The sequence below is a fragment of the Cryobacterium sp. PH31-L1 genome (assembly GCF_030063145.1).
Taxonomy (GTDB): domain Bacteria; phylum Actinomycetota; class Actinomycetes; order Actinomycetales; family Microbacteriaceae; genus Cryobacterium.
In genome coordinates this window covers 1-226,062 of sequence record NZ_JASISM010000001.1, presented here as the reverse complement: position 1 = coordinate 226,062, position 226,062 = coordinate 1, and the positions used below count along the sequence as shown (strand labels likewise).

The window sequence follows — 226,062 nt, the reverse complement described above, 5'->3', positions numbered from 1 at the left end:
GTCGACGATCCGATTGGCAAACAGCGAGGCCACGTTCACGCCCTGCGCCTCCGACACGGCCGGCGCGAAATCGGTGCTGCGGTACACGATGGCGCTTGCTCCCTCGGGAGGCAGCGGCGAGAGCCAGGAGTGCTGCGCAGCGATCGTGCGGTCGGCCGGCAACAGGGCCAGCGCCCCGCCCCCCGCACCTTGGCCGAGCAGCACCGACACCGTGGCCGACTTGAGGCCGATGAGTTCGTGCAGCGACCGAGCTATCTCGCCGGCCATTCCGCCCTCCTCGGCCTCCTTCGATAGTGCGGCGCCGGCGGTGTCGATCACGGTGAGCAGCGGAATTCCGAGCTCTTCCGCCAGGCGCATTCCGCGGCGAGCCTCCCGCAGAGATCCAGGGCCCATCTTCGTGTCTTGCGAGGGCCGCGGCCGAATATGCCCGAGCACTATGCAGCTCTGCTGCCCGAACCGTGCCATGGCGAGCATGAGTCCCGGGTCTTTCTCGCCCTCGCCCGTGCCGTTAAGCGGCAGCACGTCGTGCGCGCCATAGGCGAGCAGCTGGCGTAGGTCGGGCCGCCGCGGGTTTCGCGAAATTTGAACGGATGCCCACGCGTCGTCAGGCGCTGGCCGCACGTTCACGGTTTCCGGGGCCGCCACCGACGCGGAAGTCCGGTCGGTGAGAATAATGAGCGCGCGGTGCACGATCTCTGGCAGTTGTTCCGGCGGCACGACGGCGTCGATCAGCCCCTGGTTGAACAGGTTTTCGGAGACCTGCACGTTCTCCGGAAACTTCTTGTCGTAGAGCGCCTCATAGACGCGCGGGCCGAGGAACCCGAGCAACGCCCCCGGCTCGGCAACCGTCACGTGCCCGAGCGACCCCCATGATGCCATCACCCCGCCCGTGGTTGGGTGCCGCAGGTACACCAGATACGGATGCCCCGCCTCCCGGTGCGCGCGCACCGCCGCCGTGATTTTCACCATCGACAAAAAAGCCAGCGTGCCTTCCTGCATGCGGGTCCCGCCGGATGCCGGTCCGGCCAAGACCGGCAACCCCTCGCGTGTGGCCAGTTCGATCGCCTTCACAATTCTGTCGGCAGCAGAAAGCCCGATCGATCCGGCGAGAAATGCGAACTCGCTCACCACGATCGCCACCCGGCGGCCGCGGATCAGCCCCTCGCCGGTGAGCACCGACTCGTCGGTGCCGCTTTTCGCGCGGGCCTTCACGAGGTCGGCCCGGTACTCCTCATTCGGGGCGGGGTCGACCACGGGCTGATCCCAGCTCGTGAAGGAGCCGTTGTCGAGCACCACGTCGATGAGCTCCGTGGCGTTGAGGTGGCGGGTTGCGAGCGCGGCGTCGGTCGTCATCGTGAGATACCTTCCAGTGAGCGGTTGAGCCAGCTTCGAATGTCCGTGCCGTGCTGGTCGAGCACCGGCGGAGCGGAGTGCATCGTGTTGGTCGTTTCGACCGTATCGGCGGGTCCGAAGAACCGAAGCGGTGGACCGGGGAGACTGATCCTGCCGAGCACCTCGTGCTCCACGTCGATCAGCAGCCCCTGCGACAAAACCTGATCCCATTTATAGACCTCGTCCAGCGAACGCACCTTCCCGGCCGGAATCCCGGCATCGGCAAGCTTCTGCAGCAGCGTTACCGCATCGAACTCGCCGAAGACATTTTCTATCGCAGCCGTGAGGCTCGTCCGGTTGCGCACCCGGTGCGCGTTGCTGGCCCACTCGGCTCTCGCCGCATCAAGGCCGAACTCCTCGGCGAAGGTGGCCCAGAGTTTCTCGCTGCCGATGCTGATCTGCACGCTGCCACCGCGGCAGGAAAACAGGCCGTAGGGCGCGATAGATGGATGGTGGTTGCCCCGTGCTTCTGGCACCTCGCCTGCCACGGTGGCGCGGGTGCCTTGGAAGGCGTGCACTCCCACGAGCGCGGCCAGCAGCGAGGTGCGCACGACCTGCCCGCGCCCGGTGCGCTCTCGCTCGAGAAGCGCCGCGAGCAGCCCGAACGCGCCGTACATGCCCGAGAGGAGGTCGGCGATGGGCACGCCCACACGCTGCGGGTCGTCGGGGCCTGCGCCGGTGAGCGACATCAGGCCGGCCTCGCCCTGCAGAATCTGGTCGTAGCCGCTGCGGCTCGATTCGGGGCCGTCGTGGCCGAAACCGGTGATCGAGAGAATCACCAGGGCCGGATTGAGGGCGTGCATCGCCTCGGGCGAGAAGCCGAGCCTGTCAAGTACCCCCGGACGAAAGTTCTCCACTACAACGTCGGCGCGCAGCAGCAACTCGCTGAGCACCTCACGCCCGTCGTCACTCTTCAGATCGAGGGCGATCGACTCCTTGTTGCGGTTGCAGGAGAGAAAGTAGGTGGACTGCGGATCGTTCGCTGGGCCCACGAAGGGAGGGCCCCAGCCGCGGGTGTCATCTCCCGTGCTGGGGTTCTCCACTTTGATCACGCGTGCGCCGAGATCGGCGAGCATCATGGTGGCGTGCGGGCCCGCAAGCGCGCGGCTCAGGTCTACGACGAGGTAGCCCGAGAGCGGGCCCTGCGTACCGTTTTCGGAGCGGATGTCGGTATTCATGTTCGGTCCTTTCTCAGTATTTCGGCAGGTGGCGGGTTACAGCCAACCGGGCAGCACGAGCACGGCCCAGGCGATGGCCGGCCCGGCTACGACGACGATTCCGCTGTAGGAGAGAATCTGCTTGTAGAAGCGGTCCTTGTCCACGTCGTCTGGGGCGTTCGCAAGCACGAGAGCGCCATTGGTCGAGAACGGCGACACGTCCACGATGGTCGACGCGACGGCGAGCGCGCAGATCACGCCGATGGCGCTGATATCCCCGGTTGCGAGAAACGGCACGGCGAGCGGAATCAGCGCGGCGAGAATGGCCGTTGACGAGGCGAAGGCCGAGACGACGGCACCGATGTAGCAGATCAAAAGTGCCGCAAGCAGCGGCATGCCGAGGTTGGCCACCGCTCCCGATACGTACTCGATAGTGCCTGCCTCTTCGAGAACACCAACGAACGTGAGCATGCCGCAGATGAGCAGCACGGTCGACCAGCTGATCTTATTGACCGCGCCCTTTTGCGCTTCGGGCGAGACGAGGGCGAGGATGACGGCAATCGTGATGGCGACAAAGCCCACGTCCACCTTGAAACCGAGCGCGATCACGGCGAGCGCGATGAGGCCTGCCACGGTCACGAGTTGTGGGATGCGCTCACCGCGGGTCACCGTGGCCTGCATCCCGTCGCCCGCGGGGTCACGGGGTCCGTAGATGCCGGAGCCGAAGCCCTTGAACGCCACGTCACCGTCACCGGCGGCGCGTGCACCCACGCTCACCGCCATGCGAGCTTCGGCGGCCTGCTCCACGAAGTGGCCGACCCGGCTTGACATGAGCTTTCGACCACCGAGCACGATGAACAGCACGACGGCGATCAGAAAGTTGAAGATGAGGCTGGAGAGAAACACGGCAGTGGGGCTCGCGTCGAGCCCGGTGGTCGAGATGAGGCTGTTCACGATCACGCCGTAGACGGCGATCGGCGAGAATCCGCCGCCCTGCGCGCCGTGAATCACCATCATGCCCATCAGTAGCGGGCTGATCTTGTACTTGCGGGCGAAACCGAGCGCGATCGGTGCCACAATGGCCACCGCCGCCGGGGAGAGCGCGCCGACTGCGGTAATCACGGCGGTGATCACGAACATCACCCACGGAATGAGGGCCACCCGGCCGCCGACGAGCCGCACGGCGCCGCGCACCAGCAGGTCGATCGTGCCGTTGCCCTGCGCAATCGCGAACAGGTACGTAACCCCGACGAGCGTGAGGAACAGCCCGCCCGGGAAATTGGCGAGAATATCGGTGGTCTCCATGCCGAGAAAGACGGCACCGAGTAGGAAGGCACCCACGAAGGCCAACGCCCCCATGTTGACGGGCAAAAGCGTGGCGATCAGAAACATCACCGCCAGGATGATGATTGAGATAACGGGAGCGGACATCGTTGTTCCTCCATAGGGTTAGGTGAATGTGGGCTATTGGCTCACTGGACTAGCCTCCTAGACAGTAGGCGACTTTGTCAAGAGCCGTGTAACCTTGGGTCGAATACTGATGGGGAGGCAGACATGACGAGGGACGCAATGCCCCAGCCGCTCATACGCGTCACGAAACCACGCCTGTACGAACAACTCGTGGCCCAGCTTCTCGCCTACATCGAGTCAGCCCACCTCGGCCCCGGCGACCTGTTGCCCGCCGAGCGCGACCTCGCCGAACGCCTCGGCGTTTCCCGAGCCACGCTCGCACAGGCACTCGTGGCCCTCGAAGTGCTCGGCGTCATCGATGTTAAGCACGGCACCGGCGCCGTTCTCGTTTATCGGCCGAGCGTCGCAACGGTGATCAGTGGGCTGCGGGAGCACCGCAACCGGCTGCCCGAGATTGTCGAAGCCCGCACCACCCTCGAAGTCAAACTCGCTGAGCTCGCCGCGGATCGCCGAACGGATGCCGACCTGCTCGCGATCGAGGATGCGCTCCGGGCGATGGCAGAGGAAATCGCCGTCGGCGACCGCGGGGCGCACGGCGACGAGCTCTTCCACCAAGCCGTCACTGCGGCTGCTCACTCCCCTGTGCTCGCCCAGCTCATGACGTTCATCGCAGAGATGATACTCGAAACCCGGCTCGAATCCCTCGCTCAGCCGGGCCGGCCGGAGCAGTCCCTCGCCTCACACCGCACCATCACCGAGGCGATCCGGGCGCAGGACGCCGCAGCGGCGACCGCGGCGATGCTCTCGCACATCGAGCTCGTCTCCGACGTAGCCCTGCTCAAGTAGGGGAGAACTGGCGTCCCGCGCCGGCGGCGCAGTGGCTGCCACGCCGACCACCAGGCCGGCGCGCAGGTCGATCAGCCCCGCCGCAGCCCGATCAGAGCGAGGGGGCTCGATAGTGGGCGCCAGGGCCCAAGTCACGGCATTGCGTCGGCCAGACGCGCCCAGCGCTGGCCGTGACCGGTGAGGGTCAGAGATCGCGGTTCGTCGACATCGTGATCAAGGTCGAGAACAGCGCCTGGAGCGGATGCCGCCGCATCCGTTTCACACGCTGCAGCCGCACGACCCTGCGGTCGCTCGATCTCGATGTCCAGCCAGGATTCAGTGATCCCGTCGAGCAGGCCGCGGCCCCACTCCACCACCACGATGGAGCGGGCGAAATCAATGTCGAGGTCGTCGAGTTCCATGGCACTGCCGAGGCGGTAGGCGTCGACATGCACGAAAGGCGGCCCGCCGATCAGGCTCGGATGCGTGCGGGCGAGCACGAAGGTGGGGCTGGTGACGGCTCCGCGCACCTGCAGCCCCTCGCCCAGGCCGCGGGTGAGGGTGGTTTTACCTGCCCCGAGTGGTCCGGTGAGCACGACGAGGTCCCCGGCCGTCAGACTGCCGGCGAGGCTCACGCCGAACCGATGCATCGCCGCCGCGTCGACGATCGTGCGCCGAAGTCCACCCAGACGCCGCTCAGCCATTGAGGTGCCGCCGGATCACCCGGTGCCCGATGCGGGTGACGATCTCGTAGTTGATCGTGCCCGCTGCGTCGGCCCAGTCGGTGGCGCTCGGCGCGCCAGTGGCCGGGTCGCCGAAGAGCACGACCGTATCGCCGACGGCGACGCCGGGGTTGTCGTTGCCGAGGTTGACCACGAACTGGTCCATTGCCACCCGACCCACCAGGGGATAGTTCTCGCCGTTGATGTGCACGAGCGCTGTTCCCGACGCCTGCCGCGGAATACCGTCGGCGTAGCCGAGCGGCACCAGCACGAGCGTGGAATCCTCCGGCGCCCGCCACAGGTAATCGTAGGAGACACCGGCACCGGCGCTCACCCGGCGCACCAGGGCTATCCGGCCGCGCAGGGTCATCGCCGGAACCAGCCCGAGGTCGGCGCTGGTCGCATCGTCGAACGGTGACAGCCCGTACAGGGTGATGCCAAATCGCACCATGGTGAAGCGGGCGGCCGGCAGCCGCAGCGCTGCAGCCGACGACGCGAGGTGCACGAGTGTAGGAGTCAGGCCAGCGGAGCGGGCCGCCGCAATGCCGCGTTCAAAACGGTCCAAGGCCTGCTGGTCGTCCAGGGCTGAGGCGTTGGCGAGGTGGCTCATGAGACCGTCGACGCGCAGCAGGCCGACCCTCTCGAGGGCGGCGGCGAGCGCGAACACTTCGGCCCAGTCGTTTTCGTGCACGCCATTGCGGCTCAGGCCGGTTTCGAGTTTCAGGTGAACGGATGCGGCCCGGCCGAGTTCCGCCGCTGCATCCGCTACCTGCTGCACCTGACGCACGGATGACAGGGCCAGGGTGACGTCGTCGTCGATGGCGGCGCTGAAGTCGGCGTCGGGGTCGTGCAGCCAGGCCAGGATGGGGGCGTCGAGGCCCGCGTCACGCAGTGCCAGGGCCTCGTCGATGTCGGCGACGCCGAGCCAGTCGGCCCCGCCGGCGAGGGCGGCGCGCGCCACCGGAACAGCGCCATGCCCGTAGGCGTTGGCTTTGACCACCGCCATCACGTGCGGGGTGCCCGCGAGGTGGCGCAGGTGGGCCATGTTGTGGCGAATCGCACCCAGGTCGATCACGGCCTCACGAAACCCGGTCATGCTTCTCCCTCGGCGACGACGAAGGCGCAGGCCACGCCGGCGTCGTGGGTCATCGTGACGTGCACCCGGCTGATGCCCCGGTCAGTGAGCGCAACGAGGGCGGCCCCGCTCAGCTTGAATTCAGGGTTGCCGTGCCGGTCGTTCACGATTTCCATCTCCTGCCAGGTGGCGCCGGCGCTGTCACCGAGGGCCTTGATCAGGGCTTCCTTGGCGGCGAAGCGTGCGGCGAGGGAGTGCACCGGCAGGCCGCGTTCACTTTCGGTGAATAGGCGCGGAACGAGGCGCGGTGTGCGGGCGACCTGGCGGGTGAACCGCGCCAGGTCGACCACGTCAACCCCGATGCCCTTGATCATGGGATTATTCGACCGTGACCGACTTCGCGAGGTTGCGCGGCTGGTCCACGTCCAGGCCCTTGGCGATGGCGAGCTCCATCGCGAACATCTGCAGCGGCACCACGGCCAGCAGCGGTTCGAACAGGGGTGCCGCGAGCGGAATGTGAATGACCGTGTCGGCAAACGGCAGCACGGCGGCGTCGCCGACCTCGGCGATGGCGATGATGCGGGCACCGCGGGCGCGGATCTCCTGAATGTTGGAGACGACCTTCGGGTGCAGATGGGCCGAGCCGCGCGGGCTCGGTACCACCACGAACACCGGCTGGCCGGGCTCGATCAGCGCAATCGGGCCGTGCTTGAGTTCTCCGGCGGCAAAGCCCTCGGCGTGGATGTAGGCGAGTTCCTTGAGCTTGAGCGCACCCTCGAGAGCGATCGGGAACCCGACGTGACGGCCGAGGAACAGCACAGCGCGAGTGTCGCTCATCCAGCGGGCCAGCTGACGCACCTCGTCTTCGACGCCGAGAACGGCCTGGATTTTCTCCGGAATGGCCTGCAACTCTTCGACCTGCACGGCCTGCTCGGCCTCGGTGAGGCTGCCGCGCACACGGGCGAGGTGCAGGGCGAACAGGTACAGCGCGGTGATCTGAGCGACGAAGGCCTTGGTCGATGCCACGGCGACCTCGGGGCCGGCGTGCGTGTAGATGACGGCGTCGCTCTCGCGCGGGATGGTCGCACCCTGCGTGTTGCAGATGGAGATGGCCTTGGCGCCGAGCGACATGGCGTACTTGACGGCCATGAGCGTGTCCATGGTCTCGCCGGACTGGCTGATAGAGATCACCAGGGTGTCGTCGCTGAGCACCGGGTCGCGGTAGCGGAATTCGTGGCTCAGTTCAACGTCCACCGGCACCTGGGCCCACTTTTCAATGGCGTACTTGGCAGTCTGGCCGGCGTAGGCTGCGGTGCCGCAGGCGACGATGACGATACGACGGATGCCCGCGAGCACGTCATCGCCGAACGCGGTCAGTTCGGGAACGACGACCTGATCGTCCGTGATACGACCGCGCAGGGTATTGGCGACGGCGTCGGGCTGCTCGGAGACTTCCTTGGCCATGAAGCTGGACCAGCCGCCCTTTTCACTGGCGGAGGCGTCCCAGGCGATGTCGAACTCTTCCGTCTCGACGGGGTGACCGTCGAAGTCTGTGACCGTGACGGCATCCGCTGTGATCGTGACGATCTGGTCCTGGCCGATGGCGACGGCGCGCCGGGTGTATTCGACGAACGCGGCCACATCGGATCCGAGAAAGTTCTCGCCCTCGCCGAGGCCGATGACGAGCGGCGAGTTGCGGCGGGCGCCGACGACGACGCCGGGCTGGTCCTGGTGCACGGCGAGAAGCGTGAAGGCTCCGTCGAGACGGGCGACGATGATGCGGAAGGCTTCGGCCAGGTCGCCGACGCGCTGGTATTCACGGCCGAGCAGCACCGCGGCGACCTCGGTGTCGGTCTCACTCAGAAAGGTGTACCCCTCAGCGAGGAGTTCGTCGCGCAGGGGGGCGAAGTTCTCGATGATGCCGTTGTGGATGAGGGCAAGCTTGTTGTTGTCACCGAGGTGCGGGTGCGCATTGCCGTCGGTGGGTCCGCCGTGAGTGGCCCAGCGGGTGTGCCCGATTCCGGTCGTGCCGTCGTTGATGGGGTGAGCCTTCAGCTCACTGGTGAGGGCCGACAGCTTGCCGGCTTTCTTGGCGGTGTTGAGCACACCGAAGTCATCGATGACGGCTATTCCCGCGGAGTCGTACCCACGGTATTCGAGCCGTCCGAGTCCTCCCATGAGAACGTCAACGGTTTTATTGCTTCCGACATAACCTACGATTCCGCACATGGAAGTCGATTTTAGTCGGACTAAGCTTGGGGGAATGTCCGATCCGGTGCTGGCCCCTGTAATGAACGGTCACGGTACCCCTTTTGTGGAGCTCGACCGGGCCGATTGGGCGGCCCTCGCGCCGACCACTCTGCTGCCGCTGAAAGAAACCGAGATCGTGCAATTGCGCGGCATCGGCGAGCCGCTCGACATCAACGAGGTGACGGATGTCTACCTTCCGCTCAGCCGTCTGCTCAACCTCTACGCAGCGAATGCCCGCACGCTGCACCGCGCTACCAGTGGTTTTTTGGGCGAACGCGCCCGCCCGACCCCGTTCGTGATCGGTGTGGCCGGCTCGGTCGCGGTCGGAAAATCCACTACGGCCCGGCTGCTGCGCGAGATGCTTGCCCGTTGGGACGACACTCCCCGGGTGGAACTGGTCACGACCGACGGGTTTTTATTTCCGAACGCCGAGCTGAATCGCCGCGGACTGATGGAACGCAAGGGGTTTCCGGAAAGCTACGACCGGCGTGCGCTGCTGCGCTTTGTGAGCGCGGTCAAGAGCGGCGCCCCCGAGGTGCGGTCACCGTTCTACTCGCATCTGAGCTACGACATCGTTCCCGACGCGCAGATTGTGGTGCGCCAGCCCGACATTCTCATCGTCGAGGGCCTCAACGTTCTGCAGCCGCCCGGCCCTGGGCACGGCCTGTCGGTCAGTGACCTGTTCGACTTCACGATCTACGTGGACGCCCGCACCCAGGACATTGCCCGCTGGTACGAGGAGCGTTTTCTCAAGCTGCAGCGCGGCGCGTTCGCCAACCCCAACTCGTTCTTTCACCGTTACGCCGACCTCACCGAAGATGAGGCTCGCAGCAAGGCACGCAGCATCTGGACCAGTATCAATCAGCCCAACTTGCTGCAGAACATTCGCCCCACCCGGTCGCGGGCGACCCTGGTGCTGCGCAAGGACCCTACGCACGCGGTCTCCACGGTTCTCCTGCGCAAGGTCTGACCAGCACCCCGCTGCCAACCTGGGCCTGGGCCCGGAAGATAACTTCTAGAGGGCCAGGCGGGCTCGGACCACGTCGGCGAGGGAGTGCGCCAGGCGGTCGGCGGTGTGCTGGTCGGCGGCTTCCACCATGACCCGAACCATCGGCTCGGTGCCAGAGGGACGCAGCAGCACGCGCCCAGTGTCGCCGAGTTCGGCTTCAGCGGCGAGGACAGCTTGGGCGATGACGTCGTCGGCGCCAAGACCCTTGTGGTTGACGCCGCGCACGTTGACCAGAATCTGCGGGTACACCGTCATGACGGATGCCAGTTCGGCCAAGGTTTTACCGGTGCGCGCCATTTCGGCGACGAGGTGCAGGCCGGTCAGGATGCCGTCGCCGGTGGTGGCGAACTTGGTCATGATGACGTGACCACTCTGCTCTCCGCCGAGGGAATACCCGTGGGCGTTGAGTTCTTCGAGCACATACCGGTCGCCGACCTTGGTCTGCACCATGGCGATGTCGTTGGCCGCCATCGCTTTGCGCAGGCCGAGGTTGCTCATGACGGTCGCGACCAGCGTGCGGTCTTTCAGCACACCGCGTTCGGCCATCGACACGGCGAGGATCGCCATGATCTGGTCGCCGTCGACGATGTTGCCCTCCTTGTCCACGGCCAGGCAACGGTCGGCGTCGCCGTCGTGGGCGATGCCGATGTCGGCACCGTGCTCGAGGACGGCCTTGGCGAGGTTGTCGAGGTGGGTGGAGCCCACACCGTCGTTGATGTTGAGGCCGTCGGGGTCGGCGCCGATCACTGTGAGGCGAGCACCCGCATCCGTGAACACCTGAGGCGACACGCCGGCGGCGGCGCCGTGGGCGCAGTCGAGCACGACGTGGATGCCGTCGAGGCGGTGCGGAAGGGTGGTGAGCAGGTGCACGACGTAGCGGTCTTCGGCGTCGGCAAAGCGACGGATGCGTCCAACGTCCCCGGCGATCGGCATCAGGGTGTCGCGCCCGATGTAGCTCTCGATGCGGTCCTCGACGTCGTCGGGAAGTTTGGTTCCGCCATAGGCGAAGATCTTGATGCCGTTATCGGGTGCCGCGTTGTGTGATGCAGAAATCATCACACCGAAGTCGGCACCGATGTCGTTGATCAGGAAGGCTGCAGCCGGCGTGGGGATGACCCCGGCGTCGAGAACATCGACCCCGCTGGAGGCCAGGCCTGCCGAAACGGCAGCGGTCAGGAATTCACCGGAAATTCGCGGGTCGCGGGCGACCACGGCGACGGGCCGGCGGCCCGCTTCAAGACGTGCTTGGGCACGACGACCCTTGGTCAGCACTGCGGCGCTGGCCTGGGCAAGGCTCAGGGCCAGGCCAGCCGTGAGATCACGGTTGGCCAGGCCCCGAACGCCGTCCGTGCCGAACAGACGAGTCATTTCGTCGTCGGCTATCGGGTTAGCGCTTGCTGAACTGAGGTGCCTTACGGGCCTTCTTGAGTCCGGCCTTCTTACGCTCCTTGACTCGAGCGTCGCGGCTGAGGAAGCCGTTCTTCTTGAGGACGGCGCGGTTGTTTTCTTCGTCGATCAGGTTCAGGCAGCGTGCGATGCCGAGCCGAAGCGCACCGGCCTGGCCGGACGGGCCACCACCGGTGATGCGGGCGATGACGTCGTACGAGCCGAGCAGGTCAAGAACCTTGAACGGGTCGTTGATCAGCTGCTGGTGCAGCTTGTTCGGGAAGTAGTCAGCGAACTCGCGGCCGTTGACAACGATTGTGCCGGAGCCGGGGACGATGCGCACGCGGGCGATGGCCTGCTTGCGACGGCCGACGGCTGCGCCGGGAACGTTGAGGACGGCGCGGGGCGCCTTGGTTACGGTTTCGGCCGGAGTCTCGGTGGAGTAGCTCTCCGGAGCCTGGTCAATCTGGTCTGCGATCTTCGCCACGATGATGGGAATCCTTTTTATCTAAGAGTCGAGAAGTCTGGTTGCCGGCGCTACTGCGCGACCTGGCTGAGTGTGTACGGCTTGGGCTGCTGAGCGGAGTGCGGGTGCTCAGGGCCGGCGTACACCTTCAGCTTGGTGAGCTGGGCGCGACCGAGCGAGTTCTTCGGCAGCATGCCGCGAATCGCTTTTTCGACCGCACGGGTCGGGTGCTTCTCGAGCATCTCGGAGTAGTTGGTCGCCGTGAGTCCGCCCGGGTAACCGGAGTGGCGGTAAGCGATCTTCAGGTCGAGCTTCTTGCCGGTGAGGGCAACCTTCTCGGCGTTGACGATGATGACGAAGTCGCCACCGTCCATGTGCGGGGAGAAGGTGGCCTTGTGCTTGCCGCGCAGCAGGATTGCCGCGTGGCTGGCCAGACGTCCGAGGACGATATCGGTGGCATCGATGACAACCCAGTCGTGCTGGAGTTCGCTTGCCTTGGGGGTGTAAGTGCGCGTCACTGTTGTGCTGCTTTCTTCTTTTTCGAACGGAGGTGTTCGTGAATCCCGCTCCGGGCGTGTTTTCGTGATGAGAACACTGTCGATGGAGGGCTCACGTTCGGGTGCCGTGCTGCAACGCACAGACACCGAGGGTCAACACTAGTCGGAGGCGACCGCAGACGCAACTTGCCCAGGAAGCGAGCGCCGGTTGCGCGTGTCGATGGCGCGCTGCGCGAGTGACGCGTCGTCGGGGTAGCCGACGTCGATCAGGGTGAGGCCGTGCGCCTGCATCACCTTGAACTCGCTGATGCGGTGCTTGTCGAAGTGCAGGTGCGCGAGGGTGCTGCCGTCGAGGCGCCCTTCCCCCACCGCCACGCAGGCGCCGACCATGGCGCGCACCATGCTGTGGCAGAAGGCATCCGCCTTAATGCTGGCGATGAGCAGGCCGTCCTCATCTCGCTTCCAGCGAAAGTCCTGCACGGTGCGGATGGTGGTGGCGCCGGGCCGCGGCTTGCAGTACGCCGCGAAGTCGTGCAGGCCGACGAGCGCCGCCGCCGCGGCGTCCATCGCGGCAAGGTCCAGTTTGAACGGATGCCACGTGGTGCGCAGCCGCTGCTGCGGGTCGTGCAGGGCCACGGGATCGGCGATGCGGTATTCGTAGCGTCGCCACATGGCGGAGAACCGGGCGTCGAAGCCGCCGGGCACAACCGTGGCGCGGCGCAGCACGATGTCGGGCTTGGTCACCAGGATGCCGCCGAGGCGGCGCAGCACGGCGGTGCCGAGGTCGACCGGCGGGCGGTTTCCGGTGCCGCGCTGGATGCGCACCAGGGAGTGCGCCTGCTCGGCGGTGAGGTCGAAGTGCGCGACCTGCCCGCGGGCGTGCACCCCGGCATCCGTTCGGCCGGCGACGATCAGGGTGGGGTGCGGGGGGAAACTCTGCAGAATGCCGGCGAGGCCATTTTCGATGTCAGCCTGAACGGTTCGAAAGCCCGGTTGGCGGGCCCAACCGGTAAAATCAGTGCCATCGTAAGAGAGGTCAAGACGGATGCGCGTGGAGCCGAGCGCGGCATTCGCGGCGCGGGGCACAAAAAGATTCACGGGGGTAAGCCTAGGCGGCGCGCTCGGGTTATCGTTGAAACCGGCCCCCGGCCCACCCCCATAATGAGTGCCAAAGAAACCATGTATTGCCCATGACTCGTTCCCCGCGTTCATTCCCAGTCACCGGGAGAACTCGGTCAGCGACCGCCGCGATCGGGCCGGTCAACACTCCCGTGCTTGGACCGACGAATGCCCCGCGGAGCTCTCGTCTGGCCGGCCTCGACGGCCTGCGTGCGCTCGCCGTCATTGCCGTCGCGCTGTACCATTTCTTTCCGGCGATACTGCCCGGCGGCTTCATCGGCGTGGACGTTTTCTTCGTGATCAGTGGTTTTCTGATCACCGGACTTCTGGTCTCCGAGCACACCCGCACCGGGCGCATCTCGCTCCGCCGATTCTGGCAGCGGCGCGCCCGCCGTCTGGTACCGCCGCTCATTCCGGTCGTGCTGATCAGCTGCACGATCGCCTTCGTGATCGGCGGCGACGTGCTGGTGGGTCTCGGCGCCCAACTCATCGGGGCCAGCACCTTCGGTTACAACTGGGTGTCGATCGCCAGTGACGCGAGCTATTTCAGCGTCAACGAGCCCGAACTGCTGCGCAACCTGTGGTCGCTCGCGGTGGAGGAACAGTTCTATCTGGTCTGGCCGTTGCTCCTGCTGGCCGTGCTACTGATTCGCCGGCCGCGCGTTCGGCTGATCATTGTCACCACGTTGTTCGTCGCCTCTGCCCTGTGGATGGGTGTGCTGTACCAGCCCGGAGCTGACCCGACCCGCGTGTACTACGGCTCCGACACCCACAGCTTCGGCCTGTTCGCGGGCGCCACCCTGGCTCTGCTGCTCCGTCGACCAAGCGGACAACGCAACGAAGTGCCCCGATTGCGTCCGTGGCTCGGCGGCGCTGCCATCCTGACGATCATCGCTTTCGCACTCTGGCTGCCGGAAGACGGCACAGCCACCTACCACGGTGGCCTCGTGGCGGTCTCCGTGGCCACAGCCGTCGCCATCTGGGCGGGAGTGCGCGGCGGCCGGTTCGGGCGGCTGCTCGATGCGGCCCCGCTCCGCTACCTCGGAGAGCGCTCCTACGGCATCTACCTGTGGCACTGGCCGATCCTCGTGCTGGTGCAGCTGCTCTGGCCGGCATCGTCCCGCGCGAACAGCCTGCTGGCGATCGGCCTTGTCGCCACGGTCATCACCCTGCTCCTCGCCGCATTGTTATACCGCTGGCTGGAAATGCCGATTCGGCGGGTCGGCGTGCGCGGCAGCATCGGTCAGATCGGTGCACTGTGGACCGGCCCTACCCATCGCCGCCGCCTGGTCGCGGCAACGGCGGCCCTGTCGGTGCTGCTGGTCGGCGGTACCACCGCCGCCGTCGTGGCCGCGCCGGCGCAGACCTCGGCGCAACTGCGCATCGAGAGAGGCCAACGAGCAATGGATGCCGCGGCCCGGGCGGCCGCGCAGGCTGCGGCCGCCGATTCTGCCCGCCAGGCCACTGCCGCCCCGGCCCTGGTCGACGGACCGATCACCGCGATCGGCGACTCCGTCATGCTGGCGTCGGTTCCGGAATTGCAGACCACCTTCGCGGGCATGACCGTTGACGCGTCGGTCTCCCGCGGGATGTATTCCGCAGACGACATATTGCTGGCGCTGCAGGCGGCAGACCAGTTGCAGCCGGTTGTGGTGATCGGGCTCGGCACCAACGGGCCGATCACGACCGATGAACTCACCGAGATTCTGCGCATTCTCGGACCCGACCGGCAGCTCGTGCTGGTCAATGCCTACGCCGAGCGGGACTGGACTGACACGGTCAACGCCAGGCTCGCCGAGTTCGCCGCGGGCAATCGTCGGGTCGAACTCGCGAACTGGCACGACGTGATCGCGGGACGCCTGGATCTGCTGGCCGGCGATCACGTGCACCCGGGGCCGACCGGCGGCCAACTCTACGCCGACGAGGTGCATGCCGCGCTTCAGCGTCTCGCCGCAGTGCCGCCGCTCGCGGACGCCAGCTGGCTGCTGCGTGCCCCCGACGCGCCCAGGACGCCGCCCTACCGTTGAGGCCTTAGAACTCGAGCACGTAGGCGAGCTCACGATTGGTGGCGAAGAAGCCCATGCCGGTGTACAGGTCGAGCGCGCCGGTCGGGCTCGCCGAGTCCACGTCGAGGGTGGCCCGCTCGTGCCCGGCGGCACGGCTGGCGGCCAGCTGCGCGGCCAACAGGGCCTGCGCGATGTGGCGGCCGCGCCATCCGCTCAGCACACCGACCAAGCCGATGTAGCTGCTGCGGTAGCCGGCCGCTGTCCAGTCGTCTTCGTTCACGCTCGACATGATGAAGCCGACGACCTGCTCGGCGCCGCCCTCGGCGGTTGCGAACGCGACGAAGGAAAGGTCATTCACGAACGACGGCCCGGTGACGTAAGCGTTCCAGCTCTCGTCGGGAATGGGCTGGCTCGACCAGTGATCCATGAAGGCGGCATCGCGCGCAGCGTGCACCGCGGCCGAGAGATCGGGCGTATACGGCGCCAAACGGATGCCCGCGCCCACCCTGACCTCACGGATCGGGTCGGCGAGCATGCGGTCGAGGGTGAGAAAGTAGCGCGTGCAGGCGAGATCGAACCTCTCGTAGAGGCGCCCGTTCTGCGGTGCGCGCTCGTCGGAGAATGTGGAGATCCATCCGGGCAGCAGCTTGTCGGAGGTCGCCAGTTGCTGCAGGCCGCGGGCGACCTGCCAATCCAGCAGCTCACGCCCAATGCCCCGGCCGCGCACCTCGGGCAGCACCCCGCCGCTCAGGTTGGCTTTCACCAGGGTGTGCTGGCCCGGCTGCAGCAGCACGAGGCCGTGTGCGACTATGCGCCCGTCAGCGTCGACGGCCACGAGGGTGTCCCGTTCGACGTCCACGAACGAGAACGTGAAGGCCTCGCTGATTTCCTCCCGTTCGAGCACATAGTTCGGGTGGTCGGCGCGGCCGATTTCTTTCTCCAGCTGCCAGACGGCGTCGATGTCGGCGGGAGTGGCCGGGCGCCACAGTGCGACCTGGGCATGTTCGGGAATGGGCAGCTGCGCGGGATCGGTCACGCGCGCGGAGAGTGGAGTCGTGTGATCGGTCATGGTTCACCCTATCCGCGACGCCTCGAACGCGGCCAGGCCTAGAACTCCAGCGAGTAGGCCATCTTCCTATGGGTGGGGACAAAACCCATGCCGGTGTACAGGCCGAGGGCACCGGTGGGGCTCGCAGAGTCCACAGCGAGGGTCACCCGCTCGTGGCCGAGGGCCTGACCGGCAGCCAGCTGCGCAGCCAGGAGGGATTGCGCGACGTGGCGGCCACGCCATACGCTCACGACGCCGACCAGGTCGATGTAGCTGCCGGTGAACCCCTGGGTGGCCCAGACGTTCTCATTCGCGGTTGACAGCACGAAGCCGACGACCTGCTCGGTGCCGGTGTCGTCGGTTCCATAGGCCACGAACGACAGGTCGGGGCGAAACCATTTTCCGCCCACGAAGGCATTCCAGTTTTCGTCACTCATCGGCTGACTGCCCCAGTGGTCCATGAAGGAGTCATCGCGGGTACGGTGCACCTCGGCCGAGACTGCGTCGGCATACGCGGCAATGCGGATGCCGGCGGCCGCGTGGATCACGCGGATCGGGGCATCCAGTGGGCGTTCGAGGGTGAGAAAGTAGCGTGCGATGCTGAGGCCGGCGTGCTCGAACAGGGCGGCGTTCTGCGGGGAGCGTTCGTCGGCGTAAGCGAGGATCCAGCCGGGCAGGGCCTTCGTCGATGTGGCGAGCTGCTGCTTCGCCCGAGCAAGCTGCCAGGCCAGCAGCTGGCGGCCGATACCGCGGCCGCGCAGCACCGGGTGCACCCCGCCGATCGGCATCGACCGTGCGAGGCTCACCTGGCGGGGCGGGAACATGACCATGCCGACCGCGACGATTCGACCAGCTGAGTCGAGTCCCACGAGCGAGTCAACCTCGGGGTGAAAGTGCGAGTAGCCGAAGTCGGCGGCGATCGCGCCGCGCGCGGTGAGGTAGTTGGGGTGGTCGACTTCGCCCATATCGTGGCGCAGCTGCCAGATTCCGTCGATGTCGTCGGTGGTTGCGGGCCGCCACGCCGGGACATCCGGGTGCTGCGGAAGAACCGGAGCCGGGGCTACCCCCACGCGTTCGGCCAGCGAAGTCTGGTGTACATCCATCCCCCAACCCTATCTTTCGTCGAGAGCGCAAAAAGTGCCCGATTGAGCGATCCAATCGGGCACTTTCCGCGCTCTCGCGAGCGGGGGTGATGCTACTTCTTGTCGGCCTCTGCTGCAGCGTCTTCGACGACTGCATCCTCAGCTACGACATCTCCAGCAACAACGGTCTCTTCGACGACGGCATCCTCGACGACAACGTCGTCAGCGACGACATCCTCGACTACGACGTTCTCGGACCCGATGGGGGTCGCGGCAACGGTCGCGGTCTTGGAGCGCTTGACCTTGGGGGCCAGGGGCTCGAGAACGAGCTCCATCTGCACCATGGACGCGTTGTCACCCTTGCGGAAACCGAGCTTCGTGATGCGGGTGTAACCGCCCTGACGCTCGTTGACCTGCGGGGCGATGACCGTGAACAGCTCGTGCACGACGGTCTTGTCGGTGATCGTTGCGAGAACGCGACGACGGGCGTGCAGGTCGCCGCGCTTGGCGAACTGCACCATACGCTCGGCGAGCGGACGCAGGCGCTTGGCCCGAGTCTCGGTCGTCTTGATCGACTTGTGGGTGAACAGGGCCGCGGCCAGGTTCGCAAGCATGAGGCGCTCGTGCGCCGGGCCGCCACCGAGACGGGGGCCCTTTGTGGGCTTAGGCATTGGTAATCTCCAGTATCAAAAAATCGAAAGGCAGCGGGAAGCGCGAGCCTTAGATGGTCTCTTCTTCGTAGCCGCTGTAGAAGTGCGCGCCGTCGAATCCGGGAACCGAATCCTTCAGGGACAGGCCAAGCTCAACGAGCTTGTCCTTCACTTCGTCAACCGACTTCTGCCCGAAGTTGCGGATGTTCATCAGCTGGGTCTCCGAGAGGGCGACCAGTTCGCTGACGTTGTTGATGCCTTCGCGCTTGAGGCAGTTGTACGAGCGCACCGACAGGTCGAGGTCTTCGATCGGAATCGAAAGCTCGGTCGAGAGCACGGCGTCAACCGGCGCGGGGCCGATCTCGATGCCCTCAGCGGCGGTGTTGAGCTCGCGGGCCAGACCGAACAGCTCGGTCAGGGTGCGCCCAGAGGATGCGATGGCGTCGCGAGGCGAGATAGCCGACTTGGTCTCCACGTCAACGACGAGGCGGTCGAAGTCAGTGCGCTCACCGGCACGAGTTGCCTCGACGCGGTAGGTCACCTTGAGCACGGGCGAGTAGATCGAGTCGACCGGAATCTGGCCGGCCTCGGAGAACTCGTTGCGGTTCTGGGCGCTGGAGACGTAACCACGTCCACGCTCAATGGTCAGTTCGAGTTCGAACTTCGCCTTGTCGTTGAGGGTTGCGATGACCAGTTCGGGGTTGTGCACTTCGACGCCAGCCGGAGCCGAAATGTCAGCGGCGGTGACCTGGCCGGCACCCTGCTTGCGCAGGTACGCGGTGATCGGCTCGTCGTGCTCGCTCGAGACGACGAGTCCCTTGATGTTCAGGATGATCTCGGTGACATCTTCCTTCACCCCGGGAACGGTGCTGAACTCGTGCAGCACGCCATCGATACGGATGCTGGTTACAGCAGCGCCCGGGATCGAGGAGAGCAGGGTACGGCGAAGCGAGTTGCCGAGGGTGTAGCCGAAGCCAGGTTCGAGCGGCTCGATGATGAACCGTGAACGGAACTCCGAGATGTTCTCTTCGGTGAGCGTTGGACGCTGTGCAATAAGCACTGTTGATTCCTTTCGGCTAAGTGTCCGCTATATGACACTTGCAATGACGAGAGAGTGAAAAAGTGAAAGAAAAGAATCCCGACGGGGCTCGCAAACGATTGCCGAGCCCTGTCGAGATGACAGCTTGTGCTTTAGACGCGGCGGCGCTTCGGCGGACGGCATCCGTTGTGAGCCTGGGGCGTCACGTCGTTGATCGAACCGACCTCGAGGCCAGCGGCCTGCAGCGAACGGATCGCGGTCTCGCGGCCTGAGCCGGGTCCCTTGACGAAGACGTCAACCTTCTTCATGCCGTGCTCCTGCGCCTGGCGGGCGGCCGACTCGGCGGCCAGCTGTGCGGCGAAGGGGGTCGACTTGCGCGAACCCTTGAAACCAACCTGGCCCGAAGAGGCCCAGCTGATGACGGCACCGGTTGTGTCGGTGATCGACACGATCGTGTTGTTGAAGGTGCTCTTGATGTGGGCCTGGCCCACAGCAATGTTCTTCTTTTCTTTCTTACGCGGCTTCCGTACGGCCGACTTGGGTTGTGCCATGAATTTCTCCTGAATCCTAAAGGCGTTAGCGGGCTAGGCCGAGGGCCTAGCGCGCCTTCTTCTTGCCGGCTACGGTGCGCTTCGGGCCCTTGCGGGTGCGAGCGTTGGTCTTGGTGCGCTGTCCGCGAACGGGCAGGCCCTTGCGGTGGCGAATGCCCTCGTAGCTGCCAATTTCAACCTTGCGGCGGATGTCAGCGGCAACCTCACGGCGGAGGTCACCCTCAACCTTGAAGGAACCCTCGACGTAGTCGCGGAGAAGGACGAGCTGATCGTCGCTCAAATCCTTGACGCGGATGTTTCCGTCGATTCCAGTGTCGGCGAGGGTCTTGAGGGCCCTCGTACGGCCAACACCGTAAATGTAAGTCAATGCAACTTCCACGCGCTTATCGCGCGGGATGTCGACGCCGGCTAGACGTGCCATTGTGTCTCCTGTTAGTGATGGAGGTCTGTAACAGCTCCTGTACACCGGCCTCCAACCGATGGTGTCACCCTCACGGGCTCCCGGAACTGCTAGTAAATATTCAGTTATTCAGATAGATCAGGCAGCGACGAGCGCCACCCGACCTAACCCTGGCGCTGCTTGTGACGCGGGTTCTCGCAGATGACCATCACGTTGCCGTTACGGCGGATGACCTTGCACTTGTCACAGATCTTTTTGACGCTGGGCTTGACCTTCATGGTGATTCCTTGTTTTTCGCTGTCTTCGTACCCGCGGGATGCCGAGGGCCGTTACTTACAGCAGTCGTTACTTGTAGCGGTAGACGATCCGGCCGCGGGTCAGGTCGTACGGGCTCAGCTCTACGATCACGCGGTCCTCGGGGAGGATGCGGATGTAGTGCTGGCGCATCTTGCCCGAGATGTGGGCAAGAACTCGGTGGCCGTTGGACAGCTCAACGCGAAACATCGCGTTGGGCAGAGCTTCGACTACTGCGCCCTCGATTTCGATGACACCGTCTTTTTTGGCCATACCCTCACTGTCGCTCTGTATTGAATGCTGGTCATGCGGGATTGGTGTACGGACACGCCACAAAAGACGACACCAGACACCAAGGATCAATCTTATGGTATGAGATTGCCTTTTGGCAATTCAGTCCTATAATCGCCCGCGCACCAGCGCCCCCGACTCGGCGGAAGCAGGTATGGCCAGAGGAGTCAGGGGCGCCGGTGGGTACGGCTCGGGTGATCGCTTCAGTGGTTCACCCGCTGAGCTGCGGCGATTTCCCGGGTGACGGCGTCAAAAAGCGGATGCCCCGGCGCCAGCCCGCAGACCACCTCCGCGATCCGCGGCGCGGCCTCCCCCGCCAGCAAGCGCTGAAGCTCGGCGCTCTGCGAATCGCCGGGTACGTCGAAGCGGAAAGCCGCACGAATCGCTTCCAGCAAGGCGACCGCGCTGCCGCCACCCTCAGCGAGCTCCGCCGCCGGCCCGATGAATCGCTCAGAGCGACTGAGCTTGCGCATCGGCTCTCGCCCCACCCGCACGACAGTGTCAGCGAGGGCCGGGTTCGTAAACCGGGCCAGGATTTTCTCCCGATACGCCCGCTGTGCGATCTCGTCGAGGCCGTGCTTGGCCACGAGCAGGCCGGAGGTCTCCTCGAGCACCCGGCGCGCGGCATCCCGAACGACCGACAGTTCGAGGGCCTCACTGATCGTGGCAGCCCCGGCCAGGTGCCCGAAGTAGGCGATGGTGGCGTGGCCGGTATTCACCGTGAACAGCTTGCGTTCGATGAACGGTTCGAGGTTGTCGACAAAGGTGGCGCCTGGAATGTTCGGCACCGTGTCGCCGAAGCCGCCGCGTTCGATCACCCACTCGGCGAAGGTCTCCACGGTCACGTCGATGCCGGCATCCGCTGCCTGGCCCGGAACGATGCGGTCGACCGCCGTGTTGGCGAACACCACCCGGGCTCGAACAGCCGCCTGATCGGCCGGCACGACGTGCGTCCAGACGTGTTCGGCCAGCCGGTCGGTGGCGTTGATGGCGTTCTCGCAGGCGATCACCGGCAGCGGCGGCAGGCTCGCCCGCCGCCGCACCAGCCCGGCCGCGATCACGGGGGCAACGAACCGAAGAATATTCGGCCCGACCGCCGTCGTGACGATGTCGGCCGTCGCGATTTCGGCGACCAGCTCATCGGACTGCGTGTCACTGTTGATGGCCCGAAAGTTGTCGACGACGTGCACGCTGGATTCCCCGCCGACCTCGAACACCCGGTAGCTCGGCGCCGCATGCAGGGCGTCGATCAACGCCGCATTGACGTCGGCGAAGACAACCTCGTAGCCGGCCTCGTGCAGCAACAGTCCGACGAATCCGCGCCCTATGTTGCCCGCGCCGAAGTGAATGGCTTTCATGCTTCGTTGACCTCCTCCAGCAGCTGAAAGATCTCGTCGGCAGACCCGGCGTCGAGGAGCTTTTGCACCTCGTCGGTGTCGGAGAACACGATGGCCACCTTGGAGAGAATCTCTAGGTGCTCGTTGTTCAGGCCGGCGATGCCGACGGCGAAACGCACCGGTTTGCCGTTCCAGTCGATCGACTGCGGGTACCGCACGAGCGAGAGCGAGGAGCGCAGGATCGATTCCTTGGCCTCGTTCGTGCCATGCGGAATGGCGAGGAAATTGCCCATGTATGTGCTGACGGATGCCTCCCGCTCGAACATGGAATCCACGTAGTCGGCACGGACCGCACCGGAGTCCACGAGGAGTGCCCCGGCTTCGCGGATGGCTTCGTCCCTGGTGGTGGCAGTTCCTTCGGCCACCACGTTGGTGCGGGCGAGGATATTCTGCGTCACCGTGTCACCTCGTTGTCGTTGGCCTTGATCAGGTCGACGACCTCGTCGTACTTCGGGCTGTTCATGAAGTTCTCCACCGAGACGTGCACCGAGTTCGGGGACTTGCTGCGGGCCCGATCGGTGAGGTCCTGGTGGGTGATCACGAGATCGGCCGTGCCGTCGAGGTTGGCGATGGCCTTGTTCGATACCGTGACGCCCTCGATGCCGGCCTTCTTGATTTTGTTGCGCAGCACGGAGGCGCCCATGGCGCTCGACCCCATGCCCGCATCGCAGGCGAACACGATGTTGTGCAGCGGCCGGCCGGCGGCAGCGGCATCCGCCGTGCTGCCGTTGTTTTGGCCGGAAAGGCCGCCGAGAACCGAGCTGGACTTGCCCTTGTACGACTCGGTCTGGGCGACGGCAGCGCCGAGGTCTCCGGTCTCACCGGCGGCCAGGTCACGCCTGCGGCTGGCCCGCAGAATGACCGCGGCGATCAGGAAGGACACACCGGCAGCGCCGATCACCGAGAGGATCACCCCGACATAACTGTCGGGCGCGGTTTGGAACAGCACCGCGAAGATACTGCCCGGCGACGCGGGTGCTCGCAGCCCGGTCTGGAAGGCCACGTTGATGGCGACACCGGTCATGCCGCCGCCGATCGCGGCGAGAATGATGATCGGCTTCATGAGTACGTAGGGGAAGTAGATCTCGTGGATGCCGCCGAGGAACTGGATGATGATGGCACCGGGGGCGCTCGCCTTGGCGATACCGATTCCGAAGAAGGTATACGCGAGCAGAATGCCCAGGCCTGGGCCGGGGTTGGCCTCGAGCAGGAACAGCAACGATTTGCCGTTCTGCTCCACCTGCTGCACGCCGAGTGGGGTGAGTACCCCGTGGTTGATGGCGTTGTTGAGAAAGAGCACCTTGCCGGGCTCGATCAGAATGCTCGCGAGCGGCAGCAGGTGGTTGGCGACCAGCCAGTCCACGGCCGTTTCGAGCACGCTGCTGATACCGGTCACGATCGGGGCGATGCCGAAGAACGCGCCGATGGCCAGGAGCGCGCCGAGAATGCCGGCCGAGAAGTTGTTGACCAGCATCTCGAAGCCGGCTTTGATCTTGCCGTCCCAGATGGCGTCGACCTTCTTGAGCAACCAGGCCGAGAGCGGGCCCATGATCATGGCGCCGATGAACATCGGGATGGTGCTGCCGACTATGACGCCCATGGTGGCGATCGTGGCGATCACGCCGCCGCGGGTGTCATAGATCATGCGCCCGCCCATGTTGGCGATCAGCAACGGCAGCAGGTAGGTGATCATTGGGCCGACGAGGCCGATGTATTGCGGAAAAGTGGTGCCGTCGACATTGGTACCGAGGGTTGTCGCTGCGCCCTGCCAGCCAATGGCGTTCACATCGCCAAAACCGCCGAGAATGCCGTTGGGTGCCCAGCCGGTGGGGATGAACAGGGCGGTGATGAGTCCCCAGGCGATGAACGCGGGGATATTCGGCATGACCATGCCGCTCAAAAAGGTGCCGAAGCGCTGCACGTGGACGCGCGTGCTTGGGCGTTTCGGGTCGACTGACGTCGTCGTCATTTCAGGACCTCTCTTGTTTGGTGGTGGTGTGCTGTGCAGGATTGTGAAGCGGACGCTCCCCCGTCGCGGTCAGGGCCAGATCAAGGGCTGCCTCGCCGTCCCGATCGGTGAAGATCGAGATGGGAAGCAGCCGCCCCTTTGCCCCGTATTCCGCGCACTGCTGGGCGATCGCCGGGAAGGCCGGCGCGAGATGCGGGCCGACGAGAACGACATCGACCGGGCTATGGGCGGTCGCCGCGCTGAGCCGGCCGAGCAGGTCGGATTCGGTGATGGCGGTCACCGAGACGGTGAGACCGCGCAGTGTGGCGCTCCGACGCAGGCGCAGCGCCACGAACGTGCTCGACGCACCCGCTCCGCACACCACGAGAATCTTCATCGAATCGCCCTTCCGCGGTAATCCTGTCAAATTGCTGAGAATTCATCCAAGATGATATTTTCCGCACCCCCGGAAACGAGCCCCAAATGCCCAAAAAGTGGGCACAATGGTCGCGTCAACGACGGAGCGAGGCGAACGCATGGCAGATAAGCAGGCGAGGATGCTGGATTACCTCGTGGGCTCGCCCGCCTGGGTCACGGCGGGTGAGCTCGCCCACGAGCTCGGGGTGACGCCGCGCAGCGTGCGCAGCTATGTGACGAATGTGAAGGCGGCGTCGCATCCGCTGGCCGTGATCGAGTCGGGGCCATTCGGGTACCGCCTGAATCGCACCGCCTATGCCACTTTTGTGCAGGAGCCGACTGCCGAGACGGCAGATTCGCCGCAGAACCGGGTCTACCAGCTGGTGCGCCGACTCATTGACGGCACGGCGTCTGACGACCCGGCCGGGCTCGACCTGTACGCTCTGGCGGCAGACCTGTTCGTGAGCGATTCCACCATCGAAGCCGACCTGGTGCGGCTGCGCGCCCTTCTGCCGGGGTCGGGGCTGGAAGTGACGCGCACCGGAAGCGTCATCGGGCTCAGGGGGTCGGAGGCCGACCGGCGTCGGCTGCTCGGGCGAATGTTCCGGGACGAGAGCAAGCGCGGGTTTCTGGAACTTGCCGCCATCTCCCGCGAGTTCGACTCTGACCAACTGGGCGCGTTCAAGACCGACCTGCTGGCAGCGCTCGACGCATCAGGCTATTTCGTCAACGAGTTCGGCACCGACGGCGTGCTGCTGCACCTCGCCATCGCCGTCGACCGGGTGCGTAAGCGTGCACCCGCTCCGCCCGCGCTGTCCCGCTCTCCGTACTCGGGTCCCCCGCCGGCCGATCTCCTGCCGGAATTGGCGAGCACCCTCGCCGACCTCATCCGCACTCACTTCGACTTGGTGCTCGAACCGGCCGAGCTTGACTATCTCGCCGTGCTGCTTCGTACTCGGGTACTCGCTCCCGGGCACGACCTGCCGGCGCGGGCCGCGGCATCCGCTTTCGCCCGGCCGGACGATTTGCGGGTCGTGCGCCGCATCGTCGCCAGGGCCAGCGCGGAATACCTGGTCGACCTGACCGACGAGGATTTCATCGCGCGTCTGACCCTGCACGTGCGCAACCTCATTGATCGGGCCGGGCAGAGCTCGTTCTCGCGCAATCCGCTGGCGCGATCGATGAAGACGTCATACCCGATGACCTACGAGCTGGCCGTCTACATCGCCAGCGAGCTGCAACGGCACGAGCAGATCGTGATCAACGACGACGAGATCGCTTACATCGCGATGCACGTCGGGGCGCACTTGGAACAGCAGCAACAGGAATTCCGCGAGCAGCGGGTGCGAACCGTGCTGGTCTGCCCGAACTACTACGACCTGCAGTCGGTGCTGCGCGAGCGCATCGAGGGTGCTCTCGGCGCCGACCTCGATGTCGTCGAGGTCATCACGCGCGCGGATCTGGACTGGGCCCGGCTCGACGTCGATCTGGTGCTCACGACCATCGAGCCGCCCCGGCCGGTCGACGGAGCACTCGTGATCCACCCGTTCCTGACCGAGGTCGACGTGAGCAATATCCGCCAGTTCGTCAGCCGTGTGCGCCGGGCGGGACGGCGGGCGGCGATCAAGGACGAACTATTGCGGTTCTTCGACGAGGAGCTGTTCTTCCGCAACTTCTACCCGGGCGATGCCGCCGCCATGATTCGCGCCCTCGGTGAGCGGATGCGGGAGCGCGGCATTATCACGCAGGCCTACGTCGACGGCGCCCTCGACCGCGAGCGCATGTCGTCGACCGCGTTCACCGACAACCTCGCGGTGCCACACGCCATGGAGATGACGGCGCGGCAGACCTCGATCGCGATCGTGCTGAACGACCTACCGATGGACTGGGGCGAGAATCGCGTGACGGTCGTGGCGATGATCGCGTTCAGCGCTGCCGGTCGGGCGTCGTTCCAGGCGGTGTTCGACCAGTTCGTCGAGGTCTTCGCCGATCGGGCCGATGTGCACCGGTTGGTGCAGCGCTCCGGCGACTTCGCGAACTTCATCGACGAGCTCGTGCACCTGATGGACCAGTAGCCGCGGCCCGGCACACCGCCGCCGGTCGCAACCCGCCTGCGCGGCGCCACCCTCCGCTGGTCGAGCCCGTCGAGACTGCCACAGGCACGACGCGCGCGAGACTACGGAATTGGGACGGGAACGATTCCGAACTGGGCGAGACCGGAGGCCCCGCCGTCCTCGGCGGTGAGCACCCAGATGCCGTCCTTGTGCACGGCGATGCTGTGTTCCCAGTGCGCGGCGGCCTTGCCGTCGCTCGTCGCGACGGTCCAGTCGTCATCGCGAGTGTAGGTATCGATTGAGCCGAGCACGACCATCGGCTCGATGGCCACCACGAGGCCCGGCTTCACATCAGGCCCCTTCTGGCGCACGCGGTAGTTGAACACCGGCGGGGCTTCGTGCATGGAGCGACCGATGCCGTGGCCGACGTAGTCGGTGAGAATTCCGTAGCTGCCCTGCGACTCGATGTAGTCCTCGATGGCGTCGCCGACCTCGTTCAGGTGGCGCGCGGTGTGCAGGCGGGCGATGCCGTGCCAGAGCGACTGCTCGGTCACGTCGGACAGCTTCTGGCGTTCAGCGACGAGCTCGGGGCGCGTCTCGTCGGGGAGAACGAAGCTGAACGCGGCGTCACCGTTCCAGCCTTCGATAATCGCACCGCTGTCGATCGAGACGATATCGCCGGCGCCGAGGCGACGTGCAGATGGGATCCCGTGCACGACGTCGTCGTTCACCGAAGCGCACACCGTGTGGTGGTAGCCCTGTTCAAGTTTGAAGTTCGGCTTGCCGCCGAGCAGGACGATGGCGGCCTCAGCCGCGGCATCAAGATCGAGGGTGGTCGCGCCGATGACCATGGCCGCGCGGGCAGCTTTGAGTGATGCCGCGGTGGCCAGTCCCGGTGCCACCATGAGGCGCAGCTGGGCTGGGTTTTTGTAGATGGAACGTCGAAGACTCACTGATTTCCTACAAACTAGCTCCGAGAACGGGAGCAAATATTCATTGTTTGCGTGCATAACCTGGTGGTGCACATGATGATGGGCCGGGCCTTTCGACCCAGCCCCAAACTGGTGCTAGAGAGTGCTGCTATCGGGGCGCAGGCCGCGTTCGGCCAGCGCAGCGAGAATGCGGTCGGTGACCACTTCAACGGCACCGAGTCCGTCGATGGTGACGACGAGGCTGCGGGCGCTGTACACATCGATGAGCGGAGCGGTCTGCTCGGCGTAGACGTCAAGACGGTGACGGATGACTTCGGCCGTGTCGTCCGCGCGGCCCTGCTCGGCTGCACGCTTGAGCAGGCGGGCGACAACCTCGTCGGTGTCGGCGGTGATCAGAACGACCACGTCGAGCTGGGTGCCGCCGGAAACGAGTAGGCGATCGAGCTCAGCGACCTGATCGGTTGTGCGCGGGTAGCCGTCGAGCAGAAAGCCGTTGGCAGCATCCGCTTCTTTCAGGCGGTCAGCGACGATCGCGTTGGTGAGGGAGTCTGGCACGTAGGCGCCGGCGTCCATGAACGACTTGACCTCGAGCCCGAGCGGGGTGTTGTTGGTCACGTTGTAGCGAAAGATGTCGCCGGTGGAAATGGCCGGAACGTCGAAGGCGAGCGCGAGGCGCTCGGCCTGGGTGCCTTTACCCGCGCCGGGCGGGCCGATCAGTAGTAAGCGCGTCATTTAAGAAGCCCCTCATAGTGTCGCTGTTGCAGTTGCGAGTCGATCTGCTTGACCGTCTCGAGCCCCACGCCGACGACGATGAGAATGCTCGCGCCGCCGAACGGGAAGTTCTGGTCGGCGCCGATGACCGAGAACGCGATCAGCGGGATGAGCGCGATCAGGCCCAGATAGATCGAGCCGGGGAGCGTGATGCGGGTCAGCACGAAGTCGAGGTACTCGGCGGTCGGGCGGCCGGCGCGAATGCCGGGAATGAACCCGCCGTACTTCTTCATGTTGTCGGCGACTTCTTCGGGGTTGAACGTAATGGCCACGTAGAAGTAGGTGAAGCCGATGATGAGCAGGAAGTACATGGCCATGTAGAGCGGCTGGTCGCCACCGGTGAGGTTCTGCGAGATCCAGACCACCCAGGCCGGCGCTTCAGTTCCGGCAGCCGGCTGGTTGAACTGCGCGAGCAGGGCCGGCAGGTACAGCAGCGAGGAGGCGAAGATCACGGGGATCACGCCGGCCATGTTGACCTTGATCGGAATGTAGGTGTTGTTGCCGCCGTAGGTGCGCCGACCAACCATGCGCTTGGCATACTGCACGGGTATTCGCCGCTGCGATTGCTCGACGAAGACCACGCCGGCGACCACCAGGATTCCAACGATCAGAACGATGATGAGGGTGTCGGGACCCTGCTGCTGGCCGATCGAGGCGAGCGAGCCGGGGAACAGGGCGGCGATCGAGATGAAGATCATGAGCGACATGCCGTTGCCGACGCCGCGCTCGGTGACGAGCTCACCCATCCACATGATGACGCCGGTACCGGCGGTCATCGTGATGACCATGAGCATGATGGCGTACCAGGCGTCGTTGGTGATCAGCTGCGTGCACTCGGTGCTGGCGGATGTCCCGAACAGGGCGCCGCTTCGAGCCACCGTGATCAGCGTGGTCGACTGAAGAATACCCAGGGCGATGGTGAGGTAACGCGTGTACTGGGTCAGAGTGCTCTGGCCCGATGCACCCTCCTTGTAGAGGGTGTCGAAGTGGGGGATGACCACACGCAGCAACTGCACGATGATCGATGCCGTGATGTACGGCATGATGCCGAGCGCAAAGACGCTCAGCTGGAGCAGGGCGCCACCACTGAACAGGTTGACGAGCTCGTAGAGGCCGCTCGTGCCCTGGTTGGCTGCGAGACACAGCTGCACATTGCCGAAGTCCACGAACGGGGCCGGTACGAAAGAGCCCAGACGGAACAGAGCAATGATGCCCAGGGTGAAGCCGATCTTCTTACGAAGGTCGGGTGTGCGGAAGATCCGCGCAATGGCGCTAAACAAAAAGGCCTCCAGATTTTTACGCAGATCGACAGTGCATATCGTTGTAAAGCGGCAGATCGACTTAAAACGATCGAGCTTGTCGAATCACACCAAACGATTTACTCGATTGACGGATTCGACAAGCTCGATTGAGCGTCTACGGACTTACTTTACAGATCCACCCGCGGCGACAATTTTCTGCTCAGCGGAAGCAGAGACCTTGTCGACCGTCACGTTCAGCTTAACGGTAATTTCACCGGTTCCAAGAACCTTGACTTTTTCGTTGTCACGAACCGCACCCTTGGCGATCAGGCTGGCAATGGTGACATCGCCGCCGTTCGGGTAGAGCAGTTCGAGCTTTTCCAGGTTGACAACCTGGTACTCGACGCGGAACGGGTTCTTGAACCCACGCAGTTTCGGGGTGCGCATGTGCAGAGGCATCTGCCCACCCTCGAAGCCGACGCGCACGCTATAGCGTGCCTTGGTGCCCTTGGTGCCTCGACCCGCGGTCTTACCCTTGGATCCTTCACCACGGCCAACGCGCTGGCGGGCCTTCTTCGCTCCGGGCGCCGGGCGAAGGTGGTGTACCTTCAGCACGTGCTCGCGGGGCTCAGTGGGCTCTGCTGCAACAGCTGCCTTTTTGGGGGCAGCGGCCTTTTTCGGTGCTGCGGCCTTCTTGGGGGCAGCAGCCTTCTTCGTGGCGGGCTTGTCGGCTACCTTGGTAGCTTCCTTCTCGTCAGCCATTAGTCAATCTCCTCGACCTTTACGAGGTGAGCGACGGTGTTGACGTAGCCACGATTCTGCGAGTTGTCCTCGCGGATCGTAACGGCGCCAATGCGTCGCAGACCCAGGCTGCGAAGAGTGTCGCGCTGGTTCTGCTTCTCACTAATTTTGGACTTGATCTGTGTGATCTTCAGCTGGGCCATCAGGCACCTGCCTTCGCGGTTGCGGCCGCTGCAGCTGCAGCAGCGTCGGCACGAAGAAAACGGGCCGGAGCCACGTCTTCGTAGGCGAGACCGCGGCGAGCCGCAACCGCACGCGGCTCTTCGAGCTGGTGCAGTGCCTCGACCGTGGCGTGCACGATGTTGATGGTGTTCGACGAACCGAGCGACTTGCTCAGCACGTCGTGGATGCCAGCGCATTCGAGTACGGCGCGCACCGGGCCACCGGCGATAACGCCGGTACCTGCTGCTGCCGGACGAAGCAGAACGACGCCGGCTGCGGCTTCACCCTGGACGGGGTGCGGGATGGTCAGGCCAACGCGAGGAACGCGGAAGAAGTTCTTCTTCGCTTCTTCGACGCCCTTGGAGATAGCGGTCGGGACCTCGCGGGCCTTACCGTATCCAACGCCGACCAGGCCGTTACCGTCGCCGACGACGACGAGAGCGGTGAAGCTGAAGCGACGACCACCCTTGACGACCTTCGAAACGCGGTTGATGGTGACGACGCGCTCCAGGAACTGGCTCTTGTCGGCATCGCGGCTTCCGCGGTCCTTGTTCGGGTTGCGCTCACGGCCACCACGACGAGCCTCGCGAGGCTCGTTCTGCGGCGGGGTCGTGGAGGCAGCGGTTTCAACCGGTGCCTCGGCAACGGCAGCAACAGGTGCTGTGGTTTCGATCTTTTCAGTGCTCACAGGTTCAATCCACCCTCTCGAGCTCCCTCGGCGATGGCTGCGACGCGTCCTGCGTACTTGCTGCCACCACGGTCAAATACAACGGCTTCGATGCCGGCGGCTTTCGCACGCTCAGCAACAAGCTCACCGACCTTGCGGGCCTTGGCGGTCTTGTCACCATCGAAGGTGCGCAAGTCCGTTTCGAGCGTGGAGGCCGACGCAAGGGTGAAACCCTTGCTGTCGTCGACGACCTGAACGAATACGTGGCGAGCCGAGCGCGTGACGACGAGGCGCGGGCGAAGCGCCGTTCCCTCGATCTTCTTGCGAAGACGTGTGTGACGACGTCCGCGGGCTGCGGCCTTGCTCTTGCCTCTAGTTCCGAGTCCCATGGTTACTTACCGCTCTTTCCGGCCTTGCGGCGAACAATCTCGCCGGCGTAACGCACACCCTTGCCCTTGTAGGGCTCTGGCTTGCGAATCTTACGGATGTTGGCGGCGACCTCGCCGACGGCCTGCTTGTCGATTCCGCTGACCGTGAGCTTGTTGACGCTCTCAACGGTCAAAACGATGCCAACGGGCGGCTCGACGACGACCGGGTGCGAGAAGCCGAGGGCGAACTCAACGGAGGTGCCCTTCTGCGCCGCGCGGTAACCGGTACCGACGATTTCAAGACCCTTGGAGTAACCAACGGTTACGCCGATGATCTGGTTGTTGATCAGGGTGCGGCTCAAGCCGTGGAGCGAACGCGAATCGCGCTCGTCATTCGGACGGGTGACGAAAACGTGACCGTCCTCAACCTTGACCGCGATGGGCTTTGCAACGACAAGCGCGAGCTCGCCCTTGGGGCCCTTCACCGATACGGCCTGGCCGTCAACGACGACCGTGACCCCAGCGGGGATCTCAATGGACTTTCTACCAATACGTGACATTCTCGGTTACCACACGTAGGCGAGAACTTCTCCGCCTACGCCCTTCTTCTCAGCCTGGCGATCGGTGAGCAGACCGCTGGAGGTGGACAGGATGGCAACGCCGAGGCCACCGAGAACCGTGGGGATCTCAGTGGACTTTGCGTACACGCGCAGTCCGGGCTTGGAAACCCGCTTGATGCCGACGATGGAACGCTCACGGTTCGGACCGAACTTCAGGTCGAGCGTGAGGGTCTTGCCTACTGTTGCATCGGTGACCGTCCAGGCAGAGATATAACCCTGAGCCTTGAGGATGTCAGCGATGTGCGCCTTCAACTTGCTGTGCGGCATGGACACGGTGTCGTGATATGCCGAGTTCGCGTTGCGCAGTCTGGTCAGCATGTCTGCGACCGGATCTGTCATTGTCATTTTGTGGTGCCTTTCTCGCCTGGTTTCGCTCATCCGTTACCGAATGGCGACCTGTGGTGGTGAGGGGACCGGCCGGTCGGCCGGTCCCCGGGTGAAGTTATTACGCCGGACCTGAAGTCCTCAACACGTTGAGAGCCTTACTGAGCGCAAGCTCCCAACTCTAGTTGAATTTGTTCCTCTGTTGTGAGGAACTGCTACTTGGCGTCGTCCGACTTGAACGGGAAGCCGAGCGCCTTGAGCAGCGCGCGACCCTCGTCGTTGGTCTTCGCGGTCGTGACGACCGTGATGTCCATGCCGCGAACGCGGTCAATGCGGTCCTGGTCGATCTCGTGGAACATGACCTGCTCGGTCAGACCGAAGGTGTAGTTGCCCGCACCGTCGAACTGCTTGTCGGACAGACCGCGGAAGTCACGGATGCGAGGAAGGGCCAGGCTGAGCAGCCGGTCCAGAAACTCCCACATGCGGTCGCCACGAAGTGTGACGTGGGCGCCGATGGGCTGTCCCTCACGCAGTTTGAACTGCGCAATGGACTTGCGGGCCTTGGTGACCTGCGGCTTCTGGCCGGTGATCTTGGTGAGGTCAGAAACCGCACCGTCCATCACCTTGCCGTCGCGTGCTGCTTCTCCGACACCCATGTTGACGACAATCTTCGTCAGGGTGGGGATGCGGTGCACGTTGGTGAAGCCGAGTTCTGCGGAGAGCTTGGCACTGATCTCATCGCGGTACTTCTGCTTCAGACGCGGCAGGGCCTTGACGAGCGTGGCTCCGCCAGTGCCTTCAACAACTGCGGTGTCAGTCATTAGAGGTCCTTCCCTGACTTCTTGGCGTAACGAATGCGGACCGTCTTGGAGACGCCGTCCTTCGTTACCTCTTCCTGGCGGAAGCCGACGCGGGTCGGCTTCTTGGTCTCCGGGTCGACGATGGCAACGTTGGACGCATGGATGGGGGCTTCGAAAGTCTCGATGCCGCCCGTCTTGGTGCCGCGCTGGGTCTGTCCGACGCGAACGTGCTTGGTCACGAAGTTGATGCCCTCAACGAGGACACGGTTCTTCTCGACGTCGACGGAGATGATCTTGCCCTGCTTGCCACGGTCCCCGCCGCGAGCCTGGCTGCGGCCGCTGATGACCTGAACGAGGTCACCCTTTTTGATTCTGGCCATGATTAAATAACCTCCGGTGCCAGCGAGATGATCTTCATGAACTTCTTGTCGCGAAGCTCGCGACCGACCGGTCCGAAGATTCGGGTGCCGCGGGGGTCACCGTCTGCCTTCAAGATCACTGCAGCGTTCTCATCGAACTTGATGTAGGAGCCGTCTGGACGACGGGTCTCCTTCTTGGTGCGAACGATGACAGCTTTGACGATGTCACCCTTCTTGACGTTTCCGCCCGGGATTGCATCCTTGACCGTGGCGACGATGACGTCGCCCAGGCCGGCGTAACGACGGCCGGAGCCACCGAGAACGCGGATGGTCAAGAGTTCCTTGGCGCCGCTGTTGTCGGCAACCCGTACTCGTGATTCTTGCTGAAGCACTTTATAACTCCTTTACGTCAAGTAAGCGCGAGGCTTACTTGGCCTTCTCAAGAATCTCGACCAGGCGCCAGCGCTTGGAAGCGCTGAGCGGACGGGTCTCACTGATCAGGACCAGGTCGCCGATGCCGGCGGAGTTCGCCTCGTCGTGCGCCTTCAGTTTGGATGTACGGCGGATGACCTTGCCGTACAACGGGTGCTTCACGCGGTCTTCAACCACGACAATGATGGTTTTGTCCATCTTGTCGCTGGTCACGTAACCACGCAGCGTCTTGCGGTATCCGCGTACGAGCTCGGTGGCTTCGCCCGCGACGACCGTTTCGTCAGTCTTCGCCATGACTAGGCCTCCTTCGTCTCGACGGCCTCAGCTGCAGCGTCGTCGGTGGACTCCACTGCGGCCTTGGCCTTCTTGGTCTTTTTCTCGGCCTTTTCGGCCTTGGCCGGAGCCGGGGCTACGACCGGGGTGGCACGAATGCCCAGCTCGCGCTCACGGAGAACCGTGTAGATGCGAGCGATGTCGCGCTTGACCGCGCGGAGGCGGCCGTGGCTTTCGAGCTGACCGGTAGCCGACTGGAAGCGCAGGTTGAACAGCTCTTCCTTGGCCTTCTTCAGCTCGTCGAACAGCTTCTCATTGTCAAAAGTATCGAGCTCGACTGAGGCGAGCTCCTTGGTTCCGATCGCCATTATGCGTCGCCCTCCTCGCGCTTGATGATGCGTGCCTTGAGGGGCAGCTTGTGAATTGCGCGGGTGAGCGCCTCTTTCGCAACGGCGTCGGTGACACCGCTGAGCTCGAACAGAACGCGACCCGGCTTGACGTTGGCAACCCACCACTCGACCGAACCCTTACCGGAACCCATGCGGGTCTCGGCCGGCTTCTTGGTCAACGGGCGGTCGGGGTAGATGTTGATCCACACCTTTCCGCCACGCTTGATGTGACGCGTCATGGCGATACGAGCGGACTCGATCTGACGGTTGGTCACATACGCGGGGGTCATCGCCTGAATGCCGTACTCACCGAAGGACACCGTGGTGCCACCAGTAGCGTGGCCGGTGCGACCCGGGTGGTGCTGCTTGCGGTGCTTGACTCTACGTGGAATCAACATTATTTAGCCTCAACTCCTGCTGCGACCGGTGCCGCTGCCGGAGCATCTGCCCGAGGTGCACGGCGCGGTCGATCGTCACGACGCTCGGGGCGGGACGACTTAGCGTTGGCCTGCTCGCGAGCGAGTTCCTTGTTGGTGATGTCGCCCTTGTAGATCCAGACCTTCACGCCGATACGGCCGAAGGTGGTCTTGGCTTCGTAGAAGCCGTAGTCGATGTTCGCACGCAGGGTGTGCAGGGGCACACGGCCTTCGCGGTAGAACTCACTGCGGCTCATCTCGGCGCCACCCAGACGACCGGACACCTGGATGCGAACACCCTTGGCGCCGGCGCGCTGTGCACCCTGCAGGCCCTTGCGCATCGCGCGGCGGAAAGCCACACGAGCGGAGAGCTGCTCGGCAATACCCTGCGCGACGAGCTGGGCATCCTGCTCGGGGTTCTTGACCTCGAGGATGTTCAGCTGGATCTGCTTGGCGGTGAGCTTCTCGAGGTCAGAGCGGATGCGCTCGGCCTCGGCGCCGCGGCGACCAATCACAATGCCCGGACGGGCGGTGTGAATGTCAACGCGAACACGGTCACGAGTGCGCTCGATCTCGATGCGGCTGACGCCGGCACGGTCAAGGCTGGTGCTCAGCAGGCGACGGATCTTGACGTCTTCTGCAACAAAGTCAGCGTAACGCTGACCTGGCTTGGTCGAGTCGGAGAACCAACGCGATACGTGATCGGTGGTGATTCCCAGACGGAAGCCATAGGGGTTTACTTTCTGACCCATTACTTCGTACCCTCCTCAGGAGTGGTGAGCACAACCGTGATGTGGCTGGTGCGCTTCTTGATTTCGAATGCGCGACCCTGGGCACGAGCCTGGAAGCGCTTGAGGGTCGTACCCTCGTCAACGAATGCCCGGCTGATGAACAGGTCCTGCTCGTCCAGATACGTGTTGGCTGCATCTGCTTTGACTCGGGCGTTGGCGATGGCCGAGGCCACCAGCTTGTAGACCGGGTCGGAAGCGCCCTGGGGCGCAAACTTCAGAATTCCCAGCGCTTCGTGCGCCTGCTTGCCGCGGATCATGTTGACGACGCGACGAGCCTTCTGGGGGGTAACGCGGATGTGACGCACGCGTGCGATCGACTCCACCATTTCTTCTCCTCCTTCACGTCCCCGCGTTAGCGGCGACGGCCCTTCTTGTCGTCCTTCACGTGTCCACGGAAGGTGCGGGTGGGCGCAAACTCACCGAGCTTGTGTCCGACCATGCTCTCGGTGACGAACACCGGGATGTGCTTGCGTCCGTCGTGCACTGCGATGGTGTGTCCGAGCATGTCGGGGATGATCATCGAGCGGCGCGACCAGGTCTTGATTACGTTCTTGCTCTTGGCTTCGTTCGCCGCGAACACCTTGCGAAGCAGGTGGTCGTCAACGAAAGGGCCTTTCTTAAGACTTCTTGGCATCGTCTACTCCTACTTACGCTTCTTGCCGACGGTGCGGCGACGAACAATGAGCTTGTCGCTTTCCTTATTCGGGTGGCGGGTGCGCCCTTCCTTCTGGCCCCAGGGGCTGACGGGGTGACGTCCACCGGACGTCTTACCCTCACCACCACCGTGCGGGTGATCGACCGGGTTCATGGCAACACCACGAACGGTCGGGCGAACGCCTTTCCAGCGCATACGTCCGGCCTTGCCCCAGTTGATGTTCGACTGCTCGGCGTTGCCGACCTCGCCGATCGTCGCGCGGCAGCGAGCATCCACGTTGCGGATTTCACCAGACGGCAGACGAAGCTGGGCGTAGACGCCCTCCTTCGCGACGAGGCGAACAGACGAACCGGCGGAGCGGGCCATCTTGGCGCCACCACCCGGACGCAGTTCGATCGCGTGAATGATGGTACCGGTGGGGATGTTCTTCAACGGCAGGTTGTTGCCGGGCTTGATGTCAGCCCCGGCTCCCGACTCGATGATGTCGCCCTGGCTGAGCTTGTTCGGCGCGATGATGTAACGCTTCGTGCCGTCGATGAAGTGCAGGAGCGCGATGCGCGCCGTGCGGTTCGGGTCGTATTCAATTTCAGCGACGCGGGCGTTGACGCCGTCCTTGTCGTTGCGCTTGAAGTCGATCACGCGGTACTGGCGCTTGTGGCCACCACCGATGTGACGGGTCGTGATGCGGCCCTGGTTGTTACGTCCACCGGTCTTGGAGAGCGGACGCAGAAGCGACTTCTCCGGGGTGGAACGCGTGATTTCCGCGAAGTCGGCAACGGATGAACCGCGTCGACCCGGGGTCGTGGGCTTGTACTTACGAATAGCCATTAGTTATCCCTCTGCCTGTCGCTTAGCCGACGGCCGTGAAGATGTCGATGGAACCAGACTTGAGCGTGACAATGGCACGCTTGGTGTCCTTGCGCTTGCCCATGCCGAACTTGGTGCGGCGAGTCTTGCCCACGCGGTTCAGGGTGTTGATCGAAGCGACCTGCACCTTGAAGATCGATTCGATCGCGAGCTTGATCTCCGTCTTGTTCGAGCGGGGGTCAACGATGAAGGTGTACTTACCCTCGTCAATCAGGCCGTAGCTCTTTTCAGAGACAACCGGAGAGATGATGATGTCGCGGGGGTCCTTGTTGGTCGCGATAGTCATTATGCGGCCACCTCTTCCTTCTTGGTCTTGCTCTCCACGAACGCGTTGAACGCGCCGGTGGTGAAGACAATGTCGTCGCTGACGAGCACGTCATAGGCGTTGAGCTGATCCCACGAAAGGATGTGCACCGTCGGGATGTTGCGAATGCTGCGCAACGTGGTCTCGTCGGTACGCTCGAGGACGACCAGCACGTGCTTGCTCGTGGCGATCTGCGTGAGCAGCTCCAGGGCAACCTTGGTGTTGGGGGTCTCAGCCGTGAACAGTGCCTCGACGATGTGCAGGCGGCCACCGCGGGCGCGGTCGCTCAGTGCACCCTTGAGGGCTGCGGCGATCATCTTTTTCGGGGTGCGCTGGTCGTAGCTGCGCGGGGTCGGTCCGTGGACGATTCCACCACCGGTCATCTGAGGAGCGCGGATCGAGCCCTGACGAGCGCGACCGGTTCCTTTCTGCTTGAACGGCTTGCGGCCGGCACCGGAAACTTCTCCACGGCGCTTGACCTTGCTCGTTCCCTGGCGTGCGGCAGCGAGCTGCGCAACAACGACCTGGTGGATGAGAGGAATGTTGGCGGGAACGTCGAAGAGCTCGTCGGGAAGCTCGGCTGAGCCCGCCTTCTTGCCCTTGGCGTCAATGATGTCGAGTGCTGTAGCCATTATGACTAGGCTCCCTTCACTGCGTTGCGAACGAATACGAGGCGGCCACGAGCACCGGGAACGGCACCCTTGACGAGCATGAGGCCCTTGTCGGCGTCAATAGCGTGCACCTTGAGGTTCAGCACGGTTACGCGCTCGCCACCCATACGACCGGCCATGCGCATGCCCTTGAAGACACGGCTCGGGGTCGAGGAAGCACCGATGGAACCGGGCTTGCGGTGGTTGCGGTGCGAACCGTGAGAGGAGGAGACACCCTTGAAGTTGTGACGCTTCATAACACCGGCGAAACCCTTACCCTTGCTGGTGCCCATGACGTCAACCTTGGTGCCGGCAACGAAGACACCGTCAACGGTGAGTTCCTGGCCCAGGTTGTAGTCAGCGGCATCCGCGGTGCGGAGCTCGGTGATGTGGCGACGCGGCGTGACGCCGGCCTTGTCGAAGTGACCGGCAAGGGGCTTGTTGACCTTGCGCGGGTCGATGGGGCCAGCGGCGATCTGAACGCCGTTGTAGCCGTCGACGGCCTTGGTACGAATCTGCGTGACAACGTTCGGCGCGATCTCGATGACGGTAACGGGAACAAGCTTGTTGTTCTCGTCCCACACCTGGGTCATGCCGAGCTTCTTGCCGAGGAGACCCTTGGTGGTCTTGGTATCGGAGTAAGACATCGCGGGCCCTAGAGCTTGATCTCGATGTTGACGTCGGCCGGAAGGTCGAGGCGCATGAGCGAGTCAACGGCCTTCGGGGTCGGGTCAATGATGTCGATCAGACGCTTGTGGGTGCGCATTTCAAAGTGCTCCCGGCTGTCCTTGTACTTGTGAGGGGAACGGATGACACACACCACGTTCTTCTCGGTCGGAAGCGGCACCGGGCCGACGACTGTAGCGCCCGCACGGGTCACTGTGTCGACGATCTTGCGCGCCGAAATGTCGATGACCTCGTGGTCATACGACTTAAGTCGAATGCGGATCTTCTGTCCCGCCATGTCGAACTCTCTCTCTGTCGAGGCGTCTTACAGACAACGGCAGGATTTGCCGAGGTTGCATTGGACGCCGTAGTAGCACTGCTGCTATTAGCACCACTGTTCATATGTCAATTTCGAATCACGTACGAATAAACGACGCTCATCGTCAACGTCGACTCCCAGAAGCAGAACCCGGGGGACGGCACGGTTTTACCCACGCCGACCAGATCGTTGATTTATGCTGCGCTCTGCTCCCTGCGGCCTAGCCTGCGATCTGCGCATTTCGACAAGTGTTATTCGAAAGGGTGTGACGCGACTATGCACTGCCTGGCAGTGATTCCGGCGACGCGTAGCGCACGCCGAAAGTGTTGAACTAGAAGAGTCTGCCACAGAGTTGCCCCTTCGTGCAACCCGGGCGTGTCGCGCGCGGCGTGTCGCGCGCGATACCAGCGGATGCCCGCGGCCGACTGGCCACGGGCATCCGTTTCAGTGCTGAGGTTGACCTAGCCCTGAACGATTCCAGCGGCCACTCGCGGACTCTGCTCTGGGCAGCTCTTCGCCGTGGATTCGGTGAGCACACGCTGAGCCATGAGCTGACGTGATTGGTCGGACAGGCCGGTGGTCGGGTATTCGGCGAGCACCTTGGTGATGATCTCTGGAATTGACAGGGCGGCGTATTCTTTAAGGCTGTCGCAAACCAGCACGCTGTAGACGCTGACGGTGCTGGTCACGATGCTGTCGAGAATCTGCTGTTCGGTCTGGGCTGTTGGTGTTGGTGAGGACGTAGGGATCGGCGATGGCGTCGGGGTTGGCGTCACCCGGGCGATTGATGACTGCGCAGCGGGAGCGGACCCGGACAGGCGGGGCACGATCACCACGGCGAGAATCGCCACCACAACGATCGCGATCCCCAGGAGGATGCGCATTTCCAGTTTCGATATCTGCATGCGCAGACCATAACCGGATATTCCCAATCCCGCGTCGGGTAATGAGCCATCGTCATCCGCTTGAAATATTCGATTTCATTCGGGGTGCAAAAAAGGGGCCGGACCCGAAGGCCCGACCCCTTTCAGGAGATCAGTAGAGAAAGACTACTTGATGATCTTGGTCACCGTGCCGGCGCCGACGGTGCGGCCACCTTCACGGATAGCGAAGCCGAGGCCCTCTTCCATGGCGATCGGCTGAATCAGCGCGACAGTCAGGTCGGTGGTGTCGCCAGGCATGACCATCTCGGTGCCCTCGGGCAGCGTGATGACGCCGGTGACGTCCGTGGTGCGGAAGTAGAACTGCGGGCGGTAGTTCGCGTAGAACGGGTTGTGACGGCCACCCTCGTTCTTGCTGAGGATGTACGCGGTGCCCTCGAAGTCGGTGTGCGGCGTAACCGAACCCGGCTTGACGACGACCTGGCCGCGCTCAACGTCTTCGCGCTTGGTGCCACGAAGAAGAAGTCCACAGTTCTCGCCGGCCCAAGCCTCGTCGAGCTGCTTGTGGAACATCTCAATACCGGTAACCGTGGTCTTCTGCGTCGGGCGGATGCCGACGATCTCGATCTCGGAGTTGATCTTGAGGGTTCCACGCTCGGCGCGGCCCGTAACAACGGTGCCACGGCCGGTGATCGTGAAGACGTCCTCGATCGGCATCAAGAACGGCTTGTCCTTGTCGCGGATCGGGTCGGGAATGAATTCGTCAACAGCCTTCATGAGCTCAAGGATGTTTCCGGTCCACTTCTCGTCGCCTTCAAGCGCCTTGAGTGCGGAGACCTGGATGACGGGGGCGTTGTCGCCATCGAAACCCTGGCTGGAGAGAAGTTCACGAACTTCGAGCTCAACGAGCTCCATGATCTCTTCGTCATCAACCATGTCGGCCTTGTTCAGCGCGACGAGCAGGGTCGGAACGCCGACCTGCTTGGCGAGAAGAACGTGCTCACGGGTCTGAGCCATCGGGCCGTCAGTAGCGGCAACCACGAGGATTGCGCCGTCCATCTGAGCAGCACCGGTGATCATGTTCTTGATGTAGTCAGCGTGGCCCGGAGCATCGACGTGCGCATAGTGGCGCTTGTCGGTCTCGTACTCAACATGCGAAATGTTGATCGTGATACCGCGCTGGCGTTCTTCCGGAGCCGAGTCAATCGACGCGAAGTCGCGCTGAACGTTGATCTTGGACGGGAACTTATCGGCAAGAACCTTGGAGATCGCTGCAGTCAGCGTGGTCTTTCCGTGGTCAACGTGACCGATCGTTCCGATGTTTACGTGCGGCTTTGTCCGCTCGAACTTGGCCTTGGCCACTGTGGGTCCTCCTCAGGACTCGCGTGCAAATTCACGGCCGCCGTTATGAGCGGCCGGTATGCGCTGGATGTGTCTACTTATGTTACTAGGGCCAGGTGGCCGAAGCGATTTTGGCCCGAAGGCCACCTTAGGGGCTATTCGCCCTTGTTCTTGTTGATGATCTCGTCGGCAACTGCCTTCGGGACCTCCGCATAGCTCTCGAACGTCATCGAGTACACCGCACGGCCGCTGGTCTTAGACCGCAGGTCACCGATGTATCCGAACATCTCCGACAGTGGAACGTGAGCGCGAATTACCTTCACGCCCTGCGCATCCTCCATGGTCTGGATCTGCCCACGACGCGAGTTGAGGTCTCCGATTACGTCACCCATGTATTCCTCAGGGGTACGAACTTCGACGGCCATCAGCGGCTCGAGCAGAACGGGGTTCGCCTTACGAACGGCTTCCTTGAAGCCCATCGAACCGGCAATCTTGAAGGCCATCTCCGAGGAGTCGACGTCGTGCGCAGCACCGTCAAGCAGGCTGGCTCGAACACCCACCATCGGGTAGCCGGCCAGGATGCCTACGCGGAGCGCATCCTGAATTCCAGCATCCACCGAGGGGATGTACTCACGCGGGATACGGCCACCGGTGACCTTGTTGAGGAACTCGTACGACTTCTCAGCAGTGATTTCCATCGGCTCGATCGCGATCTGAATCTTCGCGAACTGGCCGGATCCACCGGTCTGCTTCTTGTGCGTGTAGTCGTGACGCTCAACGGCCTTGCGGATCGTTTCGCGGTACGCCACCTGGGGCTTGCCGACGTTCGCCTCAACGTTGAATTCACGCTTCATGCGGTCGACCAGGATGTCCAGGTGAAGTTCACCCATTCCCTTGATTACCGTCTGGCCAGTTTCCTGGTTCTGTTCGGTACGGAAGGTGGGGTCTTCTTCGGCGAGCTTCTGAATGGCAAGGCCCAGCTTTTCCTGGTCCTGCTTGGTCTTCGGCTCGATAGCGACCTCGATAACCGGGTCAGGGAACGTCATGGACTCGAGTACGACCTGCTGGTTCGGGTCGCACAGGGTGTCGCCCGTGGTGGTGTCCTTGAGGCCGATGACCGCGTAGATGTGACCGGCGGTAACGAAACCGACCGGGTTCTCCTTGTTGGCGTGCATCTGGAAGATCTTGCCGATGCGCTCCTTCTTGCCCTTGGTCGAGTTGATGACCTGGGCTCCGGAGTCGAGGCGGCCCGAGTACACGCGCACGTAAGTGAGGCGACCGAAGAACGGGTGCACCGCAACCTTGAAAGCGAGAGCCGTGAACGGCTCCTCGGCGTCGGGGTGACGCATGATGACCTTTTCTTCGTCGCGCGGGTCGTGTGCCTCAATGGCAGGCACGTCGAGCGGCGTCGGAAGGTAATCGATGACAGCGTCGAGCATCGGCTGAACGCCGCGGTTCTTGAACGCAGAACCACAGAGAACCGGGTAGATCTCACTGTTGATGGTGAGCTTGCGGATGGCGCCCTTGATCTCGGCAACCGTCAGCTCTTCGCCGGCGAAGTAACGCTCCATGAGGTCGTCGTCGGTTTCGGCGACGGTCTCGAGCAGGAGCTTGCGGTACTCGGCAGCCTTCTCGACGAGGTCAGCAGGGATCTCTTCGATGGCGTACTTCGAGCCCATCTCCACGTCACCCTTGGAGTCGCCGCGCCAGGTCAGCGCACGCATCTGAACGAGGTCGACAACACCCTCGAATTCAGATTCTGCACCGATCGGCAGCTGGATGACCAGCGGCTTCGCGCCGAGGCGCTTGATGATGGTGTCGACCGTGAAGTAGAAGTCGGCGCCGAGCTTGTCCATCTTGTTGACGAAGCAAATGCGGGGCACGTCGTACTTGTCGGCCTGACGCCACACGGTTTCGGACTGGGGCTCAACGCCCTCCTTGCCGTCGAACACGGCAACAGCACCGTCGAGAACGCGGAGTGAACGCTCCACCTCAACGGTGAAGTCCACGTGTCCGGGGGTGTCGATGATGTTGATCTGGTTGTTGTCCCAGAAACAGGTCGTCGCAGCGGAGGTGATCGTGATGCCACGTTCCTGCTCCTGCGCCATCCAGTCCATCGTCGAGGCGCCGTCGTGGGTCTCGCCGATCTTGTGGTTGACACCCGTGTAGAACAGGATGCGCTCAGTCGTGGTGGTCTTGCCAGCATCAATGTGAGCCATGATGCCGATATTGCGGACCTTACTCAGGTCGGTGAGCACGTCAAGTGCCACGGGGGTCCTCCAGCGGGTAGGGGGTGGGAATGCGGAACAAGGCCTGGAGCATCCGCCGAGCAGCTGGGCAGGCGCGTGTTTCACACGCGCCCGCCTGCTGATCAGGAATGCTCGATGGTTCTAACTACCAGCGGTAGTGCGCGAAGGCCTTGTTCGCTTCAGCCATCTTGTGAGTGTCTTCACGACGCTTGACAGCGGCACCGAGGCCGTTGCTCGCGTCGAGGATCTCGTTGGTGAGGCGCTCGGTCATGGTCTTCTCGCGACGAGCCTTGGCGTAGCTGGTCAACCAGCGAAGTGCCAGCGTGTTGGCACGGTGCGGCTTCACTTCGACGGGCACCTGGTAGGTGGAACCACCGACGCGGCGCGAACGCACCTCGAGGGTCGGACGAACGTTGTCGAGTGCCTTCTTCAGCGTGACAACGGCATCCAGCTCGTTCTTGGCGGAGACTCCGGCGAGGGCATCGTATACGATGCGCTCGGCGAGGCCCTTTTTGCCATCGAGAAGGATCTTGTTGACGAGCTGGCTGACGATGGGGGCACCATAAACCGGGTCGGCAATGACAGGGCGCTTGGGAGCGGGTCCTTTACGGGGCATTACTTCTTCTCCATCTTTGCGCCGTAGCGGCTACGAGCCTGCTTACGGTTCTTGACGGCCTGGGTGTCCAGTGCGCCGCGAATGATTTTGTAACGCACACCGGGGAGGTCCTTAACACGGCCTCCGCGCACGAGCACCATTGAGTGCTCCTGCAGGTTGTGGCCCTCGCCGGGAATGTAGGCGGTGACCTCGGTGCCGTTGGAAAGCTTGACGCGGGCGACCTTGCGAAGAGCCGAGTTCGGCTTCTTCGGGGTGGTGGTGTAGACGCGGGTGCAAACGCCGCGCTGCTGCGGGTTGGACTTCAGGGCGGGAGCCTTGGTCTTGGTGACCTTGGGGCTACGGCCCTTCCTGACCAACTGCTGAATGGTGGGCACTAATTACTCCTTGATATTGCTGCACGGTGACAGCTTTGTGATGGTTAGCATTCGATCTTTCCCTGACGGTGGGATCGAGTTCATCTGGACCCGCTTGAACCCACACGATTGCTCGCGCGTGTTTTGGTGGGTATGCCGTGGGGGCGTGGTCTTTGACCAGCCCTACATGTGTGGAATCTCGCACCTGTGCTCTCAGGAGGGCATAATTCAGGCACACGACAAAGCGCACACCCGGTAAGTCTAGCCCGGCACAGCCTCCGTGGTCAAATGGGTTGCGCCCCGTGTCAGGCCCGCCGTCGCGCGGCCCTTTTTCCTCGTTTTCTTGTTTCCGGGCCCGGGCCCGGTCGCTGGGCCCATGATCTATCGTGGTCCCGCTTTCCGGGCCCGGGCCCGGAAAGCAAGGGAGCGGATGCTGCGGCTCGGCTAGGGATTGCGCGGCCACAGCGGCGAGTCGAGGGTGCTCTCGAGGTCAGCCAGCAGGGCCTGCACCTGGGGCTCGACGAATTCCGCGATTGCGGCGAGCAAGCGGGGCTTTTGGTGGGCGAGCTGGGCGCACACCCGCAGGCCGACCTGGGTGGCGAACTCGTCGGCGAGGTGCATCTCGGCCTTCAGCGCTGCCTTCTCTTCGGGGCTGAGCGGCGGGAGCGGTTCGAACGGTGCGGGGGCGGGGAGCTCGGGCTGGAGTCCCTGCTCTGCGACATCGGGCGACGTCAGCGGTGTCGGCTGGGTTTCGGGGGGCTGCCGGTCGGCGAGTTCGCTGAAGGTGAAGAGGTAGGGGGCATCCGCTGCGGGTTGCGGGTCGAGGTCGAGGCCGCGAAACTCCGGTTCGAGACCCTCGGCCGGCCGGTAGGCCTGGGCGGATTCGCGGCGCTCGCTCAGGTTGAGCTCGTGCGCGAGCAGCGGCAGATTGCGCTCGGTATATTCGTCGACCGAGGCGTCGATGACGATCTTCATGCGCATGGACAGGGCGTGCTGAACGGCGTGGGGAACGTCGACGGCGAGTCCGGCGGAGGCGATGAGCGGGGATCCGAAGCATTGGCGGCACAGGCGGGCACGGCCGCGGTGCGTTGCGGGGCGCCAGCGGGTTATCCAACGCAGCCAGTTCTCAACCTCGTGGTTGACGCGCGACTCGATGGACCTATCCATACTGCATAAGGGTACTCGTACGCGGGGCGTGCGCGAGATGCCAACATCGGCCCCATGAGCGAAGTCGCGCCGGCAGTGCTCGACGAGAGCTGCCAAAAGGTCTAGTTGTCGTCGTTCTTCTCCCAGGGCCACTCGGGAGCGCCGGAGCCAGCCGGTTTGGCGAGCAGCACCACGAAGAACAGGAAGGCGATGATCCAGCCGCTCACGGCGACGGCGATCGCGAACGGGCTCGTCATTGCGCCGCCGATGAAGATGACCGAGCGAAAGAGTTCGCCGGCGCCGAGACTGTAGACAACTCCCCCGGAGACGCAGTAGCCGAGGTAGGCGGCAACTCCCGCGATGAAGATCGGCAACGGCGGAACCTGCGTCAGGCGTTCGGGCGAGCGCAGCACCGCGCTGAGAATGACCCAGACCAGCGCGAGGACTGCGGTGGTGACCATGATGGGGCCGAGGAGGGCGCCGGCATCCGTTTCGTTGATGACGTCACGATTGAGCAGCAGGCTGAGCACGCCGAATGCCGCCACGATTAGGGCAACGTAGAGGGCGACCGAGAAGGCCGCCATGGTGATCGCGTACTTTCGGTATTCCCGCATGGCTCCAGCGTAGGCCCGCCCGCCGGCTGCCGGTGCGGCCGCGGTGGGGCTACCGCGGCCCGGCCCATGATCGGAAAGCGGGACCATGATCTATCATGGGCCCACTTTCCGGGCCCGGGCCCGGTCTAACACGAGGCGAGCTAGGGGCGGGAGATCTGGGGGCCGTCGGCGAGCAGGCGCTCGTACTCGGTGCGGGCCTCGAGGTTCTTCGCTGTGACGCGGCGACCGCGGCGGGCGATCCAGGCTCCGGCCCAGATCGGCACCTCGCGGGCGATGAGCCCAGCGGCGATGGCGCCGGGGTTGAGCCACAGGGTCGATACGATGCGGCTCAGTTCGGTCGGGGTCAGGCCGTCAGACTGGCCGTCGATCACGAGGCCGAGCATGGCCCCGCCGATGTAGGAGAAGTACACCACGACGCCGACGAAGAAACCGAACAGCACGTACGCCCACCAGCCGCCGCGGTTGACCAGCGCGATCAGGGCGGCATAGGCCAGGAAGAAGAAGATGACCGGAATGTAGAATCTCGGCAGCCCGACGAAGGACGTGAAGCTGCTCACGGTGACGGCCATGGTCGCGCTCGTCACGCCGATGATGATGAACGCCGCGACGGCGTACAGCACCGCGAAAACCACGGTGGCGAGGAGGGCGATCAGGATGCCGCCGCCCCGGTTGCTGCGGTCCTTGGGCTTGGTGGGTGCCTGCACGTAGATCGGCGACTGGGCCGGGGGCGTGTACGACGGAGCGGTGGAGACCGGCACGTCGCGGGGTGCCTCGACGACGGAGTAGTCGATCGGCGTCTCCGCGGCGGCGGCTGTTTCCACGACGAGTGCGACCGGCACAACCGGCGACGCCGGCTCGGAATCAATGGCGGTACTCGTGGCCGGAACAGTTTCGGCGGGAGTGTAGGAGTCGGAGTAGTCGTCGGCGAGGCTCGGTGCGTCGGCATCGCGGGGCGCGACCGGAGCGGCCGTCGACATGGGAGCCAGGTTGCGGGCGTCGGCCGAAGCGGATACGGCGTCGGCGCGTTCGGCAGCGCTCAGGTTGGCGTTGATGGCGTCATAGTCGATGACGATGGGCTCCTGAACGGGTTCGGCGACCGAATCCGCCGGCGGGACCACGGCAGCGGCGTGCTCGGGGGCGCTGCTCAGGTCGCTGGAATCCTGCTCGGGCCCGCTCGAATCGGGCGCTGCTGCAGCATCCGTCTCAGGGTTCTTCTTGCCGTCGGTTGGCGTCTTGTCGCTCATTCTGAACTCCTCGTGGCCTTCGCCGTGACTGACTTCAACTGTACCAAGGGCACAGCAAATGCCACGGAGACTCGGCGCGCCGCCCGATTATCCAGCGGATGCCGCCGCCGGCACCACGAGCGAATACACCAGCCCCGAGATGGTCGCGTTCACCAGGCCCGGCAGTCCGGGTGCCGCGACTGTGCCGAGGCCGTCGATGAGGAACAACCGGCTCCCGGATTGCAGACCCGCGACGAAATCGAGCACCTCGGCATAGCTGCCCGTGACCGTGACCTGCATCGGAAAGGCGGCGAAGTTCGTTGACGTGATCGCCGTGCTGGGGGCCGGGGCTGCGGGCGCCACCGCCGGAACAGCCACCGGAACAGCCGGAGCCGGAGCAGCCCCCGGAACAGCCGCTGCGTCGGGCGCCGCCGCGACCGGAACAACCGGCATGTACGGCACCGCCTCGGTCACGGTCATCCCGGTGAGCGTGAGTCCGGTGGCCACAGCCTGGGCGTTGAGCTGGTCGACCAGGGCCGGCATGGCCGAGCCGCTCGGAACCGACTCGGCGAGCGCATCCGCTTCGGTCGTGAGCGCGTCGAGGTTCTTGAAGTCGTGCTTGAGCCGGGCCAGGAGCGCGACGTGTTCGGCATTCGTCGCTTGCACGACCGTGCGGCTCGCGTCGGCGGCAGTCATGCTCTCGAGCTGCGGCTGAATGCCCAGCACAGCGCCGAGCACGACGATGACACTCGTCACCAGCGCGGAGCCGATGAGCCAGAGTTTGTTATGGTCCATGGCTACTTCTTTTCGGTCGGGTCGAAACGGTGCGCGAAGGCGGAGTCGTTGATATGCATGGAGATGGTGACCGTGTAAATGCCCGTGGTCCGATCGAGGGCGACCGAGCCGGGAAGGGCATCGGCGAAGCCGTCGAGTCGGCCGAGGGCGGTCAGCCAGGCCGGAATATCAGGAAGCACAGTACTCGTGGCGGTGAACGACACCGTGGCCACCCGTGATCCCTGCAACGGAGCCGTCGCCTGGGTGTAGGCGGCGAGCGGTGTGGCCGAATCGATCTGCACGCTGGTGATCGCCACGCTGCGCGGCAGGGTGTTCTGCACGGCGTCGAGGTAGGTCTTCCAGTCGATCTCGGTGGAAGCTCCCACCCGCTGCGCCGCCTCGGTGAGCGTGACCTGATTCTGCAGCGTTCGCACGGCAAAATATTGGCTCTGCTCGGTCAACAGGGTCGCCGTGCGGGCCTGCTCGCCCGCCAGATTCAGCTGGGCCGTGTACGCGAGTGCGCTCGCCGAACCGACGAGCAGGGCGACGACCACCGTCACCCCGACCACACCGACGGTCAGCCGTCGACGTTGCTGCTGGCCGCGACGTTCGGCGCGCACCTCGGGCGGGAGCAAGTCCAGCCGCTGGTCGCCGCCGATGACCAGCAGGTCGTCTTTCGCCTGGCGCTTCATGCTGCACGCCCGAGCGCGAGTCCAAGGGCCACGGTGTAGGCGGAGCTGCCGAGGCGCAGCCCCTCCGCATCAATAGCGGATGCCAGCCCCACCGTCGACAGCGGATCCCCGGTGGACACCCCCAGGCGGGTCAGTTTCGACACGGCCTCCGGCAGCCCCGGCATCTGGGCTCCTCCGCCGCTGAGCACGATCGCGGTCACCGGGTCACTGGGCCGCGTGTTGGCATAGTAGTTGAGGGTGTTGACCACGCTGCCGAGCTGATCGTTCATGACCTCCGCAATGATGGTGGCGCCGACCTGGTCAATCGGGTCTGTTCCCCCGGCGATGACGCCGTCGAACGGGACCTCGTTTCGGGGAGCACCGTGACGGGCGTCGGCGGCAGCGCGGGCCAGCAGCCCGACGCGACGTTTGAGGAGGTCGGCGGTGGCGGCATCCGTCTTCAGGCCGGTGGCGACGGCCTGCGTGACGTCGTCGCCACCGGTGGGGATGATGCGCACGAACTGCGGCACGCCCTGCCGGGTGATGACCACGCTCGTGGTCGTGGCACCGAGGTCGATCACCGCGACGACGCCGTCGATGCCAGGTCGGGTGACCAGCAGGCGGCTCACCGCGAACGGAATCAGGTCGACGTCGATGGTGGTCAGGCCGGCCAGCCGGACCGCTGACACGTTGGCGACCACCGCGGCCTTGACCGCTGCGATGAGCAGCCCGTTCACGGTGGGGCCGTGCTCGGTGGTGGATTCCGAAATGGGATAGAAATCGAGCAGGGCGTCAGCGACGGGCACCGGTAGCAGGTCCTGCACCTCGAAGGGCAGGGACTGGCGAATGCGGGCGAGCGACATTTTGGGCACGCTCAGGTCGCGGGCCAGTACCCGCTGGTTTCCCATGCCGAGCACGACCTGGCGGGAGCGAAACCCGCCCGTCGACCACAGGGATTTCAGCGCAGCCGCGACAGTGTGCGGCTCGAGTACCTCACCGCCGCTCACCGCGCCGCTCGGCAGCGGCACCTCGTGGTAGCGCAGCACGGTGGGCCGGGTCTTGGCGGGGTTTCGAACCTCGACGGCACGCAGGTGCGCGGTGCCGATGTCTATTCCTACGACGCTCTGGGCCACGAGGAATGCTCCTTATATATAGTGACGGGTGAACTGACGAGTGGATGCTGGGCGCGGCCGGTCACTACGGAACCGTCGCACCCCGCGCGGTGAACGCCGAACTCACTTCGACCAGCAGGTTCACGCTGTAATGGGCCGACACTGGCGAGAGGAATTTGGGCGGCGCAATGTAGCGAAAGCGCGGATCGTAAATGTAATTCTTGATGTAGCCGTTGCTGCCGGAGCGCACGATCCCGCGGTACTTCTGTGCGAGGGAACCGTTGATGGTGAGCGTTCCCTGCACGCCGCCGCGGTCGTAGTTCTGCACCTGAATGGTGTGGTCGAGCGAGAGCATGGCCGCGTCGATGCGCCGATTGTCCGGCAGGATGGCACCGCCTGCACCGAGACCGACCCCCGGGCAAATCACCCCATGCGTACTGTCGCAGTAGGGGTTCCAGACCCAGATGGCGTTCTGCGCGACCAGCCCGAGCACGTCGGTGGAGGCATCCGAATAAATGATGTCGCCGGTGACGTAGAGAAAGTTGTCGGTGGCGATCGTCATCGTGCCGTCCAGGGTTCCCTTGACGAAGGCATCACCCTTGCGGCAGTCATAGGACCGGGCACTTGGCGCGGTTTCATGCGTCACGGGAAAGCCGATACCGTTGCCGACGGAGCAGGTGGCCGCGCTTTGGCCGCTCGGCCAGACGGTACTGCTCGTATAGTTCGGATCAGTGATGATGCCTGGAACGCTTTGCACGAAGACCAGGTTTGCGTTCAGCACCGGGACGGTGGCGCCGGCCGTCGAGCCGAGCTGGCCATTAGCCATTCCCGGTAGGCCGCAGGCCGCCGGTGTGCTGCCCGACGTCGCCGGGTCCCCGACGATGCGGGTTTTTTTGGTCCACGGCGAACGGATGGTCATGGTGCCATCGCTGTTCACCACGATGCTGGTCGGTCCGGTGTACAGGCAGCCCGGAGCGTCGACACCGGCGTCGGTTCGGGTTTCCTGCTTGAGCTGCATGTTGGTAGCCGGCATCGCGACGACCGGACTGTTCGTCGGCTCGCCGCCGTTGAATACTTGACCGGAGCAGGCGCCGCCGTTCGAGTTCTGTTTGAGGTAATTCGACCCGGTCGGACCCGGACTGCCGGTGGTGACCAGCCCGTTGAACGTGGCATCACAGATGCGGATGGTGTCGTTGGAGTGCGCCGGACCGTTCAGGACGTCGCCGCCGCCGAAGGCGATATCGCTACAGGGTACTGAGCGGCCCGCCCAGGCGTACGTGTCGGCGCAGGCGGTCAGGCCGCTCTGCTCCGGATCCTGAATCTCATAGATCGTGAAATAGAGGTAGTCAATGAACCCGTCCTGGCGCAGGTTGGCAACGATGCTACGGGTGGCGGTGCCTACCCGGCCGGTGGAGCGGATGCGCAGAACGCCCGAGGCGGAATAGGCGGAGTTGTCGACCTCGTACCGGTAGCTGGCCGTGCCGCCGCTGCCTGCAACGCTACCCCAACCGCCCGCCGCTCCCACGGCGAACGCGGGATTGGGCACCGAGGGAGGAGTCAGCGTGCTTCCGGCGCTGAAGGCGGCGGCCGAGTTGCCGTAATGATAGTAGGTGTTGTCGTTGGCCAGGCGGCTTTCATATTCGGCGACCCCGGCATAGGCCGCCGCCATCGCTCCGTTCCAGCTCTGGTCCGTCTGGGCCTTGACCGATCCGCTCACCGAAAATGTCATCGCGGTGGCGACGAGCGTGAGCAGTAGCAGGCCCATACCGATCACGATGAGCAGGGCGGCTCCGCGCTCGTTCTCGTTCTCCTTGGGCTCGGCCGGGGCGCACGGTCGCAGGTTGCGCAGGAGGGTGACCAGCATCAGGGGTTCACCCGCGAGAGGCTGACGTTGGGCATACCCACGGTATTCTGCAGGGTGACCACAGAGCGGGCATCTGTCACGCTGGCCTGCACGGTGAGATTCACCGAAATGGCGGCAATGCTCCGCAGCTCGGTGGCCGTGAAAGCACCGGCGCTGGCCACAGGCACTCCGGCGCTGTCCAGGTAGCGAAACAACGCGGTGCCACTCGGCGCGACGGACTCGGCGAGGATGCGCGTCGACTGGGGGGTCGTTTCGAAGGTGAAGAATCCGCCGGCGAGCGCGATCGAGGCCCACCGGGTCTCGATCAGGCGCCGGTCGGCGTCGACCGCCAGCTGGATCTTTACCGGTCGCTGCGCCGACATGCCGAGGTTGACGTAGGCGTACAGCGTAAGCGCTTCCGCGGTCGCTTGCTCGAGCGCTGGATCGGTGAGCGGATGCCCCGCCACGGGGTTCGCCGTGGCCGCGCGAATGACCCGGGCCACCTGGTTCATGCCGTTGGACACCTGTCGGGTATTACTGCCGAGCGACTTGGCCTGATCGAGCGACCGGGTCGCAGAAATGTACAGTCCGGAGATCATGGTCAGAAGCACGCCGAGCAGCACCATCGAGACGAGCAGTTCAACGAGGGAGAGCCCGCTCTCCCGTTTGCCTGCCCGCAGCAGCTGCCAGCGCGTCACGGGGCCACGACCAGACGCGGATCGAGGGTGAGCACGAGACCGACGCTGCCCCGTGTAAGGAGGGCCGCGTTTAACGCGGTCACCGGGACGACCGCCGTGCCGCTGCTGGGACCAGAGGAGAGAGCGAACGAGCCGAAAGGCAGGGCGAACTGCGCCGTAGCCCCGGCCGGAACCGGCCCGAAGGTGTAGACGGTACCCAGCGCGCAGCCCGGGTCGCCCTGTGCGGCACCGGCGGGTTGGGACACCGCCCGCAGATACTGCCCGGCCAGGCCAGTGACGGTGAACACGCCGAGCGGAACGTCTACGATGGCGGTGCCGCCGGGCAGCGTCGCGACCTGCGCCGCCGCCGGGCCAATTGCGCCGTCGGGGGCGGGCGTGGTCCATGCGGCGGGGTCGACCGCCACGCAGCCGAGCGAGGGCGGCGTGGCGGTGGGAGTGGGCGCAACATAGCTGCCGCCGAAAACCTGGTAGCCGGAGGCGAAGGGGTGTAGCCGAAAGGTTTGGGTCGTGCTGACGCTGGGATTCAACGGAGTGTACGCGGCATAGGTGCTGCGCCAGGTGGTGTGCAGATCAGTCGGCAGCAGGGTCATTCCAGTGCTGATGTTGGTGGCGTAGTTGGTTGTAACGGTGCCGGCGAGATCGTAGGCGAACGAAACGGATGCCGCCCCGCCGGCCGCAACGCCCACCGTCATCACCGAGACGGCCGCCTGGTTCTTGTCGACGAAGTTCGGGCGCATGGCGCTGACGTCATAGGTGCCGGGCTTGACCTTGAGCAGGTAGCTGCAGCCCTGAGCATCCGTTGCCGGTGGGGCGACAGAAAGAGTTTGGGCACCGTTCGGCACCGCGTTCGGCACGGCGGAAATGGCCACGCCGGCGGCGCCGCTGCCGGAGGCGGTGAGCACGGAGACGAGGATGGTGCCGAGCGCCGGGTCGTTGATGCGGCTGCCCGGGGCGAGCGCGCTGTCGGCGCGTACGACGGGGGTTGTGGCGCGCATGCTGTTCCAGGTGACGGTGACGTTGAGGTGGCGGTAACGCAGCTGACCGCCACCGGAACCGCAGTTACCGTCGGCGCCGGTGGAGGTTTCCCAGTCGGTGGAGCGGTGCACACTGAAAGTAGTACCGTTCTGCACCACGGTGCTGGTGCGGGCGAGCACCTCGAAGACGTTGGGAGCCGATCGGGCCAGGTCGATCTCCTGGGCGGCCAGGTTGGTGGCGACCTCGCGAGAGCGGGCGTCGTTGCTGAGGTAGAGCGAGGTGACGATGCCGTAGCCAACGCCGACGGCGATGATGGCGAAGATCAGCATGGCCACGAGAACTTCAATGAGGCTGATGCCGGCCTCAACGCCGGCGTTACTGCGGGCGAGGCGGCGGCCGAGGTGACGGAGCAGAGTGTTCACACGAGCCTCCTTCGCGAGGTGTGGGGTTGAAACAGAACCGCGCGGCCGGGGCGACCCGAAGGCCCACCCCGGCTCACGCCGGTACCGGTGCGACTAGAAGGAGCAGCCGGTGCCGAGGTTCACGGTGTCAACCTTGAGGATTGTGCTGGACTCGGAGACGTAGAACTTCGCTCCGGTCGAGCCGGTGGCACCGATGCAGAAGGTGGAGTCGGTAGCCGCACCGGTGTGCACGTAGTTGATCGAGCTCGTGTTGCTGCTCTTGGTGTAGCCGTAGTTCACGATGCCGGCGATGCTGCCGAGCGTCGCGGTGGCGATCGGCGCACCAGATTCGGTCTGCAGCGCCATGATGGCGGTCTTGGCGTTGGCGAGGTCGCTCTTGACGCTGGCGTCTTTGGCGTTGTTCTGCACACCCAGGTAGACCGGGATGGCGATGGCCGCGAGAATTCCGATGATGATCACGACGACGAGCAGCTCGATCAGCGTGAACCCTCTCTGGTTCTCGGTGAAGCGTGCGCGGCGCAGGTTGAGGGAAGCGAGCAGGCGAGTAATCATGGTGTGTCCATTCGGGTTGGAGTGGGCCGTGCGAGAGCGAGCCGGGTAAGGACTCGTGATGCTGTGGTTCTTCCGATCGAGGGTGCGATCGGAGCTTCAGATTAGGGGCGAGATTTTCTCGCGCACGACCCACATTCGAGGGTGATTTGGGGTTTTACCCACCCCCACAAGGAAGGGCACCCAGAAGGGATAGACCGGTCTGTCTGCGCGCGCGCCAAATGCACCACCGAAGCGGGGTCAGCTGACAGCTACAGGGCTACTTGATCATGCTGGCAATGCTGAAGATGGGCAGATAGAGGGCGATCACCATGCCGCCGATGACGACGCCGAGAAAGGCGATCAGCAGCGGCTCAATCATGGCGGTGAGCTGCTCGGTGGCCGCCTGCACCTCCTGGTCGTAGAAGTCGGCGATCTTGTCGAGCATCAACTCGAGCGTGCCGGCATCCTCTCCCACGGCGATCATCTGGGTGACCATGGCCGGAAAGATCGAGTGCTCCTGCAGCGGCTCCGAAATCGACTGGCCGCGGCGCACGCCCTCGGCCACCTGGGTCAGGGCGTTTTCGATGGCCCAGTTGCCGCTGGTCTCCCCCACGATCTTGAGGGCCTGCAGAATGGGCACGCCGGCGCCGAGCATATTGGCGAAGTTGCGGCTGAACCTCGCTACAGAGATCTTCTTCTGCAGGGGGCCGAACACCGGAACCTTCAGCCGCAGCGGGTCGAGCACCCGGCGTACCTGGTCGGTGTGTTTGTTGCGGCGCCACCACAGGGCGAAGGCGATGCCGGCCACGAGAACGATCGGCACAATGTAGATCATCGACTCCGACATCGACACGAGCAGCTGAGTGGGCAGAGGCAGCGCGCCGCCGAGCCCGGCGAACATGTCCTGAAAAATGGGCACGATGAAGATCAGCATGATCGCCACGGCGGCGACCGACATCGAGAGCACGATCACCGGGTAGGTCATGGCCGACTTGATGGTGCCGCGCAGTTTGACCTCCTTCTCGAAGTTCTCGGCGATCGAGCCGAGGGCCCGGTCGAGAAAACCGCCGGTCTCCCCCGCCCGCACCATGTTGACCATGATCGGCGGGAAAGCCAGCGGATGCTGCGCGAGCGCCTCCGAGATCGACTGCCCGGCCTCGACGTCGTCCCGCACCAGAGTGAGCACAGCCGCGAGAGGCTTGCTCTCGGTCTGCTCGGTGAGGATGCGCAGCGCCCGCAGCAGCGAGAGCCCGGCTGAGATCATGGTCGCGAACTGCCGACTCATGATGGCGAGGTCTTTCAGGCTGACCCCGCGCGAAAAGACCGGCAGCGAGATGGACCGCGCCAGGCCGGTTGCCGGCGGGGCCTCCACGATCGACACCGGCGCGATGCCCTGCGAGTTGAGTCTGGCGGCAACCTGCCCCGAATTGAGCGCGTCGACGCGCCCTTTCACGTTCTTACCCCGGGTGTCACGGCCGGTGTAGCTGAAGACCAGTGTCTCCGGCATCAGAGGACCGCGCGGGCGAACCCGGCGTTGTAGTCGGCATCGCGGCCGGTGTCGTAGCGGCCGCCTGCTTCTGTGCCGCCGCCGCTGTATCCGCTCGCGCCGGCGAAGGCGAAGCTCCCGCTGCCCACCGATTCGGTGCGGTGAATCAGCAACTCGACCCCGACGACATCGTGGGCCTTGGCGAGCGCCGCCGTGCGGGCGATCTGGCCGGTGTTGACCAGTTCGGCGAGGTGCTGGTCCATGGTGTGCATGCCCTTGTCCCGGCCGGTCTGCATCATGGATTCGATCTGGTGTGTCTTGCCCTCGCGAATGAGGTTGGCAATGGCCGGCGTGGTCACGAGCACCTCGGTGGCGGCCACCCGGCCGGAGCCGTTCGCCCACTTCACCAGGGTCTGGCAGACCACGCCCTGCAGGGTCTGGGCGAGCTGCGCCCGCACCTGGTTCTGCTGGTGCGGCGGAAACACGTCGATAATGCGGTCGATCGTCTGGGCCGCACTCTGCGTGTGCAGGGTCGCGAACACGAGGTGGCCGGTCTCGGCGGCGGTCAGCGCCACCTGAATGGTCTCGAGGTCACGCAGCTCACCGATGAGAATCACGTCGGGGTCCTGCCGAAGCACGTGCTTCAAAGCGGATGCGAAACTCGCCGTGTCGTGCCCCACCTCGCGTTGGGTCACGATTGACTTCTTGTGCGCGTGCAGAAACTCGATCGGGTCTTCCACGGTGACGATGTGATCGGCCCTGGTGCTGTTCACGAGGTCGACGAGGGCGGCCAGGGTGGTGGACTTGCCAGAGCCGGTAGGCCCGGCCACGAGCACCAGACCGCGGGGCAGCCCGGCGAATTTGGCGACCGATTGCGGAATCCCGAGGGCCTTGAGGTCTTTGATCTCGCTCGGAATGAGCCGAAAGACCGCGCCGACGGCGCCCCGCTGCTGGTGCACGTTGACGCGGAAGCGGCTGGAGGTGCCGGTGACCGCGGAGTCCTCTAGGGTGTATGCGAAGTCGAGTTCGTGGTCGCGGTCGAAGCTGGCCTGCTGGACCCGGGTGAGAATGCTCCGGATCGCGAGGTCTGCTTTCTGGCGCGACCAGGCCGGGCCGATGCCCACCGGGCCCAGATCACCGTCACGGCGGATGCTCGGCGGCGCCGCGACGGCGACGTGCAGGTCGGAAGCCTGGCGGAGCACAACCTCGGTGAGCGCCTCGATCAGGTCGAGGTCAGGCGTGCCGAGCACGTCGGGGTCGGCCGGGTCGACGCTGCGCAGAATGCGATCGCCGGGAACGCTGCGAAGCGCGACTCGGTGCCGGCGGTTCGTGGGCAGCACCCGAATTTCGTCGCGGTGGGTGGCGTTCACTGCGGCAGAGGCCGAGACCGGGGTGAATCCCGGCAGGGCGGCAAGCACGAAGCCGCCGTCTGGCGACTCGGTGTGGTCGAACAGCGCAGAGATTTTCGGGTCGTCCATAGTGAATCCTTTTCGCAGAGCAAGTGTCGGGTACTGATTGCCGCGGAACAGGTACGGCCGTGCGGGTCGTTCACGAGCGGATGCCGAGGGTGCGGCACACGGTCGAGGCAGGCCTCGCGAGAATGGAGCCAGAGGGTAAGTCTTGTTCGCGAGAGGTCTACGTAAGGCGCAACGCTATTGAGGCTCGCGGTGCGGCGATAGTCCCGCGATCTGGGGGTCTGCGGGCTGGTACAGGCTCGGCCCCGGTAGTCGCTGGCAGGCGCACGAAAGCCCCCGGTGCTCAGGGCATCGGGGGCTTTCGTATGGATTGCGGTTACTTGGCGCCGGTAACACCGGAGGGATCCAGCAACACGTAGATCGTGCCGGTAATGGTCATCGTCTTCTCGACCGATCCCTCACCGGTGTCGGTCGCCAGCGTGGAAATCGCGATGCTGCGCTGGCCGTGTTGCAGGCCAGCCACGAAGTCGAAGAGGTTACTGTGGGCTCCGGCAATCGTCATCGACACGGTCACAGCCAGGTAGTTCTCCGGGGTGAGCTGTGACGCCGCCGCGGTAGCTGGCGTGGCGGCTGCTGCAGGTGCCGTGGCGGTCTCTGCCGTTGTCGCACTCTGCTCTGCCGGCACTGCGACGGGTTGAAAAGCAACCGCATCGCTGATGTCGAGCGAATTCAGTGTTACCGCATTCTGGCGGGCGATGACGCCCAGCTCACCGATAAAATCAGGGATCCCGGCATCAACGGGGACCGCGTCTTGCAGGGTGGAGAGGTAGGTGCGGAGTTCGGCGATGCCGGTGAAATTGCGCTTGAGAACGATAAGGTCGGCCTCCTGCTGCGCATTTTGCGCCGATACCGCCGTGCGCTGGCTGTTCGCGGCCTGAATCTCGTCCAGTTTTGGCACGACACCGAGCATCCCACCAAGAACGACCGAAGCGCCAATGATCAAAATGAGCACGGCACCGAATAGTCTGTTGCGAGTCATGGTCTTACTGCCCCCCAGCGATCCGGTTGGATCGCGCACCCTCATTGATATTGATGACCATCTCGACGACGTACTGGCCCGTCTCCGTGCGCGTCACCGAGCCCGGGTGGGCATCGGCGTAGCCGGGCAGTGTTCGCAGATTCGTCAGCCACATAGGCACCGCCGGAAGAGTCGGGCTGGTCAAGCTCAGCGTCATGCTCGCAACGCGCGGGTTGTACAGGGGAACGACGCTCTGCTCGTATTCCAGCCAGGGCGAACCCGAGCTGATCGCGATCGCCTGAATAGTGACGTCGGAGGGAAGACTTGACCGCACGGCCAACATATAGGCCCGCCAGTCGATCTCGGTTTCGGCGGCCACTGTTCGGGCTTCCGCAGTCATATCGATCTGGTTCTGAACGCTGCGAACCTCCGAGTATTTTGCCGACTCCATCTGCAGTTCAGTCGTGCGCGCCTCGGCCACGTCGAGCTGGGACTGTGCGGCTGCCGCTTCAAACGACACTGCTGCGACAGCGGCGATGACGACGAGCACGACGCTGGCAGCCGCGATCGACATGATTTGGCGGAGCAGTTTTCCCTGGCGCGCGGCCTTCAGATCGGGGGGGAGCAGATCTGCGCGAGGTTCACCGCCGAGGACCAGCTCATGGCCATCCGTTGCCCTTTTCATGCTTTGCTCCCCAACGCCAGTCCCAGAGCGGCCACAAAGGTGCACTCGGAATTCTCTAAGTCCGCCTGATTGACGTCGGGTCCAAGTTCCAGCCCACCGTAGGGCTGGGCCGGAACGACCGGGAAACGGGTCAGTTCGCTGAGCGCGGCCCCGAATCCGTTGAGCCGGGCGCCACCACCCATGAGTACGATGCGGTCGATCGGGAGTTCTGGCCGGTTATTAGTGAAGTACGAAACGGTGTTGCGCAGGCTCTCCAGCAGTTCCGAGGTGATCTCCCGAATGATCGTGGCGGCTATCTCGTCTTCGGGTGCCGCCTCATCGGGCAGGCCCAGCCGCCTCTTCAGCACCTCGGCCGCCTCCTCGTCGATGCCGAGGCGCACGCGCAGGGCCTTGGTGAGCTGGTTACCGCCAGAGGGGATCACGCGTACGAACTGCGGCACGCCGTTCGAGGAGATGAGCACGCTCGAGGAGCCGCCACCGATATCGATCTGCACGATCACGTCGGGGGTGGTCGCCGCACGGTGAATTGCCCGGCTGCGAGCGAACGACATGATGTCGACGGTGACGGTGTGCAGGCCGGCCAGCTTCGCGGCCTTGATGTGCGACTGTACGACATCTTTCATGGCGGCGATCAGCAGCCCGGAGATTTGTGGACCCGATTCCCCGTCGCTGTCGACCTCGGAAATGGGGTAGAAGTCGAGCAACGCCTCGGCGGTGGGAAACGACAGCAGGTCTTGCACCTGAAAGGGCAGCGATTCGCGAATGCGGCGCAGGGACATCTTGGGCACGGTCAGGTTGCGTACGACCATTCGGTGGTAACCCATGCCGAGCACGACGTCTTTGGTCGTGAAGCCGCCGCTCACCCACATCCGCTTGAGCGCAGCCGCGACGACCGCCGGTTCCAGCACCTCGCCGCGGCTGACCGCACCGAAGGGCAGGGGTTCTTCATGGCAGCGCACCAGCACGGGATGATCCGTTTCGGCATCCCGCATTTCTACGGCCCGCACGGCAGTGGTGCCGATGTCGATTCCGACCACACGTGTAGTCATATGTTTCCCCCAGTGAGAATTTGGTTCGTGAGCGGTGGTCGAGGAGCGGTTCGAGTGGTCGTGGCGGCAGCGACCGGTTAGGCGAGGCCGTACAGCGTGAGGTAGCCGATGGCTATCTGGTCGCCCAAGAATGCACCGAGCCAGGCGCCCAGCAGCATCCACGGGCCGAACGGGATGCTGCTGCGCCGCTTGGCTTTGCGGGTCAGTAGTAGCAGGAGTCCGAACACGCCGCCGAGCAAAAAGGCGCCGAACGCGCCCACGATGAGCGGTGCCCAGCCCAGATAGCCCAGGTAGAGACCGAGCAGGCCGGCCAGTTTCACGTCCCCGAGACCCATGCCGCCGGGGCTGATCAGTGCCAGGGCCAGGTAGAGGCCGAACAGCGCTCCAGCTCCGACGAGGGCCGTGAGCAGGCGGCCAGGCTCGCCAGCTACGAGCGCAGCCGCCCCGAGCAGTACGGCCGCGACCGGATAGGCCGGCAGCAGAATGCGGTTCGGCAGCGTGTGCGTGTCGAGGTCGATCATGGCCAGGGCAACGCTGATCGCCGCCAGATAGAGAAACGCCGCGAGCACGATGAGCTGGGTGACCAGAGTATTCGTGGTGGTTGTCACGGCCGCCCAGCCAAAATCGGCGGATGAGAACGCCCAGAGGGCGACGACCGCGAAGAACACCGCCGTGCCGAGTTCGATCATGGGGTAGCGGGGCGAGATGGGCGCCTTGCAGTCGCGACATTCCCCGCGCAACACGAACCAGCTCAGAACCGGAATGTTGTCGTACGGCCGAATGCGCGCGCCGCAACTGCCGCACGAACTCGGCGGCGAGACGATGGAGCGGCCAGCCGGTATGCGGTAGATCACCACGTTGAGAAAGGAGCCGATGAGTGCTCCGAGGATGCCGAACACGCCGGCGATGGTGCTAGCCATTGAGGTCTCGAATCGAAAGGCGATCGCCGAGCTTGGCTTCCCTTGCGGCGTGGCCCGGAGCGCCGCCAGCCAAAATTTCGGTGCCGGGAATGCCGACCGGCTCGTAGCGGAGCTGGGCGGAACCAGTGACGGTTACGTTTCCGCCGTACAGCTGACCAGTCCACTGGGCAGAGGGTGGATCACCAGCACCAAGCACGATTCCGCAGGGTGTATACAACATGGCCGTGACAGTCGGTTTGACGATGAAGGAGTTGCTGATCACTGAAGCATCATGCTGGTCGATACAGGTCGGTTTTTTGTCAACAGTTTCGTCGGAGGTGATTAGCCAGAGCTTTCTAACCGTCGCTGAGTCGGACCCTATCTGACCATCAAGCCCCATTGTGAATTTCTTGGCATAGATTACAAGGTCGCGGGGTAGCTCGAGCGTCTTGGTCGTGATGTCTAAATTGATTCCATTTTCGCATATCGACGCGTCTATTATCCCTAATCCCTCATAGTTCGGATTGCCTGGATTTTTGAACTGTTTTATCTCCTTCTCGATGGCAGCTACATCGCAGTCATTATTCTTCTTCAGGATTGTGATTTCGTGATCTGGCCAGTCATTTGTCTTCGCATCGTATGGGGCGATGTCAACCCAGTCGGGGACCGTGGGAGCGGGTGGTGCGGCCGCGGCCCCGGAAACGGTGCCATGGATGATGGAAGTCCCAGACTTCACCGGATCCGAACTCGCCCAGACATTTCCGTAGATCTGTGAGGATCCCGCAGTACTAAGTCCGGCCGTCGCAAGATTCCCCCAGAGGATGGCCGAACCATCTGTCGTCGTGTCTTGCTTCGCCCAGACATTGCCATAAATTTGACATGATCCTGCAGCGGTGAAAGTGCCTTCCTCGACCACAAAATCTGCCTCGAAAATTGAGGATGCAGCTGTTGGAGAGGCGCAAGTAGAATTACCGGTCTTCACCTGTACAACTGGTCTGGTCGCGGCTTGATCAATGAGAGTGCTCGGTGTGGCGCGATGACCGTCCCAATATAGTTTGCTAGACCCGCCAATGCCCGCGAGCGCATAGGAATATATCGCGGTGCCGGCCCCGATTGCGGGTATTGCAACGGTTTTCGATTCGTAGTTGTACACGACCTCAACCGTGCGGGTGTCGCCCGTGGAGTTGCCGGCTTGACCGTTCTGAATGGCATTTCCGGTGGATACGATCTTGACTTGCTTTACGGCGTCGCCAACAGGGCATCCCTCGCCCCAGCTGCCGATCGCACTGGGCCAGTGCGAAATGGTGACCCTAGCGACTGGCAATGGGGCAGATGTGCCGAGTGTCGCTGCGTTACAGGGGGCAGTCCTGAGTTTTAGCAAGGCATCATCGATGCCCGCCTCGGCTGCCGCCTGGGCCTGCACGCCCGCACGGGTGGCGCTGCTCACGCCGATCGAATTCATCGTGGATCCCGCGATCGCGAGGGTGGCCACTCCGGCGACGGCCATGAGCCCGATCACGGCGAGCATGCTACTGCCGCGGTCTGCGGCCCAAGTGAGTTGCGTCTTGCTCATTAGAAACATGGAGTTCCATCCGATGCCGTGCTCTGGCGACTGGTTACCGTGGTGGAGATCAAGGCCGGGCTGCTGTCGCCGTCGGCGTTGATCGCGAAATTGAGGGAGATCGACGGGTTGTCGCTTCCTAAGTCGATGAAGATGAGTTGACTGTCAGCGTCGGTATCCGACAATCCCGAGCCAAGAAGGGTCCAGCCGGAAACGTCGCCAGCAAGCGAATCTGCAGTAACGCCATCGAAGGGCTTTACTGCAGTACCGCCATCGACGAGCTCGGGGGGAGTCATACGCTTGTAGTACATAGCGCCACCATTGACTCCCGTGTAGTACCACGCTTGGCAAACCCGCGCGGCGGCCGTCTTGGCAGCGTCGCTGCTGACCGACGTAACCAAGAGAAGCTGGTTGTCGTTTTCCGTTGCATCACCCGTATCGGTCGTCTCTGTGACCTGAACCTTTGTGGCATTGCGCACCCCGGAGTGCACGGATGAGGCGATGAGCTGACTGACCGCGTTAGCGTCGGCGCTCGCAATCACCTTGTCTTCGGAGGTGATGGTGTTCAGCAGCATGCCGCCGACCACGGTGAGAATGAGTACAAGGAGGCTCGAATAGATGAGCAGTTCAACGAGCGTGTAACCTGCTTGGCGAGGGACCTGGTGTGTCGATGACATATCCGTGCCTAACTGGTGACGAAAATGAGCGTCGTAGCTTGGACGAGCCTCGTGGTCGTCGAGTCGTCGACCCAGACGCCGACGGACACGGTGTCAAGAGAAGCAACCGGACATCCAACCACTTCAATGTGTGGCCGCAGCTTTTCGCCCTGCCGCTCAAGAACCGGTGGATTAAGGTTGAGGTCTTCTGCATATTTGGTGACCGCTTCACAGGTGGGATCGGCAGCGCGAAGTCCCTCCATCTGTGCGGCGACGAGTTGGGTGGCCGAGGCCAGAGTGGTAGTTGAGGCTGAGACCCGTAGCGACGTGACCAGCATCGGCAGAAATGCGATAGCGAGCAGGGAGATCAGGAGCATTGAAACCACAATTTCAATCATTCCGAAGCCGGCGTCTCGGGGAAGGGCGGCCGTGGTGTCTGAATGAGATTTCACGATCGTGCCTTTCCAGGTTTTCTACATATGAAAATCGCACAACCCGGCCAGGACAGCAAGAACATCCTGGCCGAGTCGCATGTGCGAATACGCGCACTCAGCGTCGGTCAGTCAGCTATCGCGGCGATCGGTGTCGCTTGAGTCGTCGCAGTGATCGCAAACCCGTGGTTTTTTGATGTTGCGACCTGACTGCCACCCTTACCGTCATCAATCCACGATCCCGTGATCTTGAACTGATTGGTTGCTGCGTCGGTCACGTCCAGGTTTACGGAGATATCCAAATTCGAAGTAAAGTCCTTGAGGTCAGCAATGACTATCTTGTCCAGTGCCGTTCCCGAGACGAGCTCAGCAACAACCGCAGTCTTCGCATTGGTGATCGAAGCGGCCACAGCGTTGTTCTTCGCACCGTCCTGCTGGTTCAGGTAGATCGGGATGGCGATCGCGGCGAGGACACCGAGGATGAGGACCACCACGAGAAGCTCGATGAGCGTGAAGCCCTTCTCCTTCTCGCCGAGGGCCTTGCGCTTGTTGACCAGGGCTGCCGTGAAGAAGCGGTTCATGTGACTGTGTCCTTTGCGTGGTTCTGGAGAGAGCAAAGCGGTGGGCTTGCCCGCTTTTCAGCCTAGGTTGACCCCTGCGGCTGACCCCTGTTTTTTCGGGGGGCTGCCTACCCCCAGTAGGAGTGCAGCCCAAACGGGGGCAATCCGCCGCGCCGGCTACTTGACGTAGTCGAAAACGCTGAACATGGGTAGATACAACGACACGACCATGCCACCGATGATCACGCCGATGACGGCGATCATGAGCGGTTCGATGAGCGCGGTGAGCTGCTCGGTGGTGGATTGAACTTCCTGGTCGTAGAAGTCGGCGATCTTGGTGAGCATCGTCTCGAGCGCGCCGGCATCCTCTCCCACTGCGATCATCTGCGTGACCATGGCCGGAAAGACCGGCTCCAGGGCCAGCGGCGCCGCAATGGAGCGGCCCTGGCTCACCGAGTCCTGCACCTTGGCCAGCGCCGACTCGATGACCCAGTTGCCCGAGGTCTCGCCGACAATCTTGAGCGAGTGCAGAATGGGCACGCCGGCACCGATCATGGTGGCGAAGTTGCGGCTGAACCGCGCAATGGCGAGCTTGGTGAGCAGATTGCCGAACACCGGCAGCTTGAGCTTGAACGGGTCGACAACACGGCGCACGGCCAGGGTGTGTTTGTTCTTACGCCACCAGACCGAGAACACGATCACAGCGATGAGCAGTACCGGGGCCACCCAGACCATTCCGTTGGAGAGTACGACAAGCACCTTGGTGGCCGTGGGCAGTTCACCGCCGAGACCCTTGAACATCTTCTCGAAGACGGGAACGATGAAGATGAGCATGCCCACCACGGCGAGCAGCGCCATGATCAGCACGATCACCGGGTAGGCGAGGGCGCTCTTGATCGTGTCGCGCAGCTTCACCTCGCTCTCGAAGTTGTCGGCGATGGAGTTGAGGGCGTCTTCGAGAAAACCACCCGTTTCCCCCGCGCGCACCAAATTGATCATGATCGGGGGAAACACCACGTCGTGCTTGTCAAAAGCTTCGGAGAGCGAGACGCCGGTCTCGACGTCGCTCCGGATGACGGCGAGCACCTGGGCCAGCTGCTTGTTCTCGGTCTGCTCCGACAGGATATTGAGGGTGCGCAGCAGCGACAGCCCGGCCGCGGTCATGGTCGCCATCTGGCGACTCATGACCGAGAGATCGCTGAGCGAAATCTGTTTCTTGAACCCGGGAATACTGAGATCTGCGTGAAGACCCGTGAGTTTACGGGCCGGCGCGATCGAAATGGGCGAGAGCCCCATAGTGCGCAGTTGCAGCAGCGCTGCCCGCTCCGACGCTGCGTCCATGCGCCCCTTGACCACGCGGTCGCGGGAGTCCCTGCTGGTATAGCTGAATGAGCTTTCGGTGGACATCTAGCGCCTTCCGGGCGAGAACGAGTCGTTGAAGTCAATTTCGCCATTACTCAGGCCGCCCACCGGGGTGTCCGTGGGATCAACCCGGTGCACGAGCTGCTTGAGCACGTCGACGTCCATGGCCTTCTCCTCGGCGGACTGCCGGGTGATCTGACCAGCGTCGACGAGTTCGGCCAGGTGCTGGTCCATAGTGTGCATGCCGAGGGTGCGCCCCGACTGCAGCGCAGAAGCAATCTGGTGGGTCTTGCCCTCCCTCACCAGGTTCGCGATGGCCGCCGTGGTCACCAGAATCTCGGTCGCGGCCACACGCCCACCACCGATCTTGCGCACGAGAGTTTGGCAGACAACGCCGCGCAGCGTCGCGGCGAGCTGCGCGCGCACCTGCGCCTGCTGGTGCGGTGGAAAAACGTCGATGATGCGGTCGATGGTCTGGGCGGCATCCTGAGTGTGCAGCGTGGAGAACACGAGGTGACCGGTCTCGGCGGCGGTCAATGCCACCGAGATCGTCTCCAGGTCGCGCAACTCGCCGATCAGAATGACGTCGGGGTCCTGGCGCAGCACGTGTTTGAGAGCGGATGCGAAACTGTGCGTGTCCTGCCCCACCTCGCGTTGGCTGATCATGGACTTCTTGGCCTCATGAATGAACTCGATCGGGTCTTCCACCGTGACGATGTGGTCGTCCCTGGTGCGATTCACCAGGTCCACCATTGCAGCCAGGGTGGTGGTTTTGCCGGAGCCGGTGGGACCAGTGACCAGAACGAGGCCGCGCGGAAGGTGAGCGAACCGCGCGACCGATTCCGGAATGCCCAGCTCGGCCAACGATTTGATCTCATTGGGAATGAGACGAAAGGCACCACCGACCGTGTTGCGCTGCTGGTAGAAATTGACGCGAAAACGCGTGCCCTCCACCGTGTGGGCGAAATCGAGCTCGAGTTCCTGGTCGAATTCTTCGCGCTGCTCCGGCGACAGAATGCTATTGAGAGCGGAAGCGACCTTCTCCGGCGACCAACGTTCCCACCCGGGAATCGGCCGCAGAGAACCGTCCACCCGGATGCTCGGCGGTGCTCCGCCAGAAACGTGCAGGTCGCTCGCTCCCTCGTCCAGCACGAGACGGAGCGCCCTGAGCAGGTCGGCATCGGGCGTGGGTGCGCTGAATTGGGCTGATGATTCGGAACGCATAAGCCTCCTCGAACGGATATCGACGGTGGAGGCTGGCTGGTCATCGACTTCCTGGACGGCATAACCGAAGTCGGGCGATCTCACTGCGGGACCTGCGCGGTCCATCGGGGGCGAACCGAGGCATCCCGCAAATCAGGAAACAACACGGAGCACCTCGTCGATCGAGGTCAGCCCGAGGGCGACCTTGGCCCAGCCGTCTTCCCGCATGGTGATCATTCCCTGTTTGCGTGCGGCGGCTCCGATCTGCGCGCTGGAGGCGTGGGCCACGGTCAGCCGCTCGATCTCTTCGGACACCGTCATGACCTCGTGAATGCCGAGTCGCCCACGGTAGCCGGTCTGCGAGCAGCTCGAACACCCGGCGGGTTTGTAGATGATCGTGCCCGTCGTGGTGGGGTCGATGGCCGGACCGAGATCCGGCATGACCGATGAGCGGTTCGAGATGTAGCCCACCGTTGGATTGACCACAAAACCCAGATAGGCCAGGTCGGTGCGATCGTCGGGGACCTTGCAGCGGTCGCATAGGCGCCGGGCCAACCGCTGCGCCACGACGCAGTCGAGTGCCGAACCCACCAGAAACGGCTCGATGCCCATTTCGATCAGTCGGGTCATGGCGCTGGGAGCATCGTTGGTGTGCAGGGTTGAGAGCACGAGGTGACCGGTGAGCGAGGCCTCGATGGCGATCTTCGCAGTCTCTTGATCTCGAATCTCCCCGAGCAGCACGACGTCGGGATCGGCACGCAGAATGGAACGCAGTGCAACGGCGAAGGTGAGGCCGGCCTTGCGGTTCACCTGCACCTGGTTGACCCCTTGCATGCGGTATTCCACCGGGTCTTCAACGGTGATGACGTTGATCTCCGGGCGGTTGATGGCGTGCAGGGTCGTGTAGAGCGTGGTCGACTTGCCCGAACCGGTCGGGCCGGTGACCAGGATCATGCCGTACGGCTTGGTGTACGCCATCTCGTACTCGTTGAAATTGTCGGTGAGCAGGTTGAGGCCGTCCATGCTCATCGACGAGGTGGCATTGTCGAGAATTCGCAGTACGACCTTCTCGCCCCAGACCGTAGGCAGAACGGCCACGCGCAGGTCGACGGTGCGCTTGTTGTGGTGCACCGACATGCGGCCGTCCTGCGGTTTGCGACGCTCAGCGATGTCGAGGTCGCTCATAATCTTGATGCGCGAGATGACGCCACCGGCGATGGTCGACGGAGCTCGTTGCATCTCGTGCAGCACACCGTCGATGCGGTAGCGCACGCGCACATCGTTCTCACCGGGTTCAATGTGAATGTCGGAGGCTTTGTCTTGAATGGCCTGGCTGACCAACAGGTTGACGAAGCGCACGATCGGAGCGGCGTCATCCGTTTCATTGGGACCGGCCAGCTCCTCGGTTTCTTCGCTGTCTGCGGTGAGCGTGGTGCTGAGGTCGATCAATTCGTTGTCGGCGCGGTGATAGCGGGCGATGGCCGCCTGCAGGTCGGACAGCTCAACGACAACCGGGCTGACCCGCATGCGCGCTGCCTCGCGCACGTCGTCGACGGCGAACACATCGCCGGGGTTGACCATGGCTACCACGAGGCGGCCGTCTTCGAAGGCGATCGGCAAAACATTGGCCCGGCGGCAGACGGCGGCCGGCACCTTGGCCACGGCCAGCCGGTCAACCGGATAGTCCAGCAGCTCGACGAACGGCAGATTTTTCTGCTCGGCGCGTGCCTTGGCGAACTGCAGTTCGCTGATGGTGCCTGATTCCACCAGGTTGCGCACGGCGGCTTCGTCGGCGCGATCGCTCAGCCGTACGGTGTCAAGTCCCTCAACCGGCAGCAGTCCATGCACGATCAGAATTTCGGTCAGGCTGGTCACGTCTGCGCTGCTCCCCCGGATCTCAGTCATCTCAATGTGCTCTTGTGGACGCACACCGCAGTCGCGGCACGAGACTGACTCTTTACGTTATCGCGGCGGGTAAAGGCTGAACCGATTCCCGCCGATGCTACCTCTGCTTTTGTCGACCCCAGTTCAGGGGGTAACTTTGCCCATAATGGGTGGCTACGCCTCTATCGCGGCTGGGTTACGCCCCACGAAGGCGGGTGAATGGTTGCTTCGGCGCTCGTGAAGCAACCGTTCACTCGCTCGCGCCGGTGGGAAGAAACTTCTGAACTTAAGTCAGTATATTTATGAGATTTGCTCGAGTTAATGGTTGATTTGGGCTATGATTGTGGGTGAAGGAGGCACCGACGCCATGACCCTCACCGCCCCGCCCGCCGCAGCCGGCTCGATGCCGCAGGGTTCGCGCGTCGAGGCGGTGGCGCAGGCCGGTGCCATTCTGGCGGCAGCGTTCGACGATGTGCGATTTGGTCACCTCGACGATACTGAAGCTGTTGCCGTTCTCGCGGCGTTGGAGGGGCTCGGCCGCAAGGTTGATGGTGCCAGGCTACGCGCCACCACCGACATCGGTGTGCGCGCCGAAACCGACCTCGGCAGTGGCTCGCTGGCCTACCAAAACGGATGCCGCAACCGGGTCGAATTCATCACCCAACTCGCCGGCATCTCCAGTCGTGAAGCCAAACGGCGCCTGAAACTCGGCGAGACCGCGGTGGAACGCACCCCGCTGGGCCTGCCTGTCCCGGCCCGGTACCCGGTCATCGCCGACGGCCTGACCAGCGGGGAACTCGGGGTGGAATCGGCCGAGATCATCGCCAGCACCCTCACCGCGCTGCAGGGAAAGGTCCTGCCGGTCGACCTCGACCGGGTTGAACGTGCCCTCGTCGCCACCGCCACCGGAGCCATCACCCCCGAAACGGTGGGGCTGCCCGGCGCGGGCATCCGCTTCGCGCCCGACGTGCTGCGGGCGCAGGCCATGGAGTGGCAGGCCCGCCTCGACCCCGACGGCACCGCCCCCAGCGACGACGTGACCGAGGCGACGAGCACGCTGACGTTCGGGCTGCTCCGCAACGGGCTCTACCCGGTGCACGCCAACGTCACCCCGGAACTGCGCGGCATCATGGACACCCTCTTCGACACCTACCTATCGGCCCGGTCACGCACCCCGATGTTCGTGCCCACCGAATCCCTCGACGACAGCACCGACGGCGCCGGCAGCGCGGAGCTGGACGGCCTCGATGGCCGCGACACCGAAACCGAGCGGTTCAGCGCCGACCCGTTTGAGGGTGACCTCCGCTTTGACGGGGACCGCCGCACCGCGGGTGAGAAACGCGCCGACATTCTCCGCGACGTCTTCCAAGCCGCCGCGCGCGACCCCCAAACCCCCACCATGGGCGGCGCAGCCCCCACCGTCATGATCCACGTCAACGCCGCCGACCTCAACAACGACCGCGGCGTCGGCTGGATCGACGGCATCGAAGCCCCCGTCAGCCTGCGCCGAGTGAACGAGACCATCTGCTCCGGCGGCGCCCAAAAAGTCATCGTCGGCGACACCGGCGACGTGCTCTACCTCGGCGACACAGTCCGCTGCTTCACCGCCAAACAACGCGCCGCCATCGCCGCCCGAGACGGAGGCTGCATCATCCCCGGCTGCAGCATCCCCGCCCGCTGGACCGAAACCCACCACGTCATCCCCTGGCGGAACGGCGGACCGACCAACATCGACAACGGGACAATTTTATGCTGGTTCCACCACCACACCATTGAAACAAATGGTTGGGAAATTCGCATGATCGCCGGCCGGCCCCAGGTGCGCGGCCCGCTGCTCTGGGACCCCACCCAAACCTGGCGCCCCGCCCACAGCCACCGCGCCAACACCCCCAGCCCCGAACCCCCCTGGCGCAGCTAAAACCTACCGCGCTGTCCACCAGAGGTTTCGGTTTCACAGGGACTGTCTCTTAAACGGTGTTTCCGGCCTGACGCGTCGGACTTAGGTCTGGCGGGAAAGGTGCCGTGATGACGACACTTGATGCTGTGACGAAGAAGACGAAAAATGAGCCCACCCGTGAGGCGGTGGCGGCGAAGGAATGGGTGCGCCTGGCTAAGGAGCAGGGCCTGACCCTGGACGGTCCGAATGGGCTGCTGGGCCAGTTCACCAAAACCTTCCTCGAGACCGCGCTGAACGAGGAAATGACCGAGCACCTCGGCCACGAGAAGAACCGTGCCCCGGACGAGCGTGACGACTCGAACGTGCGCAACGGAACCCGCACCAAAACAGTGATCAGCCCCACGACCGGGCCGGTCACAATCCAGGTGCCCCGTGACCGGGACGGCACGTTCACTCCGGTGATCGTGCCGAAACGACATCGCCGCCTGACCGGGGTCGATGAGATCGTGCTGTCGTTATATGCCCGCGGCCTCACGACCGGGGAAATCAGCGCTCACTTCAACCAGATCTATGGCGCCCAGGTGTCGAAAGAGACCATCTCCCGCATCACGGACAAAGTGGTCGAGGAAATGCAAACGTGGCAGTCCCGGCCTCTGGAGAGCGTTTACGCGGCGATTTTCATTGATGCGATCGTCGTGAAGATCCGTGACGGGCAGGTCGCCAACCGGCCCATTTACGCGGCCATCGGCGTGACGTTGGCCGGCGACAAGGACATCCTCGGGCTCTGGGCTGGCACTGGCGGTGAGGGTGCCAAGTTCTGGATGTCTGTCCTGACCGACATCAAAAACCGCGGCGTCACCGACACGTTCTTCCTGGTCTGCGACGGGCTGAAAGGACTACCCGATGTCGTCGGGAACGTGTGGCCGTTGACGACGGTGCAGACCTGCATCATTCATCTGATTCGGAACACGTTCAAGCTCGCGTCGAAGAAGGACTGGGAAGCGGTGAAACGGTCGGTGAAGCCGATCTACAGCGCTCCGACCGTCGACGCCGCCCGCGCAGCACTAGATGAAATGACCGAGATCTGGGGCAAGAAATATGGTGCGATCACCAGGTTGTGGGAGTCGGCGTGGGAAGAGTTCACCCCGTTCTTGTCCTACGACCCCGAGATCCGCCAGGTGATCTGCTCCACCAATGCGATCGAGTCGCTCAACGCCCGATACCGGCGAGCGGTGCGAGCTCGAGGACATTTCCCCACCGAGCAAGCAGCTCTGAAATGCTTGTATCTGGTCACTCGCAGTCTCGACCCGACCGGGGTCGGCCGACAGCGATGGACGATGCGCTGGAAGCCAGCTCTCAACGCCTTCGCCATCACCTTCCGAGACCGCTGGCCGAACGCAGAATCCTACTAATGAAAAACGCCGGAAACACCGTTAACGAGACACTCCCGTTTCACATCCTGAAAGGGCCGTGCTTTCAGGCATCGACATCTCTGCCTGCGAGATTCCGCGGCATCCACTGTGGCGGTACTGAGAAGCCCGGGAACGCTCGCGGGGTTGTTCACGATGATCTCCCGCAGTTCCGGATGCTGCTGGGCGAGCTCGGCGAGCCGCTCCGGGCTGCTCTGAGGGTCAGCTGCGAGGTTCTGCGGGGCGATAAGCGTGGGATTCACGGGCTGGCTCCGGGTTGGGGTGAGTGGGTTACCGGCCCAGCACTCGGTGGAGCGCTGGGCCTGGTGTGCTGCTGCGCTTGGAGCTAGAGGCCGCGGGCGCGCAGCGCCTGCTGCACGAGCGGCTCGGGCGACTGCGCCAACCAGGTAAGCAGGTCGAGGTAGGTACTCGGGTTGCCCGCGAGTTGAGGCCAGACCTCCGGGTGCTTCTGCGCCAAGTCGTAGAGCTCGGCGGCCGAGGTGGCCGGGTCGCCGGCCGCGAGGCTGGCCGCGCTGGGAGCTGCGACGGGCACGTCAACGGGCGCTGCAACTGCCGCTCCGACCGGTGCGGGAGGAGCCGGCGGCACAATCGGGGGTACCGGCGGCCCGACCGGCGCAGCCGTTGCGGGTGCTGCGGGCGCAACGGGCGCAACGAAGGCGGCCGGAGTCGCGGTTGCCGCAGCGGCCGGCGCCTGCGCGACCGGCGCAGCGGCATCCGCTTGCGGGGTCGGCGGAACCGGCGGAACCGCGGAAACGGGCGCAACCGGCCGAACCGGCGCATAGCCGGTGTAGGTGGCCTGAGCCTGGGCCCGAACCGGTCCGTACTGGTTGAAGTAGCCGCGAACGGCGGCCGGGGCGGTGAGCGAGTAGAACACCAGGGCTGGCAGTCCGAAGGCCAAGGCGAGGCTCAGCGTCGCCGCGGTTGTGAGGATGATCAGCGAGAAGGAGCTGTACGCCGCGCCATCGAACATCCAGGAATAGAGCTCGCCGACGTTCTCGTCGCTGAGTGTCTGGGCGCGCAGCACGACGAAGACGATACCGAGCACGGTGATGACGCTCGTCAGCCCGAGCACGAGCCACTGGCTGCCGGCCGGGTTCGACCGCAGCGTTGTCCGGGCGATGATGGCCACCACAATGATGATGGAAAGCACGATCGTGGCACCGATGTTCAGACCGGTGGAACCGGTATCGGTACCACTCCCGATGAGGTTGGCGATGACCAGCAGCAGGCTCAGACCCGCGGCGCTGATGATGAGAACGAGCGTGAGCGAGGCCACGCCGAACCATTTGGCGATCGGTTCGATCGGCACCATGGCGAGGCGCAGCGCCGGCGCCGAGGCCAGGCCGAGCAGCCCGGCGAGCAGAAGGAGCGGGTAGCCGCCCCAGCTGAGCGACTCGATACCGCCCACCGACAGAGAATAATCGGTGAAGGCGTCGATCGTGATGACGGCGACGGCGATGCCGCCGAGCGTGCGGCCGACGGTGAGCCAGATAGCGCTGCCTCGAATAATCCCATAGATCGGCAGCAGTACGGCGGCGGCGGCGGTAAGAACGGCCAGGACCGCGGTGAGCAGCACAACGGCGTTGACCTCGGCGGATGTCGCCGCGACCAGTCCGAGAACCAGCGCGCCCAGCGCGGTCAAGGCCACCACGGCGCCGTACCCGATCACGATGCGGTGCCACAGGCGCGCGATCGGGTGGTAACCGACGATGCCGACCAGTTCGGCGGCGCGGGGCTGCGCGGCCAAGAAGGCTCCGGCCAGTCCGAAGGCAGCCGCGTAGCCGAGCCCGGTCGTTTGATCCTTCGAGAAGGCGTCACCGAGAATGAAGCCCAGCACGAGGAGCGTGTATGGCACGTTGACCAATAGTCGGATCAACCAGATCTGGGCGAGCCCGACGCCCGGCCCGAAGACGCCGGCGCGCAGCAGGTAGGTGAGGCTGAGCGAGAACAGCGACAGCAGCGTGATCAGGATGACCTCGATTCGGCCGGTCGCTCCGATCGTCTCGCTCATGTTGTAGGTGTCGGTGCTGAACATCCACGGCAGGGCCAGGGAGATCAGGAGCAACAGCAGCGCTCCGCCGTCGCGCGCCCAGTCGGAGGCGGGGATACCGGCGAACGGGTTCGGTCGGATCGGCGCTGGCGCGTACTGCGGGGGCGCGTCGGGGGCGGCGTACTGCTGCGGGGCCGCGTACTGCGGAACTGCCAGCGGCTGCTGGGGGGCGTTCGGGTCGAAGGTCATCTGAGTCCTCTGTCTTCGTTCTGGTTTCGTGTCACTGCGCTTGAGGGTCTTACTGGTAGAGCCGGTCGAGCTTGCCGTCCTGGCTGAGTCGCACCAGGTTGTCCACGGCGATGCCGGTCACGTCGGCCACGGTGCGCATTGGGCTGACGAACCATCCGTTTTTCTCCTGCACTGAGAGAAGCCGCCAGTTGTCAGCGCCGAGCTCCTTCATCCAGGACGCGTCGTCGAGGCACCCGTCGAACGACGAGTAGCCCGAATCGGTGGTGACGCACACTCCGTTGAATTCGGTGCGGTACGGCCAGTTGTAGCCGTCGCCCTCGATCACGATGCTGTCGATGTCGAGGCGCGCCGTATTGTCCTCAATCTGCGGGGTCACAGCGAAATCGGTGATCTGCAGGTTGTCGTAGTCGCCGTCACCGTCGGTGGGCATGAGGGCGTCACCGTAGAGACTGAGAAAGCGACGTTCTGCCACGGGCAGCACGGCAGCGAGGTCGCCGTAGTCGCCGTTCTCGCCGAACGCGATCACGGCGTCGGCGAACCCTTCGGCAGCGGCGTCGGCGGTGTCGAACGAGGCCACGTCGCCTTCGGCGACCAGGCTGCCTCGGGCGGAATCGTTCGATCCACTCTGCAGAATGTTCTCCCCGGTCGACAGCAGCGGGCTGACGTACCAGGAGCCACCCTCGCGAACGGTGACGATGGTGGCGTAGTGTCCGAGCGAGTCGGCCAGGTCGGCGGCGGTCTGCGTGTACGGCAGCATGTCGTTCAGTTCCTCGATCGACGACTCGCGCAGGTCGGCGATCATGGAATCGGTGTCGCTGTCGCTGTCGTCGTAGCCCCACGACTCCTGCTGCAAACGCAGCTGTGGCGCGACGACCTCGAGGTAGGCGTCGGTGATCGTTTCAGCATCACCGTTCATTGTCATCTCACCCGCGGTGATGGTGACGACGGCGATGCCCTCTTCGATGTCTTCAGACTCGAGTTCGAGCCCGGTCAGGGTGATGTTCACGCTGTCGACGACGGTGTTGATGAGCTCCGGCATATCGACCGGGTCGCCGTTCTCGTCGTCCATGGCGATAGTGCCGAGCTGGTCGATCGGAGCCTTGAACGATTCGATTTCAGCCGGAGACAGCGAGCCGTACAGGCTGATCAGGTCCATATCGGCGGTGCCCTTGAGCAGCTTTTCGACCGCAGCCGTCGGCGAGGATGCCCCGCCCAGCTTCGAGAAGATGGCCCCGTAAGCCCAGACGCCGCCGCCGGCGACCAACAGCACGACGACTCCGATAGAGCCCCAGATCAGCAGTTTCTTGCGCGGGCGCTTGGGCGCCTGGCCCGGCTGGGCCTGGCCGGGTACCGCATAGGGATTCACCAAAGCGGATGCCGCCGGCTCGGCCACGGCCGCGACAACGGGCGGAGCCACTGCGGGCGGCACGATCACGGGCGCGATCGTGCCGAGCTGGAGCATCCACTCAATCAGGGCCGGGTAGCACGACGGGTTTCCGGCGATGACGGGGTGCAGGTCGTGGTGGGCGGCGGCGATCTCGGCGAGCCGGGCCTGCGGGGTCGCCGGATCGGCGGCTTCCCGGTAGAGGGGGGAGGTGGAATCTGTCACGAGTGGAATGCTCCTAGATGGTCAGTGCTGGTAGACGGGTACGAAGTGAGGGGGCGGTAGCGGGTAGCGGGTGGCGGGTGGCGGTCGCCATTACCAGGTGAGAATGGTGAAGACCGTGTACGCGGCGGCTGCGAGAACGACCAGAACGGTGATCGAGATGATCAACGTCAAGGTCACTCGGCGCCGGCGACGTTTCATGATCGCGGCACGCTCGCGAATCTCGGCGGCCGCGTGGGCGAGACGGAGACGGGCCAGGTCGGGCTGCACGTCGGCGACGGGCAGCGGGTTCGGTGGCGGAATAATGGTCGGTGTCGGCCGCGCCGCGTAGCGCACGCTCTCACCGCTCTGCACCTGCGGCGGCTGGTACCGGCGTTGCAGGGAATCGACAACCGGAGTGTGCACGGGAGCGGCTGCTCGCCGCCCGCTCAGAAGGGTATCGGCTGCCGTGCTGCCCCGGGAGGATCGCACGGTGGCCTCGTCGTCCGAGACGGTAGTCGGGTCGTCAGTCCGGTCGGCCGCAGTGTCGGCAGCCGAGGCGGCCTCGTGCGCCGAATCGTCAGAATCTGATACCTGCGTACGGGTGCGTCGCAGCACCCGGCGGGTGTGTTCATCACTGCCGCGTTGCACGATGCGGGTGTGTTCGTCAATCGCGCGCGAAACGATAATGGTGTCGTCGCTGTTGGTGTCATCGGTGTCGGTGTCGTCGACCTCGGGCACGTCGGCCACCGGTTCCGGGGTTGGCTGCCGCGGGTCAGCGGGCTGCATTGCGGGCCACTCGGTGCACCGGCCGGGTGTCTTCGGTGCGGGTATCGATGGTGTCGGAGTGGTCGTCGCCGATCGCGACGCCGTGCCAGGAACTGATCCCGCCGGCGATGACATCGATCACGATCACCGAAACGTTGTCGCGGCCACCGTGCTCGAGGGCCCCGGCGAGCAGCGCGTCGGCCGTCTGCTGGGTGCTGCCGCCGAGGGTCAGACCGGCCTTGATTGCTTCGTCGGAGAGCTCGCCGCTCAGGCCATCAGAGCACACCAGCAATCGTTCGCCGGTCACGACCGGTCGCAGCCAGTAGTCGGCGCTGCTGTTGTCTGCGCCCATCGCGCGGGTGATGACGTTTTTGCGGGCGAAGCTCGCGACATCCGCTTTGAGCAGTGACCCTTCCTCGATGAGTTCCTGAGCCAGGGAATGGTCGACGGTGAGCTGCTGAAAGTCGCCGCCATGCAGGCGGTAGACGCGCGAGTCTCCGACGTTCACGATGAGCCATTGCGGGGCATCCTCATGGTCGATGAGCACCAGGCCGGTGAGCGTGCTGCCAGCGCCGCGCCCGGTCGAATCCGACACGGCACGCACGCTGGTGTGGGCGCGCTCGACCGCGGCCACCACGTCTCCGGCCGCAACATCGGTGCAGTCGACGCAGCCCCGGAATTCGGCGATCACGGCGGAGCTGGCCCGTTGGCCGGCCTCCAGCCCGCCCATACCGTCTGCAACGATGAACACCGGTCGGGACGCCAGCAGCGAGTCTTCATTCTCGTGCCGTTTGTGGCCGACATCGGTGCGCGAGCCGCACTGCAGCGACACCCCCGCACTGGTCGCTCGCTGTTCGGCGAGGTGCGTCATGACTCAGGGCTCCAGGTAGATGCGCGCCGCGAGCTCCCCCAGCAGGAACCGATCGGTCAGGGGCGCGCTCGCACCCGCATCGAGTTCATTCTCCAGTCCGCCCCCATCGATGAGCACGACGCCGTTGGTCGAGTGCAGGTCGCTGATGCCCCAGGCGCCTTCGACAAAGTCCAGGCGGGCGTGCGTCTTCGACACCGTCTTGCCGGGGTCGTGCAGCGGAACCAACTGTGCGTCGGCGTGTGTGCCGCCACGTGCGGGGTTGCGCCCAAGCAGAACGACTGGTTTGGTGAGCGACACTTTGAGACCGTGCTCGGTTTCGAGCGTCCACGGCTTCATGCGGCGTGCCACGATCATCGTTTCGTCGAGGTCGTCGTCTTCGTCGTCGTCGATTTCAGCGGCGATTGGCGCGGCGACGGGCGCGGGAAGTGCGGCGGGGACAGCTGCAACGGCTACCCCGGCGGCGATCTCGGCGGCGGCACTATCCGCGGCGGCTGCGGCGAGCTGCCCGGGCAAGGCTATCGGGAGCTCGGCGTTCACTGGCTCAGTGGCCGCCGGAGCGACCGCAGCGGCGACCGGCGCGGCGCTCGCCTGAACGACCGGCGCCGGCGGAGCCCACGGGTTGACCGGTGCGGCGGCCGCAACGGGCGGGGCCGCAACAAGCGGCGGCGCTGGCGGGCCGGAGGCTGCAGGGGATGCAGTCGGCACTGAGGCTACCGGGGGTGCGGGCGGGGCAGGCGGTGCTGGCGGGGCAGGCGGGGCGGAGAATGCCGGCGGCGCCGGCGGGGCGCTCACATAAAACGGCGGCGGGCTGGTCGGCAGACCGTGCGGCGCTGCTGGTGCGGGCGGAGCCGGTGCGGGCGGGGCCGGCGGGGCGGTCCCCAAGAACGCCGCGGGCGGGGCCGGCGGCAGCGGCGGTCCGGCAAACTGAGCGGCCGGTGCAGGGGGCGCCGGCGGCATGGAGGCCGGCGGCAGCGAAGGCGCAGCGCTGTGGCCAACCGGCGTGGGAGCGGCCGGCTGTACCGGCGCCATGGACAACGGTGTCACTGGGGCGAACGGTACGTATCCGGTCGCGGCCATGCCCGGCATCCAGCCGGTATCGACCGACTTTCCGAACCCGAGCACGCCGGCCCAGATGGGAAAAGAGACCAGGTAGAGCAGGGTGAAACCGCCGCCGTGCCCCAGGCGTCGGTTGACGTTGTTTACCGCCATGATGAACACGACGAGGGCCACCAGGTTCGCAGCCGGAATGAACGTGCCAATCACCCACAGGGCCGAATACCGGCCGAGCTCGAACAGGGTGATGGTGTTGACAATCGGTACCCAGGCTTTCCAGGCCTGCTCGCCGAGTTTCAGAAAGACCTTGCCGAGGGCGATCGACGAGAACACATACAGGCCGAGGCCGAGAAGCACGGCCACCACAACTACGGCAATCGCCGCTCCCGATGATTCATCCATTTATGCTTCGCGGCCGCTGATCGGCGGTCGCTTCCCCAATCTGCTGGTGTCGCGCCGGTTCGGGCGAACGGTGGTGACGTCGTAACGAGCTGAGCGTCGGCGAAAAGTGAACAGGTGGCGGGCATCCGCCAGTCGAGAAAAGGAGCGCAGCGAGATGGCTGCGCGCAGGCGTTGCCGCCGGGTTCCGCTGGCAGCGAGGCCGGCGCGCTCGGCAGTGACGAGCGCCCAGAAGGCGTCGCTCTCGTCGGACCGTGGTGGCACCGGCCCGAAGACAGCCCGGTCAGCGAGGGTCGCCAGCTGGGCACCGCCGGCCGATTCGTAGTACGAGGCGGTCTCGACCCGGGTCATGCTGCCCTGGTCAGTGAAACCGCGGTCGACCGCGGCGTCGATGTATTCGTCCCAGCCGCCGGCGAACCGCGCCGACACGTCGGCCGCCCGGGCCCGGTCAAGTCGACGCTTGATTTTGGCACCGAGAATGACCAGGAACGGGGTGCTGATCGCGAGCAGCGCGGCCAGGCTGATGCCGGCGATTTTGAGGATCGCGAACAGCCAGGCCAGGTCGGTGCCGGTGACCGGGTCCTGCTCCTGCTGGTCTTCACCGCTGGTCGGGTTCGCCTCTGGCGCGCGCTGCTCGGTTGCACCTTCGGCGATGACCTCGGTGTTGTACTGCGGGTCGCGGTTGGTGTCGTCGATGGGTGACAGCGGGTTCTGAAATTGCGGGGTCGCGTCCACGGTGGTCCAGGTTCCGTCGCCGCTGGCCACTTCGACCCAGGCCGCGAGGTTTTGGCCCGAGCAGACTCCGCCCCGGCAGGCCCCGGGCGCGCCCGAATCAGCGCCGGTACCGAGGTCGAATCCGAGCACCACGCGGGACTCAAAGCCGAGGTGACGAGCGAGCAGTGCGGTCGCGACGGCGAACTGTTCGTCGTCGCCGATCGCTGCCACAAGCTGGGAATTCTCAGTGGCGGTCGTGCTGTTCTGCTTCTCCAGCAGCGCGGTGAAGAGCGCGTCGATGCGGGCGACGGAGTGTCCGGACAAGCTCGGCGAGAACTGGTAGTCGCCGAGGTCGGCGGTCCAGGAGTCCACCGCTGGCACGGTCAGGGCGTGGCTGAGGTAGCCGCGCTCGCGCAGGCGGGTGACGAGTTCAGCCAGGCCGGTGCCATCACGTGTGACGGCCTGGGCGTCGACCCAGTCGACCAGGCTCTGCGGAATGAGCGTTTCATCCATCGCGTCACCGGCCGGGCTGGCAAGAGTGGCGAGGTCCGTCGCATCCGCTTGCGAGTCGGAGACGATCGTGTAGCGGTCGCCGCGCTCAAGGGCTTTGAGTTGAATTCCGGATGCCGTCCCCGCGTTGTAGAAAAAGCCGTCGCTCAGGTCAGCAGCGCGATCACCGGCAAAGCGGATGCTCGACAGCGCGCCGGTCCCCGGCATCCAGACGCCGCTGTACCCGGCAATGTCGAACCGGGTCGTGACGCTGTCCGCGCTGGCCCCGCGCGCGTGCGGCACCCGTGCGAAGGCGGTGGCCTGGTCGCCCTCGCCCGCGGCGGGGTCGACGACCCGAAAGACTTCTCCGTCGTAGTAGCTGAGCACAGCGAGGCGCACCCGCGAGTCGGTGCCGTCGTCGATGGCCGGGCCGGATACCGTGAACAGTTCGGCGTCGTACTGCTCGGCGCTGAAATAGCTGCGGTACTGGCTGAGCGGGCTGACGTATTCGCGCAGTTCGACGGCGGGGTCGATGCTGCTCCGCAGCACCTCACGGGTCGGCGTCGCGGCAACGGCCGACAGCCCGCCGAGGGTGACGCCGATGGCCAGCACGAGCACCCCGCCGGCGAGAATGGCCCGGCGCAGGCGACCGCCGAGGGCGCCGGGAGTGCGCCGTACCCCGGTGGTGCGGGCAGCCAGGTCGAGTGCCTCGCTGCGGGCGAGGTGGGTGCGCCAGGCCAGAAAGCCGAAGGCCAGCAGCAGAGCGGCCAGGCCAATCAGGCTTTCCCGCGGTGCTGGGACACTCACACCAAAAAGAGCCAGCGGAACGCTCACGGCACTCGACCCGAAGACCAGGCCGAAAAGTTGCACGGCAAAGGTGAGCGGCACGGCCAGGGCCAGGAGCCGGCCGCCGCGCCAGGCCAGCGAGAGTGCCACGGTGGTACCGCCGAGAAACAGCAGAAAGGCAGGGGCGAGCAGCGACTGATAGGAGCCGACCGGAAGTTGGATGGTGACGAGTTCTTTCCAGCTGAAGACCGTCGCGGTCACCAGGTCGAGCAGCCCGCCGAGCGCGTTCGGCACACTCGTGAAGGCGGTCGGCACCGCGAGTGGTACGCCGAGCAGCAGATAGGCCCCCAGCACGGTCAGCAGCACGGTGAACCAGCTCCAGCCACGGCGGGCGCTGAGCCAGGCCAGTGCCAGGCCGGTGAGAATCGCTCCGGCCGCCATGATCAGGTAGCTCACGTCCCGGTAGATCGGCCAGGCCGCCCACACGGCAACGAGCATCATCGCCACGATGAACACGGCGTTGATCACCAGGGCACGCCGGCGTGGGACCGGCCCGCGGCGTGGGCGGATCGTCGGCACGGAACCGGTCGCCGGTCGCATGGGCTGAACGTCGGGCGCGCTCATGCGGCTCGTCGACTCAGCAGGGATCGAAAGTCGTCGAGCACACCGATGGTCAGCACACTGGTGCCGGCCAGGTCACGAAAGCTCGGCTGTTCGTTGGGGTTGCACAATACGGCGACGACCTGAACGTTGCCGGCAAATTTGAGGGTGAGAGCCTGCAGACGCCGTGCGGTCATGGCGGAGCCGCAGACCACGAAGGCGATGGAAATATCGGGCACCACCTGCGCGGCGAGCACGCAGACGTCTTCGACGTGCATGGCGTGCGGACTGGTTTCGATTGCTGTGAGGTCGTCGAGCAGGGTGCGCGTCGACACGACGCTCAGGCTGCGTACCGAGCGGATGCTCTTCCGCACGATATCGGGGATCTCCTCGCTCGCCACGACGGCCAGGTCCCGGCCGTCGCGAATGGCGCGCACTCCGAGCGAACCGGCGGCGCTGACCGCCATCTCGAACTCGTCCTCAGAGGCGTATTCGGCAGCGTTGAGGCTCAACACGATGGCCAGGCGAGAGCGGCGGCTTTCTTCGAACTGGCGCACCATGAGCTTGCCGGTCTTCGCGGTGGACTTCCAGTGAATGTGCCGCTGCCCGTCACCCGGCGCGTACTCGCGAATGGCGTGAAAGGAGATGTCGGAGTCGACGATGTCACTCGTGGGGTTGCCCTCGAGGTCGCGCACGAACCCGGCACTCGTGCTCGGAATCGACACGGTCACCGGATGCACGAAGAGGCGGTTGACGTCGGCCCAGGCCACTTCACGGCCGAGCACACCGAGCGGGTCGCTGCGCACGGTCGTGACCGGGCCTACGTCGATCACACCGCGACGATAGGCGGGCACGCGAACGTGCTCTTCGTGAACCTGGCCGCTGCGGAGGAGCGGCACATAGACATCCGCCAGGCCCTTGCCAATGGGAACGTCGACGCGACCCGGCAGCTCGAGCCGTTTGGACACGTTGGTGACGGTGAGGGTACCGAGCACCTCGGAGCCAGCCACCACCCGGTCGACCGGCAGCACGAACTCGACGCTGTAGGCGCGGCCGCCGGCCAGAAAGGGCAGGGAGATGAGAATGAGGGCGACCGCCACACAGCCGGTGACGATCAGTTCGGTCCAGCCGAAAACGAGGCCGAGCGGCAGCAGCACGATCGCCGTGGCGACGACGACCCAGCCGGCCGGATTGACCGTTTCGCCCACCCATTCGACGGATGCCCGCGCACCGTTTCGCACAATTCGCGAAACTCGCATCCAGAGCACGACGGCGCCCACGAGGGTCAACGTTGTTGACTGGTTCGTGCGCGTGGTGCTGTACCGGGTGTGCGTTGCAGACCTGGTCTGCGTGCTGGTTCGCGCCAGATTTGAGGTCTGGGAGCGCCGCGATTCGGTGTGGAAACTCACGCCAAATCGCTCCGACTGGGAGGCACGACGTCGAGCAGAATCTGGCCGATGACGGCGCTCGCGGTGACGCCGTCGAACTCGGCCTCCGGGTCGAGCACGCAGCGGTGTGCCAGCACTTGGTCGGCGAGGGCCTTGACGTCGTCGGGGGTGACGAAGGTGCGGCCGTGGGCGACGGCCCAGGTCTTGGCGGCCTTGGTGAGGGCGCGGGCGCCACGCACGCTGACGCCCATGCGCACCTGGCGGGCATCCCGGGTGGCCTCGACCAGCCGGCCGATGTAGTCGTAGACCAGGGGGTTCACGAACACTCCGCGGGAGATGTCGCTCATGCTGACGAGCGCCTGCGGGGTGATCACCGGGGCGAGTTCGTGGCGCACGTCGGCGGTGCCTTCGAGAATGCGAATGGTCGAGGCGAGGTCGGGGTAGCCGAGCGACGCCTTCATCATGAAGCGGTCGAGCTGCGCTTCGGGCAGCCGGTAGGTGCCGGCCTGCTCGATCGGGTTCTGAGTGGCGATCACCAGGAACGGCACCCCGGTGGAGCGGGTGACGCCGTCGATGGTGACGTTGCCCTCCTCCATCGCTTCGAGCAGCGCAGACTGGGTCTTGGGGCTGGCACGGTTGATCTCGTCGGCGAGTACGACGTTGGCGAAGATCGGTCCGCTGTGAAACTCGAACTCGCCGGTCTTCTGGTCATAGACCGTGATGCCGGTGACGTCGCCGGGCAGCAGGTCCGGAGTGAACTGGATGCGGGTGGAGACTCCCTGCACGGTCTGCGACATGGCACGGGCGAGCGAGGTCTTGCCGGTACCCGGGTAGTCCTCGAGCAGCAGGTGGCCCTCGCTGACCATCGCGGTGAAGGCGAGTTCGATCACGTGGCGCTTGCCGAGAACGACCTGCTCGACGTTGTCGACCATCATCGTGAAGGTCGCGGAAAACCAGTCTGACTGCTCCGTGGTGATTGTCATGTGTGTGGCTCTTTCAGTGGGGCGATGCGTGCAAGAAGGGGTGCTGGCTCTGGCTAGGCGCAGCCGGTCTCAGTGGTAACGGGTGGTCCGGTCGTGTCGTCGAGTCCGGACGTGCTCTCGCCCGACCAGACGAGCTTCCAGGTCACGTTCCTGACCGAAGTTGCATTGCCGGGAACAGTGCTGCCCTCGACTCGGTGCCACGCCGACGCACCTTGGGAATCGGGGTAGTAGTAGTCGGCACCGGTGACCGTCGCCGCGGCGAGCCCGGCGGTCGCTACGACGGCGACTCCCAGCGTGTCGTTGATCCGACACAGGTCAGTGGTGAGTCCGGTCACTCTGTACTCGACCTGCCAGGCGCGGTCGGCATCCGCTGCTGTCACCGCCGACCAGTCGCTGCACAGCGCATCTTCGGTGTCCTCGGCGCAGTACCTCACCCTGATGCCGGGATCGGCGCCGAATACAGACGAGCCGGTTGCAACGCTGTAGTGCTCCCAGTCGGCCACGAAGTCGGCGGGCACTGTGGCCGACGAGGTGGGCGTCGTGAGCAGGTACTGTCCGCTGGCCGGTGTTGCCATGCCGTAGGTGTATGAGCCGTCGCCCGGGGCGGAAGGCTGCACCCAGGTGGTGATGGAGCCCGCGCTGCCGGCCGCCTCGCCATATCCGTTGGAATAGCAGACCGCGACATAGTACTTGGTGTGCTTGGTGAGGCCATCGATCGTGGAGTCCGGCGAGGTGCGGTTGCCGGCCGAAGTTATTGCCGCCCGAGTGAACGTGCAAACGGGATCCGGCGTGGTCGATGCCACATACAGAATATGTTCGGGCTCAGCGCTGAAGTTCTTGTTTGGCTCGGTTCCCGACACCGTGATCGAGGTGTTCTCGGAGGTCAGAGTGCCCGCCGTGATCGAGGGACTTCCCGCCACTGTCACCGTCTGGTTGACCGACAGGTTCGTGGGCCCGCTGCCCGCTGGCTGGTCATCCTTGCTGAGCGGGGTGACAGTGATCGTCTGCTCACCAACGGGCAGTGTGCGGCTGAATTCTGTCGTGCCCACGCCGGGGACGGCGACGGGTTCTTCGGTACCGTTGACGCTGTAACGGTTGGTTGACGGGTCGTCGTTCTCGATCGTCACCGTCACAACGCCCTGCGCCGTCGTCGTCCGTTCGTCGAAGACCGGCTCCACAGTGAGTGTGCCCATGCCGGGAGTGTCGTACGACCAGGCCGTCACGCTGACCGCACTCCGCGATTCACCAACCGCGTTGACGGCTTTGGCCTCGTAGAGCGCCTTGTCACCGTTCTCGGCGGTTCGAATCACGCCGCAGTCGCCCAACGCGTCGCAGTTCGCCACCGAAGCGCCATTGCGGTACAGGTTGAAGCCTTCGAGGGACGGGTAGGCCGCGTTAGCGCCGCCGGGGCTCACCGAGAGAGTCACCGACCGGTCGCCGTAGGCGATCTGTGCCACGGCGTTCGGCGCTTTCGGATAGCCCTGCAGGTCCACCGTGATCGACCCGTTGCGGGTGCCGGCGCTGAGCTTGCCCTGCGCGTCGCGCACCACAAAACTTGCCTCGCAGACACCGCCGGCGGTGTCGCCCGACCAGGTGGCCCGAACATTCTTGGAATTCTCGACCGAGAACGACACTCCAACGCAGGTGCTCGGGGCGGTGACCGAGACCAATGCGAGCGGTGTTCCGCGGTACAGGTTGACCTCGCCGGGAGTGCCGACGACCGCAATCGAGCAGCTCGATCCCGACGACTGGGTGCAGGTCGTTGCTACGGTGCCGCCCTTGGGCAGTTCGCTCGGAGCCGGGCCCACCTTGAGCGAGAGCACCGCCGGAATCGCCTCGCGGTGACTCGACAGGCTCACCGTGACAGCAGCCTCACGGCCGGCCACGGCGTTGTCGGCGACACCGATCGTGAGAATCGAGCGGTCCTGCGTGACGGTGAACTGATCGGACGAGAACTCGATCTCAAAGGTCAGGGCGGGAACGTCGCCTTTGCCCTGCCACTCAACCATGTGGCTGAGGTCGTAGCGTACGGCGTCGGCTCCCGGGCTCTCGGTCAGCGCGGCCGGGCGCAGTTCCGGCTGGGGGTCGAGCGGCTCGACCACGATGGGCACGACCAGCTGCGTGTAATCCTCTTGCCCGTCGATGCGGGCCGGCACCGTGCAGGAGTCGGTCCAGGGCGCATCGGAACCGGCCGTGTAGGTGACCGTCGTGCCGGAGTCGAAGGTGCAGGTCGCCTTGCCTCGCTCCCCCGACGAACGGATGCCCGTGCGCTGCAGTTCCAGCGTGGTCCCGGCGGGAATCGAGACGAGGCTCTTCAGGTCAAAGCTGACCGAGGCGTCTTCCCGCACGTTTTGGTCGACGTTGCCCTTTTTGAGCGCGATGATGATGGCATCCTTCGCTGGAATGCGCAGGAACCCGTAGGTGGTCACCTCGATGCCCTGAAAATTCGGGCCGGTCAGGGCGAACGGGGCGAGTAGTCCCTCGTCGGGGACGTCGCCACGAATCTTCCAGCCCGACACGTCGAGGCCGGGGTGGTTTCCCCACAGGGTCAGGGTGAGACCCCCGACATCTCCGGAGTTCCACGACACCTTGTCGGTCACCACGTCGATGCCTCTGGGGAACCCGTCTCGTTCGTCGAGGGTCAGGGTGGTATCGATCACGACCGGGTAGTCGGGAACCGAGGTGCGCACCACCTTGACCACGATGAGTCCCTGGCCGACGTCGTCGTTGGCGTTGGTCACCGAGTAGACGAAGGTGAGCAGGCTAGGCTCGTCACCGGCCGTGAACACCACGCGCTCGTTGGTGACGGAGTCGATGCGCCCGGCCAGCGCGTCGTACTCAGCGGTTCCGGCCGCGGCGTCGGGTGTGACCTGGCTGAGGGTGAGGCTGCCGCCGCCGGGTTCGATGTCGTTGGCGGCGGGGAAAACGACGACCTGGTTGTCGGGCCCGGCCTGCACCTCGACGTAGTCGCTGAAGGTGATCGGGCTCGGATTGGAGCGCTGGTCGAGCACGCCGATGCGCACGAGTGCGACGCCGGTGGTTCCGGCGGTGTCGCGTACGCGGTACTGAAATTCGATGGCGCCGTGATAGTCGCGGGGGCTGGAATAGACGACGGCATCGCCGGTGGCGTTGAGCGAGGCCGTTCCGCGGGCCGGCTGGGTGAGCACCCGGTCGAGCACGACGGTGTCACCGTCGGGGTCGGTACCGAAGCTGTCAAAGGGAATCTCGATGGTCTCGCCCGATAGCACCCGACCGTAGAGGGTGTGCGGCTGGGGCGCCGTGTTCTCGCCGTCGGCGAGCACCTCGACCGAGACCACGGCCGAGTCGATGAGTTCGGGTGAGCCTGCGGTGTACACGCTGTAAGCCAGCTCGTAATTGCCCGGTTCGTCGGGGGCGAGGTAGCGCAGCTCGGCACCGGCCGCGAAGGCGAGGCCGCGGTCACTGCGATTCTGCACCGATTCGGCGTTGAGCATCACGATGTTGCCGTCGGGGGCCACATCGTTGGCGAGCACCGGAATGTCGATCTGTGCGCCAACGCGCACCGAGACGCTGTCGTTCATGGCGATCGGCGTCTGCGGAACGGATGCCGGAAGCAGGTAGACGGTGGCCTCACCGCGCACGGTATAGAGCGGGTTGTCGGTGCCGTCCGACACCGTGTAGCGCACGGTGCCGAGCTTGCCCGGTCGTTCGTCGGCGGTCGAACCGCGTACGCGCAAAATGTTCTGCCCGACGACATCGACGCTGAGCGAGGCCCCGAAGACGGTTTCGGGAATGGCCTCGCCGAGCAGAAGCACTCGGCCAGCCGGATTGGAGACGGCGGTGAAAACGTCAACGCTGGTGTCGGCCTTGGGCCGCACGAAAACAGTTACCGGGGAGGTCGTGAGTGGCTGGGCATCCGCTGACACCACCGAAATGCGCGCGAGCGTGACGACCTCGCTCACGTCGTCGGCGATGGTGAGACTGACGGTGTAGTTGCCCACGACTGTCGCGGAAAAGTCGAAGGCAGTACCGTTCGCCGTGATGCTCACGGTCGATCCCTCGGCGCTCGAGGGTGTCGTCGCCGATGTGATGCGGTAGAGCCCGGCGGCGCCCGAAATGTACTCGGCCGGGTTCACCGTGAGGCGCTCGTTCACCGAAGCGAGCAGTGCGAACGGTTCAACGGTGAGCCGTGGCGTCGGCGTGACCACGATAGTGAGCACCTTCTCGGTCGAAGCGCCATGGATGTCGGAGACGCGCACCAGAATCGTGGCCGACTGGGCGGCCTGTTCGGCCGCGTTCGGGTGCTTGTAGACGAGCACGCCGGCCGGGGTCACGCTGACCGATCCGTTGGCGGTGGTGTTCACAGCGGATGCGACGAAGATCGGGTCGCCGTCGGGATCGACCCAGCCGGGCAGCAACGGCACGGTCACGGTGCCACCGGGCTGCACCTCGGGGCTCGGCCAGTCCTGCAGGCAGCCGTCGGTGCCGCACCAGACCGGGGCCGAATTGATCTCGTCGCCGTGCACGGTGAGGGTGACCATGGTCGACGCGGAGTCGAGGCCGTCGGCGCGCGATCCGTCGGTGATGGCGTAGTTGAACGTGGCGGAGCCGCGAGCGCCGGGAGCCACCTGCACGGCGAGAGCCTGGTTCTGATCGGTGACGGTGACGATGCCGAAATCGGGGTCGAGGCCGGTGACCGACGCGGGGACGACGCTCAGTACATCGTCGTTGGCGTCATGGTCGTTGAGCAGTACCGGCAGCGTGACCAGCTGGTCGATGCGCACACCGAAGGCATCGGGCACGGCAATGGGGGCTTTGGGTTCAACGACCTCTGAGGCTTCCTCCACGTCGTCCTGGCGCTGGCGTTCTTCGGCGGCTGCGAGGGTCCAGTCCTGGGAACTGGCGACCAGGGCACCGTCTGGAACGGTCCACACCCATCCGCTCCGGGTGTCGTTGAGAATCATGAGCGATTCGTTGGCGCGGAACGCGGGGGCGGCGTCTCCGGTAGGCGGTGCCGCGCCGTAGCTGAGGGTGGATTCGCCGTCGCCCTCACTGAACAAGGTGCCGCCGGCACCGGAGGCGGGCAGCCAGGCGGCGTAGCGTTCTCCTTTAAAAGGGGTCGGCGCGGCGGGGGCACCGAGCACGGCCTCGGAATCGCCCACCAGTTCGGTGCGGGCCCCGTCGGCGAGCGCGAAGGAGACCAGGCCGGTCTGGTCGGCGATAAGCACGTCGTCGGCGGTGCTGCTCGGGCGTTGCAGCACCGCCAGTTCGCTCAGGTTGGTCGGGGTCGGAGCGTTCTGCCCGGCCAGCCACAGCTCGTCGCCGACCACGCTGAGCAGCGCCCAGCTGTCGCCGACCACGGTCAGCTGGCTTCCGGGCTCGGCCGGACCGTCGGACACGTCGTCACTATCGCGAATCTTGTCATCGACGATGGAATAGCGCAGCACGCTCGCGGCCTCGCTGGAGTAGCTGTAGAGCACCCCGTCCGGTGTGATCGCGATGGCGTCGGAGCGGTAGACCCGCGGGGTCTCGCCTTCGGCCACCTCGTCGTCGGCGTAAGGATTGACGGCGCGGGGTGCTTCGTCGGCCCCGACGGCTCCGGCGAAGACCGTTCCGGCGCTCGTGAGATAACCGACCCAGGAACCCGACGACACGATGGTACGGGTGCCGGCCGGGGTGCTGTCATAGTCGCCGGCATCGTCACCGAGGTCGATCGGTGCCGCGAGGCTCACGTCGACGACCTTCTCGTTGTTCTGCGCGTAGAGCAGCACGGTGGAATCGGTTTGCACCAGTTCGCTCGGCGCCGGCACGGTTTTCACGGTATCGAGTTCGCCGAGGTCGGTGTTGACGCGGGCGTAACGGTTGCCGTCGCCGCTCTGCAAAGCCCAGATCGAACTCGCGTTCACCGGCGTCTGCTTCACGTCGAAACCATCGACGACGATCGCCACGGTGGCCAGCAGCGCGCCGATTGCGGCGACCGCGGCGATGCGAATAACGCGGAGACGGGCCTGTGACAGCACGGGCAGGCTGCGGCGGGCCCGTTTGCCGGCCATCAGAGCACCCCGGTGATCACGAGCACGCCCACTGTCGCTCCGATCCCGACGACGACAGCACTCGACAGAAGCAGGCCCAGCGTGAGCGGGGTGAATCGGGTGCGAGCCGTGTCGCTCGCGTCCGGCAGGGTGCCCTCGCGGGTCTGCGAGGCGGGGCGACGGGCGCTGCGCCGCGGGCCGGGGCGCAGGGTGGGCATGATGACATCGGAGATGACAGCGCCACGCGATTCGTGGTTGTCAAAATCCACCGGCGCTCCAGCGGATGCCCACGCCTCGTCGGCAACCTCCAGCGCGGTGAGCGGCAAGCCGAGGTCGCGTTCCACGCGCTGCAGATCGTAGGCACACTCGAGCATGCTCGCCTGGCGGGCGGAGGGGTCGCGGCCCATCATGCGGGCGAGGGCGCTTTCGAAGGAGGCGGGAACATCCGCTCGCCCGATGCTGGTGTATCTGGCGCGGCCGATGCGCTGTTTCAGCTGCACCCGCGACCCATTGGAGCCGGCCGGCAGTTCGAACGGCGCCCGTTCGGCCAGAAGCGAATATATCGTGGCACCGAACGACCAGACCTCGGTGGCGATCGTACCCGTGGTGCGTTCGTCGACGACCTCCGGGGCGCTCCACGGCAGCGACATGGCGAACAGCTCGTCGCGGGCACCGCCGGCCAGCGACGCGGCGATGCCGAAGTCACCGAGCACCGGGCCACCGAACGTCGTGGTGAGAATATTGGACGGCTTGATGTCGCGGTGCAGCACCTTGGAACGGTGGGCTGTCTCGAGAGCGCAGGCAATTCGCACGGCGATATTGAGCACGGTGGCTACGGACAGCGGCTGGGTACGCTCCCGGGACGAATAAGAGCCGGGGCAGAACTCCATCACCAGGTACGGGCGGCCATCGGCCGAGATACTCGCGTTGTAGACCGTGAGAATGGACGGATGCGAGCTGAGGCGCGCCATGACGTCCGCTTCGGCATTGAAGGAACGCAGTACGTCGTCATCGACGATGTCCTGCAGTAGCACTTTGACCGCCACGGAACGGCGCGGCATGTTCTGTTCGAACAGAAAAACGTCGGCAAAGCCACCGGTGCCGAGAGGGCGCACGTAGGTGTAGCCCGACAAGACGGGCGGAGCAGAAGGAAGCCGCCTGCCCATTATTCCCCCGACCTGCACTGTTTCTGTCTTGCATCTTTGTATTTGTTCGCAAAGACGCAGCTGGTCTCAGGTTCAATCTTAACGGCGTCGCTCGACCCCGACACGCGCTGGGGCATATGGTACACCCCCAAAATGGGGGTGTTGGGCGACACAGCCTCGCTGACCAAGCCCTCACACCCGGACAACGCACGCAGGTTTGCCGCGGCCCGCGTGATGGCCTCGGCGACGCTCGTTTACTCCCCAGCAGCGGTCAGCACGGCACTCGGATCGCCCGGAATCGGGTCGCCGTTCAAGCCCAGGGCGTACCACTCGGTTGGACGGCTCATCCGTTCGCCCCGGTGCTCGCGGGCTTCAAACCTGTACTGCGACGGATGCTTAGCCGCGGATAGCGTTGCCGAGCTCGGTGTCCGCGTTGCTGAGTGCGTCGGCAGCGGCGGAGAGGAACTGGCTCATGCCATCAAGGCCGTTGACCGCGAGGGTCGTGCCCTGGGTGAAAGCGTCATAGGCGGCCTGGAAGGCGCCGGATGCGGAGTCGGTCACGAAGCCGGAGCCGACCAGGTTGTTCACCAGCGTCTGCAGCTCGCCGAGCTTGGTGATGACGTCGTCCTTGCCCGAGGTCAAGCGACCAGCGGCATCCGTCATGTCGGAATAGGTCACGTTGAGATTGGCCATGTTGTCCCCCAGAAGAAATGAGCCCGAACGGGCTGCGTGTGGTCCTAACCTAGCGGCAATACCCCGACGGGTCGAGTGGGGGGTGGACTCTCGGTCTAGTCACGGCTACTCCACGAGGGGAAGCTGCACGCGCACAACCTTGCCCCCGGCTACCATCATGCCGCGGCCGGGTGGAAATTCGGCACGGTTCAGGCGCGGCAGCGGAGTCTTCAGCAGGATGTCGCCCTCGATGGTGTCGGGCTGCAGCAGCAGGCCGCGCCTCGTGTTCTTCATCTCGGCGAACAGCGGCCAGGACGAGTTCCATGACGCGGTCTCACCGTCGGCGACCAGAAAATGGTCGCTGCGCTTGACCTGCTTGATGAGCTCGACCAACACCGCATCGGCCGGGGTCTGCAAAAAATCGGCGAGGTTTTCAATGACGATCGCGACGCGGGGTGTGGGCAGGTCGGCGCTCACCGCCAGGGTCAGTTCTTTGCCGAGGTCAACGGCTTCGGCCACGGTCGTCGCGGTCGCCACCCAGCCCGGCAGCCCGGCCAGTCCCGACCGTGCGTTGCCAATGTAGTACCGGGCGATCGTGGGGTCGAAGCGTTCGAAGGCGTGCATGAGTGCGCGCAGAGTGTTGCTGCGCCCGCTGGCCGGCGGCCCAGACAAGAGCAGCGTTCCGCGTGGGTCGAAACCCACCGGGGAGAGCGTCTCGTCGCTGAGGCCCAGAGCGGGTCGAGTCTTGACTCGGTCCGGCAGTTCGCTCGCCGGATAATCTCGCGACAGGCTGCCGATGGGCAGAGCGGCCTGAATGCCCTGCGCTAGCAAAGTGTCCGCCAGCACACGCACCGCTGCGGCCTGTTCTGCGGCGACGGCGGAACCGCCCCAGACCGCTATCTGCGTCTCCAGTCCGTCGAAAATGGCGCGGCCGGGCGCCGATTTGGCGTTGAGGATGTCGCCGGGCACGTCGAGCAGGCTGTAACCGGTATCGTCAGCGAGCCGCAGCACCACGCGGCGCTGAACGCTCGAACGCACCGAGCTGGGCACCGAGCCGGAACGGTCTGCCGTGAACGCAACGTGGATGCCGAGCTGACGACCGTCGGAGAGGATGCTGCGAAAAACGTCGTACCAATTCGACCGGCCGCTGGCCACTTCCCAGTCTTCGCGGAACGCCCCGAATCCATCGATGAGCAACAGGATGCGCGGCTCGTTCGGGCGGTTCGCGAGCGTGCGGTATTCGGCGATGGTCGACGCGGTGGCCTCGGCGAAGCGGTCGCCGCGCGATTCCAGCTCGGCTTTGAGTAGCCGGAACAGCCGAATGATGCGCTCGGTGTCGTCGCCGCCGATGATGCTGCCCACGTGCGGCAACGGTTCCAGCATGCGCAGGCTGCCAGCGGCGAAGTCGAGGCCGTACACGGCGACAGGTCCGCCGTCGCGCGTGCTGCCGGCCGCGATCGCGAGCGTACGCAGCGCAACACTCTTGCCGGAGCCACCGGTGCCGTAGATGCCGATGTGCCCGTCAATGTCCGGCAGGAAACGCACCGGGCGTTGCTGCTGCTCGGTCGGTGCGTCGGCCAGGCCGAGCACGAGCGCAGCATCCGTTTGCTGAAGGATGGGGCCCAGATCGCACAAAAGGGCCAGCTCGTCGAGCCACGGGCGCCGAGGTGGCGGAATCTGCGCCGCACCGGCGGCACCGACCAGTGCCGCGACGAGCTTCTGCTGGTCGGTCGGGCCGAGCTCGCGCTCCTGCCCGGCGAGTGGGTCGCTCGGCGGTTCCCACGCGGTTTCTCCACCGAAACGCAACTCGGCAATGCCGATTTCAGCATTTTCGGGTTCACGGGAGGTCCAACCGCCAGCGTAGCCGGATTGGAACTGTTGCAGCCGCCCCGGCCCGGTCTTGGCGATGCCACGGCCGGGCAGCCCCGGGTCGAAGTGGGCGGCGTCCTTGATTCCGACGACGTCGTTGCTGTCGGATTCGTCGGCCATGCGCAACGCCACGCGCAGGTTGGTGTTCGCCCGCAGGTTGTCTTTGATGACGCCGGCGGGTCGCTGCGTGGCCATGATCAAGTGGATGCCGAGCGAGCGGCCGCGCTGGGCGATGTCGACGACGCCGTCGACGAATTCGGGCACCTCGCTCACGAGGGCCGCAAATTCATCGATGACGAGCACGAGCGCCGGCGGGCTGTCCGGATCGCCGCGCTTCTCGAGCTCGATCAGATCCTTGGCCTTTTTGGAGTTGAGCAGGTGCTCCCGATAGCGCAGTTCGGCCCGCAGGCTGGTCAGCGCCCGGCGCACCAGGTGCGGGCTCAGGTCGGTGACGAGCCCCACACAGTGTGGAAGCGACACACAGTCGGCGAACGCTGAGCCGCCCTTGTAGTCGACGAACAGAAAACTCACTCGGTCGGGGCTGTATTCGGCAGCCATGCCGAGCACCCAGGCCTGGAGAAATTCGCTCTTGCCGGCGCCCGTCGTGCCGCCGACCAGGGCGTGCGGGCCCTGCGTGCGCAGGTCGAGGTGCATCGCCTGCACCCCGGTGGACCCGACAATGGCGCGCAGGGTTCCGGCGCGTTTGGAGCGCGGCGCCACACCGGGGGTGCGATCGTGCATCGAAGCGTTCTGGCGCCACCGGTCAATGACGGCGTCGTGCGCCTCGACCAGGTCGTGGCCGAGCAGCGTGACCATCGATACCGAGCGGGGCAGGTCGCTCGAGTCGGCGATCAGGGCGCCGGCATCGATGACCGGGGCGAGGCGGCGGGCGAAGTGCAGGGCGGTAGGCGAATCGACCGACTCGACCGCGACATCCGTTATCGTCTCACCGAGTCGCACGAACGAGACCGTGCCGAGCCCGGTACTCTCGTCGATTTCGACGGCGGTCCGACAGGCGGCGGGCAGCGCGGCCACCGTTCGAGCGATCCAGACCGGGTAGACACCGGCATCGGCACCGTTCTCAGCGAGTTGAACGAGCCGTGACCGGTCAACGGCGACATCGTCGGAGATGACCACGATGATCGCCGGGATGGGCGATTTCGTGCCCTCGCCGGTGTTGCTCGACCCGACTTCTTCGCCCCGCTCGAGGGCGGCACGCTCCTGCTCCATCGCGCCGCGCCGCGCCGACTTCGCGGACTTATTCCGCTGGGCGATGACCTCTTCGAGGGCAGCGAGAACGGATGCGGCACTCGACGCGCTGTCGGCTAGGTGGCCGCCAGCGAGGGGGCTCTGCGGCGACGAGGTGTGCGGCAGCCATTTGAGCCATTCCAGTTCACTCGACCATTGCGGGGTGACGAGCGAGGCGATGGCCAATTCTGCCGGCGAGTGCAGGGCGGTGAGCTGCACGAGCAGGGAGTTGACGGTGCCCACGCAGGCGGGGGCGCTGCCCGCTATCCCCAGCGCGCCGGCATCGAACAGGTTGTCGATGAGCGGAACCTGATCGACCGTGGCGTGTTCGGTGATGACGGCGTCGAGACGCTCCTGAAATTCGGGCAGCAGCTCGCCGCGAAGCGAGGCATCGATCGTGTTGCGGGATCGCATCGTGCCGAGGCCGAGCCGCACATTGAGGAAGGACCAGTGCTCGGGCCGGCGGGTCCACATGAGCGCGGCCCGCTCGAGCGATTGGGTGAGTGCCTCATTAGTCGAGGGCGCTTCTCCAAGCCGGGCCTGCTGTTCCAGCGTGCGCTCGGTCAGCAGTTGGGCACTCAACGCGGCGAGGCGGGTGTCGAACCGGCCGATCGATCGTTTCAACAGGCGTTTGTCTTTGGAGCGGTTCATGAAGAAGTTGCCGATGAGCATCATCGGGCTCATCAGCACAAACAACAGGGCGGCCGGGCGGTCGAAGATGAGCCACATGCTCACGCCCAGCAACACCGGTGCCACCATGGCGAGCCACGGGAACGGCTGGTCGTCTTTCTCGGTCGGAACCTCGGGCGCCGCGAACTCCTGCCCGGCATACCGACCTTCCACGCGCGGCGACCGGTTGAAGTACACCGGACCGTCGCGGTGTTCGTCGCCGGTCGCTGCCACCGTCTCCACGACGGTGATCCGCAGCTGGGTGTCGCCGATCTGCACGATCTCACTCTGCTCGATGCGCAGTCGCGTCACCAGACCGCCGTCGATGACAACGCCGTTGGCCGAACCGAGATCGACGAGGTCGATGCCCGCGGCGACTTCGAGACGCACGTGGCGTTTCGAGACGAGCTTGTCGCTGAGCACGACGTCGCAGTCGGCGCCGCGACCGATGATGGTCGTACCGCGCCCAAGAGCGATCTGAGCTCCGGCGTCCGGCCCGGTCAGCACGTGGATCACGGCAAGAGTCGGAGCGGCACCGTGCTCCTGGGACAGGTAGAACATGTCCGAGTCGGCCAGGGCAACGCTGGCGCCGGAACCGACCCAGTCCTCACCAATCAGGGCGTCGGGCGGCAACAGCAACCAGTCCGTTCCGCCGGGAGCGACCGTGCGCAGGGTGAGCGGCTGGGCGACTGCGCCGGCAACCAGCGGCGATCGCGGATCGACCCGAGCGATCGTACCGGCCACGTCGGAAATGCTGGCCGCGGCATCCGTTGTGACGACGATGTCGTCGTTCTGACCGTTGGACCGAGCCAACGTAACTTTCAACCGCACGTGCGCTCCCCCAGGATCGAGTTCAGGCGCATCGGCGACAAACCCGTCCTTCGAGCGTACCCCGCGTGGGGCCGTCACACGGAAGGCGACCCAGCAGACGGCGAGCGCGCATCCATCAGCCAGTCTGCTTCCGGGCGCGGTCCAGCGCGGGAAAGTGAGCTTTTTTGTTGCTTCGGCGTGGTATCCGACTTAGCCTTTAGTCATCGTTCGGCATCGCTGCCCTTCGGAATCGAAGGGCACCACATGTTCGAGACCGCACGTCAGGCCGCAACCGCTGCGGGCGAGGCATCCGCTGCACTCTGGCACCGCGCCAAACGGATGCTTCCGCCGACCCGCCGCCCCGCTCCCGACCACACCAATCCCCCGTCAATGGTCGCCGTGCACGACCTGGAGCAACTCCGCGACGAAGCCACCCAAGCACTGGCCCTCGCCAATAGTCAGCTCGAGTCTGCCGTGGGCGCACGCACCAAGGAGCTGGCCGACACCGCCGCCCAACTGCACACGCTCGTACGGCTGGCCCCGGTGGGGATCGTGCAGCTGGATTCGACCGGGGGCCTGCTCACCGCGAACGACCAGTGGCTGGCGCTCAGCGGACTCACCCTCGAGCAGTCCCAGGGCTCCGGATGGGCCGCTGCCATGCACCCCGATGACACCGAGCGGGTGGGCAGCGAATGGGCCGTGCACGCCGCCGACGGCACGGCCTACCAGACCAGTCTGCGGTTTCGCACACCGAACGGCCGGGTGAACTGGGTGCAGGTACATTCAGCGCCGACCTATGACAACGGCGTTCTGGTCGGCCACCTGGCCAGCGTCACCGACGTCACGGCCCTGCGGCTGGCCGAACAGAGAGTGACAGCCATGCAGGCCAGGTTCGAAGCGGCCTTCGCGTCATCCCCGTTGGGAACCGCTATAGTGACCCTCGACGGCCGCGTTCTGGAAGGCAATCGGCGCTTATTCGAGCTGACCGGCGCCCCCGCGAGCGTGCTCAACAAGCCGGTCGAGGATATCTTCTGTGTCATCGAGGAACGCGACGCCACCCCGTCACCGTTTCGAGCCGAGCAGCACGCGCACCAACGCTCCGAGCGGCAGATGCGCTGCAGCGAAGGCGAAGAGATCTGGGTGAACGTGAACATCGCTGAGATTCACGAGGGTGAACGCGCCACCGGGCTGCTCTACCAACTGGAGGATGTCACGGCTCGGCGGCTGGCCGAGGCGCGGGTGGAGCACCAAGCGTTCCACGACTCGCTGACCAACCTGCCGAACCGCTTGCTGCTGCTCGCCCGCCTCGACCTGGCCCTGCTCGAAGCAACCCGAACCAATCGTGGCGTCGGCGTGCTGTTTCTCGACCTTGACCGGTTCAAGGCGGTCAACGACACCCTCGGTCACCAGGCCGGCGACGCCGTACTGGTCGAGGTCGCAGCCCGGCTGCTGGAGGGTGCCCGCACCAACGACACCGTCGCGCGCATTGGTGGAGACGAATTCGTTGTCGTCTGCCCCGACCTGGAAAATGAGGTCGACCTCACGACCATCGTTGAGCGGTTGCAGGTGTCTCTCGGGCAGCCGATCACGCTCGGTTGTGCCGTGGCCACGATCGACGCGAGCATCGGCATCGCTTTCGGAACCAGCCAGGACGACCCCGAGGCGCTGCTGGTCAGCGCTGATGCCTCTATGTACCGGGCCAAAGATCGTATGCACAAGACGGTGCGCATCGTCGCGGAACCGGTCGTCACGAGCCGGCGACTGGAACTCGCAACCGCCCTGCGCGAGGCGGTAGTGCGTGGTGAAATCGAAACCTGGTACCAGCCCATCGTGGATCTGCAGCGCTCGGGCGAGGCCGCGGTCGTCGCCACCGAAGCGCTGGCCCGCTGGCGCAGGCCGAAAACCGGCATTGTGATGCCCGGCGATTTCATCGGCATTGCCGAAGACACCGGCCTGATCACCGAGATCGGTGCGGCCGTGCTCCATCAGGCTTGTGTCGCGGGCACGAGCCTCGATCACCTGGCCATCAGCGTCAATGTCTCGGCCAGGCAGTTCGCTCGCGACGATTTCGGGGCCATTGTGCGTCATGCCCTGCACGTGTCCGGACTCCCGTCGTACCGGCTCTGCCTCGAGCTGACCGAGAGCTCGCTGGTCGAGGCCATCGATTCCGCTGCGGCCACCTTTCAGGACCTCCGGGAGCTCGGCGTGCGGCTGGCCATCGACGACTTCGGCACCGGATATTCCTCGTTCACCCAACTGCGGGCGTTCACCTTCGATCTGCTCAAGATCGACATGACCTTCATTCGTGGGATCGAGGAATCCAGCCGGGACCGCGGTGTGGTCGAGGGTATCCTTCGACTGGCCGATGTGCTGCACCTCGACGTCATCGCCGAGGGCATCGAAACGGCTGGCCAGCGCGATCTGCTCAGGCAGATGGGCTGCCGCTTCGGCCAGGGCTACTTCTTCTCTCGGCCCGCGCCCACGGTGCAGCCCACCCTGGTCTCGCACCGCTGACTCGCCCCCTCCTGGTTTCCGGGCCCCGTTCCCGAAGGTGGCCCGGCGGTGCTAACCCGCGTCGTGCAGCACGTAGAGCAGAACGGACACAGTTCCGGTGGACGCCGTGGGCGCGTTCGGGTCGGTCGTCGAACTGAAATTGGTGACGGAGGCCAGCCGCTCGCCCTGCTGCAATCCGCCCACGAAGTCCAGCAGGCCGTCAGGGCTGCCGGACAGCGACACCGTCACCACGAGGGTCGCAAAATTCGCCGACGTCAGACGAGCGGATGCCACGGCGGGCGCCGTTCCCGCGGCCGCCGCAGCGGTAGCCGCAGCCGAAGCACCCGTTGGGGCAGCATCCGTTCCGGGCACGACCGCCTCGGCTACGACCGGCGCATAGGCTTGGACCTCCCCCACCGAAATCGCGGTCAGGACGACAGAGTTGGTCTCGGCCAGGGTGCCGAGCTGCGCGATGAACTCCGGCAGCCCCGCACCCGTCGGCACGGCCCGTTGCAGCTCGGCGAGGGTGCGCTCGAGGCCCGCGATGCCGTCGAGCTGCGTGTGCAGGTCGACGAGTTGCGCACTGTGTGCGGCGTTTGTGTCGTCGACCGCGACGGTATCGGACTGGGCGCGATCGGCCGCCCGCAGATTCGGACTGATACCGAAGATGCCGTCCATGATCACGACGAGCGCGATGAGCGCGCCTGCCACTATCGACCAGAATCGGGTTCGTTCCATGGGCTAGCCTCCCGACGCGTCGGCGCCGTTGACGTTGACGAAGACGCTCGTGTCCAGGTGGAGGGTGAGGTCGACCTGATAGGCGCCCGTGCCGGTGCGGGCCACGAGGCCCGGTTGCGCGTCGGCATACCCGTCCAGACCCTGCATCGCGGTGAGCAGTTGAGCCACGTTCGGAATGGTCGCGCTCGTCAGGGACAGCGACACCGTGGCCACCCGTTCCGGCTGCAACGGCAGCACTGATTGGCTGTACGCGGCCAGCGGCGAGGCGGCGTCGATGGTGACTGTGTCGATGGTGACCGCCTCCGGCAGGACAGCCGCGAGCTCGCGCAACCGGGCCGGCCAGTCGATGGCGGTCGACGCCCCGAATTGCACGGCCGCCTCGGTGTCGTCGATCGACCCGGTCACCCGGCGCAGGTCGGCGAACGTCGCCTGCCGAACGAGTAATTCCGCTGTCAATGCCTGTGCGCTGGCGAGCACCCGCTCGGCCTGGCCGGCCTGCCGGGCCGACTCGAAATGAGCCACCCCGGTCAGCAGGATCACGACCACACCGACCGTCAGCAGGCGATCACGCACCCGACGATCCCGACGATTTGCACGCACCTCGGGCGGCAGCAACGAGACCCGCGGTTCCCCGCCGATGATGATTTTGATGGCCTTCGACGGCCGATCCGCCGGCTGCTCGCCGCCTGTTCCCGTGTCCCCGCTCATACGCTGCTCCCGAGTGCCAACCCGCAGGCGACCAGATATGCTCCACGGGCGCTGCCGAGCTGCCCGGCGAGGGCGACCGACGCGAACGAGATACCAAACGGCTCACCCGGCGGCGCGGTCACCGGCAGCCGGGTGAGATCGGTCAGTTCGTGTGCCATCTCGCCGAGCTGCGAACCGCCGCCGGTGAGCACGATGCGAGCCACGGCAAGGTCGGGTCGGGTGTTGCTGAAGTACGTCACGGTGTTGCGCAGGCTCAGCAGCAGTTCGTGGGTGATGTCCCGCACGACCCTGGCGGCCACCGGATTCGCCGCCGCCACGTTGCCGTCGGTCAGCGACCGTTTCAGCGTCTCGGCCGCCGTATCGCCCAGGCCGAGCTGCAGTTTCAGTGCCTTGGTCACGTCGATGCCGCCCGCCGGAATCAGGCGCACGAATTGCGGCACCCGCCCGGCCGAGATGAGAACACTCGTCGTCGCGGCACCCACGTCGATCTGCGCGACAACCTGATCCGCTGTGCTGCCGCGAGAGATCACCCGGCTCAACGCGAACGGAATGAGGTCGACGTCCACCGCGGTCAGCCCGGCCAGCTTCACCGCCAAAACGTTGGCCAGCACCGCCTCCTTCACGGCCGCGATCAGCAATCCCTGAATCCGCGCACCCTCGTCGGTGTTGGCGTCGGCGGCAAGCTCGGAGATCGGATAGAAATCGAGCAGGGCTTCATGCACCGGGAACGAGAGCAGCTCCTGCACCTGGAACGGCAGCGACTCGCGGATACGCCGCAGCGACATTCGAGGCACGGTCAGGTTGCGCACCGCCACACGATGGTTGCCCATGCCGAGAATAACATTTCTGCTGGTGAATCCTCCGCTCGCCCACAACCGTTTCACCGTAGCGCCGACAACGTGCGGATCGACCACTTCACCGCGACTGACCGCGCCGGCCGGGAGTGGCTCTTCGCCCAGATGAACGATGGTTGGTGTCGCGGTTGTGGCGCCGCGCACCTCGACCGCACGCACGGTGGCGCTGCCGATGTCCAGTCCGACGATGCGGGCGTTAGCCATTGTCGGTCACATCCCGAATCGACACCCGGTCGCCCAGGCGTGTGCCGGTTCCTGTCGCAGGGGTGCCAGCCAGGCTGGCGCCGGGCAGCGTCACCGGCGCGAATCGAAAAATCGACGATCCGGCCAGACTCGACGTGCCCGAGTAGAGCTGGCCGTGCCAGATGGCCGACCCCTCGATTCTGACCTGGCACGGACTATAGATGAGGGCGGCAATCGTGCTTCCCGAGATGAACGAGCCCGCCACTTTCGACGCCCCGGACGCCGGGCAGCTCGGCACCCCGTCGGCGACATCGTCGGGGGTGATGAGCCACAACCGAGCAGAGTCCACCGAGCTGAACTGGGCACTGCCCAGTAACTGAAAACTCGTCGCGATGATGGCGAGGTCATTCTTCAGGGTGAGAATCTCGGCGCCGCTGGTCACGACCCCACCGAGGCACCCGCGAGCGTCGATCACCGTCGGCGTGGACGCATGGCTGTTGACGATGGGCTGCAGGGTGAGGAAGTTGCACGCCTGGGGCGCGGTGACCGTGGCAAAACCGGCCCAGTCGCCCGGCGCGTAGTCGACGTCGACCCAGCCCGGAACGGTCGGCGTGTTTCCGGGTGCCGGGCCGACCCCCGGTCCGGTTGGAACGATGGTCGTCTGGCCGAATACCCGGTCGGTATTCCCGACGAGGGATTGCGCGGTCAGGTTGCCCTTGATCTGAGCGGTCTGCTGCAGCGAGGTCTGTCCCGATGACCAGGCATTCTTACCCACGATGCTGCTGCCACCGAGCGCGATCGCGGCCGCCGTCACCGACCCGAGCACCTGCGAGGAATCCTCGAGCGACAGGTTCTGAGTGAGCCAGGCGTCCCCGCCGACGATGGAACTGAAGCTCGACTGCAGGGTCGGCGCGGTCACGTTCCCGTGCAGAATGGACGACTCCGACAGGGTGACCTTCTGTTTGGACCAGGCACTTCCGAAGATCTGGCACGACTCCGCGAGCCCGAGGGTTCCTGCAGCCACGACGACGTCAGCCTGCACCACCCCCGACCCCACACAGTTCGCATTCCCGGTGAGCACCTGCACGACCGGCTTCGAGCCGTTCAGGGTCTGGATCTGGCTGGAGCCGAAGAATCCCGCGCTGGCATACGAATACAGGGCTGCAGCGCTCGCTGCGGGCGTCGTCGCAGCCGGCACCGCCCGGTAGATGGCGGCGACGGTGCGGGTAGCCCTGGACAGTCCCGCAGCCGCGGCCGTTTCTGCCCGCCCGGTCGAGATGATACGCACCTGCGCGAACGAACCGGTGGGGCATCCGCTGATGAAGGCACCGGAATCCGACGTGGTGTAGCTCACAGCGACCGAGAACACCGGCGAGCCTGCGGGTGGGGCCACAGCGGGGCAGACCGAGCGACCGAGGCTCGCCGCGGTGTAGTCGATGCCGGCTTCGGCTGCCGCCTGCGCCTGCACGGTGGCACGGATGGTTCCACTGACCCGCAGCGATCCGAGGGTCACTCCGATCACCGTCGTGGCGACAACGGCCATGACCGCCATGATGCCGACGACGGCGAGGAGGGCGCTGCCACGTTCGGTGGCGGCGGCGCGGCCGCTCAGGGGGCGAAGCATGTGTTCGGCTCCGCTTGGTTGCCGCGGCTGGTCGAGGTCGTCGCGATTCGCACCGGCGCGCTGTCCGCGCCAGAGTTCACGGCGAAGGTCAGCTGGAGGGTCGTCGAAGTGGGCAGAGCGAAAATCGGTGTGGCCTGGTCGGCCTGGATACCGGTGCCGAGCAGCGCCCAGCCGCCGGTTCCGGCCGCCAGGTCGGCCGCACTGGGGGCAACGATACGAGCGGATGTCGGTGCCGCGCGGGTCGCGTAGATGGCCCCGCCATCGAGCGACGTGTAGTACCAGGCCTCGCACACGGTGACGATCTCAGTCGACGTTCCCAGGCTGGTCAGCACGAGCAGCTGGCCGGTTGACGCCGAGGTGAGTTTGAGTTCGGTGGCCGCCCGAACGCCCGCGTGCACCGATTGGGCGATGATCTGCCCCACGCTCGAAGCCTGGGAGCGCTCGCTGACGCGGCTCTGTGCGCTAAACGAACTCACGAGCATGCCGCCGACCAGCGAGAGCACAAGCACGGAGAGCCCCGAATAGATGAGCAGCTCGACCAGGGTGATTCCACGCTCGGCCGGATGCCCGGCCCGCTGACGACCGTGCACGGTCACCCCGTCACCAGAACCAGGGTGGTTGCCTCGGCGACGAGTCGATCGGCACGCACATCGGTCACCGACACGTGCACGGAAACCGTGGCAGGAAGGGCCGACGCGGCCGGGCACACGATCGGGTCGATCGCGGACTTCAGTGGTTGGCCGGCCGGGTCGAATACCGCACGGTGTGCAGCGGCGGCAGTCGCGAGTGCGGCACATTGACTGCCGAGGGAGCGCATATCTTCCATTTCTCGCACCACCAGTTGGGTCGCCGTGGCCAGGGTCGAGTTGGCGATCGACGCTTGCAGCGCCTGAGTGATCAGCGGCAGCAGGGCCAGCGCCATCACGGTGAGCAAAAACATCGACACGATGATCTCCACCACGCCGAACCCGTGCTCGCGCTCCGCGTGGATAGGGCCGACGCTCATTTTCGGGGCCTACCCATCTCGGACTGCCCGGCCACAGGCCTATTCCATCTTGGTTGCGGCTTCAGAGTCCGTGGTCGTGTACCCGTGGTTGGTCGTCGACGCCACGGTGTCGGAGGTTCCCTTTTTCCAGAAGCCGGTGATCTTGAAACCGTCAGAGCCCACCGCGGCGATGAGGATGTCGACGTCAGCGCTTTCGTTGTACGCGCTGAGACCGGTACCGTCGGCGCCGGCCGTCGCAAGGGCTTCGGCGACCGTGTCGCCACCCGACAGCTCTACGGCGAGCGCGGTTCGCGCCTGGGTGACCTGGGCCGCCACCGCGCTGTCTTTCGCACCGTCCTGCTGGCCGATATAGAGCGGTATGGCAACCGCCGCGAGGATACCGATAATGAGCACCACGACCAGGAGTTCGATCAGCGTGAAGCCGTGCTCTCGGTTGTGCCGTGATCGGTTCCGCAACGATCGGATCCGCAGCGATCGGCGCGTGCGCCACAATTTGTCCATGAATCGAGGCGACATGTTCAGTTCCCTTTTCTGCGTCCTACACAGCGAAAGCACAGCGCTCCCTCGCTGAGCATACGCTCTTTCTACCCCCTTAAGGGGGTTTATTTGACAACCTCGAAAATGCTGAACATGGGCAGGTACAGCGCCACGACCATCCCACCGATCACCACGCCGATGAATGCGATCATGAGCGGCTCAATCAGGGCAGTGAGCTGCTCGGTCATCGCCCGCACTTCCTGGTCGTAGAAGTCGGCGACCTTCCCCAACATTTGTTCGAGCGCGCCCGCGTCTTCACCGACGGCGATCATCTGGGTGACCATCGCCGGAAACAGTGGTTCCGCAGCGAGCGGTTCGGCGATCGAACGCCCCTCCCGCACCGACTCGTGCACCTTCACGAGTGCTTGCTGCAGGACCCAGTTGCCGCTCGTTTCGCCGACGATGCCGAGCGACTGCAGGATCGGCACGCCGGAGCCGATCATTGTGGCAAAGTTGCGGCTGAACCGGGCGATCGCGAGCTTGGCCAGCAGGGGGCCGAACACCGGCAGTTTGAGCTTGAGCGGGTCGACGACGCGGCGCACGCGGTCGGTGTTCTTGTTGCGCCGCCACCAGATTGCGACGAAGACAGCAACGATGATGAGCACCGGGCCGAGCCAGACCAGCGTACGCGACAGCACGACGAGTACCTGGGTCGCCAGAGGCAGCTCCCCGCCGAGGTCCTTGAACATGGTCTCGAAGATCGGCACAATAAAGATGAGCATGCCGATGACGGCCACGACCGCCATCAGCAGCACGATCACCGGGTAGGCGAGCGCCGACTTGATCGTGTCGCGCAGTTTGCCCTCCGACTCGAAGTTCTCGGCGATGCTCGTGAGGGCGTGTTCGAGAAAACCGCCGGTCTCCCCGGCACGTACGAGGTTCACCATGATCGGCGGATAGACCGACGGATGCTTCGCCATCGCGTCCGACAGAGCCACGCCCGTCTCCACCTCGGTGCGAATGCGACCGAGGCTCTGCGCGAGCACCTTGTTCTCGGTCTGCTCGGCCAGGATATTCAGGGTGCGCAGCAGCGACAGCCCGGCCGAGGTCATCGTGGCAAGCTGGCGGCTCATCACCGCGAGGTCCTTGAGGCCCACACCCTTGCTCAGTCCCGGAATGTGGATCTCGCGGCTGAGGCCACCGACATCCGTTACGGGAGCAATGGAAATGGGCGACAACCCCATGCCCTGCAGCCGCGCCAGCGCTGCCTCCTCCGAGGCGGCCAGCAGGCGCCCCTTCACCACCCGGTCGGAGGCGTTCCGACACGCGTAGGCAAAGGCGACCTGGGCGCTCATTTAGGGTTCCCGCTGCGAGAACGAGTCGTCGAAGTCGATCTCGGAACGCGCGCGACCGCGCAGTCCTTCCGATTCGGGCAGGCCTCGGCGCAGCAACTGCTCGAGCGAGGCGGGGTCCTGGGCCTTGGCCTCGGCGGCTTCCCGACTGATCACGCCGCCGATCACGAGGTCGGCCAGGCTCTGGTCCATCGTGTTCATGCCGAGAGCCCGTCCGGCCTGCATCGACGAAGGAATCTGATAAGTCTTGCCTTCGCGAATGAGATTCGCCACAGCGGGGGTGGCCACGAGCACTTCGATGGCGACGGCGCGCCCGCCGCCGATCTTCTTGACCAGAGCCTGGCAGACCACGCCCTGCAGGGTGGCGGCGAGCTGGGCGCGCACCTGCTCCTGCTGGTATGGCGGAAATACATCGATGATGCGGTCGATGGTCTGAGCGGCATTCTGCGTGTGCAGGGTCGCGAACACGAGGTGGCCGGTCTCGGCTGCGGTGAGGGCGACCGAGATGGTCTCGAGGTCGCGTAGCTCACCGATGAGGATCACGTCGGGATCCTGCCGGAGAACGTGCTTTAAAGCAGATGCGAAACTGTGCGTATCGTGGCCCACCTCGCGCTGGTTGACCAGGGACTTCTGGTGTTTGTGCAGAAACTCGATCGGATCTTCAACGGTGACGATATGGTCGGCCCTGGTGCGGTTGACCAAATCGATCAGGGCCGCGAGGGTTGTCGATTTGCCGGAGCCGGTTGGGCCGGTCACGAGAACGAGTCCGCGAGGCAGCTGGGCGAAGTTTCCGACCGACTGGGGAACGCCGAGTTCGGCGAGCTGCTTGATCTCGCGTGGAATCAGCCGGAACGCTCCGCCGACGGAACTGCGCTGCACGAAGTAGTTCACCCGAAAGCGGGCGCCACCGGCCGTGTAGGCGAAGTCGAGCTCGAGTTCCCGCTCGAACTGCTCGAGCTGGGCCGGGGTGAGCAGGCTTTGCAGGGCGGAGGTGACCTTGTCTCGCATCCACTTGCTGGAATTTTCGAGCGGACGCAGGTTGCCGTCGACCCGGATGCACGGCGGAGCGCCGACCGTGACGTGCAGGTCGGAGGCGCCGAGGTCGAGCACCTCGAGCAGGGCCGCGATGAGGTCGGGGTCAGGACCTTCGTCGAGCGGCGAACGCTGGTGGCGTCGCACCGTCTCGACCGGGTCGTCGACCAGGTCGTCGTCGACTGGCGCCGCTGCCCGGCGGCCGGGCTGTGCGGCGTCTTCCCGGATGGGGGCGTCGAGGGCGGGGTCGTCGAGGGCGGGGTCGTCGAGCGGCCAGGCCGTGCCGGCCGCTCCCGGGGGCGTCACCGGGATCTCGTAGATGGGGTGGGTCATGTAAATGGTCCTTTCGACCTAAGCGACCACGCGCAGGATTTCTTCAATGGAGGTGAGCCCGAGACGTACCTTGGCCCAGCCGTCGTCGCGCAGGCCGATCATGCCCTGCTGCCGGGCAGCGAGGGCGATCGCGGCACTCGATGCCCGCGCCACACAGAGTCGTTCGATTTCTTCGGTGACCGTCATCACCTCGTGAATGGCGAGCCGGCCGCGATACCCGGTATGGGAACAGTTCATACAGCCGGCCGCCTTGTAGATCACGGCCGCGACCCCGACCGGGGCGAAACGATCGGGATACGCGTCGAAGTTGAGGTACGCCAGTTCGTCGGTGCTGCGCACGTCGGGCAGCTTGCACCGGTCGCACAAGCGCCGAGCCAGGCGTTGGGCGACGACACAGTCGAGCGCGCTGCCGACCAGGAACGGTTCGATTCCCATCTCGGTCAGCCGGGTGATCGCGCTCGGCGCATCGTTCGTGTGCAGGGTTGTGAGCACGAGGTGCCCGGTGAGCGCCGCCTCGATGGCGATCTGGGCGGTCTCGTGGTCGCGCACCTCGCCGAGCAGCACGACATCAGGGTCGCTGCGCAGGATGGCGCGGAGGGCGCTCGCAAAGGTGAGCCCCGCCTTCGGATTCACCTGCACCTGGTTGATTCCGGCCATGCGGTATTCAACCGGGTCTTCCACAGTGATGACGTTGATCTCGGGCCGGGCCACCGAATTCAGGGTCGTATATAGTGTGGTCGACTTGCCCGAGCCGGTCGGGCCGGTCACCAGGATCATGCCGTACGGCTTGGAGTAGGCGGTGCGATACGCCGCGAAGTTGTGCTCGAGCAGGTTGAGATCTTTCAGGTTCATGCTCGTCGTGGAGTTGTCGAGAATTCGCATGACGACCTTCTCGCCCCACACGGTCGGCAGGGTCGCGACCCGAAGGTCGATGGTGCGGCCGCCGTGACTGACCGACATGCGTCCGTCCTGCGGTTTGCGCCGCTCGGCGATATCGACGTCGGCCATGATCTTGAGGCGGCTGATCACACCGTTCTGAATACTCTTCGGTGCGCTCGGCATCTCGTGCAGCACCCCGTCGATGCGATAGCGCACCCGCAGGTGGTTTTCCCCCGGTTCGATGTGAATGTCAGAGGCCTTGTCCTGGATGGCCTGGCTGACCAGCAGGTTCACGAACCGCACGATCGGCGCCGTGTCGACGTTCGATTCGGCGGCACCGATCGTAGCGCCCCGGGCGGGGGCGTTCTCCTCTTCGAGGGTCGTGGTGAGATTGCTGAGCTCGTTGTCGGCGCGGTGCACCCGGGCGAGGGCGGCGAGCAGGTCGCTGCGCTCGGCGACCACAGCCGTGACGCGCATTTTCGCGCTCTCGCGCACGTCGTCGAGCGCGACAACGTTGCCCGGATTGACCATGGCCAGCACGAGCTCACCGCCGACGATCGCAATCGGCAGCACTTCGTGGCGACGGCACACACCCGGGGAGACGAGGGCGAGGGCGACCGGGTCGATCGTGTAGTCGAACAGTTCCACGAAGGGCAGATTGGCCTGCGCGGCCCGGGCGCGGGCGAATTGAATCTCCGAGATCGCCCCACTGTCGACAAGTCGGCGCACGGCACCCTCGTCGGCCGGGTCACCGGCCATCAGGGTATCGAGCACCTCGATTGGCAGCAGGCCGTGCAGAATGAGAATTTCGGTCAGGGTTGCCACGCCGGCCTCCCCCTAACTGGGCACAAAAACAGTAGAACCTGAGTATACGTCTCCTCCCCCCGTTTCACCTCCCGACTTCCCGCTCTTATGTCGGGACGGTGCCCGCAGCATCCGCTACCGTGCGCTACCGCTTAAACGACGGATGGCCCCTGCCGAAGCAGGGGCCATCCGTTTAGTACTCGGGGTTAGTTATACGTACCCGGAGTCAGGTCGTCGGACGAGAAGCTGTCGAAGTCGACGAAGCTCAGGTCACCCTCGTTGAACGTTGCATCTTCGGTGAAGATGCGGTTCGGGTAACGCTCAGCCTTGGCTTCCTCGGTGGCCTCGACGGTGACGTCGCGATAGCGGGGAAGGCCGGTGCCGGCGGGGATCAACTTACCGATGATGACATTCTCCTTGAGGCCCATCAGCGGGTCGCTCTTGCCTTCCATGGCCGCCTGGGTCAGAACCCGGGTGGTCTCCTGGAAGGAAGCGGCCGACAACCAGGACTCGGTCGCGAGGGAAGCCTTGGTGATACCCATGACTTCCTGGCGAGCGGATGCCGTCTTCTTGCCCTCGGTCAGCGCCGTGCGGTTGAGGTCGTTGTACTTCAACCGGTCGACGAGCTCGCCCGGAAGCAGTCCGGTGTCACCGTGTTCGACGACGGTCACCTTGCGAAGCATCTGGCGAACGATGACCTCGATGTGCTTGTCGTGAATCGGAACACCCTGCGAACGGTAGACCTCCTGCACACCGGAGACGAGGTGCTTCTGCACCGCGCGAACACCCTTGACGCGAAGAACTTCCTTCGGGTCGACGGCGCCGATGATGATCTGCTGCCCCAGCTCGACGTGCTGGCCGTCCTCAACGAGGAGGGTTGAACGCTTGAGCACCGGGTAGGCGATAGCTTCGTCGCCACTGTCGGGGGTCAGGATGACCTTGCGGCCCTTGTCCGAATCCTCGATCGTGATGCGTCCGGCGGAGTCGACGATGGGCGACGCACCCTTGGGGGTACGTGCTTCGAAGAGCTCCTGAACACGCGGCAGACCCTGGGTGATGTCGTCAGCGGATGCCGACCCACCCGTGTGGAAGGTACGCATGGTCAGCTGGGTGCCGGGCTCACCGATGGACTGTGCGGCGATGATACCGACGGCCTCACCGATGTCGACGAGCTGGCCGGTGGCGAGCGAACGGCCGTAGCAGACCGCACACACACCGACAGCCGACTCACAGGTGAGTACAGAGCGCACCTTGATGGTTTCGACACCACCGGCGATGAGCTTGGCGATGAGCACGTCTCCGACGTCGTCTCCGGCGTCGGCGATGACCTCACCGGCAGCGTTGACCGCGGCTGCGGCCAGGCTACGGGCGTAGACCGCGTTCTCGACGTTGAAGTCGACCAACAGGCCGCCGTCTTCGTCGCGCAGGAGCGCACCGGTCGTGGCGTCGGTTCCGGCGATGGGCAGTTCGAGGCCCTTCGTCGTTCCACAGTCGTCTTCGCGGATGATGACATCCTGCGAGACGTCCACCAGACGACGGGTGAGGTACCCCGAGTCGGCGGTACGCAGAGCCGTGTCGGCCAGTCCCTTACGAGCACCGTGAGTAGCAATGAAGTACTCGGCGACGGACAGGCCTTCGCGGTAGCTCGAGATGATCGGGCGAGGGATGATCTCACCCTTCGGGTTGTTCACGAGGCCTCGCATGCCGGCGATGTTTCGCACCTGCAGCCAGTTACCACGAGCACCCGAGGTGACCATGCGGTTGATCGTGTTGTCGGCCGGGAAGTTCGCCTGCATTGCTGCGGCGACGTCTTCCGTGGCACGAGTCCAGATCTGGATGAGCTCCTGGCGACGCTCGAGGTCGGTCGTGAGACCCTTCTCGAACTGTGCCTGAACCTTGGCCGCCTGCTTCTCGTAACCGGCGACGATCTCCTTCTTGTTCGGCGGGGTGAGAATGTCGCTGAGCGCAACGGTCACACCGCTTCGGGTGGCCCAGTAGAAACCGGCATCCTTGATCCGGTCGAGGGTTGCAGCAACCTCCACCTTGACGTACCGCTCCGCGAGGTCGTTGACGATGGTCGACATGGTGACCTTGTTGGCAACGTCTTCGAAGAACGGGTAGTCGGCCGGAAGGGCCTCGTTGAAGATGGCACGACCGAGGCTCGTCGTGACGAGAACGGTTCCGACAGCCTGGCCATTGACCAGTTCGACGCCCTCGGGCTGGGTGCCCTCGGTGAAGTACTTGTCGGTCAAACGGATGCGCACCTTGGCATTCAGGTCGAGCGACTTCTGGTCGAACGCGAGAATGGCCTCGGACACGGTGGAGAAGGCGCGGCCTTCTCCGACCACACCTTCCTTCATCGTGGTGAGGTGGTGCAGACCGATGATCATGTCCTGCGTGGGCAGGGTCACCGGGCGGCCGTCAGACGGCTTGAGGATGTTGTTCGAGGCGAGCATCAGGATGCGTGCCTCGGCCTGGGCCTCAACCGAGAGCGGAAGGTGGACAGCCATCTGGTCACCGTCGAAGTCGGCGTTGAACGCCGCGCAGACGAGCGGGTGCAGCTGGATTGCCTTACCTTCAACGAGCTGAGGCTCGAAGGCCTGGATGCCGAGGCGGTGCAGGGTGGGTGCACGGTTGAGCATGACCGGGCGCTCGCGGATGATCTCCTCGAGCACGTCCCAGACCTGCGGACGCGAGCGTTCGACCATCCGCTTGGCAGCCTTGATGTTCTGAGCGTGGCTCAGGTCGATCAGACGCTTGATCACGAACGGCTTGAACAGCTCGAGTGCCATCTGCTTGGGCAGACCACACTGGTGCAGCTTGAGCTGCGGGCCGACCACGATGACCGAACGTCCGGAGTAGTCAACGCGCTTGCCGAGCAGGTTCTGACGGAAACGACCCTGCTTTCCCTTGAGCATGTCGCTCAGGGATTTGAGGGCACGGTTACCGGTACCGGTGACGGGGCGACCACGACGACCGTTGTCGAACAGTGCGTCGACGGCCTCCTGCAGCATCCGCTTTTCGTTGTTCACGATGATCTCGGGAGCACCGAGGTCAAGCAGACGACGCAGGCGGTTGTTGCGGTTGATCACACGACGGTAGAGGTCGTTGAGGTCAGAAGTCGCGAATCGGCCACCGTCGAGCTGCACCATCGGGCGCAGTTCGGGCGGGAGTACGGGTACGACGTCGAGCACCATTCCGGCCGGCGAGTTGCCGGTCATGATGAAGGCGTTGACCACGCGCAGACGCTTGATGGCGCGGATCTTCTTCTGGCCCTTGCCCTCGGCGATCTGCAGGTGCAGGTTTTCGCTCTCGGTGACCAGGTCGAAGGCCTCGAGGCGCTTCTTGATGGCTTCGGCGCCCATGTAGGCCTCGAAGTACATGCCGAAACGGTCCTGGAGCTCGTGGAAGACGGAGTCTTCCGGCTTCAGGTCGCCGACCTTGAGGGTGCGGAAGTCTTCCCACACGCGCTCGAGGTGAGCGATCTGCTCGTCCAGGGACTTGCGAACCTGGCCCATTTCCTTCTCGGCGGCGTCCTTGGTGCGCTTCTTCTGGTCGCTCTTGGCGCCTTCGGCCTCCAACGCTGCGAGGTCGGTTTCGAGGCGCTGCAGGCGATCGGCGATGCGCGAGTCGCGGCTGGACTCGATGGTCTTGAGTTCGAGGCGAAGCTCGTTCTCGAGGCCGGGCATGTCCTGGTGGCGACCGTCTTCGTCCACCGTGATGACCATGTACGCGGCGAAGTAGATGACCTTTTCGAGGTCCTTCGGAGCCATGTCCAACAGGTAACCGAGACGCGAGGGCACACCCTTGAAGTACCAGATGTGCGTGACGGGAGCAGCAAGCTCGATGTGGCCCATGCGCTCACGGCGCACCGACGACTTCGTGACCTCTACACCGCACCGCTCGCAGACGATGCCTTTGAAGCGAACACGCTTGTACTTGCCACAAGAGCATTCCCAGTCCCGCGAGGGTCCGAAGATCTGCTCGCCGAACAGGCCGTCTTTTTCCGGCTTGAGCGTGCGGTAGTTGATGGTTTCGGGCTTCTTGACCTCACCGTGCGACCAACGACGGATGTCGTCTGCGGTAGCCAGGCCAATACGAAGCTCGTCAAATGTTGTTACGTCGAGCAATTTCTCTCCTTGGAAAGTTTTCGAAGTTTCTTTGGACCGGGCTTAGATGTCGTCGATGGTCGACGTTTCAAACCGGGTGGAAATGTTGATGCCGAGCTCTTCCGCAGCGCGGAACACCTCATCATCCGTGTCGCGCAGGCTGACTGCGGTGCCGTCGGCCGAAAGTACTTCGACGTTCAGGCAGAGCGACTGCATTTCCTTGATAAGAACCTTGAAGCTCTCGGGAATGCCGGGTTCCTGGATGTTCTCACCCTTGACGATGGCTTCGTACACCTTGACGCGGCCGAGGATATCGTCAGATTTGATGGTCAGGAGTTCCTGCAGGGCGTAAGCGGCTCCATATGCTTCGAGCGCCCACACCTCCATCTCACCGAAACGCTGTCCACCGAACTGCGCCTTACCACCCAGCGGCTGCTGGGTGATCATGGAGTACGGGCCGGTCGAACGTGCGTGGATCTTGTCGTCGACGAGGTGGTGGAGCTTCAGGATGTACATGTATCCAACGGACACCGGCATCGGGAACGGCTCGCCGGAGCGGCCGTCGAAGAGCTGGGTCTTTCCGGTGGAACCGATGAGGCGTTCGCCGTCTCGGGTCAGGGTCGTGGAGTCCAAAAGACCCTCGATCTCGATCTCGAGCGCACCGTCGAATACCGGGGTGGCGACCTTCGTGCCGGGGGCGGCGCTGAAGGCGTGCTCCGGAAGACGGGCAGCCCATTTCGGCTTGCCCTCGACGTTCCAGCCCTGCTTCGCAATCCAGCCGAGGTGGGTTTCGAGTACCTGGCCGAAGTTCATGCGACCGGGGATGCCGAGCGGGTTGAGGATGATGTCGACCGGGGTTCCGTCGGCGAGGAACGGCATGTCCTCGATCGGCAGAATGCGGGAGATGACACCCTTGTTGCCGTGACGGCCGGCGAGCTTGTCGCCCTCGGTGATCTTGCGCTTCTGGGCGATGAACACGACCACGCGCTGGTTGACGCCCGAGCCGAGCTCGTCGTCGCCGTCCTGCGAGTCGAACACCTTGACACCGATGATGGTGCCGCGCTCACCGTGGGGAACCTTGAGCGAGGTGTCGCGAACTTCACGGCTCTTCTCGTTGAAGATCGCACGCAGCAGGCGCTCTTCGGCAGACAGCTCGGTCTCGCCCTTGGGCGTGACCTTGCCCACGAGGATGTCGCCGGGGCGAACCTCGGCTCCGATGCGAATGATGCCACGCTCGTCGAGATCGGCGAGGAAGTCCGGAGACACGTTGGGAAGGTCGCGAGTGATCTCCTCCTTACCCAGCTTGGTGTCGCGGGCATCCACTTCGTACTCTTCGATGTGGATCGAGGAGAGGGTGTCGTCCTTCACCAGGTTCTGGCTCAGGATGATCGCGTCCTCGAAGTTGTAACCTTCCCACGGCATGAATGCCACGAGCAGGTTCTTTCCGAGGGCGAGTTCGCCCTGGTCGGTGGCGGGTCCGTCGGCGATGACCTCGCCGGCTTCGATGCGCTCACCGGCGTTGACGATCACGCGGTGGTTGAAGCTCGTGCCCTGGTTGGAGCGGCTGAACTTGCGCAGGTAGTAGTCCTGCGTGCCGCCCTCATCGAGCTGGATGGTGACGACGTCAGCCGACACCTCGGAGACCACACCGGGCTTCAGCGCGGTGAGCACGTCACCGGCGTCGATGGCCGTGTAGACCTCCATGCCGGTTCCGACGAGCGGGCTGTCACTGAGAAGCAGCGGCACCGCCTGACGCTGCATGTTGGCGCCCATGAGCGCGCGGTTTGCGTCGTCGTGCTCGAGGAACGGGATGAGGCTGGTCGCGACCGATACCATCTGGCGCGGCGAGACATCCATGTAGCCGATGTCTTCAGCGGGAACGAGGTCGACCTCGCCACCCTTCTTACGAGCGAGCACGCGGGTCTCGGCAAAGTGCGAGTCCTTGGTGAGCGGCGCGTTGGCCTGGGCGACGATGAAGTCGTCCTCTTCGCTCGCGGTGAGGTAGTCGATGTGCTCAGTGACCTTGTTGTTGATGACCCGACGGTACGGCGTCTCGATGAAACCGAACGCATTGATCTGCGCGAACGAGGCGAGCGAGCCGATCAGGCCGATGTTCGGGCCTTCCGGGGTCTCAATGGGGCACATGCGGCCGTAGTGCGAGGGGTGAACGTCTCGCACCTCGACGCCGGCGCGGTCTCGGGAGAGGCCACCCGGGCCCAGCGCGGACAGGCGACGCTTGTGCGTGAGGCCTGCGAGCGGGTTGTTCTGGTCCATGAACTGCGACAGCTGGCTGGTTCCGAAGAACTCCTTGATCGCGGCGACGACGGGGCGCACGTTGATCAGGGTCTGCGGGGTGATCGCTTCGATGTCCTGCGTGGTCATACGCTCGCGAACGACGCGCTCCATGCGGGACAGGCCGGTGCGCACCTGGTTCTGGATGAGCTCGCCAACAGCACGGATACGACGGTTACCGAAGTGGTCGATGTCGTCGATGTCGATGTTGATGTCGGTCATCTTGCCGTCGCGCAGACCCGGAAGGGTGGTCTGGTTGTCGTGCAGGGCAACGAGGTACTTGATGGTGGCCAGAATGTCGGCCAGCGTCAGTACGGAGTCACTCAGCGGGGCTTCGAGGCCGAGCTTGCGGTTGATCTTGTAACGACCGACCTTGGCCAGGTCGTAGCGCTTGGAGTTGAAGAAGAAGTTGTCGAGGAGCGCACGCGCAGCCTCGGCGGCAACCTGCTCGCCGGGACGAAGCTTGCGGTAGATGTCCTTGAGGGCTTCTTCCTTGGTGAGGATGTTGTCCTTCTCGAGGGTGAGCTCGATGGACGCGTAGCCCTTGAACTCCTCGAGGATCTGCTCGCTGGTGAGCCCGAGGGCCTTCAGGAACACGGTCACGGACTGCTTGCGCTTGCGGTCGATGCGCACGCCAACCTGGTCGCGCTTGTCGATCTCGAATTCAAGCCAGGCACCACGGCTCGGGATGACACGGGCGGAGTAGATGTCCTTGTCAGACGTCTTCTCCTGCTCGCGGTTGAAGTACACGCCCGGGGAGCGCACCAGCTGCGACACGACGACACGCTCGGTGCCGTTGATCACGAAGGTGCCCTTGGGGGTCATCAACGGGAAGTCACCCATGAACACGGTCTGAGTCTTGATCTCACCGGTGAGGTGGTTCATGAACTCAGCGTTCACGTAGAGCGGTGCGGAGTAGGTTTTACCCTTTTCCTTGCACTCGTCAATGGTGTACTTCTCCGGCTCGAGCTCCGGGTTGGTGAAGGACAGCTGCATCGTTTCGCCGAGGTCCTCGATGGGTGAGATCTCCTCGAAGATCTCATCGAGCCCGGTGCGATTCGGCAGGTCCTGGCGTCCGGCTTTCTGGGCCTCGGCGACGCGAGCCTTCCAGATGTCGTTGCCGACGAGCCAGTCGAAGCTCTCGGTCTGCAAAGCAAGCAGATCCGGAACGTTCAAGTGGTCGCTGATCTTTGCGAACGACAGACGCTCGTGGGAGCGGCCGTTCTTGGGTGAGTTGGTGGTTGCGTTGCGCGCAGCAGCCAAGGAAATAACCTCCGTGGACCCCGTCAGGTCTAGTTACTGTTATTGGTGATGACTCCGCAGACCCTCGAAAGAGGTGTGCCTCAAGGTGGCTTGAACACGCAAAGCCGACCGCAATATGAAGGCATAGTTTGTCTGGGAGCGCAAGGATCAACTATATGCCCGAATTGGTGGCCTGTCCACCTAATTCTTGCGAATCTGCGAATTCTCAGGTATAACACCCTCCGTTCATCCCGCGATAGCGGATGCGCGGCGCGGGCGCACAGACAGGGCGCAGACTAGGACGATGAGTACTGGGCGTAAGGGTGAGGTGACGGAGGGGCATCCGTCTGTCGTGTTGAAGTTGAGCGGACACACGGCGGTGATCGAACCGGACCGGTTCACCCCCGGCAGCTTTCAACTCGTGGTCGACGGAACTCCGCAGTCGCACGTGAACATCGACCACCCCGACGAGCTTTTCTTCGAGTACATCCAGCGCATCGGGCATGTCATCGATCTGCTCGGCGATCCGCACGAGCCGATCACCGCCGTGCATCTCGGAGCCGGCGCCCTCACCCTGCCGCGCTATGTCGAGGCGACCCGACCGGGGTCGCGCCAGCAGGTCGTGGAGATCGAGAGCGATTTGATTGACCTCGTGCGCGAGGTGCTGCCCTGGGACAAGCGCGCCCAGCTGCGGGTGCGCCACGGCGATGCCCGCGAGGTGCTCGGAAAGCTGCCGGCCGGGCTGCACGGCGCGGTCGACCTCGTGGTCGTCGACATCTTCTCCGGGGCACGCACCCCGAAACACGTCACCAGCCGCGAGTTCTTCGCCCTCGCTGCCCCGCTGCTGTCGCCGCGCGGCGTGCTCGCCGTCAACGTAGCGGATGGCCCCGGCCTCGCGTTCGCGCGCGGCCAGGCCACCACTCTCTCCGCGGTGTTCGAGCATGTGATCGGATTCGCCGAGACCCAGGTGCTGAAGGGCCGGCGCTTTGGCAACATCGTCTTCGTGGCGGCGCACACGCCGATCGACCTCAATTGGATTCCGCGGCTGCTGGCAAGCGGTCCGCACCCGGCCAAGGTGATCGAGGGTGCTGAGCTGAAAGCATTCATGGCCGGTTCACTTGTGGCGACCGACGAGACCTCGACCCAGTCGCCGCTGCCCGGCCGCACGGTCTTCCAGATCGGGCACTAGCGTCGGCCTCTTTCGGAGGCGATTAGACGGAGGCCACCGTGATGTGGTCCCGGCCAGCGCACTTCGATGCGTACATCGCTGAGTCGGCAGCTTTGAGTATCTCGGCGGTCGACATCGCCGAACCGTCCACTGGTTCGTGCAGGGCGATTCCCACGCTTGCCGTCACGGCGAAGGACGCGCTGATTCCCACCAAGGGCTGCCGCACAGCCAAACGAATGCGCTCGGCCAGCCCCCGCGCCTCGTCGACGCCGATGTCTTCACAGATCACCACGAACTCATCGCCACCGAATCGCGCGAGGGTGTCACTGCCGCGAACTACATCGCGCAAACGGTGCGCGATCTCCTCGAGCACAGCGTCACCCGCCAGATGTCCGAGGCCGTCATTGACGGCCTTGAATCCGTCGAGATCCATGAAGATCACCGCCAGCCGACTACGGTGTCGCGCAGCGAGCAGGAGCGCAGCGTTCAATGAATGCTGCAGGAGGCTGCGGTTGGCCAGCCCGGTGAGCGAATCGTAGAGCGCGAGGTTCGCCAGCTCGGCGTGCAGACTCACCCGCTCAAAGACCTGAGCCGCCTGGAGCGCGAGCGCCATCTGTAAGGCCAGACGATCGTCGTCGAGATCACGTTGACGGCCGTAGAAGCAGGTCAAAAGCCCCAGCGTGCGTTCCATGCCGATGATCGGAACGGTGCTCAGCCCCTCAATCCGTGCCGCCCGCAGCGCGCCGACGACGTCAGGAAAACGGGCCTCGGCATCAGCGCCGTTGACGACGGTGACGGCGCGACCATTGCTCAACGCCTCAGCCTCCGGTCCCCCCTGCGCGATGCCGGCGGAGCCATCGAACAGCGGATGCCGCCCGGCGGCCAGCCTCACACCTCCGGCCCCGTCGAACAGCAGCACCGCGACCGCGGTCGCTCGAAAAGCTTGCCGCGCGCTGTGCTCGAGTGCTGCCGCCACGGCCGCTTCCGACTCGCAGGTCCCGAAGGCCGTGCTGGCGTCCTGCAGCGCCCTCACGTGCGTCTCCGAGGCTTCAGCGGCGCGCCGGGCATTCAGCAGCTCCCTCTCCAGGTTGTGACGCTGAGTGGAATCGAAGATAGCCGTGCTTACCAGCCGCGGCGTCGCATCCGTACCGAAGCGCGTGGTGGAATTCACGAGCACCGGCAGGGATTCGCCACTCACGCAGCGCAGCGTCAGGGCGGCTTCCCGCACTTCTCCAGCCAGACGCAGAATCGGCAGATACCGAGTTTCGTAGAACAATCGGCTACCGGTCGTCAACAGCTGCTCGAATGGGGTGCCCAGCATGCTCGCGCGAGAATGCCCGGTCCACCTCAAGAGTGTCGCGTTGACCTCCGTGACGATGCCGTCTGGCGTGGTGCTGAGCAACCCGCAGGGCGCTTGGTCGTAGAGTTCGGCGGGTGTCTCGAACTCGGCATCGCCCGGCCCAGGTGCTCTGAACGAGCCGTGCTCGGTCACTTTAGATAGGCACGGATTGCCGCAGCAAGCAGGCTTGGATCGGAGAGGTTGGGGCAGTGACCAGACGTGGGGAGAACCACTAGGGAGCTTCCGACAATTTTTCGGTGCACGTATTGGCCCACCGGCAGTGGAGCAATGACGTCGTTCGCGGACTGCACGATCAGGGCTGGAGTGCTCACCCTGGCCAGATCTCGCCGATTGTCGGAAAGAAATGTGACGTGGGCGAAATGACTGGCAATGTCAGGGTCGGTCTTGCAGAAACTCGTGGTCAGTTCCTGTCCGAGTTGCGGGCGATCGAGATTACCCATGATCACCGGCGCCATCGTTGCCGACCAGCCGAGGTAGTTCGCATCGAGGGCATCGAGGAGCCCTTCAATTTCACCCTGATCGAAACCGCCAGCATAGTCACCATCATTGATATACCGCGGCGAGGGGCAGATCAGGGCGAGCGCGCCGAAACGTTCCGGGGATCGAATTTCGGCCAGAACGCCGATCATGGAGCTCACGGAGTGGCCGACGAATACCACGTCCCGGAGATCCAATTCTTCGAGAAGGTCGAGCAGGTCATCCGCGTACCCGTGCAGGGAATCGTATTTTCCGTAATCGTATTGGACCAGATCGGAGCCGCCGGCGCCCACGTGATCGAACAGCACGATTCGATAGTCGGCCTCGAATTCGGGTACAACCGCGCGCCACATCTCCTGGCTGCAGCCAAATCCGTGGGCGAAGACCATCGGGCGTCCGGCGGCGTTGCCCGACACATGGACGTTGTTGCGCACGAGCACTCCGACATGGGGCAAATCGTCAATCTCGCGCATTGTTTTATCCTAATCACTGCGGATGCGAGCTGCCAGAGCTGAGCGGCCGAGGGGCATGCTTCGGGGTGGCTTCGGTCGGTTTCTCACCGACGGCGGTACTCTGGGCACACCCGTTCTTTCCCCCGCGGCCGCGGCCGCCCTCGTCACTACAGGAACACACCCTGAGCTTCATCATCGGTTACGATCCCATCACCCTGCGCGAAAAAGTCGACCTGCTGGCCGCTGGCGAGCGACTCGTCGAACTCGGCAATCTGCGCAGCCTGGCCGCCCTCAACGAGAAGGTCGCCCTGCTGCGGCTGGTCGGTCGGCTCGATGAGGCCTGGGAGATTGCCAATGAGGCGCTGCGGCAGTCCCGCTTTACCGGTAACCGGGAACAGGCGGTGGCCAGTCGCATCCGTCGTGCGCAGGTTTTGCAATTTCAGGGCAAGCTCGATGAGGCCGCGAGCGAGTTGACGCACTGCATCCTCGACTCCGAGGTGCACGAGTGGACCCGCCTCGCGGCCTACGCCCGGCAGCACCGCGGCAAGGTGTACTTCGACCAGGGCAACCTCGAGGGCGCGTTGGCTGACTTCACCGCGGCAGTGTTTCTTCGGGAGAAGGACGGCGCCGACGCCGACGAACTCGACAGCTCGCTGCTCGCCGTGGCCGTCGTTGAGTCGCACATTGCGGCCCGTGGGCCTCAAGCCTGACCGCGTGCGCCGTGGCCTCCGCGCATAACTCCTGCAATTCTGGCGGCGACGATTGAAACAGGCGCGCAATCACGCGGCGCCCGTTGGGCTTCGTCAGAAATTGCAGGAGTTATGCCGTCTCGCGCCCAAATACTGGCCGCTCGGCGAGTTCTCGGGCATGCTGTGTTCACCACGAAGGAGAGGTGAACGGTGACCGATCGACCCCGGGCGTGTCGCCGAGCGGCAGCGGCCACATCGGCAGCCCTGCTGGTCCTGGCGCTGGCTGCCTGCAGCACGGAAACGCCGCGCGTCACCCCATCGACGTCGACCCCGGCCCAGCCGTCTCCGACCGACGGCAGCGCTGATGCAGGGCCGGTGCGTCCGGTCGGGGAACCTGTCGTCATCGCCTCCGGGCTCGAGGCGCCCTGGTCGATTCTGCGGCTGCCCGACGGCGCCGGGCTGATCAGTGAACGCGACACCACCCGGGTGCGCGAGCTGCTGCCCGACGGCTCCCTGCGTGAAGCCGCAACCGTGTCGGCGGCGCAGCCGAACGGTGAGGGCGGCCTGCTCGGCCTCGCCTTTCTGGCCGACGAAGCAGCCCCGGGCGGCGACGGCTGGGTCTACGCCTACTTCTCCACGGCGAGCGACAACCGCATCGAGCGGATGACGCTGGCCGGCTCCCCCGGAAGCCACACCCTGGGCGAACCCACGGTCATTCTCAGCGGCATTCCCCGGGCCGGCAACCACAATGGTGGTCGCATCGCGTTCGGCCCGGATGGCCTGCTCTATGCGACAGTCGGGGACGCCGGAAACACCGCCAATGCGCAGAACCTCGACGCGCGCAGTGGCAAGATCTTGCGCATGACCGCGACCGGGCAGGTCCCCGCCGACAACCCGTTCGGTACTCTGGTGTACTCGTTCGGGCATCGGAATGCGCAGGGGCTCGCCTGGGATTCCCGCGGGCAGCTCTGGGCGAGCGAGTTCGGCCAGAACACCTGGGACGAGCTTAATCGCATCGTTCCCGGCGGCAATTATGGCTGGCCACTGGTCGAGGGCCAGGCCGGCAACCCGGCGTATATCGACCCGGAGCAGCAGTGGTCGACCGACCAGGCCAGCCCGAGCGGCATCACCATCGTGAACGACACCATCTTCATGGCGAGCCTGCGCGGGGAGCGGCTGTGGAGTATCCCCATCACGAGTCCTTCGGCGGGCGTGGCCTCCTCCACAGATACCCCCACCGAGTGGTTTGTGCACGGTTTCGGTCGATTGCGCGACGTGGTGTCGGGGCCTGCTGGCACACTGTGGTTCGTGAGTAATAACACGGATGGGCGGGGCTCGCCAGCGGCCGGCGACGACCGGCTCTATCAGGTACAGGTGGGTCCTTAATGGCCGACCTCGCGCAGGTGCGCCGCTGGGCTGACGCCCTCATCGTGTTGCACCTCGATCCCAGCTGGAGCTTCGGCTTCGACAACGCGAAGAAGCGGGCCGGGCTCTGCAATTTCAGCAAGAAGCACATCACCGTGTCGCGCTACCTCGCCTCGCGCTACGCCGACGACGACGTTCACCAAATTCTGCTGCACGAACTCGCGCATGCCCTCGCCGGGCCGCGCGCCGGGCACGGCCCGCGCTGGAAGAAGATGGCGCACGACCTTGGCTACGACGGCAAGCGCACCCACGACGGCGAGATCGCCAACGAGCTCGCCCCCTGGGTGGGCACCTGCCCGGCCGGGCACATCCACTTTCGGTACCGGCAGCCCACCCGGCCGCTGGCCTGCGGGCTCTGTGCCCGCCGCTTCGACCAGGCGCACGCGATCACCTGGCTTAGGCGCGAGATCACACCGGCGATCCGCCGCCGGGCCGCGGCATCCGCTGGGCCCTAGACCGTCACCCGGCCCGGGTCAGTGCGTGTCGTAGCGGGCCAGGGCGTCGGCATCCGTTGCGAGGGTCATTGCACGGCGCGCGGTGTCGAGCGCCGTCACCGGGTCGGCCTCGGCTGCAGCGAGCGCCAGCTGCCGTTCGGCCTCGGCCAGGCGGGTGCGGGCTGCAGCCTGCACCCGGCCGCGATGCGCGGCCACGAAGTCGCGAGTCACCGTGATCTGGCTGCGCGCGGTGAGCAGCGCCCCGGCGAGGCCGGTGCGGGCGTTGTCGAGGCGCAGCTGGCGGTTGCGTGCCTCCGAGCGGATGCTGTCCAGTCCGTTCATCGCCGCCTCCAGCAGAACGAGATCACCGGCGGGATCGGCCAGCCGCCCCGGTTCGCGCAGTGACGCCTGCACGGCTGCGGCAGCGGAGATGACCTGATTGAGCGACGCGCTGGTGTCGGACTCCTCGTGGGCATCGCGCAGGGCGCGGGCTTCAGCGAGTTCGCCGGCGGCAGCGTCCAATGCCTTCTGCAGGTTGGCAAAACCGCGGTGGAGCTGGTCTTCGCCGGTTTCGATGGCGTCGAGTAGCTGGGTGGCCTGGAACAGGGCGTGCTCGGTGGCCCGCAACTGTTCGCCGACCGGCTCAGAAGCAGCCAGGCGCGCCGCCGCCGCGTCGGCGCTCGCCCGCGCAGCGTCCAGGGCTGTGCTGGCCCGGTCGACGTTGCCGCTGATCGGCGCGAGGGCCGCCGCAGAGTACGAAAGTCCGAGCCGCGTGAGGGTGCTCGTGCCGCCCGCAACGCGGTCGGACACCCGATCGAGCCGGCGGCGCAGTTCGTCAATCTGCTGCGGGGCGTTGCGCTCGACGCCGCGCTTGGCCGTGAAATCGCGGGCCTGGTTGGTCAGCCGACCGGTCGCTTCGTCGGCGAGCTGCACGATCTGCTGGTTCCAGCGAGTGCGCTCGAGAGCGCTGTCCGGCACCGCGTCATCGAGTTTTTGCTGCAGCGCGAAGGCATCGCTGAGCTGTCGCCTCGAGGTCGCGAGCGCGGTCGCAAACTGGCGCGTCGCCGATTCGCCGAACTGTGCGATCGCGAAACTGAGTTCGTCGGTGGCATCCTGCACGAGGTCGTCGGCGCGTACGAGGCTCGACGACGCACGGCGTTCCAGCTCGGTGGCCGCTGCACTCAGCTGGCCGAGCCGCGCCCGGGTGCGCCGCCGCGAGGCCCCCACCAGCGCCCAGACCCCGGCCACAACGAGGCCGATAACGATGACCGAGGGTACCCACCAGAGATCGCCATTCATGGGCTTGAGTCTAATAAATGATTACTGACCAAACGCCCTACCGGTCGTCGGCAGACGGCCGGCGCATCTGCTGCCGAATCATCTCGAAGTCGTGCCGGGAGATCTCCAGCACACCACGCCGCAGCTGAAAGCCCCAGTTGGGGTTGTCGCGGGTCAGCTGCAGCACGGGCAACAGCGGACGGATGCTGGTGGGCCAGGCATCCAGGTCGTAATCGGCCCGGCGTCGCCAGGGTCGAAGCTCATTACCGGGGTCGCCGACCTGGTAGGCGTAGGCATCCGCTATGCGACCGATCGCGGTGAATTCCTTGAGCGGGTCGCCCTCGATCGCGGTTTTCGGGGAGTAGTAGACGATGCCGTCGGCCTCGCCCATCTGCGCGATCATGTCGCCGGCACCGCGGTTGGCGCGGGCAATTCCCAAATCGACACCGCGCAGCACGTGCTCGCGGTGCACAACGCCGAGCCAGAACCGAATTGCCACCTGTCTAGTTGTACTGCATGCCGCCGTCAGACCAAACTGGAGACATGCGCGTATTGCTGAAAGAGATCCTCGACTGCACACCGGATGCCGCCTGGCACGCCATTCACAGCCCCGCCGTGTTTCGGGAGGTGAGCAGCCCGTTCATGGCGGTCGAATCCCTCGAAGCTGACGGCTTTCCCACCCGATGGGAACCCGGCGAACACCCCGCCGAGTTCTCCATGCTCGGCCTCGTGCCGATGGGAACGCAGGTCATCCGGCTCGCTGACTCCACCCACCGGCCCGACGGGGTGCGCATTTTGCGCGACACCGGTCGCGGGGTATCCGGGGCGCTCAGTGCGGTCACGCTCTGGGATCACCGGATGGCGATCGCGCCCGACCCGGCCGGAACGGGCAAGACGCTTTATCGCGACCAGCTCATTTTTCGCGGCCGTCCGGCCACGATCGCGCTCTGGCCGACATTCTGGGCATTCTGGCAGTGGCGCATGCTGCGGCTGAAACGCCTTGCCCCTACTTGGCAGCACGACGTCGGCATCGACGATCCTGACTTCGTGCCGCCGTCGGCGGTAGCGTAGCCCCATGAGTTCTTCCCTCGGAGCCTTGCAGATCGCCGACTGGCGTCGTCGCGTGACCGGACTGTACGCGGGAGTGCGGCAGCTGAGCGCGAACAGGCCGCAGAGCGGGCACGAGCTGTGGCGTTCCGGGCGCGACGAACTGTTCGCCGGGCATCCGTCGTCGCCGTTGCTGCCAGACGACCGGTCGGCCTTCACCGGCCTGCCGATCGCCGCCTACGACCCCGACTGGCGGTTCGAAGTCGAGGTGCACCGGGCTGAGCGGTCGTATCGCATGCAGGTGGAGACCGGAACCGACGGCACCGTACCGTTCGACCTGGTCGGCACCGTGCGACTGCCCTACCTCGGTTCGCTCGACGTGTGGCGGTTGGCCAGTTACGGCGGCGGACTGTTCCTGCCGCTGAAGGATGCCCTCGCCGGCAAGAACGACGGAACCTACGGCGGCGGACGCTACCTGCTCGACACGATCAAGGGCGCCGACCTCGGACCCGGCGTCAGCGACGACAGCCTCATTCTCGATTTCAATTTCGCCTACAACCCGTCCTGCGCCTACGACCCGATGTGGGCTTGCCCGCTGCCGCAGAGCGGCAACATCATCGACGTCGCAGTGCCCGTCGGCGAGCTGTACCACGGCGACCACTCGTAGTCGCGAGCCGGAGCGCGCCCGGCCACACGCATGCGCTGAACGCTATGCCGGGGATTTTCGCGACACGCCGTGCCGAACAACGGATCTGACGGCGTGTCGCCATTTTCACCGGCATAACATGCACAGCGCAGGCTTTGAGCGGTGCGATTTGACAGCATCCGCTAGAGTAGGAGTACTTGCGAGTGCGTAGTTGCGCTTGCTGCGTCGTAGAACGCCCTCTTCTCTATCCGGCGGCCCACCAGGGCTGACCTGATTTTTCGAATGAAACATTCTTACGGCGAACGGATGTGCCCTTCGGCACCTTCGCCATGTGAATCCTCCTGGTTCGGTTATCGCTGCGCGGTAAACAAACGGGCGAGGAGACTGATGCCCCGAAAGGCACCACTTTGTCTACAGCTTTATCTACAACTTTCAGTGCGCTCGGCGTGCCGGCTCCCCTGGTCAAGATTCTCTCTTCCCAGGGAATCGACACCGCTTTCCCCATTCAGGTTGACACCCTTCCTGACACCTTGAACGGCCGCGACGTCCTCGGCCGCGGCAAGACCGGCTCGGGCAAGACCCTGGCCTTCTCCATCCCGATGGTCTCTCGCCTCGGTGGCAACCTGGCCGGCGGCAAGCGTCGCCCCGGTCGCCCGCTCGGCCTGATTCTCGCCCCGACCCGCGAGCTCGCCACCCAGATCACTAACGCCATCACCCCGCTCGCCGAGGCCTACGGCCTCAACACGACCACCATCTTCGGTGGCGTCTCGCAGGGCCGTCAGGTCACCGCGCTCAAGGCCGGCGTCGACATCGTCGTCGCCTGCCCTGGCCGCCTCGAGGACCTCATGAAGCAGGGTTTCGTGAACCTCGATTCCGTCGAGATTACCGTGCTCGATGAGGCCGACCACATGGCTGACCTCGGCTTTCTGCCGGTCGTCACCCGCATTCTCGACAAGACGCCCGGCAACGGCCAGCGCATGCTGTTCTCCGCCACGCTCGACAACGGCGTGGACAAGATCGTGAAGCGTTTCCTGCACGACCCGGTGATGCACTCGGTCGACGAGGCCAACAGCCACGTCTCGGCCATGACCCACCACGTCTTCGAGGTCTCCGGCGTTGACGCGAAAAAGGAGCTCGTGCAGAAGCTCGCGAGCGGCTCCGGCCGTCGCATCCTCTTCATGCGCACCAAGCACCAGGCCAAGAAGCTCGCCAAGAGCCTCACCGATGCTGGGATCCCCTCGGTCGATCTGCATGGAAACCTCTCGCAGGTTGCTCGTGACCGCAACCTCGCCGCGTTCAGCGCCGGCACGGTCAAGGTTCTCGTCGCAACGGATGTCGCCGCTCGCGGCGTGCACGTCGACGACATCGAACTCGTCATCCACGTCGACCCGCCGGCCGAGCACAAGGCGTACCTGCACCGTTCGGGCCGTACCGCCCGGGCCGGCAGCGCCGGTGACGTCGTCACCGTCGTGCTGCCGGAGCAGAAGCGCGACACCGATGCCCTGCTGCGCAAGGCCGCCATCAAGGTGACCCCGCAGCGCGTCGATGCAGCGTCCCCCGCCGTCGACGCCCTCGTCGGCGATGTCGCCGCCTACGTCAAGCCCGCGCCCCGCGTGGAAGCACCGCAGCAGCAGCGCCAGTCGCAGGGTGGCCGTTCACAGGGCGGTCGCTCGCAGGGTGGCCGTTCACAGGGTGGCCGTTCAGAAGGCGGTCGCTCGCAGGGTGGTCGTTCAGAGGGCGGTCGCGATGCCGGCGCCAGCCGCTCCGGCGGAGGCCGCGACGGCGCTCGCACTGACCGCAACGATGGCGGCCGCAGCCGCGACTCGGCTCCCGCCGGTGGAGCTCGTCGTGAGCGCACCGGTCGTCCGGCCGGCACTGCCACCAGCGCGCCCCGCTCCGGTTCGGCCGCTGGCCGCTCCGGCGGAGCCCGCGTCGGCAGCCTCCAGGTCGGCGGACTCGTTCGCGGACCCGGCTCGGGTGGAGCTGGCCGTTCGGCTCCCCGCCGCTCGCAGGGCTAACCAGCCCGCAGCATCCGCTTGCTGGAACGGGTCGGTCCTTTTGGGTCGGCCCGTTTTGCCTGCCGCGCGTCACGGGGCACCCGCAAACACGGTTAGTGTCGAATCATGAACACCACAGTTGTCGTTCGACCCGTCAGCGAAGCGGATGCCGAAAGCCTGGGCCGCGTACACGCCGCCTGCTGGCATGAAACGTACGATCACCTGCTCAGCCAGGCCGCCCTGTCACAGCTGCGGCCCCAGCGCCTCGCGGCCCTCTGGGGCCGCTTCACGAACCAGGGCGCGCAGTATCGCCAGAATGTGGTGCTAGTCGATGGCGAAATCGTGGGCTTCGCCGGCAGCGGACCGACGCGCGACGGGGACCATCCCACCCCAAACGAGTTGTTCTTCCTCTACCTGCTCGAGGCGAATCACGGGTCAGGCGTAGGCCAGCAGCTCTTCGATTCCGTCGTGGACCCCGGTCCGTCTTCATTGTGGGTAGCTGCCGACAACCCTCGGGCGCACGCCTTCTACGCCCGAAACGGCTACGTCGCGGACGGCCTCGAGCGCAACGAAGAGGTGCTCGGCGAAAAGCTGCACGAAGTGCGCCTGGTTCGATAGGCCTCGCTCACAAGTGCAAAGTTTGCCGTACAGCGCTTGAATACAGTCCAAAAGCCCCCAATGGGGCTTTGGGCATATTCAAAGCAATAGGGTGATCGGATGACTATTTCCGCAGCCCCCGAGGCGATCCCCGTCATCCTCGATGTTGATACCGGGGTCGATGATGCCCTGGCGATTCTGTTTGCGCTCGCGCACCCGGGCATCAACGTGATCGGTATCAGCTGCGTGGCCGGCAACGCTTCCCTCGAGCGCGTCGTCGAGAACACCCTGCGTATTCTCGACGTCGCGGATGCCCCGTACATTCCGGTCGCGGCCGGAGCCCGCCGCCCCCTGCTCGAACCGGCCCGATCGGCCGCGCACGTGCACGGCGAAAGCGGGCTCGGCACGCTGCGGCTTCCGCCGACCGACCGCCAGGCCGAGACCATCAGTTCGATCGAACTCATGCACAAGCTCATCCTGGCCAGCCCGCACCCCGTGACCCTGGTTGGACTGGCGCCGCAGACCAACCTCGCACTGCTGTTGAGGCAGTACCCCGACGTCGTGAACAACATCGAGCGCATCGTGTTCATGGGCGGGTCCACCACGGTCGGCAATGCCACCGCCGTCGCCGAATTCAACGTCTGGCACGACCCGGAAGCCGCGGCTATCGTGCTCGACTCCGGCGTGCCCACGTTCATGTACGGCCTCGACGTATTCAATCAGGTGTCGATCCCGGAGCGTGTCGCCGCCGCCCTCGTGCAGAGTGACTCCAACGTCTCCCAGGTCGTCGGTCGACTGCTCGGCAACCGGATCGCGCTCGGGTCGGGCCGCAACGCCGAATATATGGGCCTCATCGGTGACGCCGGAGCACTCTGCGCCCTCGTCGATCCCGGCGCCCTCACCATCGAGATGTTGCCCCTGCGGGTGCAACTCGCCGGCTACGGGCGCGGACAGACGCTGGTCGACAAGCGCATCCACCCGGGAGAAGACATCGTGCACGGGCTGGCGACCGAATGGGAGGCCGCCGAGGTGGCCCTCGACGTCGACGTCGATCGTTACGTCCGCCTGTTCCTCAACACGCTCGGTCTCGGTTCGGCGCTGCAGCAGTAATCAAGCGGATGCCGCGCGCGGCATCCGCTGAGCGGGTCAGTACAGCTGACCCACGGAGGCCAGGGCCGCGCGCAGCAGGGTGCCGCGACCGCCTTCCATCTCGGCGGAGACCCCTGGCGAGGCCGCCTCGGCCGGCGTCATCCAGGTGATTTCCAGAGCGTCCTGGCGGGGGTCGCAGGTGCCGGTGACGGGAACGACGTAGGCCAGCGAGACGGCGTGCTGGCGGTCATCCGTGTAGGCGGTGATGCCCGGCATCGGAAAGTATTCGGCGACCGTGAACGGTACCGGGCTGGCCGGCAGCTGCGGAAAAGCCATCGGACCGAGGTCTTTTTCGAGGTGGCGGAACAGCGCGTCGCGCAGGGTCTCGCCGTAGAGCACACGGCCGGAGACCAGAGTGCGCGTCATCTCGCCGGTAGGACGAGCGCGCAACAAAACGCCGACCTCGACGACCTGACCGAGGCCATCGACCCGCACGGGCACGGCCTCGATGTAGAGAATTGGGAGCCGACGGCGAATCTCTGCGAGCTCGACGTCCTTCAGCCAGCCCGGATTCGTATTCGGGACTCCCTCAGGGGGCTTCGGCGTCCAGTCCGGGTCTGGGTCAGGGGTTCGCACGCTCATAGTGCCATTCTGTCCTACGCTGGCCCCGGCTGCGCACTCGAGCCGTTACGGGATGTGGAGAACGGGCGCGGCAATGGAAGTATGGAAGGACACGGCGCCGCGAACCCGGAAGGACCCCATGACCACCAGCACCCCCATCGACAACTCGGCCGTACTCTGGTCGGCGACCGGCGCCGACCAGGCTGACCGACCGTTGTTGATCATCATGCACGGCTACGGCTCGCACGAGGGCGACCTGTTCTCGCTGGCCCCGCACCTGCCGCTCGAACCGGTGATTGCGGCCCTGCGTGCCCCCCTCGAGGCGCCGGCACCGATCATCGACGGCTGGGCCTGGTTTCCGATCAGCGAGCCGGGTAGCCCCGACCCGGCGACTGTCGACACTGCCGTCTCCGCCGTACTCGCCTGGCTCGATGATCTGCCGCAACAGCCCACCTCGGTCGGCCTGCTCGGATTCTCCCAGGGCGGTGCGATGGCGCTCGAACTTCTGCGCGCCGCGCCCGACCGGTTCAGTTTCGCGGTGAACCTCTCTGGATTCATCGCGCGCGGCCCGCAAACCGGTGACGCCGTACTCGCCGAGGCGCCGCTACCGGTGTTCTGGGGGCGCGGTACCGCCGACGGTGTGATCCCGCCCAGCGCGATCGAACGCACTCAGGCTTGGCTGCCCGCACACAGCACCCTCATCGAGCGCATCTATGAGGGACTTCCGCACTCGATCTCACAGGCCGAACTCGGCGACGTGGTGACTTTTCTGCGTACCCAGTACGCCTCAGTCGCGGCCGAGCCGACCGCCTAAACACACGAAAAGCGGATGCCGGTCAGGAGCGGTCGCGCTTGGCCTGCTCCTGCGAAGCCTGACGCTCGACGTGCGCCTTCTTGGCGGCCCGCTGAGCGTCACGGTCTTTAACGGCGATCTGGTCGGCGCGCACGCCAGCCTGGGTGGAACGTTCCAGCACGAGCCAGGCCGGCGGCTGCTGCAGCAGGGCGGCGATCTCGGCGGTGGTCAGCGGGTCGGTGATCTCACTGCGGGCCAGGCCGGAGATCGAGACGCCGAGCTTGGCTGCGACGACCTGGCGCGGGTGCGGGCCGTTGGCACGCAGCAGGGTCAGCCACTCCGGCGGGTTGGCCATGAGGTCGGCGAGCTCGGTGCGGCTGACGAATTCGGTCTGGAACTCGGCCGGTGCCGCGCCCGGCAGAATCCCGAGTTTCTGGGCCGCCGTGGCGGGCTTCATGGTCTGGGGCTTCTTCTCGGAACTCATTGTTCAAGCGTATAGCCTGAGAGGGCCCTCGTTTGGGCGAATCGACCTCTGCTGCCCTCAACTACTCCGAGAAAGGATGCCGGTGAGCTTTTCCATCGCCTTCGTCGCCGGTGTCACCCCCACCAAATGGACTCGCATCTGGAATGATCGCCGCCCCGACGTTCCCCTCTCCGTGTTTCGCACGGATCCCGCGGAGCAGATCGCGGTGCTGCACGACGGCCGGGCCGACGTCAGTCTGGTACGCCTTCCGATCGACGACACCAACCTGAGCGTCATCAACCTGTACAACGAGATTCCGGTCGTTGTCGCGTCGAAGGACCACGAAACCCTGCAGGCCGAGACCGTGCTGCTGGCCGACCTGGCCGGCGAACACCTGCTGCAGAACCCGGACGACGTGCCGGAGTGGCGCGACATCGCCGACGAGATTCGGGACGGGACCCGCCGCGCCCTGCCGCCCATGCGTGATCTCGACGAGACGATGGAGCAGATTGCTGCCGGCGTCGGCATCATAATCGTTCCGCACGGGGTCGCCCGGCTGTACGGTCGCAAAGATGTGGTGTCCCGCCCGGTGACCGGGGTCGCCGACACCCAGATCGCCCTGGCCTGGATCACCCGCGAGACCAGCGAAGACATCGAAGAGTTCATCGGTATCGTGCGCGGGCGCTCCAGGCAGAGCTCGCGAACGGATGCCGGTGCCGCCGCCGCTGCATCCGCTGACGCCGAAGAGGCACCGGTGCGCAGCGATGGCCGCCCGGAAAAACCGCCGCGCAAACCCAAGAAGACCGACAAAGCCAAGGCCGCGGCCAAAGCCATTCGGGTTGCGGCGGCCAAAGCCAAACCGGCCGTGCGCAAAAGAACCGAGAGCTCGCCCGGCCGCACCCGCCCGACCAAGAACCCCAACAAGGGCAAGGGCCGCGGGCACTAGAAGAGCTACGGGTTTTTCAACACCGACAGAATATTGCCCGACGGGTCGGTGAACCAGGCGATGTCCGGCCCTTGTCCGCCGCCGGCGGCGATTCCCTTGTCGTTCTGCTCGAAGCCGTCGTAGCGCAGAAAATCTACGCCGCGTTCGGTGAGTTCGTCGACCGTGGCATCAAGATCGGTCACCGCGAAATTCAGGATCGTATAGGTCGCCGGCACGAAGTCCGGCTTGGGGTAGACGATGACGGTGGCTCCGCCTGGCAGGGCTATGCGCAGCATGCCCATCTCCCCGACGGAGACTTCGAGGCCGAGGGTTTCGGCGTAGAAAGTGTGCGTGGCGTCGAGGTCGGAGACCGCGAAACCACTGAATCCGGCGACGATACCGACGGCGTGTTCGGTCATGAGGTGACTCCCTTATCGATGAAAGGTCAGTCAGCGGGAGCTGATCGACGCGAACTTACGAATGCATAGTGGCACAAACACGAGCAACATCACGGTGATGCCCAGAAGAACGGTCTGGATCGGATTCTGCAGGGTCCAGACGTCGGGAACCGGCGCGGTTCCGAGATTGCCGAACAGCTGGCGCACCGCCTGAACGAGTGCCGAGACCGGATTCCACTCCGCGAACGTTCGTAGCACGGTCGGCAGGGTTTCGCTCGGTACGAACGCGTTCGAGACGAAGGTCAGCGGAAACAGGATGAGAAACGACGCATTGTTGATGACTTCGGGGCTCTTCACGCTCATGCCGAGCAGCGCCATCACCCAGCTGAACGCGTAGCCGAACAGAAGCAGCAAACCCACTCCCGCCAGAACCTCCAGCGGCGAGGTGTTCACCCGCCAGCCGACGGCCAGTCCGGTGGCCATCATGATCACCATGGAGATGGTGTTGAGCACGAGGTCGCCGTTGGTTCGACCGATCAGCACAGCGGATGCGTTCATCGGCAGGCTCCGAAATCGGTCGATGATGCCCTCCTTGAGGTCGAGCGCCATGGCGGCGCCCGAGAACGTGGCACCGAACACGACCGTCTGGGCAAAGATGCCCGCCATCAGGAATTGCGTATAGTCGCTGCCCGCCACGGCGATGGCGCCGCCATAGACCTGGCTGAACAGCAGCACGAACATGATCGGTTGGATCACGGCGAACACCAGCATGTCAGGCGACCGCTTGATCTTGATCAGGTTGCGCTTGGTGACGGTCCAGCCATCGGAGTACCACAACGACAGCGGATTCCAGGTGGGCAGAGGCGGCAGGGTGGCCACACGGGATTCACCCGGGGCGAGGCCGGACGCCATCGGCGGCTCGACCGGAACCGAGGCGTGCCTGGCGCTCATTTCACTTCCTCCAGGTCTGCCGTGTCGGCGTTCGCCCCGCGAGTTTGGTCCCGTTTGGCCTGCGCCCGTTTCGAGAGTTTCGGCCCCGCAGAGTCGTCGTCGTTCACTGTGAGATCGGCTTTGTGCCCGGTGAGCTTGAGGAAAACGTCGTCGAGCGTGGGACGGCGCATACCGGCATCGTGCAGGGTGATCTCAGCGGAACGCAGATCGGCGAGGATATTCTGCAGGGCGGTAGGCCCATCGGTGACGGCAACGTCGACCCCGCGACCGTCGGCGGAGACCGCAGGATCACCCGAGCCGTACCGGGCCAGGATGTCCCGCGCAGCGGCGCTGTCAGCGGCGTCGACCAGGGCCACCACCACACGGTGCCCGCCGATCTGGGCCTTGAGCTGATCCGAGGTGCCGCCGGCGATAACCCGGCCGTCATCGATGACGACGATGTCATCGGCTAGCTGGTCGGCCTCTTCGAGGTATTGCGTGGTCAGCAGCACCGTCGTGCCGTCGGCGACGAGGCGTTTGATGACATCCCACAGAGCGATTCGGCTGCGGGGGTCGAGCCCGGTGGTCGGCTCGTCGAGAAAGAGCACCTTGGGATTGATCACGAGCGCGCCGGCGAGGTCAATACGACGTCGCATGCCGCCGGAAAACCCCTTGACCGGCCGGTTGCCGGCGGCCGTGAGCTCGAACAGGTCGATGAGTTCCTGCGCCCGTTTGCGGGCAGCCGCTCCGCCCAGGTGGTACAGCCGACCGACCATCTCCAGGTTCTCGAATCCGGTTAGGTTCTCGTCGACCGCGGCATACTGGCCGGAGACCCCGATGATGCGGCGCACCGATTTGGGGTTGCGCACGACGTCGATTCCGTCGATGACGGCGGTGCCGGCATCCGGTCGAATCAATGTCGTGAGCATCTTCACGACGGTGGTTTTTCCAGCACCGTTGGGACCGAGGAGGGCCTTAACGGTGCCGCGCGGCACCTGCAGGTCGAGTCCGGTGAGCGCGTGCACCGGACCCGTCTTGGATTGGTAGGTCTTGGTCAGGCCTTGGGCCTCAATGATCACGGGAATTCCTTGCCGTTTCGGGTGGTGCGATCAGCTTAGATGCCATGCTAGTAAGCCCCTCCGACATCGACAACCGCCCTTTCGCCCAACCTTGGGCCGGGCCCGGGCCCCGTGCCCGGACGAATCTCGAACCCACTTCCCCATACGAGGTTCGGCGGGGCATCGTTTTGCGGCCGCACCACACGCTGTTCCTGTGAATATCTCAGGAAGAAGGCGCGTTTCTGGCAGCGACCACGGAGTGTTCTATGCACTGCCGATGAATCGCCCGGGCTGGCCGGACGCCTGTCAGTGTTCATGCGGGGAGACACCCCATGGAGAGGTATTCATGACTACGACCGCCACGCGATCCACTGACGAAGGGATGCGGCCCGCTGCAGCTCATCCCGACAGCACGACCGCGCGCCTGATCGACCAGCACCTGCTCACGCGCCGGATCACCGTTGCGCTGTCGCTCGCCGTAATCGGCGCGATTCACATTCTCGACCTTCCGGGCAAATTCGCCGAAACTCCCTACCTCGCCTTCGCCTACATCGGAATCATCATCGCCGCAGCCGTGTTGATCGAACGGGTTCTCATCGTAGGATCGAGAATCGACTTCCTCGCCGCCGCTGCCCTGTCCGCGGCCGTCATCGTCGGCTTTGTCATCAATCGCACGGTCGGCATGCCGATGGCGATGGGCGACATTGGAAACTGGCTGGAACCGCTTGGTCTGTTGTCACTCGCCGTCGAGTTCTTTGCCATCTGGCAGTCGCTCGTGGCCGCGCTGGTCTACCACCGCAAGGCGCGCTGACCAATCGGGCACACCTCTACGGTGACGCGGTTCCAGCCTGAAAACTGGGCCCGCGTTCGTGAGGTCGGCCCGGGCATCCGCTCGGCTAGAGCCGGGCGAGGCGCTCGATGTCCTCGAGGAACTCAGCCGCAACCTCGTCGGACACGGTGCGGCGGGTTTCGGAGATCGCCAGGGCATAGTCGTCGGTGCTCGGGCCATTGATGACGGGCCCGTCGCCGGAACGGTAGAGCGCGTTCTCGAGCGCGTGCTGCGAAGCCCGATGGGCGGCGTACTCGACGTCGGCGGGCGAGAACCCGGCGCTTTTCTCGACCAGAACGGCGAGGTCGACCTCGCCGGACACCGCTTCCGGAATGTATCGCTCCCAGATGGCTTGGCGAGCGGCAACATCCGGCAGGCCGATCGGCACGACATAGTCGAAGCGGCCATGCCGGAGGAACGCGGAGTCGAGCGCGCGAATGAAGTTGGTCGCACAGACCAGCAGGCGTCCGGGCTGTTCACGGAATGCCGGAATGATCTTGAGCAGTTCGTTGGTGACGCCCTGCATGGCCGACGGCGGTTCGCCGGAGCGTTGGGCGGCGATCTCTTCGACCTCGTCGATGAACACGACCGCGTGTTCGAGCTCGGAGATTTTGAGGAAGGTTTCACGCAGTGCTCCCGCGAGCCCCAACGGGTCGGCAGCGAGTCGCGAAGGAAAGACCTCGATGAACGACCACTCCAGGCGGGAGGCGATCGCCTTGGCGAAGGTGGTCTTTCCGGTGCCGGGAGGGCCGAACAGAACGACGGCTTTGGGCGGTGAGACCCCATATTGCTCGGCGAGTTCGGGTTTGGCCAGGGGCATGACCAACCGGCGCTCGAGCAGTTCCTTCTCGTGCGCCATACCGCCGACCTTCTGCCAGAGGTCGCGCGGAAGCACGCGGCCACCAAGCTCGCCGAGCAGCTTGAGCTCCTCGCGCTGCACCGGAATGTGCCGTTCGAAGTAGCGCAGGTTCTTCTTCAACTCGAATCCGCGGTTGAGAAAGGCATCCACTTTGGTCTCGGATTCGGGCATGAGCGCCGAGAGTTTGGTCATTCCGTGCGGGGCCATCCGGGCTTCGAGGGCGGCGAGCATGGCCGTACCGATGCCCTGGCTCTGCCATTTCTCCGCGGTGGCGAGAAAAACTATCCAGCCCTGGGCATGGGCGGCCCGGCCGACGGCGGCACCGACGACCTCATCGCCGTGCACCGCCACGACGGCGTGATCCTTCTGGCAGGAGGCGAGCACCTCGGAGAGGCCGTAGACCGGCTCCGTTTCGGAGGCCTTGAGTTCTTCCCAGAGCCGCAGAATGCCGTCCAGGTCGTCGGAGTGAAAATCGCGCAGTCGCCAGCCAGTCATCGTGAACCTCGCATCAGTGAATCTCCCAGATCGGGTGTGCTTCCAATCTATTGCACCCGTTCCCCCAGCCCAGGTGAGCTGCCCGGCACCCTCCACCCACCATCCGTGCATAACTCCTGCTATCTGTGCCAGCAATTCCTCCGAGGCCCGGAAATACAGCCAACTTTTGTTCACCGACGCCAGATTGCAGGAGTCATGCGCGCCAAACACCCGGACTGCAGCCGGGAAGCGGTCGCCGTGCCGGATCAGGCTCGAAAAGCGGCAGCGAGAATGCCGGGCAGCCTGCGCACCGACGGGCGCGCGGCAAATTCGGTCAGTAGGCGGGCGGTCAAAGTGCCACTGCGAGCCGACACGAACCACGGCGGCTTCGGCAGCAGAGCCCACTCACCATGCACCACCGAGCGTGGAAACGGCCGAAACGGCCCACGCACCACGGTGCGCTCCACCTCGTCGAGCAACAGGGCGTTGTGCACCACGCCGATGCCGCTCTGCACGTTGTCGAGGGTGTGCCCGGGGAACGCTCCCCACGGCGCTGCGGCCGCCAGAAAGCCCACGCCGGTCCACGCGTTAATCGCGATTGTTCCGTAGCGCAGGCGCGCCACGGCCTGCTCGAAACCCGGCCCGAGCCGTCGGATGCTGGCTGGTGCCCCGAGAATATTGGCTCCGAGAGTTCCCAGGAAGTCGCGGTTGACGGTCTCCACCGCGGCGTCCAGAAAAGCCTCACCGACACCGGGCAACTCCACGACGCCGAGCACCGGGGCGAAGTATTCCGTCGCGAGCATATTTTCCGGCAGAGCGGATGCACCCGCCTCGGTCAGCAGATCGCCGTCGGTCGCCCCGTGCGCCCGTGCTGGTGACGCCGCCACGAGCAGTCGCCCCCCGGGAATCGACCGAGCGGCCGGATACGCGGCACGGGCCGCGCGCATCCGCTCGTCGCTGCCGGGATACCAGGCCGGTCGAACCGGGGAGGCCGCGAGAGCTGCGGCGACCGCGTCGAGGAATGCAGTCTTCTGCGGCCAGGCCGAGCTGAGCACGAGCACCTGGCCGGCGATGCAGTTGTAGCCGCCGTTATGCAGACGCATAGTGGCAACGTGTTCGGCCTGATAGCGCAGGTCCCTGGCGCTCCAGCGGCCAGGCAGCACAATGATCGGCGAGACTCCGCCGAGCTCACTGCTGATCGGTTTACCCAGGCTGGGACTTTTTGAGCCGCCGAACACAATCGCATCGTGCGTGGCCGCGCTGCCGGTGATGTGCACATGGCTGATGCCGGGGTGACGGGCAAGGTAGGCGCCCACGTCGGCGCCGCCGGTGACGATGCGCAGCAGTCCCGCGTTGATGAGCGGGGCGAGGGCCGCACGATAAACCGGCAGCAGGCCGTCGAAGGTGGGATTGAGCTTGAGAATCGAGACCCGATTGTGCGCCATCAGCTCGTAGAGCACGTCGAGGGGTGCGATCGAGGAGATATTGCCGGCGCCGAGCACGAGGCCGACGCCATTGCGCGCTGTCGGTGTGAGCTGGCCCAGCCCGCCCTGGGCACGGGCCTGCGCCGCCGAGACGCCCGGTCGAAGCCACGCCCGGGCAGTGTAGCCGTGCAGCAGCAGGCCGTCCCAGGCGTTGTGCGGAAGCACGGCAACGGTGACCCGGCCGTCGGGTGCCCGCCCGAACGTGCGGCCGGCGAGGGTGCTCCGCCCTGCGGCGAGCGTGCGGAGCGTGCGGCCCAGCGCAGTCAGGGAGGTGAGCACGCCGTAGGGCCCGGTCAGCCATTCCTCGCCGATGAGCGGCGACGAGGGCCCGAGGCCCTTGGCCCTGGCGGCCGCAGCCACCCAGCGCTCGGCCGCCGCCGCAACGGATGCCCCGGAGTGCTCCAGCAGCTCGGCGCGTGCCTCGAGGGTGGTCGCCGCCCACCGCTGGCTTCCGTCGGCGAGCTCGGTAATGGCAAGGTCGAGCGAAGCCTGATCTACCGTCATTGGACTCCCGTGATTGCGGCCCAGCCTAGCGGGCAAACTGCCGAGGGAGGCTCCGTACAGCGGGGCTAGTGCAGGGCGACCGGGCAGTGCAGCTGCGTGCGTTCACCGGTGCGGTCGATGTCGTGCTGGTCCATCGGCTGGGCGCAGACCGGGCAGCCGCGCACGGGCGCGGGCGCTGCCGGCAGCAGATCGGACCCGCTCGGACCGACCGGCGGCGGCCCGAGAATGGGAAACAGTCGACCGTTGAGCCAAGCCGTAAGTCCGCCGGCTCCCTTGATGCGCGGGTGGGATTCCTTACCGTGTGTCATAACTGTTAGTGTACTAACTAAACGCAGGAAGAACAACCAGCTGGAACGGAACGCCCCATGACATCGTCAACGCTCGAGAACCCCCTCGCTCTCGACAACCAGGTCTGCTTCGCGCTCGCGATCGCCTCGCGCAACGTCATCGCGCTCTATCGGCCCATTCTGGAACCACTGGGCCTCACGCATCCGCAATATCTGGTGATGCTCGCCCTCTGGGACCAGAGCCCGCGCACGCTCAAAGGCCTGGGCCAGACGCTGTGCCTCGAGCCAGCAACGCTTTCCCCGTTGCTCAAACGGCTGGAAGCGTCGGGCTACGTGCGCCGCCAGCGCCGCGTGGCCGACGAACGCACACTCGATATCACACTGACCGAGCGTGGCGTCGATCTACGGTCGGTGGCCGAATCCATTCCGCCGCGGGTCGTCGAGGCGCTCAACGTTCCCCTTGAGGAGCTCGCCGCCCTGCGCGACGCGCTGCACCGGGTCATCGCCGCAACCTCGTGACGCGTTCCGGCTGCTGTCCCTCCGAACCGGATTTCCTGAATCGGCCCGTCAGAACCCGGGGACGATGGGGGCCGGCATCCGCTTGATGGATGCCGGCCCCGGGTGACGCGGATCAGGCGATAGCGTCGGCGACGGTCTGCAGCTCGGCGTGGAAGGCCGACGCGACGTGCGCGTTGGTGATGCGTCCGTTGTGCACGTTGAGGCCCTTGGCCAGGGCGGCGTCTTCGGCGATGGCCTTCTTCCAGCCCTTCTGGGCCAGGGCGACGACGTAGGGCAGGGTCGCGTTGGTCAGCGCACGGGTCGACGTGGCCGGCACGGCACCGGGCATGTTGGCAACGCAGTAGTAGACGCTGTCGTGCACGGCAAAGGTGGGGTTGTCGTGAGTCGTGGCGTGCGAGCCCTCGAAGCAGCCGCCCTGGTCGATCGCGATGTCCACAAGCACGGAGCCCGGCTTCATCGACGCGACCATGGCGTCGGTGACGAGCTTGGGTGCCTGCGCGCCCGGAATGAGCACGGACCCGATCACGAGGTCGGCCTCGCGCACCTGCTCGGCGATCTCATACTGGGTCGACGCGCGCGTCTGAATCTCGCCGTTGAAGCGGGCCTCGAGCTGGCGCAGGCGGGCCAGCGACAGGTCGATGATGGTCACGTCGGCGCCCATGCCGAGGGCGTTGGCCGCGGCGTGCTCGCCCGCGACACCGCCGCCGATCACGACGACCTTGGCCTTGGGGGTTCCGGGAACGCCGCCGAGCAGAATTCCGCTGCCGCCGTTGGCGCTCAGGAGGTGGTACGCGCCGACCTGCACTGACAGACGGCCGGCCACCTCGCTCATCGGCGAGAGCAGCGGCAGGCTGCGGTCGGGCAACTGCACGGTCTCGTACGCGATCGCGGTCGTGCCCGACTTGATCAGCGCGTCGGTGCACTCAGCGGATGCAGCGAGGTGCAGATAGGTGAACAGCACCTGGCCCTGACGCATCAGGGGGTATTCGCTGGCGATGGGCTCCTTGACCTTCAAGAGCAGTTCAGCCGCGGCCCACACTTCGGCGGCGGTGTCGACAATGGATGCCCCCGCGAGGCGAAAAGCATCATCAGTGATGCTCGAGCCCAGCCCGGCACCCTTCTCAATGATGACGTCGTGGCCGCGACGGGTGAGCTCATTGACGCCGGCCGGGGTGATCGCAACGCGGTTCTCGTTGTTCTTGATCTCAGTAGGAATGCCGACCAACATAAGTGCTCCGTCTCGGTTACTTCTGCCGAACGACTCGGCTTTGATAGAGGTAAGACTGCTATTGATTCGTTTCGGCTAGGTAAAATCCGTAGAATCTGCCAGACTTCTAGAATATTCCACGAAATATGCGGCTAATTGGAGATGTGCGATGGCAGAAACGAAGAGGATTCGGGTCACCGAGACCCTCGACGAGATCGACCGCATTCTGGTCGCGGCGCTGCAGGCCGACTCCCGAACCACCAACAGCCGGCTCGCCAGTGCCGCCGGCATCGCCGAGTCCACCTGCGTGTCCCGGGTGCGTTCGCTGGTCAGCCGCGGAATCGTGACGGGCTTCACTGCCATGGTCGACCCGAAGTCGATCGGCCTTGGGCTGCAGGCGTTGATCAGCGTGAGCATTCGCGCGGGCGCCCGCACCCACATCCCGGCGTTTCGGGATTCGATCCGGGTGATGCCGCGCGTCGTTCAGCTCTTCTTTCTCGGCGGGTCAGAGGACTTCATCATTCACCTGTCGGCCCGGGACACGGACGATGTGCGCGATTTCGTACTGGAGAACCTCTCCGCCAACCCCGCAGTCGCCTCCACCCGCACGAGCATGGTCTTCGAGCACTTCTACAACGGCGTCGCGCCGGAGTAGTTCAGGCGCGCCAGTAGCCGACCTTGCCGAGCAACTGAACCTCGCGATTCGCACCTTCCGGCACGGCCACCTCGGGCGGAAACACGCCGAATCCGCGCCACATTTCGATGTCGGACGCGATCTGCTCCCAGAGGTTTTCAACCAGCGCGTCGGGCAGCGAGTAGTCGAGACCGATGTGCTTGGCAATGCTCCAGGCCTGGAATGCCCGGTAGAGGGCAGTGTGCTGCAGCGCTTCGGCGAGGGGATAGTCGCCGTAGCTCAGGTGTACGACCTTGTCGGGATTGAGGTCGCCGTTGACCACTTTCGTCGTCGCCTCGTTGAGGCGGTCATAATTGCCGATTGGATCGTCACCGAGCAGGTCGCCCCTATAAGTGTCGCCGACTTCCTCGATCGTGCGCCCTTCCAGCACCGCGGGCAGCCATGCTTCGTCCTCGGCGTGCGAGGCAAGAATGTCGCGCAGCGTCGGATCCGTCTTGCGTGACCACTCGGCTGGTGCCGGCTGGTCGAGCTGCGCGGGAGTGATCTGGTCGACGACGGAGCGCAACGCGGCATCCGCTTGAAGGAACATCTCTCTCTGCTTCATCGGGCAAGCTAGCACGGCCGACCCCGATCAGCTAGACGCTCAACCGATCCGGGCCACGATCACGGCGATCTGCGCGACCGTCGGGTTGCCCACCTGACGCAGGTGCTCGGCGATGGCGTCGTGTACCCGACCACTGACATCAGCCGAGGACTCGGCGGCCCCGATGCCGATCTTCGCGGTGACCCGCACGCCATCGGACTGCGCAACCGTGTGTACCAGCGGCGCTGCGGGCGCGTGGTGCGCCACCGCATCGAGGGCGGTGGAGAGTACTGTGGCCACGATCGACCGAGCCGGGTACAGCGCGTCGACCCCGGGAACCTGGCGTACCAGCGCGTCAAGCTGGTCGGTGGACGGAATAACCGTGGTCATCAGTGCTCCTTTTCTTGGGCGGATGCATCGGGCAGGGCCTGCAGGTCACTCACCGTGATGTCGATGGCCGCGACGACAAGTTCCGTGTATTTGCCGAGCGCGGCGTACATCGCCTGGCGCAGTTGATCGGCGAGCAGCGGAATATTCTCCCCCGGGAATACGGTCACATCGACCTCGATGACGATCGGCGTACCGGGCACGTTGACGTCGCCGACCAGCACACAACGGCCGACGAGCACGTTCTGCATTCGGTCGCCGGACTCACGCAGAATGCCGCGCACGGCGCCTTCCGTCACGACCAGCCGCGCGGTCGGGACAGGATGGGTCAGCGGAATATCTCGGCCGGCGTGAGCTTCCAGGGTGATGTTGTCGAGAATGGCCGACACCCAGCTGTCGTCGCGCCGCGATTCACGTTCGAGGTCCAGCTTGAGCAGTAGCCGTTGGGCCCGGCGCAAGCGTTCGAGACCACGCAGGGCAATCTCACACTCCGGCGAATCGTCGATACTCGGGTCGGCTGGCATTCGGTCGCGATCGAGGTAGTCGCTGAGCTGCTCGATGGTGTGGCCGTTGAGCCCGAACTGTTCCCGCTCGGTATCATCGAGGTCGAATGCGAGGAAGCGCCGGTTTGCCGGCGTCAGTTCGGTCATCGCCATTCCTCCATCTCGCGAAGCAGGGTTTTTCGGGCACGGGCCAGCAATCCGCGCACGGTCGAGAGCGGCAGGCCCAACTCGGCCGCGATATCACCGTAGCTGTACTCGGCGAGTTCCCGCAGAGTCCAGCAGCGGCGTTGGTCTTCGGGGAGGGTGGCCAGCACCCGGGCGAGAGCCTCGGTCTGCGATTCGGCCTCGGCGAGTACGTGCGGGGCGTGCTCGTCGGGTGCCGGGACATCCGTGTCGTCGATGTTGGCGTGCTCGCGGCGAGCGCGCAGCCGATCGATGCTCTTGCGGCTGACAATGCGCATGAGCCAGCTCTTCACCGCGCTGCCGTCCTCAAGCGTGCCGAGTTGCTGCCAGGCCGTGATGAACGCCTCCTGCACGACATCATCGGTCTCGTCGTTGGAACCGAGAACGCGCCTCGCCTGCACCCGCATGAGCGGACCGTATCGGCGCACGAGGCCTTCGAAGGCGCGCAGGTCACCGTCGGCGGCGCGGTCGGCGAGCATCCGGTCGGCCGCGGTATCGAGCGGTGACGCGACCTGCTCACGCACGGTGCCGGGCACATCTCCTCCTGGTGAAACGTTCAGAAAATTTTTCTCAACTTCGCGTGACGAATATGCCACAGCTTTCGTCCTACAGGTAACAATCCACATTTAGCCTCACCAAACGGTCAGGCACTAAGGAGTTATTCAGATGGACCTCATCGACACCAACGGCAGCGCAGCTTCTTCGAACAAAACCCCGCGCAGCAGTGCGCCGACCGGCACAGCTCTGGCCGGTGAGCCACTCACCGGCACGGGAAAGACCGTGATCAACGATGGAGTCGTGGCCAAGGTCGCCGGAATCGCCGCGCGCGAGGTCACCGGCGTGCACGCCCTCGGTGGCGGTGCAGCCCGAGCCCTCGGCGCAATTCGTGAGGCGATGAACAACACCGACGTGAGCCAGGGCATCTCGGTGGAGGTCGGCGAGACCCAGGTGGCCGTGGACGTGACGATCGTCGCCGAGTATCCCGTGCAGCTTCAGCAGGTGGCCAACGACATTCGCTCGAGTGTCATCCGGGCCATTGAAGACCTGGTCGGACTCGAAGTTACCGAGGTCAATGTGACGATCGTCGATATTCACCTGCCCAGCGACGATGCCGACGCTGAGCCGAGCAAAGCCGCACTTCGGTGACCAGCGCAACCCGAACGGGAATGCTGGTCGGTGCGGTTCTCGCGCTGACCTGGGTGCTTCTGGGATTCTGGGCATTTCTGTTCGTGGGCTTGGCGATGCTGGTCGGCGCGCTCGTTGGCCGCGTGGTTGACGGCCGTCTCGACGTGAGCTCACTGATCGGAGCCTTTCAGGGAAAGCGCTCATCGTCGTGAGCGTCACGACCGACTCCCCGGGCTGGTTTCTCGGCGAAGGTATCCCCAGTGACACTATGAAACCAGCGGATGCCTCACAGCCGGCGGCCACAATCCGTGGTCGAACCCGCATTGTGCCGAGGGCGTTGCGCCAGATCGTGTCCATGGTTACTGCGGAGTCGCTCGGCGTGGCGCCCAACCAGGTCGGCGTCGAACTCGGCGACGACCATGGGATGCTCGCGCTCACGGTCAGCACGTCCATCCGGGTGGTTTCCCTGCAGCGCGTCACGAGCGAAGCGGCCGTCATCACTCGCACCGGGGGAACCATCCTGGCTCGATCCGCGCAATCACAGACCGACATTCGACGCCGCGTCGGCGAACTCACCGGTGCCGACATCGGTCGGGTTACCGTGCGCGTGACCGGGGTGGATGTCGCTCGGGAACGGCGCGTGCGATGAGTGCGTCGACTTTGGCGACCTACGGGCGCATCCGTCGTCGCGAACTGCACTCGCCGCGGGCTGCCGCAGCCATCTCAGTGGCGATCGTGGTCATTCTGCTGTGCGCCTGGCTAGGTACGGAGATCGTGCTGCGGCTGACGGATCAGCCAGCGCTGCTGAAGGCGCCGGCTGATCTGGCCGACGGCGTGGCGTCCGCGTCGAGCGCACCCGTGTCACTGCTGATCGGAACGGCCGCCGGCTGCGCGCTCGTCGGCCTCGTGCTGCTGGTAATGGCGCTCTCGCCCGGACGCAGGGCCCGGCACGTGATGGTTTCCGAGCGCACGGTGACCATCGTCGATGACGAGGTGATCGCATCCGCTCTCGCGGGGCGCGCCGCTCGCACGGGCGGGATCGATCCGGACAACACCCGGGTGAGCATCTCGCGCCGCCTCGCCACGGTGCATCTGGTGCCCGCCTCGGGCCAGCCCGTGCACCGCGACACGGTGCTCAGAGCTGTGCGCGACCAGCTCGACGGGTTGCAGCTGCGACCGGCGCTACAGACGCGGGTCGTGGTAGCCGTCGGCGGAAAGGTCGGAGCATGAACAACACCAACCGCGCGCTCAACCGCAGCGTTCTGCTCCTGGCCGGACTGCTGTTGCTCGCTGTGGCTGTTCTGCTCAGCCTGCTCGCGTCGCAAGCCGCTGTGCAGGATGCCTGGAGCACCATTTCCGATGCCACCCGTGCGAACGTCGCCGGCTGGCTCCAGGCCACGCCGCTGGGTACAAGCACGCACAGCTGGCTCTGGATCGTCGCCCTCGCTCTGCTGCTGGCGGTCGTGGGCCTACTGCTCCGTTTCATACTGCGCCAGGGCGGTGGCCACTCCGGCCGGTTGGTCAGCGAGCAGACGACCGATTGGGGCGCCACCCAGGTCGATTCCGCCGTCGCTGAGCAGTCACTGCAACAAGCGCTCGGTGAGCACCCCGAATTTCTGTCAACGCGCGTCTCGACCTACCGGGTGGCTCGGGAGTCCGTGCTCAAGGTCTCGGTGACCTGTCGTCGCGGCACCTCACCCACCGACGTCCTGCGCATCGTCGAACAGTCCCTCATCGCCCTCGACGAACTTCTCGGCTTGCAGATCCCGGCCCTGCTGCAGATCAGCGGAGGCTTTCGGGTGCGCACCAGCCGCAGCACCCGCATCCGCTGATCGGCGATCCCACAACTCGCGTTCGGCGCACCCCGCACCGAACGTTCCCCGGAAACACCCAACAGAAGGAGAGCACACGATGAGTGCAGCAGACAAGATCAAAAACGCCGCGCAGGACCTCAAGGGCAAGGCCAACGAGGCCGTCGGCAAGGCCACCAACGACGACTCCAAGGTCGCCGAAGGCCGTGCTGACCAGACCGCGGCGAGCGCGAAGAAGGTCGGCGAAGACATCAAGGACGTCTTCAAGGACTAAATCTCCCGGTGCGCGGCGGGCACTGTGCCCGCCGCGCACTTCCCTTGGCCATTCGGCCAGTCAACACGCCATGAAAGGAAGCTCCATGTCCAACCTGTACGCAACGTCATCGGCGCCCGGCGCCGATGACTCCGAGTTTGACAGCTCATCTCTCGCCAAGACCGCCGCGACTCACACGGCAAATGTCGCCGCGGACGAAGCCGCCAACGTTCGCGACACTGCGGCCCACGCGGCGGGCGACGTTGCCAACACGACGAAGAATGAAGCCGGCAAGGTCGCGGCTGAGACGAAGAAGCAGGCCAAACACCTGCTGACGGATGCCCGCACCCAGCTCACGGAGCAGGCCGGTGAGCAGCAAGCGCGCGTTGCCGGTGGGCTCCGCTCGATCAGCGGCGAGCTCGACCAGATGGCCGCAGCGTCCGAGGCTGATGGCGTGGCCACTGACCTCGTACGCCAGGCTGCTTCCCGCGCCGGGAGCGTCGCAACCTGGCTCGATGACCGCGATCCCGGGTCGCTGCTCGAGGAGGTGCGTTCCTTTGCCCGGCAGAAGCCCGGCACGTTCATCGCCCTCGCGGCAGCTGCCGGCATTCTGGCGGGCCGGTTGACGCGGTCGGTTGCCGCCGACTCTGCTGATGACAGCGCGAACACGGGCGTCGACCGTGGCGACTCCGTCCCTGCGCCCCGATATACCGGCGTTGGCGACGTGGGTCTGTCCGGTCCCAGTGGCTCGGTCAGCCAGTCCGGCGCGGTCGGACTGACCGACACCAGCGAACGCACAAGTTTCGCTGACCAGCCTGGCTTGCTCGGCGACGACCCCGACCTCACGGTTCGCGAACGATGACTGACCTGCACACACCGTCGGAGCAGAAAGCCGCGGAGACCTCCCTGGGCGATCTCCTCGGTGAGGTCACCCGCGACCTCTCCACACTGATGCGTCAGGAACTGGAACTGGCCAAGGCAGAGTTGCGCCAGTCGGCGACCCGCGCCGGTAAAGGCGCCGGAATGCTGGGCGGCGCGGGATATGCCGCCATCATGACCATACTGTTCTTGTCGATCGCGCTCTGGTGGGGTCTCGGGTATCTGGTCGGCAACGGCTGGTCGGGGCTGATCGTGGCCGGCCTCTGGGCCCTCATCGGCCTCGTGCTGTTCCTGGTGGGTCGCGCGGAATTGAAAGCCGTCAAGGGTGCCCCACGCACCGTTGAATCCCTGAAGAAAGTCCCGGAAACACTGAAAAGGAATGAGGAGAACCGATGACCGACACCGACCGCACCCCCGATCAGATCCGCTCGGAGATCGAACGCACCCGGCGCGAGCTCGGCGGCGACGTCGACGCGCTGGCCGACAAGGTGACACCGTCCAAGATCATGCAGCGCCAGACCGACAAGGTGAAGTCCGCCTTCGGTTCCGTCTCGGAGCGCGTCATGGGGGCTGCTTCCCACGCCGGCGACGCTGCGTCGTCAGCGACCGACACGCTCGGCGCGCTGCCGCACCAGGCCGCGAACACCGCGAAGGGAAACCCCCTGGCCGTGGGACTCATCTCCTTCGGCATCGGCTGGCTGGCCGCGTCACTGGTGCCCGCCAGTGACAAGGAGAAGCAGCTGGCTGGTTCGTTGAAAAAGGCCGCAGAGCCGTTCATCTCCGAGGCAACGGATGCCGCCAAACAGCTGGCGGACAACCTGCGCGAACCGACACAGGAAGCCGTCGCTGCGGTGAAGGTCAGCGCCGAGGGCGCCGTCGACGAAGTCAAATCGGCCGCGCAGAGCGCAGCCACCGACGTCAAGGGCGAGGCCGAGTCGGCACGGGACACCGTCATTGAGACTGCTCAGGACGAGACCGCCAGCGCCAAACAGAAGTCAGATAACGACCTCTACTAATTGATCGACCCAATTCTGCGTTTCGTTCCCCGGAACGCAGTAGATTCCCTTGGCCGGGGATCGCGATCGCCCTACTGCATCGCGATCCCCGGCCTCATTCAACCGAGCAGGAGACACCATGGATGACCAGGGACAGAGTCAGGAACTCGCCGACGCCCCGGCCCCCGATGATGACCGCAAGCCCGACTCCCCAACCGAGGTCACGAAGACATCGTGGAAATATGTCGTCAAGCGCACGCTGAGCGAGTTCGGCACCGACCAGTGCACCGATATCGCGGCGTCGCTTACCTACTACGCCGTGCTGTCGCTGTTTCCGGCGCTCATCGCCCTAGTTTCGTTGCTCGGGGTATTCGGGCAGGGCAAGCAGTCGGCCGACACCCTGCTGACAATTCTCGCCTCGGTCGCTCCCGGCGATGCCCTCGACGTGATTCGCGGGCCGATCGAACAGTTCAGCACATCGCCCTCGGCCGGGTTCGCCCTGGTGGCGGGGATCGCGGTCGCGATCTGGTCGGCATCCGGTTATGTGGGCGCCTTCAGCCGGGCCATGAACCGCATCTATGAGATCGATGAGGGTCGGTCATTCTTGAAGCTCAAGCCGACGCAGCTACTTGTGACGGTGATCGGCATCGCCCTGCTGCTCGTCGTCGTGCTGATCCTGGCCATTTCGGGACCCATAACGGATGCCGTCGGCGCGGCCCTCGGCATCGGCCAGACCGTGCAGGTCGTCTGGTCCCTAGCCAAGTGGCCGGTACTCGCAGCCGCCGTCATGTTGCTGATCGCGGTGCTGTACTACTTCACTCCGAATGTGCGGCAGCCGAAGTTCCGCTGGATGTCGCTCGGCGCACTCGTGGCCCTGGTGGCGATCGTGGTTGCCTCGCTGGGATTCGGCTTCTACGTCACGACCTTTTCGAACTACGCCAAGACATACGGTTCGCTGGCCGGCATCGTGATCTTTCTCCTCTGGCTCTGGCTGACCAACCTGGCCCTGCTGTTCGGGGCTGAATTCGACGCCGAACTCGAACGTGGGCGCCAGCTACAGGCGGGAATTGCCGCAGAACAGAACATTCAGCTGCCGCCGCGCGGCACGAAGAAGAGCCAAAAGGCCGCCCTGAAGGATATGCAGACCGTCGCCGACGGCCGTCGCATCCGCAAGGCGAACGCCGCTCCGCGAAAGTAGGAGCGGGGAGCCCCCACGCTTCTCCATTCAACTTCATCACGCAGGCAAACTCCGGCGTTCAACCGAGGCCTGGCCGTGATGGCGAGTGGATGCCATGTGCATCTCGACGCTGATGGTCGCCTCCGCCCCCTCGAATTCACCGGTCGATACATAGACGAATCGCAAGGGGACGCAGCCGGGAAGGAGGTTGCCTGTGGGCACGGAGATCCACGCCCGTTCTCGGGCGTCGGTCTTCGCCAACAAGGTGGCGCCCCTGTAAACCTCGATAGTACCGGTGGGCTCGACGACGTCCAGACTGATAGTGAAACCCATCCGGAGCCCCACCCGCGCCTGGCGCGGATACTGCTCGGTGATCGTCACTGTTGTGGTGGTTCCCTCCGGCGTCTCCATGGCGAACGCCGGCGTGCCCAGGGTGGCTCCGAGCGCGAGTAGGATCACCAGCCCCGTACGGCGTATCACCGGGGTGACCTCGCGCAGAGGCTGGGCATAGCGCGAGCCCTGGCTGGCGGGGCGGGCGTCGGCATCCGGTTGCCCGATCATGGTCGATGGAATGCCCGGACCGCACACACTCATGTGGAACCTCTTTCAGAAAGAACCCGCCCATGGTCGGAGGCTGCGGTGGGCACTATGACGACGGAGACCGGCGCAGAGAAGGCGTCGATACAACCCTGAGTGGGTCGCTGATCTGTACACTAACGAGCATGTGCGCCACATGATATACCCCTGTTATGGTTCGTATATACCGCTATCACCACCGAATCACGACGCGTGTAGAGACTGGTTGGATAGGAGGACGTGTCCAACCGGGGACACGGGCAACGATTCAGGGGATATGAGTGCGACTGCTCTACGCGCTGCTCCTCAGCGGCATCATCCTGACCGTTGGGCTCTCGGTGGCGCTGCCCGATGCGACACTCGTCGCCGGCGGGTTCACCATCGCTGCCGCGGCGGTGGGGCTGACGCTGGTCAACCGCACCCAGCGAATCATTGCGGGGGTGCTGATCGGTGTGGGGATCGCATCCGTTGTGGTCGGTCTGATTCTGGGCGCGCAGATCGTGGGCCGCGACCTGTTTCTGGTCAACCAGGACCTGATCGGCATGCTCTCGGCGGTGTCGTTTCTGCGGCTGGTCACCCCGACCTCCCCGATCACACGCACCCGGCTGCACGGCCGCCTTGCCGTAGTGCGCACCGCCCTGGCCACACACGCGCTCGGGGCGATCATCAACATCGGTGCCGTCGGAATTGTCGGTGACCACCTGCGCGGTCGGTCCAGCTTGCGGCTCGCCGATGCGGCGCTGATCTCCCGGGCCTACTCGACCGCCGCGTACTGGTCGCCGTTCTGGGCGGCCGCCGCAGCAGCGACCACTCTCGTTCCCGGCGCGAATTCCCTCGTGCTGGTGCTCGTGGGGTTGGCCCTCGCGCTCGTCACCATCGGCCTGAGCGTCTGGGATATCTTTCAGCTCTGGGGCCGCGAACTGCCCGCGTACACCGGCTACACGCTGAGCTGGGAGCTCATTCGCGTGCCGCTCGCGCTCGTGGCCCTGGTGGTGCTGGCGCACCAGCTGGTTCCCACGGTTCCGGTGCCGCGGATCGTGCTGCTTGCCGGCCTCGGCGTCACCCTGATCGGCCTGCTGATCATGAACGGTCGTGGTGCCCTGCGCGCGCTGGCCAGGCATGCCCGGCACGACCTGCCGCAGTTGCGCGGTGAGGTCACGCTGTTCGCCTCCGCCGGTGTGCTCGCAGTCGGCCTGCGGATGCTGTTTCCCCTGTTCGACCTGCAGCTGCCGGTGACCGAGTTCACCGTTCCCGTTGCCTGGGCCATGATGCTCGCGATGATTCTGTGCGCGATCGTGGGGGTCCACCCGGTGGTCTCGGTCGCGATCGTCGCGGCGCTCGTGCAACCTCTGTCGCCCGACCCCACTTTGTTCGTGCTGGCCGCGTGCATCGGCTGGGGAGTCTCGACCGCGGTCGGTCCGGTCACCGGACTGACCATGCTGCTCAGCGCGCGGTACGGCATCGACAGCATCACGCTCACCCGGCGCAACCTGGTCTATCTGGCCGCTGTGCTCGTCGCCTCCTGGCCAGCACTGCTGCTCTGCGCCGCGCTGGTCTAGCGCCTGGCGCACGATCGCGCCCGATCTATGTGGGTGCTACGACCGGGTTACCGCAGCGCCCACCCAGATCGGGCGCAGTCAAGCGGATACGCGGCGCGGGAGGCGAACGAGACTCCCATGCAGCGGCTCAACTCCCGCGCCGCGTGAGCGCGCCCGTGGAACTACAGGCTAGACGGCGACCTCGACGGGCTCGTCGCTGACAACGTAGTTCTGAATCTCGATGAGCAGCAGGTCGCCGGCTTCCTGGTCGGTCAGGCCCTGGGCCAGAGCGAGTTCGGAGACGAGGATCTGGCGTGCCTTTTCAAGCATCCGCTTTTCGCCGGCGGAGACACCCTTGTCCTGGTCGCGACGCCACAGGTCGCGAACGACCTCGCTGACCCGGTACACGCTGCCGCTGGCCATCTTCTCCTGGTTGGCCTTATACCGACGTGACCAGTTGCCCGGCTCCTCGGTGAAGGCGTTCTGCAGAATTTCGTAGACGGCGCTGACGCCGGCGGCGTCGATGACGTCGCGCACGCCGACCAGCTCGACGTTGTCGACCGGCAGCTGAATGGTCAGCGCGCTGGTGTGCACGTTGAGGGTCATGAACTGCTTCTCGACGCCCTTGATGGTGCGGGTCGCGAGGGCCGTGATGGTGACCGCTCCGTGGTGCGGGTAGACCAGGGTTTCGCCGATTTCAATCTTCATAGAATGCGCCTTCAGTGTTGTGTGGTTGATGCAACGCGAACGGGCGTTGCGCTTGAGGTTTGGTGTTGAGCTGGCTCATCGAGCAGCCAGCCGGGCAGCAGGGCCACCAGCTGGTCGACGAGTTCGTCGTCGGAGACGTCGAGGTGACCGCGCATCCAGGCGCCGATCAGAGTGAGCGCTCCGCCAGCGACATAGGTCGTGACCAGTTCGGCGTTGACGGCGTCGTCAAAAACGAGCACCGACTCGAGCATGCGGGTGGCGTAGGCCTCGATGATCTGGTCGTGCGCGCTGCGGGTCAACGGCAGTTCGAGCACGCTCGCGTACAGCGGAAAGTTCTCGACCATGTGAGCGACAAGTCGGGCATAGCCGATACGTGAAGCGTTCTCGCCGGTGCGCGGCCGCGGCAGATCAAGTCCGGCCGAGCCGATGTCCGCGAACTGCGCCTGCAGCAGTTCAGCGGCGAGCACGTCGAGACTGGCGAAATGCGCGTAGAAGGAGCTGCGGCTGATCCCGGCCAGACGCACAATCTCGGCCACCGAAACGGATGCCGCCGGTTGGGCGATCAGCGTGTGGATCGCCGTGAGAATGAGCTGCCGGGTGCGTTCAGCGCGCGGGTCGTGCTTTGACTCGTCGGGTTGCACGTTTGGCTGCACGTTTGGCTGCACGTTTGGCTGCACTGCCGCCTGCGGGGCGGGGGCAGCCAGCGGAGTCATCCGACGATACTAACACTTTTCGGACAGGTGTCCGAGACGGGCAACATTTTCACGGCTGACTCGCGGAAAACCGCGAGTCAGCCGAACTTTTTCAGCGCCCGCGGTACTCGTCGAGCAGCTGTGCGCAGCGGATGAAGCCGAGGTGGGAGTAGGCCTGCGGGTGGTTGCCGAGGTGCGTTTCGGTGGCCGGGTCGAATTCTTCGGAAAGCAGCCCGGTGGGGCCGGCCAGGGCGATCAGCTGGTTGAACAGAGCTTCCGCCTCGTCGATGCGCCCGGTGAGCACGTAGGCCTCGATCAGCCAGGTCGTGCAGATGTGAAAGCCGCCCTCGAGTCCGGGCAGTCCGTCGTCATAGCGGTAGCGGAACACCGTCGGTCCAACGCGCAGCTCGCGCTCCACGGCGCTCACCGTCAGTTGAAAACGCTCGTCGGTGACGTCGAGCAGGCCGGACAGGCCGATGTGCAGCACGGCGGCATCCAAGTCGGGGCTGTCGTAGGCGACGGTGTACGACTGGGCTTCCTCACTCCAGCCTTCGCGCAGTACTTCGTCGCGAATCGTCGCGGCCAGTTCCACCCAGCCCGCCCCGACGTCTCTGCCGTGCCGAACGGCGGTGCGGATGGCCCGGTCAACGGTCACCCAGCACATCGTCTTCGTGTAGGTGTGGTGCCGCGGCGAGCGCCGGGCCTCCCAGATGCCGTGGTCGGGTTCCTGCCAGCGACTGGTGACGGCGTCGACCATCTCGGTCAGCAGATGCCACTGAAAGTCCGAAAGAGTTCCCTGTCGGGCACTGAGGGTGTCGATGAGCTCGGCGACCGGTCCGAACACGTCGATCTGCACCTGGTTGTCGGCGGCGTTCCCGATGCGCACCGGGCGCGAACCAGCGTAGCCGGGCAGCGACTCGAGGCTCGCCTCGGTCGACAGCGACGAGCCGGTGACCGAATAAAGCGGATGCAGCCACTGCGCGCCGGGACTGTCCGCCACGACCGCCGCCAGCCAGCGCAAAAACCCGTCGGCCTCATCGGTCGACCCCAGGTCGACGAGCGCTTTCACGGTCATCGAGCCGTCACGCAGCCAGCAGTAGCGGTAGTCCCAATTGCGGGTGCCACCGATACCCTCGGGCAGCGAGGTCGTCGACGCGGCGAGCACTGCGCCGGTCGGTTCGTAACAGAGGGCCCGCAGCACGAGGGCCGACCGGCCCACGAGCGAGGGCTTCACGCTCGGCAGAGACAGTGAATTCACCCAGGAACGCGAGTCATTCATGACCGCGCCGCGACGGGCGGCCTCGCCAGCGGGATCCGCCGTGTAGGGCTCGGTGTCGCCGCAGCGCAGGTTGAGCATGATGGCACCCTGCGACAGGTCGACGACGGCGGTGGCCGTCTCGTTGCGGCCGTCGCTCATGACGGTGAAGTCGACGCCGGCGGCCGTCAGCACGATCGGGTCTGGCGTGCCGGTGATGGTCACCGCACCGTCGGCGGCGTGCATGTTGAAGTAGGCGACGGCGTAGTCGGGGCGCGGCGCGAAGACGATGCGGGCGAGACCGGTGCCGGTGAGCTTGCGCACGAGGTTGGTGATGCCGAGCGGCGAGGGCTCGATGTAGTCGGTGACGGTCACGTCGGCCCAGCGGGTTTCGACGACCATGGTGTTGTCGACGTAGCGCTGGCCGAGCACACGGCTCTTCTTGACCGGCTCGATCGAGAAGTGTCCGGCCTCTTCGCTGCCGAGGATGCTTGCGAACAGCGAGCCGGAATCGGGCAGCGGATGCGTCATCCAGCAGATGCGCGCTTCCGGCGTGACGAGGGCGGTTGAGGTGCCGTCGCCGAGCATGGAGTGGCGTTCGATGGCCACGACGTGCTGGCCGAACAGCCAGTCCTTGCGCAGTTCGAACAGCAGGGCCAGAATCTGGGCGAGCTTTTCGGGGCCGCTGATGCGGTGCGCGGCCACGGATTCGTCGTCGCCGATGCGAATGCCGAGGTCGGGGCCGTGCAGGGTGTTCATGGCCATTTCGTCGCTCGCCGCATCGCCGGCGAAGAAGGCGGCGCTGACGCCGAGGCGGGTGCGCAGGCGATCGAGGGCAACGCCGGAGTCCTGCGACTCGTCGGAGGGCTCGTGGGCGTCGAAAAATTCGGAGTCGAATTCGCCGCCGTTCGATCCGACCAGGTGCACTTCGCGGGGCAGGCGGGAATCCGCGGCGAGGTCGCGCAGGGGCCGGCCGGACATAACGGCGGTGTGGGTGTTGGGCAGGGCGGCGAGGGCGCGCAGGGCGGTCGCTGACTCGGCCAGCAGCACCGACGGCACGTCGGAGGCGACGTGGTGCGACAGCGTGCCACCGTAGTTGCAGGCCACCAGCAGCGAGGGCGTGCGGGCGAGTTGCTGCAGGTGCTGCAGTATCTCGCTGGACAGCCCGGTCAATGTGCGCGGAAGATTCTTCGAAAGATTCAGGCTGTGGGGCATGAGCGATTTCCTTGCAGGAGTGGCGGGCAGCGTGGAACCAATTGCTCTACCTAGGCGACGTTACCATTTGCCCTGCCGCCTGCGACCGTCAACCCGCCGTCCTTGACGAGGAACGAGCCTTGCTCCGGCATCCGCTACCCTGAAGGCTCAGCCACATTCCGGATGTGGCATGACAACGTCGGGTGATGACATGGCAACGAGATGGGCGAGGTTCGCTCGGGGCTGGGTGACCGCTTTCGTCGCCGTACTCGTCGCAGCGCTCTCGCACGTGGCCGCCGGCGGCCACGTGCCCGCCCCGGTCAGCATTGCTCTGGCCCTGGCCTTCGCCTCCATGCTCAGCATTGCGCTCGCCGGCAAAAAACTCTCTTCGACCAAGCTCAGCCTCTCAGTGGCCCTGAGTCAGGTTCTCCTTCACGTTATGTTCGGCCTCGGCGGTACCGCCGGCACCATGACGGTGGCCGGACATCACGGTTCGACAACCGTGGTCGTAGGCGCGGCATCCGCTGCCCCGGCCATGGCCGCTGATGGCTGGATGTGGGCCGCCCACACTCTGGCGGCTGTTCTGACGATCGTCGCGCTGCGCCGCGGCGAGCGCACCTTCTGGGCGCTGGTCGAGCTGGCGCGCACCGCGCTCGTGACCGTGGTCATTGCGCTCGGGCTGGTGCTCGTTCCGCTTCGCGTTGCTCGACTGCGCGCCGCGCTGCACCGCGTGATCGAACCAATCGACCTGGCCGTGTTGCTGTCGCCGATGCGACACCGCGGCCCGCCGCGCGCGCTCGCCGCCTTCTAAGCCCTCACGCCGCGCCTCGCTCGCGGCACGTTAGCGGTCGCATCCGCTCGGGGCGCTCGTTTGAGAAGTCGGCACGGGTTTGACCCAGTGCCCCGAGCCCACACAAGTGCCACGACGCACCCCATCTTCTCGCGAACTCCTCGGAGGTACCGCATGCTCTCTTCCCATGCCCGAAACCGGCTCCTCGCCGGACTCGGGGTCCTCACGCTCGCCGCAGCGTTCGCGATCGGCGGCGTTGCACCGGCCTCGAGCGCGCACGATTCGGTGGCCGGCACCGTGCCGTCCGACACCGAACACGTCGACCTGGCCCCGGCCACGGTGTCGATGCGGTTCACCGACAACATCATGCAGCTCGGCGCGATCATGCTCGTCGTTGATTCAGCGGGCACCGATTGGGGTGAGGGCGAAGCCGCCCTCGACGGGCCGACGGCCACCCTGGCCGTTGACCCCGCCCTGCCCGACGGCGCCTACCAGGTGCGTTGGCGGGTGGTCTCGGCCGACGGGCATCCCATCTCCGGCACCTTCGACTTCAGAGTTGGCGACGCCAGAGCGGTGACCACACCGACTACGGATGCCGCCGCTCCCGTTATCACCACCCCGACCGATCCGACCGTGGTCACCACCAACACTGCCGACAGCACCGGCGGCGGGCTCCCGATCGGCGTCACCGCGCTCATCGGTGCCTTCGTCGGCCTCGGCCTCTTTCTCGGCGTTGTGGCGCTGACGCGCCGCGCAGAATCCGCTCGACAACGCACCAATCCCCCCACTACAGAAACGACACACTCATGACCTCCACCACACCCCGCCTTCTCATCGTTGCCGCCCTGGGCCTGCTTGCCCTGACCGGTTGCGCGGCCACGACCGACACCGCAGCCCCCCACACCGCAGCGACCAGCACGGCGACCGCGGCCGCGAGCCTCACCATCACCGACCCCTGGGTCAAGAGTGCCGAGACCGGAATGAGCGCCGCGTTCGGCACACTCGTGAATGTCAGCGACACCGACATCAACGTGGTCTCGGCCGAATCAACGGCCGCGACCATGATCGAGCTGCACGAGACCGTCGCCGACGACACCGGCGCCATGGTGATGCAGCAGAAAGAGGGCGGCTTCATCGTTCCGGCGAACGGCACCTACGAGCTCGCGCCCGGCGCCAACCACCTCATGCTCATGGGGCTCACCGAGCCGATCGTCGCGGGCGCCGAGAACACCTTCACACTCACCCTGTCCGACGGGTCGACGGTGGAGTTCACCGCCCCGGCCAAGGACTACTCGGGCGCAAACGAGAGCTACGACAAATAATGTTGGTCGATCAGCCTGGTCGTCGTCTCAGCCGGCGTCACCTCCTGTTGGGAGGTGCCGCGGCCGGAATCGGCGCGGTCGGCGCGGTCGGCATCGAATTGGCGACGAATGCGCGCCCGCAGGTCGTGGGTCAGCCGCTCAACGGCGCTCAGACCGTGCCGTTCTACGGCGCGCACCAGGCGGGTATCGACACCGTGCCGCAGAGCAACGCCACCATCATCGCGCTCGACCTGGCCCCGACGACCGATGCTGCGACCCTGCGGCGGCTCATGAAGGTTCTCACGAGCGACGCGGCCCGGCTCAGCCAGGGTGAGGCGGCGTTGGCCGACTCGGAGCCGGAGCTGGCCGTCGCGCCGGCCCGGCTCACCGTGACGTTCGGCTTCGGCCCTGGCCTGGTCGCTGCGGCCGGCGGCACCGCGCCGACCTGGCTCCGCCCCCTGCCGGCCTTCGGAGTCGACCGGCTCGACCCAGCCTGGGGCGACGGAGACCTGCTGCTGCAGATTGCCGCCGACGACGCCCTCACCGTCGCCCACGCCACCCGCATGCTGCTGAAAGACAGTCGCTCGTTCGGCACCGTGCGCTGGGTGCAGACCGGCTTTCGCCGAGCACCGGGGTCGGTGAAGCCCGGCACGACCATGCGCAACCTGTTCGGTCAGGTCGACGGCACTGTCAATTTCGTGCCCGGCACGCCCGACTTCGAGCGGCTGGTCTGGGGCGCCGCCGACAACCCCGGCTGGATGCTCGGCGGCACCGGCTTCGTGCTGCGGCGCATTGCCATGGACCTCGACAAGTGGGACAAGCTCGATCGGTCAGGGCGGGAGGCATCCGTTGGTCGCGCTTTGAGCAACGGCGCGCCGCTGTCCGGCACCAACGAAACGGATGCCCCAGATTTTGCAGCGAAGACCGCGATCGGTTTTCTGGTGATCCCGGAGTTCTCGCACCTGCGGCGGGCCCGCAGCGAGAACCCCGACGAACGCATCCTGCGCCGGGGCTACAACTACGACGACGCGCCTACGGGCGGCAGCGTGTCGAACTCCGGCCTGCTTTTCGTCTCTTTTCAAGCAAATGTCGACGCCCAGTTCGTGCCCATTCAGCGCCGCATCGACGCCCTCGACCTGCTGAACGTGTGGATCACACCGATCGGTTCTGCCGTCTTCGCCATTCCGCCGGGCTGTGCCGCTGGCGGCTACATCGGCGACACTCTCTTCTGACCCTGTGGTTGAACCGGCTCGTGGCACGTGTTTGGGAGGTTCGCCCTGGTTTGAACAGGGGCCACCGTCTCAAACACGCGCCACGAGAGCGAAGCGAGTTAGACGACCTCACCCATCGGCAGGTTGCCGTTACGGGCATCCAGCTTGCCGAAGTGGGTCTCGAGCAGGCTCTTCATCTTGTGCAGGGCGCCGGTGAGGGCTTCCTCGACGGCGTTGGCGTTTTCGGTGACGACGACCGGGGTTCCGCCGGCCGGGCGAGCTTCGAGGGTGCACTTGATGTCGTCGGTGCTGCTGCGGCCGGCGCTGCCATCGGAGAGGTGAACCTCAACCCGGGTGAGGCGTTCGCCGTAGCGCGCGAGGGACTCTTCGACGATGGTTTCCAGTGCTCCGGCAACCCGCTCGGTGCCGTCGACGTTGCTGTCGGTGTTCACGATGACCTGCATAATCACTCCTCTTCATTGCTGACAACTTCAGGCTACCGCTTGCGGATGCGTGCCCCGTGCGAGCCCGATTTCAGAGCAGGCCGTGCAGCACCGCGAGCAGATCTTTCACCCGACTGTCGTGGTTCTCGGCGAGCATTTCGTTGGTCAGAAAGGAGAAGCCGAGGTCATGTTCCGGCCAGGCACCGTTCAGGCTGCCGCCCGCTCCGGAATGCCCGAAAGCCGAAATCTCTGGCCCGTAGCTGCCGAGGGGGTCGGCCAGTTCAAAGCCGAGTCCGAACCGGAGCGGCCGGTCATTGACGGCGTCGATACCCTCAGACCAGGTTCGGGTGGCTTCAGCCAGCGCGACCGGTGACACGAGCGATCCCTCGGCGAGGCGCGAGTACAGCGCGGCCATCCCGTCGGCCGTCGCGATGCCGCCGCCGGCTGCCAGCTCGGCCCGATGCAGTTCGAGGGTGTTTGCGCGAAGCGACGTTCCCAGCAGGGTCTGGGCGTACATCCGCTCGACGATTTTGCGTCGCACCGGGTCGGTCAGATGGGTGCTGATGGCATAGCCCTCGTCCCGGAACATCGGGGTCACGCGTGATTCCAGTCGAAGTGGCAAGCCCAGGTAGATGTCGAGCCCCAGCGCCCCGCCGATCAGTTCGTCGATGAGTTCACCGGCGCTCCGGCCGGTCACGCGCAAAAAGATCTCGTTCATCAGGTATCCGTACGTGATGGCGTGATAGGCGACCCGGGTGCCGGGTTGCCACAGCGGAGTCTGCGCGGCGAGCACGGCCGCGTTGGCGGCATTGTCGAGGTCGGCAAACTCCCCCGCCGGTTCCGGGTCGACGTAAACCAGCCCCACGGTGTGGCTGAGCACCTGCGCCACAGTCACGTCGCCCTTGCCGGCGGCAGCGAATTCGGGCCAGTAGTGCGCCACCGGGCGACGCACGTCGAGCAGCCCGCGGTCGACCAGCAGCGCCGCCACGGTGGCTACGACGCCCTTGGTGCCCGAGAACATGACGGCCAGCGTGTCCGGCCCCCAACCGGTCGCCACAGAATCTGTCGTCTCGGCGCGCTGCTCGACGCTGCCGCCGTACAGCCGCACGAGCGGATGCCCGTTCCGATACACACAGAACGCCTGTCCTCCGTGCGCTCGGTCGACCTGCTCGGCGAACACGGAGACCAGCCGGTTGAAACCCGGCAGATCCCCGTCGTTGTGCGCCTGAATAGACACGGTTACAGCGTCGGAACGTGGGTCAGCAACTCCCGGGTGTAGCTGTGCTGCGGGTTCTCCAGCACCGCGTCGGTGGTACCGAGGTCGACGATGCGGCCGGCGTGCAGCACGGCCAGACGCTGCGAGATGTGGCGAGCCAGCGCGATGTTGTGGGTGACGAACACCATCGCCATGCCGGTTTCCACCTGCAGGGTGCGAAGCAGGTCGATGATCGAGGCCTGCACTGACACGTCGAGTGCACTCGTCACCTCGTCGCAGACCAGCACTGACGGGGCGTTGACCAGGGCGCGCGCGATGGCGGCGCGCTGCCGCTCACCGCCGCTGAGCTGTCCGGGCCGCCGGTCGATGAACGAGGCGGCGAGCTGTACCTGGTCGAGCGCCTCCAGAACGAGGGCGCGACGCTGCTTGCGGTTGAACGATCCTGACATGTGCAGGGGCACCTCGACCGATTCGCCGATGGTGCGGCGCGGGTTGAGCGACGACAGGGGGGACTGAAATACGTACTGAATGCGGTGACGTTCCTCGGCGCTGCGCTGCCGGGTTCCGGGTGCCAGCGTCTGTCCGGCAAGGCTGACCGTGCCGGTGAAGTTGCCGTTCAGTCCGGCGATGCAGCGGGCAGCGGTGGTCTTGCCCGAACCGGATTCCCCGAGCAGCATGAGCGATTCGCCCCGGCCGAGCTCGAGGTCAATGCCGTTGAGCACGGGGTTCTTGCCGTAGGACAGTCGCAGATCCCTGACCGATAGGAGCGTTCCGGCAACTTCGGGCGTTGCCACGCGAGCGGATGCCGCGCGCTCCCGGCTGATGATCGGCAGGGCCCCGGTCACGGCCTCGACCTCGCCGATGTGGTGGCGCCCGGCGAGGTCGGGCACGGCGTTCAGCAGCTTGCGGGTGTAGGAGTGCACCGGGTCGTGCAAAACCCGGTCGCTCGGACCCTGCTCCACGATGCGGCCGGAGAGCATGACGGCGACCTCATCGGCCACCTCCGACACCACGGCGAGGTCGTGCGTGATGTACAGCCCGGCCACGTTATGGGCGGTGACGAGCTGGTGAATGGTCTGCAGCACGAGCGCCTGCGTGGTGACGTCCAGCCCGGTGGTGGGTTCGTCCATCACCATCACTTCGGGCCGAAACGCGAATGCCATGGCGATGCCGACGCGCTGCTGCTGCCCCCCGGAGAGCTCGTGCGGCCAGCGCCGCTGATAGGCGGCATCGTTCGGCAGCCCGACATCCGTGAGCACGTCGGCCAGCCGCTCCCGGCGCTCCGCCTCTGATGCGCCGTAGCCGTGTACGCGCAGCACCTCCATGATCTGGGTGCCGATTCGCATCGCCGGGTTCAGCGACAGAGCCGGATCCTGCGGAACATAGGAGATGGAGCCGCCGCGCAATCCGCGCCGCCCGGCATCCGTCAACGCCAGCAGGTCGGTACCGTCGGACAGCTCGATGGTGCCGCCGGTGTGCTCGAGTCCGGTGCGAAAGTAGCCGAGGCAGGCGAGCCCGGCCGTGGTCTTGCCGGAGCCGGATTCACCGACGAGGGCCAGCATCCGTCCCCGCTGCAGGGTGAACGAGACCCCGTGCAGAATTTCCTGGCCGAGGGTGGTGGCCACACGCAGGTCGTTCGCCCGCAGGGCCAGGTCGGTCGAGGCTTCGATCAGTGTGCTCATTTGCTTTCCTCCACGGTGGCCGAGGCGCGGGCCACGGCGTCGGTGATCAGGTTGCTGCCGACGGTCAGAATGGCGATGGCCAGCACCGGCAGAATGACACCCCACGGTTGCAGGGTCAGCGCGATGCGGTTCTCGTTGATCATCAGGCCCCAGTCCGCGGTCGGCGGCTGCATGCCCAGGCCGAGGAAGGACAGCGATGCGATCGCGGCGATCGAATAGGTCATGCGCAGGCCGAGTTCGACCATCAGCGGCCCGGTGATGTTGGGCAGCACGTCTTTCAGCAGAATCTTCCAGCGCGGTACCGCATACATTTCCGAGGCTCGAATGAAATCTTCGGTGATCACAGCGGATGCCGCCGCGCGCGTCACTCGGGCGATCCGCGGCGCGTGGGTGATGCCGATGACCAGCACGACCACCCAGCCCTGCGGGCCGAGTACGGTGATGGCGAGCAGGGCGAAGACCAGCTGCGGCAGGGCCAGCAGCACATCGTTGCCGCGCATGATGATGCTGTCGAGCGTGCCGCCCTGGTAGGCGGCGAGCATGCCGGCGACGGTGCCGAGCAGCATGCCGAGCGCGGTGGCGAGGGCGGCGTAGACCAGCAGCGTCAGTCCGCCGTCGAGGAAGCGACTGAGAATGTCGCGGCCGAGATTATCTGTGCCGAACATGCCGCCGGGCTGAAAGGGACGACCGGCGAATTCGGTGCTGGTGTACCCGGTGAGCCAGGGCAGGAGCAGCGGCCCGACGATGGCGACCAACACGACGATTCCGGTGAGCACGAGGCCGATTTTGGCCTGGCGCTGACGGATGATGCGGCGCATCAGGCCGGGCGGGGTATCGGTGACTGGTTCTGAATGTGTATCGATCGTGGTCATCGGGTTCCTCCCGTGCGCAGTTTGGGATTGGTCACAATGCCGACAATGTCGGCGAGCAGGTTGACCACGACGTAGACGGCAGCGATCAGCATGGCGAGGGCCTGCACGACCTGCACGTCCCGGTTGGTCACGGCGTCGACGAGGGCCTGCCCCACGCCCGGATAGCGGAACAGGAATTCGACGACGACGATGCCGCCGGCGAGCCAGGCCAGCTGGATCGCCACAACCTGGGCGACCGGTGCGATGGCGTGCGGCAGGGCATGACGCCAGATGACCTGGCGTTCGGGAACACCCTTGAGCCGGGCCATTTCGACGTAGCCGGAGTCGAGCACCTCGATCATCGTGGTGCGCATCATGCGAATGATGTACGGCATGACGACGAGCACGAGGGTCAGCACCGGCAGAATCAGCTGGCTCGGATAGTCCCAGACCTGTTCCCCGGGCGGCGCCATCGTCACAGATGGGAGCACGGTGAAGACGGTAGTGGAGAACAGGGTCACCAGTGCGATGCCGATCACGAAGTCGGGCAGGGCGGCCAGCACGAGGGAGATGCCGGTGGCGGCGTGATCGCCGGCCTTGCCGCGGCGCATGGCGCTGTAGGTTCCGACCAGGATGCCGACCGGGATGCTGATCGCGGCGGCTAGGGCCATGAGCACGAGCGAGGCGGCAATACGATCGCCGAGGAGTTCGGCCACCGATCCGCCGGACGCCGCCGACACACCGAAGTCGCCGACGAACAGGCCGCCGAGCCAGTGCAGATAACGCTCGGCAAACGGATCGTTGAGGTTCATCTGCTCGCGCAGGGCCTCCAAACGATCGGGCGTGGCCTGCTGGCCGAGCATGGCCTGGGCCGGGTCACCCGGCAGCAGCAGGGTCGCCACGAAGACGAGCATCGAGACGAGGAGCAGAATGACCGCGCTGATCGACAGCCGGCGAAGAATAAGACCGAGCATCAGTTCTGGCCGCCCATCCACACGCGACGAAACTCAAACCCGGACAGCGGCAGACCGGTGCCAGTGGGCACGAGGCCGCCGACGTAGCGTTGGTAGGCATCCGCTTGATTGGGATGGCCCCAGATAATGTGGCCGCCTTCTTCGTATTCGATGGTTTGCGCCTCGGTAATCAGTTCGTTTCGCCGGGTCGGGTCGATGGTCGATTTGGCTTCGTTGACCAGTTCGATGAAGCGGGGGTTGTCCCAGTGCGTCTCGTTGTAGGGCGAGGTGGGCAGCGAGCCGTTGTCGACCTGCGGCAGAAAGTTGCGGGTGTACCAGAAGTCCTGCGAGAAATCCCACTGCAGGTAGTCGTCGCCGAAGAAGGTGGTGGTGTCGACCCGGCGAATGGTCACGTTGATGCCGGCGGCGAGGGCCTGCTGGGCGAAGACCTGGGCCGCTTCGACGGCACCGGCCTGGATCGGCGCGGTCACCAGTTCCACGTCGAGGCCATCGGGATAACCCGCCTCGGCGAGCAGTTCCTTGGCCCGGTCGATGTCCTGCACGCGTTGGGGCAGGTTCTCGGCGTAGCCGGGGTCGTACAGCGCGTACATATCGTTGCCGACGGTGCCGTGGCCGCTGAGCACCTGTTCGACCATTTCTTCGCGGTCGACGACCAGCCGAAAGGCTTGGCGCACTCGCACGTCATCGAACGGGGCACGATCGACGCGCATCGTGAACGGCAGCCACATGCCGGTTTCGGAGTTGAGAATATCCACGCGCGGGTCGGTTTCGAGCACCTCGAGCAGGGCCAGCGGAACCTGGCCGATCGCGTCGACCTGGGTGGCCAGGAGCGCGTTGATCAGGGCGTTGTCGTCGCTGAAGTTGAGAATCCGCAGCTCGTCGAGGTGCGGCTCGTTGTCTTGCCAATAGTTGTCGTTGCGGGTGAAAACGCTGCGCCGCCCGGCGGTGAAGGAGTCGTACCGGAACGGTCCGGTACCGATCGGGTGCAGCGGGTCGTAGTCCTTCGGCACGATTCCGAGCGAGTACTGGCCGAGCGAATCGTCGAAGGTCGCCGTGGGAGTGTTGAGCCGAAATTCCAGCAGGTAGTCATCCAGCACGACGACCTCGTCGAGAATGGTCAGGCTCGAGGCGCCCGACTTGGGGTTCTCCGGGTCCATGATGCGGGCGAAGGTCGCGGCCACGTCGCGGCTCGTCATCAGGTGACCGTTGTGAAAGGTGACGCCCTGGCGCAGCCGCACGGTCCAGGTTTTGGAATCCAATGACGGTGTCGCCGAGAGCGCCAGCAGCGGCTTGAGGTCGAAGTTCTCGTCACGGTAGAGCAGCGCCTCGTAGAGGTTGACGACGCGGGCGATGTCGGTGGTGGAGACCGGGATGTGCGCGTCGAGGGTGTCAGCCGCGCCGCCGCCGACCAGGCCGACGCGCAGAATACCGCCGCGCTGGGGCGGTCCGGTGAGGGCGGGCAGCTGGGCCACCGCCGTGCCGCCACAGGCGGTCAGCAGGGCACCGACGCCGATCGCCATGCCGCCGCCGAGAACATGACGACGGGAGAAGAACTGACCGGATGCCGCGGCGAGCGCCGAGCGGGCTGTACCCGGCGAATTCGGGTCGAGCGGGGATGGTGCTGAGGTAGACATGGGACTCTTTTTCGGTTGCAGAACGTGAAACGACCGTTGGCTGTGGGTCGTCGAGGGGCTAGAGCGAAACCGCCCGGCCGATCCAGTCCGGGGCGATGACGCCCGCGGGCAGCTGGTGGTCGATGATCGCGGTCGCGACCGGTTTGGGGAACGGTATGCTGCGGCCCGTTCCCGAGTCGACGTGCAGGGCGAGCAGCTCTTCGGTGGCGAGCAGGGTGCCGCCCGATCGCATCTCGTGCGCGAGGTGCAGCTTCTTCGCGCCGGCGTCGACGATCGTGGTGGTGATCGTCAGGGCTGCGCCCTCGCCCGTTTCGGCCAGATAGCGCACGTGCGCTTCGACGGTATAGAGGGAGCATCCGCTTAAGGAACGGTAGGCCGCGTCGAGCCCGAGGCCGTCCATCACCTGGTCGGTGGCGAAGCCGAAAGCGAGCACATAATACGCCTCGGACAGGTGGCCGTTGTAGTCGATCCAGTTCGGCTGCACCGTGCAGTGATAGGAGTCGAGAACGCTCATGCGCGGCGTCCCTTGATCTCGTCGATCATGTTCCGTACGGCGATGATGGCGGCGTCACGCTCAATGATGAGGTCAGTGACCGAGCGCTCCTCGGCGTCGTCGACACCGGCGATGACGGCCTCACGCAGCTCGTCGGTGAGCTCGGGGGCTTCGAGCCGGGTCCACGGCGATTTCAGGGAGGGGCCGAAGTGCTCGAGCATGTGCCGCATACCGCCCTGGCCGCCGGCGAGGTGGAAGGTGGTCATCGGGCCGTGGATCGGCCAGCGCAGTCCGGGGCCGTCGGTGATCGATCGGTCGATTTGCTCGACAGTCGCTTCGCCGTTGTCGATCATGTGCAGTGCCTCACGCCAGAGAGCTTCCTGCAGGCGATTGGCGATGAAGCCGGGCACCTCGCGGTCCATTTTGATGACGGACTTGCCGATGTACTCGTAGAAGTCGGCGGCCCACTGCACGGCGGCGGCGCTCGTCTTCTCGCCACCGACCACCTCGACCAGCGGAATCAGGTAGGGCGGGTTGAATGGATGCCCGACTACCAGCCGACTCGGATTCGCCGCCCGGGTGGCCATGTCCGTCATGCTGTAGCCCGAGGTGGATGAGGCGATCACGACACCGTCGGCGGTGGCCGCGTCGATGTCGGCCAGCAGGTTCTTCTTGAGTTCCAGCACCTCTGGGGCGCTTTCCTGCACGAAACCCACGCCGTCGACGGCCTCAGCGATATCGGTGTGCACGGTGAAGTTGTCCGGCGAGGCATCGGGGTGAAGGCCCAGCTGGGTCAGGGCCGGCCAGGCGGCGTCGATGAGCTGACGTACCTTGGGGGCGGCATCCGGAGCCGGGTCCCAGACCCGCACGTGGTAGCCCTTGGCGAGAAAGTAGGCGGCCCAGCCGGCGCCGATGGTTCCGGCGCCGATGCAGGCGATGGTGCGCACGTCGGCGACGCTGGCGCGGGCATCCGCTCTATTGAACAGATCGGTCATGGTTATGCCTTTCGGTCGAGCTGAAGAATGTCGCGGGCTTCGTCGGGAGTGGCGACGCTTCTGCCGAGGTCGTGCACTATGGCAATGGCCCGTTCGGTCAGTTGTACGTTGGTGGCCTTGATGCCCTTGGCGAGGTAGAGGTTGTCTTCGAGCCCCACCCGCACGTGGCCGCCGAGCAGCACCGACTGAGCGACCCACGGCATCTGGTTGCGTCCGATCCCGAACGAGGTGAAGTTCGCGCCGGCGGGCAGCATGTTGACCATGGCCTGCAGCAGGCCGGGGTCGGCCGGGGCGCCGTAGGGAATACCCATGCACAGCTGGTACAGCGGCGGCGGGCTGATCAGGCCTTCGGCCACGAGAACGTTGGCGAACCAGAGGTTGCCGCTGTCGAAGATTTCCATCTCGGGTTTGACGCCGAGCTCCTGGATGCGTGCCGCGCCTTCGCGCAGCATGTCGGGCGTGGAGATGTAGACGTTGCTGCCCTCACCGAAGTTGAGCGTGCCCATGTCGATGGTGCAGATTTCCGGGCGCAGCTCCTCCACGTGGACAAGCCGCTCGAGGCCGCTGACCAGGTCGGTTCCCGGCAGCTGCCGGGTGGGGTTCGACGGGTCGAGCACCAGGTCGCCGCCCATTCCCGCGGTGAGGTTGATCACCGGGTCCACGTCGCTCGCCTTGATCAGCCGCACGACCTCGCGGTACAGGGCCACATCGCGTGAGCTCTGTTTGGTCACGACGTCGCGAACGTGAATGTGCACGACGGATGCCCCGGCGCGGGCCGCGGCCACCGCATCCGCTGCGATCTCGTCGGGGGTGACCGGAACGTGTTCGCTCTTGCCCGTGGTGTCTCCGGCGCCGGTGACGGCGCAGGTGACGATGACCTTCTTGTTCATGTGGAGCTCATTTCTGTGGTGCTGTACTTCGTGGGGCTGTTCAGGACGCTGGGGTCACGACCGTGCGGTCGATGAATTTTTCGATCTGCTCGTACATCTGATCTGAGGTCAGCATGCCGGTCAGTACCTTGATGATGAGGCCGTCGATAAGCGCGGTGAGGTGCTGGGTGAGTTCGTCGGCGTCGACCGCGATGACGCATCCGCTGTGCTGGCCGTCGACGATGATGTCGTGCACGGTCTGCGACCAGCGGCGATAGCTCTGCGCGTGTCCCTCCTGCCAGGCCGGGTCAACGGCGGCTTCGGCCCAGATCTGCAGCCAGATCGACATCTCGGCGCGGCCTCGAACACCGGCCGGCAACTGCAGAAAGGCCAGGCGCTTGAGACGGTCGACCGGGTTGGGATAGAGGTGCAATTCGGCGATCTGCCGGTCGAAGGCGAGCTTGACCGAGTAGCGCAGCGCTTCGGCGAAGATTTCGCGCTTGGTGCGAAAGTAGTAGTGCACGGTGCTGTCGCTCGTGCCGCTGGCGGCGGCAATATCGGAAATGCGCACCGAGGAATAGCCGCGCTCAGCGAACAGCCACCACGCCTGCTCGACGATGGTACGGCGTTTCTGAGCGTGGTCGCTGTCTTCGCTGTGGCGGGTCGGCAGGATGGTCGCCGCCGGAATGGCCGATACTCCCATTCCGTCGTCGGTGCCGGAGAGCAGCCAGTTCACGCTCACGCCGGCCGCGGTGGCGAGCTGGGTGAGCTCGTCCGGGCGAAACCGCCTGGTGCCCTTGAGCGCCTTGGAGAGCTTGGTTTCATCGAGCCCGATATGGCGGGCGACGTCACGCTGGGCCAGTCCGGAATTGCGGATGGCGGTGCGCACCCGCACTAGCAGCGCCGCGCGGTACTCGGCCTGGACGGCGCCCTCTTCTTGCGATTCCATTTGACCCACACTAAGTTAAACTTGCGATTTACGCAATCGAATCGCAATTTGGTGCGATGCACAGGTGTGTCTGTTCAGCGCCCCCTACCTCGATCGGCAAATTGTCGACCAGCTCGTCGACGCCCTGCTCGCCCAGCGCGGGGCGCTCGGGGTGGTCAGCCACGACGATGCTGGTCTGGCCCGGATGCACCTGACGACCACTCTCACCCTCGACACCGCGGGCGCGCTGGCCGAGGGCGTGAAACCCTAGTACAGCGACCGGGCAGGGTCAGCTTATGCCCCCCATGCGCTCGAGCGCCGCGCGCATGATCTGTGCTTCCGGCGTCGGCGCCACGTGGTGGTTCGTGTAGATACCCACCAGCCACTGCAGCACTTCGCTTTCACTCATGGCGACGGCATTCCAGTCAACCCCGGGCTCCGCCGCGGTACGCGGCTCGCCGGTCAGCGGGTCGAGCCAGGCACGGGCGATCGGCACGTCAGGGTCGTCGTTGTTCACGTTCCAGAGCAGGGCGATTGGATGGTTGTCACCGTCGATGTGCTCGTGGTCGACCCGCCCGGAGCCGAGCCACGGCAGGGTGAGCAGCTCCCCGATGATACCGACCTCGATCAGTTCGAGCTGGGTCGGTTCGGTCTCCGGAACGTAGAGGGTGAACCCCTGCTCGAACCACTCGGCGGCCTCATAGATCGAATCGAGCAGGTCGTCGAGGGCATCGACCTCCTGCACCAGCATGAGCGCCCATTCCAGCAGAATCTGGGTCTGATCGGCCGGCCACGGACTCTCCATCGGGTCGATCGTGCCGTGAAAGTGAAAGCTCGGGCCGGCTTCGTCGAGCAACACGTGCAGCTGGCCACTGTCGTAATCGATCGACAGGTTGAGCGCCCCGCCCTCCTCGTCGCGGTCGGCGAACAGATCGGGATGCGCCAGCTCCGGTGGCAGGGTTATTGCCGCGGCGAGCCGGGGGCCGAGGTCGAGAACAACGCGAAATTGAACGGTCGGCAGGCGCAGGGTTTCATCCTGCTCGAAGTGCTGGTCTGACATAGCCAAAGTTTACCGACCGGGAGCCGCCGCGATGTGATGCCCGCAGGCTCTCGCGCAGCAGCGCCCGGCGTGGCAGACTGCGGCCTATGGATATCGAGCTGTGGTGGCCCAAGCTGACTCCGTCGACGCGGGAGTGGCTGATGCAGAACAACGGAGATGCCGTGCCGCCGGAACTCGTGGCCGAGATCACGAGGGCCGGGGGCGAGGTCACCACCGATAGTGAGAGTGAGCAATCCGGCGTCTATCTGAGCGACGACGACGTCGACTGGATCGAGACGGTCGCCAACGAGGAAGAACCCACTTGACCGGCGGTCTCGCATCCGCTTGAATCGGGTCCACCGTAAGCTGAGCGCATGCGCACCGCCGGAGTGGATCTCGCCGCCGAGCCCAAAGGCACCGCGCTCGCCGTCATCGACTGGACTGACGCCGGGGCGTTCCTGACTGAACTGCATCTGGGCGTCGCCGACGAGAACATCGTGCGCACGGCGGGCACCGTTGAGAAGCTCGGCATTGATTGCGCTTTCGGCTGGCCCGACGAGTTCGTGCAGTTCATGGTCGCGCATGCCAGCGGCGACCTGACCGGAGTCGACGGCGGAATGGCGTGGCGACGCACCCTGGCCTACCGTGAGACCGACCGCGAGGTGCGGAAGATCACCGGCCGCTGGCCGCTCAGCGTCTCCACCGACCGGCTTGGGCTCACCGCCATGCGCTGCGCTGGCCTGCTCTCCCGGCTCGCCGCAGCCGGCATTCCCGTCGACCGGGCCGGTTTCGGGGCCGTCGCAGAGATCTATCCGGGCGCATCGCTGCGCCTGTGGGGGTTCTCTACAACGGGATACCGCACCGATCCAGCCATCCGCTTGCAACTCTTGGCCCAGATTCAGGATGCCGCACCCTGGCTCGAACTCGGCGCGCACGCCCCGCACATGATCGCCTCAGCGGATGCCTTCGACGCCGTGATCGCGGCCCTCGCCGCCCGCAGCGCCGCGCTGGGATTCTACGAACCGCCGGCACCGGCCCTGCTCGATCGTGCCCGCCGCGAGGGCTGGATCGTGCTGCCGAACGGACCCCTCGCGGAGTTATCACCATCCGCGAGATGACCGCGCCCGAAATCAATGGCCGCTGCGCCGGTTCGTTAGTTACCGTAGCCGCCGCCCACATCGGGCGCGGTTGCGACCTCAGGTCGCGTTGACGCCCTATCCGAGCGGGCGCGCCTGCGCTCTCATAACCGAGAGCAGCGCCTGCACGTGCGGGGTGCGCGGCTAGTTCCAGGTGGCCCAGGTGCGAATAGCCAGGTCGAAGCTCGTGTCAGGTGAGCAGCGACAATCGCGCTTACGCGTCGCTGCGGGTGATGGGCACTTCGTTCTCAACCGGGCATGCCTGCGGAGTCGCCGCCGCCGGCAACGCCCACGATTACGCGCACCCGCACTCTGCTCGACGAACAAGGAGCCCTCATCTCATGACCCGTCGACGAATCGCCCTCACCGGAGCGGCCGGGTCGCTCGCGGCCGACATTATTCCGGGACTGCTGGCCCGAGGCCACACGATCGTGGGCATCGACCAGCGTGCACCCGTTGACACGTTCGGCTGCGAGTTCGTGGAATGCCCGGTCAACGATCGTGCAGCGCTGCTGACGGCGCTGCGCGGCTGCGACGCCGTCATTCACCTGGCCGGAATTCCGCTGGAGGCCGAGTGGGCCGACATTCTGCGGGCCAATATCGATGGCACTCAGGCGGTTCTGGAAGTGGCCGAGCAACTCGGAATCCGGCGGGTCGTGCTGGCCAGCAGCATCCACTCTGCTGGTTTTGTGCCGGTGCCGACCGATGGCTCGCTTGTGCCCGACGACGTGCGGGTTCGCCCGAATACCTTATACGGCGTCTCGAAGGCTGCCGTGGAAGCGCTCGGCAGCCTGTATCACGACCGGTTCGGGCTCGACGTAATCTGCCTGCGGATCGCGTCCCGTTTCGCTGAACCGACCGGTGAACGCACGCTCTCCACCTGGCTCTCCCCAGCCGACGCCGCGCGCCTGTTCGACGCATGCCTACAGGTTCCCAGCCCCGGGTTCCGAACCATTTGGGGTGTTTCGGCGAACACCCGGGGGTATCTCAGCGCGGAAGGCGGCGCTGCAATAGGCTTTAGACCCGAGGACGATTCCGAACGTTTCGCCGAACGGATGTTCGCTGCCAGTGACACAGACCCGTCGCTCCTGGCTTCCGACTGGGATCGCGCCTACATCGGGGCATTTTCAGCTCGCCGCAACCACCATGCTTCGGCGGCCATTCCCCACGCCCTTGACCTCGGGATTTGTTACACAGACAGGAACAGAAATGACCGACACCGTGGGCAAAGATGCCTTTGTCGTACGCCACCTCTCCAAAGTTTTTGGTGGTGCAGGGCAGGTGCACGCCCTGAGCGATATCAACCTTAATCTGAAAAAGGGCTCATTCACCTGCATTGTTGGGCCAAGCGGATGCGGCAAGTCCACTCTGCTGCGCATTCTGGGAGACCTCGAGACGGCCACGTCGGGTGACGTGCAGATCAACTTCGAGCAGACCCGGGTGCCGCGCTCGGCCTTCGTCTTTCAGGAGCACGGAGTGTTTCCCTGGTTCAACGTGCTCGAGAATGTGGCGTTCGGCCAGAAGATGGCGTCGGTGCCGAAGAAAGAACGCGAAAGCGAAGCCCGCAACTGGATCGCCGAGGTCGGCCTGACCGGCTTCGAAGATGCCTACCCACACCAGCTCTCCGGCGGGATGCGCCAGCGAATCGCCATCGCTCGGGCGTTCGCGACCGGATCGCCGTCGCTGCTGATGGACGAGCCGCTCGGCGCTCTCGACGCCCAAACCCGCATCCTCATGCAGGAACAACTCGTTCGCCTGTGGGAAGTCGAGCGCAAGACCGTGGTGCTGGTCACCCATTCGATTGAAGAGGCACTGCTGCTCGGCGACCAGATCGTCGTGATGTCGGCCAGGCCTGGCCGGGTAAAAGAAATCATCGACGTGCCGTTCGATCGACCGCGCAGCGTCGCCATGGAAGCGAGCCCAGAGTTTGCACGCATGAAACAGGACATCTGGGAATCGCTGCGCGATGAGGTTCAAGCCTCAATGAGCTTCAAATGACCGTCACAGAGGGCGTCGCCCGCCGCCTCACCGAACTCGACCAGGCCATCGACCAGGAATTCAAACGTGAGCAGCGGCTGCGCGCCCGCGACCTCGGTTTGGCCATTCTCACGCCGATCGTGTTGCTCGCCCTGTGGGAACTCGCCGCGGCCACGGGAGTGCTCGACGCGCGCCTGTTCAGTCCGCCCAGTGCGATCGGCGAACGTGGCGCCGAGATGGTGGCGGACGGTTCCCTCTTCGTGCACATCTGGGCCACTGTCGGCCGCCTCGCGTTCGGCTTTATCGCCGGCTCCATTCTCGGTGTGTTCGCCGGGCTCATCATGGGTGTCGTGCGGCCGATTCGCGCGGCCCTCAGCCCCACCTTCACCGCGCTGTACGCGCTGCCGAAGATCGCCATCCTGCCGCTGCTGCTGCTCATTTTCGGCCTCACCGAAACCCCGAAGATTCTCGCCGTGGCTATCTCGGTGTTCTTCGTCGTGCAGATCAACACCCTGGCCGGCATCATGCAGATCGACGCCCGCATTCTGGAATCGGCGCGCGCCTACAAGGCCACGGGCATCCGCTTGTTTGTGAACGTACTGCTGCCCGCCGCTGCACCGGCCATCATGACCGGTCTGCGCGTCGCCGCCGGCATGTCGGTGATCGTCGTCACCGCGGTGGAATTCGTGGCCTCCAACAACGGCCTCGGCTACCTCATCTGGAACTCGTGGCAGCTGTTTCAGCCGGCCACGATGTTCGTCGGCCTGATCGTCGTCTCGGTCATCGGCGCGCTCGTCACCGGGCTCATTATCGTGCTGGAACGGGTGGTCCTGCCATGGCGCAACTCGAACAGCCCCAAGAAGAAGGAATCGAAAAAGTGAAGAAATTGAAAATCGTCGCAGCAATGTCGCTCGTCGCGTTAGCCCTGTCAGGGTGCGCCGCAACGGATGCTCCCGCCGCCACCGACGGCCTGGAAACAGTGAACGTGGGGCACGTTCAGCTCTCCATCTTCTCCCCGTTGTACGTGGCCGATGCCAAGGGCTACTTTGCTGACGAGGGCATCGAGCTGAAGCTCGAGGCGATCAAGTCCGGGCAGGACGCCGTGCCTCTCGCTGCTAGCGGCAAACTCGACGTCGTGGTCGCCGGCTTCTCGGCCGGAATGTTCAGCGCGGTCGAAACCGGCCTCGACGTGAAGGTCGTCGGCTCGATGGGTGTCTCCGCCGGAGCCGAAGAAGAGCCGCCGTCGGCGCTTATCGCGTCGAAGGCACTTGTCGATGACGGTACGATCAGCGGCATTTCCGATCTGAAGGGGCGCAAGGTTGCCGTCGCCGGCGGCGCTGGCGGAACCGGAGCGTTCTACGTAGGCATGGCCCTGGAAGAAGTCGGGCTCTCGATCACCGACGTGGAACTGGTGGCGCTGGGTAACCCGGACATGCCCACTGCACTGGCCAACGGCAGTATTGACGCCGCGTTCGCCTCCGGACCGTTCTGGACGATGCCCGTTGAAGACGGAACCGCGGTGAACCTGTGGAGCACCCCCGCCGGGACGTCCGGCACCGGCGTTCTCTATGGCGGAGAATTCGCGTCTTCTGATCTTGCCCAAAAGTTCTTCACCGCGCTCACGCACGGAGCGCAGGATCTGCAGGGCGACGACCGGTACACCGACGAGAACCTTTCCATTATTGGTGCCGCGACCGGCCAGACCGCCGAGCAGGTGGCCGCTGTACCGCTATACCGCTGGCTGCCCGACCTCGCGCCGCTGCCGGAGCAGCTCGCCGCGATGGAACGCATGTGGATGGAACTCGGGGCGATCGTCTACACCGACCCGATCCCCGAAACCGACTACGTCGACGCCACGTTCGCGCAGAATTCTTAGTCACTTCCCCGGGTCGTCCGGCCTGTTCGGGCGACCCGGGCTGAGTCTCCGCGCTCAATCACACCTATGGTGGATGGCAACGCCCGCGTCTGACAAAGGAGAAGCCGTATGCCCGAAGCACACCCTCGAGCGGATGCCTACTTCGAGCCGATCGCGCCCGGCCGCTACCGGCCGACCGAGCATGCCGGCGGCGCATGGCAGGCCGACGAGATCCACTTCAGCCCGCTCGGCGGCCTGATCGTGCACGCCATCGACCTGCACCGAGCAGCCAAGGCGGGTGGCGCCAACGGCAAGGAGCTCGGGCGCATCAGCTTCGACATTCTGGGCTTCCTCGCCGCCGAAGACTGTGAGGTCCGGGTCGAGACGATCCGTCCCGGTCGCACCATCGAGCTCATCGAGGCGACGGTGATCATCGCCGGCCGACCGGCCGTCCTCGCTCGCGCCTGGTTCATCACGACCGCCGACACCGCCGCCGTCGCTGGTGGCGGATCGGTCTCCCTACCCGCACCCGACACCGCGACCCCGTGGTCGATGACCGACACCTGGCCGGGAGGGTACGTCGCCTCCCTGGAGATGAGAGCCGTCGCACCTCCGTTACCCGGGGAAACGAGCGCGTGGCTTCGCACCGACGTGGCACTCGTCGCGGGCGAGGCAATCAGCTCGCATGCAGCTTTCATCGCCCTAGTGGACACCGCCAACGGAATCGCCGTTCGCCAGTCGCCGCTGGACTGGGCGTACCCCAACCTCGACCTCACCATCCACTTTCACCGGCAGCCGACCGGCACATGGGTGGGGCTGGAGACCACCGTCACCTTCGGGCCGGCCGGCCACGGCCTCACGAGCAGCGTGCTCCACGATGAGTCCGGTCCGGTGGGCCGCGGCGAGCAGATCCTGACCGTGCGGCCGATCAGCTGACCCTGCCCCTGCAGACCCGAAGGCAGACTCATTGCGGATGCCGGTGGCCCGATAAGTGCGCCCGCTCCCCGTCGTGGTCGAAGATCGTCAGTATTTCCACGGGTCCCTCGTACGCCTCGATGGAGTGCGGGGCATGACACCGACCCACACTCCCGAGAACCACTCGCACCACGATTGGCCCGCCGTGCTGCCCCACGAGGCCGACCACGCGTGGGCCGCGCTGTCACTTCACCATGTGACCGACCCCGCCCGCGTTCTGACCCAGACGTTTGAAACCCTGCGACTCGGCGGCGTACTCGTCGCCACAGAGGTAGCCGGGGTGACGAAGTACAACCCAGTCGACCTTGGTACCGGCCGAGCCGGCCTCGGCGAGCGCATCGTCGGGGCGCTCGCCGCTCACGGCTACCCCGTTACCGCCGACTGGACGATCGCCCTGGCCGAGGCCGGGTTCGCCCCGGTCGAGCGTCATGCGTCCACATTCACGGCATCCGCCCGCAACACCGACGGCTCTCGCTACCTGGCCTTGCAGCTCACTCTGAGCCGGGCTCGTCTAGCCGAAGACCTTTCCGCTGACGATCTCACGGCCCTGGACGCCGCGATCACCGCCCTCGTGGCAGGAACATCAGAGGTCGTGATGACGTCGGAGCGCTTCAGCTGGGTCGCCGTCCAACCGATCGCAACGGGGCCAAACCAGCACGACATCGGCGCGTCGGGCTCCTCCCAAGGGCGGACGCTGGTCGGGCCGTAATCCGTCCCGGACTACTCCAACGCCTTCCGCACCCAAGGCCTCTTGGTCCCAGTCTCGTACCGAGCAAAACGAAACCCCTTACTCCCCAGTGAAACACTGGGATGTAAGGGGTTTTTAGTGGCGGTACCTGAGATCCGCATGATTACGCGGTTGTTCAATCCTTTGAGCCGGGTTGGAATGGAGGACCGGGTACTGAAACAGCCCCGCCTGCATGAGGAACAGAAGATTGAGGATGCGACCCGTGCGGCCGTTTCCATCAGCAAATGGATGAATTGCTTCGAACTGGTAGTGGGCTCGACCAGCGGGTCGAGATCGTTCCCATCATGGATGAACTGCTACCCATTGAAGACCTCTAGGCGCACATTCGCTAAACGTGTAAAAAAACAGGCCGAAATTTTAATCGTCGACGGCACGTGTAAATCTACTTGGCATGTTCTCCCGGAGCACATTTTCGGCAGCGAATGGATCTCGCTCCGGATCAGCGTGGCTCTCCAGCTCCCCGCTTCCGCAGAACACGCTCCCCAAATAGGGTCCGAGCGGTGTTGAACAAAAGTTCCTCATCGGACTCATGGTCGCAGGGGCCACCAATTCCCATCGCCACAGACAGCGTAGGGATCATCTGCGGCGGAGTAGGTATCCGAAGTTGCAGAGACCTCGACTCGGAGTACTGCGTCGTAGGCCGCGAGCTGCCAGTTGAATGGCGACGAAAGAAGCGTAGGCGCTTCCGGCCCGCTTGAACAATGCCTTACCCTCCACCTATGGCGTCCCGTAAGCCGAACGGCTTACGGGATGATGGCGGCGTGGTGGGTGCATCGCCGCATCACGACCACGACGCTTGTGGCACACGCAGCGCTCGACCGGTCTGGTTGGACACACCTTGGACTCTGACGTTGCACCCGCCTCGGCCTGTAGCGAGTTGAGATCACACGATTCCGTGTTGTTTAGGGACACCCCCGCCGGGTTCAGCGAGCCAGGGTGTCCATGAACAGCTCCAGGGCGCAGAGGATGACACTCATGATGACGAGCAGCCAGTTGGTGATGACCAGAAATAGCCGGATGCCGATAGATATCCGTGGCGTGTCGGCCGGCGCGGAACCGGGTGGCACGATGGGGTCAGCCTTATAGCAGTGGTGGAACTGGGCCCAGAGAGGTGGGGCGATGAGTAGCACGATCGCCGCGATGAAGACCGGTAGCGCGGGAACGCTGAACACGATCCGGTCCGCTGACCACAGGGATATCAGCACAAAAACCAGCGTAGTGACAAGCCCAACTGCCGCCCCCTCGATGAACGCTCTGACTTTCCCGTGCGAAACTATCCGCACGATGATGGTGGGAAGGAGTCGTGGCAGGAACGCAATAATCGCGAGCACTGCGATCGTAATCAGAACCACCCCGAGCCCGAACGTCACGTCTGTTTGATGCCTGAGCGGAACGACCGTCTCTACGAGCGCCATCAGCCCGAGCAGGCCGAGACCGCTGCGCAGGGTGGCACCCCACACCCCTTTTGTGACATCTGCAGTTGCCGGAAGCCTCAGCTCCGCGGCGTAGTAATGGGCGCTGCCGAAAGATTCTTCCGCTTGGGCCCCGGAGTCGGCCAGAAACTCGCGTGCGGTCGCCACGGCGTCGTCGTTCCGCGTTCCGTTCACGTCGAGCAGGCGCAGCTCGACGGTCAGGCCTTCCAGCCACTTCTCGTTCTCGGTTTCGCGGTCATGTGCGTCGCGAATATTGCTGGTCATGATGATTTGTCCGTCCCCCTGGTTAGTGCGGCGCTGCTTGTGGGTGTGTTGTCGAGGTGAGCCAGGATGCGCGCTTCGGCTGGGGTGTCTGCTCGGGCAGACTCCCACTCCCAATCCGGTTCTGCTTCCCAGTCCACCGAGGCCCAGGGCTCTCGGCGTGGCTCGTCATGGAGCCATCGCCCGAACCAGTCGTCCTCCACGTAGGCCAAGTGCTTCATCAGCCCGGCGAGAGTCATGTTGCTCGGAGGCAGGCGGTGCGAGAGTTGAGCGGCCGTGAGGTTGGCGCTCTTCCATGCGAAAGTCGCTCGCTGGTAGTCGAGGAACCCGGTTAAGGTTTCCCATTCGTTGCCGTCCAGGGGTGGCTTTGAGCGGCCGTGCTCATCGAGGTCTAGCGTCATAAGGAAAACCTTAAAGCAGAGGACAGACGTGGACTTCGACGCCGGGGAAGGATTCGACCAGACCGCCGTGCGCGTGGTGCCAGCGACTGCTGAGCAGTGGCCACGACTGGGGCACGTCTTCGGACCTCGAAGGAAAGACCCAAACTCATGCTGGTGCCAACGATTTCTTCGGCACGAGGAGCCCGACAATCGGAGCGCGCTAAGACGTGAAGTGCAGGAAGCCGAGGTCCCGATCGGGTTGGTGGCCTACCTCAACGACGACGTCGTCGGCTGGACGCGCGTCGTACCGCGCTCGACGCTGCCGGGAATCATCGAGAACCGCGCACTCGCCAGGATCCTTGACGACGATCCCGACGCGTGGTGGGTGTCCTGCTTTGTAGTGCGCCGCGAATACCGAGGGAAGGGCATCGGAGCTGCGCTGCTCGACGCCGCAGTGGACTGGGCAGCGCAGCATGGTGCCTCCACACTCGAAGGCCACCCCGTCGACACCTGCGGTCCCGCCAGCACCCCGTCGCCATCAGCGATCTTCACTGGAACACTTGCCATGTTCCAGCGAGCCGGGTTCACCGAGATCGGGCGCACCTATCCAACCCGACCAGTGATGAGACGAAAGCTTCTGCACCGTTAGCCGCACCTCCAACGGGAATAGCCGCGCCGAGGCTGGGCGCCGCAGCACGCCTGAGCAAATTTATCGCGTTAACCCTGCCCGTAAGGAAATCCCGCATGCGTCTTACTGCATACAAATTCGAGGCTCTGGCCGTCTTTTAACCATGGGTTATATGGGCCACTAAGGTTCCGAGACACGTTACGGTGGTCGTGGATAGCGTCTGCGACTGTGAGAGGCGTGCATCCGCGCGCAGGGGTGCGATTTTGCTCGTACCACTTGACCTCATCGTCCCTAGTCGCAGAGCGCAGGTACATGCATCAATGGACACCACGACAACCGGGGGAAATTTTGAAGAAAACTTCTGCACTCTGCGCTGGACTAACCGTCATCTTCTTCTTGACGGGCTGCTCTGGCCAGATGAGCGGTGCGGCAGCGACTCCGCCCCCTTCGCCCTCTAGTACCGGTCAGCCTTCGGCTTCCCCGTCGGCTTTCCCTTCGCCAGAAACGCCTGGTCCGGCGGAGTCCGAGTCCGCCGGAGCCGCTGAATGTGACGGGAACAGCCTCGATATCTCGATCGCCGCACAGCCGATGGCCAGCGGAGCAGGTTCGTTCTACTCCGAGATCACGTTTACTAACACCAGCAGCGACACCTGTCTGGTCGAGGGACCGCCTTCCATCTTCAACCTCGCAGACAGCGCTACGGCGGCGGTCCTCGGCAAGCGCGCAGCAGACAGCGGGCTGATAGAAGTGGTGCCACTTGCTCCTGGGGCGTCTGCCTACAGCACCATCCACTTCACCAATGCCGGAGCCTACGACTGTGAAACCGCCGTCGCCGATGTGGCCTACGTGAGTCCGCCCAATTGGGATTCATCGCGGACCATCGCGCTGGAAAGTCCCGTCACCGTATGCAACACACCCGCTACCTACAACGTGTCGTGGATCAGCGCGACCAGTCTTTTCTGATCAAAACGCATAGGCAGCGACGCTCAGCCGCCGATGCAATCGCCACTGCCGCTGTAGCAGGGGCGATAGTCCGGGGTGACGGTCGCCGCTGGAGGATCAGGACGCCAATCGATCAGTGGGACCGACACTAACAACGCCACACCCACGGTTAGGATCACAGCCACGCTCGCGATCAGCACAAGGCCGCCGCGGTGCCGCACGAGCGCTCGCACGAGCAGTCCGACTTGGATGGCAATTGTCAGCCCTTCTTCGCCGCTGTCCCGTCTGCCGGATCGATAGCACTGGCGGTGAATTAGTCCGAAGCCGCGCCGTCCTCGTCGCTTGCATCGTCCAGAGCTGCGCGCTCCGTCGCCACAACTTTGGCCACCGTCGGGCTGTTCTCCCCTGCACCCGGCAGGATGCTGGAATCGGTCGAAGCCTGTACCGAGGCGGAAGTATCCGTGCCCCGGGGCGCTGTGGCGGTTTTCTCGATTTTCGAGTTCGGATCGGACCAGGCCGGAGCTTCACTGTCGGTCGGGCCGAGTGGGATCCACACGGCGAAGCTGGATCCTGCTCCCTCCTCGCTAGCGACGGCGACGGCGCCGCCTTGAAGCTCCACGATCTGCTTCACCGTGGCCAGCCCAAGGCCGGTTCCCTCGAATTTTCTCCCCAGGGTGCTGTCGAGTTGACTGAAAGCGAGAAAGAGTTTCGACATGTTTTCGGCGGAGATCCCAATGCCCGAGTCGTCGACGCGAATTTGCAAAAATTGGTCGACATCACTGTGCGGCAGGGGAAAATCATGCACCGGCCGTTTACCGACGATCTTGCCGACCCTCGGTCGGGCGACGCGCTTCGCCGACAGCGTGACCGTCCCGTGGTCGGGGGTGAATTTCACCGCGTTGGAGAGCAGGTTGTACACGATCTGATTAGTCTTACGACGGTCGAGCAGTGGAGTCCCAAGGCTATCCGTGCCGTCGAAGGTGAGGGTGAGATCATGAGCCACAGCCTCCTCGCGAACGATCGTTAAGCTCGCATCCAGCAGGGAGTGCACATCGACGGGTTCCAGTTCAATGTCCATCATTCCCGCTTCGACCTTGGAAAGATCGAGGATGTCGTTGATCAGGTCGAGGAGGTGCTGTCCACTGGAGTAGATATCGCCGATGTACTCCTGTTGCGACTCGGTCAGATCCCCGACGTGTCCGTCTTTAAGAGCTTCGGAAAAGCCAATGATGGCGTTTAGCGGGGTACGAAGTTCGTGGGACATCGTGGCGAGAAATTCGCTCTTCAAACGACTAGCTCGTTCCGAATCACTGTTGGTTTTCTGGAGAGCGCGCTCGATGCGTTTGCGTTCGGTGATATCGCGGGCCGAAGCGAAAACTCCCTGAACGACCCGCTCCCGATCGTAAAAAGTGGCGGCGTTGTACGACACGTCGGTTTCGGCACCGTCCCGGGCTCGCACGGTGAGTTCGTAGTCGTTGACTCTTTTTTCGGTCAGTGCGCGTTTAATGGCGTTGTCTGCCCGGCCGGGATCGGTGAAGAAATTGCGGCACGGGGCGCCAACAAGCTCGTCTCGCGTTCGCCCCGTCAGCTCGATCATTTGCTGATTAACGTCGGAAATCATTCCATGAGTGTCGGTCATCATGAGAGCTTCAATGTTGGATTCGATGAGCGATCGAGTATAAAACTGTTGGTCACGCAGTCGTTGGTCGAGCGCCGACTGCGAGGCCGCTGCCTCATCGCGTGCCGTATTGTCCGTGTTGATGAGCAAATAGCCGATAGTTTCTTCGTCGCTGTTTCGAAGCGCCGACACCGACACTGTCGAGGGAAAGCGGCTTCCGTCCTTGCGGATGCTCATCAACTCGTAAATATCCTCGATTCCCCGACTTGCTTTGTACACCATCGCATCAAAGCCGGGTCGAATCTCGCGACCGAATTCCGCACTCAACTCCTCCGCGCGAGCGATTAGTTCTTCCGGATCGTGCATGTCTCCCGGCATAACTCTATTCACCACGTCCTTGGCTGTGTAGCCAAGTAGGTGCTGCGCGCCCACATTGAAAACCTGGATAATGCCCTCGGTGTCCGTGGCAATGCTGGCGAAGGTAGCAGTGTTGAAGATGGCATCTTGCAAGCTGACGGCCTGTTCCATCAACTTTTTATCGGCCAGGTCCTTCTGAGCGTCCGAATCCATATCGTTCGTCCGCGTTGATGCCTCCGGGTCTTTCACCTTGCGCGACAAAGCGTCATCCGTTCCTCCGACTCGAGTCATCCTGCACGCACTCCCTAACCTGTAGAGCAAAATAAACGAACAGGCATGACACGTCCTCCACGAATGACCGCGACCGGATGACGCACCAATCACAGGAAAGCCTGACCTGAAACGAAGATTACTCACAACTTTTATATCACGCGACTGAGTCGAGGCCGAATATCCGGGCAAAATGTGGGCATAACGGCCATCCGGGCAAAACGAAACCCCCTACTCCCCAGTGAAACACTGGGATGTAGGGGGTTTTTCGTGGCGGTACCGGTGGGATTTGAACCCACGGTGGAGTCTCCCCCACACGACTTTTCGAGAGTCGCACCTTCGGCCGCTCGGACACGGTACCGCCGTCGATTCTAGTAGAGACTGGGGTTCGATGCGAATCGGCAAACGTGCAGCCGACACACGGATGCCGCGGAGTAGCCTCAGTGGGTGCGCGAATCAACCCCCAGCATCCGCTCTTTAGTCGCTACCGGAGTTGCCGTCCTCGCGACCGGTATTGTGCTTGGCACGACTTGGTTTCGCCGCTACCTCGCACGGCAGAAGGCCCTTCTCAACGAAACTCTGCCGGTGCATTCGGCCTGGTGGCGCGACAACGCCAAGCACCCGGGCGAGTTGCTCTACGTGGCGATCGGCGACAGTGCGGCCCAGGGCATCGGGGCTTCCAGCCCGAACAGGAGCTACGTCGGCGTGCTCGCCGATCACGTGCGGCTGGTCACCGGTCAGACCGTGCGTGTGGTGAACCTCAGCGTGTCGGGTGCGACGGTGACTTTGGCGGTGCGCGACCAGCTCCCCCGCTTCGCCAAGCTTGAGCCCGACCTAGTGACGGTCGCGATCGGAGCCAACGACATCGCCCAGTGGAACCCCACACCCTTCGAAGCGGGCATTCGCACCATTTTCGCCGCGCTGCCGCCGCACACTCTCGTCGCCGACCTGCCGTGCTTTCACCTTCCCCACAACGAGGTCAAGGTGGCAGAGGCCAACGAGATCATTCGACGCGTCGCCGACGAACACGAACTGACCGTGGTCCCGCTGCACTCGACCACCAAACGGGCCGGCTTCCGCAGCATCCTGACCCACGTCGCCAAAGACTTGTTTCACCCCAACGACCGCGGCTACCGTTCCTGGGCCGAGGCATTCCTGCCAGCGATCAGCGCGGATGCCGCGCGGGTGTCAGCGCATCAGGGAGTGGCAGCAACCTAACTCGCTCACTCCTGCGCAGCGACAGAATCGGCGTTCCCCATTGGAGTCTCCAGCTCCCATGACCCCGACAATACAATATTGTCCATCAAGGTGAGCAGTGTCAGCCAGGTCAACGTGCGGGCTGGAAAAAGCGATCAGGCACAAGCCGCGATGGTCGGGAAACTCAATCCAGTAGTCAACGATGAGAAGCGGAAGGTCTGGCGTGCCCACGTCGGCCGACGCGCTCGTGACCCTGCTGTGCCTCACGAGTGGACCCGCCTGGGTGAGGGCGCTGAGAAGTTTCGCCTCGGGTGCCAGCCGTTCGCTCAGCCGCTTGGCCATACTGTCGAGATGGGTGCGGCCTCCCTGGGCCGGCCCGAGGTGCTGCCAGTACAACACAACATTCAGCGCGAGCGCCCCGGTGCGGTTGCGCTGCAACAGGTAGGCCATGAATTCGGCTCCGCCGGCAGCCGCACGAATGCAGGTTTCGGTGAGCCAGCGGGCGAGTTCTCGTCGCAACACCGGCGCCACCGGCAGCCCCTTCAGCTGGCGATTGACGAGTTGCTTGACACTCGCGTCTCGTGCGGCGGCATCGTCGAGAGCGATCGAAAACAAGTCCCCGGAAAGCGGCAAGTCGAAGCCGGTGACCCGCGACAGGGCCGGGTTTCCATCGCTTCGGAATTCTGACGGATGCGTATCGCCGGCAACCCAGGCCGCCTCATCATCCCCGGGTTGCGGCTCCAATGCGGCGATCACGTCGGCAACGGAGGCCGACATTGTGTGCGGGCGGGATCAAATACGACCGCGTTGAGAAAATCGGCATGCTGGATCAGAAACGGTACGAGTGCTGCACCGCGCTGCAGGGCGAACTCGCGGTCGGAAATGTTGCTGATGAATTCTGCGAATGTCTCGGTCGAGGAGAACAGACAGAGGTTGAAGCGTGGCGCGCCGGCTGGGGCGTCCGCGGCGGCGAACACCCGGGTCTCGAGCGCCCCGGCTGTACTTCGCAGCAACGGCACGACGACAAAGTCGAGGCGCAGCGCTCGACCGATGGCCTCGTCATCCTGATTCTCAAGGGCGACGGCCAAATGCGCCGACCCGACCTCGGTCGTGGCAGCGACGACAATGCCGTCCGGCAGCTCATTCGTCATGACAAATTCTCCGCATCAATCTCTTCCTTTGACCCTATCCGCACCGTGCACAGCGCCTCGCGACGGCCAAGCAGTGCGTCCTCGGTCACGTCGACTTCGTTCTCGCGGGCGCCAACGGGAAACAACTCGAACCGGTCTGTGATCGGCGTCGGATTCGCCAGCACGAGACTGGCATTTGGCCACCCCGGCGGAGTTTTGAGCGCCGCGAACATGTGCAGGAACGGGGGTCTCGCTTGAGAAGATTAATGGGAAAAGTACCGAACGACCCGCTCAGGTCCTGCGCCCACTGCGCCGCCGCAAAATCGCCGGCATAGGCCGCATCGGTGAGCCACGGCGTCGCGGTGCGACGTTCAGCGTAGATTTGGTTAGCATCCGCTTGCAGCTTGCCGGCCCGGGCGGCGTCAGCGACAAATTCCAACTCGGCTAACGCCCCGATCGAGCCTTGCCTCATGATTTCCGCACGAGCGTTCGCCGGCGACTCCGATCCGTCAACCGCGTAAACGGCCGCTGAAACCATCCAGCTCTCCGGGTCGGAACGATCGGCCACGGCGCGCGCACGAGCCTGGGCAAACAGGTACGTCGAGGGGAGGCTGGAATCCACGCTCGCGTTGCGCAGAAAGACCCCGCGATTCCAGCCACCGATACGAGCGGATGCCTGCAGCCCGCGCGCGACAAAATGGCCCGGCTCGCCCCACACCCCCACGTCGTACGGGTACGCCAACTGCGCAACCGTGCCTCGCCCCACGCTCATGGAACAACGAACGGCAGGTCGTTCAGCACTGTAATTCCGCCCTGGGCATCCCACGGGATGCGATACTCCGGCGCACCGCCGAGATTTCCTTCATATGGCAAGCCGTGGCGGACCGTCTGCACGGCCTCGGCGTCGTCGAGACGCGCAACGACCACACGACTCATACCGTTGTCATCGGGAAGGCTCATCTGCATTCGCGGATTACTCAGCCCCAGCACATCGACCGGGCTCCACGAGCCTCCAGTGGCGTTGGCCTTGCCACCATGGGCACGCCAAATCGTCTGCCCATTCACGGGCGGGGTAACTGGAGTGCGCATGTCAGCAGCCCACTGTTTCCAATCGACAGGACGCAACCGCAGGGACTGCTTGACCGTGATCTGCTGCCCCACCTTCATGGTGACTTTCTCTGCCATGAGCACGCGTCCGACAACTTTCACCACTGCCCCCATACCGATGAAGGACAGCGCCACCCCGGCGATGATTCGTCTGCCGTCTCTTGGGCGACACGAGCGCTTTCCAGCGCGGACTGCGACTCCTGCTGTGCGGATTCCAACTGGGGCGCATAGTCGAGCAACGCCTGACCAACGGCTCGGTAGCGCCGCGCGGCCTGCAAAAGATTGTCGGCGACCGAGTTCGCGGTCTCCTGCAGCGCTTCGACCGCCTCCGAGACCACGCTGCCCCCGGCGTCGAGGTTGCGCAGGCGCCGCTCAGCACTCAGGATCGCGTCGGCCACCTCCAGATAGGACAACCCGCCGCTCTGCACGATCCCCGGTTCCCCCCGGAACCGGGTCGGAGCCCAAGTTGACCGGTGTCCAGTCGATCGGCCTCATTGCGCCACGCTCCCCGTGGACGTCGCCGCAATCGCGGTCGGAACTTCAATCGACTTCGCCAGTTGGTTGTCGACTTCCTCAAAGGTGTCCGCGCAGCCAGCCGCGCCTTCTGCGAGAAACGCAATCGAGCCGACCATCTCGGAACGACGGTCGTCCCAACCGTGAGCAAAGTCCGTCACAGCGTCGGCCAGCCCGGAATGCCCAACGGCCGCCGCAATCGTGTCACTTCGCGTGTTCGCATTGTTGAATTCCTGCCCGACAATGGTCAATTCGTCACTCAGCCCCCTCAAAGACTGGGTGCTGACACATAGGTCGGCCACTGTCCCTCTTTCTCCCCCCTGCGGGTGCGTTCTGTTCAGATACGGTCGGGCCTGACGTTCTGCGACCGCAACGGCCGGTTCGGGCTGTCGATTGCTGCCGCAGAGCTCACTGTCGGTGGCCCCAACTAGGCTCAAAACATGGCAAAATCAGTCTCCTCTTTCCGCTGCTCCGAGTGCGGCTGGACCACCCTGAAATGGGCGGGCCGCTGCGGCGAATGCCAGCAGTGGGGCACCGTCATCGATGCCGGCCAGACGGCCGGCCTCACCCGCAAACTCAAGGCCATCACGCTCGACGACGACGGCATCGCACGCCCCATCACCCACGTTGAAACGGATGCCGCCGCTCACTGGCCGACCGGCATCAACGAATTCGACCGTGTGCTCGGCGGCGGGATCGTGCCCGGCTCGGTGATCCTGCTCAGCGGTGAGCCCGGCGTCGGCAAGTCCACACTGCTGCTCGAAGTCGCATCCAAGGCAGCGGCAGCGAAGAGCCGCGTGCTCTATGTCAGCGCCGAAGAGTCGGTGAGCCAGGTGCGCCTGCGCGCCGAACGCACCAACGCGCTCGAACCCGAGCTATACATTGCTGCCGAAACCGATCTCGGAGTCATTCTCGGGCAGATCGACGCGGTCAAGCCCGACCTCATCATCATCGACTCGGTGCAAACCGTGTCGAGTGCGCTCTCCGACGGTTCGCCGGGCATGCCCAGCCAGGTGCGGGAGGTCGCATCCACTCTGATTCGGGTCGCCAAAGATCGCGGTCTGCCGGTGCTGCTCGTCGGTCACGTCACCAAAGACGGTTCGATCGCCGGTCCGCGGGTGCTCGAGCACCTGGTCGACGTGGTCTGCCAGTTCGAGGGTGACCGGCAGACCTCGCTGCGGTTCATTCGGGCGCTGAAGAACCGGTTCGGGCCTACCGACGAGGTCGGCTGCTTCGAGATGACCGGCGACGGTATCGCCGAAGTGCCCGACCCCAGCGGGCTGTTCCTGAGCCGGGCCACCGAACCGGTCGACGGCACGTGCGTGACCGTCGCGTTGGAAGGCCGTCGGGCGATGCCGGTCGAGGTGCAGGCGCTCGTCACCGACACCCAGGCACCGAATCCCCGCCGGGTCACGAGCGGCGTGGACTCCGCCCGCGTCGCCATGCTGCTCGCGGTTTTGCAGGAGCGCGCGGGAATGAACCTCTCCACCAAGGATGTGTACGTGTCGACGGTTGGCGGCATCCGTTTGAGTGAACCGGCCGCCGACCTGGCGATCGCGCTGGCCATCGCTTCAGCGTTCACCGGGCTCGCCGTGGCGCACAATGTGGTCGCCTTCGGCGAGATCAGCCTGGCCGGCGAGGTACGCGGAGCACTCATGTCGAAGCAGCGAGTGAACGAGGCCGTGCGCCTCGGCTTCACGACCCAGATTGACGCCGCCTGCGGGTCGATCCACGCGGCGGTCGCCCTGGCACTCGGCACCACCCGCAAACCGCGCGACGCCGAACTCGATCGGGCCTTCTAGCCCCGGCCGCCGCAGCGGGCTCAGCTGCTCCGCGGGACGTTCCCGGCGTGCCGTTCGCTTAGTCGGCGTCGCTGTGGCCGAGCTCAGGGCTCAGGGCCTTCAGCAGGTCGGCCGGGGCGGCCTGCATCACGTTGGGTCCGGCAATGTCGAAGAAGACCATCTCCAGGGTCGAGGCGTGCACGGTGAGAAACTCCCGCAGCCACTTGCCGTCGCAGACCATGACCTGCGGGTCCACGTCGTCGGGAACCACGCGCACGTAGTTCTCCGCGGCGGAGAAGAGCAGCAGCATCCGCTTGTCTGAGCCTTCGCGGCCGAACACGCGCACCTGGGCCGCCTCGCCGTTGACCACGAGTTGCGGCACGATCATGTAGTCATTGCGCAGCGCATAGGCGACGGCGACGACGTCTTGCGCTGCCAGTGCGGCGGCGAGCGCCTCGGAACGGGTGTTGGCAGTCGTATCGGTCACCCATTCATTCAATCAGGCGAGGCTCCAGACGCCCAGCTGGCAGCGCACGCCACGAGCGAACGGATGCCCGCTCGCCCCCGCGCCGCGCAGAACGGATCTGCTGAATTGGACACCGAGCCACGTGCCAGCCGGTCGACCGACTGGCCTTAGTTCAGGATCATCAGGGCCGGGTCGGCCGCCTCGATGCCGTCCACGGTCACGTGCAGGTAGTACGAAGCTCCGCCGGCCGGAACCGCGGTGCGGGTTTCGGCCTGGCAGGTGTCGACGGACGAGCGGGTGCGATCCCAGGTGATCGGTGTCGCCAGCGGCATGACCACACCGGGTTTGAGGGTGACCTGGCTATCGATCGGGTTGGTCTGGCAGTCGGTGGAGGTCCAGTAGACGTCCTGCCCGCTCATCACGGTGAAAACCTGCTTGGCATTGCCGGCGTTGATCACACAGTCGGTGGTTCCGATATTGGTCAGGCTCAGCGACAGCTGCGGCAGAACGCCGGAGGCATAGTTGGTAGCGTCCGTGACGGCCGCGACCTGCACCGCGGACGGGTCGCAGGCCGCGCCGTCGACGGCGGTGGCCACCTCGGGGATGGTGGTGGCGGCATCCGTCGGCGTGGCCGACTCGGTCGTGTCGGCCGCGGGCGTTTTCGGGGAGTCCCCGTCGCCCTTGCTCACGCCCGGTTGCACGATGATGAGAAACAGAATGACGAGCACGGCGAGCAGGCCGAGCCCCACTACGAAACGCCGGCGCCGGTACACCTTGCTGGACTGGCGGCCGACCGGTTGCTTGATCGTCGACATGCCCCAAGGTTATTGAAGTTCAGTGGCAGAACTCGGTAATGGTGTGCGTGTCGGCGGTAATTGCTGCCGGAATGACCCGCCCGCAACCGAATGATTGCGAGCGGGCGCTCCGGTTCCGGCGACTTAGTGGTGCCCGTGCTTGGGCGGCTGGGGCGCCTTCCTTGCCTTGTCGATCCTCACGTCGGACCAGCCGATCACGTCGCCGCCCGCGTTTTGCGCGGACACGCTGTACTTTCCATGCTTGATGTCATCGGCAAGCGGGACACTCACGATTCCCTCGGCGCTTACAAGCAACCAGCCCCCCAGGTTGTCGGCCTTCTTGTTGGAGTATGACCACACCGACACGTACTCGCCGGCGTGCTTCGTGCCGACTTCGACAACAACCGTGTCACCGGCCCTGTAAGAGTTCTTGTCGGTGTCGACCACGTTTTTGAGCTTCTTGCTCAGTTCCTTCTCGGGGGCCGCGGTTGGCGCGTTCCCCGGTTCTGCACTCACGGCAACCGCCACGGCGAGCCGCACGATCGTGCCAGACTCCGCTGCGGTCATCTCGAGCATGCTGTTCTCCACGGCATCCGCCGGCACGGTGACGGTGACAATGGCCGTACCAGTCGAGTCAACGGATGCCGACCCCACGTCGGAGCCCGACCAGGTCAGCGCGAGCTGCGTGTTCTTCGGAGCACCGAGGGAAGTGAGGTTGAGGCTGCCGACCGTGAAGGTGACGGTGCCACCCGGGGTCACAGCGCCGGTCGGTTCGCCGGTGATCGAGGCCTGGTTGGCCTTGAACGACGGTGACAGCGGGCTGTTGCCCTGGATATAGGAGATCCAGGCGTCCCGGTCGACGAGACCGGAGTCCCGCGTGTCGGTTCCATTCTTGAATTCGCGGAAGTTGTCACCACCGGTGAGCAGGAAGTTGAACGAACCGATGCGGTAGGACTGCGCCGGGTCGATCTGTGCGCCGTCGATCCAGATGCCCGTCACGCGCTCACCCGCTGCGCGGCTGGCATCGAAGGTGTAGTTCACGTTGTCGCTCAGACCGAGCTGCAGAAACGGACGGCTCGGAATCGTGCCGTCGGCGTTCGTCTGCCACTGCTCCTCGAGAACGGTCTTGAACTGCGCGCCGGTGAGGCTCGTGGTCCACAGGTTGTTCAGGAACGGCAACACCGCGTTCGCCTCGGCGTAGGTCACGACGCCGTCGGGAGCGAGCGAGAGGTCCGACCGCATGCCGCCGGGGTTGACGACGCCGATCTCGGCTCCGCCGATCGTGGCGTCTGACAGGGATGCGCGCAGCGAGTTCGCCACGAGGGTGCCCATCGTGGAAGGAGCCATGCGGTCTTCGGCGCACGGAGCCACACCGCCGATGCAGGCCCGGGTGATGTCGCCGGTGACCGATCCCACCGGCACGTTGCCCTGGATCGCGGCCTCGGCCAGTGCGGCGTTCGTGATGGTCTGCACCTCGGCTGCGCGCGGGTAGGCGGCCACGAGGTCGGTGTCGGCTGTAGTGGTGCGGGCCACGTTGCGGTTTTTCACCGTGGTCGTGTCACCGGAGGCGATGTCGTAGCTGAGCACGACCTGCCCAATGTTCTCGCCGTAGCTGCCCGTCTGCAGCACCGGGCGGGTCACGCCGTCGGCTGCTCCGGGCACCTGTGCGTTCCAGGCGTACTGCTTGTGCGTGTGACCGGTGAAGATCGCGTCGACCTCCGCCGACGTGTTATTCACGATGGCGGCGAAGGCGCCACCCGCGGCGAGCTCCTGCTCAAGGGTTGCACCATCGGGGATTCCCGCGCCGGCCCCCTCGTGGTACTCGGCGATGAGGACATCCGCTTCACCGTTCGACGGGTCGCCATCGGTGAGCTGGGCGGCAACACGGTTGACGGCGGCGACGGGGTCACCGAAGCTGAGGCTGGCGATTCCATTGGGTGAAACGAGCGCCGGGGTTTCCTGAGTGACCGCGCCGATCACGCCGACCTGGACGCCGGCCACATCGATGATGGCGTATTCCTGCATCGCGGGAGTCTCAGTGCCCACGTTATAGACGTTGGCGCCGAGGTAGTCGAAGTCGGCCGCGTCGGCGACTCGACCCGTGAGGTCGCTGAACCCCTGGTCGAATTCGTGGTTTCCCACGCCAGATGCCGCGAGGTTGAGTGCATTCAGCACATCAATCGTTGGCTGGTCCAGCTGCGAAGACGAGGCGAAGAGCGAGGCGCCGATATTGTCGCCGTCCGAGAGGAACAGCGAGTTCGCGTCGCCGTACTCGGCTCGCAGCTGCTCAATGGTTCCGGCGAACTTGACGGTATTGGCGTCGATACGTCCGTGGAAGTCATTAATGTTGAGCAGGTTGAGTTTCACGGACGTGGGCACTGACAGGTTCAGTCCGAGTACGACCGGGTCGTGGTCCGAGGAACGGTACGCGTCTGCAACGTAGAAGTCGGTCACGTTGTTGTTGTATCGGCTGTATTCGAGGGCGACGGACTCGACCGAGTTGATGTTCCAGACGTCGACGGCGTGGACCGTGACATCCGCTTCGGGAGAGGCGAAGACGTGGTCGAGCGAGCCGACCGTACCGCCGAACGCGTAGGTGTACTCGCCACTCTTGTTGCCCTGATTGATGTAGCCGGCTTCGAGCAACACCTGGATGGGGTCTTCAAGGTCGTAGGCGTTGAAATCGCCGGTGAGAAAGACCCGATCGATGCCGGAATCGGCTTTGACTTGGTCGGCGAAGGCCACGAGCGCGGTGGCCTGCTCGACGCGGGTCGGGTTGGAAGCGCCCTGACCGTCGCCCTGGTCAGCGTCGTCCCCGGTGCCGGATCCCTTCGACTTGAAGTGGTTCACGATGGCGAGAAAGCTCGACTCGTCGTCCCCGACCAGCTGGAATGCTTGGGCGAGTGGCTCACGTGCGCGGCCATTGAAGGCGCCGGATTCGGTGAGAATGACCGATTCCCCCACCGTTTCAACAGCGGCGGGCTTGTAGATGAACGCCGTGCGAATCACGTCTTCGCTGGTGGGAAGCGCCGCCGGCGAAGCGACGAAAGCCCACACGTCGGTGCCGGCAGCCGCGTTGAGCGCCGCGGTCAGGTTGGCGAGGGCGTCGTCGCGGTCCTTTCCAAATGCTGCAGAGTTCTCGATCTCCTCGAGCGACACCACGTCGGCGTCGAGGGAGTTGATCGCCGAGACGATCTTGGCTTGCTGGCGTTCGAAACTGATCTGGGTTGCGGCGCCGCGGGCGTCGCAACCACCGCTCACCGTGGTCGGCACTCCGGCCCGGTCGTTGTAGTAGTTACAGCCGTCGAGCGAGTCCCCCGTGGTCGAGAAGTAGTTCAGCACATTGAAACTCGCCAAGCGGATGTCACCGCCCACGTCCTCCGGCGCAGTCGTGCGAGTATCGGCGAAGGTCGCCGGCTGCACCGTCGCTGCATTGGACGACACGAGTGCCGTCGTTGGCTGAAACTTCCAGACGTCATTGCGGAAGTCGAAAATGACCGGCGACAGGAAGGACACCGCTGCGGCGATGCGCACCGGTGCGCTGGTCGACAGGTACGGAATCGGGCTGCCTTGGTTCGCGGTAGCCAGGTAGTTCGTCGTTGCGCCGTCATCGAGGGTGACGGCTCGGCCGGCATTCTCGGCGAGGGCCGTTGCATATTCGGCCGAGCCGGGCAGCGCCGTCACACTCGGGTTCACCAGCGGCGTCGTACCGGCGGCGAGGCCGATCTCGGCGTACCGGTTGGTCGTGTAGTTGTTGGTGACGGTGAAGTCACCCTGCGGGGCGAGCAGCATACCCTCGAGGCTTTCGCGCTGTTCGGCGCTGGCTGGCAAGGCCACAGCGACCGGGGTCGGGGCGACCACGTCAGTGGTGGAGAGCTGAGTGACGTCGGCGGCGGTGCCGAAGGTGACCTCGGTCATTCCGAAGAATTCCACGACCGTTCCGACTACCTGCACATGATCGCCGATCTGAACGTTGGCGGTGGCCGTGCTGGAGTACGCGAATACTCCCTGCGAGGCGGTGTGGCTGGCAGAGTTCAGCTCGCCGCCGGTTCCGGCGGTCTGCAGGTAGAACCCGTCGAAACCTCCGGTCGGGTAGGCCGCTGTGACGACGCCCGAGGTCTTCACGACTGTTCCGGCGAGCGGGCTCCTGTCGGTCGTTCCCTGAATCGCGTCGATCGCGGTCACTTCGTCGGGGACTGGGGTCGGGTCGGGGTCTGGCTCGGGTTCGACCGGTGTGCCCGTGTCTCCGGCGGCGTTGGTCGGCGTCGGAGTTGACGCGGTGAAGTCGGCGGCGTTGACGTCGGTGTCCACATATGCTGTGCGGTTGACCGACGCGGTCACGGATGCCGCGGTGGCGGCCGTTCCCTCAAAGGTGTTCGAGCTGCCGTAGCCGATCAGATCCAGAATCTCGGCCTGGCTGGTCAGCGAACCGGTGGCTGGAGTTGTGAGTGCCGTCGACTGGTTGGCGAAGAAGATCGTTCCGGAGCCAGCGGCGAAAGAGGTGCCGAAAGAAGCATCCGGTGCCGGCAGCGCAGCGCCGTTGGCCGCGTTCGAACTGCCCTGCACGAGGTAGTAGCCGCCGGCAGCAATAGTGCCAGTCAGGGCGACGACGCCGGTCGGGTTCGAGGTTCCGCCCGAGGAACGGTACTGGATGGAGGTGCCGTCGAGCGACACATCGGCGTCGCTGGGGTTGTAGAGCTCGACGAACTTATTTAGGTAGGTTGCGCCCGAACTTCCCCCGTTCAGGTAGGCCTCGTTGATGATTACCCCGGTGCCGACAGTGTTGGCGTTGGCCGGTACGGCGATGATCGGGGCAGCCGCGAGGCTCACCCCAAGAAGTGTGGCGAAAACCAGCCTGGAACGGCTGCGTACGGCGGATGACATGGATCTCCTCATTCATAGAATGATGCAGGTGTCATTGCGCCCGAGGTCGTGCTTGTCGAAAGTTCCCCCGGCCCACGGCCTGCAGGTGCAATAGTTCGCAGCCTAGCGACGGCCCGTGTCCGGGGGGTTAACTCCGCGTATTTTGCTCCTATGAGCAGCGCTTTAAGCCGTGATCGGGCCGATCGCGCCCACATTCGTTAGTTCAGGCGCTTCACCATGCGGGTGTTGCCGAGCGTGTTCGGCTTCACCCGGGCCAAGTCGAGGAACTCGGCGACGCCCTCGTCGGGCGAGCGCACGAGCTCGGCGTACACGGCCGGATCTACGGTTTCGGTGCCCATATCGCTGAACCCGTTGCGGGTAAAGAAGCCCACCTCGAAAGTGAGGCAGAACAGGCGGCTGAGGCCGAGGTCGCGGGCATCCGCTTCGAGGCGCTGCATCATGGTGTAGCCGATCCCGCGGCCGAGCCACGCGGCGTCGACCGCGAGAGTGCGCACTTCGCCGAGGTCCTCCCACATGACGTGCAGTGCGCCGCAGCCGATCAGCGTGCCGGACGAGTCCACGGCCACCCGAAATTCTTGCACGGCCTCGTAGAACACGACACGGTCCTTGCCGAGCAGAATGCGCTGCTGCACGAGGGGCTCGACGAGCGCTTCGATGCCGGGCACGTCGCTGGTGCGAGCACGGCGCACCGTGTATCTCGTTTCCAATTTCACTCCCCTAGTCTATTGACGGCACCACCACCCCCCGTTTCTCCCGCGAGAGCGCAAAAAGTGCCCTAATGGAAGTCCATTGGGGCACTTTTTGCACTCTCGCGAGCTGGTAGAACTAGTCGCTAGTTATAGCCAGGTCGGGAGTGGCCGGACCTGTTCCCACGGCGGCCGCCGTGTTCACGCCGACGCCGACCGGGTCAACCCGGGTCGTCGTGGTGAAGACGTACGCACCGTCGATGTAGTCCACGTGCACGTGGTCGCCAGCGTTGAGCTCGCCCTGCAGGATTTTCTCCGACAGGCGGTCCTCCACCTCGCGTTGAATCGCGCGACGCAGCGGACGAGCACCGAGCGTCGGGTCGAAACCGACCTCGATCAGGTGTTCCTTCGCCGGAACGGTGACCTCGACGGTCATGTCCCGGTCGAGAAGGCGCACGCCGAGACGCTTGATGAACAGGTCGACGATCTGCAGCAGCTCGGGCTTGGTCAGCTGCGGGAACACGATGATCTCGTCTACGCGGTTGAGGAACTCGGGCTTGAAGTGCTTCTTCAGCTCGTCTTTTACCTTGCCGGCCATGCGCTCGTACCCGGTGGTGGTGTCGCCTTCCAGCTGGAAGCCGACTGGTCCGCCCGAGATGTCCTTGGTACCGAGGTTGGTGGTCATGATGATGACGGTGTTCTTGAAGTCGACGACGCGACCCTGGCCATCCGTCAACCGGCCCTCTTCCAGAATCTGGAGCAGGGAGTTGAAGATGTCGGGGTGAGCCTTCTCGATCTCGTCGAAGAGCACCACGGAGAACGGCTTACGCCGCACCTTTTCGGTGAGCTGGCCGCCCTCTTCGAAGCCGACGAATCCGGGAGGCGCACCGAACAGGCGCGACACGGTGTGCTTCTCGCCGTACTCACTCATGTCGAGCGAGATCATGGCGGCTTCGTCGTCGAACAAGAACTCGGCGAGCGCCTTGGCGAGCTCGGTCTTGCCGACACCGGTGGGGCCAGCGAAGACGAAGGATCCGGAGGGACGCTTCGGGTCCTTCAGGCCAGCCCGGGTGCGACGGATGGTCTTGGCGAGCGCCGAGATGGCCTCTTCCTGACCGATGACGCGCTGGTGCAGTGCCTTCTCCATGAAGACGAGCCGCGAGGACTCCTCCTCGGTGAGCTTGAATACCGGGATGCCGGTGGCCTGGGCGAGGACTTCGGCGATCAGGCCTTCGTCAACGACCGCGGTGGTCTTGACGTCGCCCGACTTCCACTTCTTTTCGAGGCGCAGACGCTCGCCGAGGAGGTTCTTCTCCTCGTCGCGCAGGCCGGCGGCCTTCTCGAAGTCCTGCTCTTCAATGGCGAGCTCCTTGGCGGCGCGTACCACGGCGATCTTCTCGTCGAATTCGCGCAGCTCCGGCGGCGACGACAGAATCGACAGGCGCAGGCGGGCGCCGGCCTCATCGATCAGGTCGATGGCCTTGTCGGGCAGGAACCGGTCGGAGACGTAGCGGTCGGCGAGGTTCGCCGCGGCCACGAGGGCACCGTCGGTGATGGACACCTTGTGGTGCGCTTCGTAGCGGTCGCGCAGTCCCTTGAGGATGTTGATGGTGTGCGGCAGCGACGGCTCGTTCACTTGGATGGGCTGGAAGCGGCGTTCGAGGGCAGCGTCTTTCTCGAAGTGCTTGCGGTACTCATCGAGGGTGGTCGCACCGATGGTCTGCAGCTCACCGCGAGCGAGCAACGGCTTCAAAATGGATGCTGCGTCGATCGCGCCCTCGGCGGCTCCCGCACCCACCAGGGTGTGGATCTCGTCGATGAAGACGATGATGTCACCGCGGGTGCGGATCTCCTTGGTGACCTTCTTCAGGCGCTCTTCAAAGTCACCGCGGTAACGACTGCCGGCGATGAGCGAGCCGAGGTCGAGCGAGTAGAGCTGCTTGTCCTTCAGCGTCTCGGGCACATCACCCTTGACGATGGCCTGGGCGAGGCCCTCGACGACGGCGGTCTTGCCGACGCCGGGCTCACCGATCAGCACCGGGTTGTTCTTGGTGCGGCGCGAGAGGATCTGCATGACCCGCTCGATTTCTTTCTCGCGCCCGATGACCGGGTCGAGTTTGTTATCGCGGGCCATCTGGGTGAGGTTGCGACCGAACTGGTCGAGCACCTGGCTACCGGCCGTGTTGGCCGCCTGCTCGTTGGCACCGACCGCCACCTGCTCCTTGCCCTGATAACCGGAGAGGAGCTGGATGACCTGCTGGCGAACGCGGTTGAGGTCGGCACCGAGCTTCACGAGAACCTGGGCGGCGACGCCCTCGCCCTCCCGAATGAGGCCGAGCAGAATGTGCTCGGTCCCGATGTAGTTGTGGCCGAGCTGCAGCGCTTCGCGCAGGCTCAGCTCGAGAACCTTCTTCGCCCGGGGCGTGAAGGGGATGTGGCCGGTGGGCTGCTGCTGCCCCTGGCCGATGATGTCCTGAACCTGCTCGCGCACGGCATCCAGCGAGATGCCGAGGCTCTCGAGGGCCTTCGCGGCGACGCCTTCACCCTCGTGAATCAGCCCGAGCAGAATGTGCTCGGTGCCGATGTAGTTGTGGTTGAGCATCTTGGCCTCTTCCTGGGCCAAAACGACGACGCGACGAGCTCGGTCGGTAAATCTCTCAAACATATGATCGCTCCCTTGGCGCCAGGGCAGTTGGTGCCGTTACATCGAGAGTAACCAGCCTGCGACGCTCGCGGGCGTTTGTTCGCCGTAGGCGTTATGGGCTGCCTACTGCACCGCAGCAGCAGTCACGCCTTGTTTTATAGGAACAGCGTGACGGATGCTGGGCTCGGCCCCGGCGCGCGGCCGCCGCCAGCGCACAACGAGGCGCACTCCCTCTGCCTCAGCGCGCCGGCCAGGAACCGGAGCCGGCTGCTGCCGCAGCCTCACACTCGCTCTGCAGCCGCCGTTTCTCATCGTCCGAGAGATCGGCCGCCGCGATCGCGATCCGTGCCGCGGCGACTTTGGTCTTGACCGCGCTGCTGTGTGGACCGGGTCCAACCACCCAACTCAGTTCACGCAGCATCCGCACGACGCGTTCCGCGGTTCTCGGGTCATCCATCGCATACCGGATCACTTGGCGCATCACTTGATCCAGCAAGTTCTCAAACGTCGGATAGTTCAGGATGACCCGTGGCCGGTCTTGCTCGTCGACGTAGAGCTTCGGACCGGTGTGGCGGGCGGCAAGCGTGCAGAGCACTGCCGAGATGTGCCCGAGGGCGTGGACGGCCGTTGTCGGATCGTTGATTCCCGGTGAGAGCGCGCGACTGGCGACGTCGAGCAGCTGCTGAAGGCCGAAGCCAGCGTCCCAGGTGGATGTTCGCTCGAATCCCTTCGCCAGGCTGTCCGTGAGCCCACCGCTCAGATCGGTCACCCGCTGGCCGTCCAGCGCATGGCCGTCAGCCGGCCAGGCCCGCGCAAACGGTACTCCGGAGATGAGCGAATCCCCGGGCATGGCATCGATGACAACGAGGGTGTCCGTTTCCACCGCGGCCGCACAGGCCGCTTTGGCGTCGATGCCCAGCAGAAACCCGGAGACGGCGCTGTTGATCAGCACGGCTCCCGGCCTTGAACCGGACAGCTCGGCCGGCCTGGGGTTCTCATCCCGGGGAAAGATTCGTTCGATGGCCTGGTCTGCCTCGTCGTGGACATCCCGCATCATGGTCTCAACACGAATCTGAGTCGCCAGATGGTCCAGGAAAAACACCAGGACGATCACGCTAGCCAGCGTCAACCCGAATCCGACCGTGATCGCGATCCTCGGCACGAAACCGTCTCCCTCACTCGTCTCCGCCCGGATGCTCCGCAGCACCGTGAGCGAGAATACGAACGTCGCGAGAAAAAGCGCCAGCGTGTTGTGCACGAAAGCGTCACGGGAGAAGGTACGCAACAGGCGGGGGGAGAATTGGCTGCTCGCCAGCTGCAGGGTTACCACCGTGAGTGAAAACGTCAGCGATGTGACGGTGACCAGGGAGCCAGCAATTGTTTGCATCACCGCCTGGGCCGCCGTGGGCCCTCCACCGAACAGAAAGCCCGCCACGACTGCCGGCAGGTGGTCCTCCAACTGGCGGTCGACGTAGGGCACCAACTGCCCCAGAATCATGGCCCCCAGGGTCGCAACCAGGGGCACGGGCCAGAGTTGGGTGCGCAGGGACTCTCTCAGGTTGCCGCCGCCGGTCGGAGGGCTCATGTCAAGCCGCCCGGGTCAGTGACACGATCAAACCGCAGGGAGTGCGAATCATGCATTGAACCCTAGCGCTCCCTGGGCTGCATGGGGGGCGCGGCGTGAAACGTTCCGCCCCACCGCCGCTACTGCACCGCAGACGTGAGCCGGGCGAGGTTGTCGAGGATAGTGGAACGCAAGGGCTGCTTGCGCCATTCCTCGAGGGTGAGCTCGCGGCTGTTACGTCGGTTCTCGTCTTCCATGGCGCGCAGGTTGCGCACGAACGACCGGCCGCGCACCATGAGCGATACCTCCATGTTGAGGCTGAACGAGCGCTGGTCCATGTTACTGGAGCCGACGACGGCCACCTCGTCATCAATCGTGAAGTGCTTCGCGTGCAGAATATACGGTGCCTTGTACATATAGATGTGCACGCCAGCGGTCAATAGCTCCTCGTAGTAGGAGCGCTGGGCGTGATAGACCACGGCCTGGTCGCCGATTTCCGACACGAACAGTTCCACGTGCAGCCCACGCTGTACGGCGGTCGTGATGGCATACATGATGGATTCGTCTGGCACGAAATACGGGCTCGTGATGATGATGCGATCCTGCGCGTAGTAGAGCAGCGCTAGGAACAGGCGCAGATTGTTCTCGCCCTTGAACCCGGGGCCGCTCGGCACGACCTGGCAGTCGAGGGCATCCGTGACCGGCCGTGGATGCACCGGCTCGATGTCTCGGGTGAGCAGTTCGTTGGTTTCGCTGTACCAGTCGGTGATGAATATGGCGTTGAGTCCCGACACGATCGGGCCCTCCAGCCGGGTCATAAAGTCTTTCCACATCAATCCGCGACGAATGTTTTTTCGCATGTTGTAGGTGCGGTCGATGATGTTCTGCGACCCCATGAATCCGACCGTGCCGTCGACGATGAGCAGCTTGCGATGGTTGCGCAGGTCGGGGCGCTGCCATTTGCCCTTGAACGGCTGCACCGGCAGCATCAACTGCCACGGAATACCAGCGTCCGTCAGTCGTTTCTTGGTCTGTCGAAAGCCTGGCTTTCGCATCGACTGAATGTGGTCCATGAGCACCCGCACGCTGACGCCGCGTTTGTGCGCGTTCTCGAGGGCGTCGAAGAAGGGCCCAGTGGTGTGATCGAGGGAAAGAATATAGAACTCGACGTGCACATATTTTTTGGCCAGGTTGATGTCGGCGATCATAGTGTCGAACGCCACCGCGTATTCGTTGATCAGGCTGGCCGTGTTGTCGCCGACGAGCGGCATCGCCCCGAGGTTGCGGTTGAGTTCGACGACCGATTCGAGCCAGCTTGGCCATGGATGCTCGCGGCTCACCAAGTCCATTCCCTCGGTGCTGTTGAGGATGAACTGGTTGATTTCGTCCTGCATCAGCCGGCGCTTCTTGGGCAGGGTGCGGTAGCCGATCAGCAGAAAGAGCAGCACGCCGAGGTAGGGGATGAAGAAGATGGTCAGCAACCAGGCCATGCCCGACATCGGGCGGCGATTGCGCGGGACCACGATGATGGCCACGACGCGCACGGAGAAGTCGACGATCAGGGCCAGCAGAACGGTGATGGTCGGGCCGTCAATGCCGAACATTGGTACTTAGGTGACCGGTTTGTCGAGACCGAGCCGGGCGCGTTCTTCGGCTTCGATCTCGGCGTACACCTTACGTTCGGTGCGGTCGGCGCGCAGGATCGAGCGCATCAGCATCCAGAAGATGAGGCCAAGCGCAATGGTGGGTACGACCGAAAAGATCGCGTTACCCCAAAAGTTCTCAATCACACCCCCAGACTACGCGCAAAAAGCTGGGAGACCCGCTACTTGCTGAGGAGCCCGACGATGCCGCTGCCGAGAAAATAGACGCCGACGCCGCCGACGATAACCCAGATCGCGATGCGGTTCATCGACGGCGGCTTACGGCCGCCCTTGTCGGGCTCCAGCTCGTCTTTCGGTAGGAATCTCATCAGAACCTTTACTTAACCAGGGGGAAGAGGATCGTTTCGCGAATGCCCAGGCCGGTCAGGGCCATCAGCATACGGTCGATGCCCATGCCCATGCCACCGGTCGGCGGCATGCCGTATTCGAGTGCGCGCAGAAATTCTTCGTCGAGGCGCATGGCCTCCGGGTCGCCCCCGGCGGCGAGGCTCGCCTGTTCGATGAAACGTTCGCGCTGCACGACCGGGTCGACGAGCTCGGAGTAGCCGGTGGCCAGCTCGAAACCGCGCACGTAGAGGTCCCACTTCTCCACCACGCCGGCCACCGAGCGGTGACCACGCACGAGGGGGCTGGTGTCGATCGGAAAGTCCATCACGAAGGTGGGGCGCACCAGTGAACCCTTCACAAAGTACTCCCACAGTTCCTCGACGTACTTGCCGTGGATGGGGTGGTCGATCTCGATGCCCTCGCGCGCGGCGAGCGCGACGAGGTCGGCGAGCGGCGTCTCCGGGGTGATCACGATTCCGGCGGCGGCGGACAGGCTGTCGTACATACCGATGCGGTCCCAGTCGCCACCGAGGTCGAACAGGGTACCGTCGGCCCAGGTGACGACGTGCGACCCGGCGATCGCGAACGCGGCGTCCTGAATCAGCTTCTGGGTGAGGTCGGCGATGGAGTTGTAGTCGCCGTATGCCTCATACGCTTCGAGCATCGCGAACTCGGGCGAGTGCGTGGAGTCGGCACCCTCGTTGCGAAAGTTGCGGTTGATCTCATAGACCCGGTCGATACCGCCGACCACGGCCCGCTTGAGGAACAGTTCGGGTGCGATCCGCAGGAACAGCTCGGTGTCGAAGGCGTTGCTGTGGGTCTGGAATGGGCGAGCGGATGCCCCGCCGTGCATGACCTGCAGCATCGGCGTCTCAATTTCGATGAACTCGAGGTCGGTGAAGGTGCGGCGCAGGCTCGCGACGGCCTTGGAGCGGGAGAGCACGTTGGTGCGGGCCTGCTCACGGCTGATCAGGTCGAGGTAGCGGCTGCGTACCCGGGTCTCTTCGCTGAGCTCGGAGTGCAGGTTGGGCAGCGGCAGCAGGGCCTTTGCTGCGACCCGCCAGTCGCTGACCATGATCGACAACTCACCGCGGCGGCTGGAGATGACCTCTCCGGTGACGAACAGGTGGTCGCCGAGGTCGACGAGGTCCTTCCAGGCGGCGAGGGACTCGTCGCCGACGGCGGCGAGGGAGACCATGGCCTGGATCCGGGTACCGTCACCGGACTGCAGGCTCGCGAAGCACAGCTTGCCGGTGTTGCGCAGGTGCACGATGCGGCCGGCCAGTCCCACGGTGACGCCGGTGACAGCGTCCGCTTCGAGGTCGCCGAATTCGGCGCGCACGGCCGGGATGGTGTGGGTGACCGGAACCGACACCGGGTACGCGCCGCCGGCCGGGCTCGCGGCAGCGGCGTTCAGTCGGTCTCGTTTACCAAGGCGCACGGCCTTCTGCTCGTTCATCTCCGCGTCGGAGAAACCCTCGTCGTCGGTCGCGGCGGGCGTGGGATGCTGGCTCATATACTTCTTTCGTTGGTACTGTCTGTTCACAATAAAGCGGATGCTGACCCTTAGCCCAGGGTGAGCGACACGTTGTCGATCAGCCGGGCGGTGCCCACTTGCGCGGCCACGAGCATCCGGGCCGGCCCGCGATAATCGCCCGGTACCGCCAGCAGCGTCAGAGGGTGCACGATCACGAGATAGTCCAGTTTAACCAGCGGCTGGGTTGCGATGCGCGCATTCGCAGCCGCGAGGGCGGCAGTCGGGCCGGCTGGCGCCGCCTCCACCGCCGCGCTGAGCCCGGCGAACAGCGCCTGCGCCGCCGTGTGTTGCGCCTCGTCCAGGTAGCGGTTGCGGCTCGACAGGGCCAGGCCGCGCGTTTCGCGTACCGTCTCGACGACCTCGATGGCCGTGCGCACGTTGAGGTCAGCGACCATCCGCTGCACGAGAAAGACCTGCTGGCCGTCTTTCTGGCCGAACACCGCGGCATCCGGTGTGACGATGTTCAGCAGTTTTGCCACGACGGTGAGCATGCCGTCGAAGTGGCCGGGGCGCGCAGCGCCCTCGTAGAGCGAGCCGACCGGTCCGGCGGCCACCCGGGTGTCGTTGGCACCGCCGGGGTACATCTCGCGGGCGCTCGGCGCGAACACGAACGAGACGTTCTCGGCGGCCAGGGCGGCGAGGTCGGCGTCGAGGGTGCGCGGGTAGCTGTCGAGGTCTTCGCCGGCGCCGAACTGCAGCGGGTTCACGAAGATCGACACCACGACGATGTCGCCGAGCGCGCGAGCCCGCCGCACCAGCGCGAGGTGTCCGGCGTGCAGCGCACCCATGGTGGGTACGAGCACGATGCGGGTATCGCCCCCGGTCAGCGCCGCGCGGTCGCGGGCCTGCCCCAGACGGTCGTGCAGTTCGGTAATGGTACTGAGAACTTCGATGGTGCTCATTCGACCTCCCGGTCGTCATCAAACGGATGCTGTCGCTGCTCGATCTGGTCGAACCCGGCCAGGTCCAGTCGTTCGGGGCTCGTGCGCCCCAGGGCATTTTCCATCGCGGAGCGCAGCAGCGGACCAAGAATAGCCCCCGGATGCTCGAGGCCGATTCCGGTGAGCAGCTGGGTGGCCTGCTCGACGATCGAGGTGGAGAAGGCGGTGACGATCTGGATGGCTTCGGCGTAGCGGGCGCGGTCCGCCTCGGCGACGATGAGCGGTTCGCCCCCCATCTCCACGACGAGAGCCTGCCCGATCGGCAGCACCGGGCCTGGAGCGGTCACGGCGAAGTAGCTGTCGGCGAGGCGGGCCAGGTCGAGACTCGTTCCGGTAAAGGCCATGGCCGGGTGGATGGCAAGCGGAATAGCGCCGGCGGCCTGCGCCGGCGCGAGCACTGCGGTGCCGTAGCGGGAGGAGGTGTGCAGCACGAGCTGGCCGGGCTGCCAGGTGTTGGTCGCGGCGAGGCCCTGCACGAGGCTTTCCAGCTGGGCGTCGGGCACGGCGATGATGACCAGTTCGCTGCGTTCGACGACCTCGGGCACGGGCAGAATCGGCACCAACGGCAGAATGGCTTCGGCGCGGTCCCGGCTGGCTTGCGAGATCGCGGAGATGCCGACGATCGCGTGGCCGGCGCCAGCGAGCGCGGCTCCGAGAATGGGGCCGACGTGGCCGGCGCCGATGATACCGACGCCGAGGCGTCCCGGTTTGGCGTTCATTCGGTGGCCTCCGTGGCTGGCACTGGAGTCGCAGTCCGACTCCATTGGTGGCTGGTATCGGCGAGGGCCGATCGCACCGCGCCCGTCGACATCCACTCGAACAAGACGAGGGCTTCGTCAACGTCGATGACGCTGAGCGAGGCGCTGACCGGTCCAGCGACGGTGTGCAGGTCGGCCGAGGCGAGTCGCAGTCGGCGCCGAATGGCGCCCTGGCTAATGCGCACTCCCTGCATGCGCGCGAGGGGCACCAGAATGAGGTCGCGCGACAGCACGCCGCGCCGGACCAGGGCCACCGGGCCAGAGACGGCCCAGCCGGTGCGCCACCACGAGAACGGGCGCAGCCAGACGGCCCGCGCTGGGGCGTTGCTGTAGAAATCGGCAAGGCCGGCGTCACGTTTGCGGCCGCCGAGCAGGCCGTTTTCGACCAGGGCACGGTGGGCGTCGGTGTCGAACCCGGGAAGCGCCAGTTGCAGTACTTTTTCGACGTCCGCAAGGGTGCCGACCGGCAGCAGGGTGGTGCTCGTCACCGCGCCACTGCTGCGGCCGGACGCCTGCCCGGCGGTGTTGATGCTGATCTGCCACCATCCGAACTTGCGCCAGAGAATGGGTTGGGACACCTTGATGGCGTGGATGCGCCCGGGCGGCAGAGTCTGGCTGGTGGTCGAGAGCAGCCCGTAGCCCACGCGCACTCCGTCGGGGGTGCCCGCGATGCTGAATCGCAACGTCTTGGTGATGCGCGAGACGTAGTATCCGGCGCTGCCGATGAGGCCGGGCAGCACGGCTACGAGCACCCATCCGCTGCTGCCGGCGATCACGCTGATGATGAGGCCGACACCGGCCAGCAGGAGAAAGACGGTGAAACCGCTCAGCACGACCGACCCGATCAGCCGCCCCGGCGGAATGCGCACGATCGATTCCGGTGGCGCGGCATCCGGGTCCAGTTCCGGCGCCCGAAACTCGTTGAAGCGTGCGGTTGCGAAGGTGCCGAGGGCCGAGTGGGCGGCGGGCGGGCCGATCAGCGGTGGCGCCGTGCTGTCCCCGGGCAGGGGCGGGGCGGCGAGGGCATCGGGAGCGACGTCGGGCGGTGTGATGCCGGGCTGCCTGGCCTGGCGCAGGCCCGAGGCGAGGTGCAGGATATCGCGGCGCAGGTCATCCGCTAGTTTTGAGCCGAGGTAGGCGAGTTGCACGTTGCCATCTTGCCCGGCGACGGTGATTTCGACTCGGGCAGCACCGAACAGGCGGGGAATCAATGGCCGGGCCAGGTTGACGCCCTGCACCCGGTCGAGGCGGGCCTTGCGGTGACTGCGAAAAACGAGGCCGCTGCGCACTTCGACGATTTCGCCGTTGACACGAAACGTGTGCATGCGCCAGGACAAATAAAAGGCGACAAGGATGACCAGCAGAACGCCGCCGATGATGAGCAACGCCCAGCCGGTGGCCCCGCGCTGGTAGATCTCGTCGATTGGATCGCCGCCGTAATTCTCCTCACCGATGAACAGGTCGATGAGGCGTTCGCGCAGGTTGGCCACGATGAAGCCGATGATGGCCACCATGAAGATTCCGCCGCGCAGCAGCGGGGTCGCCGGGTGCAGGCGGTGCCATTCACCGTCGGTGAGGTCGGTGCGCGGTGCCGCGAGGGGCGCAGGAACCGCAGCGGCGGGCTCGGTCACAGCCCCGCCCGACGGCTCTCGGCGAGTTCGACCAGGCGGTCGCGCAGGCTTTCGGCGTCGGCCTCGGCCAGGCCGGGAATGGATACCCCGGCGGTCGCCGCAGCGGTCACGAACTTGAGATCGGCCAGGCCGAGCCAGCGTGCGACCGGGCCGCGGGTGATGTCGATGAGCTGCATGCGCCCATAGGGCACCGCGACGAAGCGCTGAAAGAGGATGCCGCGGCGAAAGAGCAGGTCGTCCGCTCGCAGCAGGTAGCCGATGGAACGCACGCGGCGGGGCTCGAAGATGAGGTTGATGATCGACAGGACGAGCACCACGATGCCGACCCACATTGCCCAGGTCTGATCCAGCAGCAGCCAGAGCAGGCTCGCTCCGCCGCAGACGACGACGGCATTCAGGATGGTGCCGACGATCTCGACCAGCACGTACTTCGGGGAGACGCGCTTCCACTCCCCAACGTCGGCGAGTTCGAGGCGTTTCGACGGCTCGGACGATTCAGGCGCCGGCAGCTGGGCCGCCGGCAGGTGCTCTTGGGGTAGATCGCGATCAGGCACGCGTGCCTCCGGACTCGTCGGTGTTGTCATCGTCGGGCGGCAGGGTGCAGAAGTGCTCGGCCACCAGACCAGCCGTGAGCATGAGAGCCGCCCCGATAGCCGTGCCGACCGCGAGCCAGAGCGACGTGACGGCAGGAACGACTGATCGGGTGAGAATGTAGAGCACGATTCCGAGGGCGGCACCCTGCAGCAGCGACGCCGACAGGGAAGTCGCCTTCGACAGCACGGCCACGCGCATCGCCCAGAACGGATCGATGCGGCGCAGCGCCTTGCGATGGCTGCCCTGGCGCACCTGCCAGGCCAGGCTGACGACGACCGCGCCCAGCAGGATGAGCGTCAGCGGCAGCGTGACCGGCGGCACAACGATCGGAGCACCGGAGGCCGCGAAGGCGATCTCGAGGAGAAAGCCGATGACGAGGCCGATCAGCAGAACGGCGAGCAGCCCGGTCGCGTGGGAGCGCTTCATTGCCCGACTCCCAGCGCAGGGTCTGCAGTATCCGCTGCCCGGTGCACGGTGTTGCCGGTGGCGGCGAGGAGGTCGCGCACCAACCCACGGCCGGGAATGAGGGCCGCGGGGTCAAGGTCGAGCCAGGGAGCGAGAACGAAGTCTCGTTCCGCTGCCCGGGGGTGCGGCAGGGTCAGGAGGTCGTCGTCGACGCTCAGGTCGCCGAACACGATGAGGTCGATATCCAGTGTGCGGTCGCCCCAACGTTCGGCGCGTACCCGGCCGTGCTCCGCCTCGATGGCGTTGACGGCGTCGAGCAGGCCGTGCGGGTCGCCGGTGTAGTCGATGGTGAGCACCGCGTTGAGATACCGTGGCGCGTTCTCGTCGACGCCGCCCGGTTTTACCGCGGCAGATTCGTAGACCGGCGAGACGGCGACGAGAGCCGCACCGGGCAGGGCGGCCAGATCGCACACGGCCTCGGCGAGGGTGGCTGCGCGGTCGCCCAGATTACTGCCGAGGGCGAGCACGACGCGTTGCGACCCGGTCATGGCCGCGACCGGGTGATCTGCACGGCCACATCGGTGAACGGCACCGTGATCGGGGCCTGCGGCTTGTGCACCGTGACCTGCACGCGCAGCGCCGGCGGGTGGGCCAGTACGACGCCCGCGATGCGCTCGGCGACGGTTTCAATGAGGTCCACCGGGTTGTGCGCCGCCGCAGCCGTGATCTCCTCGGCAAGTTCGCCATAGTGAATGGTCTGGGTCAGGTCGTCGCTCGCCGCCGCCGCGAGCAGATCCAGCCAGACGGTGACGTCGATGACGAAGTCTTGGCCGTTTTCCTTCTCGAAGTCGTAGACGCCGTGGTGGGCGTTCACCCGCAAGCCGGTGAGGGTGATCGAATCAGTCATGGGTCCATTGTGACGGACTCGGCGCGGGTCCCGGCAATTCCTCCGAGACGCGGGGCGTCGACTGCCACACACTGGCCAGTACGTTCAGGGCCGTGCGGGTCGCCGCGACGTCGTGTACCCGCACAGCCCAGGCGCCGGCCTGGGCTGCCAGCACGCTGACCACCGCGGTGGCCAGGTCTCGCTCGATGGCGGGAGCACCGACCGGCAGCACGCTGGCGAGAAAGCGTTTGCGGGACGCTCCGACCATGACCGGGAGGTCGAGTGCGGCGAAAGCGTCGAGCCGGTGGAGGAGCTGCCAGTTGTGTTCGGTCTTTTTGGAGAATCCGAGGCCCGGGTCGAGCACGATTCGCTCCCGGGCCACTCCGGCGGCGGTCAGCGCGTCGACGCGGGCGCTCAGTTCCGCGACGACGTCGGTGACGACGTCGCCGTAGTCGGCGAGGGTGTCCATCTGCTGAGCGTGGGCACGCCAGTGCATGGCGATATAGGTGAGGCCAGTGTCGGCGGCCACGGCGGCCATGCCGGGGTCGGCGAGTCCGCCGGACACGTCGTTGATGATGCTCGCGCCGGCTTGCGCTGCTGCGCGGGCGGTCGAGGCGTTGAGCGTGTCGATGCTGAGTTTGAGGCCCTGCCGGGCGAGCTCGGTGACCACGGGAATGATTCGGCGCTGTTCCTGCTCGGGCGACACCCGGGTGGCGCCGGGCCGGGTGGACTCGCCGCCCACGTCGATCAGGTCGGCGCCCTGGGCGTGCAGCAGCAGGCCGTGCTCGATGGCGGCATCCGTTGACGCCCACCGGCCGCCATCGCTGAACGAATCGGGGGTGACGTTGAGCACACCCATGATGAGCGTCATCCGCCGGCCGCAATCAGCGCGATGATTTCGGCGCGTGCCGTCGGCTCGGTCAGGGCGCCGCGTGAGGCCATGGTCACGGTCGAGCTCGCGCTCTGCCTGGGGCCGCGGGTTCCGACGCAGCCGTGCACGGCGTCGAGCACGACGAGCACGCCGAGCGGGTCGAGGCCGGTCTGCAGTGCATCGGCGATCTCTTCGGTGAGCCGCTCCTGCAACTGGGGCCGGGCAGCGATGGTTTCGACCACGGCCGGCAGTCGACCGAGCCCGACGACGCGGTCTCCCGGCAGGTAGGCCACGTGCGCGATGCCCAGGAACGGCAGCAGGTGGTGTTCGCAGATCGAACGAAAGGCGATGTCGCGCAGCAGCACGAGTTCACCCGTGCTTTCCCCCACCGGCACGAAGTCCGCCAGCAGGTCCTGCGGGTTCTGGTCGAGGCCGGCGAAAAACTCGGCGTAGGCATCCGCTACCCGGCGCGGGGTGCTTTCCAGACCCACCCGCTCCGGATCCTCGCCGATTGCAGCGAGGATCTCCGAGACGGCCGCCTGGATGCGCGCCCTGTCCACTGCCACGGGCGCCTAGGCGGTTGCGGGGCGGGGGTTGCGGGCCGGCGCGCGCTTCGGTTTGGTGGGAACGGCGTCACCGCTGGAGATACCTCCGTCAACGGCTGCGCCGTCGATGGGAGCCTTCGGGGCTGGCATGGCGATGGGCGGCACGTCGGAAACGGGGCGCTTGTCGCTGGAGAGCCACTGCGGGCGCGGCGGCAGCTTGTCGACGTTGGCGAAGATCTCGGCCAAGGCGGTCTGGTCGAGCGTCTCGTGTTCGAGCAGAGCAGTGGCGAGGTTGTCGAGAATTACACGGTTCTTGATCAGAACCTCGTAGGCCTCGTCGTGGGCGTCTTCGAGCAGCTGGCGCACTTCGCGGTCGACGCTCTCGGCGACCCGCTCGGAGTAGTCGCGCTGGTGGCCCATGTCACGGCCGAGGAAGACCTCGCCCGAGCCCTGACCGAGCTTGAGGGGACCGACGACACTACTCATGCCGAACTCGGTGACCATCTTGCGGGCGGTCGCCGTGGCTTTCTCAATGTCGTTGGAGGCACCGCTGGTCGGGTCGTGAAAGATGATCTCTTCGGCGACTCGGCCACCCATGGCGTAGGCGAGCTGGTCGAGCAATTCGTTGCGCGTGACCGAGTAGCGGTCTTCGAGTGGCATCACCATCGTATAGCCGAGAGCTCGGCCGCGCGGCAGGATCGTGATCTTGGTGACCGGGTCGGTGAAGTTCATCGCTGTGGCGACGAGGGCGTGGCCGCCCTCGTGGTACGCGGTGATGAGCTTCTCTTTGTCGCGCATGACGCGCGTACGGCGCTGTGGTCCCGCCATGACGCGGTCGACGGCTTCGTCGAGGGCCCGGTTGTCGATGAGCTGGGCGTTGGACCGCGCGGTGAGCAGCGCAGCTTCGTTGAGCACGTTGGCCAAGTCGGCGCCGGTGAAGCCAGGCGTCTTGCGAGCGAGCACCTCGAGGTCAACGCCCTCGGCCATCGGCTTGCCCTTGGAGTGCACCTCGAGGATGCGCTTGCGTCCGAGCATGTCGGGTGCGTCGACGCCAATCTGACGGTCGAACCGGCCCGGGCGCAGCAGAGCGGGGTCGAGAATATCGGGGCGGTTGGTGGCGGCGATGAGAATGACGTTGGCCTTCACGTCGAAGCCGTCCATCTCGACCAGCAGCTGGTTGAGGGTCTGCTCACGTTCGTCGTGGCCGCCACCCATCCCCGCACCGCGGTGACGGCCGACTGCGTCGATCTCGTCGATGAAGATGATGGCGGGCGCGTTCTCCTTGGCCTGGCTGAACAGGTCGCGCACCCGGCTGGCACCGACGCCGACGAACATTTCGACGAAGTCCGAGCCGCTGATGGCATAGAAAGGCACGTTCGCCTCGCCGGCCACCGCGCGGGCGAGCAGAGTTTTACCGGTTCCGGGAGGGCCGTAGAGCAACACACCCTTCGGAATGCGGGCGCCGACCGCTTGGAATTTGGCCGGTTCCTTCAGAAAGTCTTTGATCTCTTCAAGTTCTTCGATGGCCTCGTCGGCACCGGCGACGTCGGCAAAGGTGACCTGCGGGCTTTCCTTGGAGACGAGCTTGGCCTTGGACTTGCCAAACTTCATGACCTTGCTGCCACCGCCCTGCATCGAGATCATGAGCCAGAAGAAGGCACCGATCAGCAGAACGGGAAGTAGGAAGCTCAGCACGGAGAGCACCCAGTTGGGCTGGGGAACCTCGTCGGTGAAGCCGTCCTTGGGGTTCGCCGCGGTGACCGCGGTGATGATCTCTTCGCCACGCGGGGCGACGTAGTAGAACTGCACCTGCGTGCCGAGGTCGCCGCTGGCCTTGGTCAGCGTGAGGTCGACGCGCTGTTCACCGTCGACGATGGTGGCTTCGACGACGTTGCCCGACTTGAGGTAGCTGAGACCCTCTTGCGTCGAGACCTCGCGGAATCCACTCATGGTGATGAGGCTTGACCCCACCCAGACGGCGATGACAGCGAGCACAATGTAGAGAATCGGGCCGCGGAGTAGCTTCTTGACGTTCATGGTGACCTCAGGCTAGCGCTCGATTACAAAGGAATGCCGTGTGTTCGCCCAAAGGAGAACTTAGGCGCGGTGCCGGGCGTTGTTAGAGCGCGGACGCTGCAACGGTGGAGTAGACGTGCGGGGCGAGAATGCCGACCGAGCGCAGGTTGCGGTACTTCTCGTCGTAGTCGAGGCCGTAGCCCACCACGAACTTGTTCGGAATGTTGAAACCCACGTATTTCACGTCGATGTCGACCCTGGCGGCATCGGGCTTGCGGAGCAGGGCGCAGATCTCAATGGATGCCGGACCGCGCGTTTTCAGGTTCGCCAGCAGCCACGACAGGGTCAGGCCGGAATCGATGATGTCCTCAACGATGAGCACGTTGCGACCAGAGAGGTCGGTGTCGAGGTCCTTCAGAATGCGTACGACGCCGCTGGACTGCGTTCCGGAGCCGTAGGAACTGACCGCCATCCAGTCCATGGTCACCGGGTGGTGCAATTCGCGGGCCAGATCGGCCATTACCATGACCGCGCCCTTGAGCACGCCGACCAGCAGCAGGTCGGCGCCGGCATAGTCGACTTCGATCTGGCGTGACATTTCAGCCAGGCGAGCCCGAATCTGCTCCTCGCTGATCAGGATCTCGGTGAGGTCGCCGTCAATGTCGCGAGGTTCCATGTGGGAGGAGCAGTCCTTTGTGTCAGGTGGGTCCAGGCGCGGAAAAGATCAAAATGCCGTCCTGCCGTACAACTCTAATACCTGGCAGGCTGAGCGCCCCCTGTCCGTGCCACTCGGTCACGAGCGCCGCCACGGCCAGGGTCTGCACTCTTGTCAGCCACACACCGTTCCTCGCCTCGACTCCGAACCGAATCACCCGCTGCCGTACAGCCGCCGGCAGGGCTGCCAGCAGGTCCGCCGAGATCCTGCCGCTGGCCCAGTGTTCCTTCAGCATCGTGCGCGCCAGCTCGTCGAGGGCGTCCGCATCTTCCCGCAGGGCCTCGGCGGTGCGGGCGAGCGCCACGGCGACCCCGGGGCCGAGTTCGTTCTCCAGCAGTGGCAGCACCGTTTCTCGCACCCGCACCCGGGTGTAGCGCGGGTCGAAGTTCTGCGGGTCGCTCCACGGCTCGAGGCCGGCATCGACGCAAAACTGCCGGGTTTGCGCACGACGGATGCCCAGCATCGGCCTGAGAATCCGCCCGGTGCGCGCCGCCATGCCTCGCAGGCTCGTCGCCCCGGAGCCGCGAGCGAGGCCGAGGAGCACCGTTTCGGCCTGGTCGTCGAGGGTGTGGCCGAGCAATACGCCGACGGCCCCGGTTTGTTCCATCGCCGCGTCGAAAGCGGCATAACGCATCGTGCGCGCCGCCGCCTCCGGGCCGGAACCGTCATCGTCGATCGTCACGCGCAGCACGAGCACTGGGTCAAGGCCGAGACCGCGGGCGGTGTCTGCGGCCCGCGCCGCGACATCCGCTGACCCGGTTTGCAGGTTGTGATCAACGATGACCGCGCCGGCACGGATACCCACCCGCCCGGCTTCAAAAGCGGTCGCGGCGGCGAGCGCGAGCGAATCGGCGCCGCCGCTCAGGCCGACCAGGATGAGGCCCTCCAGCGGCAGCAGCTCGCGCACGGCCCGGCGAATGTCGGCGACGGCCGGGGTCAGACGCGGGCGCCGGGGAGATTCCATCCAGTAACGTTAGCGGCAGACTTTGATCAAGGGAGAAACCAGCCATGGCCGAATATGACGCAGTCATCGAAATTCCTCGCGGGAGCCGCAACAAGTATGAGGTAGACCACGAAACAGGTCGCGTGTACCTCGACCGAGTGCTCTACACGAGCTTCATGTACCCCACCGACTACGGCTACTTCGAGAACACGCTCGGCCTCGACGGCGATCCCGTCGACGTTCTCGTGCTGCTCGACTACCCGCTGTTCCCGGGCGTTGGCGTCTCAGTGCGCCCCGTCGGCGTGTTCAACATGACCGACGACGGCGGAAGCGACGCCAAGGTCATCGCTGTTCCAGCCGGCGACCCGCGCTGGAACCACATTCAGGATGTCCTCGACATTCCGGAGTACACCCGCAAAGAAATCGAGCACTTCTTCGAGCACTACAAGGACCTCGAGCCGAACAAGTGGGTCAAGACGGAAGGCTGGGGCGACGCCGCCGAAGCCAACCAGATCGTGGTCGACGGCATTGCGAAGCTGGCCGCTGAGGGCCACTAGCCCCCAGCACTGACCAATCCCCCCTGGCCGACCAGGGGGATTCGTTTTGCCAGTGGGCCCGCTCGCCGGGGCTAATTCAGGAAATCGGCCGGGTAGGAACGCGACTCGGGCACTGGTCCGCCGGTCATTGCGCGATTTCCCGAGCATTTCCTGAATAAGCCACCGGGCGGCCTATCTGGCGCGGCGTTAAGCGGCCGGGCGACCCACGTAGGGCGCGACAGCCCAGGACGACCAGATGCTGTGCACACGCACTCGGGCCGAGGGGTTGGGCGCTTCGAGAACCTGCCCGTTCCCCGCGTAAATCGCCACGTGGTAGTAGTTGCCGGGGCTGCCCCAGAACACCAGGTCACCCACCTGCACCTGGGCGAAGGAAACGAGCTTGCCCTGGCTGGCCATGGTGTTGTACTGGTTCGTAGCCGAGTGGGTGCCGATGTAAATGCCGGCTGCTGCGTAGGCGGCTTTGGTGAGGCCGGAGCAGTCCCAGGCATCTGGGCCGGAGCCGCCGAAGACGTAGCGATCGCCGAGTTGGGCGTTGGCGAACGTCAGCGCGGTGGCGACGATGCCCGCGTTGGGCACGGCGACGGGTGGGGACGGCGTGGCCGGAACGGACGGCGCAACCGAACCCGAACCCGAACCAGAGCCCGAGCCCGATCCAGAAGCCGACCCCGACCCCGATCCAGTCCCCGAGCCGGCTGTCGCTGCGGCGTCGCGCGCGGCCTGCGCGGCTGCGGCAGCCGCTATGGCAGCAGCGGATGCCTGCGCCTCTGCAAACGCGCTGGCCGCGGCGGCCGCGTCCTCACCGGCGTGAAAGCTGCGTTCGGCCTCGGCCGTGGTGTCTTTGAGCAGGGCGAGCTGTTCGAACAGTTCACTCGACTTGCGTTGCTGAGTGTCGTAGGCGGCCTCCGCTGCGGTCGAACTGGCCGTGGCGGCATCAAACGTGGTCTTGGACTCTTCGGTGAGGCGTTCGCGTTCCTCGGTCGCCGATGCGGCCTGCTCCCCGAGGGACTCGGCCGCGTTCTTGTCCTGCACGGCCTCGGTGTAGATCTGCTCCGACTGTTCGCTGAGCTTGCTGGCCGTTCCGAGCTGGCTGAGCAGGTCATCCGCGCTGTTGCCGTTCAAGAACAGGTTGAGTGACAGACCGCTGGCACCGGATTTGGCGAGGTGCGCGGCGATGAGGCCGGCCCGCATCTTGGATGTCGCCGCGGTGGCTTCGGCGGTTGCCGCCTGCTCGCTGAGGCTGGTTTCGCGCAGGGTGGCGGCGTCTAGAGCATCCTGCGTCACTCGGTAGGCCTCGGCCGCGATCTGCGCGGTCGTGACGGCCTTCGCTGCCTGGCTGGCCAGCCCGCTCAGCAGCTCGCCGAGAGTCGCGATCTCGGCCTGCTTGGTCGATTCGTTCTGCTTGGCCTTTTCTACGTCGTTCCAGCTCGGATAATCGGGGGCGGCGAAGGCGGCCCCGCCGGCGGCGGCAACGGATGCTGTGACCGCCGAGACCGCGCCGATCGCCACTGCCGACAGCATCCGCTTCGACTTGGTGCGTACCCGTGCGCGTGCGGTGGTGCTCGGTGCTGTTGTGCTCTTAGCCAAGTGATGCTCCCCGGTCGGCCATGAATGGAACGGGATTGATGCGGTTTCCACCAATCCACACTTCGAAGTGCAGGTGGCAGCCGTTGGCGGCCCCGGTATCCCCGGAATAGGCGATGATCTGCCCGGCGGACACTGACTGGCCGGAACGAACGTTATACCCGCCGTTTTGAATGTGGGCGTACCCGGTTGAGACGTTGTCGCCGTGGCTGATCTTCACGAAGTTGCCGTACGTGCCGAGAACGCCGGCCCAGGTGACGACGCCGGCGTGGGCGGCGTAGATGGGGGAACCGCAGCCGGTGCCGAGGTCGGTGGCGTAGTGGAAGCTGCCGCTGCACTGGCCACCGTCACTGCAGATAGTCGAGCGGGGGCCGTAACCGGCGGTGATGCGTCCGCTGGCCGGTACAGCCCAGCCGGTCATGCTCACGGAACCACCGGAGCCTCCACTGTTGGCCCGCGCCGCTGCGGCAGCTGCGGCCCGTGCCGCCGCCTCAGCCGCAACCCGGATGGCTTCAAGCCGGGCGCGTTCGGCAACTCCGGCTTCATACCCGGCTGTCGTGGTGGCCTGGGCGTCGCGCATGAACTGCAGCTGCTGTTCCAGTTCGACACTCTTGGCCTCCGACTCAGCCAGCGCGTTCGCTGCTGTTTCGGCGGCAGCCTGGGCCGCGGCGAGCGCGGCCTCGGCGGCGACGCGCAGGGTCTCCCGTTCGGATTGGGCGACTTTGGCTTGGTCACCGAGAGACTGGGCGTTGTTCGTGGCCGACTGCGCCGATTCGTAGACGTCGGAGCTGCGCTCAACAAGCTTGCTCATGTTGCCGAGCTTGGCCAACAGCAGGTCGGCGTCGGCGCCGTCCCCCTGGCCCTCCAGGAACAGGTTCACGCTGAGGTCGGTGCCACCGGTGCGGTAGAGCTGGGCGGCGAGCTGACCGGCTTGCTTGGTCGCGGCATCCGCTGTGGCTTTGCTCGCGTCGGCCTGGGTCTGGATGTCCTCGGCCCGGCGGGTGGCGTCGTCGAACTCCTGCTGAGCCACCTCGAGTTCGTTGGCGCTCTTCTCGGCTGCGGCCTGCGTCTCTTGCACCTGCACCTGCAGGCCGGCAATGAGATTCTCGATAGCGGTGACCTGCGCGGCCGCCGACGCGGTGTTCGCCTTGGCGTTTTGCAGGTCCTGCCAGGAGGGATAATCAATGGCCCTGGCCGGGGCGACGGGACTCACGAGGGTGACCAGCAGTGTCATGGCGGCCATGATGCTGGTCAGGGCCAGGGTGCGCCGGGGCCAGCGATTAGTCGCACGCCAGCGGCGGGTGGGCAGGTCAGTCCCGTGGTCGCTCACGGTTCTCGTACGAATCATTGTTTCCCAACAGGCTTATAGCAGTCGCCACGTGCGCCGAAGCAGACTCTTCAGCGTAACAAGCTAGACACGATTCACCCAGCCTTACCCGTGAATCTAACCCGCGAAATGCCCGCTGGCCCGCTCATTTACAGGCGCGGTGCGAACTGGCATTGAAAATTATTGGCCAATCGAGCGGATGCCGCGCGCGCCGATTTGGCCTTCTCCCCACAAGACCGTATGCTTACTCTTCGGCAGCCATGAACATTGTGGCTCACGGCCCCATCGTTTAGCGGCCTAGGACGGCGCCCTTTCACGGCGTTAACACGGGTTCGAATCCCGTTGGGGCTACGCAAACTGCACGTGCACGAAGCATTACTCGAAATAGAATAGTCTTACCAAGTGCCTCGCACACAGATTCACATTTTTACATCGAGGCCCTGTAGCGCAGTTGGTTAGCGCGCCGCCCTGTCACGGCGGAGGTCGCCGGTTCAAGTCCGGTCAGGGTCGCAAAGGTAATAGCCCTTTCGAAAGGAAGGGCTTTTTTCCTTAGAAGAGGCGTTTTTCAACGCAGCTTTGGGGCCCTGTAGCTCAGTTGGTAGAGCGTTCGACTGAAAATCGAAAGGTCACCGGATCGACGCCGGTCGGGGCCACCACCGCCACTCCCTAGGAAACACTGGGGAGTGGCCTTTTTTTATGCCCATTTTCGGGCTCCGGTTCGGCCTCATTTTCCTCCAGTGAACACATTTTGAACACATTTGAAAATGGAACACTGCCATTGAGGGCCACTGCCACGGCGTCTAAGTCGTCGTCGAAGAGGTCTGCGTAGACGTCCAGGGTCATCGCGGCCGACGAATGTCCGAGCATCCGCTGCACTGCTTTTACATTTGCTCCAACGGAGACCGCGAGGCTTGCAGCCGTGTGACGAAGGTCGTGTGGTGTCACCTTCGGAAACTCGGGGTCATCCGCCTGAATCGACGCGAGGGCAGACTTGAAGCGGCGGTTTCGAAAGTTTCCACTACGGAGCACTCCGCCGTCAGGAGCCATGAAGACCAGGTCGTCGGGGTGCTTACCTTCACAACGTGCCCGAAGCGAGTCCGAGAGGAAATCGGGGAACGGCACGGAACGTCGCTCATGCGACTTCGGTGTTCCCCAAATCACGTGGCCTCGAGGATCAGATACAGCCTCGGTCACGTCAATCCGGCGCCGGTCGAGATCGATTCGTGCTGTCTTGAGGCCGGCCATCTCACCCCATCTCAGGCCGGTGTAGGCCAGCAAGATGATGACGTCGGCGTCGGGCCCGCAGGCGCGGGCAAGGCGAGCCACCTGGTCGTTGCTGAGATAGCCTCTTGAGCTCTTCACGATCCTGGGGAGGCGGACACCATCGGACGGATTGGCAGGAATGCGTTTGTCCATGACGGCGTACTTGAGAACGCCCGAGAGCACGAGATGGATCTGGCGCACGGTCGATGGTGCGAGTCGCGCGGACAGGTCAGAAACCCACGCTTGGACGTCAGCGTGGCTCACCTCCCCCAACCGCGTCGCGCCCCACCTTGGCAGTACGTGCTTGTCGAGGCCGTGTCGGTACCCGGACCGCGTCGTCGGTTTCAGCTGCACCTGCGCCTCGTACCACTGCTCGGCCCAGTCAGCGACGGTCACTCGCGACTTGGTCGGGTCGACCCATTCGCCGCGGTCCTTAGATATCTCGATGCCCGCGAGGAATCGTTCCGCATCGCGTTTCGTGGCAAAGCCACGCTTCATCGTTTGTCGGCGGTCAGGTGTGCGGTAGCGCACGAGGTAGCGCTTACCGCCGGCCGTTGTATAGGACTTGATCGTGGGCATCGAATCTCTCCATCTCGCGGAGTTTCGCTCATCTCTGTAAGGCTATACTCGCGTACTTTCTGCAGCATTGATTGCTCCTATGCGCGAGTCCGATTCGCGAGGCGGCGAGGGTCGTGTTCATGGGATCCTTTACGTGGATCGGGCGTCGCGTCGAGGTCCGCCCAAACTGCGAAAGGTTGAGTGCCTTGGCCGAATCCTGCTGGCTCTACCTGTACGAGAACAGAAAACAGAACTCTATCTATATAGGCATCGCCACCAGCATGGCTCGTGTATATCAGCGGCACAATGAGGCTGCAGAACAGCTCCGCGATGCCCCCGGCTCGGTTATCCTGCAAACGGTGGAACCCTTCAGCTCGCGCCGCGATGCACGCAAGGCGGAGGCGATCGCAATCCACGTGGCAACAATCGCTGGTACAAAAGTGTGCACCGACGACGACATCCCGCTCACCACTACCAACATCGCGGGTATCCACTCGACGACCGTACTGGGCCCAGCGATCTTCACAAAAGACGAAGCAATCCAATGGAGCTCCCTTATCAGCACGGTCATCGTGCCGATCGCCGCCGACGAGCTCGAAGGACGGCCGGCACCGTTCGGAGGGCATGGTGGTGCGTTCTTCGCAGATCGCGCACGCAAGCACTGGAACGTCGCTCAGGTGAAGCGGCCTAGGATCAGACGAATCATTGCTCTGCTGAAGGGCGGCCCAAACATAATCCTTGGCGACTGGGACGTTGACCCCGAGGGCGATTGGACACGCGACTCGGTGCACACGACCCGGGTTGCCGTTCCGCTCATCGACGCCGAACGAGATGACCCACGCGGCGAAAAGGGCAAACGTCTCGACGGCCACCACCTCAACTCCGGCGTTACCTACAGCGCTGATCTGAAGTAAGCGCAGTTCGTTCGCGGGGTCCATCAGGGTCTACCCGGTCGTACACGTCAGGATTTCCTGATGCTTACGTCTAACAGGGTGGTCCTATTGTGGCTTTCGGCGCTACGTGGCGGCTTTTTCTGATCGCTATCTGGCGCAGCGACCCGATTGGCCACGCTAAACCCGAAGACGTCAGCGTCGTATATCCCATGAGTTTCGGCACACACAGGTTACGAGACACGCCTCGCGTGTCTCGGTGTCGCCTACCAAAGCCTGGGACGTGTGGCACGCATGTCGGGTTGCTCTATGCAGCACCTGTCCTCGACCGCGGCGTCCTATTCATTACACCGCGAACGCAGTGCCGCAGATGAGGCAGTGCACCTTGGCGGCGTTCTCTTCGGGCACCTTGATCGGCTCGTTGGGGTGACATGGCGGCTCTGCAATCATCATGTCGTCCGGCTCAGTAAGAGCGTCCGGCGTTTCGATACCAAGCGAGAAAGAGCGGTCCGGTTTGAATTTCAGGCCTTTGACGCCCTTGAACATCTTTTCGACCGAGTCCTGCACATATTGGTCTATAGCGGGGCCACCCACGCCATTCATGTACTCCAGCTGTGCCGGCGTCCACCACGAGTCCGTGCCGGCAGCTTCACCGCATAGTGGACAGAAATACTGATCGACGACCTCGGCGTCTAGATCACCCTCTTGGTGGCTGAACCATTTGAATTCATGTTCACAATTCGGACACTCCCGACGCAGAAAGCCGTCAGAATCGAGCGGCAAGCCTGCGGGCACTCGGATTTCATCGTTCACGTTCTTGTTCCTCTCAGCTGTTGGTGTCTAGGAAGATCTCTTGTACAACGGGCTCGCCCGCCTCACTACGTGCCGAGACCGTCACGTCGAAGACGTCGTCCATGCCCGGGCCGCCAAACATTCGCCCCATACCCATAACGTCGATCGTCACTGACCGTCCGCCCCCGGGGATCTTCTTGATCGGCTGAAAGTCGTGCAGCTGCAATGCGGCGTCCTCCGGCAAAGAGATGTTCACATCGAGCGCGGTCTCTGTGCCGCGATTGATGATCTGCAGCTTGTCAACGCGGTTGCTGCCCTTGTTGTAGTACTTCACGTCAAAGTCGATTGCCTTGCGGTAGTTCGTGTTTGACGGGAGGCGCCGCCCGAGCGGCAACCCCTCTCCAGGAAGAGGCGGTGCCGTGAAGTCCCCGGTGCTATGCCAGTCCGTCCCCTGAAGGTCAACGTCGCATCCGGCAGTCCTAAGCCGGTTCGCCAACTCCTGACGGCGCGCCGAGTCGTTGCTAAGGCGGACGGAGTGTCGGCCGGCTATGTCACTGAAGGGACGAACGGTGCCGACCTCAACGAGAATCGTGCGCTGTGGATCACGGCCGAGCGCCATGCCTGCCTCAAAGAGAACATTCGGGCGGGCCTGTGCAGAGGGCTTCGTCTCTGGGTCCGCGTCATCGTATCCATACTGCGGCTGCAAGTACGCGATTTCGTCGGGTGTCATCAGGACGACGATGGCCGCCGCGTGGTCCAGCGCAGCATCGAGCACCTGGCCGATATACGGGGATCCCTCGCCGGTCAGCTCAACAGCGTGGCTCCACTCCATGGGGGAAAGGTTAATACTGCGCAGGAAGTCGAACATCGACTTGCGTAGTGCCTCATTTCGCCCATGCACCACGAACACTGATCGCGAGTTTGTAACCTGATCTGCCACTTCGTCCCCTGCCTTATCGCTGTGTCTAAAGGATGTCAGAAACCAGAGGAGGGTCAATATTCAGCGGTTCCTACGACACCACACTGCGCCTGTGACCTTCGCGCCAGACGACGACGTTCTGTGGTTGGTACTTGACGCACTGCGTTGGCTCCGGCGCGGGTCGCCAGTGTCTCGTATCCTCATAGTTACGAGACGTCTCGCCAGCTATTTCCGAGCTTGCCGGAACTAGACCCACCCGTCGGGTTGGGGAGTCTCACAACTATGTATCGGAACCAAGGGGAACGTTTTTGGAACCAATCAACGGTTATGAGACACCTGAAGCACCGTGACGGACCTGATTGGCTCGGCGCTGGCGTTCCGGTCGTGCTCGACCGAGAAGGTTTCCACCTCAGGGGTCTTGATGAGTACCAACGTGAAGCGCAAGGCTTTACGTGATTCCGCAACATCTGTTTTGCTCAGCCATGTCTCGGTCACGGGTTCCGCCCTCCTGACGGCCGTCCGAGGGCAGATAATTGGCTCATGCTCTCGGACCTCGCACTCCGCACTCGTGACTTGGCGGAATCCACGTTGGCTCATATTCTGGCGCCCAGTAACCTAGGCCGTAGGTAGGCGCGATGTCGACAGAGCCGCTGGTCCAGGTTGAACCGGACTACGGGAACGAGTTCGTGCCGCGGCCGTTTAGCCTCACGCCGGATGAGCTGGGTGAGCTCCCTGTCACCGTGGCGAAGGACCCCCCTCCGGTGCGTGCTTGGGTGAGATACCCAGCCGTGGCCGAGCGCGAGCGCGGCGTAGCCTTGGCGTGGACGCAACGCGCTGTGTACGTTGAGTGGGAAGCTCAGGGCATCCATCGAGTGTGGGTCTGGGCCTCTGCCGTCGAGCGCGCAGCTGACGCCGAGGCTCGTGCTGCTGTCGTAGCCGAGTCACCTCGAGCAGGTGCAATATCAGACCTCGGCACGGAACGCTTGGTTGAGCTCGTCAATGGAGAGCTCGCGCTGATCGGCGCCGAGTTTGTGCCTGGCATGTCGGAGCCCACTGGCCCGTTCAGCTCGGTGGTGTTCGGGACGATCGACGGCCATTTCGTGCATCTGGACTTCCTCACCGAACCCGCGACCGATCTGTGCGCTGTTCTGTTGGTGAGTAAGGAGTTGGAGGATCTACCCGCCCAAAGCGCAGCTCCTACATTCGAGAAAGCGATCCAGGCCTACCCCTGGGCGGTAGCGTTCGACGCACTCGAGCCGACTTAACCGTCGTGGGCGACGCTCGCCCCGCCCCGACCGAGCAGGAGGGACCGGACAAGTCCACAAGTCTTGTTGATCCCCGTGAACTACTTACGGGTGCCGCTCCGAGTAGGTCGCGCGAAGACCGTCCGGATGGAGACCTTGCTGGTGTAGGAGATTGATCCGTATCGGAAGAGGCGTGCGGCGACTTGCAGCACGACCGCGGCAAGGAGGAAGAGTTCGGTGATGACGATGGCTGCTTCCCAGCCGGCGAGGGAGCCGAACGCGTTGCGCAGCATCGCTGTGATCGGTGCCGAGTACGGGAAGTACGTGAAGATCTGTACGACGGGATTGTGTGGGTCTGACAGGACTAATGACAGCGAGTAGAGCGGGACGATCATGAGCACGATCAGTCCGGAAAACCAGCTGCCGGCATCTTTCGCGGTCGGCATGACCGCGCCGATCGCGACCAGCGTGCCGGTGAACAGGGCAAACCCACCGATCGCCAGCAGCGCTCCAACGATCATCTGCCCAGGCTCAATCGTCACGCTCGACAGATCCAGTTCGGGGATGTTCAGCGACGTGCGGAAGAACACATACGCAACCAGGACGGGAAGCAGGAATACGAGGACTTGAACGAAACCGACGATGAAGAGGGAGATGACCTTGCCGCTGATCAGCACGGTGGGATTCAACGTCGTCAAGATCATCTCCGTTACCCGGTTCTCTTTCTCCTCCAGCGTGCTGGTGAGCATTTGGTTGGAGAGCAGCGTGAAGACGAGGAAGAAGATTACGACAAAGATCAGGGGCGGGATCATGCCCAGGAATCCGGCCGCCTCGACACCGTCGGTGTAGGTCGTGGTCGTGACTGGCACGTTGCCTTGCGCTAGGGCGGTCAGGGCGGGATCGCCGATGCGATCCTGAGCGCTGGTGATCAAGATCTGGGTGGCGACGCCGGTGTAGGCGCCATTGCCGAACAATCCCTTGTCGGCGCCGTACACCTGCACCGCGGTCGTCGCTGGATCGGCCGGGTACGCAATGTGGGCCTCTTCCTTCCCGGATTTCACGGCGGTGATCGCTGCAGCATCGTCAGTGACGGCTGTCCCGCCCAGCGCGGTAGCCACGGCCGGGTCCACATACCCGGACGCGTCGCTGTAGGTGAACGTGATTTTCGCGTCGGCCTGGCTGGCGGCCGTATCGGCGGCCGACACGTTGCCGAGGATCACGAGAGCCATGACGATGCCGATCGCGATCGGCACTAGCAAGGTAATGAACCAGAACCGTTTCTTTCCCAAAGTTCGGGATACTTCAAACCCGATGACGGTGCGGAGGTTGTGCTGGGCCATCTCAGGCACCCACCATTTCGTTCTGCTCGCCATAGACGGTGACGAAGATGTCCTCCATGGACAGCTTGCTCGTCGTGAAGCTGCGGACCAGTACTCCAGCCTGGACCAGGTCGCGGAGGATAACTGCCTCGTCGATGGTGTCGGTGAGGGTGAGTTCGGCATAGTTGCGGTCCCGAGTGCTGATCTCATAGTGCGGTGACACCGGGATCTCCCCCGAGTAGCTGACCCGGATCATCGTCCCGCCGTACTGGTTTTGCACCTCGGGTATCGTCCCGTAGGCCTCCGCCCGGCCGCCCTTGAGGAGGATGACGCGGTCGCAGAGCCGTTCGACTTCTTCCATCTGGTGGGTGACCATCAGGACCGTGGCGCCGGCGCGTTTCTGCTCCTCGATAATGTCCATCAGTAGTCGCCGATTCACCGGGTCAAACCCTTTGGTCGGCTCGTCCAGGATCAGCAACTCCGGGTCGTTCATGATCGTTACTCCGAGCTGAACTTTCTGCTGCTGCCCGCCGGAGAGTTTGTCCACCCGCGAATTCGACTTGTCGCCCAAACCCACCCGCTCCAGGTAGTTCGACGACCAGGCCGATGCGGCCTTCTTGCTGAGGCCCTTGAGCTGGCCGAAGTAGGTCATCACGGTGAGGACAGATTCCTTCTTGTATAGCCCGCGTTCCTCCGGCAGATACCCCAGGCGGCTGCCGGCCTCTGGCGTGAACGGCCGGCCGTCCACGTGGAGAATCCCCGCGGTTGGAGCGTAGATCCCCAATAGCGCACGCAGGGTCGTCGTCTTTCCTGAACCGTTGGACCCGAGAAAGCCGAAGGTTTCGCCCTGCCGCACATCAAACGAAAGATCTTCTACGACCGTGGTACTCCCGAAATCCATGCGGAAGTTCTGAATATGGACGAGGGGTTCATTGTGGGGCGCCATGCCCACACTCTATCGAGGAGGTCCCGCCGCCCCATCGTCGCCCGAGTTGGCCAAGGCGGACGTAGTCGCACCGGCATTTGCACTCCGGGCTGCTGACGATACCCGACAACATTGGATCGAACTTGTCGACACACGTCCGCGATTCAGGTGCAGCCAAGCTCAGGTACCTCCCCGGAGCGAATGCCGGACAGTCTCGCGTAGAACGCCGCCCGTATGCGGAACCCCCTACGGGACGAGGGCCGCTTGAATTCGGTTGCTGCGCCTCACGTCTGTTTCGACTCAATGTCGCGGGCCCAGTCGATTATGAGTTGTAACCCGTCCGCGAAGACGGGCTCGTTCGGACGGTTTAGGAAAGCGTGGAAGCTATCGGGAAGCACGTGGTAGTTCGCTGCGATCCCGGCAGCTTGAAGTTCCCTGACGAACTGACCGCCGGACGCGCGCATCGAGTCGCGGTCCGCGTCGATCATGAGCGTCGGAGGGAAGTCGTGCAGGGGGTGCCCCCCGGGAAATGCGTGCGCTTCCAACATTGTGCTCCGCGTGCCCACGTAGTGGAGATTCGTCAGGTTGAGAAGTGTCGGCGTGTGGACAAAACGTCGTTTGCCACGAAGGCGACGGCGCAAAGTGCTCGCCCGTTTCGGGAGGGCGGCATGGAACAGTCCGTAGGCAAAGAAGACGCCTGCGAGAGGTAACGCCCCCTGATCCGCCATGCGAAGCACTGCGCCGGCCGATAGACACGCACCGGCGCTTGCACCGCCCAGAATCACCCCGGTGGGAGCCTCGAGCTGAACCGCCCGCACCACTGCAACGACATCGTCGACCGGGACCGGATAGTGGACTGCCGGGCTCCTGCAAAAACCACTCGAAGACCACCGAAGCCTTGCGAGAGTCGCGAGCCGATAGTCAACAGTAACGACATGGAATCCCGCCCCAGCCAGCGATCGAGCGACGTCATGAGACTCGGGCTGGTCGAGGTTGCCTTTGAAGAATCCACCTCCGTGAATCCACACGATCGGTGCGGATCTGAGTGGAACCATGCCGATAGGCGGCGAATAACGTCGGACGGGTATGGGGCCGTGGGGCCCCTGGATCATGCTGTTGATCGAGTTAACAGGCTTCATCCTCAGGTCGCGCGGCTTCACGTTCTCACCGCGTCGGGCCCGACATTTGTAGAGAACGTGTTCTGTCGCCTTTCCGCATGTGCGAATGGGACGGCAGAACTGGTGCAGCTTCGGGATGCTGCCAGCTGCGTGCAGACTCGACTCACACCAGCGCCGGCTGGCGATTCGCTGCTGTGCGGATACCGACAACGGCGAGGACGAGTAGAGCGACCCCGCTCAAGGAGTAAAGGACTGCGCCTGTGGGTACGTGGACGCCACCCGACACGGCGAACGTGTCCGCGACGTCCATACCAAGCGAAAACGACCCCAAGAAGTAGGCCGGCGTCCCGCCGGCAATCACCAAAAGATGCCCCATAATTACGGGAACGCGTCCGACGCGCCCAGTAAGTCCGAGGATGCTCAAAACTAGAACCAGCACGAGGCCAACGGAACCCCACACAATCAAGCCAATCACGGAACCAACGACGTCCACTCCCGCGTCACCAAGTCCCGCGACGATCTGCTGATACCTGAGCCCCGGGACGGCGGCTTCTGGATCCCACACGGCAATCGTCAACACCATCACCGCCGCATACACACCCACGATGACCGGCCCCACCCAGAATGAAATATGTCTCGCCCCGGGTTTAATGGAGGTTCTTGATCACCCGGAAAGGTTGAGAATCATGCCAGCACTGAAGAAGTATCCGCCGGAGTTGAAGGAGCGAGCGGTGCGCCTGCTGCTTGCCGCTCGTGAAG

Annotated in this window: 225 protein-coding genes and 4 tRNA genes (1 of these 229 only partly in view); 55 read left to right on the top strand and 174 right to left on the bottom strand. The window is 64.8% G+C overall.

Annotated elements, in window-relative coordinates:
- The 3 genes in view from QMF22_RS01140 to QMF22_RS01130 are tightly spaced (at most 36 nt apart) and all read right to left on the bottom strand, a layout consistent with a single transcriptional unit that may run on beyond the window.
- Positions 1–1,353, bottom strand: partial view of a carboxyl transferase domain-containing protein gene (locus QMF22_RS01140; protein WP_283449485.1) — the 5' portion only. 159 nt of this gene lie to the left of the window's left edge; the window shows 1,353 of its 1,512 coding nt (coding positions 1–1,353); the start codon lies at positions 1,351–1,353; its stop codon lies beyond the left edge, outside the window.
- Complete coding sequence (locus QMF22_RS01135) at positions 1,350–2,570, bottom strand: CaiB/BaiF CoA transferase family protein (protein ID WP_283449482.1); 1,221 nt, start codon at positions 2,568–2,570, stop codon at positions 1,350–1,352. Before QMF22_RS01135 ends, QMF22_RS01140 begins: the two co-directional genes overlap by 4 nt.
- Positions 2,571–2,606: 36 nt before the next feature.
- Positions 2,607–3,980, bottom strand: coding sequence for an SLC13 family permease (locus QMF22_RS01130; protein ID WP_283449480.1), 1,374 nt, complete (start codon positions 3,978–3,980; stop codon positions 2,607–2,609).
- Positions 3,981–4,103: 123 nt separating this feature from the next.
- Between QMF22_RS01130 and QMF22_RS01125 the strand changes: the two genes are divergently transcribed.
- Positions 4,104–4,805, top strand: a complete 702-nt coding sequence (locus QMF22_RS01125) for a FadR/GntR family transcriptional regulator (RefSeq protein ID WP_283449479.1) — start codon at positions 4,104–4,106, stop codon at positions 4,803–4,805.
- A gap of 131 nt (positions 4,806–4,936) precedes the next feature.
- On the opposite strand, the gene tsaE is transcribed toward QMF22_RS01125, so the two are convergent.
- The 4 genes from tsaE to glmS are packed head-to-tail and all read right to left on the bottom strand — an operon-like array spanning position 4,937 to position 8,810.
- Positions 4,937–5,488 (bottom strand): tRNA (adenosine(37)-N6)-threonylcarbamoyltransferase complex ATPase subunit type 1 TsaE, encoded by a 552-nt coding sequence (gene tsaE, locus QMF22_RS01120; RefSeq protein WP_283449476.1) that lies wholly within the window; start codon positions 5,486–5,488, stop codon positions 4,937–4,939.
- Positions 5,481–6,602 carry an alanine racemase gene (gene alr / locus QMF22_RS01115; protein ID WP_283449474.1) on the bottom strand — a complete coding sequence of 374 codons (1,122 nt, stop codon included), beginning with the start codon at positions 6,600–6,602 and terminating at the stop codon, positions 5,481–5,483. The genes tsaE and alr overlap by 8 nt, the downstream gene beginning before the upstream one ends.
- Positions 6,599–6,955, bottom strand: a complete 357-nt coding sequence (locus QMF22_RS01110) for a holo-ACP synthase (protein WP_283449472.1) — start codon at positions 6,953–6,955, stop codon at positions 6,599–6,601. Before QMF22_RS01110 ends, alr begins: the two co-directional genes overlap by 4 nt.
- Before the next feature lie 4 nt (positions 6,956–6,959).
- Positions 6,960–8,810 (bottom strand): glutamine--fructose-6-phosphate transaminase (isomerizing), encoded by a 1,851-nt coding sequence (gene glmS / locus QMF22_RS01105; RefSeq protein ID WP_283449470.1) that lies wholly within the window; start codon positions 8,808–8,810, stop codon positions 6,960–6,962.
- 34 nt (positions 8,811–8,844) lie between these two features.
- Here glmS and coaA point away from each other — a divergent pair, with 34 nt between their 5' ends.
- On the top strand, positions 8,845–9,801 hold the full coding sequence (coaA, locus tag QMF22_RS01100) for a type I pantothenate kinase (RefSeq protein ID WP_283449468.1): 957 nt from the start codon (positions 8,845–8,847) through the stop codon (positions 9,799–9,801).
- A gap of 45 nt (positions 9,802–9,846) precedes the next feature.
- On the opposite strand, the gene glmM is transcribed toward coaA, so the two are convergent.
- The 4 genes from glmM to truA form a co-directional block, all read right to left on the bottom strand.
- Complete coding sequence (gene glmM, locus QMF22_RS01095; RefSeq protein ID WP_283449466.1) at positions 9,847–11,208, bottom strand: phosphoglucosamine mutase; 1,362 nt, start codon at positions 11,206–11,208, stop codon at positions 9,847–9,849.
- A 19-nt stretch (positions 11,209–11,227) separates the two neighbouring features.
- Positions 11,228–11,713, bottom strand: a complete 486-nt coding sequence (gene rpsI / locus QMF22_RS01090) for a 30S ribosomal protein S9 (protein WP_283449463.1) — start codon at positions 11,711–11,713, stop codon at positions 11,228–11,230.
- 50 nt (positions 11,714–11,763) lie between these two features.
- The gene (gene rplM / locus QMF22_RS01085; RefSeq protein ID WP_092107284.1) at positions 11,764–12,210 is read right to left on the bottom strand and encodes a 50S ribosomal protein L13; all 447 of its coding nucleotides are present in this window, start codon (positions 12,208–12,210) and stop codon (positions 11,764–11,766) included.
- Positions 12,211–12,348: 138 nt separating this feature from the next.
- Entirely contained in the window at positions 12,349–13,287 is a 939-nt protein-coding gene (gene truA / locus QMF22_RS01080) for a tRNA pseudouridine(38-40) synthase TruA (RefSeq protein ID WP_283449460.1), read from the bottom strand.
- A gap of 92 nt (positions 13,288–13,379) precedes the next feature.
- Between truA and QMF22_RS01075 the strand changes: the two genes are divergently transcribed.
- Positions 13,380–15,335, top strand: a complete 1,956-nt coding sequence (locus QMF22_RS01075; protein ID WP_283449458.1) for an acyltransferase family protein — start codon at positions 13,380–13,382, stop codon at positions 15,333–15,335.
- Between the two features lie 4 nt (positions 15,336–15,339).
- Here QMF22_RS01075 and QMF22_RS01070 read toward each other — a convergent pair whose 3' ends face one another.
- From QMF22_RS01070 to QMF22_RS01015, 12 genes are all read right to left on the bottom strand, one after another.
- Positions 15,340–16,383, bottom strand: a complete 1,044-nt coding sequence (locus tag QMF22_RS01070) for a GNAT family N-acetyltransferase (protein ID WP_283449455.1) — start codon at positions 16,381–16,383, stop codon at positions 15,340–15,342.
- 38 nt (positions 16,384–16,421) lie between these two features.
- On the bottom strand, positions 16,422–17,465 hold the full coding sequence (locus tag QMF22_RS01065; protein WP_283449454.1) for a GNAT family N-acetyltransferase: 1,044 nt from the start codon (positions 17,463–17,465) through the stop codon (positions 16,422–16,424).
- 92 nt (positions 17,466–17,557) lie between these two features.
- Positions 17,558–18,115, bottom strand: coding sequence for a 50S ribosomal protein L17 (gene rplQ, locus QMF22_RS01060; RefSeq protein ID WP_283449451.1), 558 nt, complete (start codon positions 18,113–18,115; stop codon positions 17,558–17,560).
- 49 nt (positions 18,116–18,164) lie between these two features.
- A complete protein-coding gene (locus QMF22_RS01055) occupies positions 18,165–19,154 on the bottom strand; it encodes a DNA-directed RNA polymerase subunit alpha (RefSeq protein ID WP_283449449.1) in 990 nt (329 codons plus the stop codon).
- A 131-nt stretch (positions 19,155–19,285) separates the two neighbouring features.
- Positions 19,286–19,684, bottom strand: coding sequence for a 30S ribosomal protein S11 (gene rpsK / locus QMF22_RS01050; RefSeq protein ID WP_035834641.1), 399 nt, complete (start codon positions 19,682–19,684; stop codon positions 19,286–19,288).
- Between the two features lie 46 nt (positions 19,685–19,730).
- Entirely contained in the window at positions 19,731–20,105 is a 375-nt protein-coding gene (gene rpsM, locus QMF22_RS01045; protein WP_092107268.1) for a 30S ribosomal protein S13, read from the bottom strand.
- Between the two features lie 143 nt (positions 20,106–20,248).
- Positions 20,249–20,362: a 50S ribosomal protein L36 gene (gene rpmJ / locus QMF22_RS01040; protein WP_035834639.1), complete on the bottom strand. Its 114-nt coding sequence runs from the start codon at positions 20,360–20,362 to the stop codon at positions 20,249–20,251.
- A 67-nt stretch (positions 20,363–20,429) separates the two neighbouring features.
- The gene (infA, locus tag QMF22_RS01035) at positions 20,430–20,651 is read right to left on the bottom strand and encodes a translation initiation factor IF-1 (RefSeq protein ID WP_035834638.1); all 222 of its coding nucleotides are present in this window, start codon (positions 20,649–20,651) and stop codon (positions 20,430–20,432) included.
- Between the two features lie 221 nt (positions 20,652–20,872).
- Entirely contained in the window at positions 20,873–22,027 is a 1,155-nt protein-coding gene (locus QMF22_RS01030) for a mannitol-1-phosphate 5-dehydrogenase (RefSeq protein WP_283449436.1), read from the bottom strand.
- Complete coding sequence (locus QMF22_RS01025) at positions 22,024–22,464, bottom strand: PTS mannitol transporter subunit IIA (protein WP_283449434.1); 441 nt, start codon at positions 22,462–22,464, stop codon at positions 22,024–22,026. The genes QMF22_RS01030 and QMF22_RS01025 overlap by 4 nt, the downstream gene beginning before the upstream one ends.
- Entirely contained in the window at positions 22,461–24,035 is a 1,575-nt protein-coding gene (locus QMF22_RS01020; RefSeq protein ID WP_283449432.1) for a PTS mannitol transporter subunit IIBC, read from the bottom strand. The genes QMF22_RS01025 and QMF22_RS01020 overlap by 4 nt, the downstream gene beginning before the upstream one ends.
- Before the next feature lies 1 nt (position 24,036).
- On the bottom strand, positions 24,037–24,411 hold the full coding sequence (locus QMF22_RS01015; protein ID WP_283449430.1) for a PTS sugar transporter subunit IIB: 375 nt from the start codon (positions 24,409–24,411) through the stop codon (positions 24,037–24,039).
- Between the two features lie 139 nt (positions 24,412–24,550).
- Between QMF22_RS01015 and QMF22_RS01010 the strand changes: the two genes are divergently transcribed.
- A complete protein-coding gene (locus QMF22_RS01010) occupies positions 24,551–26,506 on the top strand; it encodes a BglG family transcription antiterminator (protein ID WP_283449428.1) in 1,956 nt (651 codons plus the stop codon).
- Between the two features lie 101 nt (positions 26,507–26,607).
- Here QMF22_RS01010 and map read toward each other — a convergent pair whose 3' ends face one another.
- The 51 genes from map to QMF22_RS00755 form a co-directional block, all read right to left on the bottom strand.
- On the bottom strand, positions 26,608–27,438 hold the full coding sequence (gene map / locus QMF22_RS01005) for a type I methionyl aminopeptidase (protein ID WP_283449426.1): 831 nt from the start codon (positions 27,436–27,438) through the stop codon (positions 26,608–26,610).
- 114 nt (positions 27,439–27,552) lie between these two features.
- The gene (locus tag QMF22_RS01000; protein ID WP_283449424.1) at positions 27,553–28,149 is read right to left on the bottom strand and encodes an adenylate kinase; all 597 of its coding nucleotides are present in this window, start codon (positions 28,147–28,149) and stop codon (positions 27,553–27,555) included.
- The gene (secY, locus tag QMF22_RS00995; RefSeq protein ID WP_092339425.1) at positions 28,146–29,468 is read right to left on the bottom strand and encodes a preprotein translocase subunit SecY; all 1,323 of its coding nucleotides are present in this window, start codon (positions 29,466–29,468) and stop codon (positions 28,146–28,148) included. The genes QMF22_RS01000 and secY overlap by 4 nt, the downstream gene beginning before the upstream one ends.
- A gap of 144 nt (positions 29,469–29,612) precedes the next feature.
- Complete coding sequence (gene rplO / locus QMF22_RS00990; RefSeq protein WP_283449421.1) at positions 29,613–30,191, bottom strand: 50S ribosomal protein L15; 579 nt, start codon at positions 30,189–30,191, stop codon at positions 29,613–29,615.
- Positions 30,191–30,373 carry a 50S ribosomal protein L30 gene (rpmD, locus tag QMF22_RS00985; RefSeq protein WP_066597599.1) on the bottom strand — a complete coding sequence of 61 codons (183 nt, stop codon included), beginning with the start codon at positions 30,371–30,373 and terminating at the stop codon, positions 30,191–30,193. Before rpmD ends, rplO begins: the two co-directional genes overlap by 1 nt.
- Positions 30,373–31,080 (bottom strand): 30S ribosomal protein S5, encoded by a 708-nt coding sequence (rpsE, locus tag QMF22_RS00980; protein ID WP_369827303.1) that lies wholly within the window; start codon positions 31,078–31,080, stop codon positions 30,373–30,375. The genes rpmD and rpsE overlap by 1 nt, the downstream gene beginning before the upstream one ends.
- On the bottom strand, positions 31,077–31,448 hold the full coding sequence (gene rplR / locus QMF22_RS00975; RefSeq protein ID WP_092107252.1) for a 50S ribosomal protein L18: 372 nt from the start codon (positions 31,446–31,448) through the stop codon (positions 31,077–31,079). Before rplR ends, rpsE begins: the two co-directional genes overlap by 4 nt.
- Positions 31,449–31,450: 2 nt before the next feature.
- Positions 31,451–31,987, bottom strand: a complete 537-nt coding sequence (rplF, locus tag QMF22_RS00970) for a 50S ribosomal protein L6 (protein ID WP_283449415.1) — start codon at positions 31,985–31,987, stop codon at positions 31,451–31,453.
- A 6-nt stretch (positions 31,988–31,993) separates the two neighbouring features.
- Entirely contained in the window at positions 31,994–32,392 is a 399-nt protein-coding gene (gene rpsH / locus QMF22_RS00965; RefSeq protein WP_104083772.1) for a 30S ribosomal protein S8, read from the bottom strand.
- Positions 32,393–32,586: 194 nt separating this feature from the next.
- Positions 32,587–33,192, bottom strand: coding sequence for a 50S ribosomal protein L5 (rplE, locus tag QMF22_RS00960; RefSeq protein WP_283449411.1), 606 nt, complete (start codon positions 33,190–33,192; stop codon positions 32,587–32,589).
- Entirely contained in the window at positions 33,192–33,551 is a 360-nt protein-coding gene (gene rplX / locus QMF22_RS00955) for a 50S ribosomal protein L24 (RefSeq protein WP_283449409.1), read from the bottom strand. The genes rplE and rplX overlap by 1 nt, the downstream gene beginning before the upstream one ends.
- Before the next feature lie 2 nt (positions 33,552–33,553).
- Positions 33,554–33,922 (bottom strand): 50S ribosomal protein L14, encoded by a 369-nt coding sequence (rplN, locus tag QMF22_RS00950; RefSeq protein WP_092451145.1) that lies wholly within the window; start codon positions 33,920–33,922, stop codon positions 33,554–33,556.
- A 34-nt stretch (positions 33,923–33,956) separates the two neighbouring features.
- A complete protein-coding gene (gene rpsQ, locus QMF22_RS00945) occupies positions 33,957–34,256 on the bottom strand; it encodes a 30S ribosomal protein S17 (RefSeq protein ID WP_283449404.1) in 300 nt (99 codons plus the stop codon).
- A 2-nt stretch (positions 34,257–34,258) separates the two neighbouring features.
- Complete coding sequence (gene rpmC / locus QMF22_RS00940; RefSeq protein ID WP_134345342.1) at positions 34,259–34,603, bottom strand: 50S ribosomal protein L29; 345 nt, start codon at positions 34,601–34,603, stop codon at positions 34,259–34,261.
- The gene (gene rplP / locus QMF22_RS00935) at positions 34,603–35,022 is read right to left on the bottom strand and encodes a 50S ribosomal protein L16 (protein WP_283449400.1); all 420 of its coding nucleotides are present in this window, start codon (positions 35,020–35,022) and stop codon (positions 34,603–34,605) included. The genes rpmC and rplP overlap by 1 nt, the downstream gene beginning before the upstream one ends.
- Positions 35,022–35,792 (bottom strand): 30S ribosomal protein S3, encoded by a 771-nt coding sequence (gene rpsC, locus QMF22_RS00930; protein ID WP_092107240.1) that lies wholly within the window; start codon positions 35,790–35,792, stop codon positions 35,022–35,024. Before rpsC ends, rplP begins: the two co-directional genes overlap by 1 nt.
- Positions 35,792–36,157 (bottom strand): 50S ribosomal protein L22, encoded by a 366-nt coding sequence (gene rplV / locus QMF22_RS00925; RefSeq protein WP_035880249.1) that lies wholly within the window; start codon positions 36,155–36,157, stop codon positions 35,792–35,794. Before rplV ends, rpsC begins: the two co-directional genes overlap by 1 nt.
- A 26-nt stretch (positions 36,158–36,183) precedes the next feature.
- Positions 36,184–36,465 carry a 30S ribosomal protein S19 gene (gene rpsS, locus QMF22_RS00920; RefSeq protein WP_092107237.1) on the bottom strand — a complete coding sequence of 94 codons (282 nt, stop codon included), beginning with the start codon at positions 36,463–36,465 and terminating at the stop codon, positions 36,184–36,186.
- Between the two features lie 9 nt (positions 36,466–36,474).
- Positions 36,475–37,314: a 50S ribosomal protein L2 gene (gene rplB, locus QMF22_RS00915; RefSeq protein ID WP_092339441.1), complete on the bottom strand. Its 840-nt coding sequence runs from the start codon at positions 37,312–37,314 to the stop codon at positions 36,475–36,477.
- A gap of 22 nt (positions 37,315–37,336) precedes the next feature.
- Positions 37,337–37,639 (bottom strand): 50S ribosomal protein L23, encoded by a 303-nt coding sequence (gene rplW / locus QMF22_RS00910; protein WP_283449392.1) that lies wholly within the window; start codon positions 37,637–37,639, stop codon positions 37,337–37,339.
- A complete protein-coding gene (gene rplD, locus QMF22_RS00905) occupies positions 37,639–38,289 on the bottom strand; it encodes a 50S ribosomal protein L4 (RefSeq protein WP_092107231.1) in 651 nt (216 codons plus the stop codon). Before rplD ends, rplW begins: the two co-directional genes overlap by 1 nt.
- Positions 38,290–38,294: 5 nt before the next feature.
- Positions 38,295–38,954 (bottom strand): 50S ribosomal protein L3, encoded by a 660-nt coding sequence (rplC, locus tag QMF22_RS00900; RefSeq protein WP_092339443.1) that lies wholly within the window; start codon positions 38,952–38,954, stop codon positions 38,295–38,297.
- Between the two features lie 8 nt (positions 38,955–38,962).
- On the bottom strand, positions 38,963–39,271 hold the full coding sequence (gene rpsJ, locus QMF22_RS00895) for a 30S ribosomal protein S10 (RefSeq protein WP_035834607.1): 309 nt from the start codon (positions 39,269–39,271) through the stop codon (positions 38,963–38,965).
- 482 nt (positions 39,272–39,753) lie between these two features.
- Positions 39,754–40,197, bottom strand: coding sequence for a hypothetical protein (locus QMF22_RS00890; RefSeq protein WP_283449368.1), 444 nt, complete (start codon positions 40,195–40,197; stop codon positions 39,754–39,756).
- Positions 40,198–40,341: 144 nt separating this feature from the next.
- A complete protein-coding gene (gene tuf / locus QMF22_RS00885) occupies positions 40,342–41,535 on the bottom strand; it encodes an elongation factor Tu (RefSeq protein ID WP_283449366.1) in 1,194 nt (397 codons plus the stop codon).
- A gap of 134 nt (positions 41,536–41,669) precedes the next feature.
- A complete protein-coding gene (fusA, locus tag QMF22_RS00880; RefSeq protein WP_092107223.1) occupies positions 41,670–43,784 on the bottom strand; it encodes an elongation factor G in 2,115 nt (704 codons plus the stop codon).
- Between the two features lie 124 nt (positions 43,785–43,908).
- Entirely contained in the window at positions 43,909–44,379 is a 471-nt protein-coding gene (gene rpsG, locus QMF22_RS00875; protein ID WP_092107221.1) for a 30S ribosomal protein S7, read from the bottom strand.
- The gene (gene rpsL / locus QMF22_RS00870) at positions 44,379–44,753 is read right to left on the bottom strand and encodes a 30S ribosomal protein S12 (protein ID WP_035834602.1); all 375 of its coding nucleotides are present in this window, start codon (positions 44,751–44,753) and stop codon (positions 44,379–44,381) included. Before rpsL ends, rpsG begins: the two co-directional genes overlap by 1 nt.
- A 423-nt stretch (positions 44,754–45,176) precedes the next feature.
- Positions 45,177–45,899 (bottom strand): spermidine/putrescine ABC transporter substrate-binding protein, encoded by a 723-nt coding sequence (locus QMF22_RS00865; protein ID WP_283449351.1) that lies wholly within the window; start codon positions 45,897–45,899, stop codon positions 45,177–45,179.
- A 101-nt stretch (positions 45,900–46,000) separates the two neighbouring features.
- Entirely contained in the window at positions 46,001–46,492 is a 492-nt protein-coding gene (locus QMF22_RS00860) for a DUF6121 family protein (protein ID WP_283449349.1), read from the bottom strand.
- Positions 46,493–46,632: 140 nt separating this feature from the next.
- Positions 46,633–47,736, bottom strand: coding sequence for a DUF805 domain-containing protein (locus QMF22_RS00855; RefSeq protein WP_283449346.1), 1,104 nt, complete (start codon positions 47,734–47,736; stop codon positions 46,633–46,635).
- Between the two features lie 87 nt (positions 47,737–47,823).
- Positions 47,824–48,510 (bottom strand): hypothetical protein, encoded by a 687-nt coding sequence (locus QMF22_RS00850; protein ID WP_283449344.1) that lies wholly within the window; start codon positions 48,508–48,510, stop codon positions 47,824–47,826.
- Between the two features lie 2 nt (positions 48,511–48,512).
- Complete coding sequence (locus QMF22_RS00845) at positions 48,513–49,181, bottom strand: hypothetical protein (protein WP_283449342.1); 669 nt, start codon at positions 49,179–49,181, stop codon at positions 48,513–48,515.
- The gene (gene pilM, locus QMF22_RS00840; protein WP_283449340.1) at positions 49,178–50,293 is read right to left on the bottom strand and encodes a type IV pilus assembly protein PilM; all 1,116 of its coding nucleotides are present in this window, start codon (positions 50,291–50,293) and stop codon (positions 49,178–49,180) included. The genes QMF22_RS00845 and pilM (QMF22_RS00840) overlap by 4 nt, the downstream gene beginning before the upstream one ends.
- Positions 50,294–50,357: 64 nt before the next feature.
- Positions 50,358–52,136 (bottom strand): hypothetical protein, encoded by a 1,779-nt coding sequence (locus tag QMF22_RS00835; protein ID WP_283449338.1) that lies wholly within the window; start codon positions 52,134–52,136, stop codon positions 50,358–50,360.
- Positions 52,136–52,813: a PulJ/GspJ family protein gene (locus tag QMF22_RS00830; protein ID WP_283449336.1), complete on the bottom strand. Its 678-nt coding sequence runs from the start codon at positions 52,811–52,813 to the stop codon at positions 52,136–52,138. The genes QMF22_RS00835 and QMF22_RS00830 overlap by 1 nt, the downstream gene beginning before the upstream one ends.
- Positions 52,810–54,210, bottom strand: a complete 1,401-nt coding sequence (locus QMF22_RS00825) for a type IV pilus modification PilV family protein (protein ID WP_283449334.1) — start codon at positions 54,208–54,210, stop codon at positions 52,810–52,812. Before QMF22_RS00825 ends, QMF22_RS00830 begins: the two co-directional genes overlap by 4 nt.
- Before the next feature lie 93 nt (positions 54,211–54,303).
- A complete protein-coding gene (locus QMF22_RS17345) occupies positions 54,304–54,762 on the bottom strand; it encodes a type II secretion system protein (RefSeq protein WP_349357061.1) in 459 nt (152 codons plus the stop codon).
- A 256-nt stretch (positions 54,763–55,018) separates the two neighbouring features.
- On the bottom strand, positions 55,019–56,248 hold the full coding sequence (locus QMF22_RS00815) for a type II secretion system F family protein (RefSeq protein ID WP_283449332.1): 1,230 nt from the start codon (positions 56,246–56,248) through the stop codon (positions 55,019–55,021).
- Positions 56,248–57,705 carry a type IV pilus twitching motility protein PilT gene (locus QMF22_RS00810; RefSeq protein WP_283449329.1) on the bottom strand — a complete coding sequence of 486 codons (1,458 nt, stop codon included), beginning with the start codon at positions 57,703–57,705 and terminating at the stop codon, positions 56,248–56,250. The genes QMF22_RS00815 and QMF22_RS00810 overlap by 1 nt, the downstream gene beginning before the upstream one ends.
- Before the next feature lie 313 nt (positions 57,706–58,018).
- Positions 58,019–58,612 carry a hypothetical protein gene (locus QMF22_RS00805; protein ID WP_283449327.1) on the bottom strand — a complete coding sequence of 198 codons (594 nt, stop codon included), beginning with the start codon at positions 58,610–58,612 and terminating at the stop codon, positions 58,019–58,021.
- A gap of 73 nt (positions 58,613–58,685) precedes the next feature.
- Positions 58,686–59,345 carry a hypothetical protein gene (locus QMF22_RS00800; protein ID WP_283449325.1) on the bottom strand — a complete coding sequence of 220 codons (660 nt, stop codon included), beginning with the start codon at positions 59,343–59,345 and terminating at the stop codon, positions 58,686–58,688.
- Complete coding sequence (gene pilM / locus QMF22_RS00795; RefSeq protein WP_283449323.1) at positions 59,342–60,394, bottom strand: type IV pilus assembly protein PilM; 1,053 nt, start codon at positions 60,392–60,394, stop codon at positions 59,342–59,344. Before pilM (QMF22_RS00795) ends, QMF22_RS00800 begins: the two co-directional genes overlap by 4 nt.
- 77 nt (positions 60,395–60,471) lie before the next feature.
- Positions 60,472–61,314 carry a prepilin peptidase gene (locus QMF22_RS00790; protein ID WP_283449321.1) on the bottom strand — a complete coding sequence of 281 codons (843 nt, stop codon included), beginning with the start codon at positions 61,312–61,314 and terminating at the stop codon, positions 60,472–60,474.
- Positions 61,307–62,866 carry a hypothetical protein gene (locus tag QMF22_RS00785; RefSeq protein ID WP_283449319.1) on the bottom strand — a complete coding sequence of 520 codons (1,560 nt, stop codon included), beginning with the start codon at positions 62,864–62,866 and terminating at the stop codon, positions 61,307–61,309. The genes QMF22_RS00790 and QMF22_RS00785 overlap by 8 nt, the downstream gene beginning before the upstream one ends.
- Positions 62,866–63,531 carry a type II secretion system protein gene (locus QMF22_RS00780; RefSeq protein ID WP_283449317.1) on the bottom strand — a complete coding sequence of 222 codons (666 nt, stop codon included), beginning with the start codon at positions 63,529–63,531 and terminating at the stop codon, positions 62,866–62,868. Before QMF22_RS00780 ends, QMF22_RS00785 begins: the two co-directional genes overlap by 1 nt.
- 8 nt (positions 63,532–63,539) lie before the next feature.
- Positions 63,540–63,962 (bottom strand): type IV pilus modification PilV family protein, encoded by a 423-nt coding sequence (locus QMF22_RS00775; protein ID WP_283449315.1) that lies wholly within the window; start codon positions 63,960–63,962, stop codon positions 63,540–63,542.
- Between the two features lie 107 nt (positions 63,963–64,069).
- On the bottom strand, positions 64,070–64,522 hold the full coding sequence (locus tag QMF22_RS00770; RefSeq protein ID WP_283449314.1) for a prepilin-type N-terminal cleavage/methylation domain-containing protein: 453 nt from the start codon (positions 64,520–64,522) through the stop codon (positions 64,070–64,072).
- A 156-nt stretch (positions 64,523–64,678) separates the two neighbouring features.
- The gene (locus tag QMF22_RS00765) at positions 64,679–65,908 is read right to left on the bottom strand and encodes a type II secretion system F family protein (RefSeq protein WP_283449312.1); all 1,230 of its coding nucleotides are present in this window, start codon (positions 65,906–65,908) and stop codon (positions 64,679–64,681) included.
- A complete protein-coding gene (locus QMF22_RS00760; protein ID WP_283449310.1) occupies positions 65,909–67,087 on the bottom strand; it encodes a type IV pilus twitching motility protein PilT in 1,179 nt (392 codons plus the stop codon).
- 132 nt (positions 67,088–67,219) lie between these two features.
- Positions 67,220–68,941 (bottom strand): GspE/PulE family protein, encoded by a 1,722-nt coding sequence (locus QMF22_RS00755; protein ID WP_502846900.1) that lies wholly within the window; start codon positions 68,939–68,941, stop codon positions 67,220–67,222.
- 376 nt (positions 68,942–69,317) lie between these two features.
- On the opposite strand from QMF22_RS00755, the gene QMF22_RS00750 reads away from it, so the two are divergent.
- Positions 69,318–70,868 carry an HNH endonuclease signature motif containing protein gene (locus tag QMF22_RS00750; RefSeq protein ID WP_283449304.1) on the top strand — a complete coding sequence of 517 codons (1,551 nt, stop codon included), beginning with the start codon at positions 69,318–69,320 and terminating at the stop codon, positions 70,866–70,868.
- A gap of 104 nt (positions 70,869–70,972) precedes the next feature.
- Positions 70,973–72,259, top strand: a complete 1,287-nt coding sequence (locus tag QMF22_RS00745; RefSeq protein WP_283449302.1) for an IS256 family transposase — start codon at positions 70,973–70,975, stop codon at positions 72,257–72,259.
- Here the strand turns inward: QMF22_RS00745 and QMF22_RS17425 are convergent.
- The 13 genes from QMF22_RS17425 to QMF22_RS00685 form a co-directional block, all read right to left on the bottom strand.
- Positions 72,256–72,519, bottom strand: coding sequence for a variant leucine-rich repeat-containing protein (locus tag QMF22_RS17425; RefSeq protein WP_502846889.1), 264 nt, complete (start codon positions 72,517–72,519; stop codon positions 72,256–72,258). The two genes, QMF22_RS00745 and QMF22_RS17425, sit on opposite strands and share 4 nt — an antisense overlap.
- Before the next feature lie 83 nt (positions 72,520–72,602).
- Positions 72,603–74,516, bottom strand: a complete 1,914-nt coding sequence (locus QMF22_RS00740; protein ID WP_283449300.1) for a DUF7937 domain-containing protein — start codon at positions 74,514–74,516, stop codon at positions 72,603–72,605.
- 49 nt (positions 74,517–74,565) lie between these two features.
- Positions 74,566–76,125: a variant leucine-rich repeat-containing protein gene (locus QMF22_RS00735; protein ID WP_283449298.1), complete on the bottom strand. Its 1,560-nt coding sequence runs from the start codon at positions 76,123–76,125 to the stop codon at positions 74,566–74,568.
- Between the two features lie 90 nt (positions 76,126–76,215).
- On the bottom strand, positions 76,216–76,890 hold the full coding sequence (locus tag QMF22_RS00730) for a hypothetical protein (RefSeq protein ID WP_283449295.1): 675 nt from the start codon (positions 76,888–76,890) through the stop codon (positions 76,216–76,218).
- Positions 76,877–77,740: a PP2C family protein-serine/threonine phosphatase gene (locus QMF22_RS00725; protein WP_283449292.1), complete on the bottom strand. Its 864-nt coding sequence runs from the start codon at positions 77,738–77,740 to the stop codon at positions 76,877–76,879. Before QMF22_RS00725 ends, QMF22_RS00730 begins: the two co-directional genes overlap by 14 nt.
- Positions 77,741–77,743: 3 nt before the next feature.
- Entirely contained in the window at positions 77,744–79,195 is a 1,452-nt protein-coding gene (locus QMF22_RS00720; RefSeq protein ID WP_283449290.1) for a DUF5684 domain-containing protein, read from the bottom strand.
- Positions 79,196–81,805 carry a transglutaminase domain-containing protein gene (locus tag QMF22_RS00715; protein ID WP_283449288.1) on the bottom strand — a complete coding sequence of 870 codons (2,610 nt, stop codon included), beginning with the start codon at positions 81,803–81,805 and terminating at the stop codon, positions 79,196–79,198. It abuts the gene before it with no gap.
- Complete coding sequence (locus QMF22_RS00710; RefSeq protein WP_283449286.1) at positions 81,802–83,190, bottom strand: DUF58 domain-containing protein; 1,389 nt, start codon at positions 83,188–83,190, stop codon at positions 81,802–81,804. The genes QMF22_RS00715 and QMF22_RS00710 overlap by 4 nt, the downstream gene beginning before the upstream one ends.
- Positions 83,187–84,152, bottom strand: coding sequence for an AAA family ATPase (locus QMF22_RS00705; protein ID WP_283449284.1), 966 nt, complete (start codon positions 84,150–84,152; stop codon positions 83,187–83,189). The genes QMF22_RS00710 and QMF22_RS00705 overlap by 4 nt, the downstream gene beginning before the upstream one ends.
- A 53-nt stretch (positions 84,153–84,205) precedes the next feature.
- Complete coding sequence (locus QMF22_RS00700; protein ID WP_283449282.1) at positions 84,206–90,184, bottom strand: Ig-like domain-containing protein; 5,979 nt, start codon at positions 90,182–90,184, stop codon at positions 84,206–84,208.
- Complete coding sequence (locus QMF22_RS00695) at positions 90,184–91,296, bottom strand: serine/threonine-protein kinase (RefSeq protein ID WP_349357060.1); 1,113 nt, start codon at positions 91,294–91,296, stop codon at positions 90,184–90,186. Before QMF22_RS00695 ends, QMF22_RS00700 begins: the two co-directional genes overlap by 1 nt.
- 408 nt (positions 91,297–91,704) lie before the next feature.
- The gene (locus QMF22_RS00690; protein ID WP_283449278.1) at positions 91,705–92,001 is read right to left on the bottom strand and encodes a WXG100 family type VII secretion target; all 297 of its coding nucleotides are present in this window, start codon (positions 91,999–92,001) and stop codon (positions 91,705–91,707) included.
- 105 nt (positions 92,002–92,106) lie between these two features.
- Positions 92,107–96,597, bottom strand: coding sequence for a type VII secretion EssC family protein (locus tag QMF22_RS00685; RefSeq protein ID WP_283449275.1), 4,491 nt, complete (start codon positions 96,595–96,597; stop codon positions 92,107–92,109).
- 243 nt (positions 96,598–96,840) lie between these two features.
- Between QMF22_RS00685 and QMF22_RS00680 the strand changes: the two genes are divergently transcribed.
- Positions 96,841–99,090: a putative bifunctional diguanylate cyclase/phosphodiesterase gene (locus tag QMF22_RS00680; RefSeq protein ID WP_283449273.1), complete on the top strand. Its 2,250-nt coding sequence runs from the start codon at positions 96,841–96,843 to the stop codon at positions 99,088–99,090.
- Positions 99,091–99,141: 51 nt separating this feature from the next.
- Here QMF22_RS00680 and QMF22_RS00675 read toward each other — a convergent pair whose 3' ends face one another.
- The 12 genes from QMF22_RS00675 to rpoB all read right to left on the bottom strand — a co-directional run bounded on the left by QMF22_RS00675 (position 99,142) and on the right by rpoB (position 116,723).
- A complete protein-coding gene (locus QMF22_RS00675) occupies positions 99,142–99,807 on the bottom strand; it encodes a hypothetical protein (RefSeq protein ID WP_283449271.1) in 666 nt (221 codons plus the stop codon).
- Positions 99,808–99,810: 3 nt separating this feature from the next.
- On the bottom strand, positions 99,811–100,515 hold the full coding sequence (locus tag QMF22_RS00670; protein ID WP_283449269.1) for a PilN family protein: 705 nt from the start codon (positions 100,513–100,515) through the stop codon (positions 99,811–99,813).
- Positions 100,512–101,573, bottom strand: a complete 1,062-nt coding sequence (gene pilM, locus QMF22_RS00665; protein ID WP_283449267.1) for a type IV pilus assembly protein PilM — start codon at positions 101,571–101,573, stop codon at positions 100,512–100,514. The genes QMF22_RS00670 and pilM (QMF22_RS00665) overlap by 4 nt, the downstream gene beginning before the upstream one ends.
- Positions 101,566–103,176 carry a hypothetical protein gene (locus QMF22_RS00660; protein WP_283449264.1) on the bottom strand — a complete coding sequence of 537 codons (1,611 nt, stop codon included), beginning with the start codon at positions 103,174–103,176 and terminating at the stop codon, positions 101,566–101,568. Before QMF22_RS00660 ends, pilM (QMF22_RS00665) begins: the two co-directional genes overlap by 8 nt.
- Entirely contained in the window at positions 103,161–103,772 is a 612-nt protein-coding gene (locus tag QMF22_RS00655) for a PulJ/GspJ family protein (protein WP_283449261.1), read from the bottom strand. The genes QMF22_RS00660 and QMF22_RS00655 overlap by 16 nt, the downstream gene beginning before the upstream one ends.
- Positions 103,769–104,182 carry a type IV pilus modification PilV family protein gene (locus QMF22_RS00650; protein WP_283449259.1) on the bottom strand — a complete coding sequence of 138 codons (414 nt, stop codon included), beginning with the start codon at positions 104,180–104,182 and terminating at the stop codon, positions 103,769–103,771. Before QMF22_RS00650 ends, QMF22_RS00655 begins: the two co-directional genes overlap by 4 nt.
- Positions 104,183–104,221: 39 nt before the next feature.
- On the bottom strand, positions 104,222–104,683 hold the full coding sequence (locus QMF22_RS00645) for a type IV pilin protein (RefSeq protein WP_283449258.1): 462 nt from the start codon (positions 104,681–104,683) through the stop codon (positions 104,222–104,224).
- Between the two features lie 101 nt (positions 104,684–104,784).
- Positions 104,785–106,014, bottom strand: coding sequence for a type II secretion system F family protein (locus tag QMF22_RS00640; protein WP_283449256.1), 1,230 nt, complete (start codon positions 106,012–106,014; stop codon positions 104,785–104,787).
- Positions 106,015–107,376 carry a type IV pilus twitching motility protein PilT gene (locus tag QMF22_RS00635; protein ID WP_283449254.1) on the bottom strand — a complete coding sequence of 454 codons (1,362 nt, stop codon included), beginning with the start codon at positions 107,374–107,376 and terminating at the stop codon, positions 106,015–106,017.
- A gap of 18 nt (positions 107,377–107,394) precedes the next feature.
- Positions 107,395–109,080, bottom strand: a complete 1,686-nt coding sequence (locus QMF22_RS00630) for a GspE/PulE family protein (RefSeq protein ID WP_283449252.1) — start codon at positions 109,078–109,080, stop codon at positions 107,395–107,397.
- Between the two features lie 185 nt (positions 109,081–109,265).
- Positions 109,266–113,189 (bottom strand): DNA-directed RNA polymerase subunit beta', encoded by a 3,924-nt coding sequence (locus QMF22_RS00625; RefSeq protein WP_283449250.1) that lies wholly within the window; start codon positions 113,187–113,189, stop codon positions 109,266–109,268.
- Between the two features lie 42 nt (positions 113,190–113,231).
- A complete protein-coding gene (rpoB, locus tag QMF22_RS00620; protein ID WP_283449247.1) occupies positions 113,232–116,723 on the bottom strand; it encodes a DNA-directed RNA polymerase subunit beta in 3,492 nt (1,163 codons plus the stop codon).
- A gap of 283 nt (positions 116,724–117,006) precedes the next feature.
- Between rpoB and QMF22_RS00615 the strand changes: the two genes are divergently transcribed.
- The gene (locus QMF22_RS00615; protein WP_283449245.1) at positions 117,007–117,891 is read left to right on the top strand and encodes a spermidine synthase; all 885 of its coding nucleotides are present in this window, start codon (positions 117,007–117,009) and stop codon (positions 117,889–117,891) included.
- A gap of 22 nt (positions 117,892–117,913) precedes the next feature.
- On the opposite strand, the gene QMF22_RS00610 is transcribed toward QMF22_RS00615, so the two are convergent.
- Together QMF22_RS00610 and QMF22_RS00605 are read right to left on the bottom strand one after the other, a co-directional pair.
- Positions 117,914–119,362: a diguanylate cyclase domain-containing protein gene (locus QMF22_RS00610; protein WP_283449243.1), complete on the bottom strand. Its 1,449-nt coding sequence runs from the start codon at positions 119,360–119,362 to the stop codon at positions 117,914–117,916.
- The gene (locus QMF22_RS00605) at positions 119,359–120,180 is read right to left on the bottom strand and encodes an alpha/beta fold hydrolase (protein WP_283449241.1); all 822 of its coding nucleotides are present in this window, start codon (positions 120,178–120,180) and stop codon (positions 119,359–119,361) included. Before QMF22_RS00605 ends, QMF22_RS00610 begins: the two co-directional genes overlap by 4 nt.
- A 65-nt stretch (positions 120,181–120,245) precedes the next feature.
- Here QMF22_RS00605 and QMF22_RS00600 point away from each other — a divergent pair, with 65 nt between their 5' ends.
- From QMF22_RS00600 to QMF22_RS00590, 3 genes are all read left to right on the top strand, one after another.
- The gene (locus tag QMF22_RS00600) at positions 120,246–120,869 is read left to right on the top strand and encodes a tetratricopeptide repeat protein (protein ID WP_283449239.1); all 624 of its coding nucleotides are present in this window, start codon (positions 120,246–120,248) and stop codon (positions 120,867–120,869) included.
- A gap of 189 nt (positions 120,870–121,058) precedes the next feature.
- Positions 121,059–122,234, top strand: a complete 1,176-nt coding sequence (locus tag QMF22_RS00595; RefSeq protein ID WP_283449237.1) for a PQQ-dependent sugar dehydrogenase — start codon at positions 121,059–121,061, stop codon at positions 122,232–122,234.
- A complete protein-coding gene (locus tag QMF22_RS00590) occupies positions 122,234–122,728 on the top strand; it encodes a SprT-like domain-containing protein (protein WP_283449234.1) in 495 nt (164 codons plus the stop codon). Before QMF22_RS00595 ends, QMF22_RS00590 begins: the two co-directional genes overlap by 1 nt.
- 18 nt (positions 122,729–122,746) lie before the next feature.
- On the opposite strand, the gene QMF22_RS00585 is transcribed toward QMF22_RS00590, so the two are convergent.
- Together QMF22_RS00585 and QMF22_RS00580 are read right to left on the bottom strand one after the other, a co-directional pair.
- A complete protein-coding gene (locus tag QMF22_RS00585; RefSeq protein ID WP_283449232.1) occupies positions 122,747–124,006 on the bottom strand; it encodes a hypothetical protein in 1,260 nt (419 codons plus the stop codon).
- A gap of 37 nt (positions 124,007–124,043) precedes the next feature.
- Entirely contained in the window at positions 124,044–124,484 is a 441-nt protein-coding gene (locus QMF22_RS00580) for an EVE domain-containing protein (RefSeq protein WP_283449230.1), read from the bottom strand.
- A gap of 44 nt (positions 124,485–124,528) precedes the next feature.
- On the opposite strand from QMF22_RS00580, the gene QMF22_RS00575 reads away from it, so the two are divergent.
- The 5 genes from QMF22_RS00575 (at position 124,529) to QMF22_RS00555 (ending at position 129,382) form a co-directional block, all read left to right on the top strand.
- Entirely contained in the window at positions 124,529–125,056 is a 528-nt protein-coding gene (locus tag QMF22_RS00575) for a hypothetical protein (RefSeq protein WP_283449228.1), read from the top strand.
- Positions 125,057–125,060: 4 nt separating this feature from the next.
- Positions 125,061–125,699, top strand: coding sequence for a DUF1684 domain-containing protein (locus QMF22_RS00570; RefSeq protein WP_283449226.1), 639 nt, complete (start codon positions 125,061–125,063; stop codon positions 125,697–125,699).
- A 386-nt stretch (positions 125,700–126,085) separates the two neighbouring features.
- Entirely contained in the window at positions 126,086–127,696 is a 1,611-nt protein-coding gene (locus QMF22_RS00565) for a DEAD/DEAH box helicase (protein ID WP_283449224.1), read from the top strand.
- A gap of 105 nt (positions 127,697–127,801) precedes the next feature.
- Positions 127,802–128,293, top strand: a complete 492-nt coding sequence (locus QMF22_RS00560; protein WP_283449222.1) for a GNAT family N-acetyltransferase — start codon at positions 127,802–127,804, stop codon at positions 128,291–128,293.
- A gap of 99 nt (positions 128,294–128,392) precedes the next feature.
- Positions 128,393–129,382: a nucleoside hydrolase gene (locus tag QMF22_RS00555; RefSeq protein WP_283449221.1), complete on the top strand. Its 990-nt coding sequence runs from the start codon at positions 128,393–128,395 to the stop codon at positions 129,380–129,382.
- A gap of 36 nt (positions 129,383–129,418) precedes the next feature.
- Here the strand turns inward: QMF22_RS00555 and QMF22_RS00550 are convergent, their stop codons facing one another.
- The gene (locus QMF22_RS00550) at positions 129,419–130,003 is read right to left on the bottom strand and encodes an NUDIX hydrolase family protein (protein WP_283449220.1); all 585 of its coding nucleotides are present in this window, start codon (positions 130,001–130,003) and stop codon (positions 129,419–129,421) included.
- Between the two features lie 118 nt (positions 130,004–130,121).
- Between QMF22_RS00550 and QMF22_RS00545 the strand changes: the two genes are divergently transcribed.
- A complete protein-coding gene (locus QMF22_RS00545) occupies positions 130,122–130,796 on the top strand; it encodes an alpha/beta hydrolase (RefSeq protein WP_283449218.1) in 675 nt (224 codons plus the stop codon).
- Positions 130,797–130,818: 22 nt separating this feature from the next.
- On the opposite strand, the gene QMF22_RS00540 is transcribed toward QMF22_RS00545, so the two are convergent.
- Positions 130,819–131,259 carry a DUF5997 family protein gene (locus QMF22_RS00540; RefSeq protein ID WP_283449216.1) on the bottom strand — a complete coding sequence of 147 codons (441 nt, stop codon included), beginning with the start codon at positions 131,257–131,259 and terminating at the stop codon, positions 130,819–130,821.
- Positions 131,260–131,341: 82 nt separating this feature from the next.
- On the opposite strand from QMF22_RS00540, the gene QMF22_RS00535 reads away from it, so the two are divergent.
- Complete coding sequence (locus tag QMF22_RS00535) at positions 131,342–132,184, top strand: LysR family substrate-binding domain-containing protein (RefSeq protein WP_283449214.1); 843 nt, start codon at positions 131,342–131,344, stop codon at positions 132,182–132,184.
- 5 nt (positions 132,185–132,189) lie between these two features.
- On the opposite strand, the gene QMF22_RS00530 is transcribed toward QMF22_RS00535, so the two are convergent.
- The 3 genes from QMF22_RS00530 to QMF22_RS00520 are packed head-to-tail and all read right to left on the bottom strand — an operon-like array spanning position 132,190 to position 134,576.
- Positions 132,190–132,582, bottom strand: a complete 393-nt coding sequence (locus QMF22_RS00530) for a VOC family protein (protein WP_283449212.1) — start codon at positions 132,580–132,582, stop codon at positions 132,190–132,192.
- A gap of 30 nt (positions 132,583–132,612) precedes the next feature.
- Positions 132,613–133,512 (bottom strand): ABC transporter permease, encoded by a 900-nt coding sequence (locus QMF22_RS00525; protein WP_502846888.1) that lies wholly within the window; start codon positions 133,510–133,512, stop codon positions 132,613–132,615.
- Complete coding sequence (locus QMF22_RS00520) at positions 133,509–134,576, bottom strand: ATP-binding cassette domain-containing protein (protein WP_502846899.1); 1,068 nt, start codon at positions 134,574–134,576, stop codon at positions 133,509–133,511. Before QMF22_RS00520 ends, QMF22_RS00525 begins: the two co-directional genes overlap by 4 nt.
- A gap of 319 nt (positions 134,577–134,895) precedes the next feature.
- Between QMF22_RS00520 and QMF22_RS00515 the strand changes: the two genes are divergently transcribed.
- The gene (locus tag QMF22_RS00515) at positions 134,896–135,360 is read left to right on the top strand and encodes a hypothetical protein (protein WP_283449209.1); all 465 of its coding nucleotides are present in this window, start codon (positions 134,896–134,898) and stop codon (positions 135,358–135,360) included.
- Positions 135,361–135,445: 85 nt separating this feature from the next.
- On the opposite strand, the gene QMF22_RS00510 is transcribed toward QMF22_RS00515, so the two are convergent.
- From QMF22_RS00510 to QMF22_RS00500, 3 genes are all read right to left on the bottom strand, one after another.
- Complete coding sequence (locus QMF22_RS00510; RefSeq protein WP_283449207.1) at positions 135,446–136,732, bottom strand: ATP-binding protein; 1,287 nt, start codon at positions 136,730–136,732, stop codon at positions 135,446–135,448.
- A 245-nt stretch (positions 136,733–136,977) separates the two neighbouring features.
- Positions 136,978–138,699, bottom strand: coding sequence for an aldehyde dehydrogenase family protein (locus QMF22_RS00505; RefSeq protein ID WP_283449204.1), 1,722 nt, complete (start codon positions 138,697–138,699; stop codon positions 136,978–136,980).
- Between the two features lie 65 nt (positions 138,700–138,764).
- Complete coding sequence (locus QMF22_RS00500) at positions 138,765–139,007, bottom strand: hypothetical protein (protein WP_283449202.1); 243 nt, start codon at positions 139,005–139,007, stop codon at positions 138,765–138,767.
- Positions 139,008–139,064: 57 nt separating this feature from the next.
- On the opposite strand from QMF22_RS00500, the gene QMF22_RS00495 reads away from it, so the two are divergent.
- Entirely contained in the window at positions 139,065–139,505 is a 441-nt protein-coding gene (locus QMF22_RS00495; protein ID WP_283449200.1) for a MarR family winged helix-turn-helix transcriptional regulator, read from the top strand.
- 112 nt (positions 139,506–139,617) lie between these two features.
- Here QMF22_RS00495 and ald read toward each other — a convergent pair whose 3' ends face one another.
- A complete protein-coding gene (gene ald / locus QMF22_RS00490) occupies positions 139,618–140,733 on the bottom strand; it encodes an alanine dehydrogenase (RefSeq protein WP_283449198.1) in 1,116 nt (371 codons plus the stop codon).
- Positions 140,734–140,881: 148 nt separating this feature from the next.
- Between ald and QMF22_RS00485 the strand changes: the two genes are divergently transcribed.
- Positions 140,882–141,367 (top strand): Lrp/AsnC family transcriptional regulator, encoded by a 486-nt coding sequence (locus QMF22_RS00485; protein ID WP_092341689.1) that lies wholly within the window; start codon positions 140,882–140,884, stop codon positions 141,365–141,367.
- A gap of 1 nt (position 141,368) precedes the next feature.
- On the opposite strand, the gene QMF22_RS00480 is transcribed toward QMF22_RS00485, so the two are convergent.
- The 4 genes from QMF22_RS00480 to QMF22_RS00465 are packed head-to-tail and all read right to left on the bottom strand — an operon-like array spanning position 141,369 to position 143,481.
- A complete protein-coding gene (locus QMF22_RS00480) occupies positions 141,369–141,950 on the bottom strand; it encodes a hypothetical protein (RefSeq protein ID WP_283449192.1) in 582 nt (193 codons plus the stop codon).
- Between the two features lie 39 nt (positions 141,951–141,989).
- Entirely contained in the window at positions 141,990–142,319 is a 330-nt protein-coding gene (locus QMF22_RS00475) for a hypothetical protein (protein ID WP_283449190.1), read from the bottom strand.
- Entirely contained in the window at positions 142,319–142,966 is a 648-nt protein-coding gene (locus tag QMF22_RS00470) for an Asp23/Gls24 family envelope stress response protein (protein WP_283449188.1), read from the bottom strand. The genes QMF22_RS00475 and QMF22_RS00470 overlap by 1 nt, the downstream gene beginning before the upstream one ends.
- The gene (locus tag QMF22_RS00465; RefSeq protein WP_283450715.1) at positions 142,963–143,481 is read right to left on the bottom strand and encodes an RNA polymerase sigma factor; all 519 of its coding nucleotides are present in this window, start codon (positions 143,479–143,481) and stop codon (positions 142,963–142,965) included. The genes QMF22_RS00470 and QMF22_RS00465 overlap by 4 nt, the downstream gene beginning before the upstream one ends.
- 187 nt (positions 143,482–143,668) lie before the next feature.
- Here QMF22_RS00465 and QMF22_RS00460 point away from each other — a divergent pair, with 187 nt between their 5' ends.
- The 10 genes from QMF22_RS00460 to QMF22_RS00415 all read left to right on the top strand — a co-directional run bounded on the left by QMF22_RS00460 (position 143,669) and on the right by QMF22_RS00415 (position 149,263).
- Entirely contained in the window at positions 143,669–144,148 is a 480-nt protein-coding gene (locus tag QMF22_RS00460; RefSeq protein ID WP_283449186.1) for an Asp23/Gls24 family envelope stress response protein, read from the top strand.
- Positions 144,145–144,339, top strand: coding sequence for a DUF2273 domain-containing protein (locus tag QMF22_RS00455; protein WP_283449184.1), 195 nt, complete (start codon positions 144,145–144,147; stop codon positions 144,337–144,339). The genes QMF22_RS00460 and QMF22_RS00455 overlap by 4 nt, the downstream gene beginning before the upstream one ends.
- Positions 144,336–144,776, top strand: coding sequence for a hypothetical protein (locus QMF22_RS00450; RefSeq protein WP_283449182.1), 441 nt, complete (start codon positions 144,336–144,338; stop codon positions 144,774–144,776). The genes QMF22_RS00455 and QMF22_RS00450 overlap by 4 nt, the downstream gene beginning before the upstream one ends.
- Entirely contained in the window at positions 144,773–145,357 is a 585-nt protein-coding gene (locus tag QMF22_RS00445) for an Asp23/Gls24 family envelope stress response protein (protein WP_283449180.1), read from the top strand. The genes QMF22_RS00450 and QMF22_RS00445 overlap by 4 nt, the downstream gene beginning before the upstream one ends.
- Positions 145,354–145,959 carry a hypothetical protein gene (locus QMF22_RS00440; protein ID WP_283449178.1) on the top strand — a complete coding sequence of 202 codons (606 nt, stop codon included), beginning with the start codon at positions 145,354–145,356 and terminating at the stop codon, positions 145,957–145,959. The genes QMF22_RS00445 and QMF22_RS00440 overlap by 4 nt, the downstream gene beginning before the upstream one ends.
- Before the next feature lie 79 nt (positions 145,960–146,038).
- Complete coding sequence (locus QMF22_RS00435; protein WP_283449177.1) at positions 146,039–146,212, top strand: CsbD family protein; 174 nt, start codon at positions 146,039–146,041, stop codon at positions 146,210–146,212.
- 85 nt (positions 146,213–146,297) lie between these two features.
- Positions 146,298–147,053, top strand: a complete 756-nt coding sequence (locus QMF22_RS00430) for a hypothetical protein (RefSeq protein WP_283449175.1) — start codon at positions 146,298–146,300, stop codon at positions 147,051–147,053.
- On the top strand, positions 147,050–147,466 hold the full coding sequence (locus QMF22_RS00425; protein ID WP_283449174.1) for a phage holin family protein: 417 nt from the start codon (positions 147,050–147,052) through the stop codon (positions 147,464–147,466). The genes QMF22_RS00430 and QMF22_RS00425 overlap by 4 nt, the downstream gene beginning before the upstream one ends.
- A complete protein-coding gene (locus QMF22_RS00420) occupies positions 147,463–148,086 on the top strand; it encodes a DUF3618 domain-containing protein (protein WP_283449173.1) in 624 nt (207 codons plus the stop codon). Before QMF22_RS00425 ends, QMF22_RS00420 begins: the two co-directional genes overlap by 4 nt.
- Positions 148,087–148,204: 118 nt before the next feature.
- Positions 148,205–149,263: a YihY/virulence factor BrkB family protein gene (locus tag QMF22_RS00415; RefSeq protein WP_283449171.1), complete on the top strand. Its 1,059-nt coding sequence runs from the start codon at positions 148,205–148,207 to the stop codon at positions 149,261–149,263.
- 36 nt (positions 149,264–149,299) lie between these two features.
- On the opposite strand, the gene QMF22_RS00410 is transcribed toward QMF22_RS00415, so the two are convergent.
- On the bottom strand, positions 149,300–149,836 hold the full coding sequence (locus QMF22_RS00410) for a hypothetical protein (RefSeq protein ID WP_283449169.1): 537 nt from the start codon (positions 149,834–149,836) through the stop codon (positions 149,300–149,302).
- A 263-nt stretch (positions 149,837–150,099) separates the two neighbouring features.
- On the opposite strand from QMF22_RS00410, the gene QMF22_RS00405 reads away from it, so the two are divergent.
- A complete protein-coding gene (locus QMF22_RS00405; protein ID WP_283449167.1) occupies positions 150,100–151,377 on the top strand; it encodes a hypothetical protein in 1,278 nt (425 codons plus the stop codon).
- 168 nt (positions 151,378–151,545) lie between these two features.
- Here the strand turns inward: QMF22_RS00405 and QMF22_RS00400 are convergent, their stop codons facing one another.
- From QMF22_RS00400 to QMF22_RS00390, 3 genes are all read right to left on the bottom strand, one after another.
- Positions 151,546–152,064 (bottom strand): CarD family transcriptional regulator, encoded by a 519-nt coding sequence (locus tag QMF22_RS00400; RefSeq protein WP_092107039.1) that lies wholly within the window; start codon positions 152,062–152,064, stop codon positions 151,546–151,548.
- Between the two features lie 11 nt (positions 152,065–152,075).
- The gene (locus QMF22_RS00395) at positions 152,076–152,777 is read right to left on the bottom strand and encodes a TetR/AcrR family transcriptional regulator (RefSeq protein WP_283449157.1); all 702 of its coding nucleotides are present in this window, start codon (positions 152,775–152,777) and stop codon (positions 152,076–152,078) included.
- A 91-nt stretch (positions 152,778–152,868) separates the two neighbouring features.
- A complete protein-coding gene (locus QMF22_RS00390) occupies positions 152,869–155,226 on the bottom strand; it encodes a trehalase-like domain-containing protein (RefSeq protein ID WP_283449155.1) in 2,358 nt (785 codons plus the stop codon).
- Between the two features lie 190 nt (positions 155,227–155,416).
- Between QMF22_RS00390 and QMF22_RS00385 the strand changes: the two genes are divergently transcribed.
- The 4 genes from QMF22_RS00385 (at position 155,417) to QMF22_RS00370 (ending at position 158,528) form a co-directional block, all read left to right on the top strand.
- On the top strand, positions 155,417–156,016 hold the full coding sequence (locus tag QMF22_RS00385; RefSeq protein WP_283449153.1) for a hypothetical protein: 600 nt from the start codon (positions 155,417–155,419) through the stop codon (positions 156,014–156,016).
- A 153-nt stretch (positions 156,017–156,169) separates the two neighbouring features.
- Positions 156,170–156,805 carry a copper resistance CopC family protein gene (locus tag QMF22_RS00380; protein ID WP_283449151.1) on the top strand — a complete coding sequence of 212 codons (636 nt, stop codon included), beginning with the start codon at positions 156,170–156,172 and terminating at the stop codon, positions 156,803–156,805.
- The gene (locus QMF22_RS00375; RefSeq protein WP_283449149.1) at positions 156,802–157,317 is read left to right on the top strand and encodes a copper chaperone PCu(A)C; all 516 of its coding nucleotides are present in this window, start codon (positions 156,802–156,804) and stop codon (positions 157,315–157,317) included. The genes QMF22_RS00380 and QMF22_RS00375 overlap by 4 nt, the downstream gene beginning before the upstream one ends.
- A complete protein-coding gene (locus QMF22_RS00370; protein WP_283449147.1) occupies positions 157,317–158,528 on the top strand; it encodes a Dyp-type peroxidase in 1,212 nt (403 codons plus the stop codon). The genes QMF22_RS00375 and QMF22_RS00370 overlap by 1 nt, the downstream gene beginning before the upstream one ends.
- 98 nt (positions 158,529–158,626) lie before the next feature.
- Here QMF22_RS00370 and QMF22_RS00365 read toward each other — a convergent pair whose 3' ends face one another.
- The 10 genes from QMF22_RS00365 to QMF22_RS00320 form a co-directional block, all read right to left on the bottom strand.
- A complete protein-coding gene (locus QMF22_RS00365) occupies positions 158,627–158,971 on the bottom strand; it encodes an HPF/RaiA family ribosome-associated protein (RefSeq protein ID WP_283449145.1) in 345 nt (114 codons plus the stop codon).
- 70 nt (positions 158,972–159,041) lie between these two features.
- A complete protein-coding gene (locus QMF22_RS00360; protein ID WP_283449143.1) occupies positions 159,042–160,187 on the bottom strand; it encodes a serine hydrolase domain-containing protein in 1,146 nt (381 codons plus the stop codon).
- 2 nt (positions 160,188–160,189) lie between these two features.
- Complete coding sequence (locus tag QMF22_RS00355; protein ID WP_283449141.1) at positions 160,190–161,848, bottom strand: dipeptide ABC transporter ATP-binding protein; 1,659 nt, start codon at positions 161,846–161,848, stop codon at positions 160,190–160,192.
- On the bottom strand, positions 161,845–162,720 hold the full coding sequence (locus tag QMF22_RS00350) for an ABC transporter permease (protein WP_283449139.1): 876 nt from the start codon (positions 162,718–162,720) through the stop codon (positions 161,845–161,847). Before QMF22_RS00350 ends, QMF22_RS00355 begins: the two co-directional genes overlap by 4 nt.
- The gene (locus QMF22_RS00345; protein WP_283449137.1) at positions 162,717–163,673 is read right to left on the bottom strand and encodes an ABC transporter permease; all 957 of its coding nucleotides are present in this window, start codon (positions 163,671–163,673) and stop codon (positions 162,717–162,719) included. Before QMF22_RS00345 ends, QMF22_RS00350 begins: the two co-directional genes overlap by 4 nt.
- On the bottom strand, positions 163,673–165,307 hold the full coding sequence (locus QMF22_RS00340) for an ABC transporter substrate-binding protein (protein WP_349357058.1): 1,635 nt from the start codon (positions 165,305–165,307) through the stop codon (positions 163,673–163,675). Before QMF22_RS00340 ends, QMF22_RS00345 begins: the two co-directional genes overlap by 1 nt.
- 58 nt (positions 165,308–165,365) lie before the next feature.
- Entirely contained in the window at positions 165,366–165,821 is a 456-nt protein-coding gene (locus tag QMF22_RS00335) for a thioesterase family protein (RefSeq protein ID WP_283449135.1), read from the bottom strand.
- Positions 165,818–166,795, bottom strand: coding sequence for a 3-hydroxyacyl-CoA dehydrogenase NAD-binding domain-containing protein (locus QMF22_RS00330; RefSeq protein WP_283449133.1), 978 nt, complete (start codon positions 166,793–166,795; stop codon positions 165,818–165,820). Before QMF22_RS00330 ends, QMF22_RS00335 begins: the two co-directional genes overlap by 4 nt.
- 2 nt (positions 166,796–166,797) lie before the next feature.
- A complete protein-coding gene (locus tag QMF22_RS00325) occupies positions 166,798–167,685 on the bottom strand; it encodes a beta-keto acid cleavage family enzyme (RefSeq protein ID WP_283449131.1) in 888 nt (295 codons plus the stop codon).
- 40 nt (positions 167,686–167,725) lie between these two features.
- On the bottom strand, positions 167,726–168,613 hold the full coding sequence (locus tag QMF22_RS00320; protein WP_283449129.1) for a TetR/AcrR family transcriptional regulator: 888 nt from the start codon (positions 168,611–168,613) through the stop codon (positions 167,726–167,728).
- 64 nt (positions 168,614–168,677) lie between these two features.
- Between QMF22_RS00320 and QMF22_RS00315 the strand changes: the two genes are divergently transcribed.
- Complete coding sequence (locus tag QMF22_RS00315; protein WP_283449127.1) at positions 168,678–168,863, top strand: hypothetical protein; 186 nt, start codon at positions 168,678–168,680, stop codon at positions 168,861–168,863.
- Between the two features lie 18 nt (positions 168,864–168,881).
- Here the strand turns inward: QMF22_RS00315 and QMF22_RS00310 are convergent, their stop codons facing one another.
- Positions 168,882–169,652 (bottom strand): hypothetical protein, encoded by a 771-nt coding sequence (locus QMF22_RS00310; RefSeq protein ID WP_283449125.1) that lies wholly within the window; start codon positions 169,650–169,652, stop codon positions 168,882–168,884.
- A gap of 86 nt (positions 169,653–169,738) precedes the next feature.
- Between QMF22_RS00310 and QMF22_RS00305 the strand changes: the two genes are divergently transcribed.
- The 8 genes from QMF22_RS00305 to QMF22_RS00270 all read left to right on the top strand — a co-directional run bounded on the left by QMF22_RS00305 (position 169,739) and on the right by QMF22_RS00270 (position 176,283).
- Complete coding sequence (locus tag QMF22_RS00305; RefSeq protein WP_283449123.1) at positions 169,739–169,957, top strand: hypothetical protein; 219 nt, start codon at positions 169,739–169,741, stop codon at positions 169,955–169,957.
- Positions 169,958–170,005: 48 nt separating this feature from the next.
- Positions 170,006–170,749, top strand: coding sequence for a DUF429 domain-containing protein (locus QMF22_RS00300; RefSeq protein ID WP_283449121.1), 744 nt, complete (start codon positions 170,006–170,008; stop codon positions 170,747–170,749).
- A gap of 251 nt (positions 170,750–171,000) precedes the next feature.
- Positions 171,001–172,077, top strand: coding sequence for an NAD-dependent epimerase/dehydratase family protein (locus QMF22_RS00295; protein ID WP_349357071.1), 1,077 nt, complete (start codon positions 171,001–171,003; stop codon positions 172,075–172,077).
- A complete protein-coding gene (locus QMF22_RS00290; protein WP_283449117.1) occupies positions 171,977–172,765 on the top strand; it encodes an ABC transporter ATP-binding protein in 789 nt (262 codons plus the stop codon). Before QMF22_RS00295 ends, QMF22_RS00290 begins: the two co-directional genes overlap by 101 nt.
- Positions 172,762–173,625: an ABC transporter permease gene (locus QMF22_RS00285; RefSeq protein WP_283449115.1), complete on the top strand. Its 864-nt coding sequence runs from the start codon at positions 172,762–172,764 to the stop codon at positions 173,623–173,625. Before QMF22_RS00290 ends, QMF22_RS00285 begins: the two co-directional genes overlap by 4 nt.
- Positions 173,622–174,620, top strand: coding sequence for an ABC transporter substrate-binding protein (locus QMF22_RS00280; RefSeq protein ID WP_283449113.1), 999 nt, complete (start codon positions 173,622–173,624; stop codon positions 174,618–174,620). Before QMF22_RS00285 ends, QMF22_RS00280 begins: the two co-directional genes overlap by 4 nt.
- Positions 174,621–174,728: 108 nt before the next feature.
- On the top strand, positions 174,729–175,535 hold the full coding sequence (locus tag QMF22_RS00275; RefSeq protein WP_283449111.1) for a thioesterase family protein: 807 nt from the start codon (positions 174,729–174,731) through the stop codon (positions 175,533–175,535).
- 133 nt (positions 175,536–175,668) lie between these two features.
- Positions 175,669–176,283 carry a class I SAM-dependent methyltransferase gene (locus QMF22_RS00270; RefSeq protein ID WP_283449109.1) on the top strand — a complete coding sequence of 205 codons (615 nt, stop codon included), beginning with the start codon at positions 175,669–175,671 and terminating at the stop codon, positions 176,281–176,283.
- Between the two features lie 114 nt (positions 176,284–176,397).
- Here the strand turns inward: QMF22_RS00270 and QMF22_RS00265 are convergent, their stop codons facing one another.
- The 3 genes from QMF22_RS00265 to QMF22_RS00255 all read right to left on the bottom strand — a co-directional run bounded on the left by QMF22_RS00265 (position 176,398) and on the right by QMF22_RS00255 (position 178,417).
- Positions 176,398–176,556: a Fic family protein gene (locus QMF22_RS00265; RefSeq protein WP_283450713.1), complete on the bottom strand. Its 159-nt coding sequence runs from the start codon at positions 176,554–176,556 to the stop codon at positions 176,398–176,400.
- 689 nt (positions 176,557–177,245) lie between these two features.
- Positions 177,246–178,019, bottom strand: a complete 774-nt coding sequence (locus QMF22_RS00260) for a hypothetical protein (RefSeq protein WP_283449107.1) — start codon at positions 178,017–178,019, stop codon at positions 177,246–177,248.
- The gene (locus QMF22_RS00255) at positions 178,016–178,417 is read right to left on the bottom strand and encodes a mycothiol transferase (RefSeq protein WP_283449104.1); all 402 of its coding nucleotides are present in this window, start codon (positions 178,415–178,417) and stop codon (positions 178,016–178,018) included. The genes QMF22_RS00260 and QMF22_RS00255 overlap by 4 nt, the downstream gene beginning before the upstream one ends.
- 211 nt (positions 178,418–178,628) lie before the next feature.
- Between QMF22_RS00255 and QMF22_RS00250 the strand changes: the two genes are divergently transcribed.
- Together QMF22_RS00250 and QMF22_RS00245 are read left to right on the top strand one after the other, a co-directional pair.
- Positions 178,629–179,045 (top strand): GNAT family N-acetyltransferase, encoded by a 417-nt coding sequence (locus tag QMF22_RS00250; protein WP_349357057.1) that lies wholly within the window; start codon positions 178,629–178,631, stop codon positions 179,043–179,045.
- Between the two features lie 291 nt (positions 179,046–179,336).
- Complete coding sequence (locus tag QMF22_RS00245) at positions 179,337–179,987, top strand: DUF4232 domain-containing protein (RefSeq protein WP_349357056.1); 651 nt, start codon at positions 179,337–179,339, stop codon at positions 179,985–179,987.
- 292 nt (positions 179,988–180,279) lie between these two features.
- Here QMF22_RS00245 and QMF22_RS00240 read toward each other — a convergent pair whose 3' ends face one another.
- Positions 180,280–182,202, bottom strand: coding sequence for a PAS domain-containing sensor histidine kinase (locus QMF22_RS00240; RefSeq protein ID WP_283449101.1), 1,923 nt, complete (start codon positions 182,200–182,202; stop codon positions 180,280–180,282).
- A gap of 280 nt (positions 182,203–182,482) precedes the next feature.
- A tRNA-Ser gene (locus tag QMF22_RS00235) sits at positions 182,483–182,572 on the bottom strand.
- Between the two features lie 86 nt (positions 182,573–182,658).
- Between QMF22_RS00235 and QMF22_RS00230 the strand changes: the two genes are divergently transcribed.
- Complete coding sequence (locus QMF22_RS00230) at positions 182,659–183,429, top strand: SGNH/GDSL hydrolase family protein (RefSeq protein WP_283449099.1); 771 nt, start codon at positions 182,659–182,661, stop codon at positions 183,427–183,429.
- Here QMF22_RS00230 and QMF22_RS00225 read toward each other — a convergent pair.
- From QMF22_RS00225 to QMF22_RS00200, 6 genes are all read right to left on the bottom strand, one after another.
- Positions 183,400–184,185 carry a hypothetical protein gene (locus tag QMF22_RS00225; protein WP_283449097.1) on the bottom strand — a complete coding sequence of 262 codons (786 nt, stop codon included), beginning with the start codon at positions 184,183–184,185 and terminating at the stop codon, positions 183,400–183,402. The two genes, QMF22_RS00230 and QMF22_RS00225, sit on opposite strands and share 30 nt — an antisense overlap.
- Complete coding sequence (locus QMF22_RS00220) at positions 184,161–184,559, bottom strand: hypothetical protein (protein WP_283449095.1); 399 nt, start codon at positions 184,557–184,559, stop codon at positions 184,161–184,163. The genes QMF22_RS00225 and QMF22_RS00220 overlap by 25 nt, the downstream gene beginning before the upstream one ends.
- Complete coding sequence (locus tag QMF22_RS00215; protein ID WP_283449093.1) at positions 184,556–184,771, bottom strand: hypothetical protein; 216 nt, start codon at positions 184,769–184,771, stop codon at positions 184,556–184,558. The genes QMF22_RS00220 and QMF22_RS00215 overlap by 4 nt, the downstream gene beginning before the upstream one ends.
- 535 nt (positions 184,772–185,306) lie before the next feature.
- A complete protein-coding gene (locus QMF22_RS00210; RefSeq protein ID WP_283449091.1) occupies positions 185,307–185,780 on the bottom strand; it encodes a hypothetical protein in 474 nt (157 codons plus the stop codon).
- A complete protein-coding gene (locus QMF22_RS00205; protein WP_283449089.1) occupies positions 185,744–186,058 on the bottom strand; it encodes a hypothetical protein in 315 nt (104 codons plus the stop codon). Before QMF22_RS00205 ends, QMF22_RS00210 begins: the two co-directional genes overlap by 37 nt.
- A 78-nt stretch (positions 186,059–186,136) precedes the next feature.
- Positions 186,137–186,409: a hypothetical protein gene (locus tag QMF22_RS00200; protein WP_283449087.1), complete on the bottom strand. Its 273-nt coding sequence runs from the start codon at positions 186,407–186,409 to the stop codon at positions 186,137–186,139.
- A gap of 189 nt (positions 186,410–186,598) precedes the next feature.
- Here QMF22_RS00200 and radA point away from each other — a divergent pair, with 189 nt between their 5' ends.
- A complete protein-coding gene (radA, locus tag QMF22_RS00195; RefSeq protein ID WP_283449084.1) occupies positions 186,599–187,960 on the top strand; it encodes a DNA repair protein RadA in 1,362 nt (453 codons plus the stop codon).
- A 58-nt stretch (positions 187,961–188,018) separates the two neighbouring features.
- On the opposite strand, the gene QMF22_RS00190 is transcribed toward radA, so the two are convergent.
- From QMF22_RS00190 to tilS, 22 genes are all read right to left on the bottom strand, one after another.
- Positions 188,019–188,426 (bottom strand): dehydrogenase, encoded by a 408-nt coding sequence (locus QMF22_RS00190; RefSeq protein ID WP_283449081.1) that lies wholly within the window; start codon positions 188,424–188,426, stop codon positions 188,019–188,021.
- A 146-nt stretch (positions 188,427–188,572) separates the two neighbouring features.
- Positions 188,573–189,220, bottom strand: a complete 648-nt coding sequence (locus QMF22_RS00185; RefSeq protein ID WP_283449079.1) for a hypothetical protein — start codon at positions 189,218–189,220, stop codon at positions 188,573–188,575.
- Positions 189,221–189,343: 123 nt separating this feature from the next.
- Complete coding sequence (locus QMF22_RS00180) at positions 189,344–194,083, bottom strand: ExeM/NucH family extracellular endonuclease (protein ID WP_283449076.1); 4,740 nt, start codon at positions 194,081–194,083, stop codon at positions 189,344–189,346.
- A 197-nt stretch (positions 194,084–194,280) separates the two neighbouring features.
- Complete coding sequence (locus QMF22_RS00175) at positions 194,281–194,796, bottom strand: amino-acid N-acetyltransferase (RefSeq protein ID WP_283449074.1); 516 nt, start codon at positions 194,794–194,796, stop codon at positions 194,281–194,283.
- A 112-nt stretch (positions 194,797–194,908) separates the two neighbouring features.
- The gene (locus tag QMF22_RS00170) at positions 194,909–197,434 is read right to left on the bottom strand and encodes an ATP-dependent Clp protease ATP-binding subunit (RefSeq protein WP_283449071.1); all 2,526 of its coding nucleotides are present in this window, start codon (positions 197,432–197,434) and stop codon (positions 194,909–194,911) included.
- Between the two features lie 217 nt (positions 197,435–197,651).
- A complete protein-coding gene (locus QMF22_RS00165; RefSeq protein WP_283449069.1) occupies positions 197,652–198,998 on the bottom strand; it encodes a DUF2254 domain-containing protein in 1,347 nt (448 codons plus the stop codon).
- Between the two features lie 119 nt (positions 198,999–199,117).
- On the bottom strand, positions 199,118–200,581 hold the full coding sequence (gene cls, locus QMF22_RS00160; protein WP_283449065.1) for a cardiolipin synthase: 1,464 nt from the start codon (positions 200,579–200,581) through the stop codon (positions 199,118–199,120).
- Between the two features lie 6 nt (positions 200,582–200,587).
- Entirely contained in the window at positions 200,588–200,767 is a 180-nt protein-coding gene (locus QMF22_RS00155; protein ID WP_283450760.1) for a hypothetical protein, read from the bottom strand.
- Positions 200,768–200,802: 35 nt separating this feature from the next.
- On the bottom strand, positions 200,803–200,949 hold the full coding sequence (locus QMF22_RS00150; protein ID WP_283449063.1) for a hypothetical protein: 147 nt from the start codon (positions 200,947–200,949) through the stop codon (positions 200,803–200,805).
- 8 nt (positions 200,950–200,957) lie between these two features.
- Entirely contained in the window at positions 200,958–202,484 is a 1,527-nt protein-coding gene (gene lysS / locus QMF22_RS00145; protein ID WP_283449061.1) for a lysine--tRNA ligase, read from the bottom strand.
- 50 nt (positions 202,485–202,534) lie between these two features.
- The gene (gene panC, locus QMF22_RS00140; RefSeq protein ID WP_283449059.1) at positions 202,535–203,407 is read right to left on the bottom strand and encodes a pantoate--beta-alanine ligase; all 873 of its coding nucleotides are present in this window, start codon (positions 203,405–203,407) and stop codon (positions 202,535–202,537) included.
- Positions 203,404–204,165, bottom strand: a complete 762-nt coding sequence (locus QMF22_RS00135; RefSeq protein WP_283449057.1) for a Rossmann-like and DUF2520 domain-containing protein — start codon at positions 204,163–204,165, stop codon at positions 203,404–203,406. Before QMF22_RS00135 ends, panC begins: the two co-directional genes overlap by 4 nt.
- Positions 204,162–205,835 (bottom strand): PH domain-containing protein, encoded by a 1,674-nt coding sequence (locus QMF22_RS00130; protein ID WP_283449055.1) that lies wholly within the window; start codon positions 205,833–205,835, stop codon positions 204,162–204,164. The genes QMF22_RS00135 and QMF22_RS00130 overlap by 4 nt, the downstream gene beginning before the upstream one ends.
- Positions 205,832–206,389 carry a PH domain-containing protein gene (locus QMF22_RS00125; protein ID WP_502846887.1) on the bottom strand — a complete coding sequence of 186 codons (558 nt, stop codon included), beginning with the start codon at positions 206,387–206,389 and terminating at the stop codon, positions 205,832–205,834. Before QMF22_RS00125 ends, QMF22_RS00130 begins: the two co-directional genes overlap by 4 nt.
- A complete protein-coding gene (locus QMF22_RS00120; protein ID WP_283449053.1) occupies positions 206,382–206,855 on the bottom strand; it encodes a DUF3180 domain-containing protein in 474 nt (157 codons plus the stop codon). Before QMF22_RS00120 ends, QMF22_RS00125 begins: the two co-directional genes overlap by 8 nt.
- Entirely contained in the window at positions 206,852–207,382 is a 531-nt protein-coding gene (gene folK / locus QMF22_RS00115) for a 2-amino-4-hydroxy-6-hydroxymethyldihydropteridine diphosphokinase (protein ID WP_283449051.1), read from the bottom strand. The genes QMF22_RS00120 and folK overlap by 4 nt, the downstream gene beginning before the upstream one ends.
- Complete coding sequence (gene folB / locus QMF22_RS00110; RefSeq protein ID WP_283449049.1) at positions 207,379–207,741, bottom strand: dihydroneopterin aldolase; 363 nt, start codon at positions 207,739–207,741, stop codon at positions 207,379–207,381. Before folB ends, folK begins: the two co-directional genes overlap by 4 nt.
- The gene (gene folP, locus QMF22_RS00105; protein ID WP_283449047.1) at positions 207,734–208,591 is read right to left on the bottom strand and encodes a dihydropteroate synthase; all 858 of its coding nucleotides are present in this window, start codon (positions 208,589–208,591) and stop codon (positions 207,734–207,736) included. Before folP ends, folB begins: the two co-directional genes overlap by 8 nt.
- Positions 208,588–209,157: a GTP cyclohydrolase I FolE gene (folE, locus tag QMF22_RS00100; RefSeq protein WP_283449045.1), complete on the bottom strand. Its 570-nt coding sequence runs from the start codon at positions 209,155–209,157 to the stop codon at positions 208,588–208,590. The genes folP and folE overlap by 4 nt, the downstream gene beginning before the upstream one ends.
- Positions 209,158–209,163: 6 nt before the next feature.
- A complete protein-coding gene (gene ftsH / locus QMF22_RS00095) occupies positions 209,164–211,173 on the bottom strand; it encodes an ATP-dependent zinc metalloprotease FtsH (RefSeq protein WP_283449043.1) in 2,010 nt (669 codons plus the stop codon).
- An 82-nt stretch (positions 211,174–211,255) separates the two neighbouring features.
- Positions 211,256–211,828 (bottom strand): hypoxanthine phosphoribosyltransferase, encoded by a 573-nt coding sequence (gene hpt / locus QMF22_RS00090; protein ID WP_283449040.1) that lies wholly within the window; start codon positions 211,826–211,828, stop codon positions 211,256–211,258.
- A 22-nt stretch (positions 211,829–211,850) separates the two neighbouring features.
- The gene (gene tilS / locus QMF22_RS00085; RefSeq protein ID WP_283449038.1) at positions 211,851–212,831 is read right to left on the bottom strand and encodes a tRNA lysidine(34) synthetase TilS; all 981 of its coding nucleotides are present in this window, start codon (positions 212,829–212,831) and stop codon (positions 211,851–211,853) included.
- A 44-nt stretch (positions 212,832–212,875) separates the two neighbouring features.
- Between tilS and QMF22_RS00080 the strand changes: the two genes are divergently transcribed.
- Positions 212,876–213,367 carry an inorganic diphosphatase gene (locus tag QMF22_RS00080; protein WP_283449037.1) on the top strand — a complete coding sequence of 164 codons (492 nt, stop codon included), beginning with the start codon at positions 212,876–212,878 and terminating at the stop codon, positions 213,365–213,367.
- Positions 213,368–213,553: 186 nt separating this feature from the next.
- Here the strand turns inward: QMF22_RS00080 and QMF22_RS00075 are convergent, their stop codons facing one another.
- Both QMF22_RS00075 and QMF22_RS00070 read right to left on the bottom strand, forming a co-directional pair.
- Positions 213,554–214,951, bottom strand: a complete 1,398-nt coding sequence (locus tag QMF22_RS00075) for a C40 family peptidase (protein WP_283449035.1) — start codon at positions 214,949–214,951, stop codon at positions 213,554–213,556.
- The gene (locus QMF22_RS00070) at positions 214,944–216,278 is read right to left on the bottom strand and encodes a M23 family metallopeptidase (protein WP_283449032.1); all 1,335 of its coding nucleotides are present in this window, start codon (positions 216,276–216,278) and stop codon (positions 214,944–214,946) included. The genes QMF22_RS00075 and QMF22_RS00070 overlap by 8 nt, the downstream gene beginning before the upstream one ends.
- 275 nt (positions 216,279–216,553) lie before the next feature.
- Here QMF22_RS00070 and QMF22_RS00065 point away from each other — a divergent pair.
- The 3 genes from QMF22_RS00065 (at position 216,554) to QMF22_RS00055 (ending at position 216,931) form a co-directional block, all read left to right on the top strand.
- Positions 216,554–216,626 (top strand) — tRNA-Glu (locus QMF22_RS00065).
- 85 nt (positions 216,627–216,711) lie between these two features.
- Positions 216,712–216,785: transfer RNA gene (locus QMF22_RS00060), tRNA-Asp, on the top strand.
- Positions 216,786–216,855: 70 nt separating this feature from the next.
- Positions 216,856–216,931 (top strand) — tRNA-Phe (locus QMF22_RS00055).
- A gap of 10 nt (positions 216,932–216,941) precedes the next feature.
- Here QMF22_RS00055 and QMF22_RS00050 read toward each other — a convergent pair.
- Positions 216,942–218,117, bottom strand: a complete 1,176-nt coding sequence (locus QMF22_RS00050) for a site-specific integrase (protein ID WP_283449030.1) — start codon at positions 218,115–218,117, stop codon at positions 216,942–216,944.
- 185 nt (positions 218,118–218,302) lie between these two features.
- Between QMF22_RS00050 and QMF22_RS00045 the strand changes: the two genes are divergently transcribed.
- Entirely contained in the window at positions 218,303–219,010 is a 708-nt protein-coding gene (locus QMF22_RS00045) for a GIY-YIG nuclease family protein (protein ID WP_283449028.1), read from the top strand.
- A 321-nt stretch (positions 219,011–219,331) separates the two neighbouring features.
- Here the strand turns inward: QMF22_RS00045 and QMF22_RS00040 are convergent, their stop codons facing one another.
- The 3 genes from QMF22_RS00040 to QMF22_RS00030 form a co-directional block, all read right to left on the bottom strand.
- Positions 219,332–219,799, bottom strand: coding sequence for a hypothetical protein (locus tag QMF22_RS00040; RefSeq protein WP_283449026.1), 468 nt, complete (start codon positions 219,797–219,799; stop codon positions 219,332–219,334).
- A 13-nt stretch (positions 219,800–219,812) separates the two neighbouring features.
- Positions 219,813–220,688: a TIR domain-containing protein gene (locus tag QMF22_RS00035; RefSeq protein WP_283449024.1), complete on the bottom strand. Its 876-nt coding sequence runs from the start codon at positions 220,686–220,688 to the stop codon at positions 219,813–219,815.
- Positions 220,689–221,015: 327 nt separating this feature from the next.
- Positions 221,016–221,192 (bottom strand): hypothetical protein, encoded by a 177-nt coding sequence (locus QMF22_RS00030; protein WP_283449023.1) that lies wholly within the window; start codon positions 221,190–221,192, stop codon positions 221,016–221,018.
- Between the two features lie 140 nt (positions 221,193–221,332).
- Between QMF22_RS00030 and QMF22_RS00025 the strand changes: the two genes are divergently transcribed.
- On the top strand, positions 221,333–221,962 hold the full coding sequence (locus QMF22_RS00025; protein WP_283449021.1) for a hypothetical protein: 630 nt from the start codon (positions 221,333–221,335) through the stop codon (positions 221,960–221,962).
- A gap of 80 nt (positions 221,963–222,042) precedes the next feature.
- On the opposite strand, the gene QMF22_RS00020 is transcribed toward QMF22_RS00025, so the two are convergent.
- From QMF22_RS00020 to QMF22_RS00005, 4 genes are all read right to left on the bottom strand, one after another.
- A complete protein-coding gene (locus QMF22_RS00020; RefSeq protein WP_283449019.1) occupies positions 222,043–223,281 on the bottom strand; it encodes an ABC transporter permease in 1,239 nt (412 codons plus the stop codon).
- A 1-nt stretch (position 223,282) separates the two neighbouring features.
- Positions 223,283–224,206: an ABC transporter ATP-binding protein gene (locus tag QMF22_RS00015; RefSeq protein ID WP_283449017.1), complete on the bottom strand. Its 924-nt coding sequence runs from the start codon at positions 224,204–224,206 to the stop codon at positions 223,283–223,285.
- Between the two features lie 263 nt (positions 224,207–224,469).
- A complete protein-coding gene (locus QMF22_RS00010) occupies positions 224,470–225,345 on the bottom strand; it encodes an alpha/beta hydrolase (RefSeq protein ID WP_283449015.1) in 876 nt (291 codons plus the stop codon).
- Positions 225,346–225,466: 121 nt separating this feature from the next.
- On the bottom strand, positions 225,467–225,922 hold the full coding sequence (locus QMF22_RS00005; RefSeq protein WP_283449013.1) for a hypothetical protein: 456 nt from the start codon (positions 225,920–225,922) through the stop codon (positions 225,467–225,469).
- Positions 225,923–226,062: the final 140 nt, after the last annotated feature.

Bases quoted from the DNA above. Each gene is read 5' to 3' on its own strand.
- QMF22_RS00470 (WP_283449188.1), bottom strand. From the start codon at position 142,966: ATGACCGAACTGACGCCGGCAAACCGGCGCTTCCTCGCATTCGACCTC.
- rplC (WP_092339443.1), bottom strand. From the start codon at position 38,954: ATGTCTTACTCCGATACCAAGACCACCAAGGGTCTCCTCGGCAAGAAG.
- QMF22_RS01065 (WP_283449454.1), bottom strand. From the start codon at position 17,465: ATGGATGTACACCAGACTTCGCTGGCCGAACGCGTGGGGGTAGCCCCG.
- QMF22_RS00515 (WP_283449209.1), top strand. From the start codon at position 134,896: ATGACTACGACCGCCACGCGATCCACTGACGAAGGGATGCGGCCCGCT.
- QMF22_RS00180 (WP_283449076.1), bottom strand. From the start codon at position 194,083: ATGTCATCCGCCGTACGCAGCCGTTCCAGGCTGGTTTTCGCCACACTT.
- QMF22_RS00855 (WP_283449346.1), bottom strand. From the start codon at position 47,736: ATGAGCGACAAGACGCCAACCGACGGCAAGAAGAACCCTGAGACGGAT.
- QMF22_RS00485 (WP_092341689.1), top strand. From the start codon at position 140,882: ATGGCAGAAACGAAGAGGATTCGGGTCACCGAGACCCTCGACGAGATC.
- QMF22_RS00310 (WP_283449125.1), bottom strand. From the start codon at position 169,652: ATGTCAGACCAGCACTTCGAGCAGGATGAAACCCTGCGCCTGCCGACC.
- infA (WP_035834638.1), bottom strand. From the start codon at position 20,651: ATGGCCAAAAAAGACGGTGTCATCGAAATCGAGGGCGCAGTAGTCGAA.
- rplB (WP_092339441.1), bottom strand. From the start codon at position 37,314: ATGGCTATTCGTAAGTACAAGCCCACGACCCCGGGTCGACGCGGTTCA.
- QMF22_RS01135 (WP_283449482.1), bottom strand. From the start codon at position 2,570: ATGAATACCGACATCCGCTCCGAAAACGGTACGCAGGGCCCGCTCTCG.
- QMF22_RS00430 (WP_283449175.1), top strand. From the start codon at position 146,298: ATGTCCAACCTGTACGCAACGTCATCGGCGCCCGGCGCCGATGACTCC.
- hpt (WP_283449040.1), bottom strand. From the start codon at position 211,828: ATGGAACCTCGCGACATTGACGGCGACCTCACCGAGATCCTGATCAGC.
- QMF22_RS00415 (WP_283449171.1), top strand. From the start codon at position 148,205: ATGGATGACCAGGGACAGAGTCAGGAACTCGCCGACGCCCCGGCCCCC.
- QMF22_RS00440 (WP_283449178.1), top strand. From the start codon at position 145,354: ATGAACAACACCAACCGCGCGCTCAACCGCAGCGTTCTGCTCCTGGCC.
- QMF22_RS00245 (WP_349357056.1), top strand. From the start codon at position 179,337: ATGCATCAATGGACACCACGACAACCGGGGGAAATTTTGAAGAAAACT.
- QMF22_RS00390 (WP_283449155.1), bottom strand. From the start codon at position 155,226: ATGCCCCACAGCCTGAATCTTTCGAAGAATCTTCCGCGCACATTGACC.
- QMF22_RS17345 (WP_349357061.1), bottom strand. From the start codon at position 54,762: ATGATTACTCGCCTGCTCGCTTCCCTCAACCTGCGCCGCGCACGCTTC.
- QMF22_RS00585 (WP_283449232.1), bottom strand. From the start codon at position 124,006: ATGAATGGCGATCTCTGGTGGGTACCCTCGGTCATCGTTATCGGCCTC.
- QMF22_RS00765 (WP_283449312.1), bottom strand. From the start codon at position 65,908: ATGTCCACCGAAAGCTCATTCAGCTATACCAGCAGGGACTCCCGCGAC.
- QMF22_RS00275 (WP_283449111.1), top strand. From the start codon at position 174,729: ATGCCCGAAGCACACCCTCGAGCGGATGCCTACTTCGAGCCGATCGCG.
- panC (WP_283449059.1), bottom strand. From the start codon at position 203,407: ATGAGCACCATCGAAGTTCTCAGTACCATTACCGAACTGCACGACCGT.
- QMF22_RS00510 (WP_283449207.1), bottom strand. From the start codon at position 136,732: ATGACTGGCTGGCGACTGCGCGATTTTCACTCCGACGACCTGGACGGC.
- QMF22_RS00135 (WP_283449057.1), bottom strand. From the start codon at position 204,165: ATGAACGCCAAACCGGGACGCCTCGGCGTCGGTATCATCGGCGCCGGC.
- QMF22_RS00850 (WP_283449344.1), bottom strand. From the start codon at position 48,510: ATGGACCATAACAAACTCTGGCTCATCGGCTCCGCGCTGGTGACGAGT.
- QMF22_RS00760 (WP_283449310.1), bottom strand. From the start codon at position 67,087: ATGCGTTCCGAATCATCAGCCCAATTCAGCGCACCCACGCCCGATGCC.
- QMF22_RS00705 (WP_283449284.1), bottom strand. From the start codon at position 84,152: ATGACAATCACCACGGAGCAGTCAGACTGGTTTTCCGCGACCTTCACG.
- QMF22_RS00260 (WP_283449107.1), bottom strand. From the start codon at position 178,019: ATGACCAGCAATATTCGCGACGCACATGACCGCGAAACCGAGAACGAG.
- QMF22_RS00770 (WP_283449314.1), bottom strand. From the start codon at position 64,522: ATGAACCGCTTCTTCACGGCAGCCCTGGTCAACAAGCGCAAGGCCCTC.
- QMF22_RS00215 (WP_283449093.1), bottom strand. From the start codon at position 184,771: ATGTTCGCGGCGCTCAAAACTCCGCCGGGGTGGCCAAATGCCAGTCTC.
- QMF22_RS00445 (WP_283449180.1), top strand. From the start codon at position 144,773: ATGAGTGCGTCGACTTTGGCGACCTACGGGCGCATCCGTCGTCGCGAA.
- QMF22_RS00545 (WP_283449218.1), top strand. From the start codon at position 130,122: ATGACCACCAGCACCCCCATCGACAACTCGGCCGTACTCTGGTCGGCG.
- QMF22_RS00660 (WP_283449264.1), bottom strand. From the start codon at position 103,176: ATGCTTCGCCCCCTGAGCGGCCGCGCCGCCGCCACCGAACGTGGCAGC.
- QMF22_RS00865 (WP_283449351.1), bottom strand. From the start codon at position 45,899: ATGGATAGGTCCATCGAGTCGCGCGTCAACCACGAGGTTGAGAACTGG.
- QMF22_RS00790 (WP_283449321.1), bottom strand. From the start codon at position 61,314: ATGGCTAGCACCATCGCCGGCGTGTTCGGCATCCTCGGAGCACTCATC.
- rplR (WP_092107252.1), bottom strand. From the start codon at position 31,448: ATGGGACTCGGAACTAGAGGCAAGAGCAAGGCCGCAGCCCGCGGACGT.
- QMF22_RS00435 (WP_283449177.1), top strand. From the start codon at position 146,039: ATGAGTGCAGCAGACAAGATCAAAAACGCCGCGCAGGACCTCAAGGGC.
- QMF22_RS00475 (WP_283449190.1), bottom strand. From the start codon at position 142,319: ATGACCACGGTTATTCCGTCCACCGACCAGCTTGACGCGCTGGTACGC.
- QMF22_RS01010 (WP_283449428.1), top strand. From the start codon at position 24,551: ATGGCAGATAAGCAGGCGAGGATGCTGGATTACCTCGTGGGCTCGCCC.
- rplW (WP_283449392.1), bottom strand. From the start codon at position 37,639: ATGACTATCGCGACCAACAAGGACCCCCGCGACATCATCATCTCTCCG.
- QMF22_RS00460 (WP_283449186.1), top strand. From the start codon at position 143,669: ATGGACCTCATCGACACCAACGGCAGCGCAGCTTCTTCGAACAAAACC.
- QMF22_RS00540 (WP_283449216.1), bottom strand. From the start codon at position 131,259: ATGAGTTCCGAGAAGAAGCCCCAGACCATGAAGCCCGCCACGGCGGCC.
- QMF22_RS00700 (WP_283449282.1), bottom strand. From the start codon at position 90,184: ATGGCCGGCAAACGGGCCCGCCGCAGCCTGCCCGTGCTGTCACAGGCC.
- rplF (WP_283449415.1), bottom strand. From the start codon at position 31,987: ATGTCACGTATTGGTAGAAAGTCCATTGAGATCCCCGCTGGGGTCACG.
- QMF22_RS00640 (WP_283449256.1), bottom strand. From the start codon at position 106,014: ATGAGCGCCCAGGTCGCCTTTGCCTACGCGTGTCGGAACGCCTCCGAC.
- QMF22_RS00295 (WP_349357071.1), top strand. From the start codon at position 171,001: ATGGGCACTTCGTTCTCAACCGGGCATGCCTGCGGAGTCGCCGCCGCC.
- QMF22_RS00675 (WP_283449271.1), bottom strand. From the start codon at position 99,807: ATGGAACGAACCCGATTCTGGTCGATAGTGGCAGGCGCGCTCATCGCG.
- QMF22_RS00615 (WP_283449245.1), top strand. From the start codon at position 117,007: ATGAGTACTGGGCGTAAGGGTGAGGTGACGGAGGGGCATCCGTCTGTC.
- QMF22_RS00780 (WP_283449317.1), bottom strand. From the start codon at position 63,531: ATGTCATCGACACACCAGGTCCCTCGCCAAGCAGGTTACACGCTCGTT.
- folK (WP_283449051.1), bottom strand. From the start codon at position 207,382: ATGACCGGGTCGCAACGCGTCGTGCTCGCCCTCGGCAGTAATCTGGGC.
- QMF22_RS00025 (WP_283449021.1), top strand. From the start codon at position 221,333: ATGTCGACAGAGCCGCTGGTCCAGGTTGAACCGGACTACGGGAACGAG.
- QMF22_RS00560 (WP_283449222.1), top strand. From the start codon at position 127,802: ATGAACACCACAGTTGTCGTTCGACCCGTCAGCGAAGCGGATGCCGAA.
- QMF22_RS01130 (WP_283449480.1), bottom strand. From the start codon at position 3,980: ATGTCCGCTCCCGTTATCTCAATCATCATCCTGGCGGTGATGTTTCTG.
- QMF22_RS00750 (WP_283449304.1), top strand. From the start codon at position 69,318: ATGACCCTCACCGCCCCGCCCGCCGCAGCCGGCTCGATGCCGCAGGGT.
- QMF22_RS00725 (WP_283449292.1), bottom strand. From the start codon at position 77,740: ATGACGCACCTCGCCGAACAGCGAGCGACCAGTGCGGGGGTGTCGCTG.
- rpmD (WP_066597599.1), bottom strand. From the start codon at position 30,373: ATGGCCCAGCTGAAGATCACACAGATCAAGTCCAAAATTAGTGAGAAG.
- QMF22_RS00380 (WP_283449151.1), top strand. From the start codon at position 156,170: ATGCTCTCTTCCCATGCCCGAAACCGGCTCCTCGCCGGACTCGGGGTC.
- QMF22_RS00575 (WP_283449228.1), top strand. From the start codon at position 124,529: ATGCGCGTATTGCTGAAAGAGATCCTCGACTGCACACCGGATGCCGCC.
- cls (WP_283449065.1), bottom strand. From the start codon at position 200,581: ATGTTCGGCATTGACGGCCCGACCATCACCGTTCTGCTGGCCCTGATC.
- QMF22_RS00300 (WP_283449121.1), top strand. From the start codon at position 170,006: ATGCGCACCGCCGGAGTGGATCTCGCCGCCGAGCCCAAAGGCACCGCG.
- QMF22_RS00810 (WP_283449329.1), bottom strand. From the start codon at position 57,705: ATGGACGACCCGAAAATCTCTGCGCTGTTCGACCACACCGAGTCGCCA.
- QMF22_RS00525 (WP_502846888.1), bottom strand. From the start codon at position 133,512: ATGAGCGCCAGGCACGCCTCGGTTCCGGTCGAGCCGCCGATGGCGTCC.
- QMF22_RS00505 (WP_283449204.1), bottom strand. From the start codon at position 138,699: ATGACGGTAGATCAGGCTTCGCTCGACCTTGCCATTACCGAGCTCGCC.
- QMF22_RS01075 (WP_283449458.1), top strand. From the start codon at position 13,380: ATGACTCGTTCCCCGCGTTCATTCCCAGTCACCGGGAGAACTCGGTCA.
- QMF22_RS00305 (WP_283449123.1), top strand. From the start codon at position 169,739: ATGGATATCGAGCTGTGGTGGCCCAAGCTGACTCCGTCGACGCGGGAG.
- QMF22_RS00890 (WP_283449368.1), bottom strand. From the start codon at position 40,197: ATGCAGATATCGAAACTGGAAATGCGCATCCTCCTGGGGATCGCGATC.
- QMF22_RS00730 (WP_283449295.1), bottom strand. From the start codon at position 76,890: ATGCAGCCCGCTGACCCGCGGCAGCCAACCCCGGAACCGGTGGCCGAC.
- QMF22_RS00690 (WP_283449278.1), bottom strand. From the start codon at position 92,001: ATGGCCAATCTCAACGTGACCTATTCCGACATGACGGATGCCGCTGGT.
- QMF22_RS00335 (WP_283449135.1), bottom strand. From the start codon at position 165,821: ATGAGCGTTCTCGACTCCTATCACTGCACGGTGCAGCCGAACTGGATC.
- rplQ (WP_283449451.1), bottom strand. From the start codon at position 18,115: ATGCCTAAGCCCACAAAGGGCCCCCGTCTCGGTGGCGGCCCGGCGCAC.
- QMF22_RS01125 (WP_283449479.1), top strand. From the start codon at position 4,104: ATGACGAGGGACGCAATGCCCCAGCCGCTCATACGCGTCACGAAACCA.
- rpsG (WP_092107221.1), bottom strand. From the start codon at position 44,379: ATGCCCCGTAAAGGACCCGCTCCCAAGCGCCCTGTCATTGCCGACCCG.
- QMF22_RS00355 (WP_283449141.1), bottom strand. From the start codon at position 161,848: ATGAGCACACTGATCGAAGCCTCGACCGACCTGGCCCTGCGGGCGAAC.
- QMF22_RS00420 (WP_283449173.1), top strand. From the start codon at position 147,463: ATGACCGACACCGACCGCACCCCCGATCAGATCCGCTCGGAGATCGAA.
- QMF22_RS00400 (WP_092107039.1), bottom strand. From the start codon at position 152,064: ATGAAGATTGAAATCGGCGAAACCCTGGTCTACCCGCACCACGGAGCG.
- QMF22_RS00220 (WP_283449095.1), bottom strand. From the start codon at position 184,559: ATGACGAATGAGCTGCCGGACGGCATTGTCGTCGCTGCCACGACCGAG.
- rpsQ (WP_283449404.1), bottom strand. From the start codon at position 34,256: ATGGCGAAGACTGACGAAACGGTCGTCGCGGGCGAAGCCACCGAGCTC.
- QMF22_RS00785 (WP_283449319.1), bottom strand. From the start codon at position 62,866: ATGAGCAAGACGCAACTCACTTGGGCCGCAGACCGCGGCAGTAGCATG.
- pilM (WP_283449323.1), bottom strand. From the start codon at position 60,394: ATGACTACACGTGTGGTCGGAATCGACATCGGCACCACTGCCGTGCGG.
- QMF22_RS00805 (WP_283449327.1), bottom strand. From the start codon at position 58,612: ATGCTCGGTGTCGTGCCAAAACTGGACGAGATTCAGGCCGCGAACAGC.
- rpsS (WP_092107237.1), bottom strand. From the start codon at position 36,465: ATGCCAAGAAGTCTTAAGAAAGGCCCTTTCGTTGACGACCACCTGCTT.
- QMF22_RS01110 (WP_283449472.1), bottom strand. From the start codon at position 6,955: ATGATCAAGGGCATCGGGGTTGACGTGGTCGACCTGGCGCGGTTCACC.
- rpmJ (WP_035834639.1), bottom strand. From the start codon at position 20,362: ATGAAGGTCAAGCCCAGCGTCAAAAAGATCTGTGACAAGTGCAAGGTC.
- QMF22_RS00050 (WP_283449030.1), bottom strand. From the start codon at position 218,117: ATGCCCACGATCAAGTCCTATACAACGGCCGGCGGTAAGCGCTACCTC.
- QMF22_RS00845 (WP_283449342.1), bottom strand. From the start codon at position 49,181: ATGAAGCGCCAGGCGAAAGACGACCTGCTGGTCATCGGCGGCGACCAG.
- folP (WP_283449047.1), bottom strand. From the start codon at position 208,591: ATGACGCTCATCATGGGTGTGCTCAACGTCACCCCCGATTCGTTCAGC.
- radA (WP_283449084.1), top strand. From the start codon at position 186,599: ATGGCAAAATCAGTCTCCTCTTTCCGCTGCTCCGAGTGCGGCTGGACC.
- QMF22_RS00815 (WP_283449332.1), bottom strand. From the start codon at position 56,248: ATGCCGGAGACACTGGTCTTCAGCTACACCGGCCGTGACACCCGGGGT.
- pilM (WP_283449267.1), bottom strand. From the start codon at position 101,573: ATGGCTAACGCCCGCATCGTCGGACTGGACATCGGCAGCGCCACCGTG.
- rplD (WP_092107231.1), bottom strand. From the start codon at position 38,289: ATGGCTACAGCACTCGACATCATTGACGCCAAGGGCAAGAAGGCGGGC.
- QMF22_RS01070 (WP_283449455.1), bottom strand. From the start codon at position 16,383: ATGACCGATCACACGACTCCACTCTCCGCGCGCGTGACCGATCCCGCG.
- QMF22_RS00635 (WP_283449254.1), bottom strand. From the start codon at position 107,376: ATGACCCACCCCATCTACGAGATCCCGGTGACGCCCCCGGGAGCGGCC.
- QMF22_RS01015 (WP_283449430.1), bottom strand. From the start codon at position 24,411: ATGAAGATTCTCGTGGTGTGCGGAGCGGGTGCGTCGAGCACGTTCGTG.
- QMF22_RS00185 (WP_283449079.1), bottom strand. From the start codon at position 189,220: ATGTCGACGATCAAGCAACCGGTCGGCCGCCAGTCCAGCAAGGTGTAC.
- QMF22_RS00555 (WP_283449221.1), top strand. From the start codon at position 128,393: ATGACTATTTCCGCAGCCCCCGAGGCGATCCCCGTCATCCTCGATGTT.
- QMF22_RS00385 (WP_283449153.1), top strand. From the start codon at position 155,417: ATGGCAACGAGATGGGCGAGGTTCGCTCGGGGCTGGGTGACCGCTTTC.
- QMF22_RS00365 (WP_283449145.1), bottom strand. From the start codon at position 158,971: ATGCAGGTCATCGTGAACACCGACAGCAACGTCGACGGCACCGAGCGG.
- QMF22_RS00835 (WP_283449338.1), bottom strand. From the start codon at position 52,136: ATGCTGGTCACCCTCCTGCGCAACCTGCGACCGTGCGCCCCGGCCGAG.
- ald (WP_283449198.1), bottom strand. From the start codon at position 140,733: ATGTTGGTCGGCATTCCTACTGAGATCAAGAACAACGAGAACCGCGTT.
- rpsH (WP_104083772.1), bottom strand. From the start codon at position 32,392: ATGACAATGACAGATCCGGTCGCAGACATGCTGACCAGACTGCGCAAC.
- QMF22_RS00320 (WP_283449129.1), bottom strand. From the start codon at position 168,613: ATGGAATCGCAAGAAGAGGGCGCCGTCCAGGCCGAGTACCGCGCGGCG.
- QMF22_RS00650 (WP_283449259.1), bottom strand. From the start codon at position 104,182: ATGAGCGTCGGCCCTATCCACGCGGAGCGCGAGCACGGGTTCGGCGTG.
- QMF22_RS00290 (WP_283449117.1), top strand. From the start codon at position 171,977: ATGACCGACACCGTGGGCAAAGATGCCTTTGTCGTACGCCACCTCTCC.
- QMF22_RS00645 (WP_283449258.1), bottom strand. From the start codon at position 104,683: ATGGACAAATTGTGGCGCACGCGCCGATCGCTGCGGATCCGATCGTTG.
- rpmC (WP_134345342.1), bottom strand. From the start codon at position 34,603: ATGGCGATCGGAACCAAGGAGCTCGCCTCAGTCGAGCTCGATACTTTT.
- QMF22_RS00740 (WP_283449300.1), bottom strand. From the start codon at position 74,516: ATGACCTTCGACCCGAACGCCCCCCAGCAGCCGCTGGCAGTTCCGCAG.
- QMF22_RS00480 (WP_283449192.1), bottom strand. From the start codon at position 141,950: ATGAAGCAGAGAGAGATGTTCCTTCAAGCGGATGCCGCGTTGCGCTCC.
- QMF22_RS00495 (WP_283449200.1), top strand. From the start codon at position 139,065: ATGACATCGTCAACGCTCGAGAACCCCCTCGCTCTCGACAACCAGGTC.
- QMF22_RS00270 (WP_283449109.1), top strand. From the start codon at position 175,669: ATGACACCGACCCACACTCCCGAGAACCACTCGCACCACGATTGGCCC.
- QMF22_RS00255 (WP_283449104.1), bottom strand. From the start codon at position 178,417: ATGACGCTAGACCTCGATGAGCACGGCCGCTCAAAGCCACCCCTGGAC.
- QMF22_RS00395 (WP_283449157.1), bottom strand. From the start codon at position 152,777: ATGACTCCGCTGGCTGCCCCCGCCCCGCAGGCGGCAGTGCAGCCAAAC.
- QMF22_RS00340 (WP_349357058.1), bottom strand. From the start codon at position 165,307: ATGTCTACCTCAGCACCATCCCCGCTCGACCCGAATTCGCCGGGTACA.
- QMF22_RS00715 (WP_283449288.1), bottom strand. From the start codon at position 81,805: ATGAGCGCGCCCGACGTTCAGCCCATGCGACCGGCGACCGGTTCCGTG.
- rpsM (WP_092107268.1), bottom strand. From the start codon at position 20,105: ATGGCACGTCTAGCCGGCGTCGACATCCCGCGCGATAAGCGCGTGGAA.
- QMF22_RS00605 (WP_283449241.1), bottom strand. From the start codon at position 120,180: ATGCGCGAGATTGACGATTTGCCCCATGTCGGAGTGCTCGTGCGCAAC.
- QMF22_RS00015 (WP_283449017.1), bottom strand. From the start codon at position 224,206: ATGGCGCCCCACAATGAACCCCTCGTCCATATTCAGAACTTCCGCATG.
- QMF22_RS00170 (WP_283449071.1), bottom strand. From the start codon at position 197,434: ATGTTTGAGAGATTTACCGACCGAGCTCGTCGCGTCGTCGTTTTGGCC.
- tilS (WP_283449038.1), bottom strand. From the start codon at position 212,831: ATGGAATCTCCCCGGCGCCCGCGTCTGACCCCGGCCGTCGCCGACATT.
- QMF22_RS00350 (WP_283449139.1), bottom strand. From the start codon at position 162,720: ATGACCACGATCGATACACATTCAGAACCAGTCACCGATACCCCGCCC.
- QMF22_RS00500 (WP_283449202.1), bottom strand. From the start codon at position 139,007: ATGACACACGGTAAGGAATCCCACCCGCGCATCAAGGGAGCCGGCGGA.
- QMF22_RS00670 (WP_283449269.1), bottom strand. From the start codon at position 100,515: ATGAGCGGGGACACGGGAACAGGCGGCGAGCAGCCGGCGGATCGGCCG.
- rplE (WP_283449411.1), bottom strand. From the start codon at position 33,192: ATGACTGACACCGCAGTTGTTGAAGGCACTGGCGGAGCCACGCTCGTC.
- rpsC (WP_092107240.1), bottom strand. From the start codon at position 35,792: ATGGGTCAGAAAGTAAACCCCTATGGCTTCCGTCTGGGAATCACCACC.
- glmS (WP_283449470.1), bottom strand. From the start codon at position 8,810: ATGTGCGGAATCGTAGGTTATGTCGGAAGCAATAAAACCGTTGACGTT.
- coaA (WP_283449468.1), top strand. From the start codon at position 8,845: ATGTCCGATCCGGTGCTGGCCCCTGTAATGAACGGTCACGGTACCCCT.
- QMF22_RS00120 (WP_283449053.1), bottom strand. From the start codon at position 206,855: ATGAAGCGCTCCCACGCGACCGGGCTGCTCGCCGTTCTGCTGATCGGC.
- rpsJ (WP_035834607.1), bottom strand. From the start codon at position 39,271: ATGGCGGGACAGAAGATCCGCATTCGACTTAAGTCGTATGACCACGAG.
- rplO (WP_283449421.1), bottom strand. From the start codon at position 30,191: ATGGCTGACGAGAAGGAAGCTACCAAGGTAGCCGACAAGCCCGCCACG.
- QMF22_RS00590 (WP_283449234.1), top strand. From the start codon at position 122,234: ATGGCCGACCTCGCGCAGGTGCGCCGCTGGGCTGACGCCCTCATCGTG.
- rpsK (WP_035834641.1), bottom strand. From the start codon at position 19,684: ATGGCACAACCCAAGTCGGCCGTACGGAAGCCGCGTAAGAAAGAAAAG.
- QMF22_RS00800 (WP_283449325.1), bottom strand. From the start codon at position 59,345: ATGAAAAGGGCAACGGATGGCCATGAGCTGGTCCTCGGCGGTGAACCT.
- QMF22_RS00345 (WP_283449137.1), bottom strand. From the start codon at position 163,673: ATGCTCGGTCTTATTCTTCGCCGGCTGTCGATCAGCGCGGTCATTCTG.
- QMF22_RS00410 (WP_283449169.1), bottom strand. From the start codon at position 149,836: ATGAGTGTGTGCGGTCCGGGCATTCCATCGACCATGATCGGGCAACCG.
- rplX (WP_283449409.1), bottom strand. From the start codon at position 33,551: ATGGCCAGAATCAAAAAGGGTGACCTCGTTCAGGTCATCAGCGGCCGC.
- QMF22_RS00165 (WP_283449069.1), bottom strand. From the start codon at position 198,998: ATGAGCCCTCCGACCGGCGGCGGCAACCTGAGAGAGTCCCTGCGCACC.
- QMF22_RS00225 (WP_283449097.1), bottom strand. From the start codon at position 184,185: ATGTCGGCCTCCGTTGCCGACGTGATCGCCGCATTGGAGCCGCAACCC.
- folB (WP_283449049.1), bottom strand. From the start codon at position 207,741: ATGACTGATTCGATCACCCTCACCGGCTTGCGGGTGAACGCCCACCAC.
- QMF22_RS00370 (WP_283449147.1), top strand. From the start codon at position 157,317: ATGTTGGTCGATCAGCCTGGTCGTCGTCTCAGCCGGCGTCACCTCCTG.
- QMF22_RS00570 (WP_283449226.1), top strand. From the start codon at position 125,061: ATGAGTTCTTCCCTCGGAGCCTTGCAGATCGCCGACTGGCGTCGTCGC.
- tsaE (WP_283449476.1), bottom strand. From the start codon at position 5,488: ATGGCTGAGCGGCGTCTGGGTGGACTTCGGCGCACGATCGTCGACGCG.
- QMF22_RS00550 (WP_283449220.1), bottom strand. From the start codon at position 130,003: ATGAGCGTGCGAACCCCTGACCCAGACCCGGACTGGACGCCGAAGCCC.
- QMF22_RS00860 (WP_283449349.1), bottom strand. From the start codon at position 46,492: ATGCGGGAATACCGAAAGTACGCGATCACCATGGCGGCCTTCTCGGTC.
- QMF22_RS00530 (WP_283449212.1), bottom strand. From the start codon at position 132,582: ATGACCGAACACGCCGTCGGTATCGTCGCCGGATTCAGTGGTTTCGCG.
- ftsH (WP_283449043.1), bottom strand. From the start codon at position 211,173: ATGAACGTCAAGAAGCTACTCCGCGGCCCGATTCTCTACATTGTGCTC.
- QMF22_RS00680 (WP_283449273.1), top strand. From the start codon at position 96,841: ATGTTCGAGACCGCACGTCAGGCCGCAACCGCTGCGGGCGAGGCATCC.
- QMF22_RS00325 (WP_283449131.1), bottom strand. From the start codon at position 167,685: ATGAACAAGAAGGTCATCGTCACCTGCGCCGTCACCGGCGCCGGAGAC.
- glmM (WP_283449466.1), bottom strand. From the start codon at position 11,208: ATGACTCGTCTGTTCGGCACGGACGGCGTTCGGGGCCTGGCCAACCGT.
- QMF22_RS00720 (WP_283449290.1), bottom strand. From the start codon at position 79,195: ATGGATGAATCATCGGGAGCGGCGATTGCCGTAGTTGTGGTGGCCGTG.
- QMF22_RS01020 (WP_283449432.1), bottom strand. From the start codon at position 24,035: ATGACGACGACGTCAGTCGACCCGAAACGCCCAAGCACGCGCGTCCAC.
- QMF22_RS01000 (WP_283449424.1), bottom strand. From the start codon at position 28,149: ATGACGCGCTTACTACTGATCGGCCCGCCCGGCGCGGGTAAAGGCACC.
- rplV (WP_035880249.1), bottom strand. From the start codon at position 36,157: ATGGTGGAGTCGATCGCACGCGTGCGTCACATCCGCGTTACCCCCCAG.
- QMF22_RS00465 (WP_283450715.1), bottom strand. From the start codon at position 143,481: ATGCTCGCCGACCGCGCCGCCGACGGTGACCTGCGCGCCTTCGAAGGC.
- QMF22_RS00425 (WP_283449174.1), top strand. From the start codon at position 147,050: ATGACTGACCTGCACACACCGTCGGAGCAGAAAGCCGCGGAGACCTCC.
- lysS (WP_283449061.1), bottom strand. From the start codon at position 202,484: ATGAGCCAGCATCCCACGCCCGCCGCGACCGACGACGAGGGTTTCTCC.
- QMF22_RS00285 (WP_283449115.1), top strand. From the start codon at position 172,762: ATGACCGTCACAGAGGGCGTCGCCCGCCGCCTCACCGAACTCGACCAG.
- QMF22_RS00020 (WP_283449019.1), bottom strand. From the start codon at position 223,281: ATGGCCCAGCACAACCTCCGCACCGTCATCGGGTTTGAAGTATCCCGA.
- QMF22_RS00150 (WP_283449063.1), bottom strand. From the start codon at position 200,949: ATGAGATTCCTACCGAAAGACGAGCTGGAGCCCGACAAGGGCGGCCGT.
- QMF22_RS00330 (WP_283449133.1), bottom strand. From the start codon at position 166,795: ATGACCGATCTGTTCAATAGAGCGGATGCCCGCGCCAGCGTCGCCGAC.
- QMF22_RS00080 (WP_283449037.1), top strand. From the start codon at position 212,876: ATGGCCGAATATGACGCAGTCATCGAAATTCCTCGCGGGAGCCGCAAC.
- QMF22_RS00375 (WP_283449149.1), top strand. From the start codon at position 156,802: ATGACCTCCACCACACCCCGCCTTCTCATCGTTGCCGCCCTGGGCCTG.
- alr (WP_283449474.1), bottom strand. From the start codon at position 6,602: ATGACCGGGTTTCGTGAGGCCGTGATCGACCTGGGTGCGATTCGCCAC.
- QMF22_RS01030 (WP_283449436.1), bottom strand. From the start codon at position 22,027: ATGAAAGCCATTCACTTCGGCGCGGGCAACATAGGGCGCGGATTCGTC.
- rplP (WP_283449400.1), bottom strand. From the start codon at position 35,022: ATGTTGATTCCACGTAGAGTCAAGCACCGCAAGCAGCACCACCCGGGT.